This is a genomic window from Pseudomonas putida (genome assembly GCF_026625125.1).
GTDB lineage: Bacteria > Pseudomonadota > Gammaproteobacteria > Pseudomonadales > Pseudomonadaceae > Aquipseudomonas > Aquipseudomonas putida_X.
In genome coordinates, this window is the sequence record NZ_CP113097.1 from 3648669 (window position 1) to 3825000 (window position 176332).

Annotated in this window: 178 protein-coding genes, 4 tRNA genes, 2 rRNA genes and 5 pseudogenes (2 of these 189 only partly in view); 104 read left to right on the plus strand and 85 right to left on the minus strand. The window is 58.1% G+C overall.

All coding sequences use genetic code 11. From position 1 onward, the window contains the following. From OSW16_RS16735 to OSW16_RS16745, 3 genes are all read right to left on the minus strand, one after another. Positions 1-150, minus strand: the start of a protein-coding gene (locus tag OSW16_RS16735; protein ID WP_267816957.1) for a MarR family winged helix-turn-helix transcriptional regulator. Its footprint begins 303 nt before the window's first position; 150 of the gene's 453 nt are visible here — the first part of the coding sequence; it begins with the start codon at positions 148-150; its stop codon lies beyond the left edge, outside the window. A gap of 104 nt (positions 151-254) precedes the next feature. Further along, the gene (locus tag OSW16_RS16740) at positions 255-1241 is read right to left on the minus strand and encodes an aldo/keto reductase (protein ID WP_267824010.1); all 987 of its coding nucleotides are present in this window, start codon (positions 1239-1241) and stop codon (positions 255-257) included. Between the two features lie 168 nt (positions 1242-1409). Further along, positions 1410-1940, minus strand: a complete 531-nt coding sequence (locus tag OSW16_RS16745; RefSeq protein WP_267816959.1) for a PaaI family thioesterase — start codon at positions 1938-1940, stop codon at positions 1410-1412. A gap of 209 nt (positions 1941-2149) precedes the next feature. On the opposite strand from OSW16_RS16745, the gene OSW16_RS16750 reads away from it, so the two are divergent. Beyond that, on the plus strand, positions 2150-2536 hold the full coding sequence (locus OSW16_RS16750; RefSeq protein ID WP_267816961.1) for a hypothetical protein: 387 nt from the start codon (positions 2150-2152) through the stop codon (positions 2534-2536). After that, positions 2440-2865 carry an MFS transporter gene (locus OSW16_RS16755; RefSeq protein WP_267824012.1) on the plus strand — a complete coding sequence of 142 codons (426 nt, stop codon included), beginning with the start codon at positions 2440-2442 and terminating at the stop codon, positions 2863-2865. The genes OSW16_RS16750 and OSW16_RS16755 overlap by 97 nt, the downstream gene beginning before the upstream one ends. Before the next feature lie 241 nt (positions 2866-3106). On the opposite strand, the gene OSW16_RS16760 is transcribed toward OSW16_RS16755, so the two are convergent. From OSW16_RS16760 to OSW16_RS16770, 3 genes are all read right to left on the minus strand, one after another. Beyond that, positions 3107-3856 (minus strand): YkgJ family cysteine cluster protein, encoded by a 750-nt coding sequence (locus OSW16_RS16760; RefSeq protein WP_267816963.1) that lies wholly within the window; start codon positions 3854-3856, stop codon positions 3107-3109. A 77-nt stretch (positions 3857-3933) separates the two neighbouring features. Continuing rightward, complete coding sequence (locus tag OSW16_RS16765) at positions 3934-4617, minus strand: glutathione S-transferase family protein (RefSeq protein ID WP_267816964.1); 684 nt, start codon at positions 4615-4617, stop codon at positions 3934-3936. 101 nt (positions 4618-4718) lie between these two features. Further along, positions 4719-5465: an SDR family oxidoreductase gene (locus OSW16_RS16770; protein WP_267816966.1), complete on the minus strand. Its 747-nt coding sequence runs from the start codon at positions 5463-5465 to the stop codon at positions 4719-4721. 130 nt (positions 5466-5595) lie between these two features. On the opposite strand from OSW16_RS16770, the gene OSW16_RS16775 reads away from it, so the two are divergent. The 4 genes from OSW16_RS16775 (at position 5596) to OSW16_RS16790 (ending at position 8014) form a co-directional block, all read left to right on the plus strand. Continuing rightward, a complete protein-coding gene (locus tag OSW16_RS16775) occupies positions 5596-6498 on the plus strand; it encodes a LysR family transcriptional regulator (RefSeq protein WP_267816968.1) in 903 nt (300 codons plus the stop codon). Between the two features lie 361 nt (positions 6499-6859). Further along, on the plus strand, positions 6860-7141 hold the full coding sequence (locus OSW16_RS16780) for a hypothetical protein (RefSeq protein WP_418942015.1): 282 nt from the start codon (positions 6860-6862) through the stop codon (positions 7139-7141). Then, entirely contained in the window at positions 7138-7524 is a 387-nt protein-coding gene (locus OSW16_RS16785; protein ID WP_267816973.1) for a PaaI family thioesterase, read from the plus strand. Before OSW16_RS16780 ends, OSW16_RS16785 begins: the two co-directional genes overlap by 4 nt. An 85-nt stretch (positions 7525-7609) precedes the next feature. Beyond that, the gene (locus OSW16_RS16790) at positions 7610-8014 is read left to right on the plus strand and encodes a tautomerase family protein (protein ID WP_267816975.1); all 405 of its coding nucleotides are present in this window, start codon (positions 7610-7612) and stop codon (positions 8012-8014) included. Positions 8015-8082: 68 nt separating this feature from the next. Here the strand turns inward: OSW16_RS16790 and gpmI are convergent, their stop codons facing one another. The 7 genes from gpmI to OSW16_RS16825 all read right to left on the minus strand — a co-directional run bounded on the left by gpmI (position 8083) and on the right by OSW16_RS16825 (position 16970). Continuing rightward, positions 8083-9612: a 2,3-bisphosphoglycerate-independent phosphoglycerate mutase gene (gene gpmI, locus OSW16_RS16795; RefSeq protein WP_267816977.1), complete on the minus strand. Its 1530-nt coding sequence runs from the start codon at positions 9610-9612 to the stop codon at positions 8083-8085. A gap of 108 nt (positions 9613-9720) precedes the next feature. Beyond that, on the minus strand, positions 9721-10989 hold the full coding sequence (gene eno, locus OSW16_RS16800; protein ID WP_267816979.1) for a phosphopyruvate hydratase: 1269 nt from the start codon (positions 10987-10989) through the stop codon (positions 9721-9723). Next, the gene (locus OSW16_RS16805) at positions 10982-11155 is read right to left on the minus strand and encodes a hypothetical protein (protein ID WP_267816981.1); all 174 of its coding nucleotides are present in this window, start codon (positions 11153-11155) and stop codon (positions 10982-10984) included. The genes eno and OSW16_RS16805 overlap by 8 nt, the downstream gene beginning before the upstream one ends. 161 nt (positions 11156-11316) lie before the next feature. Next, the gene (gene pyk, locus OSW16_RS16810) at positions 11317-12753 is read right to left on the minus strand and encodes a pyruvate kinase (RefSeq protein ID WP_267816983.1); all 1437 of its coding nucleotides are present in this window, start codon (positions 12751-12753) and stop codon (positions 11317-11319) included. A gap of 140 nt (positions 12754-12893) precedes the next feature. Then, positions 12894-14237 (minus strand): MFS transporter, encoded by a 1344-nt coding sequence (locus tag OSW16_RS16815; protein ID WP_064328530.1) that lies wholly within the window; start codon positions 14235-14237, stop codon positions 12894-12896. Between the two features lie 60 nt (positions 14238-14297). Next, positions 14298-15689 carry a four-carbon acid sugar kinase family protein gene (locus OSW16_RS16820; RefSeq protein ID WP_267816987.1) on the minus strand — a complete coding sequence of 464 codons (1392 nt, stop codon included), beginning with the start codon at positions 15687-15689 and terminating at the stop codon, positions 14298-14300. Between the two features lie 3 nt (positions 15690-15692). Continuing rightward, positions 15693-16970, minus strand: coding sequence for a ribulose-bisphosphate carboxylase large subunit family protein (locus OSW16_RS16825; RefSeq protein ID WP_267816989.1), 1278 nt, complete (start codon positions 16968-16970; stop codon positions 15693-15695). 226 nt (positions 16971-17196) lie between these two features. Between OSW16_RS16825 and OSW16_RS16830 the strand changes: the two genes are divergently transcribed. Then, the gene (locus OSW16_RS16830) at positions 17197-18027 is read left to right on the plus strand and encodes a LysR substrate-binding domain-containing protein (protein ID WP_418942016.1); all 831 of its coding nucleotides are present in this window, start codon (positions 17197-17199) and stop codon (positions 18025-18027) included. A 35-nt stretch (positions 18028-18062) separates the two neighbouring features. On the opposite strand, the gene OSW16_RS16835 is transcribed toward OSW16_RS16830, so the two are convergent. After that, entirely contained in the window at positions 18063-18830 is a 768-nt protein-coding gene (locus OSW16_RS16835) for an SDR family NAD(P)-dependent oxidoreductase (RefSeq protein ID WP_012051834.1), read from the minus strand. A gap of 565 nt (positions 18831-19395) precedes the next feature. Here OSW16_RS16835 and OSW16_RS16840 point away from each other — a divergent pair. The 7 genes from OSW16_RS16840 to OSW16_RS16865 all read left to right on the plus strand — a co-directional run bounded on the left by OSW16_RS16840 (position 19396) and on the right by OSW16_RS16865 (position 25983). Next, complete coding sequence (locus OSW16_RS16840) at positions 19396-20403, plus strand: LacI family DNA-binding transcriptional regulator (RefSeq protein WP_267816993.1); 1008 nt, start codon at positions 19396-19398, stop codon at positions 20401-20403. A 277-nt stretch (positions 20404-20680) separates the two neighbouring features. Continuing rightward, positions 20681-21406 (plus strand): gluconate 2-dehydrogenase subunit 3 family protein, encoded by a 726-nt coding sequence (locus OSW16_RS16845; protein ID WP_267816995.1) that lies wholly within the window; start codon positions 20681-20683, stop codon positions 21404-21406. A 58-nt stretch (positions 21407-21464) separates the two neighbouring features. Continuing rightward, positions 21465-23237, plus strand: coding sequence for a GMC family oxidoreductase (locus tag OSW16_RS16850; protein WP_267816997.1), 1773 nt, complete (start codon positions 21465-21467; stop codon positions 23235-23237). A 10-nt stretch (positions 23238-23247) separates the two neighbouring features. Continuing rightward, positions 23248-24537, plus strand: a complete 1290-nt coding sequence (locus OSW16_RS16855) for a c-type cytochrome (protein WP_267816999.1) — start codon at positions 23248-23250, stop codon at positions 24535-24537. A gap of 275 nt (positions 24538-24812) precedes the next feature. Then, positions 24813-25031 carry a carbohydrate porin gene (locus OSW16_RS26935; protein WP_324288851.1) on the plus strand — a complete coding sequence of 73 codons (219 nt, stop codon included), beginning with the start codon at positions 24813-24815 and terminating at the stop codon, positions 25029-25031. A gap of 312 nt (positions 25032-25343) precedes the next feature. Beyond that, positions 25344-25429, plus strand: a tRNA-Leu gene (locus OSW16_RS16860). 140 nt (positions 25430-25569) lie between these two features. Further along, on the plus strand, positions 25570-25983 hold the full coding sequence (locus OSW16_RS16865; RefSeq protein WP_241805345.1) for a DoxX family protein: 414 nt from the start codon (positions 25570-25572) through the stop codon (positions 25981-25983). A 1-nt stretch (position 25984) separates the two neighbouring features. Here the strand turns inward: OSW16_RS16865 and OSW16_RS16870 are convergent, their stop codons facing one another. Beyond that, positions 25985-26197: a hypothetical protein gene (locus OSW16_RS16870; protein ID WP_267817002.1), complete on the minus strand. Its 213-nt coding sequence runs from the start codon at positions 26195-26197 to the stop codon at positions 25985-25987. A gap of 251 nt (positions 26198-26448) precedes the next feature. On the opposite strand from OSW16_RS16870, the gene OSW16_RS16875 reads away from it, so the two are divergent. Further along, positions 26449-27123 (plus strand): polysaccharide lyase family 7 protein, encoded by a 675-nt coding sequence (locus OSW16_RS16875; RefSeq protein WP_267817004.1) that lies wholly within the window; start codon positions 26449-26451, stop codon positions 27121-27123. Positions 27124-27400: 277 nt separating this feature from the next. Further along, positions 27401-27805 (plus strand): hypothetical protein, encoded by a 405-nt coding sequence (locus OSW16_RS16880; RefSeq protein WP_267817006.1) that lies wholly within the window; start codon positions 27401-27403, stop codon positions 27803-27805. A 48-nt stretch (positions 27806-27853) separates the two neighbouring features. Here OSW16_RS16880 and OSW16_RS16885 read toward each other — a convergent pair whose 3' ends face one another. From OSW16_RS16885 to OSW16_RS16905, 5 genes are all read right to left on the minus strand, one after another. Then, positions 27854-28111 (minus strand): hypothetical protein, encoded by a 258-nt coding sequence (locus OSW16_RS16885; RefSeq protein WP_267817008.1) that lies wholly within the window; start codon positions 28109-28111, stop codon positions 27854-27856. A gap of 163 nt (positions 28112-28274) precedes the next feature. Then, positions 28275-28571, minus strand: a complete 297-nt coding sequence (locus OSW16_RS16890; RefSeq protein ID WP_267817010.1) for a hypothetical protein — start codon at positions 28569-28571, stop codon at positions 28275-28277. 336 nt (positions 28572-28907) lie between these two features. Beyond that, complete coding sequence (locus tag OSW16_RS16895) at positions 28908-29117, minus strand: hypothetical protein (RefSeq protein WP_267817012.1); 210 nt, start codon at positions 29115-29117, stop codon at positions 28908-28910. Next, positions 29111-30385: a translesion error-prone DNA polymerase V subunit UmuC gene (gene umuC / locus OSW16_RS16900; protein ID WP_267817014.1), complete on the minus strand. Its 1275-nt coding sequence runs from the start codon at positions 30383-30385 to the stop codon at positions 29111-29113. The genes OSW16_RS16895 and umuC overlap by 7 nt, the downstream gene beginning before the upstream one ends. Further along, entirely contained in the window at positions 30375-30803 is a 429-nt protein-coding gene (locus OSW16_RS16905; RefSeq protein ID WP_241805353.1) for a LexA family protein, read from the minus strand. Before OSW16_RS16905 ends, umuC begins: the two co-directional genes overlap by 11 nt. A 102-nt stretch (positions 30804-30905) precedes the next feature. Between OSW16_RS16905 and OSW16_RS16910 the strand changes: the two genes are divergently transcribed. Both OSW16_RS16910 and OSW16_RS16915 read left to right on the plus strand, forming a co-directional pair. After that, positions 30906-31595 carry an SOS response-associated peptidase family protein gene (locus OSW16_RS16910; RefSeq protein WP_267824015.1) on the plus strand — a complete coding sequence of 230 codons (690 nt, stop codon included), beginning with the start codon at positions 30906-30908 and terminating at the stop codon, positions 31593-31595. Between the two features lie 261 nt (positions 31596-31856). After that, positions 31857-32093: a hypothetical protein gene (locus OSW16_RS16915; protein ID WP_267817017.1), complete on the plus strand. Its 237-nt coding sequence runs from the start codon at positions 31857-31859 to the stop codon at positions 32091-32093. 758 nt (positions 32094-32851) lie between these two features. On the opposite strand, the gene OSW16_RS16920 is transcribed toward OSW16_RS16915, so the two are convergent. Next, positions 32852-33382 (minus strand): DUF2514 family protein, encoded by a 531-nt coding sequence (locus tag OSW16_RS16920; protein WP_267817019.1) that lies wholly within the window; start codon positions 33380-33382, stop codon positions 32852-32854. Beyond that, positions 33379-33822 (minus strand): annotated as a pseudogene (locus tag OSW16_RS16925) (structural protein P5). Before OSW16_RS16925 ends, OSW16_RS16920 begins: the two are co-directional and overlap by 4 nt. An 88-nt stretch (positions 33823-33910) precedes the next feature. Between OSW16_RS16925 and OSW16_RS16930 the strand changes: the two are divergent. Further along, the gene (locus OSW16_RS16930) at positions 33911-34273 is read left to right on the plus strand and encodes a YceK/YidQ family lipoprotein (protein ID WP_267817021.1); all 363 of its coding nucleotides are present in this window, start codon (positions 33911-33913) and stop codon (positions 34271-34273) included. Positions 34274-34772: 499 nt separating this feature from the next. Continuing rightward, complete coding sequence (locus OSW16_RS16935; RefSeq protein WP_324288852.1) at positions 34773-35060, plus strand: YceK/YidQ family lipoprotein; 288 nt, start codon at positions 34773-34775, stop codon at positions 35058-35060. Positions 35061-35069: 9 nt separating this feature from the next. Here the strand turns inward: OSW16_RS16935 and OSW16_RS16940 are convergent. From OSW16_RS16940 to OSW16_RS16960, 5 genes and pseudogenes are all read right to left on the minus strand, one after another. Beyond that, positions 35070-35278 (minus strand): annotated as a pseudogene (locus tag OSW16_RS16940) (hypothetical protein). A 484-nt stretch (positions 35279-35762) separates the two neighbouring features. Further along, positions 35763-36152, minus strand: coding sequence for a hypothetical protein (locus OSW16_RS16945; protein WP_267817025.1), 390 nt, complete (start codon positions 36150-36152; stop codon positions 35763-35765). Between the two features lie 142 nt (positions 36153-36294). Next, entirely contained in the window at positions 36295-36549 is a 255-nt protein-coding gene (locus tag OSW16_RS16950; RefSeq protein WP_267817027.1) for a hypothetical protein, read from the minus strand. 354 nt (positions 36550-36903) lie between these two features. After that, on the minus strand, positions 36904-37086 hold the full coding sequence (locus tag OSW16_RS16955) for a hypothetical protein (RefSeq protein WP_267817029.1): 183 nt from the start codon (positions 37084-37086) through the stop codon (positions 36904-36906). Further along, positions 37076-37456: a hypothetical protein gene (locus OSW16_RS16960; RefSeq protein ID WP_267817031.1), complete on the minus strand. Its 381-nt coding sequence runs from the start codon at positions 37454-37456 to the stop codon at positions 37076-37078. Before OSW16_RS16960 ends, OSW16_RS16955 begins: the two co-directional genes overlap by 11 nt. A gap of 284 nt (positions 37457-37740) precedes the next feature. Between OSW16_RS16960 and OSW16_RS16965 the strand changes: the two genes are divergently transcribed. Next, entirely contained in the window at positions 37741-37926 is a 186-nt protein-coding gene (locus tag OSW16_RS16965) for a hypothetical protein (RefSeq protein WP_267817033.1), read from the plus strand. Next, positions 37923-38108: a hypothetical protein gene (locus OSW16_RS16970; RefSeq protein ID WP_267817035.1), complete on the plus strand. Its 186-nt coding sequence runs from the start codon at positions 37923-37925 to the stop codon at positions 38106-38108. Before OSW16_RS16965 ends, OSW16_RS16970 begins: the two co-directional genes overlap by 4 nt. A 99-nt stretch (positions 38109-38207) precedes the next feature. Here OSW16_RS16970 and OSW16_RS16975 read toward each other — a convergent pair whose 3' ends face one another. Then, entirely contained in the window at positions 38208-38564 is a 357-nt protein-coding gene (locus tag OSW16_RS16975; protein ID WP_155773851.1) for a hypothetical protein, read from the minus strand. 509 nt (positions 38565-39073) lie between these two features. Here OSW16_RS16975 and OSW16_RS16980 point away from each other — a divergent pair. From OSW16_RS16980 to OSW16_RS16990, 3 genes and pseudogenes are all read left to right on the plus strand, one after another. After that, positions 39074-39325 (plus strand): hypothetical protein, encoded by a 252-nt coding sequence (locus tag OSW16_RS16980; RefSeq protein WP_267817039.1) that lies wholly within the window; start codon positions 39074-39076, stop codon positions 39323-39325. Continuing rightward, positions 39322-39507, plus strand: coding sequence for a DUF551 domain-containing protein (locus tag OSW16_RS16985; protein WP_267817041.1), 186 nt, complete (start codon positions 39322-39324; stop codon positions 39505-39507). Before OSW16_RS16980 ends, OSW16_RS16985 begins: the two co-directional genes overlap by 4 nt. A gap of 113 nt (positions 39508-39620) precedes the next feature. Then, positions 39621-39962, plus strand: a pseudogene (locus tag OSW16_RS16990) (integrase); the annotation flags it as partial. A 101-nt stretch (positions 39963-40063) separates the two neighbouring features. On the opposite strand, the gene OSW16_RS16995 reads toward OSW16_RS16990, so the two are convergent. Together OSW16_RS16995 and sohB are read right to left on the minus strand one after the other, a co-directional pair. Beyond that, positions 40064-40137: transfer RNA gene (locus OSW16_RS16995), tRNA-Cys, on the minus strand. Between the two features lie 152 nt (positions 40138-40289). After that, a complete protein-coding gene (sohB, locus tag OSW16_RS17000; RefSeq protein ID WP_267817043.1) occupies positions 40290-41309 on the minus strand; it encodes a protease SohB in 1020 nt (339 codons plus the stop codon). Positions 41310-41506: 197 nt separating this feature from the next. Between sohB and OSW16_RS17005 the strand changes: the two genes are divergently transcribed. From OSW16_RS17005 to OSW16_RS17020, 4 genes are all read left to right on the plus strand, one after another. Then, positions 41507-42217, plus strand: coding sequence for a histidine phosphatase family protein (locus tag OSW16_RS17005; RefSeq protein ID WP_267817045.1), 711 nt, complete (start codon positions 41507-41509; stop codon positions 42215-42217). 55 nt (positions 42218-42272) lie between these two features. Then, positions 42273-42590: an SCP2 sterol-binding domain-containing protein gene (locus tag OSW16_RS17010; RefSeq protein ID WP_241805356.1), complete on the plus strand. Its 318-nt coding sequence runs from the start codon at positions 42273-42275 to the stop codon at positions 42588-42590. Between the two features lie 192 nt (positions 42591-42782). Beyond that, on the plus strand, positions 42783-43850 hold the full coding sequence (locus tag OSW16_RS17015; RefSeq protein ID WP_267817047.1) for a phosphotransferase family protein: 1068 nt from the start codon (positions 42783-42785) through the stop codon (positions 43848-43850). 23 nt (positions 43851-43873) lie between these two features. Next, positions 43874-44641 carry an SDR family oxidoreductase gene (locus tag OSW16_RS17020; protein ID WP_267817049.1) on the plus strand — a complete coding sequence of 256 codons (768 nt, stop codon included), beginning with the start codon at positions 43874-43876 and terminating at the stop codon, positions 44639-44641. On the opposite strand, the gene OSW16_RS17025 is transcribed toward OSW16_RS17020, so the two are convergent. Then, positions 44642-45463 (minus strand): class I SAM-dependent methyltransferase, encoded by an 822-nt coding sequence (locus OSW16_RS17025; protein WP_267817051.1) that lies wholly within the window; start codon positions 45461-45463, stop codon positions 44642-44644. It abuts the gene before it with no gap. Between the two features lie 91 nt (positions 45464-45554). Then, entirely contained in the window at positions 45555-45905 is a 351-nt protein-coding gene (locus OSW16_RS17030; RefSeq protein ID WP_267817053.1) for a hypothetical protein, read from the minus strand. A 112-nt stretch (positions 45906-46017) separates the two neighbouring features. Between OSW16_RS17030 and OSW16_RS17035 the strand changes: the two genes are divergently transcribed. Beyond that, the gene (locus OSW16_RS17035) at positions 46018-46320 is read left to right on the plus strand and encodes an RcnB family protein (RefSeq protein WP_267817055.1); all 303 of its coding nucleotides are present in this window, start codon (positions 46018-46020) and stop codon (positions 46318-46320) included. 1 nt (position 46321) lies between these two features. Here the strand turns inward: OSW16_RS17035 and OSW16_RS17040 are convergent, their stop codons facing one another. After that, positions 46322-47482, minus strand: a complete 1161-nt coding sequence (locus tag OSW16_RS17040) for a GGDEF domain-containing protein (RefSeq protein ID WP_267824017.1) — start codon at positions 47480-47482, stop codon at positions 46322-46324. 224 nt (positions 47483-47706) lie between these two features. On the opposite strand from OSW16_RS17040, the gene OSW16_RS17045 reads away from it, so the two are divergent. From OSW16_RS17045 to OSW16_RS17060, 4 genes are all read left to right on the plus strand, one after another. Beyond that, positions 47707-47886, plus strand: a complete 180-nt coding sequence (locus OSW16_RS17045) for a hypothetical protein (protein ID WP_267824019.1) — start codon at positions 47707-47709, stop codon at positions 47884-47886. A 51-nt stretch (positions 47887-47937) separates the two neighbouring features. Next, entirely contained in the window at positions 47938-48324 is a 387-nt protein-coding gene (locus OSW16_RS17050; protein WP_267817057.1) for a glycine zipper domain-containing protein, read from the plus strand. A gap of 191 nt (positions 48325-48515) precedes the next feature. Continuing rightward, a complete protein-coding gene (locus OSW16_RS17055; RefSeq protein WP_267817059.1) occupies positions 48516-50345 on the plus strand; it encodes an SLC13 family permease in 1830 nt (609 codons plus the stop codon). A gap of 125 nt (positions 50346-50470) precedes the next feature. Further along, positions 50471-51895 carry a sensor domain-containing diguanylate cyclase gene (locus OSW16_RS17060; RefSeq protein ID WP_267817061.1) on the plus strand — a complete coding sequence of 475 codons (1425 nt, stop codon included), beginning with the start codon at positions 50471-50473 and terminating at the stop codon, positions 51893-51895. A 1-nt stretch (position 51896) separates the two neighbouring features. Here the strand turns inward: OSW16_RS17060 and OSW16_RS17065 are convergent, their stop codons facing one another. Beyond that, positions 51897-52658 carry a sulfite exporter TauE/SafE family protein gene (locus tag OSW16_RS17065; protein ID WP_241805454.1) on the minus strand — a complete coding sequence of 254 codons (762 nt, stop codon included), beginning with the start codon at positions 52656-52658 and terminating at the stop codon, positions 51897-51899. A 100-nt stretch (positions 52659-52758) separates the two neighbouring features. Between OSW16_RS17065 and OSW16_RS17070 the strand changes: the two genes are divergently transcribed. Then, positions 52759-53679, plus strand: a complete 921-nt coding sequence (locus tag OSW16_RS17070) for a LysR family transcriptional regulator (RefSeq protein ID WP_267817063.1) — start codon at positions 52759-52761, stop codon at positions 53677-53679. A gap of 116 nt (positions 53680-53795) precedes the next feature. On the opposite strand, the gene OSW16_RS17075 is transcribed toward OSW16_RS17070, so the two are convergent. Further along, the gene (locus OSW16_RS17075; RefSeq protein WP_196996614.1) at positions 53796-53990 is read right to left on the minus strand and encodes a hypothetical protein; all 195 of its coding nucleotides are present in this window, start codon (positions 53988-53990) and stop codon (positions 53796-53798) included. Between the two features lie 194 nt (positions 53991-54184). After that, positions 54185-54445: a hypothetical protein gene (locus tag OSW16_RS17080; protein ID WP_267817067.1), complete on the minus strand. Its 261-nt coding sequence runs from the start codon at positions 54443-54445 to the stop codon at positions 54185-54187. Positions 54446-54764: 319 nt separating this feature from the next. Here OSW16_RS17080 and OSW16_RS17085 point away from each other — a divergent pair, with 319 nt between their 5' ends. After that, positions 54765-54950, plus strand: a complete 186-nt coding sequence (locus OSW16_RS17085) for a hypothetical protein (RefSeq protein ID WP_241805367.1) — start codon at positions 54765-54767, stop codon at positions 54948-54950. Between the two features lie 158 nt (positions 54951-55108). Here the strand turns inward: OSW16_RS17085 and arfB are convergent, their stop codons facing one another. The 10 genes from arfB to OSW16_RS17135 form a co-directional block, all read right to left on the minus strand. Further along, positions 55109-55522 (minus strand): alternative ribosome rescue aminoacyl-tRNA hydrolase ArfB, encoded by a 414-nt coding sequence (gene arfB / locus OSW16_RS17090; RefSeq protein WP_267817069.1) that lies wholly within the window; start codon positions 55520-55522, stop codon positions 55109-55111. Between the two features lie 157 nt (positions 55523-55679). Next, a complete protein-coding gene (locus OSW16_RS17095; protein ID WP_267824021.1) occupies positions 55680-56954 on the minus strand; it encodes an OprD family porin in 1275 nt (424 codons plus the stop codon). Between the two features lie 159 nt (positions 56955-57113). Continuing rightward, the gene (locus tag OSW16_RS17100; protein ID WP_267817071.1) at positions 57114-58331 is read right to left on the minus strand and encodes a fumarylacetoacetate hydrolase family protein; all 1218 of its coding nucleotides are present in this window, start codon (positions 58329-58331) and stop codon (positions 57114-57116) included. A gap of 49 nt (positions 58332-58380) precedes the next feature. Continuing rightward, entirely contained in the window at positions 58381-59961 is a 1581-nt protein-coding gene (locus OSW16_RS17105; RefSeq protein ID WP_267817073.1) for an aldehyde dehydrogenase (NADP(+)), read from the minus strand. A 34-nt stretch (positions 59962-59995) separates the two neighbouring features. After that, positions 59996-61537, minus strand: a complete 1542-nt coding sequence (locus tag OSW16_RS17110; protein ID WP_267817074.1) for a UxaA family hydrolase — start codon at positions 61535-61537, stop codon at positions 59996-59998. Between the two features lie 145 nt (positions 61538-61682). Then, a complete protein-coding gene (locus OSW16_RS17115) occupies positions 61683-62660 on the minus strand; it encodes a LysR family transcriptional regulator (RefSeq protein WP_267817076.1) in 978 nt (325 codons plus the stop codon). Between the two features lie 189 nt (positions 62661-62849). Next, positions 62850-63545, minus strand: a complete 696-nt coding sequence (locus tag OSW16_RS17120) for a hypothetical protein (protein ID WP_267817078.1) — start codon at positions 63543-63545, stop codon at positions 62850-62852. A gap of 16 nt (positions 63546-63561) precedes the next feature. After that, positions 63562-64455, minus strand: coding sequence for a fumarylacetoacetate hydrolase family protein (locus tag OSW16_RS17125; RefSeq protein ID WP_267817080.1), 894 nt, complete (start codon positions 64453-64455; stop codon positions 63562-63564). A gap of 3 nt (positions 64456-64458) precedes the next feature. Continuing rightward, positions 64459-65259 (minus strand): 2-keto-4-pentenoate hydratase, encoded by an 801-nt coding sequence (locus OSW16_RS17130; protein WP_267817082.1) that lies wholly within the window; start codon positions 65257-65259, stop codon positions 64459-64461. 5 nt (positions 65260-65264) lie between these two features. Beyond that, entirely contained in the window at positions 65265-65981 is a 717-nt protein-coding gene (locus tag OSW16_RS17135) for an IclR family transcriptional regulator (RefSeq protein WP_418942017.1), read from the minus strand. Between the two features lie 430 nt (positions 65982-66411). Between OSW16_RS17135 and OSW16_RS17140 the strand changes: the two genes are divergently transcribed. From OSW16_RS17140 to OSW16_RS17155, 4 genes are all read left to right on the plus strand, one after another. Further along, on the plus strand, positions 66412-67842 hold the full coding sequence (locus OSW16_RS17140) for an MFS transporter (protein ID WP_267817085.1): 1431 nt from the start codon (positions 66412-66414) through the stop codon (positions 67840-67842). Positions 67843-68001: 159 nt separating this feature from the next. Next, entirely contained in the window at positions 68002-68826 is an 825-nt protein-coding gene (locus tag OSW16_RS17145; RefSeq protein WP_267817087.1) for a shikimate dehydrogenase family protein, read from the plus strand. Positions 68827-69111: 285 nt separating this feature from the next. Then, the gene (locus OSW16_RS17150; protein WP_267817089.1) at positions 69112-70110 is read left to right on the plus strand and encodes a Gfo/Idh/MocA family oxidoreductase; all 999 of its coding nucleotides are present in this window, start codon (positions 69112-69114) and stop codon (positions 70108-70110) included. A gap of 30 nt (positions 70111-70140) precedes the next feature. Further along, positions 70141-70947, plus strand: coding sequence for an IclR family transcriptional regulator (locus tag OSW16_RS17155; protein ID WP_267817091.1), 807 nt, complete (start codon positions 70141-70143; stop codon positions 70945-70947). Between the two features lie 69 nt (positions 70948-71016). Here OSW16_RS17155 and OSW16_RS17160 read toward each other — a convergent pair whose 3' ends face one another. Then, positions 71017-71826, minus strand: coding sequence for a sugar phosphate isomerase/epimerase family protein (locus tag OSW16_RS17160; RefSeq protein ID WP_267817093.1), 810 nt, complete (start codon positions 71824-71826; stop codon positions 71017-71019). Positions 71827-72091: 265 nt separating this feature from the next. On the opposite strand from OSW16_RS17160, the gene OSW16_RS17165 reads away from it, so the two are divergent. Then, positions 72092-72880 carry an SDR family NAD(P)-dependent oxidoreductase gene (locus OSW16_RS17165; protein WP_267817095.1) on the plus strand — a complete coding sequence of 263 codons (789 nt, stop codon included), beginning with the start codon at positions 72092-72094 and terminating at the stop codon, positions 72878-72880. A 413-nt stretch (positions 72881-73293) separates the two neighbouring features. Here OSW16_RS17165 and OSW16_RS17170 read toward each other — a convergent pair whose 3' ends face one another. From OSW16_RS17170 to vasI, 5 genes and pseudogenes are all read right to left on the minus strand, one after another. Further along, positions 73294-73512, minus strand: coding sequence for a hypothetical protein (locus OSW16_RS17170; protein ID WP_267817097.1), 219 nt, complete (start codon positions 73510-73512; stop codon positions 73294-73296). Between the two features lie 362 nt (positions 73513-73874). Continuing rightward, positions 73875-74924 carry a hypothetical protein gene (locus OSW16_RS17175; RefSeq protein ID WP_267817099.1) on the minus strand — a complete coding sequence of 350 codons (1050 nt, stop codon included), beginning with the start codon at positions 74922-74924 and terminating at the stop codon, positions 73875-73877. Between the two features lie 36 nt (positions 74925-74960). Further along, on the minus strand, positions 74961-78566 hold the full coding sequence (tssM, locus tag OSW16_RS17180) for a type VI secretion system membrane subunit TssM (protein ID WP_267817101.1): 3606 nt from the start codon (positions 78564-78566) through the stop codon (positions 74961-74963). Beyond that, a pseudogene (gene tssA / locus OSW16_RS17185) lies at positions 78563-80031 on the minus strand (type VI secretion system protein TssA). The gene tssM and the pseudogene tssA overlap by 4 nt, the downstream one beginning before the upstream one ends. Further along, complete coding sequence (vasI, locus tag OSW16_RS17190) at positions 80019-80651, minus strand: type VI secretion system-associated protein VasI (protein ID WP_372490327.1); 633 nt, start codon at positions 80649-80651, stop codon at positions 80019-80021. Before vasI ends, tssA begins: the two are co-directional and overlap by 13 nt. Before the next feature lie 336 nt (positions 80652-80987). On the opposite strand from vasI, the gene tssB reads away from it, so the two are divergent. The 28 genes from tssB (at position 80988) to OSW16_RS17335 (ending at position 108950) form a co-directional block, all read left to right on the plus strand. Continuing rightward, on the plus strand, positions 80988-81491 hold the full coding sequence (tssB, locus tag OSW16_RS17195; protein WP_241805372.1) for a type VI secretion system contractile sheath small subunit: 504 nt from the start codon (positions 80988-80990) through the stop codon (positions 81489-81491). A 17-nt stretch (positions 81492-81508) separates the two neighbouring features. Next, positions 81509-82999 carry a type VI secretion system contractile sheath large subunit gene (tssC, locus tag OSW16_RS17200; RefSeq protein ID WP_267817106.1) on the plus strand — a complete coding sequence of 497 codons (1491 nt, stop codon included), beginning with the start codon at positions 81509-81511 and terminating at the stop codon, positions 82997-82999. Then, positions 82996-83406: a type VI secretion system baseplate subunit TssE gene (tssE, locus tag OSW16_RS17205; protein WP_241805374.1), complete on the plus strand. Its 411-nt coding sequence runs from the start codon at positions 82996-82998 to the stop codon at positions 83404-83406. Before tssC ends, tssE begins: the two co-directional genes overlap by 4 nt. 3 nt (positions 83407-83409) lie before the next feature. Beyond that, positions 83410-85176, plus strand: coding sequence for a type VI secretion system baseplate subunit TssF (gene tssF, locus OSW16_RS17210; protein ID WP_267817109.1), 1767 nt, complete (start codon positions 83410-83412; stop codon positions 85174-85176). Further along, on the plus strand, positions 85140-86156 hold the full coding sequence (gene tssG, locus OSW16_RS17215) for a type VI secretion system baseplate subunit TssG (RefSeq protein ID WP_267817111.1): 1017 nt from the start codon (positions 85140-85142) through the stop codon (positions 86154-86156). The genes tssF and tssG overlap by 37 nt, the downstream gene beginning before the upstream one ends. After that, positions 86153-86710, plus strand: coding sequence for an FHA domain-containing protein (locus OSW16_RS17220; RefSeq protein WP_267817112.1), 558 nt, complete (start codon positions 86153-86155; stop codon positions 86708-86710). The genes tssG and OSW16_RS17220 overlap by 4 nt, the downstream gene beginning before the upstream one ends. Further along, on the plus strand, positions 86707-87501 hold the full coding sequence (tssJ, locus tag OSW16_RS17225; protein ID WP_267817114.1) for a type VI secretion system lipoprotein TssJ: 795 nt from the start codon (positions 86707-86709) through the stop codon (positions 87499-87501). Before OSW16_RS17220 ends, tssJ begins: the two co-directional genes overlap by 4 nt. Before the next feature lie 52 nt (positions 87502-87553). Further along, a complete protein-coding gene (gene tssK, locus OSW16_RS17230; protein ID WP_267817116.1) occupies positions 87554-88891 on the plus strand; it encodes a type VI secretion system baseplate subunit TssK in 1338 nt (445 codons plus the stop codon). A gap of 1 nt (position 88892) precedes the next feature. After that, positions 88893-89741 carry a type IVB secretion system protein IcmH/DotU gene (gene icmH / locus OSW16_RS17235; protein ID WP_349974932.1) on the plus strand — a complete coding sequence of 283 codons (849 nt, stop codon included), beginning with the start codon at positions 88893-88895 and terminating at the stop codon, positions 89739-89741. Positions 89742-89876: 135 nt separating this feature from the next. Beyond that, positions 89877-90401, plus strand: a complete 525-nt coding sequence (locus tag OSW16_RS17240; RefSeq protein WP_267817120.1) for an Hcp family type VI secretion system effector — start codon at positions 89877-89879, stop codon at positions 90399-90401. A gap of 72 nt (positions 90402-90473) precedes the next feature. Then, a complete protein-coding gene (locus tag OSW16_RS17245) occupies positions 90474-92873 on the plus strand; it encodes a type VI secretion system Vgr family protein (RefSeq protein ID WP_267817122.1) in 2400 nt (799 codons plus the stop codon). 3 nt (positions 92874-92876) lie between these two features. Beyond that, the gene (locus OSW16_RS17250; RefSeq protein ID WP_267817124.1) at positions 92877-93746 is read left to right on the plus strand and encodes a VRR-NUC domain-containing protein; all 870 of its coding nucleotides are present in this window, start codon (positions 92877-92879) and stop codon (positions 93744-93746) included. Further along, on the plus strand, positions 93743-95008 hold the full coding sequence (locus tag OSW16_RS17255; RefSeq protein WP_267817126.1) for a type VI immunity family protein: 1266 nt from the start codon (positions 93743-93745) through the stop codon (positions 95006-95008). The genes OSW16_RS17250 and OSW16_RS17255 overlap by 4 nt, the downstream gene beginning before the upstream one ends. Then, positions 95001-97067 (plus strand): type VI secretion system Vgr family protein, encoded by a 2067-nt coding sequence (locus OSW16_RS17260; RefSeq protein WP_267817128.1) that lies wholly within the window; start codon positions 95001-95003, stop codon positions 97065-97067. Before OSW16_RS17255 ends, OSW16_RS17260 begins: the two co-directional genes overlap by 8 nt. 14 nt (positions 97068-97081) lie before the next feature. Beyond that, a complete protein-coding gene (locus tag OSW16_RS17265) occupies positions 97082-98437 on the plus strand; it encodes a DUF2169 family type VI secretion system accessory protein (protein ID WP_267817130.1) in 1356 nt (451 codons plus the stop codon). A 1-nt stretch (position 98438) separates the two neighbouring features. Further along, the gene (locus tag OSW16_RS17270) at positions 98439-98795 is read left to right on the plus strand and encodes a DUF4150 domain-containing protein (RefSeq protein WP_241805384.1); all 357 of its coding nucleotides are present in this window, start codon (positions 98439-98441) and stop codon (positions 98793-98795) included. A gap of 4 nt (positions 98796-98799) precedes the next feature. Continuing rightward, the gene (locus OSW16_RS17275) at positions 98800-99891 is read left to right on the plus strand and encodes a GH-E family nuclease (RefSeq protein ID WP_267817132.1); all 1092 of its coding nucleotides are present in this window, start codon (positions 98800-98802) and stop codon (positions 99889-99891) included. A gap of 21 nt (positions 99892-99912) precedes the next feature. Next, positions 99913-100344 carry a hypothetical protein gene (locus tag OSW16_RS17280; protein ID WP_267817135.1) on the plus strand — a complete coding sequence of 144 codons (432 nt, stop codon included), beginning with the start codon at positions 99913-99915 and terminating at the stop codon, positions 100342-100344. A 13-nt stretch (positions 100345-100357) separates the two neighbouring features. Then, a complete protein-coding gene (locus tag OSW16_RS17285; protein ID WP_267817137.1) occupies positions 100358-100777 on the plus strand; it encodes a tetratricopeptide repeat protein in 420 nt (139 codons plus the stop codon). A gap of 1155 nt (positions 100778-101932) precedes the next feature. After that, entirely contained in the window at positions 101933-102448 is a 516-nt protein-coding gene (locus tag OSW16_RS17290; RefSeq protein ID WP_267817139.1) for a hypothetical protein, read from the plus strand. Positions 102449-102496: 48 nt separating this feature from the next. Beyond that, the gene (locus OSW16_RS17295) at positions 102497-102868 is read left to right on the plus strand and encodes a hypothetical protein (protein WP_267817141.1); all 372 of its coding nucleotides are present in this window, start codon (positions 102497-102499) and stop codon (positions 102866-102868) included. A gap of 126 nt (positions 102869-102994) precedes the next feature. After that, entirely contained in the window at positions 102995-103495 is a 501-nt protein-coding gene (locus tag OSW16_RS17300; protein ID WP_267817143.1) for a hypothetical protein, read from the plus strand. 383 nt (positions 103496-103878) lie between these two features. Beyond that, positions 103879-104541 carry a GAD-like domain-containing protein gene (locus OSW16_RS17305; RefSeq protein WP_267817144.1) on the plus strand — a complete coding sequence of 221 codons (663 nt, stop codon included), beginning with the start codon at positions 103879-103881 and terminating at the stop codon, positions 104539-104541. A gap of 280 nt (positions 104542-104821) precedes the next feature. Next, positions 104822-105364, plus strand: coding sequence for a hypothetical protein (locus OSW16_RS17310; RefSeq protein ID WP_267817146.1), 543 nt, complete (start codon positions 104822-104824; stop codon positions 105362-105364). A 312-nt stretch (positions 105365-105676) separates the two neighbouring features. Then, positions 105677-106042: an RHS repeat domain-containing protein gene (locus OSW16_RS27150; protein WP_418942018.1), complete on the plus strand. Its 366-nt coding sequence runs from the start codon at positions 105677-105679 to the stop codon at positions 106040-106042. Between the two features lie 555 nt (positions 106043-106597). Then, complete coding sequence (locus tag OSW16_RS17325; RefSeq protein ID WP_267817150.1) at positions 106598-107038, plus strand: hypothetical protein; 441 nt, start codon at positions 106598-106600, stop codon at positions 107036-107038. Between the two features lie 720 nt (positions 107039-107758). Next, positions 107759-108226, plus strand: a complete 468-nt coding sequence (locus OSW16_RS17330; RefSeq protein ID WP_267817152.1) for a hypothetical protein — start codon at positions 107759-107761, stop codon at positions 108224-108226. 550 nt (positions 108227-108776) lie between these two features. After that, positions 108777-108950 (plus strand): LysR family transcriptional regulator, encoded by a 174-nt coding sequence (locus OSW16_RS17335; RefSeq protein WP_267817154.1) that lies wholly within the window; start codon positions 108777-108779, stop codon positions 108948-108950. A 186-nt stretch (positions 108951-109136) separates the two neighbouring features. On the opposite strand, the gene OSW16_RS27155 is transcribed toward OSW16_RS17335, so the two are convergent. The 10 genes from OSW16_RS27155 to OSW16_RS17380 form a co-directional block, all read right to left on the minus strand. Next, complete coding sequence (locus OSW16_RS27155; protein WP_418942019.1) at positions 109137-109256, minus strand: hypothetical protein; 120 nt, start codon at positions 109254-109256, stop codon at positions 109137-109139. A 356-nt stretch (positions 109257-109612) separates the two neighbouring features. Continuing rightward, positions 109613-109688, minus strand: a tRNA-Gly gene (locus tag OSW16_RS17340). A 63-nt stretch (positions 109689-109751) separates the two neighbouring features. After that, positions 109752-110312, minus strand: a complete 561-nt coding sequence (pgsA, locus tag OSW16_RS17345; RefSeq protein WP_174142233.1) for a CDP-diacylglycerol--glycerol-3-phosphate 3-phosphatidyltransferase — start codon at positions 110310-110312, stop codon at positions 109752-109754. A 33-nt stretch (positions 110313-110345) separates the two neighbouring features. Further along, positions 110346-112169, minus strand: a complete 1824-nt coding sequence (uvrC, locus tag OSW16_RS17350; RefSeq protein WP_241805391.1) for an excinuclease ABC subunit UvrC — start codon at positions 112167-112169, stop codon at positions 110346-110348. A gap of 5 nt (positions 112170-112174) precedes the next feature. Continuing rightward, positions 112175-112813 carry a UvrY/SirA/GacA family response regulator transcription factor gene (gene uvrY, locus OSW16_RS17355; protein WP_012315215.1) on the minus strand — a complete coding sequence of 213 codons (639 nt, stop codon included), beginning with the start codon at positions 112811-112813 and terminating at the stop codon, positions 112175-112177. A gap of 63 nt (positions 112814-112876) precedes the next feature. After that, positions 112877-113266 carry a helix-turn-helix domain-containing protein gene (locus OSW16_RS17360; protein ID WP_267817159.1) on the minus strand — a complete coding sequence of 130 codons (390 nt, stop codon included), beginning with the start codon at positions 113264-113266 and terminating at the stop codon, positions 112877-112879. Between the two features lie 179 nt (positions 113267-113445). After that, positions 113446-113877 carry a GNAT family N-acetyltransferase gene (locus OSW16_RS17365; RefSeq protein ID WP_267817161.1) on the minus strand — a complete coding sequence of 144 codons (432 nt, stop codon included), beginning with the start codon at positions 113875-113877 and terminating at the stop codon, positions 113446-113448. 127 nt (positions 113878-114004) lie between these two features. Then, a complete protein-coding gene (locus OSW16_RS17370; RefSeq protein WP_267817163.1) occupies positions 114005-114700 on the minus strand; it encodes a glutathione S-transferase N-terminal domain-containing protein in 696 nt (231 codons plus the stop codon). Between the two features lie 73 nt (positions 114701-114773). Continuing rightward, positions 114774-115274 carry a PaaI family thioesterase gene (locus OSW16_RS17375; protein ID WP_241805395.1) on the minus strand — a complete coding sequence of 167 codons (501 nt, stop codon included), beginning with the start codon at positions 115272-115274 and terminating at the stop codon, positions 114774-114776. Between the two features lie 99 nt (positions 115275-115373). Continuing rightward, positions 115374-116756, minus strand: a complete 1383-nt coding sequence (locus OSW16_RS17380) for an amino acid permease (protein WP_267817165.1) — start codon at positions 116754-116756, stop codon at positions 115374-115376. Positions 116757-117010: 254 nt separating this feature from the next. On the opposite strand from OSW16_RS17380, the gene OSW16_RS17385 reads away from it, so the two are divergent. Both OSW16_RS17385 and OSW16_RS17390 read left to right on the plus strand, forming a co-directional pair. After that, positions 117011-117907: a LysR substrate-binding domain-containing protein gene (locus OSW16_RS17385; RefSeq protein ID WP_267817167.1), complete on the plus strand. Its 897-nt coding sequence runs from the start codon at positions 117011-117013 to the stop codon at positions 117905-117907. Between the two features lie 105 nt (positions 117908-118012). After that, positions 118013-119257, plus strand: a complete 1245-nt coding sequence (locus OSW16_RS17390; RefSeq protein WP_241805398.1) for an aspartate aminotransferase family protein — start codon at positions 118013-118015, stop codon at positions 119255-119257. A gap of 3 nt (positions 119258-119260) precedes the next feature. Here the strand turns inward: OSW16_RS17390 and OSW16_RS17395 are convergent, their stop codons facing one another. Continuing rightward, positions 119261-119563 carry a hypothetical protein gene (locus OSW16_RS17395; RefSeq protein ID WP_241805399.1) on the minus strand — a complete coding sequence of 101 codons (303 nt, stop codon included), beginning with the start codon at positions 119561-119563 and terminating at the stop codon, positions 119261-119263. Between the two features lie 139 nt (positions 119564-119702). Here OSW16_RS17395 and OSW16_RS17400 point away from each other — a divergent pair, with 139 nt between their 5' ends. Both OSW16_RS17400 and fusA read left to right on the plus strand, forming a co-directional pair. Beyond that, positions 119703-120128 carry a hypothetical protein gene (locus OSW16_RS17400; protein ID WP_267817170.1) on the plus strand — a complete coding sequence of 142 codons (426 nt, stop codon included), beginning with the start codon at positions 119703-119705 and terminating at the stop codon, positions 120126-120128. 73 nt (positions 120129-120201) lie between these two features. Next, entirely contained in the window at positions 120202-122313 is a 2112-nt protein-coding gene (gene fusA, locus OSW16_RS17405) for an elongation factor G (RefSeq protein ID WP_241805401.1), read from the plus strand. 222 nt (positions 122314-122535) lie between these two features. Here fusA and OSW16_RS17410 read toward each other — a convergent pair whose 3' ends face one another. Both OSW16_RS17410 and OSW16_RS17415 read right to left on the minus strand, forming a co-directional pair. Further along, complete coding sequence (locus OSW16_RS17410; protein WP_267817173.1) at positions 122536-123978, minus strand: SulP family inorganic anion transporter; 1443 nt, start codon at positions 123976-123978, stop codon at positions 122536-122538. Positions 123979-124081: 103 nt separating this feature from the next. Then, positions 124082-125236, minus strand: coding sequence for a hypothetical protein (locus OSW16_RS17415; RefSeq protein WP_267817175.1), 1155 nt, complete (start codon positions 125234-125236; stop codon positions 124082-124084). A gap of 141 nt (positions 125237-125377) precedes the next feature. On the opposite strand from OSW16_RS17415, the gene OSW16_RS17420 reads away from it, so the two are divergent. The 5 genes from OSW16_RS17420 to OSW16_RS17440 all read left to right on the plus strand — a co-directional run bounded on the left by OSW16_RS17420 (position 125378) and on the right by OSW16_RS17440 (position 131139). Then, positions 125378-126112: a secretin N-terminal domain-containing protein gene (locus OSW16_RS17420; RefSeq protein ID WP_418942198.1), complete on the plus strand. Its 735-nt coding sequence runs from the start codon at positions 125378-125380 to the stop codon at positions 126110-126112. Positions 126113-126604: 492 nt separating this feature from the next. Then, a complete protein-coding gene (gene aceA, locus OSW16_RS17425) occupies positions 126605-127930 on the plus strand; it encodes an isocitrate lyase (protein ID WP_012315229.1) in 1326 nt (441 codons plus the stop codon). Positions 127931-128323: 393 nt separating this feature from the next. Next, the gene (locus OSW16_RS17430) at positions 128324-130081 is read left to right on the plus strand and encodes an OPT family oligopeptide transporter (RefSeq protein ID WP_267817177.1); all 1758 of its coding nucleotides are present in this window, start codon (positions 128324-128326) and stop codon (positions 130079-130081) included. Positions 130082-130475: 394 nt separating this feature from the next. After that, positions 130476-130718, plus strand: a complete 243-nt coding sequence (locus OSW16_RS17435) for a hypothetical protein (protein ID WP_267817179.1) — start codon at positions 130476-130478, stop codon at positions 130716-130718. A 151-nt stretch (positions 130719-130869) separates the two neighbouring features. After that, positions 130870-131139, plus strand: coding sequence for a DUF3077 domain-containing protein (locus OSW16_RS17440; RefSeq protein ID WP_267817181.1), 270 nt, complete (start codon positions 130870-130872; stop codon positions 131137-131139). A 371-nt stretch (positions 131140-131510) separates the two neighbouring features. Here the strand turns inward: OSW16_RS17440 and OSW16_RS17445 are convergent, their stop codons facing one another. Next, positions 131511-133055 carry an IclR family transcriptional regulator domain-containing protein gene (locus tag OSW16_RS17445; RefSeq protein WP_267817183.1) on the minus strand — a complete coding sequence of 515 codons (1545 nt, stop codon included), beginning with the start codon at positions 133053-133055 and terminating at the stop codon, positions 131511-131513. Positions 133056-133192: 137 nt separating this feature from the next. On the opposite strand from OSW16_RS17445, the gene OSW16_RS17450 reads away from it, so the two are divergent. From OSW16_RS17450 to OSW16_RS17460, 3 genes are read left to right on the plus strand one after another with little or no spacing between them, the layout of a single operon-like run. After that, the gene (locus tag OSW16_RS17450) at positions 133193-134533 is read left to right on the plus strand and encodes an MFS transporter (RefSeq protein ID WP_267817185.1); all 1341 of its coding nucleotides are present in this window, start codon (positions 133193-133195) and stop codon (positions 134531-134533) included. A 10-nt stretch (positions 134534-134543) separates the two neighbouring features. Next, positions 134544-135518, plus strand: a complete 975-nt coding sequence (locus OSW16_RS17455) for a hydroxyacid dehydrogenase (RefSeq protein ID WP_267817187.1) — start codon at positions 134544-134546, stop codon at positions 135516-135518. A 25-nt stretch (positions 135519-135543) separates the two neighbouring features. After that, on the plus strand, positions 135544-136182 hold the full coding sequence (locus OSW16_RS17460) for an RraA family protein (protein WP_267817189.1): 639 nt from the start codon (positions 135544-135546) through the stop codon (positions 136180-136182). Positions 136183-136358: 176 nt separating this feature from the next. On the opposite strand, the gene ltrA is transcribed toward OSW16_RS17460, so the two are convergent. Further along, the gene (gene ltrA / locus OSW16_RS17465; protein ID WP_241807218.1) at positions 136359-137780 is read right to left on the minus strand and encodes a group II intron reverse transcriptase/maturase; all 1422 of its coding nucleotides are present in this window, start codon (positions 137778-137780) and stop codon (positions 136359-136361) included. Between the two features lie 468 nt (positions 137781-138248). Then, positions 138249-138336: transfer RNA gene (locus OSW16_RS17470), tRNA-Ser, on the minus strand. A 133-nt stretch (positions 138337-138469) separates the two neighbouring features. Between OSW16_RS17470 and OSW16_RS17475 the strand changes: the two genes are divergently transcribed. The 8 genes from OSW16_RS17475 to OSW16_RS17510 all read left to right on the plus strand — a co-directional run bounded on the left by OSW16_RS17475 (position 138470) and on the right by OSW16_RS17510 (position 144260). Next, positions 138470-139141 carry a Bax inhibitor-1/YccA family protein gene (locus OSW16_RS17475; protein WP_241805411.1) on the plus strand — a complete coding sequence of 224 codons (672 nt, stop codon included), beginning with the start codon at positions 138470-138472 and terminating at the stop codon, positions 139139-139141. Positions 139142-139363: 222 nt separating this feature from the next. Then, on the plus strand, positions 139364-140743 hold the full coding sequence (locus OSW16_RS17480) for a nucleobase:cation symporter-2 family protein (RefSeq protein ID WP_267817193.1): 1380 nt from the start codon (positions 139364-139366) through the stop codon (positions 140741-140743). Between the two features lie 85 nt (positions 140744-140828). Further along, positions 140829-141221: a sulfurtransferase complex subunit TusD gene (gene tusD / locus OSW16_RS17485; protein WP_267817195.1), complete on the plus strand. Its 393-nt coding sequence runs from the start codon at positions 140829-140831 to the stop codon at positions 141219-141221. A 1-nt stretch (position 141222) separates the two neighbouring features. Then, entirely contained in the window at positions 141223-141582 is a 360-nt protein-coding gene (gene tusC, locus OSW16_RS17490; protein WP_241805414.1) for a sulfurtransferase complex subunit TusC, read from the plus strand. Then, complete coding sequence (tusB, locus tag OSW16_RS17495) at positions 141582-141878, plus strand: sulfurtransferase complex subunit TusB (RefSeq protein ID WP_267817198.1); 297 nt, start codon at positions 141582-141584, stop codon at positions 141876-141878. The genes tusC and tusB overlap by 1 nt, the downstream gene beginning before the upstream one ends. After that, positions 141875-142210, plus strand: a complete 336-nt coding sequence (locus OSW16_RS17500; protein ID WP_241805416.1) for a TusE/DsrC/DsvC family sulfur relay protein — start codon at positions 141875-141877, stop codon at positions 142208-142210. The genes tusB and OSW16_RS17500 overlap by 4 nt, the downstream gene beginning before the upstream one ends. Then, positions 142207-143211 carry a glycosyl transferase family protein gene (locus OSW16_RS17505; protein ID WP_267817200.1) on the plus strand — a complete coding sequence of 335 codons (1005 nt, stop codon included), beginning with the start codon at positions 142207-142209 and terminating at the stop codon, positions 143209-143211. Before OSW16_RS17500 ends, OSW16_RS17505 begins: the two co-directional genes overlap by 4 nt. 92 nt (positions 143212-143303) lie before the next feature. Beyond that, positions 143304-144260: a glutathione S-transferase family protein gene (locus OSW16_RS17510; RefSeq protein WP_267817202.1), complete on the plus strand. Its 957-nt coding sequence runs from the start codon at positions 143304-143306 to the stop codon at positions 144258-144260. 232 nt (positions 144261-144492) lie between these two features. Here OSW16_RS17510 and cysG read toward each other — a convergent pair whose 3' ends face one another. The 6 genes and pseudogenes from cysG to OSW16_RS17540 form a co-directional block, all read right to left on the minus strand. Further along, complete coding sequence (gene cysG, locus OSW16_RS17515) at positions 144493-145887, minus strand: siroheme synthase CysG (RefSeq protein WP_241805419.1); 1395 nt, start codon at positions 145885-145887, stop codon at positions 144493-144495. Further along, positions 145888-147168: a serine--tRNA ligase gene (serS, locus tag OSW16_RS17520; RefSeq protein WP_267817204.1), complete on the minus strand. Its 1281-nt coding sequence runs from the start codon at positions 147166-147168 to the stop codon at positions 145888-145890. It lies immediately after the preceding gene. 41 nt (positions 147169-147209) lie between these two features. Beyond that, positions 147210-147383, minus strand: a pseudogene (locus OSW16_RS17525) (fluoride efflux transporter CrcB); the annotation flags it as partial. Between the two features lie 23 nt (positions 147384-147406). Further along, positions 147407-148732: a replication-associated recombination protein A gene (locus tag OSW16_RS17530; protein WP_241805421.1), complete on the minus strand. Its 1326-nt coding sequence runs from the start codon at positions 148730-148732 to the stop codon at positions 147407-147409. 12 nt (positions 148733-148744) lie between these two features. Beyond that, a complete protein-coding gene (gene lolA, locus OSW16_RS17535) occupies positions 148745-149380 on the minus strand; it encodes an outer membrane lipoprotein chaperone LolA (protein WP_241805422.1) in 636 nt (211 codons plus the stop codon). A 62-nt stretch (positions 149381-149442) separates the two neighbouring features. Next, positions 149443-151956, minus strand: coding sequence for a DNA translocase FtsK (locus OSW16_RS17540; protein WP_418942199.1), 2514 nt, complete (start codon positions 151954-151956; stop codon positions 149443-149445). A gap of 328 nt (positions 151957-152284) precedes the next feature. Here OSW16_RS17540 and aat point away from each other — a divergent pair, with 328 nt between their 5' ends. The 3 genes from aat (at position 152285) to infA (ending at position 154050) form a co-directional block, all read left to right on the plus strand. Further along, positions 152285-152965, plus strand: a complete 681-nt coding sequence (gene aat, locus OSW16_RS17545) for a leucyl/phenylalanyl-tRNA--protein transferase (RefSeq protein WP_267817209.1) — start codon at positions 152285-152287, stop codon at positions 152963-152965. Between the two features lie 56 nt (positions 152966-153021). After that, entirely contained in the window at positions 153022-153729 is a 708-nt protein-coding gene (locus tag OSW16_RS17550) for an arginyltransferase (protein ID WP_046788264.1), read from the plus strand. Positions 153730-153831: 102 nt separating this feature from the next. Next, the gene (gene infA / locus OSW16_RS17555; protein WP_002553999.1) at positions 153832-154050 is read left to right on the plus strand and encodes a translation initiation factor IF-1; all 219 of its coding nucleotides are present in this window, start codon (positions 153832-153834) and stop codon (positions 154048-154050) included. 85 nt (positions 154051-154135) lie between these two features. On the opposite strand, the gene clpA is transcribed toward infA, so the two are convergent. Together clpA and clpS are read right to left on the minus strand one after the other, a co-directional pair. Beyond that, positions 154136-156406 (minus strand): ATP-dependent Clp protease ATP-binding subunit ClpA, encoded by a 2271-nt coding sequence (clpA, locus tag OSW16_RS17560; protein ID WP_039601928.1) that lies wholly within the window; start codon positions 156404-156406, stop codon positions 154136-154138. 30 nt (positions 156407-156436) lie between these two features. Next, on the minus strand, positions 156437-156799 hold the full coding sequence (gene clpS, locus OSW16_RS17565; protein WP_241805425.1) for an ATP-dependent Clp protease adapter ClpS: 363 nt from the start codon (positions 156797-156799) through the stop codon (positions 156437-156439). A gap of 230 nt (positions 156800-157029) precedes the next feature. Here clpS and cspD point away from each other — a divergent pair, with 230 nt between their 5' ends. Then, positions 157030-157281, plus strand: coding sequence for a cold shock domain-containing protein CspD (cspD, locus tag OSW16_RS17570; protein ID WP_241805426.1), 252 nt, complete (start codon positions 157030-157032; stop codon positions 157279-157281). Positions 157282-157350: 69 nt separating this feature from the next. On the opposite strand, the gene icd is transcribed toward cspD, so the two are convergent. Further along, positions 157351-158607, minus strand: coding sequence for an NADP-dependent isocitrate dehydrogenase (gene icd / locus OSW16_RS17575; RefSeq protein ID WP_241805427.1), 1257 nt, complete (start codon positions 158605-158607; stop codon positions 157351-157353). Positions 158608-159023: 416 nt separating this feature from the next. Here icd and OSW16_RS17580 point away from each other — a divergent pair, with 416 nt between their 5' ends. The 8 genes from OSW16_RS17580 to OSW16_RS17615 all read left to right on the plus strand — a co-directional run bounded on the left by OSW16_RS17580 (position 159024) and on the right by OSW16_RS17615 (position 169081). Then, positions 159024-161249, plus strand: coding sequence for an NADP-dependent isocitrate dehydrogenase (locus OSW16_RS17580; protein ID WP_241805428.1), 2226 nt, complete (start codon positions 159024-159026; stop codon positions 161247-161249). A gap of 206 nt (positions 161250-161455) precedes the next feature. Further along, entirely contained in the window at positions 161456-161896 is a 441-nt protein-coding gene (locus tag OSW16_RS17585; RefSeq protein ID WP_267817217.1) for an NUDIX hydrolase, read from the plus strand. A 59-nt stretch (positions 161897-161955) separates the two neighbouring features. Next, entirely contained in the window at positions 161956-163080 is a 1125-nt protein-coding gene (gene mnmA / locus OSW16_RS17590; protein WP_267817219.1) for a tRNA 2-thiouridine(34) synthase MnmA, read from the plus strand. Then, positions 163077-163703 (plus strand): high frequency lysogenization protein HflD, encoded by a 627-nt coding sequence (gene hflD / locus OSW16_RS17595; protein WP_241805431.1) that lies wholly within the window; start codon positions 163077-163079, stop codon positions 163701-163703. The genes mnmA and hflD overlap by 4 nt, the downstream gene beginning before the upstream one ends. Positions 163704-163838: 135 nt before the next feature. Further along, positions 163839-165209 carry an adenylosuccinate lyase gene (purB, locus tag OSW16_RS17600; RefSeq protein WP_267817222.1) on the plus strand — a complete coding sequence of 457 codons (1371 nt, stop codon included), beginning with the start codon at positions 163839-163841 and terminating at the stop codon, positions 165207-165209. An 81-nt stretch (positions 165210-165290) separates the two neighbouring features. Further along, positions 165291-166457, plus strand: a complete 1167-nt coding sequence (locus tag OSW16_RS17605; protein WP_039604938.1) for a cupin domain-containing protein — start codon at positions 165291-165293, stop codon at positions 166455-166457. Further along, positions 166450-166884 (plus strand): GNAT family N-acetyltransferase, encoded by a 435-nt coding sequence (locus tag OSW16_RS17610; RefSeq protein ID WP_267817226.1) that lies wholly within the window; start codon positions 166450-166452, stop codon positions 166882-166884. The genes OSW16_RS17605 and OSW16_RS17610 overlap by 8 nt, the downstream gene beginning before the upstream one ends. Before the next feature lie 232 nt (positions 166885-167116). Further along, on the plus strand, positions 167117-169081 hold the full coding sequence (locus OSW16_RS17615) for a DNA topoisomerase III (protein ID WP_267817228.1): 1965 nt from the start codon (positions 167117-167119) through the stop codon (positions 169079-169081). A 24-nt stretch (positions 169082-169105) separates the two neighbouring features. Here OSW16_RS17615 and OSW16_RS17620 read toward each other — a convergent pair whose 3' ends face one another. The 4 genes from OSW16_RS17620 to OSW16_RS17635 form a co-directional block, all read right to left on the minus strand. Beyond that, a complete protein-coding gene (locus tag OSW16_RS17620) occupies positions 169106-169684 on the minus strand; it encodes a DinB family protein (protein ID WP_241805435.1) in 579 nt (192 codons plus the stop codon). 12 nt (positions 169685-169696) lie between these two features. Next, the gene (gene zapE / locus OSW16_RS17625) at positions 169697-170803 is read right to left on the minus strand and encodes a cell division protein ZapE (protein WP_267817231.1); all 1107 of its coding nucleotides are present in this window, start codon (positions 170801-170803) and stop codon (positions 169697-169699) included. A 104-nt stretch (positions 170804-170907) separates the two neighbouring features. Further along, entirely contained in the window at positions 170908-172056 is a 1149-nt protein-coding gene (locus tag OSW16_RS17630; protein ID WP_267817233.1) for a PQQ-dependent sugar dehydrogenase, read from the minus strand. Positions 172057-172079: 23 nt separating this feature from the next. Continuing rightward, the gene (locus tag OSW16_RS17635; RefSeq protein ID WP_267817235.1) at positions 172080-172397 is read right to left on the minus strand and encodes a hypothetical protein; all 318 of its coding nucleotides are present in this window, start codon (positions 172395-172397) and stop codon (positions 172080-172082) included. Between the two features lie 262 nt (positions 172398-172659). On the opposite strand from OSW16_RS17635, the gene OSW16_RS17640 reads away from it, so the two are divergent. Next, the gene (locus OSW16_RS17640; RefSeq protein ID WP_241805439.1) at positions 172660-173148 is read left to right on the plus strand and encodes an LEA type 2 family protein; all 489 of its coding nucleotides are present in this window, start codon (positions 172660-172662) and stop codon (positions 173146-173148) included. A 14-nt stretch (positions 173149-173162) separates the two neighbouring features. Here OSW16_RS17640 and OSW16_RS17645 read toward each other — a convergent pair whose 3' ends face one another. Next, positions 173163-173426 carry a hypothetical protein gene (locus tag OSW16_RS17645; protein WP_241805440.1) on the minus strand — a complete coding sequence of 88 codons (264 nt, stop codon included), beginning with the start codon at positions 173424-173426 and terminating at the stop codon, positions 173163-173165. Between the two features lie 125 nt (positions 173427-173551). Here OSW16_RS17645 and OSW16_RS17650 point away from each other — a divergent pair, with 125 nt between their 5' ends. Next, positions 173552-173872, plus strand: coding sequence for a DUF883 family protein (locus OSW16_RS17650; RefSeq protein ID WP_418942201.1), 321 nt, complete (start codon positions 173552-173554; stop codon positions 173870-173872). Between the two features lie 32 nt (positions 173873-173904). On the opposite strand, the gene OSW16_RS17655 is transcribed toward OSW16_RS17650, so the two are convergent. Then, on the minus strand, positions 173905-174522 hold the full coding sequence (locus OSW16_RS17655) for a tRNA-(ms[2]io[6]A)-hydroxylase (protein WP_241805442.1): 618 nt from the start codon (positions 174520-174522) through the stop codon (positions 173905-173907). Positions 174523-174676: 154 nt separating this feature from the next. Between OSW16_RS17655 and OSW16_RS17660 the strand changes: the two genes are divergently transcribed. Further along, the gene (locus OSW16_RS17660; protein WP_267817239.1) at positions 174677-175540 is read left to right on the plus strand and encodes a universal stress protein; all 864 of its coding nucleotides are present in this window, start codon (positions 174677-174679) and stop codon (positions 175538-175540) included. Positions 175541-175606: 66 nt separating this feature from the next. Here OSW16_RS17660 and rrf read toward each other — a convergent pair. Next, a 5S ribosomal RNA gene (gene rrf, locus OSW16_RS17665) occupies positions 175607-175722 on the minus strand. 134 nt (positions 175723-175856) lie between these two features. Next, a 23S ribosomal RNA gene (locus OSW16_RS17670) occupies positions 175857-176332 on the minus strand; it runs 2416 nt beyond the window's last position.

The following is a 176332-nucleotide window of genomic DNA, read 5'->3' on the forward strand; positions in this document are numbered from 1 at the left end:
GCCAAGCCTTACGACATAGGACAGCAATGCGTACTGAGTATTTTTCAAACCGGTCGCAGCGACGTAGCCATCGTAATGCCGAGTCACCATTCGCGTCAGTTGCCTGAGCTTCAGGTTGGTACAGCCTTGAGGCTTCCGGATGTTTTCCATGAGACAGACTTGCACCTACAACAGTTGTATATGCAACCATATCCCAAAGCGCCTTAGCCAACAAGCAACATCTGGCTGACAAACACCTTGGGACACCTGAAAGCTTACTTTCCACCCCACACAACCGGCGTTCTTGCTGGAGCGGCTGGATTCAAACTGCTCACGACATCCAAGCGATCAATCTGCTCCGGAGTCATGTGCAAGTTCAGGGCGGCAAGGTTATCGACAAGGTGAGACAGCGACCGTGGCCCGATGATTGGTACTGAGCCGTGAGTACCTGCCCAGGCGAGTGCAACTTGGCCTGGAGTGGTGCCCAGCTCCTCGGCGATCTTGATCACGGTGTCCAGCACCTCAGTTCTCTGAGTCGAGTTTTCAGGCTGGAACGCTTTCCCGCCAAGCGCTTCCGCACGCCCCGCTTCGCCTTTTCGGTATTTCCCGGTCAGCAACCCTCCGCCCAGAGGCGACCACGTCACCATGCCCAAGTTGAAGGCTTGGGAAGCAGGGAAAATATCGGCCTCGGGCTCGCGGCGTACCAGGCTGTGCTCGAACTGAACCGCAGCTATCGGCAGGGAGCGGGTCAGCTCAGCAATCGTCACAGCCCTCGAGAGCTGCCATGCAGAGAAATTCGACAACCCGGCGTACAGAATCTTGCCGGCCCGGGCGAGATCATCGAGGCCACGCAGGATTTCATCCAGAGACGTCACACCGTCCGGATGATGCACCCAATACATGTCGATTCGATCCGTCCCCAGGCGCTTGAGGCTTGCTTCGACCGACGCAACCATGGCCTTACGGCTATTGCCCGTCACCAGGCGGTTAGCATTGGGGTTAGCACCGTTTGTGTACTTTGTGGCCAACACAAAATCTTCGCGGCGACCTTTCAGCAGCTCGCCTACAAGCTCTTCTGATTGGCCAAACTGGTAGATGTCAGCAGTATCAATGAAATTGCCACCCGCCTCTGCATAAGCGTTAAAGAGGCCCTTGCTGGCTTCTGGATCAGCCCCATGCCCCCAGCCCGTGCCGAAATTACCAGTTCCCAGGGATACCTGGGATACCCGCAACCCAGTATTTCCAAATGCAACGTACTTCATATTCAAACTCCGATTCCAGAACTGACTATATCCAATGCCCCAGAGCAGTTAACTTTGAGGCAGTCAAAAAGGTGCAGAAAAACGCTCCGCTCAAAGCTAAGCTCCAAGCTGTTGAGGTTCTTCCTTTAACTACACACGTAAAAGCGGGTGAACTCAGCCCGCCGAAAATCAGGCGCGATAATCGAATATCAAACACGTGGTAGTAGCATGCGCATAAAGCTTGCCGTCTGGGCCAATAATTCGGCCCTCCGCTATCGCGACCTGTCGCCCCACCTGGATGACCTTCCCTTCTGCACGCACCACCGCGACATCAGCAGTCAGGGCCCGCACCATGTTCACCTTGAGCTCCAGGGTCGTATAAGCCTTCCCTGCAGGTAGCGTGGTGTGGATCGCACACCCAACCGCTGAATCGAGAATCGTTGCGTACCAGCCTCCATGAACCGTTCCCATGGGGTTGTAGTGCCGCACCTGCGGGCGGCCCTGAAAAACAGCCTCACCTGGGCTCATCTGTATCGGTATGAAGCTGAGGGTGTCTCCCATCGGTGGCTGTGGGAGCTCACCATCGAAAATCGCGTTGAACATCTCCATACCGGAACGACTAGCGACCTCTTCGGCGGATGCCACGCCAGGAGATCTGAGGCGAACTCGGACCCTCTCCTCCTCAGCAAGCCAGCGAACACTCTCGTCGAATCCTCCCATCACACCCCCTTAGCAAACAGTTGCATATGCAAACGTTGTAGATACAATAATCTAGTATGATCGCCTCAGCAAACCCCTGCTTGGTCCGAGCCGCGAGAAATCGCGGCATTCGTAACTGCACGAACACCGCGCTCATGGACAGCCCTGAAGCTTTTCAAGGCCGCCTTCAAGACGAGGTACAGAATTCATTTGCTAGAAATGAACAGCACATGAGCGACGACCAAATGTCGCAGGTAGCTGCTATTCGAACCGATAGCTCGAACCCTGCTTCGAACATCACGACGTTGCACACAGGCGCTGTGCTGCTCCTACCAGCGCTGGCAGCTATGGGGGCACTGGCAACGAACTTCATCCTGCCCGTATTCCCTTCAATGGCCCGGGACCTGGGAGCCTCAATCAGCCAGCTGAGTGGAACACTGAGTAGCTTCTTCCTGGTGTTCGGATTGGGACAGTTGGTAGTGGTCCGTTATCGGATCGCTTTGGCCGGCAACGTCTGGCGCTGTCCGGCTTGGCTATTTTCATGCTCGGAAGTGTCGTGCGCGCATTGGCAGATTCTCTACCCGCACTCATTGCAGGGCGGAGCATTCAGGCGTTAGGCGTGTGCGGTACGGCAGTTTTATCACGTGCCATTGCTCGTGACTTGTATGACGGTGAGGGGCTGGCACGAGCCTTATCCCTAACCATGGTCGCTATGGCAGCTGCTCCAGGGTTTTCCCCATTGATCGGCGGCATTTTGAGTGACGCTCTAGGGTGGAGGGCTTTGTTCATCATCATCGCGATGGCGGCGGTGATACTCGCACTGATTTACAGCATACGCCTGGGTGAGACACATTCACCGGACAGGCGCTCGCCGCTGTCGGTGCTTGGGGTCGTGCTCGTGGGCGCGATGGCTACTGCTTTATTGTGCTTCTTGACTGCCGAGTAACGACCAAGGCGGAACGCCCGAACAAACCGCAACTGGACTAAACTGCAGCCATAAAAAAAGGGGAGCTTTCGCTCCCCCCTATATCTGGACAACAACCTTGCCTTTCGCTCAAAGTGAAAAAGCCGTCAATATGAGCTGTTCACATGGAACTGTTCGGGGTTCGAAGAAGCTGATTCGATTGCCTCAGATGGCCAACTCAAGGCACGCTCAGAACGCATAGGCATTGATACTTTTCAAAGCGCTAAAGTGGATGGAAGATATAGTCAGCTGTCTCTTGGTCATCCAATGCCACACCAAACTGTTTAAGTTTCTGCCGCAGAACTGGAGTGTCGACTCGGACTTTCCAATCCGTTCGAATATGGATGGCTCTCATGAGTGTGTCGTAGAAAGCATAGGCTTCGAGTAGCTGTTCTCGATCAAGCAGGTATACACTCAATGCGTTACCTTTCCACGCAGCAACATTGAGTCCCAAGATTTCGCATAGAGCGATTTTAGCGCGAGCATCCTCCCTATCTGCCTTTCGAGAGCGCTCAATCTTATTCTGCAGAATGGGGTCAATGATACGGTCAGTAAATAACACTTCACCACCCTCCCATACCTCAGGCGGACAAATTTTGCTCGCAGGATCCAGAGTGATGAATGGGTTTATTTCCGCAGGATAGATTCGACACACCAATGGGCGTTCATCATAGATACTGCAAAGGTTGTTTTCGCCCAGATTCTGACAGCTATTTAGGGCATTGCCCGCGAATACTGCAATGACATGGATAGAGGCGTCACCACAGATGACCTCCACGGCTCTGCCTTTAGCATGAGCTAACTCCTGCTGGTTTGAACTCCAATGAAGCTCATCAAATGCCTCAAGTAGAATTGCTACCTCATGCCCTCTCTTTAGCCACTGCCTCGTTTCATACAGCGTGAGTGGAATCAGCCGACCTTTGCAGCAAACCCCACACCCGTTGCAGGCAAACCGGATAGCTGTGTTTTCCATAGAAGAACTCGAAAGCGCTCTCGGCGCACCACTTGCAAAATTGACCTAGCAAGGCAGCACCTTTCAAGCAAAATTAACTAAGCGGGACAATCACTGACCACGAACGCACTTTTACCAATCAGAAATTTTCTTAAATTTTCAGAATAGTCCGCAGATACAGCCTGACGTACGCTTGGGCGAGTCATTAGCGATTGTCTCCAAGCTTCAACTCGAGGGAGCCCCTCCAGCACAATATTCTGGGCTGAAGAGTTAAGCACTTCAAAAAACCTGAAAATTGGTGCCATTACAACATCGACCATACTGAATTCAGCCCCTTCAAAGTACGGCCCGGCGACCAAGGCAGAATCAAGTTTAATTAGTTTCCCACGAAGCTCGGAGGCCTTATGAGCGAAACCCTCTTTATCGGGAGAATTAATCATTCCCCAAACGTCCCCCATCGCCGCTGTGGCGAACTCCATCCATGCTCGATGTTTAGCTCGTTTCAAAGGATCACTCGGGTGCAATGGCACCTGGCGATACTCGTCTTCAATAAATTCACATATCGGAAAACTTTCAAATAAAATAGTTTGACTCCCCTCCTCTTCACCTAGGATCAACAGCGGTACCTTGCCGGACGGAGAGATTGCGAGGAACCATTCTGGCTTATTAGCCAAATCGATGGTTTCACGCTCGAAGGCAATATTTTTCTCGAGCAAGGCAATTGCGACACGCTGGACAAACGGACACAAACCATGGCTCACGAGCTTGAGGTTACTGGGCATTTCAGAGGCCTATATTGAAAGGAGGCGGGACAGCGAATACATCTAGGCCTACTAGGCCGCACACTGTCTCGCCCAAACGCTGAAGTAATAGGTTAGGACTTTTACAGTCGGCGTCCGCCGTCTACGATGATTTCAGACCCAATCGTCCATTTGGACTCATCAGATGCTAGGTACACTACCGCTTTGGCGATCTCTTCTGGCGTGCCGAAACGACCTGCGGGAATGGAAGAAACGATTTCAGCGTTTACCTGCTCCCTGTACTCAACTGGAATACCGAGCTTGTCATAAAGTGGTGTATCCACAGGACCAGGACTCACAGCATTCAGACGAACACCGCGATCAAGCAGCTCTGTTGAAAGTGTTTTCGACATATTCAGCAGCGCTGCTTTGGTCGCCGCGTAAACCGAAGAGTTGGCATCACCCACATGAACACTCACAGAAGTATTCAATACTACGGAAGCCGGATTTGCGAACACCGGCAGGAGTGCCTGGATCAGGAAGTAAGGCCCTTTGACATTGACGTCAAAAGACCGATCAAACATCTCTTCACTCCACGCTTCCATAGGCATCCATACAGAAACACCAGCATTGAGGAAAGCGATATCAAGCTGTCCAAAATGATCACGGATGTCGAGAGCGAGTTTTTTCTGGGCTTCCACGTCAGCGGATTCCGCCTGGAGCACAAGTACCTCGCTCCCTAGCTGATTCTTAGCTTTAGCGATTGAATCTGGGTTCACGCCTGTAACGACAACTCTGGCCCCCTCATTCAGAAAATGTTTAGCGGCTTCGAGACCAATTCCGCTGGTGCCACCGGTGATCAGTGCGCGTTTGCCTTGCAATCTTGCCATTGGAAATTCTCCTGGTGTGCGGGGCCTTCATGCCCCGGTTAGGTGTACTATGTACCCATGCCGGAAAATTGATAAGATGGCAAAATTGAATAGCATTCATGCCCTCAAAGCATAAATCGGAGAATGGAACGTGGATCGTCTGCTACTGATGACATGCTTTGTACGCACTGTGGAAACGGGTAGCTTCTCGTCGGCAGGTCGAGATTTAGGCCTTGGCCAACCGAACGTAAGCCGCTACGTAGCCGCCTTGGAAGATCATCTGAAGACCCGGTTACTTCACAGATCCACCAGGAAACTGTCCCTTACGCCGGAAGGAGAGCGGTACTATGCGGATGCACGTCGAATCCTCGATGCTGTTGCTGAATCGGAATCGGCACTGAAGAACGACATTACGCCTTCTGGCTTGCTGAGGGTGGCCTGCCCTACTGCTCTGGCACATACCTTTATCGTTCCTGAAATACCCAGATTTCTAAGCCTTTATCCGGAAATGACCCTAGATCTGCAGATTAATGATCGCTTCGTAAACCTTGTAGATGAGGGTGCTGACCTAGCACTGCGGATCGGTCACTTCGATGACAAGACACTTAGAACTAAACAATTAGGTTCATTCAAGCGTGTATGCGTCGCTAGCTCAGATTATTTGGCCAAGCGTGGCACCCCTTCGACGCCGCAAGACCTCGAAAATCATGACTGTATAATTTATACATTATTAAATACCGGGGCCACATGGCGTTTTCGCAATGTGGACATAGCTGTCACCGGAAAGCTCAGAGTAAACTCTCCAGAAGCTACCCGAGAGTTGGTCAATACGGGTGTGGGGATAGCACAAGGGCCCCAATGGCTATACGAGGCGGGGTTGAGCAATGGAAATCTTAAACTGATACTTCAGGAGTTTTATCCGCCTCCCGTACCTATCCAGTTTGTTTACATTGCGGATCGGCTAATGCCTAAAAGAGCGCTGGTATTCATGGAATTCATAGCGGAAGCATTCGCCAACAGTCCCGTGATTGACGAATGTCATGCCTCACCCTAGCTAATGTGTTTACGAGCCTGCTGCCTCCCGCCGATCTCGTTACTGGCTGCAGGCTATTATTTGACGCCCTGGATCATGATTCCTCATCTACGCCCCCATCGGCGAAGCGATTAGCCTACAGCAGCAGGCCTTGGCAGCACGTCGTGGTGCTGGAGATGAGTGAAGCCTACCAAAGACCAAAAATCCGTTGACCATTACGTGCATATGCACGTACCTTGGAAAAATGAATCTCGATTGCACATGCTTCCGCGTCAGGCGGCTTTCTAGACATATTTCGCAGCTCTACGATGACGCCTTGCGTCCCGTAGGCCTGCGAGTCACGCAGTTCAGTCTGCTCTCAGCGCTTAAGAAAAATGGAACCATGACGGTGACGAGCCTGGCTGATTACCTGGGCTCAGACCACACCTCCATTTCTCGGGCACTGGCAACCCTGAAGAGTCACCATTGGGTCATGTTGACCCAGGGCGGCGACAAGCGCTCAACCTTGGTAGAAATCTCCAATCTGGGTCTTGAGATAGTCCGCGAGGCAACTCCCTATTGGAGTAATGCACAGCAGCGGATTTCCGATTTACTAGGAAGTGGAACCAAGCTTGAGTTAGATAAAGGCTTGGATGAACTTTTCAGGAGGCTATCTGAATTATGAATGACTTCAACAAGCACTATAAAGGTACTTTAGAGTTTGATGTCTCGCTCGTATCGGAAAGCGAAGCCCAAGGTCAAGCTCTAATCACTGATGGCATTCGCAACCCATTTGGTACTGTACACGCTGGGGCGATGATTTGGTTCGCTGATGTCGTAGCGACCACCCTTGCACTGCAGGGCGCTTCGCCTGAAAAAGGCATGGCAGGATTCCCTCTAGCCATCAACCTTTCAGCAAATATGCTGAGCAACTCGAGCGAAGGCAGATTAATTGCTACAGCCCGCTTCGTTAAGAGAGGCCGCAAGGTTTCGACCATACGTACAACTGTAGAGAGTGATCAAGGTCGGCTCCTCTTAGACATGACGACCACACATATACCCTCCTAAACTGCCACATTAGAGCCCAAGGAATATCTCAAAATCAAGAGATAGAGTGAACATCAACCCCTAAGCCACGTTAGAGGAACTTAAAATGCCAGTCTTCACCGCATACCTACCAAAAGATCGTTTCTCCTCAGAAGAGAAACGCTCAATCGCGAATGCATTTAACCAAACTCTTGTACAGGGCCTGGGCATACCTCAAGGGGATCACTTTGTTGTGCTGAGCGAGCACGGGAATGATGAACTCTTCATACATCCCACATTCATGGACATGAATCGTGACCCTAAAAATGCAATGATCGTAACCGTGCTATTGGGCGCTCACAGGCCGCTCGAAGACAAGAGAGCTCTGGTTAGCACCTTGAATAGATTGGTTTGCGAGGCAGTAGATATATCCCCTGACGACATTTTTGTAGCACTGATTCCAGCACCAAACGAGAACTTTTCGTTTGGCAGAGGCGAATTACAGCTAGCGGAAGGTAGTCCCAAGTGGTGATTTGAGCTCTAAGGCTTGGGAGTCTTATACCCCAAGCCTTAATAAGTCGAACACAGAAAACCTAGATACTACTGATGCCTTGACTTCAACAACGAAACACCGGTCATCTCTTTGGGCTGCGGAAGATCGAGGACATCTAGAATGGTTGGAGCAATATCACACAGCCGTCCATTACTTAGATCGAATTTACTCCCACCGGAAATGTAGATGAGCGGAACAGCATTAAGAGTATGGGCAGTGTGAACTTGTCCGGCCTCAGGATCCCACATCTGCTCGACGTTGCCGTGGTCTGCAGTTATCAGGCAATTGCCACCCGACACAAGCACTGCGTCTACAACACGCCGCAGACATTGATCGACGGCCTCCACAGCTTTTACAGCAGCTTCAAAAACACCACTATGTCCAACCATGTCCCCATTTGCATAATTACATACAATCAAGTCATGATTGGCACTTAAAATTTCTGCGACTAAATTATCCGTCAACTCAAAGGCACTCATCTTGGGCTGAAGATCGTAGGACTCCACCAGCGGAGATTTAACAAGAATCCTTTTTTCCAATGAGAATGGCTCTTCCTGCCCCCCATTAAAGAAAAACGTAACGTGGGCATACTTTTCTGTTTCGGCAATTCTAAGTTGAGACCTTCCCAGCCGGGCCATGTACTCACCCAGACTGTTCCTAATAGGTTCTGGCGGAAAAGCACACAATACATCCAACTCTTCTGCGTAGCGCGTCATAGTGAGCATCTGCTCTTTGCTTATGACAAAAGGTCTCTTGAATTCAGAAAAATTAGAATCAGTGAGCGCTTTGCAAATTTGACGAGATCGGTCAGGTCTGAAGTTCAACAGTATGACTGCATCGTTTTCACTGATGACAACAGGGCTGCCAACCGATGTTGCCTGGACAAACTCATCGCTTTCGTCACGTGCATAGGCTTCTTGAAGAGCCTCCTGCGCAGTTTCATAGTGAAACTTGCTTTGCCCTTGAACAATTAACCTGTAGGCCGCCTCTACCCGACTCCAGCGGTTATCGCGATCCATCGCATAGTAACGCCCTACTAACGACGCAATTCTACCTCCGCCATTGTTGGCCAATTCAAGCTCAAGGGCAGAAATAGATTCCGAAGCGCTTTTAGGTGGGGTATCTCGCCCATCAAGGAACGCATGAACATAGTATTGTTCGATACCATTCGCCGCAACCAAACTGGCTGCTGCAACAAAATGATCCAAGTGACTATGAACACCGCCAGATGACAATAAGCCAAGCAGATGAACTGAACCACCTCGTTGCCTTGTACGTTTCACAACCTCCAGAAAAGCATCGTTCTCATAGAACGAGCCATCTTCGATACTTTTGTTGATCCGCGAGAAATTTTGATAAACGATCCGACCCGCTCCGAGGTTCATATGACCGACCTCGGAATTTCCCATTTGACCTTCAGGAAGCCCTACAGCCATACCGGACGTCGCAATCTCACTGTGGGGGTAATTTTCGAAAAGGTAGTCCAGGGTCGGAGTGTTGGCAGCAGCTACTGCATTGGCGTCCTGCTGAGACCTCAGTCCAATTCCATCCAAAATAATTAGAGTGCAGGTTGTCATATGAGAACCTCTAAATAATATTCCTGGCGCACACGGCTCATACTTCTACTTAGAGGTAAACCGTGCGCGCAATGGTCAGTCGGCATCTACGAGGATTGTCCCAGCGCCTTAGGACGCCTGGCCTTCAAGAGCCTCCTCAATACGAAGCAAACGGTTGTACTTTCCAACACGATCTGAACGACACAGCGAGCCGGTTTTGATCTGCCCGGCGTTAGTCGCTACGGCCAGATCGGCAATCGTTGTATCCTCCGTTTCCCCGGATCGATGAGAAATCACCGCAGCATAACCAGCCTCTTGCGCCATACGTATGGCATCAAACGTCTCACTTAAAGTTCCGATCTGATTAAGTTTAATCAAAATCGAATTAGCAACTCCTTGTTCAATACCCTTGCGCAGAATTGCTGGATTAGTGACGAAAAGATCATCCCCCACCAGTTGAACTTTCTGACCCAATTGAGCGGTTAAGTATGCCCACCCACCCCAATCACTCTCATCCAGACCATCTTCGATAGAAGCAATCGGATATTTGCTACAGAGATCAGCCAGATAGTCAACAAACTGCTCGGAAGTCAGAGACCTCCCCTCACCTGCCAACTTGTATTTACCGTCCTTGTAAAACTCGGAGGCCGCGCAATCTAATGCTAACGTTACGTCTCGCCCTAACTCGTAGCCGGCGCGACTAACAGCTTCGGCAATAACAACGAGCGCTTCTTCATTCGAGGCCAAGGAGGGTGCGAAGCCTCCCTCATCACCAACAGAGGTACTTAGACCACGCTCTGAAAGCACGGCCTTCAAGGTATGAAATATTTCAGCACCAATTCGCAAACCCTCCCTAAAATTCGGAGCTGAAATTGGCTGAATCATGAACTCTTGGATGTCGATATTATTATCCGCATGCTCACCACCGTTGAGGATATTCATCATCGGCACAGGCATAGAGTAAGTGGGGTTCGCACTGAATAGTTTCGCAAGGTGTTCGTACAATGGAATACCCTGGGATGCTGCGGCAGCTTTAGCCGTGGCCAAAGAAACAGCGAGAATAGCGTTAGCACCAAGAATAGACTTCGAATCCGTACCATCAAGTGAGATCATTGCTTGATCAATTACTCGCTGATCCAGTGCATCCAGGCCTAGAATGCGCTCGTGGATCGCGACATTCACGTTTTCGACGGCACGCATTACGCCTTTTCCCTTGTAACGCCATGAGCCATCACGCAGTTCAAGGGCTTCTCGGGAGCCGGTGGAAGCGCCTGACGGTACGCTTGCCTCACCTGTTACTCCACAACCTAACGTAACCACAGCTTCTACGGTAGGGTTACCTCGAGAGTCCAAGATCTCGCGAGCGAAGACTTTCTTAATGCGAGTGAACTCACTCATCACTACTTTCCTCCAATTGCGATGCACATCCAGCATATTGATAATTAGCGTCCAGCAACTCTTGTTGTTCGGCAAACTCAGCTCGAATATCAAAATCGCGCGGCCAGTCATCAGGCTTAAAATTCTGATCCAAGCCAGACTCAAAAGTTTTCTGTTGAACAACCATTTGGAAACTCCCTGACAATAGCGACCATACCCCGGAGCTACACCTAGGTGAGTACCGATTGCGTGGCGCCACCGTATATATCCGACAAGGATTAGAGGCAGATCCTTATAAGCATCAAAGCTGATGCATCCGCCTCTAGAATTATTTCAATTAACTGAGAGTTAGACTTGGAGGATTTTCATGCCGTTCGTACCACCCACCACATTGTAACTGTCACCCTTAGTGAGAATGATCCAGTCTCCGGGCTGTACCAAATCACGCTTCAGCAATTCGCCGATGGCGGCTTCGCTTACTGTCTCAGAGGGCAATGCGGCAGGATCAAACGCTATGGGATAAACACCACGGAACAGCGAGGAGCGAGCCTGGGTAGCGCGATGAGGCGAAAGCGCATAGATCGGCACATGAGAACGAAGCCGAGACATAATCAAGGGCGTGAAGCCACTCTCGGTGAGCGAGATGATTGCCTTGACACCAGGAAAGTGGTTCGCGGTGTAGAGCGCGGCCAGCGCAATGCTTTCGTCACAACGCCCAAAGGTCGTATGCAATCGATGACTAGACTTTACATTGGTTGGATGCTTTTCAGCCCCGCTGCAAATACGAGCCATGGCACGTACTGCCTCGACAGGGTATGCCCCAGCAGCGCTTTCAGCGGACAGCATTACGGCGTCAGTATTGTCGAGTACCGCATTGGCCACGTCTGACACTTCAGCGCGGGTAGGCATCGGACTGGAGATCATCGACTCCATCATCTGGGTCGCAACGATCACCGCTTTGTTGTTGCGCCGGGCATGCAGAATAATCTTCTTTTGGATAGCGATTAGCTCCGCATCTCCAATCTCCACACCAAGATCTCCCCGAGCGACCATGACCGCATCGCTAGCGGCGATCAGCTCATCGAGCGTCTGATCATCGGCAACAGCCTCGGCTCGTTCGATCTTCGACACCAGCCAGGCTGTCCCTCCTGACTCATCACGCAGCTTGCGGGCGTACTCCATGTCCTTGGCATCCCGAGGGAATGAAACGGCCAAGTAGTCGAGATCCATTTCCGCAGCGAGTTTGATATCAGCTTTGTCTTTTTCGGTAAGGGCAGGAGCAGTGAGCCCGCCCCCCTTGCGGTTGATCCCCTTGTGATCTGACAGAGGCCCGCCCACAGTGACGATGCAATGTAAGGCTTCGGGCGTAGTCGATTCAACACGCATAACCACTCGCCCATCATCAAGCAGGAGCTCGTCGCCGACACCACAATCCTTGACCAGGTCGGGGTAATCAATTCCCACAACCTGCTCATTGCCTGATGTGAGAGGATGACTCGTGGAGAAGGAGAAGGTATCGCCAACCTTCAACTCGATCCGTTTGTTAGTGAATTTCGCAATACGAATTTTAGGGCCCTGCAAATCGCCCAACAAAGCCACATGCCTACGGTGTTTGGCAGCGATCTCACGAATCAAGCGAGCGCGAGCAATGTGCTCACTTGGAGTGCCATGAGAAAAATTCAAACGCGCCACATCTAGCCCGGCCAAGATCAGTTCTTCAATGACTTGCGGTGAATTACTAGCAGGGCCTAGAGTTGCAACAATTTTTGTTCTACGGATAGTCATACCGATACCTTCCAGGGACGAGGATTCCCTCATCTCACTGAGTAAGTTCGAAAAGTTATTGCTGGCTGAGCACTCAGCAATACAAGGTGGGATTTGCAGCCGAGACTGCGTGCCCCCGGGGAGGCACGCAAATGCCAGGGTCACTCGTCGACGATGTCCACGTCTTTTGTCTCAGCAGACAGGTATACACAGAGTCCAGAGAACGCCGCGAGAGCTATCGTGAGCATCGAGATCGCGTAAGGCGTACCGTAATGGCTGAGGAGGAATGCCCCTACAATTGGAGCAGTACCACCGCCTACGATTCCACCAACGTTAGTAGACATCGCGAAACCTGTGAAGCGAGCGCTAGGCCCGAAAGCTTCGCCAGTGAACGATGGCACTGCACCGTATACCAAGCCATATCCAGTCATGAACATGCAGGATCCAGCGACCATCGGCCAGAACTCACCGGTTGAAAAAAGGTGCCAGAAAGGAAAGGCTGCAAGTGCAGTCACGACAAAACCAATTAGCATCATGGTACGGCGGCCAATGCGATCTGCCAGCGCGCCTGCAAAGGGTACGACTACCAGGTGAGTACAGATTGCAACCATTGCGACTGACAACACGAAGGCATTGGACAGGCCTAGCTCTCGCTGGCCATAGCTCAGGGCAAATACAGTGAAGAGGTAGAAGGTCGAGAAGTGGCAGATGTTAGCGCCTGCAACCAACATCAGTTGCTTAGGATAGCGAGTGAACAAGCGGAGGGCTGGAGATTGCGAATCGCCTGGGGTTGCAGCCCTCTTCTCAGCAGTTTTTTCAAACACTGGAGACTCAGGGACTTTGGAGCGGACAAACACCCCTACTATCAGCAGCGCAAGGCTGGCGATGAAAGGAATTCGCCATCCCCAAGCAGTGAAATCCTCTTTAGAAAGCAAGGCACTCACGATCAAGAGCATGCCAGCGGATGCGATGAAACCAAAGACTGGGCCAATGTTATTGATCGCCGCATAGAAACCCCTCCTTCTTCTTGGGGCATGCTCTAAGAGCATCAGCACAGCGCCACTGTACTCACCCGCAAAAGCGAAGCCCTGGATGAAGCGGAGCACGCAGAGCATGATAGGTGCCCAAATGCCAATGCTGGCATAGGTAGGCAAAAGACCAATACCTACAGTGCTCAAGCCCATAATGATGAGAGTGAGATACAGCAGCTTTTTACGGCCAATCCTGTCCCCGAAATGACCAAGTACAAGCGACCCTAGTGGACGCGCCACGAAAGAAATTGCGAATGACGCAAGAGAGGCCAGCCGGGAAACAGTCTCATCAGTCCCTGGGAAAAACAGAGGCCCAAAAATAAGGGCAGCAGCAGTGCCATAGAGGTAAAGATCGTAGGTTTCTAATGCTGTTCCGAACAGGCTTCCGGCCACAACATTTTTCATGGATTTTTTCTCGTCATGATCCATGTGATCGAGGTCACTTTCGACAGGGCTCGATATAGAGGTATGCATGGTTTCACCTTTTGTTATTGTAGATATGCAAGTATTTTCTTGCTGAAAAACCCTCAGAGATTATTCAAGGCCTCTGAGTGCTTTGACGAAATAATCACGATCTCCCATCTGCCCACCTTTGAGAGCAATCTCCACATCCTTCAGGTACGGCTCGCGAGAGTGCATTTGGCACAGAGGAGCGCCAGGAGAAATATCAGACTTGATAACCAGAGCGTCGGGAGCAAGCACTTTGGTCACTTGGCTCGATGTGTCGCCACCGGACACCACTAATCGTTTCAACGGGAATGCCTTGAGAATTTCAAGTGCAACCTGGCCTACCTCCATCGCTAGCTGCTTCCCTCCCTGAACCCTCGCCTCATCCCTAGGCAAGCCTTTTTGCAGCATTGCCTCGATCATCTGCTCGATCCGAGAGTCACCAGGGCCTTTGGCAGTGTGAATCAGCACCGACCGCCCCTCTTCGAGGTGGGATACAGCGGCCATTACCACATCTCGTATTGCGGCGCTTTTTCGGGACTCAGTAATCAAAGCGGCAGCATCGACTTCAAGCTCCACAAACCCGTAATCGATTGCCGTTTCAATCTGGGCCTGACTCAACGGCGAAGCACTGCCTGAGATAACCAGTACCTGGTCTGCAGGTTTCAGAGGTACGGCCAGCGACGCCTGTGGCGGAAACACCCCAGCGGTACGCCAATATTGTGTGAGGCCGTACTCCACGCCGGAAGAACCGACGACGAAGACTGGAGCTGCGCCTGATGAAAGCTCGGTCAATACTTGGCCAGCGGTGGTCATATGAGAGTCGTCGGTACCATCAAACAGCACTGCATCGTGCTGCTGTGACATCTCGTCGACTAATCGGCTGAGCTCTGCACTGCTTTCGAGCTGGCGAATATCAACTTTGCCAATCGACAAGTTCTTTTGCTTGCCGATATGGATACTCAAGTCCGCTTCATGCATCGGGGTGATCGGGTGGGCACTCATGATAGGGTGCCGGTCAATCCTGTGAACCTTGTGATCTGTCTTGGACAAGGCATAGAGGTTGCCGAAAACGCAGTAGCGGCCCAATGCGGGATTGCCTGCAATGATCGGGATCCCTTTGACATCATAGATGCGAGATGCCAGCTCAATGACGTGCCCAATGCTGCCCACGGAGTCGGCACTGTCAAAAGTCGAGCAAACCTTGTAGTGAATCAACGCTGGCGATAGACGTTTGATGCCCTCAAAAATCCCAGGCAACACCGCATCCATCTCGCCATTGGACAAAGCACGGCTATCACCAGCGATGCCGATGGCGTCAAATTCGCCGAGTTCCGCCAGGCGCTCTGGAGTCGGAGGAGCGAGGAACAGGGCACACTTAAGTCCAGCAGCCGTCAGAACCTCTAGAGCATCAGTCGAGCCAGTGAAGTCATCACCATAAAAGACCAACGGGAGCTTGGTAACGTGATGGGAGCTCATGACTTAATTGCCTCCAAACTTCTGGAGGGCAGCTGACAGCGCTGGCCTACCCTCTGCGTAACGCTCAAGAGGCACATGCTGTACAGCAGCTTCCCAACCTTCACGCATGCTTTGAACGCCTGCTTCGATACCCATCGGATGACCGATGATGCCGCCGCCAGCGAGGTGCATCAGGTCAACAGATTGAAGCCTGTTGAAAAGCTCAGGTGCCTGGCCCGCCCATTGACCGGAGGAGAAGACAGGCATCAAGGGGCGCATGCCGGCAAATGGAGCAAGGCAGCTCTTGGCAGAGGAGATTACGGAGTCGTCCGCCTCGTAAAACTTGCCCTGAATACCATTAACATGCAGATGGTCGATCCCGGCCAGCCGCCAGATCTTCTGATACACCTCGAATGAGAAACCTAACTGGGGATAACGAGTCAGAGCTCCCCAGCCATTACGATGACCATGAATAGGCAACTGGGCATGCTTTCGAATGTGCTCTACCGCCGAATGCCCAACCCAATTCAGGCAAAGCATCACGCAGGTACCACCCGCCTCAAGCACTGCATCTTGGCGGCGCATCATCTCGTCGATGCTGCCCGAGATGTTGATAGCGTACATAGGCATGCGTCCGAGGCGATCTGCATGCTTGTGAAGCACAGGCATCACAGCACCGAGACGGGCATCGAACGAAGCGTAGGTAGGATCGATAAGCAACTCATCATCCTTGATGAAATCGATACCTCCGGCGCAGAGCTCATCGACCACAGAAGCTGTCTGCTCTGGAGTAAGGCCGATACTCGGTTTGACGATGGTTCCAATGATCGGTCGGTCATGAACACCGGCTAGCGCCCTGGTGCCTTCAATTCCGAATTGAGGGCCAATGAATCCCGATGCGAACCGCTCGGGAAGCTCCAGATCTAGCACCCTCAGCCCGCTCACCTCGCCAATCTCAAAGAGATTGCCAGCAATGGTGGTGAGCAACGCAGGGATATTAGTTCCGATATTGGCTGTAGGGAACGCGATAGTGACCTCACCACGATGGTAGGTCTCAGTGGGATTGTGGCGAGCCAGGTAGTCGCTGTGCAGAGAAGGGCTGGAAACGGATGGCAGCGGCTCGATAGCTACGACACGAGCACGAGAGCGTTCTTTAAGCTCCGCCGATTCGCCAGGAAGTGAGAGGAAGGTACCGCTGGATTGCTCCCCTGCGATTACCTCGCTAACCCGTTCAATCGGGTAGCTGCTCTCTACAAAAAATCGGGCAGTAAACTCCTCTCGCCCGGCCTTGTGATCGACCATGATGGGTGCCTCAAATCTATTTGTTATTGTGAATCTGCCCGAAATGCCCAAGGCAGTTTCAAATCAATATACATTGACCCTGTATCAATCCAACCGATATGATTTCCTTCGATCGTGAGAAAAACTCACACTAGAATCCTAGCTATGGCCGAGGCTTCGGTCTTACGGAGGTGCGTATATGACGTCGCCAGTCAGGCCTTCGCTCAATGCCCTACGAGCGTTTGAAATGATCGCGCGCAAAGGATCGTTCAGCGATGCAGCGGATGCTCTGTGCGTGACTCACGGAGCTATCAGCCGTCATGTCCGAAGCCTGGAAGACTCCCTAGGTGTAATTTTGCTGACCCGAAATGCACATGGCACCAAACTCACCCCAGAGGGAGCAAGCCTCGCCTCAGGCTTGGCCAGGGCTTTTGCCTTGATACAAGAAAGCATTGATGAGGTTCGCCCTCGCCCGCTTGAGCTCTCCTGCTCGGCGTCGATCATGATGCATTGGCTGCTACCTCGACTCGCCAAGCTCCACAGCAGCTTCCCTACCATGGAATTAGGCTTGAAAACGGGTCACGGCCCCATTGATTTCGCCCACGAAGGCGTCAGCGTAGCGATACGCCTAGACAGCATCGAACCACCTCCCGGGATCGAGCCGATACCCCTAACCAGCGAATGGGTAGGTGCAATTTGTTCGCCTGCTTATCTGGCTACGTCCGGCGTCACAGAGGTGAGCGACTTAACCAAGGAGCGCTTGCTGACCACAAAAACCCGTCCCCACGCTTGGAAGGACTGGTATGCATCTATTGAGCAAGAATCTGGTGAGCTGCTTGAGATGGAGTATTTCGAGCACTTCTACTTACTCATTCAGGCAGCCAAGCTTGGCTTGGGGTTCGCCTGTGTTCCACGCATGCTGGTGGAGGCAGAGCTTGAGAGTGGCGCCTTGGTGGCCCCGTTTGGCTTTGCACAAGGGGCAGCAAAGTTGGTTCTGTGGGTTTCACCCAATGCAAGGCTACGCCCCGATACAACAGATTTGGAAAAGTGGATAAAAAAAGAGATGGCGCAAAGCTAGACAAGCGCCCGCTTGGGCGCTTGCAATAGTGCCGATTACAGGTCGCCTGCGCCCCAGGCCAGGAACCCGCCATCCACAGGCAGAACAACACCATTCACGTAAGCGGCTACGTCAGATGCCAGATAGCTAACTGCGCCGGCAATTTCTTGAGTCGTTCCGTAGCGCTTAGCCGGAATAGCATTGCTATAAGCCTGGCGGAAGGTGTCGCTGTGCAACTCCTTGGTCATCGGGGTATCGACCGGGCCCGGCGCAATAGCGTTAGCAGTGATCCCGTATTCGCTGAGTTCCACAGCCATCTGCCGGGTCAACGCAATGACTGCACCTTTAGAGGTACCGTAAGCGGTTCGCCCCTTGCCCACGGCACGCATACCAGCGACCGACGCAATGTTGATGATTCTACCGAACCCATTTTTCCGCATGATTTGAGCGGCGAGCTGGCAGCACATGAACGTGCCAGTGACGTTGATGTGCATGGTCTTGTTGAAAACGTCTAGGTCAAACTCTAGGAACGGCATGGTCTTGGCGATGCCTGCGGAATTCACCAGTACATCGCATCTCCCGAACTCGCTATCGATCCAAGAAAATGCATCCCTTACAGACTCCACCGAGGCTACATCTACCTGGCACGCGTCAGCTGTGAAGCCCTCCGCACGGAGCTGTCGCGAAAATTGCTCAGCCGCGTCGACGTTGATGTCACAAATGACGACATGATGCCCGTCCTTTGCCAGTGAAACGGCAGCTTCAGCACCGATACCCATCGCACCGCCTGTAACCACGGCGATTTTCTTGTCTGCGTACTTCATCGAAACCCTCTCTTGTTATGATCGCCAAAGGCTTATTGGATCGCTGAAGGCTAGAGCTGCTGGCCCGAGTGTGCAATAGATAAAAAATCGCGCAAGTGACAGGAAACCTCACACTAGCCACTGAACCCCCATTACCCCCCCCAATTTAATTGGTCAAGGCTATTGAGCGAGCTCTCTCAGACCATATCCTACCCAGCGAGGCATAAGTCAGACCTGTTTCTTATTAAGCGCACTTGGTCGCCAACCCACTCTGAAAGTAACTTTCATAACAAGGTGCCACCTTGAACAACCAAGACGAAAAATTATTTCACCAAATAATTCAGAGCCCCAAGCTTCATATCATCAGCCAACACCCAAGAGAAGCATAGCAACTAAAAACCCGATACTGCGCACCATGAAAACTTTAAACAGAGGATAAATTTAATTCAGCGACTGAGCGGCAGAACTACATCTACCAGAAGGCTATTCCATCTGATCGTCTTCATGGCAGACTTGTTTTTGTGTTAGTGTACGAATCCCTTCTACGATGTGCTTTCTTCAACGTTACGCTCTAAAGGCTCGATTAATGGTCAAGCGGTTCTGTACCCTCAGCGATGTAGCCCAAGCTGCAGGCATGTCTCGTGCCCAAGTATCCCGGGCATTGAGGGGTGACCCAGGAGTCCGGCCTGAGACTCGCGACCGCATCGACAAAATCGCAGCAGCGCTCAACTACCGACCCAATCTTGCGGCACGTAGCCTGGTATCAGCCCACTCGTCGATTGTGGGATTGATCATTGGCGATCCAAACAACCCATTTCACATCCAACTGGCGCAGGCGGTAGATCGTCAGCTGATCAAAAGCGGCTTCGATCCAGTCACCTCGCTTCGCTCCATTGAGGACGGCACTGCTGTTGAGGAGGCAGAACGCCTGCTTCGCCTCCGGGCAGCTGGCGTGATCATGCTAGCGACACCCCATACCGCAAAAGTGATCGGAGAAATTGCCGAGCAGCTTCCCTGTGTTTACATCGGGAGCAAGCGGATCGCACATCCTCGGGTAACTGAGATAGCGATCGACGATGAAACAGGTGTGCGCCAAGCAATGGAGCATCTCCTGGCTCTGGGGCATAAGCGTATTGCTCACCTTGGCGGTGGAAGCGAACCATCGGCCAGGCAACGAACCAAGACCTACTCCAAGGTGATGGAAGAAAATGGTCTGGAGCCAATGATGCTGAAGGGGACTCACGAAGCCGAGTCAGGCCGACGTGGTGTAGACATGCTTTTCGCGCTCGAGAAGCCTCCAACAGCTATTTTTGCTTCCAACGACTACATCGCTCTGGGAGTTCTTGATCGCCTAAAAGGTATGGGTCTATCAGTACCTGGTGATGTATCAGTAGTAGGGTTTGACGACATCCCTGCGGCCTCTAGCGAAATGTTTTCGCTCACCTCCATCCGGCAGGATTGCGATGCTCAGGCACTTGTCGCCGTGCGTTCCCTGCAGGAGCTGATCAACCAAACGGGCCGAGCCACGCAGCGCAAGTCCATGCCTGTCGAGCTCATCATTAGACGCTCGACCGGGGCCCCTCGCCCATCCTGATAAGGCGAAATGCGCGTCCGCTCATCGTTGACGCGCCAAAATGCCGCACTTAAGATTCGCAGCTCCAGCGACGACCGCCCCTCGCTTCACATCGAGACCAATCCCGCTGGATATTTTTTGCAGAAAAATGAGAGCGCTCTCTTTCTGTGCCACGGCATGCTCTGGTCGCTTAGTCATTCGATTCCGATGGATCGAAGATAGACCACAGAAAATGTTGACCCCATAGCTCTGGCCTCATGCAAAAGCTGACGAGGTCATGATTGATACAGGAGTCGTGATGGATCGTCGTAGCGTACTGAAAGCTGGGCTGGTGTTGATCGCCACCTCAGCAGCAGCTGCGGTATACCGACCTGCAGGTGCCGCTTTGCGCATCTTGTCGGGCGGTACCAAGTGGCTGGCCAAAGAAACACTTCCGCCCTCCCCCATAGATCCCACCAAACGCATGTTCCTCACTGACAAGGAAATGGCTCAAATCACTGCGATCTTTGACCGTCTCATTCCAGCAGACGAGTTGAGCGTCAGTGCATCGCAGGCGGGTTGTGTGACGTTTATCGATCACCAACTCGGGAGCCCTTATGGGGAAGGTACGTGGCGGTACATGGAAGGGCCAGAGCAAAAGGGCACTCCCTCCCAGGGGGATCAGTCACTTCGCAGCCCGGCACAGCTCTACAGAGAAGGCTTGATCCGTTTGGAGGAGCATTGCCAGAAACAGTTCAGCACCTCTTTTGAAGCATTGACCCCTGAACAGCAGGATGCCCTGCTCGAGCAAATGGAAGCAGGCAAAGTAGACCTGACATCCGTGCCATCGGATGTGTTCTTCAGACAGCTTCTCACCAATGTCCAAGAAGGGTTCTTCGCTGACCCTGTCTACGGCGGAAACAAGGACATGGCCGGTTGGAAAATGATCGGCTTCCCTGGCGCTCGTTACGACTACCGCGACTTCGTGACCCAAAAAAATCAGAAGCTGGAAATCATCCCCGTGAGCATCCTTGGTCGCATCTGACCAGGCCTTTAGTACCGCAACGCCGTATTGGCGATAGCCTGATTTTGGAACCGCAATCATGACCTATTCTCGTCCCAAAGCTGACGTCGTTATCGTCGGACTTGGCTGGGCCGGCTCTTTGATGGCCGAAGAACTCACTCGCGCAGGCCTCGATGTCGTCGCCATTGAACGCGGCGCCTGGGAACAAACACATCGCAATTTTCCACCTAGCATTGCTGCAGACGAGCTTCGCTACGGCTCCCGCCGTGAAGCCCTAAAGCCACCGAGCATCGAGACACTGACTTTCCGTAACTCCCCTAACCAAACCGCGCTGCCGGGTCGAGACTTCAACATTTGGCAGATGGGCAACAGCGTTGGTGGTGCCGGCAAACATTGGGCCGCTAACGCATGGCGCTTCACCCCTTCTGACTTCGTCATGGCGTCGAGGGTGAAAGAGCGCTATCCCAAAATGAAGCTCGCTGACGGATTGATCCTCCAGGACTGGGGCGTTACCTATGACGATCTCGAGCCCCACTATGACCGATGGGAAAAAATCTCAGGCGTTTCCGGCAAAGCAGGTGTCATCAATGGCCAGGTGCAACCTGGGGGCAACCCATTTGAAGGCTCTCGCAAAAGTGAATTCCCAACCCCCCCGCTGGTTCGCTCCCACTGGAACGATGTCTTCCATCAGACGACCGAAAAGATGGGTATGCACCCCTTTCCAATTCCAGCGGGCACGATTGGCGCTCCATTCACCAATCCGTTGGGTATCAACCTTGCCCCATGCACCTACTGCGGCTTCTGTGCCTTCTACGGCTGTGGCAACTGGTCAAAGTCTTCGCCAAACGCCTGCGTTATTCCGGCGCTGATGGATCGAAAAAACTTCACTCTCTTAACCGAATGCAACGTGCTTAGGGCGGATAAAGCAGCTGACGGGAAGACTCTCAAAGGTGTCACGTTCCAGGACTCTGACGGAAACATCGGCTTCCAGCCGGCTGACATCGTGGTGATCTCTGCCTACCAGCTCGACAACGTGCGGCTTCTGTTGCTGTCGCAAATCGGCACACCATATGATCCGACGACCCGCAAAGGCACGATAGGCCGAGCCTACAACTATCAAACGATGTCCTACGGCTTCATGTACTTCGAAGATAAGCACATGAACCCGTTCATCTCGACAGGTGCCCTGTCGACCCAGATCGACGACTTCAATGGCGATAACTTCGACCATACCGACCTAGGCTTCATCGGCGGTGCCGGCATCCAAGCGCTCTCTGACCAAGCGACTCCAATTGGGATGGCCGACCGCGTGCCACCAGGAACCAAGATGTGGGGCTCCGAGTGGAAGCGTGCGTTCAAACACAGTTACCAGAACTACGCCAAGATCCAGGGCCAGGGCACCTCTTACTCCCACGTCGACTCCTATCTCTCTCTTGATCCGACGTACAAGGACAAGAACGGTCAGCCACTCATGCGCATGACGTTCGACTACAACGAAAACGATCGACGCATGGCCCGTTTCATTCGTGATCGGATCGACGAAATCTGCCGCGCCACCGGCGCAAAAAGCTGGGAGGCCGTGGCATTCCCCGACCAGCACAACTCGCCGCTTCGCGGCTACGACAGTGGTCATACCATCGGTGGCGCCGTCATTGGCCTGAATCCGGAAACCTCAGCGCTCAACCCGTTTCAGCAGAGCTGGGATGCACACAACTTGTTCGTGCTCGGCGCTTCTTCCTTCCCAAACAACGCAGGCTACAACCCAACCGGCACACTGAGCGCTCTCGCCCTCTGGACTGCAAAAGCCATCATCAACGATTACATCCGCCAGCCTGGCTTGATGACCCGCTAAGGAGAGCACCGTGAGCAAGATCAAAACCATAGCCGCAGCCATCCTCGGCTGCGGCATGCTGGGCGGCTTGGGGTTTCTAGGATTTGCGGCTTGGGGCGAGCATCGCACTTACCCTCCATTGCAAGCCAGTCAGAAAGGGCCAATTGAAGAACAGGTAAAACGCGGTAAGTACGTTGCAGCAATGGGGGATTGTGCGGCTTGCCATACTGCCCATGGGAAACCAGAGTATGCCGGCGGATACGCCTTGCAGACTCCGTTCGGCGTTATCAAGGCTTCCAACATCACCCAAGACCAGGAAACCGGTATCGGCGGGTGGACGATTGAGCAATTCGATAACGCCGTGCGCCACGGGGTAGGTTCTCACGGATACCTCTATCCTGCGATGCCCTATACCGCCTACGCAAAAATGACCGACCAAGATGTCTCAGACCTTTGGGCGTACATGAAGACTATCGCTCCGGTAAGGCAAAAGGTCGTGGAGAATGAGCTTCCATTCCCTTACAACCAGAGATTCCTACTTGCTGGGTGGAATCTCCTGTTCTTCAAGGACGACCAGTTCCAGCCAACAGTAGGCATGACAGCGGAGGTCAATCGTGGTGACTACCTGGTTAACGGCCCCGGCCACTGCGCCTCTTGCCACACCGCTAAAAACCTTCTGGGTGGCGATGTCCCTGCAACGCTTCAGGGTGGAACCCTACAAGGCTGGCACGCACCGGATTTGACGCCAAATCCACATACTGGCTTGGGCAAATGGACGACTCAGGACATCGTCACGTATCTCAAAACAGGTACAAGTCGCCAGACTGTTGCGTCGGGCCCAATGCAGGAAGCGGTGGAGAACTCTACTCAGCATTTGACTGATAGCGATCTCACTGCGATAGCAACCTACCTGCAGCAGTTGCCTGAGAGTGACCACCGCAAGCCCGAGACAATTGCTGCAACCGACCCTCAAATGATCACTGGCAAGGTGGTAATGGAAAGTCAGTGCAATGCCTGCCACGGCTCTGACGGCACCGGTGTGCGCAATATGATCCCATCACTGAAAGACAATCCACAGGTCAATGCTGCAGACGTCTCCAGCTTGATGCACACCGTCTTGATGGGCGTGGAAGGGCCAGTCACTTCAGGTAACCCTACCGGGGCAGGCATGCCGCGATTTGACTGGAAGATGCCTGACGACGATGTCGCCGCGGTGTTGACGTATATCCGAAACAGCTGGGGTAACAGCGGTTCCAGGGTGACCGCAAACGACGTGAAGGAATCTCGACTCCAACTCGGCGCCGAGCATTGGATTCAGTGACAGCAGTACGCCGGGAGGCATCTCCCGGCTTTCTTCTAAAGGGCCAGCCCTTTTATTCTTCCGGGAAAACAATAAATAAAACAGTTCCTCTCGGTTCAGGCACCAGCCTGTTCACGCTCCTATTCTGCTTCAGCTTTGTCGCCGCCCTACCCTCCCAATCATCCGCTGCCGACGCATTCGCTACTGACTCACCGTGGATGACGGGAGATTGGGGCGCAATGCGCAGTGAGCTCCTGCAGCTAGGCATCTCCATGAACATGGGATACGTAGGCGAAATGGCAACAAGCGTTTACGGTGGCTACCGGAGGAACGAGCACGCTACCCGCTACGCCGATCAATTCACCCTTGGAACTGACATCGACCTCCAGAAACTTGCCGGGTGGGACGCAACTCAATTCAGCTTCGCTCTCGCCAACCGCAATAGTGGGACAGAGATGCTTTCTCTCAAACTCATTTTGCGCTCTGGAACAAGGATCACATCAAGAACCGCATAAGTCCTTTCTGTAGCCTCCCTGACCACGGACAACCTCGTGCTCTTATCATCAAACACCTCAATCTTTCTACGCGGGTCTTTACCATCAACTTTTTAATTGCATAAAAAATCTTCCCACCGGCCTTCGTTACTCGAACAGCAATGCCTGAGTGTGACTATCTTAAACATACATCTCAGACTCCCGGTCAGAACATACAAGATCACGAATAAAGTCTTCAGTGAAATTGATCCGCAAAGCCACATCCACACTCCTACTCAGCAACTAAACCGTTGATTTTCTCGAGTTTTTAGTGTCTAATCGCCTGCCTCACCTGCCCTGGTGGTGAAATTGGTAGACACATCGCACTTAAAATGCGCCGCCTTCTGGGCGTGCCGGTTCGAGTCCGGCCCGGGGCACCATCCTTGAAGCACAGGCTAGCTCGGCCTGGCACCTAAATTTGTTTCTCGTGGCTAGCCATACGGCGCCTTTTTGCTGCCCGGCGGAAATTCGCCTTGCAGCTGCTAGAGTGGAGTTTGTCTGCATCCACTGGAAGGCTGCCATGCGCTACTCCCTGCTTGCTGGTCAACGCGACGTGATCATCCTGGTCGCCCGTGTGCTGTTGATGATCCTCTTCGTCATTTCCGGCTGGGCGAAGCTGACCGGCTTCGAGGGCACGGTCGGCTACATGACGTCGCTGGGAGCTCCCGCGCCCATGGTCGCCGCAGCGGTCGCCGTGATCATGGAATTCTTCGTCGCGATCATCCTGATCCTAGGCTTCTACACCCGTCCGCTAGCCTTGCTGTTCGCCCTGTTCGTACTGGGCACCGCGCTGTTGGGGCACCCGTTCTGGAATATGGTCGACCCTGAACGTGCCGCCAACATGACCCAGTTCCTGAAGAACCTCAGCATCGTTGGCGGTTTGCTGTTGCTGGCGGTGAGCGGCCCCGGGCGATTCTCGCTGGACGGGCGCTGAGTCAGTCGTCCAGGTCATCGTGCCAGGCTGGATGGTCGCGCTCGTCATCATCGAGGTCATCGAGGTCATCGAGGTCATCCAGCAGCGCATCATCCTCTTCGACCTCATCCTCGGCACCCTGCGCATCCGCCTCAGGTTCAAAGCTGTCGTAGAGAAATTCGTGGTCGAGCAGGTGATCGTGTTCAGGCTCGTGCAGGTCGTCTTCGTCGCGCATGGTCGCTCCCGGAAAAATGGCACGCCTGTATAGGCGCATCTGCAGCCATGGTCAATGGTGGGTGGGTTAATACTGACTTAACCAGTAGCCCTCATCCTACAGGCTCCCCCTTCAAACGTGACTTGCCCGCCAGCATGGCGGGCTTTTTTCTCCCTGCGCCTCATCAGTGAAACACGTCTTCGATGGAACTTCCCCCCTGCCTGCCAGGCTCGCAAACCTTGCAGGACTCGGAATTTTCAAGGAGAAACTTCATGGCCGTAGACATCGACAATCTGATCATCACCACCCCGGTGCCGAAATCGCCCTCCAACCCGGTTGCCCTGGAGGTCACTGGCGCACAGGCCTTGGCTACCCTGACCAGCGTTGTTGCCCGTCAGAGTGACGGCTCGATACGCATGACCGCCCCGACCAAGGGCGCGGCCAGCAAGAGTACTCACCGCACACGCTGCGAATGGAAAGAAGCCGTGTACTGGCCACTGGGCAGTGCCGCGCGCCACCGCAATCACCAGACCATGACCCTGGAGAAGGTCAATCTGGCGCAAAAGGTGGTCATTGCCCAATTGCATGTGAAAGATAACAACAGCCCGCCAATCAAGGTGTTCTGGAACAAAGGCAAAATCACTGTAGGCTTTCGCTCAGATTTGACTCAGGCAACGCCTCTCAACAGCACCGTGCTGGCCGATGTGCCGCTGGGCGTGCGCTTCGATGTGAGTATCGAGGTTAGCGAAGACGGCGCTTGCAAGGTCAGCGCGAACTGCAATGGCCGCAGTGGCACCACGGTCGGGCTGCAACTGGGGCCATCGTGGGCAACGCAGACGCTGAATTTCCACGGCGGGGTCTACAATCAAGTGGACTTCAGCGATGACACGCCGGCAGAGGATGCTTCGGTGTGTGTGATCAGCGCACTTGAGTTGAGCCATGAGTGAGCCAGGCATTACCGATTACCTACATGTTCTTCACGAATTCATGACACACGCCTTGGCACACTGACACTGCTTCTCACGTTCTTTGGGCCCGCCACTTGTTGGCGGGTTTTCTTTTTCTGGAGGGCCTAATACCGCCGGACGCTGAATGCCAACCGTCACGCATGCTCACCGTTACCCTCGTAGCTGCTCGGCTTCGGAAATCTTTGCCCCCACAACGAAACAAACGACTCCCAGGCCATCGTGCGCAACAGCGGGGGGATCAGCTAAGGTACGACCCTTGGTCATCTTTTTGTACTACTCAGTACATTTCACGGGTAAAATCCGCTCCCGCCCGGGAATTGCCCTACAAACCTACGATCTGGTTATGGAGTGTATTGAGACGATGCAAACGGATTCAAATCGCCTGATGACCGCTCTGGAGCGCAAAATGCTGCTTGAAAGTTTCAGCATCAGCGCTACCCAGATTGAGGAGCAGTTGAAGTACATCGTTTGCGGGCACTCCACATCAGCCGAGCTAGAGCGACTGCTTGGCCCGTATGAGGACTGCGAAAGCCGGGGTGACCTGCGATTGCTTCGGTGGGCGTTTGTCTACACAGAAGAGGGCCTGGGCCTGAGCGACCCTCAAGTGCTCACGGTGGCCATCGACGCAAAGGGCTGCGTCACTGATTTTGCCCTCGTGTAGCGCAAGGCCTGAGGGAAATCATTCACGAACGCCCTGACGCTCTAAATGCTATCGACTTCTTAAACGCTGGCTAGCGTTATTGCTCGCGCCTCTCAACTGGGGCGCCTCCAGAACCCTGCGATTCTGGGCATCGGCGAACTCCATCCAGTGATCGAACGCCTCACGGTGGCTGCGGCAGGTATCGTACCAATCGATGCTATCGATTTGCCCATAGGCGATCTTGGTCATCGTATCAGCCGTCAACTCGCTGAGCCTTTTGAGCGCTTGGTACGCATGATACTGGCGCTCTTGATTATCAGTGTCCATGAGAATTCACCCGCAAGTCCATGTTTCTTATCAGTACTACTTACACCGACTAGCACACCTGCCTGGTGTTTCTTACTGCTGGTGAAAACCCGACGAACGTATCACTTCTCCCCTCGCTCGAACTGACTCTTAGCTGCCAACGTAAGCACCGCAGCGGGAGGCCTTACCCGGTCTTTGAGCGCTCCGACTGACTAATCTCTCCGGCCGCGATCCGACGGGCGCGCCCCACACCCCAGGCCAGCGCTCTGGTCATGGATTCACCGGGACGTGAATCGAATGCCTCCTCATGAAGGGCCATGCCGCCTGAGGCATACACCCCGATGAACATCTGCGTGTTACCTGTGCGCGACAGTCGCACCTGCACATCTATGAATGTTCCGTCATCGAGTCTTTCGTCATGAGTCCTACTGTGAAGCGTCGGGTCAGCCCAAGCCCAGAAAACTTCACCGCGTATCCTCATGGCGCTCTCCTAATACTTTGGTCTTATTCGGATGGTGTATTGCCACCATAGCCAAAGCCCGGCGCTAAGCAACCGAGTACCACCGGTTTGTGATTTGAATCGGACAATCGGTTGTGATCGTCTCCCCGCCATTCACTACCGTGATATGGCGGGCACGGAGCATCAGGCATAGACCGTGCGATCGACCTGGGCATGGAGGCGCTCAAGCCTTGGCGCGGCGTCACCTGCCACCTGCTCAAAGGGGGTCGGCATCAACTGCATCACCATCGAACGGGCGAAGACGGTTTGCAAACCGATACAAGAACGGCCTATAGCCCCCCAGTCGCTTCGAGCGCCTCACGCTACCTCTTCACGCTCAAACAGTGCCCATAGCCGAGCAGACTCGGCGAACTCCAGCATCTCGACGAGTTGGTCTGCATCAACGTCGCTGCGTCGGTGCGCGGCAATCGCGAGTTCAGCAAGCACAGCTGCTCGACCATCGGGATCGGCCACCAGAGCCGATTGGTCATTGAGTTCGGCCAACCAGGCCGTTGGCAGCCTCAACATTTGACCGTCCACAACTGGTCGATCCGCGTCGTATAGGATTGGCTCATCATCTCCCTCCTCATTGCCCAGTCCGGTGTCGCCGGCACACTGGCGGCTCGCATCGTCCCCCTCCCCCAGCGCTCGTTGATGCCATCCATCACCTGCATCAGCCGGTCACATGCCACCGATTGCTTCAGCGCAAACAAGTCCCCTGAAAACTCACCTGATTGCCGCAGGTCCATCAGCAGCACCTCTGCCTTGCTGTAGCGAAAACCGGGCCTGAAGATGCGGCCAACCGCTTCTGTGGCTAATCGGGTCATCAACAGCGTGTCGCAGGTAGGGTATGGAAGTTCAACCAAAGCCCCCTGTGCGTGGTGCGCCTCATCCGGGTTGAACATGCCGGTGCGGATGCTGACGCGCATGCGCTTGCACACCGAACCCTGGGCCCGAAGCTTTTCTGCGGCCCGACCGACATAGGTGGCCACCGCCTGCTTGATGGGCGCCAGCTCAGTCAGCCGCTTGCCGAACATCCGACTGCAGCAGATTTCCTGCTTCGGCGGCTCAGCCTCGTCCAATTCCAGGCAAGGCGTGCCGGCCAGCTCGCGGGCAGTTTTCTCGACCACCACACTGAATTTCTGTCGCAGCGTCCAGGCGTCAGCCTTGGCCAGATCCATCGCCGTGTGAATGCCCATCGCTTCAAGGTGGGCAGTCATACGGCGACCCACTCCCCATACCTCTTTCACCTTGGTATTGCGTAGCACCCAATCGCGCTTGAACGGCTCGGTAATATCGACCACCCCGCCAGTCTGGGCTTGCAAGCGCTTGGCCATGTGATTGGCGAGCTTGGCCAAGGTCTTTGTGCCGGCGATCCCAACCCCCACAGGTATGCCGGTGCACTGGAAGATCCTGGACCGGAGCTTTCGCCCGAACTGGCTCAGGTTTTCCTGAATACCGGACAGATCAGCGAAGCACTCGTCGATGCTGTAGATCTCGGCGGCAGGCACCATCGACTCGATCAGGGACATGACGCGCTCGCTCATGTCGCCGTAAAGCGCGTAATTACTGCTAAAGGCCATGATGCCGTGCCGACGCAGCTTGTCCTTGGCCTGAAAGTACGGTTCGCCCATCTTCACGAATGGCTTGGCGTCGTATGACCTGGCGATCACGCACCCATCATTGTTGCTCAACACAACGATCGGGGTCTTGGCCAGGTCGGGCCGGAATACCCGCTCGCAGCTCGCGTAAAACGAGTTGCAATCGATGAGTGCGAAAACTTGGTCACTGCGCATGGTCGCGAACGCTGTAACGCACAACGCCCCATATGACCAGATCATCGCCCTCCATGATGTACCGCGGCGGATACGCCGGGTTTTCCGACTTGAGGATCACCACGCCGTCGCGACGATGCAGGCGCTTGCAGACCGGCTCGCTGTTTACCGCGGCAATGACCACGTCGCCGTGCTCGGCCTCCCGGCCGCGATCTACGATGACAATGTCGCCGGAGTAAATCCCCGCCCCTTGCATGCTGTCGCCCTCCACTTTCACCAGATACACATGGGGTGCGCGGAGGTCGAACAGCTCATCAAGGGAGATATGGCCTTCCAGATGATCCGCTGCCGGGGATGGAAATCCGGCCGGCACATGAAATGAATAGAGCGGTAGCGGCTCGGTAGTGCCAGATGGCGTACCCAAAATTGTGATGGTCATAATGGTGAGCCTGATGAATACTGTATGTGTATACAGTAAATCCGGCATCGGCCGCTCGGTCAATCCTGGGCGATGAAAATTCTGACGGGCGAGAGGTGGGCAATGTGCGGACGGTACTCGATCTACGAATCGATGGATCATTACCTGCGCCAGCTATCGCTGGACCTGGTCGTGATAAATGGTTATGACCACGAGCCAATAAGCCGTTACAACGTGGCGCCCTCCACCCGCGTCGAGGTCATACGCCAGGTAGACGGGGGGCTGAGCGTGGATCGGGTGAAGTGGGGGTGGTCGCCATTTTGGGCGAAGGGGAAGCGCCCCGACCCGATCAATGCTCGTGCTGAGACGGTCGTGACGGGGAAGTTCTTCAGAGACCTGTGGCCAGCCGGTAGAGCCCTGGCGCCAGCGAACGGGTGGTTCGAGTGGATACCCGACCCAGCAGAGCCAAAGCGAAAACAACCGATGTACATCACGAGCGCGGATGGCGCCCCGCTTTACTTCGCTGCGCTCGCTGAAGTGCACCAGGGCACTGAGCCGGACGAGCGCGACGGGTTCGTGATCGTCACGGCCGCGGCAGACCAGGGGCTGATCGACATCCATGACAGAAAGCCCTTGGTGCTGACGCCAGAGACCGCTCTAGAATGGCTGGCCCCTACCACGTCGCCTGAGCGCGCTGCAGCGATCGTGGAGACAGGATGCCGCCCGGCTGAGGATTTCAGGTGGTACCCGGTGGGCAAGGCCGTGGGGAATGTACGTAATCAGGGCGCTGAGTTGATAAGGCCGATTCAGTGAAGAGGCGGCACATCCTTGTACCGGAATTGGCGCTTTCACTCGCTCAACATGAGGTATGATGCCGGCCCCGTCGCGCTCAATCAGACGTGGCGGTTCGCTGCGCCATGCAGTCGCTGTAGATTCGCCCGGCCACCGGATCAGCATGGCGCTGCCTGGTTGGGGTGGAGCTTGATATGAGAGGTACCTCAGGCGGAGGTGTTGACTGTCGAGTGCACAACAGATGCTCTGCAGCCAAAGTTCAACTCTTCAAGGATAGGTTTCATGTTCAAACAACTGATCTGTGCCACTGCTATCGCAGCTGCGATGAGCTCCATTTCCGCGTGTGCCGAAGATGTCAAAGAGCCTAAGTGCTCCGACTTAAAGCGCAATGATCAGGAGATGCTGAAGAAGCAGGAAGCTAAGTACCCAGAGCTGATGCGCAAGCTGCGAGAAAAATGCCCCAACCAAGGTACCGGAGGCTTTGTGCCCAGCACTGCTACGAAAGGCCTCATCAGGTAACTATTAGCTCTCGCTGCGATTACGGCAACACCCAGTTAGGGCATGGTGAGCCTTAGCAATTGCCTGGGTGGCGGCGGTCGCAGCCTTCGACGCCTTTGTCGCGGCACTCTCGGCCTTCCGGGTCAGCTCAGCCAAGCGTTTGTCACGCTCGGCCAGGGCAGCATCGTAGGCTAGCCGGATCTTGGCCATCAGGCTGGACCGGGTCGTGGCCATGGACCAGAACGCCGATATCTCGCCTCGACTAACCCTGGCCTTCAATCGGAAGAGCATGCTGATGCGCTGGCGTCACTTAGAGGCGCTGATGTTCAACGCCGCAACAAATCTGGACTTCAAGCGTGCTGAGACGTTAAGAACGTACTGTTTCCGCCACAGGAATCCATCCACATGGTTTGAACAGGCCGGCACAGGGGTACCTGCTTCGGCCGAGCTCCAGCGACTACACCAACCAAAGGAACCAAGCTGGCAAGCATACCGGCGCTGGGCTCAAGCCCTATCTCGGCGATGCCGACGATAAATACCACCACCGCGCCGCTCCTGTCCGAAGCCGCCTGACCATCCGGCGCTGCCCGTCAGTTCCTCAACGCTTTCTGATCGGCTTGGAGATAATCACCGAAGCCAAAAAGCACGCTCCGAGAACAGCCAGCCAGACAAAGTGCTGGCCAGGATACATCGACGATAGGGCTCCCCATATGCCAAACAGCGCAAAGCCGACACGGCGTAAACGCCTTGGTGTGGGCCACTCCTGCATCCGGCTTGCTTTAACGTGATGACTGTCCACTGCTATTCCTCTCCTGTATCGAGAGGCCATTATAGATCGACTCGCACGCCAGCCCATCTACTCGACTTCGCTCAAGCGCTGCTGCGCAGCTGCCCGCCATTCGGTCAGACACTTCAAGCAATTCCCCGAGCACCACGACGACAGAGGTTCCTGCCTGGCGCTGCTGGGTAGTGATGGTATCGCAGGTTGCTGCTCGGCCGGCGCGCAGTCGGGCGATTTTACTGCGCAGCCCACCAGCAGCAGCGGCGCGGTCTTTGGCCAGTTCAAGTTGTTGTCGTGCACTCTCGCCCTTCTTGTCCGCCACGGCTTGGCGGCGCTGTTCTTCGGTTCTGGCTTGGGCGGCAGCGCGGCGGTCGCGCTCGGAAACCTCGAGCCGGTCGTCGGCCAGATCGCGGCGTGCCGTCTCAATATCGCCCTTCGCCACCGCCCCTCGATACTGCTGGCCACCCGCGACCAGCACTAGGGCGATCAGCCACCAGCACCAGGCCGGTACCGCGGCCAGCCAGCTCATGCCAGCGCCCTCCGCGCACCTTCGTCAATGATTGCCGGCGGGTATGAGTTGCCGCCGTTCTCGTGGATGATGATGCTGACAACCATCCCGCGCAGCGTGGCCGGATCCTTGATGTTGATCGGGTCGGTGGCACCCACGCTCAGGCGCTTGGCCACGGCCGAGGCATAGGCCTGGGTGTCGTTCTCATTGCTCGGCGCCCAGCGGTTGATGGTTTCGAGCACGATGTCGATGCCTTAGCCGCCAACGCCTGGCATGCCGTTCTTGCCCCGGTAGTTGATCAGCAGCTTGCCCAAGGCTCGGATGCCGGTCTCGGGTGTGTCGAAGATGGCAAAGCGCCCACTAGGTTCCCTGCCGATCTGGCCTTGCCAGTTGTTGCGTGGGTCGAAGTCAATGTTGCCGGGGTTCCGATTACGAACGCCCCGGGGCTGCGGCTGAGTCATGGGTTTTCTCCACGCAAAAAGAAGCCCGCACGAGGCGGGCTGAGTGATGAATGCGCTATTATCAGGCCACTACGAAGGGGGGGGCCAAATGAAACAACTATGGATTGGAGTGGCGCTCGCTATTGGGCTAAGCGGCTGCGGGACCGTGCGAACGGTATCGGACGAGTCGAAAGCCATGGGCGATCTAGCCGAATGGAACACGTACTGCCCGGCCATCCCTCGGATGTACAGCGGCGTTGCGTACCAGTTTTGCAACCTAACTGGACCGGAAAGACCAGGAACACATTCAGACCCCTATCAAATCCTGATCGACATGGCCGCATCTGGTATTGCTGATACCGTTGTGCTGCCGTATACCAGCTATCAGCAATACAAATACGGCAATATGGTGATACCAAGCTTTAGCCCGCAGCTAATTCAAGAGCAGCCTGAGTCGGGGCCTTCATTGTGACAGTAGCCTCGCGGCTGCAATCCTTCTGAACCTTAGCTACGACGCAGACTTCGAGAACTCCCTCGCCCAGTAGCTGGCGTGGCTTTGCTGCCTGCGAAAAAACCGCTGACAGGCTGGCTATGTGTCCTCAGTGGTTCTGATGCGTAATACATGGACTGAACCAGAAGGAATTGAGTCATGCGAATCAAAATGGCGGTGTTGTTAGTCCTGTGCGCACTGGGTGGCGGGTGCGGGAGCTTTTCTCAGGGGAATAGCCGTGACACCCAAGCACAAGGCATACCCTGTGATGGTGATCCACCAAACCAGCCTGAGTGCTCGTCCCGACAACCGCGCGATGGCTGGTGGAACGATCGCAGATACTGAAAATTTTAAGAACGCGCCGCCGCGGCCAGAGCCAACAAAGCGCATTCGCTGATCTGGCTCTGAGCCCGCCGTCATAGCCACTACTGATGGAATTACTTCGATGAGCAAACTATGGATTGGAATGGCTCTTACTATTATGTTGAGCGGGTGTGGGACCGTACGAACGGTGTCGAACGAATCGAAAGCCGTGGATGATCTCGCTAGATGGCAGACTACTTGCCATACAATTCCTCGCGCGTACAGCGGAGTCGCTTATCAGTTTTGCAATTTGAATGGGCCACAACGTAGCGGGCCTCATTGGGCGCCCTTCTCTATCCTGGTCGATATGGCGGTGTCGGGCATTGCCGATACAGTGATCCTTCCGTACACCGGATATCAACAATACAAGCGCGGCAATGTGCCCATTCGTAGAATGGAATATTGATGCCCCTTATCAGGCCGCAGGAGCTTCAGGCTCTGGCACTGGATCAACCGGGTCCGTCTCGGCGCTGTAGTCTTTCAGCACTTGGGGCGGTGAAGACTTGAGCAGTCGGGAACTGACTCAGGATCTCCCGCGCCCGGGCATCAGCTTCTTCCTGGGTGGCGTATCGTGTGTTGTTGCACGTCATAGGCGTTGCTCATATTTACGGCTACAAATGGTATAGCGGTGCCCTCCTGGAGCTGATTAGAAACCTGTGACATCGATTACAAGTGGACTGCCACTGGAGTAGAAACATTGCTCGCAGCCGGCGGACTGGGGTCAAACGACGGCGAGGTATGGTCGGTTATCAGCGCCCCGCCCGTCGACTGAATACCATCACTCTGGCAGATGCCGTAGAGCATGTAGTGCGATCTAACCAAATCCCAGGATGCTTCGTTGGGAAATCTCTCTTGGATGTTTCTGCCGTAGAATGATGGAAAGCAAATAGCATACTTACGGCCTGCAGGCAGAGCTTATTTGATATTGAAAACAAGTGAAAGCAAACTGACACCAAGCGCTTCAATCCGTGGGAAACTGGGCGCTGGCCGCCAAACATGAAGGCAGCCAAGGCTAGCTACAAAGAGGCCCTACGACTGCGCCCGATTCAGCACCGCGCCGAGAAGAAGCGCCTCGCGGCCTGACCTTCCAGCGCTGCCCGCCCGCGCATCAGTGCGCGGTTGGCATGGTTCCGAATGAGGTCTGCCTGACTAAAGCGACATCAACGTGATAGTTGGAAAAGTCACTTGCAGGAGCGTCGGTGCGCAAAGTGGCACTCAGCGCGACATCCTGAACTTTTTTCAGCTCATGAAGAATGCTTGAGAACTGGTGCTCATGGACAAGTATCAGCAGGACGCAGTTCACGTCTCCCTGGAATGCCCTCTGCAGGTCGTTTAGGTCAAAAGCCAGCCCGACTCCACGCTTGTAAGCATCCACGAGATCTCTAGTTGATGCGACATCCAGCTTTGGTGCCGCGGTGGACCCGGGGCGCTGTTTTACCCTGGTCTGGGTAATCACATGGCCACACATCTGTAAAAACAACGACTCGTACCACTCCACAGCGCTCTCCTCTAAAAAAGCGCGTCATCTTTACCTTAGTTCCAGCAATTGCGCCACCTCGATGCTGCAAGGCTGGCCCCTACTGAACTACGGCGCTTTTTCCCAGAGCACGTAGCATTGAGCTGCCCAGCACGCCCCAGTCTCACCAATTGAGATGTTGTCCCAGGAGCTCGAGCGCGACATCCCGAGCCTGCACGCTCACCTCAGCATTCCAACCTTTGGTCGCGTTCCAGTAATTGCATGATCCCGCAGTGGAGCAATCACGCCAGCACATGACATCGCCCTGCTCGATCTGGGCAGTCGACTGCAACTCAATGACGGTGTACGCGCTCTGCGCCTCCACCCAAATCGCGATCCGATCCTGGTTGATCCTCTCAACCACCCCAATCGTCAGCACTCCGCGTCTCTCCATAGAAGTCATGTGCAGCGTCAAATGAAACGACCTCACAATGCCGCTACCTGGAAGAACCGCCTAATCGTGGATCACTCTAAACGCTTAAACGCCTCGGTCCCAATGGTATGCGATAGCCAGCGCGGTGAATGCCAATACCGATTCGGCAACCAGGAATACGCCGTAGAAATTTTCTGAAAACATGACTGAATCTCTAAGATGCCACATAGCCCTGTGCTCTGCGGGAATGGCTCAGAGCCATCAGATTTTGCAAAAGTTCAGAGATTACGCGGCGCTGCCGGCCAGCTCATAAAAGAAAACGCCGCCCAGAAAAAGGCGGCGTTAGCAGGTGCGGGCGCTCTAGGGCTTAAAGCCCTTGTCCTTACTACGATCGGGAGGGGTGATATCCCATAATTTGTCGCTCGCCTCTTGCTGCGTCTTGGCTTTCTTGTCCGCCCCGGATTCCCAGCATCCGCTGAGGGAAATTGCAGCAATGGCAACGATGGCTGCCTGGTTGATCGGGGTGACTTTTTCAGAGCGCATAGCTGCCGTCCTCCCGCTGTTTCAGGCCTTGGGTGTAATCGCGGTCAGCGAAGCCGTGGTGGCGACTGGTCGGCAGGTGGTGCACGTTGTCAGCAGGAAGCTCGACCTCATCCTCCCAGCGCTTCCCGTTGAGCCAGGTCGAGGCATGCGGGATGAACTGGCCGTTGTCCTTGGTCCACCCAGGAAGCTGCCGGTGCTTAGCCAGGGCGGCGACGATCTTGTCGAACAAGGCCTGGCTCACCTTGAGCTTCGCCCAGGCCTTCTCGGCTTTGTCCTTCCCGACCTTGCGTGGGTACAGCTTCCAGAACCGCGAAAACAGCTCGACCGAATCCACCGGCGCTGGCGTCGGGTTTAGGGAATCAGGAATCAAGAGAGAGGGAATCAGCAGGGAAAGAACTGTGCGAGTCTGGTGCTTGCACGGTGCTTTCCTCATGCTTTCCCTGGCATGCCTCTACGACAGGCATTTCAGGGATGGTGCTCTTGGCTTCCTTGACGTGTGGGTTCTGGTGCTTCGACCAGTTGATGAAACGCCTAAACCGAGAGAACGACCCGGGCATGCAATGCGCCCCGCCACCCCGGCGGTAATGGGACAGAACGATTCACTGAAGCACCTGGGCGACCGGGTGCTTTGGGAATCCACTGGAGGAACACAGGATGAACAAAGTCCTTCGCATCACCCTCGCCGGCGAGCGCGAGGTATTCGCCGACGCCGACTTAACGGACTGCATTCGCGAGGCGAACCGGATCAACTCGGAGCGCGGCTACACGAGCGGCGTGTGCGTTGTAGAGCTGGAAGACGGCCAGCGGATGACAGCCGCTGACTGCAAGGAGGCCGCATGATCCTGCGCGACCAGGGCTTCAAGTTCTGCATCAGCCCGGACAAGAAGCAGGGCCAGTGGCTGCACCCAACGGTGTTCAAGGTAATGCATCCCGACTGGACGGACGTCACGGAATGGCCGACCGATCAGCTGGCTGCCTACCTGATGCCGGAGCCCCAGCAGCAAGAACTGTTTGCAGCATGAAGATTTCACTGGCTGGCCTTGGCGACCGGGCCGGACGGGAAATCAACGTGTGACGTAACGAATTGGCCCAGCAATCAGACGCTGGGCCAAAAGGGTGAGTTAAAGCAATGCAGTGGACAGCATACCCAAGGCCCCTAGGACGAAGCCAATGAGCGCTCCCCGCCCTGGTGTCTCATGGAACAGAGACCACACAACTACGGGCTCGAGAAGCAACAAGGAGGTGACTGATACCACGGTGACGATCCAGATATCACCGACTGCAACGTATCCAAGCCAGTATGCCGCCAGTAGACAAATCCCCGCAAAACACATCAATGCCAAGGGGAAACTGATAGCTCCCCATGAAGCACTTCCTGTCTGAGCAAGTTTAGCGACTACCACCTCACTGTAGATTGCACAGAACTCACCAACCACCATTAATCCTAGAGCAGAAACTCCGAGTAGTTCTTTGGACATATCAAAAACTCCTTCGTATTCAGGGCAATATTTTTCCGCTCCCAGCTGGCAATGCCGCTCACCAGGATCTCGTTGCGTGAATACGAAGCAGCCTCGAATAGACCTGAATTACCGAAATACTGTCCCATGCGTATGTCCTTCAATGGAGGTGAGTCCCAGCATCAAACCAAGACACCGCTCAGATAATACGGCCCCTGAGCCATTCTGAACACAGCGATGCGTCAGTCTGACGTTAACTGCCCGATGCCCTGCTCCCCATCGCAGGGTTCATCGGAGATCGCTCGGCTGACAGCCCCGAGATAGCAGGGTGGCCACCTTTACCCGAGCCAGAGCGACGAACAACGCGGCGAAGACGGTTTACTCGCCAGCCAGATTCGAGCGATCTCCGATGCATCCCGCATCCCCTTCCCTTCACTTCGACCGCATTAGGCAGGCGCCAGGCCACCTTTCACGGTGGGTTTGGTCACCCGCGCCTGGCTCCTGGCCAATGCGGTCCTGAGGATCACCCAATGAGCGGAATGAGCGTTTCCGGCCAGATCATGATTCAAGAACCTGAAGCCGGCGGATTCTCGGCGCATGTCTACCCAACGCGCCTTGATGCCGCCATTCAGTTGCTGCGCGTGATGATTCGCCGCGCCGCTGACGCGGAGCAGGCCATGGCCCAAATCGAGAATGCCGTAGCTGAGCTAATCAGCGAGGAGCGACATGATTTGGATATGGAAATGGCAACCGAGCGCCGGCGCCGTGGAGATGAGCCATGAGCGGCTGGATCAAGTGCAGCGACAGACTGCCGGAGGAGATCAAGGCGGACTATCTGATCGTCTGCGAGTCCGGCGAAGTCGCGCTTTCCGAATACGTCTACGACGACACCGAAGGTTGGGGTTTCTGGTACGACCCGTACGCGACTCATTGGATGCCCCTGCCTACCCCACCCACCGAGTAACCCACCACCTGGAGGCGATCATACCCACCCAGCACGACCTCTATGCCGACAGCGCCCAGGCCCGGGCCTTGGATCGTCGTCTCTCTGGTGAGCAGGAAGTTCACTGGGCGGAAGGCGTTGGCCTATTCATCGAGGCGTTACTTGAGCGGCGCAAGCTGCAGGGCGTGCGCAACTCGCGGCTCATCACCAACGACTCTGGTCTGCGCATGAGCTGGGAAATGCTTAGGAACCGCTTCAGCGAAGCGCGAGACAGGGCCGCTCGGGAGCTGAGCGCCGATGGCAACACTGACCTGGCGACTAAGGTTCGGCAGTTCCAGTTTCGCGATATCCGACCGAAGGCTGCTTCCGAAATCGAGGACATCAGCCACGCGAGCAGGCTGCTTGGCCACTCGAAGGAGGAGATCACGAAGCGGGTGTATCGCCGAGTCGGCGAGGTGGTCAGCCCGACCAAGTAAAGGCCCGATGCGGAAACGATACCCAATAATGCGGAAACGATAGGGTTTTCTATCGCCCAAAGAAAAACCCCGCAGACGTTAATCTGCGGGGCTTTCGAATGTGGAGGCCGAGGTCGGAATCGAACCGGCGTAGACGGATTTGCAATCCGGAGCATAACCACTTTGCTACTCGGCCTCAAAGTTCGGATCTAGTTGCTTACGCTTCTATCTCCTTGAAACGTAGAACCTTTTTCAAAGTTTGCTGCGTTTCGATGGGCGCCATTATGTCTGCATTCATTCAACCTTGCAACCCCCTGAACAGAAAAAATATTCAAGAGGTTCAAGGTGTTAGCGCAAGCGGCCAAGTTTGCTCCACAACCCTACCACGGCGTTCTCCACCGCACCGCTCGCCGCCATGCCGATTCGCTCCTGAAGGCTTTTGCGTTCGGCATAGTGCACATGGAACAGGTTGGCGTTGCGAGCGCGCTCGCTGAGGTACTCGTCGCTGGTCTGCAACTGGTCCACCAGCTTGCGATTCAGCGCGGCGACACCCAGCCAGACTTCGCCGGTGGCCACTTCGTCGATGTGCAACTGCGGGCGGTAGCGGGCGACGAAATCCTTGAAGAGCTGGTGGGTAATGTCCAGGTCTTCCTGGAACTTCTCGCGCCCCTTATCGGTGTTCTCGCCGAACACGGTCAGGGTGCGCTTGTACTCACCGGCAGTCAGCACTTCGAAATCGATATTGTGCTTCTTCAGCAGGCGGTTGACGTTGGGCAACTGCGCCACCACGCCGATTGAACCGAGCACGGCAAACGGCGCGCTGACGATTTTCTCGCCGATACAGGCCATCATGTAACCACCGCTGGCGGCCACCTTGTCGATGCACACGGTCAGCGGAATGCCGGCCTGGCGGATGCGCGCCAGCTGCGAGGCCGCAAGGCCGTAGCTGTGCACCAGGCCACCACCGCTTTCCAGGCGCAGTACCACCTCGTCACGCGGCGTGGCGAGGGTCAGCAGTGCCGTGATTTCGTTGCGCAGGCTTTCGGTGGCGGACGCCTTGATGTCGCCATCGAAGTCGAGCACGAACACCCGGCCTTTCTCTTCGACCTTGACTTTCTTCTGCTGTTTTTCCGCTTTGGCCTGCTGCTTGCGCAGGGCCTTGAGCTGGGCCTTGTCGAGCAGGCCGGATTCCAGACGCTCGCGCAACTCTTTGTAGAACTCGTTTAGGCGGGTAACCTGCAACTGCCCGCCAGCCTTGCGCCGCCCCTTGCCGCGCAAGCCGGCGATGGCAGACAGCACCACCAGGATGGCAATCACCAGGGTGGCGGTTTTAGCGAGAAAGCTTGCGTATTCGGCAAGAAACTCCACGTTGACTCCTTATGAACCTGCGCCTGTACGGCGCGAAACTTTAGCAAGCATACCGGTGCGCCCGTGGCGCTGCCAGCTGCGGTAAACGCTGGCAACACAGTTCAAACGACCTTTTCAAACGCTTGTATGTTTTTTCGTTGACAGCCTGTGTGGCGCATCCTAACCTCGCAGCAACCTTCAAGCGGCCGGATACCTTCGTGGGCAACCTCTACCTCATCCGACATGGCCAAGCCTCATTCGGCGCAGACGACTATGACGTGCTGTCGCCGGTGGGCATGCGGCAAAGCCAGGCACTGGGTGAGCACCTTGCCCGGCTGGACCTGCGCCTGGACCGATGCGTGGCGGGTGACCTGCGCCGCCAGCAAGACACTGCGCGGCTGGCGCTGGAGGCGTTGCACGCCAATGGCTGCGCAGTGCCCGCCATTGAGACCGACCCTGCGTTCAATGAGTTCGATGCCGACGGTGTTATCCGTGCCCTGCTGCCCGGCTTGCTGGCCGAAGAGCCACAGGCCCTGCACATCCTGCGCAATGGCGCGCAGAACCGCAGCGAATTCCAGCGCCTGTTCGCCGTGATGGTGCAGCGCTGGCACGACGGCGAACATGCCGACGACGGCCTGGAAACCTGGCAAGCGTTCACCGCGCGAGTCCAGGTTGGTTTGCAACGTGTGCTGGACAGCGCCGGCAGTGGCGACAACATCGCGGTGTTCACCTCAGGAGGCACCATTGCCGCCCTGCTTCACCTGACTACTGGAATTACCCCCAGCCAGGCCTTCTCGCTGAACTGGCAGATCATCAACACGTCGCTCAGCCAGCTGAAGTTCCGCGGCCGCGACGTGGCACTGGCTTCCTTCAACAACCAGGCCCACGTGCAGTTGTTGAAGGTGCCGGAGCTCATTACCTACAGATGAGCCCGGCCTGTTGTGTCCCGATCAGGGACGTAAATCACTCAATAAGGAATACGCCATGACCTCCGTAGCTGATGCCGTGAAAAAGATGCAAGAGAAGTTCAATCCGTCTGCAGCCGAAGGCCTGGACCTGGTGTTCGGCTTCGACATCACCGACGAAGACAAGAAATACGCCCTGATCGTCAAGGACGGTACCTGCGACCTGCAGGAAGGCGAGAACCCTAACGCCAACTGCACCCTGGTGATGGACAGCGACACCCTCAAGGGCATCGTCAGCGGCGAGACCGACGGCATGCAGGCGTTCATGAGCGGCAAGCTTCGCGTTGAAGGCGACATGATGCTGTCGATGAAACTCAGCGAGCTGTTCCCTTCCTGAGTGATGGGCGCACCGCGCGAGACGAAAACCGAAGCCAGACCGGCTTCGGTTTTTTTTTGCCCGCCGTGGCGTATTCGGTGCAGTGATCGGCCGGCAACACGCAAACCTATAGGGCACCTGGCACGCTTGTTCCAATGCCTCGAGGCCATTAGATTAGCCAATAATCCTTGCGATAGATAATAAGGTAAACGCATGACGCTCACCGATCAGTCCACTCAGGTACGCCCCGGCGAAGAACTCGACGCGGCCGTCATCGATCCTTACCTGAAGGCCAATATCGCCGGCCTTGAGGGCACACCACGCATCAGCCAGTTCCCCGGGGGAGCCTCCAACCTGACCTATCTGGTGGCTTACCCAGGCCGTGAGTTCGTGCTGCGGCGCCCGCCTTTCGGCCAGAAAGCCAAGTCGGCCCACGACATGGGCCGTGAGTTCCGCATCCTCAACCAGCTCAACAGCGGCTTTCCTTATTGCCCCAAGGCCTACGCCCACTGCACCGATGAAACGGTGATCGGCGCCGAGTTCTATGTGATGGAGCGGGTGAACGGCATCATCCTGCGTTCGGACATTCCCGCCGAACTGAACCTGGATGCCAGCCGTACCGAGGCCCTCTGCAAAAGCTTCATCGACCGCCTGGTAGAGCTGCATCAAGTCGACTACCAGGCCTGCGGCCTCGCCGACCTGGGCAAGCCTGAGGGCTACGTGCAGCGCCAGATCGAAGGCTGGACCAGCCGCTACGAAAAAGCCCTGACACCCGATGCGCCGCGTTGGGAGCAGGTCATTGCCTGGCTGCGCGAAAAGATGCCGGCCGACCACCCTCGCCCAGGCATCGTGCACAACGACTACCGCTTCGACAACGTGATCCTCGATGCCGATAACCCCATGCGCATCATTGGCGTACTGGACTGGGAGATGGCCACCATCGGCGACCCACTGATGGACTTGGGCAACAGCCTGGCCTACTGGATCGAGGCGAGCGACCCGGCGCCGGTGCAACTGATGCGGCGCCAGCCGAGCAATGCCCAGGGCATGCTGACCCGCCGCCAGTTCGTCGATTACTACGCCGAGCGTGCGGGCATCCGCCTGGACAACTTCGATTACTACTATTGCTATGGCCTGTTCCGCCTGGCGGGCATCGTGCAGCAGATCTACTACCGCTTCTACCACGGCCAGACCCAGGACAAGCGCTTCGCCCAGTTCATTCACATGAACCGGCTGCTGGAGCAGATGAGCCTGCAGGTAATAGCCAAGTCCACGCTCTGACGACAGACAACAAGGAAAACAGCATGTCCAAGACCCACCTGTTCGACCTCGATGGCAAGATCGCTTTCGTCTCCGGCGCCAGCCGCGGCATTGGCGAGGCCATCGCGCACCTGCTGGCCCAGCAAGGTGCTCATGTGATCGTTTCCAGCCGCAAGCTCGAGGGCTGCCAGCAGGTGGCCGATGCGATCATCGCCGCAGGCGGCAAGGCCACCGCAGTGGCCTGCCACATCGGCGAACTGGAACAGATCCAGCAGGTTTTCGCCGGTATCCGCGAACAGTTCGGCCGCCTGGACGTGCTGGTCAACAACGCCGCCACCAACCCGCAGTTCTGCAACGTGCTGGACACCGACGCGGGCGCCTTTCAGAAGACCGTCGACGTCAATATCCGTGGCTATTTCTTCATGTCTGTCGAAGCCGGCAAGCTGATGCGGGAAAACGGCGGCGGCAGCATCATCAACGTGGCGTCGATCAATGGGGTTTCGCCAGGGCATTTCCAGGGGATCTACTCGGTGACCAAGGCTGCGGTGATCAACATGACCAAGGTCTTCGCCAAGGAGTGCGCGCAGTTCGGCATCCGCTGCAATGCCTTGCTGCCTGGCCTGACCGACACAAAGTTCGCCTCGGCGCTGGTGAAAAACGACGCCATCCTCAACGCCGCACTGCAGCAGATTCCGCTCAAACGCGTGGCCGACCCCAAGGAAATGGCCGGCGCCGTGCTGTACCTGGCCAGCGATGCCTCCAGTTACACCACCGGTACAGCGCTTAATGTCGACGGAGGCTACCTGTCCTGATCAGGCCTTGATCGCCTGCAGGGTGTAACTCAGCGGCAAGCGCTCAGGCCCCAGACGCAGGCGCCATTCGCCGTCGGCGCTTTTGTCCATCTGGCCGGGTAATGCCTCCCAGGGGATGCTCTGGTGCTCGACCAGTGCCGTCAGTTGCAGCCCTTGCGCCAGCAGGGCACTGACGACTTCGCCCAGACCATGGTTCCACTCATGGGTTTCGGTCTGGGTGAGGCGTTGATCGCTGTCGACGTAAGTCTGGTCGCTGTGCCAAACCGTCGGCGCTTCGTGCTCGAAGTAGGAATATTCCAATTGCAGCCGGTCCTGATGGTCTTCATTGACGGCCATCAGCATCGGGTGGCCATCGCGCAGAAACAGCCGACCGCCAGGCTTGAGCAAGGCCGCCACTGCCCGGGCCCAAGGCTCGATGCGCGGTAGCCAGCACAATGCACCGATTCCGGTGTAGACCAGGTCGAAGGTGCCTGCCTGCAGTACCTGATCGGCCTCATAGACATCGGCTTCTACGTAGTCGATGGCTATGTTGCAACGCCCGGCAAGGCGCCGCGCCTGCATCAGCGAAGCTGCCGAATAATCCAGCCCGCACACCAGCGCGCCCAAGCGCGCCAGCGACAAGGTGTCGGTGCCGATATGGCATTGCAGGTGAGCGGTGCGCAGGCCCTGAATATCGCCAAGGCGTGGCAGGTCGAAGCGTACGGTCTGGGAAAGGTGCGCCGGCTGCTGGACCAGCTGCTCGACCTCGTAGTCCTTCGAGGCAGCATGCAGCGGCGCGCGCTCATCCCAGCTGGCGCGGTTGAGTTGATGCGATCGGTCCATGCTGTACGTCCTTGTCGTTTGAGTTGCGGCCATCGGGACCTTGCCAAGCGTGCCCACGCCGGCGCCGGCAAAGCCCCTAATCCGGCAAGCGTTACAGGCAGGTAGCCGCCGCCGCCCGCCGCTGCAGGGCCACGCCGTCATTCTTCTGCGCGTAGTAATCCACCCGCGTGCCGCCCGCTTGAGGATAGACATCCACGAACGACTCCGCTTCGCGGGTATACACCGTCAGCCCACCTTGCTTGCGCGGCTGCAGATAGCCGCTGGCGTCGTCCCCGAACACATCCTCTTTCTGCCAACTGAACTGGATGCACTGGGCCACCAACTCCGGCGCCTTTTGCGAATCGAGCTGGGCAGTCGGCTTGCCACCACGGGCCGTATCCATGGTCGCTGAAGCACAACCGACCAATACCAGCGCCGCAGCCATCGGCAGAATTGCTCGCATGTTCCATCCTCGGGACAAAAAGAAGGCGACTCTAGCACTGCGCAGCATCGCGAGTGAATTGTCGGATGGGGGCTGTTGTCGCAGATAAGGCATGCCATCTCAGGAGATTGAAATGAAAGTCCCTCGCCTTTTGCCTTCGCTGCTACTCGCCACCCTGCCCTGCCTGCCAATGATGGCGTCAGCCGCACCCTCGGCTCAAGAGAGCGTCACCGCACCAGAAACCCATAACCGCGAACTCAAAGTGGGCGACAAGGCCCCCGACCAGTACAAGCGCGAAGAAGCAGCCGTGGCCGACTGGAAAGCCAAGGGCCTGCCAGCACCGGAGAAAGAAAGCCACTGGGTACGCATGGGCGACCACTATGTGCTGGTGCAGATCACCAATGGCGTGGTGCTGGCCATCCACCCGGCGTCCTGACTCAACTGGCAGCGGTCAACGCCGCCATGTACACCGTGTTGCGCCCGGCTGCCTTGGCCTGATACAGCGCCGCGTCAGCCTGGGCAAGCAGGCTCGCGGTGGTGTCGTGCGGGCCAGGCACGCCGCACCACAGCCCCACACTGAAGCGCAGCGTGATCTGGTCCCCGGCGAAGTGCGCCGGGCTGAGGGCAATGGCCTCCCTCAGGCCCTGCAGAGCAGCCATCGCGCCATTACGATCGGCTTGCGGCAACAGCAGCAGGAACTCCTCCCCCCCATAGCGGCCCAGACTGTCGCGGTGACGCAGGCGCTGCTCCAACTGCCGAACGCAATGGCATAACACCTCGTCCCCGGCCAGGTGCCCGTACAGGTCATTGATTCGCTTGAAATGGTCGAGGTCGATCATCGCCACGGCCAAGCTGCTGCGCTCGCCACGAGCGCGGTCCAACTCGACGGCAAAGCGCTCGAGAATCGCCCGACGGTTATAGGTGCCCGTCAGCACATCGCGCAAGGCCAGTTGCTTCAACCGCGATTCGCTGCGTTCCTTGGCCATCAGCACCAGGCCAATGGAGTACATCATCACCGTTACCGTACCGATAGCGACGGAAATGCTCTGCTTGAGGTTACTGCTGTCGTAGCGCATTTCCACGGCAGTGCCATTGATCACTGCCAACGCCCGCATGCCCAGCCCCACCAGGCTGACAAGGGCGCCAATCTGAAGCAACAGGTGCGCCCTGCCCGGCCGCTCCACGTGGCGCCGCACCCAGTACAGGATCAGCGTGCACTGCAGCATCAGCACCAGCGTCGCCAGCAGCATGCGCGGCTCCACGGTGTCGAGCAGCAGCATCAGGCCCACCAACATGCAGACGGGAATGATGAAGACCTGCCGCCAGGGCACAGCCTGCTCGCGCACGCGAAACAGGCTGGCCGAATAGAAAGCCAGGGCCAATGAAAGCAGGCTGTTACCCACCCCATAGCTGAGCCACAGCGGGGCGTGACCATAGACGGTGTAGCAAACGTAGGCCAATGCATGGGCGAGCAAGCCGCAAGCGGTGAGCCAGAGGTTGTCGTGGCGATTGGACCGGCCGACCAGCAACAGGCAGAACGCCAGGATGGTCGCGACCAGTGCAACGGCGGCGAACAGCGTGGGTGTATGGGCGATCATCATGATTCACCGTGTGGCAGATGGCCGTCTTCTTTGCGGCCTGTGCGCAAGTCTAAGCGCCCAGCCACACCCGAGCCATGACCGAGCGGGACAGAACAGCTGCCGGCAAGCACGCCATTGATCGTCACCGCAGCAAAAAATTGTCCGCTCAGGAAACCAAACGGATCGATCACAGTCTCAGCATGTGCCCCGTAAACCTAAGCGGATCAAGGACCTATATCGTGATGACCCGCCTTGCAAGTTTTTCTCTGATCGCCACTTTTCTATTGGTTGCCGGCTGCCACCATCATCACTACCACGATGACGAGGGTGGATGGCGCGACGGCGACCGTGATCACCGTCACCATCAGCGGCATGACCGAGACGATGATGATCGCCGCTACCGTGACCCCAACTACCGTTGACACCACTTTGCACCCCATTCTTAACCTGATGAATTTCCGAGGCTCCCTATCATGCGTCTGACTTTGCCTTCCCTTGCCCTTGGCCTGATGCTGTGCCAAGGCGCTTTCGCCGGTGACGGTACTGCCGCCATTGGCGGTGGCCTGGGTGGCGTCCTGGGTAATGTCGTCGGCCAACAGCTCGGTGGCAGCACGGGTGCAGCAGTCGGCGCAGGCCTTGGCGGCGCCGCGGGCAGCGCGGTGGCGGCGCGCAAAGGCAATCGCACCGAAGCCGCCATCGGCGGCGGCCTGGGCTCGGCGGGCGGCTCGCTGTTGGGCGGCAAGGTCGGCGGCTCGGCCGGCTCGACCATCGGCGCCGGCCTGGGCGGCGCGGCAGGTGGCGCCATTGGCAACCACCTGGGTGACAACAACGGCAAGAAGCATCGCCGGCACCGTCACTGATTCAGCACAGCCTTTGCGGGGCCGGCTTGCCGGCTCCTGCTTTCCGGGCCTCATCGCTCCCGCAAGCTCCAGCGCCTGAACAAGGCAGCCCCCTCCACGCTGACCCTCATCAACACCCTCTTCACCACAAGCTGCCACACTGAATGCTACTGTCTTTCGTGCCCCCTTGAGTGAAGGAACACCCCCGCCCCATGAACCAGGAACTGCTCTGGGTCCTCGGCCTGTTGGCTGTCGTCATCGTGCTCTTCGTCATCAACCGACCACGCATGGACGTCGTCGCGCTGATGGTGATTCTCGCCCTGCCCCTGTCGGGCATCCTCACCGTGCAGCAGGCCTTGGCCGGCTTCAGCGACCCCAACGTGGTATTGATCGCAGCCTTGTTCGTGATCGGCGAAGGGCTGGTGCGGACCGGCATCGCTTACCGCATCGGCGAATGGATGAGCGACCGGGCCGGCAATAGCGAGGCACGCCTGCTGGTGTTGCTGATGGTATCGGTGGCCGGGCTGGGCTCGGTGATGAGTTCGACTGGCGTGGTCGCGATCTTTATCCCGGTGGTGTTGAGCATCGCCGCACGTCTGCAGATTTCGCCCAGCCGCCTGATGATGCCGCTGAGCTTTGCAGGCCTGATCAGCGGCATGCTCAGCCTGGTGGCCACACCGCCCAACGTGGTGGTGCACAGCGAGCTGGTGCGCCACGGCGAGCAAGGTTTCAGCTTCTTCAGCTTCACGCCCTTCGGCCTGGTGGTGCTGGTGCTGGGGATCGGCTACATGCTGCTGACACGCCACTGGCTCAATGGCGAAATACGCAAGGACGGCCGAGTGGAAAGCCGCCGCACCCTGCTCGACCTGGTACTGGACTACAAGCTCAACGGCCGGGAGCGGCGCCTGCGTATTCGCCCGCGCTCCCCGCTGATCGGCCATACCCTCGGGGAGTTGGAGCTGCGCACCCGGCATGGCGCCAACGTGATCGGCATCGAACGCCAGCACAAATTCACCACCAGGGTGATCGCAGCCGATTCGAGCACCGTCCTGCAGCAGGGTGATGTGCTGCTGCTCGACCTGTTCGCCAATCGCGACGACCTGCGCAACCTGTGCCATACCATGCAGCTGGAACCGTTGCACTTCAAGGCCGCGTATTTCATCGACCAGTCCCAGGAGCTGGGCATGGCCGAAGTGTCCCTGCCGCCCGGCTCGCAACTGGTCGGTAAAAGTATCCTGAGCCTCGCCTTTCGTACCCGCTACGGCCTTAACGTGGTGGGCTTGCGCCGTGAGCAGAAAGCGATCGACGAGCGCCTGGTAGAAGAGCCCCTGCGCCTGGGCGACACGCTGCTGGTTGTCGGCCCGTGGAAGGCGGTGCGCCAGTTGCAAAGCCAGCCAAAGGACTTCCTGGTACTGAGCTTGCCTGCCGAAATCGACCAAGTGGCACCGGCCCGTACCCGCGCACCCTATGCCCTGATCAGCCTGGCGGTGATGGTCGGGCTGATGGTCAGCGGCGTGGTACCCAATGTGATCGCCGCGTTGATCGGCTGCCTATTGATGGGGGCCGGGCGTTGCATCGATATGAACAGCGCCTACCGCGCCGTTCACTGGCCAAGCCTGATATTGATCGTCGGCATGCTGCCCTTCGCCCAGGCGCTGCAGCAAACTGGGGGCATCGACCTGGCAGTGGGCGGGCTGGTCAGCCTGTTGGGCGACGCCGGGCCGATCGCCATGCTCGTCTGCCTGTTCATGGTCACAGCGGTGATCGGCCTGTTCATCTCCAATACGGCGACCGCAGTACTGATGGCACCCGTGGCGATCAGCACCGCGGCCCAGCTCGGCCTGTCGCCGTATCCGTTCGCCATGATCGTGGCCCTGGCCGCATCGGCGGCGTTCATGACCCCGGTTTCCTCGCCGGTGAATACCCTGGTGCTCGGCCCGGGCCAGTACCGCTTCGCCGACTTCGTCAAGGTTGGTGTGCCCTTCACTGTGCTGGTGATGCTGGTAGCGGTGGTAATGGTGCCGTGGTTCTACGGTCTATGAAGCGAGAGGTTATTGGCCGTTATCCTGCGCGATCGCGGCAGATTGACATGAAGCGGCCGCTGGAAACACACTGACACGTTATCGCTCCAGGTGCCCTAGGCCGTTGCCCTGGATTTCGTCTCCGCTTGTCGGTCGAGCCTATGGTTTATTCAGCCAAATCGCGCGTGTTGCCCTATGTGGCTCTGTTCGGCCTGACCTTCGCCCTGGCCCTGGGCGGTATCCTGGCGCGGCCGATCGAGTCCTTGTCGTTGTTCTGGCCCGTCAATGCGGTACTGACCGGCGTGCTCTTGCGCTACCCGCGCCAGGCCACCCTGCTGGGGTTCACGTTGGTCTGGCTGGGCATGGTCACCGCCGACCTGGCCTGCGGCAGCGGCTGGCCGCCAGCGCTGTGGCTCAACCTGTGCAACCTGAGCGTCATAGTGACCGTGTGGCTACTGCTGTCACGCTTGCCGCGCCTGCACCGGCGCATGCGCAGCCCGCGTGGGGTGCTCAGTGTATTCGGCGCCTGCGCGGCCGGTGCCACAGTGGCGGCGAGCCTGGCCTGTGCCATGGCTACACCCTGGTTCGAGCAATCGGTGCGCGCCACCTGGCTGGCCTGGTTCAGCGAACAATTCTCGACGGCGGTGCTGCTCCTGCCGGTACTACTGACGGCACCCTCCACACGGGCACTGGTGCGCAGCAGCGCCCAGGCGGTAGCCATGGCGCCTCTATTGGTGCTGCTGGCCTCGCTGGCCTTCAGCATCGCCTTCGGCGGGCCAGGCGCGATTGCCTTCCCGATCGCGGCACTGCTGTGGTGTGCATGGACCTACTCACCGTTTCTGGTTTCGCTGCTGACCCTGATTGCCGGGAGCACGCTGATCGTCGCGGTGGCGCAGAACCTGATGCACTTCAGCGTGCCGCAAAGCGAGCTTGGGGTCACCACACTGATGTCGGCTCGCCTGGGCATCGCCATGCTGATACTTGGGCCACTGGTGGTCGCCTGTGTCAGCCAGACCAATCGCAGCCTGCTCGCGCGCCTGGCGCATCAGGCCACCATCGATCACCTGACCGGCGCGCTGACCCGCAGCGCCTTCAGCCGCCGCGCCAACGCCCTGCTCGACAGCCGGCAAAAACATGCACAGGCGCTACCGCTGACCTTGATGATGCTCGATATCGACCACTTCAAGTCGATCAACGACCGCCACGGCCACGGCGTGGGCGATCAAGTGCTTCGCCTGTTCGCCCGGACCCTGCAAGACCAGTTGCACGGTGGCGAGCTGCTGGCGCGCATGGGCGGTGAGGAGTTTGTGGTACTGCTGCCAGGCCTGGCACCGGAGCGCGCCAGCTTCACCGCCGAACGCCTGCGCAGAGCAGTCCAGGACCTGCACCTGGCACAGGGCGACGGGCGCCTGCAGATCACCGTCAGTATCGGCCTGGACGGTTGCGCCGGGCACGAGCCGGCGCCGAACCTGGACGACCTGCTGGCCCGTGCGGACCAGGCGCTGTACCGCGCCAAGGCCTACGGCCGCAATCGTGTCGAAGTGGCGAAGGCGCAGCGCCAGGTGATTTGACTTAGCCTATCAGCAAGTCCCAGGACAGCTTGGCGATCAGCACGCACAGCAAGACCAGGAACAGCCCGCGCACAAAGCCTGCGCCCTTGCGCACGGCCAGCCAGGTCCCGGTCAGCGCTCCAAGCACGTTGCATGCGGCCATGGGCAAAGCAATGGCATACAGCACATTGCCCGAGGGCACGAAGAACACCAGCGCCGCGAGGTTGGTGGCGATGTTGACCACCTTGGCCGATGCCGAAGCGTGCAGGAAGTCCAACGCGAAAAAGCGAATGAACAGGAAGATCAGGAAGCTGCCGGTACCCGGCCCGAACAGGCCGTCGTAGAAACCGATGGCGCCGCCGATCAGTACCGCCAGGCATTGCTCCTTGCGGCCGATCTTTGCCGGTGCGTGCAAGGTGCCGAAATCTTTCTTGCAAAAGGTGTAGATCGCCATCAGCACGATCAGCACCAGCACGGCTGGTCGCATCACGCTGGGCGGCACCAGCGACACCGTGGCGGCCCCTGCAAACGACATGATGAACGCACTGAGCGCCGCCGGCACGATCAACCCCCAGTCCAGGGTGACCTTGCGAATGAACGAGCGCGCCGCGAACGCCGTGCCGCATACCGATGCCAGTTTGTTGCTGCCCAGCAAGGCCGCAGGTTGCGCCGTGGGCAGTACATTGAACAGTGCCGGAATCTGAATGAGCCCACCACCTCCGACCGCAGCATCGATGAGGCCGGCGGCAAAAGCGAACAGGGAGAGTACGGCGATATCCATGATGGCGCGGGTTCCAGGCAGTGAAAGCAGACTGCAAGGCTAATCAAAACGGCGCGCCTGTGTTGAAATGCCATATTGCGAAAACTGCAACCAGGAGACACCCATGGCATTGGACATGCTGCGCGAAATCCAGGCGTTCGTCAGCGTCGCGCATAAACGCAGCTTCGTCGCCGCTGCACGCGCCCTGGGCCGCTCGCCCAGCGCCGTTACACGGGCGGTGCAGGCCCTGGAAGACAACACCGGGTGCAAGTTGCTCAACCGCAACGCCAACGCGGTGACCCTGACCGATGCCGGCGAGCGACTACTCCCCCATGCCGAGCGCTTGCTTGATGTGCAACGTGATGCCGCGGATGAATTGGCCGCACTCAGTGGCAGCGCCCAAGGCTGGATCCGCTTCGGCGTGCCGCAACTGCTTGGCGAACACGTGCTGCCGGCTGTGCTGGCGGCGTTTTCCCAGCGCCACCCACAGGTAACGCTGGACGTGCACTACCGTGACGAGGCGCTCGACCCATTGCTGGGCAAGCTTGATTTCGTGGTGCGCGGCGCGTTTCCACAATCAAGCGAGCTGATCGGTTATCCACTGTGGCGCTACCAGCGCCATCTGTATGCCAGCCCGGACTATCTGGCGCGCCATGGCATGCCCAAGCGGCCAGAGGATCTGGCTGACCATTCCCTGATCCTGCATACCGCCCCGCGCATTCTCAAGGCCTGGCACTTTTACCGCGACGGCCGAATTACCAGCCTGCGCCCCCATCCAAGGCTGCGACTGAGCTCAGGCGATGCGGTCTATCACAGTACGCTGGCCGGTGCCGGCATTGCCCGCTTGGCCGACTGGGTGGGCGAAGCACAAGTCAGCGCCGGCCGTTTGGTACGTGTTTGCGCTGATTACCGGCTGACATCCAGTAACGGCCAAGACCCGCAAATGCACGCCGTGTATCCTGCCGGCGGGTTGCCAGCGCGGGTCCGTGAGCTGCTGCTGGCACTGCGCGAGGCAGGCAATGGGGGCAGCCGGCAGGCACGCTGACATCTGTTCAAAATCTGCTCAATTCAACAGAAGCCGCAAACGGCTTGGCTTACAGCATTTTATCCACAGACCTACCCACGTTTTTTGTGGACAGATTTCCCCGCGTAAAGAAGGACTTATCGCACGCGCAGCAGTGCTGCATTCGCCGCCTTGACCAGTTCGATCCACTCAACAGCACTGATCACGCCAGATTGTTCCAGCGCATCGGCACTGCGCAACGCCTGGTCGTATTCGTTTTCTTCGAGAATACCTGCGGCCAGGAAACGGCTACGCCACTCCAGCAGCGCTGAAGGGTCCTTCTTGCATTCCATCTATCTATCGACTCCCAGGTAAAAGGCCGGCCCACTGCCGCGACTCATTATGACGCGAGCGGGAGAGTACACGAGGCCTTATCACTTGAGAATGACTTGCAGCTACCGCCAGTCTAACGGTATACCAAGGACCACTGCCGTGGCGGCACGACGCGGGCCCGCACGAGAAAATAGCCGGGCCGCAGGGAACGGTGTCAGCCGGGGGGGATGGTGCCCAGCAGGCCTACCAAAAGGGTCAGCAGCAGAAAACCACCCAGAAACAGCGCGAGCTTGCCCATCAGAACCTCTTCAACGTGATAGCGGGAATGAAGGCATTGTCGGCGCAGAGCTGATATGGATACAGAGTCAGGTCGGATGAAAAAAAGCGTATCAGATGCGCTCGCGGTCACCGCGACGCAGATACGCGCCCGGTCGACCGTGATCGCCAAGGTGGCAGTGGGTTCGTAGGCGTTCACAAGAGCGAGTTCGACCTGCCCGCCCCCGCACAATTGCAACTTTAAGTTTCAGCGCAGACTGGCCAGCCTGCCAACACCATCGTGCCTACTTGAACGGCTTGGTCATCGCCGGCTCAGCAATTACGGGCATCCGCCGCACGTCTGATCTACACGAATAGAAACAGCCCCTCGTTAATTTGTAGGAAGTTTTCCCCTCGGCTGTAGGCCGCATCTTGCTGCTGAGTATGTGCTGTATGAAACCTCAGTTTCCGCTGCGATATCGAACTGCTAGGGTCCATTTTTCCTACAACGGCACGGAAGCCTTCAGCATGAGGGAAACATGGACCAGTTCAATACTTCTGGCCTGGGTCTGCAAAAATGCCTGCTCGCATTACGCAAAGAGCGGGATCTTCTGAAAGCACAGGGCAAAGATGAGGAGGCGCAACGGCTTACGCGTAAAATCGCGGGGATGGAGGCGACGCTGGCAGGGATGCCCCTGGAGATGAGGCCGGTGACACTGCAGTAGCGTACTGTCCGTGTGCCAATGCTCGCTCGTCACCAGTGCGGGCTGGATATCGAGCGCCGCCCGCGCGGCGCTCGATACTTGAGTGGGTGGCGGACAGCTTTGGCCGCGTGGCCATCGACCCCTAGTTTTTGGCGCAGCGGGTGCTGGAGACCCCAGCACTAGAAATCCACTTTGCCCCGCCCCGCCTTGACATTGCTCCGCCTGGCTTTGCCTTCCAGGCGACGGGTCTTCGAACCAAGGGTCGGCTTGGTGGGACGGCGTTTCTTCTCGGTCTTGCCGGCATTGATGATCAACTCGGCAAGGCGCGCCAGTGCGTCAGCACGGTTCTGCTCCTGCGTGCGGTACTGCTGCCCTTTGATGATCAACACCCCCTCGCCGGTGATGCGGCTGTCACGCAGCGCCAGCAACCGTTCTTTGTAGAAGTCGGGTAACGAAGAGGCCGGGATGTCAAAGCGCAGGTGCACGGCGCTGGATACCTTGTTGACATTCTGCCCACCCGCGCCCTGCGCACGGATGTAGGTCAGTTCGATTTCGGCATCCGGTATCTGTACGTTGTTGGAGATGGTCAGCATGATCAGGCCCTTGCAAGTGCCCCCGATTATCGCAGGGTTCGCCGCTGCCCCATAGAAGACCTTGGATACAGGATAGGTGCCGGTCGGTACAGTCAGCCCGTTTATGCAGCCCTGTAGCTGATCACCGCCGGCACATGCCGCCGCCAATCCCTATGGATCAAAACAGCGAAAGCGGGTAGTTGAAGATCAAACGATTTTCATTGAAGCTTGTGTTGGTGCCCCAACCCCGACGCAACGTCGAGTTACGCCATTTGATATTCAAATCCTTGAGCGCGCCAGCCTGGAACACATAAGCCAGCTCGGTCTCCCGGCCCCACTCCTTGACGCCCGACTCCCCGCCCACACGAATACCGCTACCTTTGATATAGCGGTTCATAAGCACCAGGCCCGGAATACCCACAGCCACGAAATTGTAATCGTGGCGCACCTGCCAGGAGCGCTCGTTGGCATTTTCGTAGCTGGAGCTGAAGCTGTCGTTGGCCAATGAGCCACCCGACGTACCGTTGACTTTCATCCAGCCATCTGCACCGGAAACCTTCTGCAAGCCGATGTAGAAGGTATTCGCGCCGTACGTCGCTGAGAACAACCCGGACCAAGTCCGATTGTCGAGATTCCCCGCCAGCGCCTGCCCGTCTTCCTTGCCCGTGTACCATTGAAGGTTGGCACCCAGCGTCCATTTACCAATGGGCTGGCTGTGTGTGACCTGTATCATCTGCTGGCGGTAGATATCCTTCAGCTCGGCCCCCCACCCGCCGAGCATCGTCCGTTTATCATTGAACGTATACTCGCCGCCGACAAAGTTGAAGCGATCGGAAGTGACACCTGGCTTCTGCGCAAGGAACATATCCTCCATGCTCGCATCATTTCGTGGGCTGTTGGCACGGAACTGGCCGCCATACAGGGTAAGGTTCTCGATTTCTCGAGAAGTGACTTGCGCACCTTTGAACGTCTGCGGTAATGATCGTCCGTCATCTGAACGCAAGATAGGCAGTGTCGGCATCCATTCGCCAACCTTCAACTCTGTAGCCGAGATTCGCGCTTTTCCAGCAATCGCCAGGCGCCCATAATCATCGGCCGCGCGACCATCGTCATGAATGGGAAGCAACTGTGTGCCAGGCGTGCCACGGCCACCGTCAAGTTTCACAGCGTAGAGCCCCATGGCGTCCACACCAAAACCTACCAGGCCTTGGGTGAAGCCGGATTTATAGTTCAATATGAACGCTTGGCTCCACGCCTCTGCCTTGCTTTGGCCAGCCGAGTCACTGACATAATTACGATTGATATAATAATTACGCAGGCTCAACCCAGCAGACGAATCTTCTATAAATCCGGACTCAGCCGCTGCCTGCGCGCTGATGGCAGCACTCAGCAGCGGCACGACGAAAAACACGTTTGCATGGTTGAATTGTTGTACGGATGCGCGGATTTTCACTTTTATTATTTCCATCACAGACATTTGATATGAACGCAACCCTTCACGCTGAATACGCATTCAACGAGTTTTCATAAGCGCCTCTTCTTTATTCTTTGAATAATGCAAGCCTGCATGGCTGCAGGCTTCGTGCTGCGCCCTCCCTGCGCAGCACGTGGATCACAGCTGCCGCGCGGTGGTTGCGACTTCCAGCAGTCCACGACGGCCGAGGCTGTCAATCAATGAGCGCAGGCCGAACTCCCACTGCGGTGCCAGATCGCTGGTGGTCACCCGATTGGACAGGGAACCCAGTTGCGCGCTGCTGATGGTCACCACATCGCCCCGCTTGTGGGTGAAACCGCTGCCGGGCTGATCACGGTCCTGCTTGGGGGCAAACAGCGTACCGAGGAACAGCACCAGGCCGTCGGGATACTGGTGGTTTTCGTTCAGGGTCTGCTTTACCAAATCCTCCGGGTCGCGGCTGATCTGGCGCATGGAACTGCGCCCAGAGAGAATGAAACCGTCCTCCCCTTCTACCTTCAGGTCGACTTCAGCGTTGCGTACATCGTCCAGGCTGAAGGTTTCGTCGAACAAGCGCAGCAGAGGCCCCAGCGCGGTGGAAGCATTGTTGTCTTTGGCCTTCGACAGGAGCAACGCGCTACGGCCTTCGAAGTCTCGCAGATTGACGTCGTTGCCGAGCATGGCGCCTTTGATGCTGCCCTCACTCGACACCGCCAACACCACTTCGGGTTCTGGGTTGTTCCAGCTCGAGCCGGGGTGGATGCCGATCTCAGCGCCGTGACCGACCGCCGACAGCGGCTGGGCCTTGGTGAACACTTCAGCATCTGGGCCAATCCCCACTTCAAGGTACTGTGACCACAGGCCCTGCTCCGTCAAGACCTTGCGCAGCGCCTCGGCCTGGGCAGAACCTGGTACGACCTGCGACAGATCAGCGCCGATGCGGCTGACCAGGTTGGCCCGCACCGCATCAGCCTTGGCCGGGTCGCCTTTGGCTTGTTCTTCCACAACACGCTCCAGCAGGCTGGTCGCGAATGTCACGCCTGCAGCCTTGACCGCTTGCAGGTCTATGGGGGCCAGCAGCCACGGCTGGCGGGGGTCACGGCGAACCGAATCACTGTTGGCCAGCAACGGCTCCAGTTCGGCCAATGGTTCAGCCAGCGGTATACCCCGTAGGTAGGCCACCGGGTCGGCCTCCTCCAACAGGGCTGAGACGGTCGCTACATAGCGGCTGATGTCGTATACGGCGCCGGCCTTGACCAGCACCACCGCAGGCCCCTGCTCCGGTAGCCAGACACGCCCCACCCAGCTGCCAGTTTCAAATACGCTGGCGCTGTGGCGCAATGGTCGTGGCGCGCCGTCATTCAATCGTTCGGTCATCTGTTTACCCTTACTGTATCCGTCGAAAAGAGGCGTAGGCTTGCGTCCGTCAACTCAAGGCTGCGGTGCTGGGCTTACCGTCGACCAAGCGCTCGATACCCAGTGGGTTGGCGTTCTGCAGAGCAGCCGGCAGCAAAGCATCCGGCAGGTTCTGGTAGCACACCGGGCGCAGGAATCGGTCAATGGCCAAGCTGCCGACGGAGGTGCCACGGCTATCGGAGGTTGCCGGGTAAGGACCTCCATGGACCATGGCATCGCAAACCTCTACGCCGGTGGGGTAGCCGTTGAGCAGGACGCGACCCGCTTTGACCTCAAGCTTGGCAAGGAGGTGGCCGTAGGTGACCAGGTCTTCACTGTCTGCCTGCAACGTGGCCGTCAACTGGCCCTGCAGCGCTTCGATCGCTCGCACTAGCTCCTGCTCGTCAGCGGCTTGGACAACCACGGTGCAAGGGCCGAATACCTCTTCCTGCAGCAGTTCGTCATGCTCCAACAGCAGGCTGACATCCGCCTCGAAGAGGTGTGGTTGCGCCTGATTACCGTGTTGCGCTGAGCCGCTGAGCCGGCTGATCCGCGGATGAGCCAGCAATGCCTGGATGCCCTTGCCATAGCTGTTCAACGTGCCTGGATTAAGCATCGTTTGCGCAACCTGTTCAGCCATGAGCCCGGCCAAGTCGTTGATGAACGCGCTGAACGCCGGCGAGCGGATACCCAGAACCAGGCCCGGGTTGGTGCAAAACTGCCCACAACCCTGCACAACGGACGCAGTCAACTCCTTGGCAATGGATGAGCCGCGATTGGCCAGTGCCTGAGGCAGCACCAGCACAGGGTTGATGCTCGACATTTCTGCGAACACCGGGATCGGCTGCGGCCGTGCGGCAGCCATGTCACACAGCGCGCGCCCCCCCCTGAGTGAACCGGTAAAGCCCACCGCCTGGATGCCCGGATGCTTGACCAGCGCCTCTCCGACGCCACTGCCGAAAATCATGCTGAACACACCTGCTGGCATGCCCGTGCGTTCGGCTGCCCGGACCAGCGCTTGCGCGACCCGTTCAGCAGTGCCCATATGGCCGCTGTGCGCTTTGAACACCACTGGGCAGCCCGCAGCCAAAGCGGCGGCGGTGTCCCCGCCGGCGGTGGAGAAGGCCAAGGGGAAATTGCTGGCGCCGAACACCGCCACCGGCCCCACGCCAATGCGGTATTGACGCAGATCCGGCCGCGGTAGCGGGGTACGTCCTGGCAACGCCTGGTCGATGCGAGCACCGTAGAAATCGCCACGACGCAACACCTGGGCAAACAGGCGCATCTGGCCACTGGTGCGACCGCGCTCCCCCTGAATCCGGGCGGCGGGCAATGCGGTTTCCTGGGAAACCAGCGTAATGAAGTCCTCACCCAGCGCGTCGAGCTCATCGGCAATGGCGTCGAGGAACTCGGCACGGCGGCTTGCCGCCAGGTTTCGGTACGTTGCAAAAGCGGACACAGCACCCGCTACCGCGGCGTTTACTTCATCCACAGTGGCTTGGCGAAACCCGCCGGGTAAGCGCTCGCCGGTCCCCGCGTCAATGCTGAACAACAGGCTGTCACCCTGGCCACTGCGCTGGCCTGCAATAAAATTGTATCCACTGACATTCATAGGTTTATGGCCTCAAAATTGGTATGCAGGGCGATCAGGTCACGGCTCCGATCTGCCAGGGCACGAACTCGTTTTGCCCATAGCCGTGCTGTTCGCTTTTGCTGCGCTCGCCTGATGCGATGCGCAACATGTGGTCGAAGATGTAGGCGCCGCGTTCTTCGATGGTGGTGGAACCATCGGCAATGCCGCCGCAATTGACGTCCATGTCTTCTTCCTGATGCTCGAAGACACGATTGTTGGTCGCCAGCTTGATCGAGGGCGCCGGCGCGCAGCCGTACGCCGAGCCCCGGCCGGTGGTAAAGGCAATCAAGTTCGCCCCCCCTGCCACCTGGCCGGTGGCGGAAACCGGGTCATAGCCTGGTGTATCCATGAAAACCAGCCCGTGCGCCTGCACTGCTTGTGCGTATTCGTAGACGTCGACCAGGTTGGTGGAGCCGGCTTTAGCGACTGCGCCCAAAGACTTTTCCAGGATGGTGGTCAAGCCACCGGCTTTGTTACCGGCCGAGGGGTTATTGTTCAGCTCGGCGTTCATCCGCTGGCAGTACGCCTCCCACCAATGGATACGCGCGACCAGCTTCTCGCCGACCTCGCGGCTGACTGCGCGCCGTGTCAGCAGATGCTCTGCCCCGTATATTTCGGGGGTTTCGGAAAGAATTGCGGTACCACCTGCGACCACCAGACGGTCGACCGCATTACCCAGCGCGGGGTTGGCAGTAATGCCTGAATAACCATCGGAACCACCACACTGCAGGCCAACCACCAAGTGGCGGACGCTGACCGGCTCACGCTGAACCTGGTTCGCTTTGTTCAATAATGATTTGACCTGCTCGATACCGGCAGCAATGGTCTTCGAAGTCCCCCCTATCCCCTGGATGGTGAAGGTACGCAACTGCGCACTGGCCTCAAGGCCATGGGTTTCGAGCAGTGTTTCGATCTGATTGGTTTCACAGCCCAGGCCGATAATCAGCACGGCGGCAAAATTAGGATGTATGGCATAACCGGCCAAGGTGCGGCGCAGCAGCCCCAGTGACTCGCCGCCAGGGTCGACCGCACAGCCGGAACCATGTGTCAGGGCCACTACACCGTCAATGTTTGGATGATCGGCCAAAGCCTCGGGGTGGATATCGCGCCGGAAATAGTCGGCCACTGCACGCGCGACAGTTGCAGAGCAGTTCACCGAGGTCAGAATACCGATGTAGTTACGCGTAGCGACCCGGCCATCCTCTCGCACAATGCCTTGAAACGTCGCCTCAGTGGCTGGCTGGCTGCGCAGATCGACACCAAAGGCATAGTCGCGGTCAAACTCGCCCATCTGCACGTTGTGCACATGCACATGATCACCCGCGTTGATAGCCTGCGAGGCAAAACCGATAATTTGCCCATAACGGCGCAGCGGCTGGCCATGCTCTACCCGCTCGGTGGCAACCTTGTGGCCTGACGGAATTGGCTGCCCTACGGTGATGCCTTCGGCTTCCAGATACTGGCCCTGCGCAAGCGGCTGCCGAGCGATAAGAACATTGTCCAGTGGGTTCAAGCGAATGACCGCAAGATCACCCGTTTTAGCGATGAGTTGCATAAAACCTCTCAGTGCGTCACGGCGAGCTTCTTGTTATGGCGTGGTCCGGATAACCGGACTTTATTCGTACACCTTAAGAACTTTTGCTGAACATTCCCAATGAGATGATTTGATCATTTGATAACGGAGCGTTATCGCATCTGTCTTATGCACAGGAAAATCGATCACCCCACTTAACATGTTCGCCCCGTCGCCGGGCCCCTTCTATAAGGATGTCGACGAACAGGCGAGCAGAAGCGCTCAGCGTTTCATCCTTACGCGTCACTACGCCATACTCAAGTGGCGACAGTGTTAGCGAACAGGGCAACTCTTTAAGAAGCCCACTTGTAAGTTGAGCGGCAATCATTGAGCGCGGCAGCATGGCAATCATCGGCGCAGACTGCAGCAATTGCAGAAACACTGACATCGAGACAGTTTCGACACTGTCCGGGGGTGTAGGGATGCCGACGACTTTGAAAGCTTGCTCCAAGCGGTCGCGGATCGGCGTGCCAACGGGGTACAGCACCCACGGCCAATCACCCAAGGCCGCAGGGTCAATACTCACCTGCGTATTGAGCGGGTGTGAATGGTTGACCACAAGGCTGAAGGGTTCGGGCTCTAAAGGCTGGAAATCGAATAACGCGTGGAAGCGCTCATCAGTGAAGCGGCCAATCATGATGTCGAGTTTTTTTTGCTCCAGCAGGGCCAGCAGGTGATCGCTTGATTGCTCGATGACCTCAATCGACAGCAACGGGTAGCGAGCCTTGATAGCAGCGATTGCTTGCGGCAACACCTGCGCAGTTGACGCGAAGATTCCACCCACACGCAAACAGCCATGACCGCCATTGCGCAGGCGGTTGACCTGATCGACAAACTGTTGCGATTCAGCCAAAGCATTTTGAGCGAACCGAATAACATGATCGCCGAGTTCGGTTGGGGACATGCTCCGCGGCAGCCGCTCGAACAGTGCAAAGCCGAACTGCTGCTCCACGTCGCGCAGCATCTTGCTCAAGGCAGGCTGCGTGAGGCTCATACGTGTTGCCGCAGCATGCATATTGCGCGTGCGTGCAAGCGTGTCGATCAGCATTAAATGCTTATATCGAATACCGTTGCAAAAACTGGAATGGGTCATATCCGGTGGCATCAACAACTACTCCCAATTCGGTAACGTGTATAAATGCCACCTGCAAGTCGTACACCGAGCTCGACCCGACGGTTTCCCACGTCATTCCGAAAAAAGAGAGGGCGCCCTAAGCAATACCTATTGCGCTGGCAGGCGCGCCCCGGTGAGGAAAACGCGAAACACAGTCTGATTATTGCAAGTCAGCCATTATCATCCCGCGCTCGAAGGTGTTTTGCAGCGCGTATATTCCAGTTGATAAAGTGTCGTGGCGAGTTGCGTTTCAGGCACGTCCAGCAAATTGCCAACGGCAGCGACCAATTGTTCTCTGGCATGGCCTACATAATCGGCGGCACAGCCTTCGATGATGATGATCCAGGATGGGATTTCAGTACCCTCCGACCGGGCCTTTTTCTCTGCGGTCTCAACCTTGCTCACGGCTTCATCGGCGGTGCACAGATGAACCCCCGTGATCCCTTGAGCATCCGTCAGCGGAGGCAACAGCCGATCACGCAACGCTTGCAGGACGTCTTCGTGGCGTTCGGCGCTTACATTGAAGCGGAGGGTAACCAGGTAAGCGCCATTTCCCACCCCGGCGGTGTAGTGCACGTCACAGATCGATCGTGCGACATTGCGGTAAGACTGCACGACTTTCTGCGTCCAGGGTGTCGGCGCATTCAGGCGCGCCAGATAATCTGCCCCCCCTAACACGTCAACGGTATCGGCCTCGTACAGGTTGAAATAGACAGGCCCAGCATCGAGTGCGATGTATCGCCGCCCGCGCTGAAAGCCGGGGATCGCCGCGCGCTCTGGCATGTGCTCCCGGTTATGCCACTCGTAGAACTCATCGCGCGCCTCGGGCAAAAGATCATGCCAAATTGCAACTACACCTGTTCCTGCAAAGCTCATATCGTTGTCTCCGGGATCAATCAACGTTAGGGTAGCGACCGTCAACCCAGGCTGCGCCCATCTCCGAAACATAGGGAACGACTGTCTGGGACTGCTCACCCAGGCCCGTTCCACCGACGCGCATGACATCCCCGGCCTTGAGAAACACGTGGGGTTTCTGGCCCAGACCTACGCCGGGCGGCGTGCCGGTGATGATCACGTCACCCGGCAGCAGTGGCATGAAACGGCTGAGGTAGGACACGATGTGAGCCACGCTGAAAATCATCGTCCGCGTGTTACCGTTCTGATAACGCTTGCCGTTCACTTCCAACCAGAGGTCGAGGTTCTGCGGGTCGGCGATTTCATCGCGAGTCACCAGCCAGGGGCCAAGCGGCGCAAAGGAAAAGCTGCTCTTACCCTTGGTCCATTGCCCTTCGTACTCCAGCTGATAGGCGCGTTCAGAGACATCGTTCGCCAGGCAGTAACCGGCGATATGATCCAGCGCTTTGCTTTCTTCAACGTGCCAGGCGGGTGAACCGATGACGATCGCCAGTTCGACTTCCCAGTCGAGCTTCTTCGCATCACCAGGCAGGATCACAGGGTCGTTTGCCCCGCTGATCGACCCCGTGTGCTTGTTGAACACAACGGGCTGGCTCGGAATCGGCGTGTTGGTTTCGGCTGCATGGTCTGAGTAATTGAGGCCGATACAGATCAGGTTCGGCACGCTACCCACGCACGGGCCCAGACGTGTACCGGCCGGTACCAGTGGCAGGCGCTCCGTGTCGATGCCACGTAGTTTTTCGAGACTGGAAGGCGACAGCGCGGCGGCGTCGATATCATCCACGATGCCAGAAAGATCCCTGACCTGTCCTTGAGCATCCAAAATCCCAGGCAGTTCTTGTCCTGGCAAACCGAAACGAACCAAGCGCATACGTTACTCCTCAAGCGTTGAAAAAAAGACAGACAGGGATCCTGCCTCGCCGAACTGGATGTCCAGCGGCTGGTGGGTGGGAACTTCGAGTAGCCCTGCATAGGACCCGGTGATCACGACCTGACCCGCTTGCAGGTCGATGCCATGTGCAGAGAGAAAATTTGCTAACCAGACGATCGGCGAGACAGGGTCTTGATCCGGGTGGGTGCCGGCAATGCTCACAGGCTCTACCCCCGGATGGCTCAGCGTCACATCAAGGTGAGTGGGCAAATTGTTCGAGCTCAGCGACATTGCGCGTGGCCCCAGCACTAGCCCATGGTTGAACAACCCGTCAGCCAGCAACTGCTCGAACGGAACCTTCTGCGGATCGGTGTACCGCGAGTCGATGACTTCGAGTGCAAGGTGTATCTGACTGATCGAGCGCGTGATGTCGTCGGCCGTGTAGGGAGCCGCGCGGGCAGGAAGACCGGCACCCAGCACGCAAGCGAGCTCGGGTTCGATTCGCACCTTGGAAGCTGCGAAGCCCAGAGGGTACTGGTCGCAACTCACGATGCTATCGGTATAGATGGGCGCGACTATCCACTTGCCAGGTTTGGGCAGTGCGCATTTCCAGCCACCCACTTTTTTCCCGGCCAACACACCCACATGCTGTTGTATCTCAAAGCCTTGCTCCAGGCTCAACGACGCCTCATGAAAGGGCAATGCATCCAAGCGATCACCGGTTTGGCGAGCGTTCGCCAGGGATGCGGCGGCTTGCAGCAGGATTGACTCAGGCACATCAGCTGATTGGCTGCTCAGTTCCATGAGATTCACCCGTGCACACTGGGTTGCCGAGGCCAAACCGTACCTAGCTTGTTCGCAGCATCCTCGAGCAAGGCATGCAATTCGTCGTAGCGGTCTGGATGCATGCGCAATACCGGGCCGGCGATGCTCATGGTCCCGACTACAAGGCCAGAAGGAATCATCTTTACCGGAACCGCGATCGCCCACACGCCGGCCTCGGCCTCTTCTACAACAAGCCCATAACCCCGTGATCGTGTCGCCGCCAAGTCGGCAAGCAAACGTTCGACGGTATTGATGGCCTTGGGGCCCTTCCCTACACCCTGGTCTTTACCCAGACCGTCGCGGATAGCAATTTCGACCGCTTGCTCGTCTGGCATCGATGCAAGCCAGGCTTTGCCGTTTGCAGTGGTGTACAGATTGATTGGCTGATCCATGGCTGGCGAGTACATCAAACCAGGTGCAGCGCCTTGGGCGGAGGCCAGCCAGGACAAACCGCCTTCGCAGACGACAGTCAGGCGTACCAGCTCATGCGATAACGACGCTACATGTTCAATTATCGGCTGAACAAGCTCCGGCAACCCGATGCCGTTCAGGTAACGCTGCCCCAACAGTGCCAACTTGAGTGTCAGGCGGTATTGGGAGGTCGCCTCGTCCTGCTCGGCCCATCCTTGTTCCACCAACTGCGCAAGCACACGGTGTGCCGGCCCCTTTTCCATCCCCAGTTCACCTGCGATATCTGACATTCGCATCCAGCGGGCCTCACGAGCCAGCAGCTCGATAGCCTCAAGGCAGCGATCAACTGCACCTTTAACGACTCTCATGGAATTCTTCTCAGCTGGTTATGAGCAGCGCCAACAAAATTGTCACGCTGTTCTATTTGGAACACGGTTACAATAGTAAGCATCGTGTGATCGTCAAGTCAACGCATCACGGTTAACCGGTGGCAACCCCGTCGCGACTTCCCCCCTGCCCGGCGTACTGAAAGTGCGGGGGGGCTCACCCGGCCATTGCGCCTGGCCGTGCACAGCGAATCGGCCCCGAGTACCCAAATCGGCGCGGATCGATGCCAAGCACGCAGGTGCCACCAGCACCCTTGACAAAGGCAAATTCCGGGAACAACATTACAAATGGAACGGAGTTACAATAACAAAATCACGGTACCGGAGACACTTCATGAGCCATGGCATCCCGAGCGATCCACACTCCAAGCGTCAGTCAAAGAAGGCCGCTGCTAGCGGCTGGATCGGCTCGGCGTTGGAGTACTACGACTTTTTCATCTATGCCACTGCCGCAGCCTTGCTGTTCCCGCAGCTGTTTTTTCCAACGGACAATCCCACCGTCGGAATCATCGTTTCACTGGCCAGCTTCGGTGTTGGCTACATCGCCCGGCCTGTAGGCGCAGTGGTGCTGGGGCACCTGGGTGACCGCCATGGCCGCAAAACCGTACTGGTCTACTGCATGTTCCTGATGGGCTTCTCGACCATGTGCATCGGCTTGCTCCCGACCTACGACCAGATCGGCGTGTGGGCGCCGGCAATACTGATTACCTTGCGTCTGATCCAAGGGTTCGCAGTGGCCGGCGAGGTGTCCTGCGCAAGCTCCATGACCATGGAGCATGCACCTGACGGGCGCCGTGGTTACTTCGCCAGTTTTACGCTGCAAGGCGTGCAAGCCGGGCAACTGCTGGCGGCGGCGGTGTTCTTGCCGCTGGCCCAATTCATGCCTGCGGATGACTTTGCGTCATGGGGCTGGCGAATTCCCTTCTTGCTGAGCGCTGTGGTGCTTGTCGTCGGATGGATCATCCGCCGTGAAGTACATGAGGCCCCGGTCTTCGCTGAGGCGCGAGCACAGGACAAGCCCACTAAGTTGCCAGTAATCGAAGTGCTCACCGAGAGCTGGAAGGATGTGTTGCGCGTCATCTGCATGGCACTCTCTGCAGTACTTGCAATCCTTGCCTCCGTTTTCGGCGCCACCTATGCAGTTCAGCCGGCTTACGGTATTGGCTTCCCTTCCGGCCTGTTCATGTGGATTCCTGTGCTGGGCAATTTGTGCGCCGTAATCCTTATCCCCTTCGTCGGCAAACTCTCTGACAGAATTGGCCGTCGCCCCCCTGTGATCGTGGGCGTGCTCTGCGGCGGTCTATTGTCGTTCGGTTACCTCTATGCGATCAGTATTCACAATCTCTGGCTGTCTCTGATTCTCTCCCTTCTCATGTGGGGCGTGGCGTACCAAGGCTTCAATGGTGTTTTCCCTAGCATGTTCCCAGAGTTGTTCCGCACCCGCGTGCGCGTCACCGGTATGGCCATCGGGCAAAACATCGGCGTGGCATGCACTGCGTTTCTACCCGCCCTGTTCGTATCGGTTGCCCCGCCTGGCACCGAAAACATTCCTCTGAAAATTGGGGGTCTGACTTTTGGTATCTGTGCAATTTGCGCAATTGCAGCATTCTATACACGCGAAACCTTCCGTATTCGTCTGAGCGAACTTGGCGACCCCAACGCTGTGCCGATGTCCAAGCAGGAGTACGAACTGCTTCAGGAAAAATCCAATCCCAAAGCGAGCAGTAACGCCTCCAATCCGGCGCTTAACAATCAACTGCAGTGATGCACGCCTGATAGCCAGGCCCATCATGCTCGACGTGCTGCGCAGTTGCTCTGCGCAGTACGTTGAGTTCCACGGCGACGAACGTGTGCGCCGCCAGCACGGCATCACCTGGCCGCGAGCTGGCAATTGGCGCGCACTCGCCAACCACAGTAGGTTCACATGCATCCACTCATCACCGGCAATACACGCGTCTATGGATTGATTGGCGACCCGCTCAAGAGCGCCAAATCCCCGATGCTGCTGAACAGGCTATTCGCCGAAGCACAGACTGATGCCGTCTGCATTCCATTGGAGGTCGGTACGCAGGGCCTCGCCGAGTTCGTCAAAGGCGCGCGCGCTGTACGCAACCTCGCGGGGCTACTGGTCACCATGCCGCACAAGCAAGCCATGCTTGAGGTGGTGGACAGCCTTCACCCTACCGCGCGCCAGGTAGGCGCAATCAATGTGGTTCGCTGCGACCGGGACGGTCGCTGGGAGGGCGCTGTATTCGACGGGCTCGGCTGCGTACTGGGCATGCAGCGTCAAGGGGTTTCTCTGCTTGGGAAATCTGTGCTGCTGGTCGGAGCAGGTGGCTCGGGACGGGCCATCGCTTTTGCCGTGGCCGCTGCAGGCGCCCGCTCACTGGTTATTTCAGATCTGGACCCGCATCGCGCCGCTGCCCTGGCGCAAAAAGCTGGCAACCAGGGTTCGTGCAAGGTCCAAGCAGGTCCAGCTGACCCAGCAGGTCATGACATCGTTATCAATGCGACCCCGCTCGGCATGAACCACGATGATCCGATGCCAATAGACGCAGCGCGGTTGACCCCCGCCACGGTATTGGTCGACATCATCACTCGGGCCGAGCCAACCGCGCTGTTACTGGCGGCACAGGCACGCGGATGCAAAACCCTCGATGGCCAACCCATGCATTTGGGTCAGGCCTTGCTGGCACTTGGGTTCCTCGGTTTCAAAGACATCGAGCGTCGTTACTCGACGGGGCTTTAGGCCCCTCCTCCCTCCCCTGGCAGCCAGCCCGAGCGTTCTTCATCACGCCAACCTGAACCCTCCACGATGCGCATGCTTTGGGCATGCTCACATGGATGGTGCTGGCCGCCATGCTTTCCGCACACTGGCCGCTCAGCAAAACGTAACTCGCTTCCGTTCGTAATTGTGTCGTGCTAGTCTGCTGAAAACCCCAGCAGTGTCGCTTGCGTGCTGTTCGTATGTGATCCGCAACCTCGGTAGCGTCGACAAGTTTGTCAAACTCACTTAGTAATAAAGGGTGGATATTTGAAAGTCGTTCTCCTGGAAGTCAGTCATTGGCACACCCCACTCTATCTCGATGCACTGGAACGCTTGCCTGATGTAACGGTAACAGCGGTGTCCGATGCAACGGGGTCGCGGGGGCCTGCTCTCGCCCAACGTTTCGGGGCACAACTTTACGATCACTGGGAAACCCTGCTGGAACATGAGGAAGCTGATTTCGCGTTCGCCTTCGGCCCACACGATGAGCTTTATGCCATGGGTGAGGCACTGATCGAACGAAAAGTCCCCTTCGCGATGGAAAAGCCCTGCGGACTAACCCCGCACGAAGTGCTGGACCTTCACAAACGCACCGATGCCAATAACCTGTTCGTCGCGGTGCCGTTGATATGGAGGCACAGCGAGTTACTCAACCGCCTGCAGCACGAAGCCAGGCAGCGTGAAGCCAAGTGGAGAACGCTGGCGTTTCGATTCAACGCTGGGCCGCCTGGGCGCTACCTGACCAACAGTTGCTCCTGGATGCTCGAGCCGAAACGCTCGGGTGGCGGATGCACGATCAATCTCGCCCCTCATTTCGTCGATCTAGTTCAGGAAATTACCGGCGAGGCGATTCGAAGCGTATCGGCAGTGATGTACCGCGACCCGCTGCTGACCGCCGTAGAGATCGGCTCGTTGATGACACTGGTGACCGAGAGTGGCTGCATCTGCACTATCGAAACGGGGTACAATTATCCCGCCAATACGCCCGAACAAAGGGAGTATTCATTTTCAATGTCAACGGATCAGTTCTACGCGCGCTCAAGCGCAGAAGGCATGCGCCTGGTCGATGCCAGCGGGCAGGCAAGTGACCTGCACATGAGCTTGAACTCTGACGTGTATTACGACAACTTCGTAACCGACATCCTGGCGCCTGATCGTGATGTCGCTTATGCAGGCGCCGGGCTAGCAAACATGCACAGCGTCATGCGTATCATCGAGGCGGCCTATGAGTCAGATCGCCTGGGTGGGGTCCCCATCAAGGTCTAACACCCTGACGCGAAACAAAGGATTAGAAAATTGTCACACATAGGCCGCTACTTCAATACGTTGGAACTGCTCCTCTCCCATCCAGGCGGCCTCGCCCTGTCTGACATCAGTGAACAGACTCAAGTGGCCATGGCCACGGCTCACCGTATATTGAGCGCACTGCGGGAAAGAGGCTACGTTTACCAGGACGAGCAGGACCACTACTGCCTGACGCTGAAAATTCCCAGCATGGGCGTGAACTACATCACTGAAACCGGCTTTGCCAGAATAATGCAACCGTTGCTCGACGAACTCGCCAGCGAAACTGGCGAGCATGTTCGCTTGGCGGAAGTTGCGGAGGACCATCTGACCTGGGTACTGCAGGCCACGAAAAATACGAGGGGTCTTCAATATCGCCGCGCCCTGGACGAAAAAATCATCCCCCACACCACGGCCGCAGGCAAAGCATGGCTCTCCACCATGCGCGATGAGCGCGCCATGCGTATTCTCGCGACTTGGGATATCGAGAACAGCCGAGAGTACGCTGGGCCCAATGCTCGGGTTTCGATACGGGACATTTTCGATGACATCGCCCTGATCCGCAAAGAGGGGCACGCGGTAGTCAGAGAAGAAGGAGAAGTGGGTGTATGCGTTGTGGCAGTACCCGTATTTGATCCAGCGCGCTCAAGCAACTCAGCGCCGGTGGCAACCCTCAGCATCGCCGGCCCTATCGCCCGCATGCGAGAAGAAACCCTGAATGCTCATATCCAACATTTGAAACGGTCGGCCATCAAGGTTGGCGAGTGCTGGTCGCTGTGGACTTCAGTCAGCAGTGAATGCTCGCCACCTGCGCGCTAACGCTCCAACCTGCACCTGGGCCCATTGCGGGCCTCAGGGCTACCGTGATGACGAGCGATCGAAACGCAATTACGGGATATTCCACCCCTTCTCTCGCAAATCCTGCACACCTTTGTTCAGTTCGTACAGCGCGTTTTCTTCGCGGATGATTTCGAGCACGCAGTTTTCAATTCCGCAGGTCGCCTTAACAGCTTCACCCAGTCCGACGAAGTCGACGACCCCGGTGCCAACTGGATCATGGCCCCAAACATCCGTGCCGGTGTCGGACACATGCACAAAGTCGATCGCGCTGTGATAGGCCAGCAGACTGGCAACCGGATCTTCACCTATATAAGCAGCGTTGGCGATGTCATAAACGACCCTGACGACATCATCATTGATAGTCCCAACAACCTCTGCCAGCTCCCGCATCGTAGGCGTGAAGCAATACGGGGTGTTTTCCAGCAGCAGGCGAACACCCGCCTGTTTTGCAAGGGGTGTCAAAACCGCCAGGCTCTCGTACATCCAGTCATAGGTTTTCTCAAGCGGTGGAGAGATCATCGGGCGCCGGGTGCCTGGCGATATCACCACTTCTTGAGTATCCCAAGCGACAGCCAAGTCAATCACCGCCTTGATGTGTTCGATGCTCTTCTGACGCATATTGGCAGCGGGACTGGCCAAGTTCAGGTCATAGCCGCCGGCATTGAGCGACCTGATCTTCGCGTCGTACTGGCGCAGGCGCACGCTTGCAGCAGAGCGCTCTGCGTTCGACATTTCCACCGGCCAGCAATGTGGTGAGCTTACGGGCACTTCGAACACACGGTGCCCATGTTCGGACAACTGCGCAATTGCATCGATTGCCGTGGATGACCACAGATAAGAAAACGTGCTGATGATCATATCGAAACATCCTTTCAGTTGAGGATTCACCGAAGTGAAACGGGCCATTCATATTGTGAATTTTGTAGGTTGACCACTATAGCCGCACGAATCCGCGGGCTTGGATGTACTGGATGGCGGCAGCCACTGCGCTGCTGAGGGCACCTGGATGATGAAAAAACGATAATGGAATCGAGTTACGTTGTCAATTTGATTGCAAAGCCGCACCCAGTTTTGTAGGTTAGGGCTTCCACCTACAATAAAATCTGTGTGCGAGGGCTGTTAAATGAGAGCTTTGGTCAGTGGCGGTAGTAGCGGCATCGGTGCTTCTACGTGTGTGAGAATCGCGGAGGCTTCGCTTGCCCGGGGCTCGCAGCCGAAAATTGCCGTGTGCGGGCATACCCCAAACGCAACCCAGGATGAGGTCGTTCGAAAGATAGAGTCGATGGGGGGCATCGCGATCTCGCTGTGTGGTGACCTTGGCGATCCTGCAGTACCTGACCAACTCGTAGCAGCTGCAATCGCGGAGTTCGGTGGGCTTGATACGCTTGTGGCGAATGCCGGCGTCGCCAGCCCCGGCGCGATCTGTGATTTGTCCCTCAAGGATTGGGACGACATGTTCGCCGTCAACCTTCGCGGTGCCTGGTTGCTTGCCAAAGCCAGCTACCCCTATTTGCGCGAGAGTCGTGGCTCGGCGTGCTTCACCTCGTCGATGTCTGGCCAGCTTCCGCATGCCGGTTCGGGCGCTTACAGCCCCACCAAGGCAGCCTTGACAATGCTCGCCCAAACCCTCGCGCTGGAGTGGGCGCCTGACGGAATCCGAGTCAATGTCGTGTCCCCAGGCATGACGCATACACCGATGTCTGAAAAAATGTACGCCGACCCGCAGATTAAAAAAGCACGTGAAGTGATCATTCCACTGGCGAGAATCGGTGAGCCAATGGATATCGCAAATGTGATCGAGTTTCTGGTAAGCCCTCTTGCCGGATATGTTACCGGACAGGATATTTGTGTGGACGGCGGCTTCTCCAAATCAATCCTCAGTCACATTCCGGGCCGACCAAGCTCCAAATGATTGGGAGTACGCGTTCCTGCGGAGCTCGAAGCTACCTCTGACACCAGGGTAGCTTCTCGACTGAGCGTAACGGGGCCCATGTCCACTCGCTCAGCGCAGTTGGGCAGGATGAACTTCACACTTTCACGCAAAAGCCTCACGACGGCGTAATGGGCGTGCAGGATACCGGGCATATCCTTACGCACGGTATGAATGCCAGACTCCAGTTGTTCGATGGCGCGGGCACAATAATTCAGCGCCTTTACTCGCTCTTCCGTTTGCATGATCTTCCCCTTTATAAACCTGCCTGCGTGCTAGGCCCCAGCTTGGGCGACTGTTGCAATAGCCCTCGTGGCAACTGGAAACCTTTATGAGGTGAAATACCTCGGCCAAGCTTATCGAATAAAAGTAATATCGCTCCGGCTTGAGACTGATTAACCAGCCTCGCCGCTAAGCACGGTGATAGCGCAAAGCAACTGATCGGCAATTTCAAGCATAATAAATAAGACCTGAAATTTTTGCTCAGCGATAATCACAGTACAAAAGCTGCAACCGTTTTCAACAGAACCATGGTGCGCCACAATACTTATTGCCCATCGACCGCGCCTACCTGCAAATTGAATGGTCCCAACCCTTATAATCATCATAGTCAATCACGACAACTTCTTTTTCAGGCTTCAGACAAAAGCGCCTGGAAAAACCAGAAACCGAGCTGTATGGATCTGAATAGCGAGCATTTATAAATACTTCGTAGACGGTCCCAGCGCTTAGCGCTTCTGCATCTTTTTCGCTGATCGCATCATTAGGGAGAACCCCATAACTCAGGCACTCCGAACTAAGCGCCGGCCTCCCCAGAGTCGGCGGAAAATAGAATGACCAAACGAGCACAGAGGGAGACTCGGAAATATCATAAACCTCTACTGCATGTAGAATTGGGGCCTCGCCGCCCCGCTCGCTTGGAGCGAAACATACTCCTCCAGCGCTACCCCATACAGAAGCGTTATTAACACGCACGTCACCTAGACATGACATCAAAAAAATGGACGAACAAATAACCGAACCACGGCAAATGAATCGCCAATCGCGGATCATTAATAAATTCACCAAGAACATCCTCGTACAACCATAGCGAGTCGGAATAATTACCCATATTGATTGAACCTGGAGCCTTCAAAAACTTCAGCACAAAATAGTCCGCCAGCACATCCCCTTGCGCCTCCATATTATAGTCGCTTAGCCTCCGCCCCTCAGCCAACTCATACCTATAAGGCAGGCCAAAGCGGATTAACCCTCGCCATAGTACTGGATACCCAAGTTGATGCTGCCATACATGTGTCATTTCGTGGATAAACCACCGCTTAAGCCTAGTCCTTTCGACCGAAAAGTCTTCTTTGAAGTCCGCAGGATGAAAATATATATGACCATTAGGCGCGATGGCCATTTGCTTGGGATGAAATGCAAAATATTTTTTATTATAGACCCTTACAGACCCATAATTTATTGAGTCCTTGAATAGAAGTCTGGCGAGACCAACTTCACCTTCGGTCAATGGTCTATAGCCTTTCTCGACAGTGACATGCTTCTCAGATTGCCCAAATCCTTCTTTAGATGTATGGACACCGTTCAAATCCACCGAAAGCAAAACCTCTCCTGTATGTCCATCGCCGCAACATGGACTTAGATCGTCTACGAATATCTCAATTTTTTCAAAACCGATAGGTTCTGAGCTCTTAATTCTCTCCGTGCATCCTGCCTCATCGGTACAGCCGGAAACGATACGCCCATCCGCCAGTGTAATTATGTATTTACTACCGGCAGGCAGCATTTCACCCTCAGAGGTCAGCCTGATTTTTTCATCAAACAGCCTACACTGACACATCCAGCCCAAACCTTGCCGATCAAGTATCTCGCACCCGCTAATAGCTCCATTAAAATCTGCACCTACAATAGATTGGCCACTACTGGTTTGGAAGGGCAGCTTGTCAAACTCAGTTCCAAACGACTGCTTAAATTTATTAATCACATCGAAATATGTAGCGCAGTGACTACCACGTTGTTCACTCATCTAGTATCCCCTCTGATCAACGAGAGCCTTTGGTTCTCACATGGAAACGTCATGCGCCTGTGCCATCTTCGGTATCTGCTGCAACAACCCACGAGGTAACCGAAAACCTTTGAACGGTTCCTGAGTAATGGGGTTGAATGCTTTTTCAGCGTTGAGCCTGTAGCGCATCACGCCATCGCCGGCCCTGAAGCTCAGGTCCACGCTGGCCGCCGTGCGTCCATTGAGCGAGCCACGGCTGAGCAAGCGGAACATCGACCAGGGGCCACGGTATTCAAGGCTGCTGCTGTTGCCGTTCTGCCTCAGCAAGGTCAGGTTGCTGCGCACCTGCTGCCCCAGGGTGTTAGGCCAGACGATACCGGTGATTTGGCTCGGGCCATGGGTGTAGGCAATCAGTTGGCCGTCGAGGTCCAGCAAACTTGTACGCTGATTAGCACTCAGGCCCAACGGCTCGATGCTGAACTGCACGCTCAGGTTGCCGCGCTGATCGAAGAAGGTCTCACGGATACGGTCTGCCCGTTCCAGCTGTTCGATCACATCGCTACGGATCAGTGATTGCCCCTGATGGCCGGCTTGCAGGCTTTCGAGGTTTTCCTGCAGGAAGACCTTCAGGTATTGATCATGGAATTGCTGAAGCCGCCCCTTCGGGCCAAAGAACGCCTCGAAGTCGTCCAAGGAGGCATCGGGCGCCCGCACCACGAAGGGGTAGCGCCCGGCCAGGCGCTGCTGGAAGAAGCTATAGACCTCAGCGTCCCAGCGCCGCTCCAACTCAAGCAGGGCTTCGACATTCAGCACTTGCGCCGTTTGATCGGCGACCTTCCGGACCTGATGGTTGATGGGTTCCGGCAAGCCAGTAGCCACCCGCTGCAGGGTGCCTATCGGGTCCTGCCCCTTCATCGAGAATCGCTGATGCACGGCCTGCAGCGCGGCCTTGCCTCTGTCAGGGCTATCCTGCACCGACTTGGCATAGTCGTGCACGGCCGTGATCGCACCGAGGGTCTCATCGTAATAGCTGGGTTTCTCACCGGCTGCTTGCAGCATGGCACCCAGCCCAGCAAAGGCCCGTTGAATAGCCAATGCCTGTTGCTGCTCGGGTTTGCTACTTGCGGGCCGCAACGCCCCGGCTTGCGCAAGAGACTCTGCGCCCACGGCCGATGAAAGCGACGTATTGTCCTTCACAGCATCCAATAGCCGATGCAGGGGCGCCGCAGGCCCGGTCAATTGCTGCAGGATCGCGACCCCATGATCCAGATCACGGAAGTCAGCCACCGCGAAGGCATTCAAGGCGCGCCGCCAGCTGTCAATGAAATCGGCGCTGTACAAGTTACGCAGCCGTTCGCCTAGCGCCTCCCGGTCGGCATCCGAGTAATCAAGCTGACCGCGCTCACCCAGCGCCCACTGGTCGATCATCGCCATTTCCGCAAACCGCTGACTACGGGGTTCGAAGTACTCTTTGAAGCCTTTGGCGGTGAGCATGGGTGCTATCAGTACCCCCTCACCCTGCCCGGCGCGAGACGACAGCTGATACACCACATCGAACGCTGGCCCCACCTGATGACGCAGATCCAAGCCAACATGCAGCTGTTCCCCAGCCTGCTGTTTCAGGCCCGCATAGACTCGCTCTGGCAGGGGAATCTGGCGCAGCGTCTGCTGCACCTCGGCAATGCGCTGGCTGTACTGCGGCAGATCGGTATCGGCATAGGCCAAGGCATAGTTGAGGTGCCGCATCAGGTCGCGTTGCAGTTGCCCCTGGCCGGGATACTTCTGTTGCCACTGATGGGCGAACCAGTCCTCGACCCATTCGGGCCGGCGATTCTGGCGGTCCTCCAGCATTCGATAAACACGAAGAGCAGCCATTTGCTGTTCACTGCCAGGTGGTGCAGCGTCCATTGCATCGATCACGCCACTTGCCAGGGCGGGCAAGAAACGCTTGGAAAGCAAAGCCAGGTAGGCCTCATCGACGCGGGGGCCGATGGCGCGCCCCTGGTACAAACCAAGGTCGGAAATACCCGGCCATGCATCACGGTAGTTGCCAAACACCGACACGGCATCGCGAATCTGGTCCAGGGGCTCCAACAGGTTGCGCCCGGAGGGGTCCAGACGCTGGTCCACTTGGTGATGGCTGTACTCACTGCTCTTGGCAAGCACGTTGGCGGCCTTGGCGCCATTGATGTCAAAGTAGCGCTGCCAACTGGCGATGGCGACGCAGAAGGCAAGCCCGCCTACTGCAGAACCCACCCACAGCAACCGCCGTTTGCTGCGTGCCACTTTGATGTTGTCTCCGGCAAGCCCGGCTTCCTGGTAGATGACACGCCGGAAGGCATGCTGAATGAAATAGACCAGCGCCGGCCCCTGCGACTTGCCCTCACGCAGCGGAAACTCGGTTTTGTAGGGCTGCGCCGCCTCACGCACGAACGCGTTGAGCATGTCGCCCTGCTGCACGACCGAGGACCAGTAAACACCGCGCACCAGAGCCGGGGTGGTGAAGCGGTCACTCGCGAGGGCTTCTTTCAAGAAGCCAAGCAGTATCGGACGCAACCCGATCAGCTGCCCATGCAGTGTGAACAGACGCGAGCGCTGTGCTGCACCGTTCAGGACGTCCAGCCGTTCGACCACCTGTTCGAACAGATCGTTGATCAACCGACGGTAGTGTTCACCATATTCCTCCAGCCAATCGTCGAACGTGCCGGCAGCCTCCAACTTGAAGGTGAAGCCCAGCATTTTTTCCCGTGTGGCGGCAGGCAGCGCGGCGTATAGCTGGTCAAAACCGTCCAGCAGGTCGAATTTGGTCAGCACCACATACACTGGCAGGCGCGATCCCAACTGATTGCTTACCTCATACAACCGCGCGCGCAAGACATGCGCCAGCGCAACACGGTGCTCAGGTGCCCCCTGCAGCAAAGCAGGCAGGTCGACAACCAGCAAGAGGCCGTTGAGGGCTCTTTGGCTTCGGTTACGCACCAGCCAGCCCAACAGGTGTTCCCACAACCTGGCCGAGGTTGCAGGGGGTGGGTTCGATGTTTTCGATGCTTCGGACAAGCCCGCCAACGCCCCCTGACGAATGAAGGCGCCCGGAGGGTCGATGATCACGGCGTCGTCACTGACCCACCAGCCTATCGGGTGTGCCAATGCTTGCGCCTGTCGGCCCCGAGCTTGTGCTTTGTCGATACGGGTCAGGGAAAAGCTTTGTTCAGTACGGTCGATAAAACTGGTCTTGCCGGCCTGTTCGTCACCCACCACCAGATACCAGGGCAGCCGATACAACGCACGTCGGCCACCGGCGTTGTCCAGATAACGCGCCAGCCCTTGGTCTAATGCCTTTTCTTGTGCCTGAACGAAGGGCAATACATCATCCAGCTCAGCGGCCACCGCCTGCTGCCGCTGCGCCTGCAGGCGGCGCGAACGCCCGTGCAAGACCACCAGCCAGCAGAGCAGCGGCACCAACACAAGTGTCAGGCTAGCCAGCGCGCGATGCGCCACGCTCGCCAGCGGCTGCTGCTCGCGCCATGTCCATTGCGGGCCGAGCCACCAGATCGCAGCCAGTAGCAAGACGGCGCCCAGCCCAAGCAGCAGCGGCATGGCCAGGCCGACACCCGTCAGCAGGGGCAGGCCCCAACGTTTAAGATGCTTCCACACTCGACTCATCGTGACTCCCGTTTCTTGTTGCAATCAGCCCGCGAGGGATGGTGGATGCATACTGCTGAAGGCGTTGAAACACCTCAGGTTCCCAGGCGCTGGCGGAGGTTTCCTGCATCGTTCGAGCAACGCCTGCGCACAAATCCTGGGCCAGCCAGGACACACCCCGGGCAGACAACAGATCAGCCGCGATCACGGTGGTATGGCAGCGCTCACGCAAACTACGGAAGTCCGCCTGCATGCCCTGCAGCCTGAGCAATACCGCTTCAACGCCGCTGGTTTCCAGCTGGCAGGCCAGTTCCTCTCGAAGCGTTGCGAATTCCTGCGAAACTGCGCCCGAATCGGACTGCCCTTGTGCCCCCCGGAGCCACGCCAGACATTGGTCGTCGACAAATACCCTGCCGTCGCTGAAGCACAGCTGCTGCAGCGCAGGTATGCGCTGTACGAACCGCGCGCTCGCTGCGCGGATAGCCTCAGCCACCTCGCCCATCGCCAGGCGCGTGGCAGCGCTCGCTGCGAGAAAACTGCCACGTATCCAGTAGGGACTGGCCGTCACGCTCTTTTCGATCCGCTGGAGGATGGCCACGTCAACTGCAGTGCCGGCGATGGCATCTTCATAGTCCCCGGCGATCTCCTGCGGCACCGCCATCAGCTCAGTGCGATGGCCGTGCCTGGTTTCAGGCGCCGTCTGGATGTGGGCCCACAAGCCGAAACGACGCAACTGGTAGCCAGCAGGATCGTAGGGGTCCTGCTGGTTGATCAGCTCAGCCATGGTGAGCATGGCTCTTCGTGATTCACGCTCGTTGGCGAACGACACACGGGGCATTGGCGTGGCGATGACCTCGACCAACGACGCAGACTTGCTGCCTTTTGCAGGGGGCTTTTCCGTGGGGGGCTCAGTGAGCCCGTTAGCAAGCTCCATGTGCTTGCGTAGTAACCGATCCAGCTCGCTCAGGGCCGCTTCTTCGAGCTGCGCTGCATCGCGCTGCTGTTGCAGCCTTTGCAGTGCGCCCTGAGCCGCCGCCGCGTGCGCGGGGCTGAAGGTGAAGCGATCCAGGCGCGGTAATGCCTCGGCCAAGCGGATCAGTGTCAGGGCAACCAGCTTACGCTTACCGAGAAACCCTTTAGGGCCCGGTTTAGGATGTGCACTTTCCCAATAGGCTTCGACCATGCCGGCCAACAAGGCCAGGGTAAAACCCCAGCGTTCCCAGCATCGGCTACGTAGCCAAGCGACACTCAGGTGCGCGACGATGCGATAGTGCTTGCACGCTTGGCCCAAGTACTGGCGGGACGCTTCTTCGATGAATGCCCAATCGATGGAGGGCTCCTGCAGCCCACCCAGCTTGACCATCTCCTGGTCAATGGCCTGGTAGGTTTCGTCCTCCACGTCGAACAGGCCGGCAGGGTTCTGTGCGTCGATGGGGGCAAGCAGCCGGGCAATGTCCTGTGCGGTGACCTCTGCTACCAGCGACATGCGTTGCGCGCCTCATCGATGAGTGGGTCCAGCCCATGGGCATCGAAAAGCAGCCCGTCAACGGCTGGGTTATCGCTCTGGACCTGAATGCGATGGGCCTTTATCAGCTTTTTGATCTGCTCGATGCCCGGCAAGCCTCTGCCAGCGTCAAGCACCTGGCCGTTTTCCGTCACTTGCCAGAGGGTAGGGACAGTTGAACCCCGCTCACCCTGCAACTGCACGTTCACCCGGCTGGCCTCGATGGGTTGTGCGGTAACCAGTTGCAACCTGGAAATATTTTGCACGCAGCTGATGACCAGGTAGGTATGCGGAGCGACCGAAGCAATTGCCGGCGCCGAGATCATCAGCCCATCATCTTCAGCCTTGAGGCGAAACGTCAGGTCCTCTGGGGGCCGTCCCACCTCATTGGTCAACACACGACGCAACGTGGGCGAGTCTTGCTCCGGCGCGGACCATTGCACAGGCACAAGATGAGCAGGCGTTCCGGCCGATCTATCGAAACAGGCCAAGCGCTCCAAATTGGAAACGATGCGCCGACAATCCTGATCGGAATACACGGACATCGATAGAAAGCTGAGCACCAGTGCAAGACTTACTATGTAAGAATTTTTACCAGCCATCGCAAGTAACTCCCTTTCAACAGCACACACTCCTTGATCACCAACGAATCCAAATAACCATCAGGCACTTCTGAATCCGGAAATCGACAACAGCCTAGCTGATAAAATTCCTGTGCGACAAACAAATATTTTTTAACACTTTTGCACTCGACCAAACATGCAAACCGAGCGCATGTTTTTTTTGGGCGCCCCATACAGCCCGCCAGCTTGTTTAAAACACCGTTGTTTTTTTGTTTATACCGCAGACCAACATCAGGGAAATTTCCTACAAAACATACTGACGCACACCACATAACTTTTACGCACGCCCACAATTAACAAGGGAGATATTCGGCGATGGCAAAAGCCACAGGGTCAGTTGCACCTAAAGAACGCATCAACATCAAATATGTACCCGCCACTGGCGATGAACAGGCCGAAGTAGAGCTGCCGCATAAGATGCTGGTGCTTGGTGATTTCGGGTTGAAAGATGCCCGCGCCTTGGAGGACCGCTCGGTCATGCGCATCGATAAACACTCCTTCAACAATGTGTTGAACGATGCCGATGTCAACCTGGTGATGTCCGTGCCCTCCGTGCTCAGCACGGCCCCCGACGCAGAGCTCGCGGTCAGCCTGCGGTTCAAGTCCATCAACGATTTCGGGCCCGACAGCATCGCGCGACAGGTACCGGAGCTGAACAAGCTGCTGGAGCTTCGCGAAGCGTTGGTCGCCCTGAAAGGCCCCCTGGGCAACGTGCCCACGTTCCGCAAGCAACTGCAGCACCTGCTGAATGACGAGCAAGCGCGCAAACAGCTGGCCCAGGAACTGGACTTGGTGCTTGAAGCGCCGAAAGAAGACTGAGACAACGGAGCGTCCCTATGCCAAAGCAAAACAACACGACTGTCGCGGTTGAAACAACGACCGAAACGCTGAGCAACGCTACCCTGCTCGACCAGATCATGGCGGAAACCAAATTGGTTCCCAGCCAAGAGGGTTATCAAGTCGCTCGCCAAGGCGTGTCTGCCTTTATTACCGAAATCCTTAAAAGTCATGACCCAGATCAACTCATCAACAAACACCGGGTCGATCAGATGATTGCGGAGCTGGATCGAGTACTCAGCAAGCAGATGGATGCCATCCTGCATGAACCCGAGTTCCAGCAACTTGAATCCGCCTGGCGAAGCCTCAAGCTTTTAGTCGACCGAACAGACTTTCGCGAGAACATCAAGCTTGAAGTTTTGCACGTCAGCAAAGGTGATCTGCTCGACGACTTCGAGAACTCAGCCGACATCACCTGCAGTGGCATCTACAAACATGTCTACACCGCAGGTTATGGCCAGTTTGGCGGTGAACCGATTGCCGCGATGGTCGGCAACTACAACTTCGGCCCCTCCTCTCCAGATATCAAACTGCTGAGTTACATGGCCTCGGTGGGCGCCATGGCACACGCCCCTTTTCTCGCAGCGCCGTCTCCTGAGTTCTTCAATCTCAGCAGCTTCGAAGAGCTGCCAAACCTCAAGGAGGTCAAGGACATTTTCGCCGGCCCACGGCATGCCAAGTGGCGTGCCTTCCGTGAAAGCGAGGATGCCCGGCATGTTGGGCTGACCGGCCCACGCTTCATGCTCCGCTCGGCCTACCATCCGCAGGAAAATCCGGTCCAGAGCTATCACTACCGCGAGGACATCGACGGACAGCACGACAATTACCTGTGGGGCAACTCCGCCTTTCTGCTGGCCAGTTGCATCAACGACAGCTTCGCCCGCTACCGCTGGTGCCCGAACATCATCGGCCCACAATCGGGTGGCGCAGTCGAGGACCTGCCGGTGCACCTGTATGAGGCCTTAGGCCAGCTTCAGGCCAAGATCCCTACCGAAGTGTTGATTTCCGACCGCAAGGAATTCGAGCTGGCCGAAGAAGGCTTCATCGCCCTGACCATGCGCAAGAACAGCGACAACGCCGCGTTCTTCTCAGCCAACTCGGTACAAAAACCAAAGAACTTCCCCAAGACCCCGGAAGGCCTGCAAGCGCAGACCAACTACAAGCTCGGCACCCAGCTGCCCTACCTGTTCATCGTCAACCGGCTGGCTCACTACATCAAGGTGCTGCAACGCGAACAGATCGGCAGCTGGAAAGAGCGCAAGGACCTTGAGTCCGAGCTGAACAAATGGATCAAGCAATACGTCGCCGACCAGGAAAACCCGTCTGCCGATGTGCGCAGCCGTCGCCCGTTGCGCGCTGCAAAGGTCGAAGTTTCGGACGTTGCCGGTGAACCGGGTTGGTACCAGGTTTCTCTCGCCGTACGACCGCACTTCAAGTACATGGGAGCGAACTTCGAAATCTCCCTGGTTGGCCGGCTTGATACCCAATGAGTGGATTTTTCGATGACTTGGTGACGAACCCGTTCGCAGGCCGGGCGCTGTCCAGGCAAGAAAACGCTACCCAGAAGTTCGCCGCCATCAAGCGCCACCTCGAAACGTTGCTCAACGCTCGCCAGGGTTGCTCACAAAGCAGCCCTGAGCTGGGCCTGCATGACTTCAACCGGCACGACGCAAGCAGCGGCGACCTCCTGAAGCAAGTGAGCGCAGACATCCGCCGCACCATTGAGCGCTTCGAGCCGCGCGTGCACGTGCGAACGCTCAAGGCAGTACCCGATTGTCATGCCCCCTTGGAACTGCATTTCCGGCTGGACTGCCACGTGCAGGTCAACAACCACACCGAGCAGCTGCAACTGGAGCTGCTGGTCAACGGCCATAACCGCCACACCCGCGTGAGGTGACCCATGTCACTCAAGGATCGATTCAGCGAAGAGTTGCGTTATCTCCATGAACTGGGGAAAGATTTCGCTCAGGACAACCCACAACTTGCCCGGCTGCTCGGCAAGGGTGGTAGCGACCCGGATGTCGAACGCCTGATGGAAGCCTTTGCCTTCCTGACCGCCAAGCTCCGGTTGAAGCTGGAGGACGAGCTGCCGGAGCTGACGCACCCGATGCTGCAGTTGCTTTGGCCCAACTACCTGCGGCCTCTGCCGAGCGCCACGATCATCCAGTTCACCCCACGCAAGCAAGCGCTCAGCCAGTCGCAGCGTATTCCCAAGGGCTCGCGGTTGTTCTCCAAACCCGTGGATGGCGTGCACTGCGAGTTTCGGACCTGTACGGCGGTGGACATCCATCCGTTCGAGATCGACGCGGTCAGTGCTACGCAGACACTTGACAGTTCGGTGCTTCGGCTCGACCTGCGAACCTTGGTCGATCGGCCGTTGAACACCTTGGGCTGCGCCAGTCTCGATTTTCATTTGAGCGGTGATACGCAAACAGCCCGCACCCTCTATCTGTGGATTGCTCACTACCTCAAACATGTCGCGGTGACAGTCGACGGCGAGGTCCGCCGGCTGCCGGCCAGCAGCATCGTCCTACCAGGGTTCAGCCCGGATGAAGCCTTGCTGCCCTACCCACCGAACGTGTTCGACGGCTACCGGATTTTGCAGGAGTACTTCATCTTTCCCGAGCGTTTCCACTTTTTCAGCGTTGCCGGCCTGGAGAAGGTCTGGCCAGAGCAGGCGACTCAGGAGGTCTGCCTTGAATTTCACTTCACCCGGCAGTTGCCTGATTCGCTACGGGTCGGCAGGGCAGACTTCAGCCTGTTCTGCACCCCCGCGGTAAACCTGTTCAGCCACAGCGCCGAGCCCATCGACCTGTCCCAACGGTTCGCCCAGGCTGAGCTTACGCCCCGAGGTGAGGAGCGCCACGCGTATGAAATATTCAGCGTCGATCGGGTCATCAGCACCCGCACGACAACAGACGGCAGCGCCGGCGAACACCTGCGAACCTTCCGAACCTTCGAGTCGTTCGCCCATGAAATCGAGCACGTGCAGGGGCGCACAGCGCTGTATTACCGCTACATCATGGAACCGTCCCTGCGGGACGATAGCGTCACCCACCGTATCGCATTCGTACGCGCAGACGCCAACGCCTACATCGGCGAGCTGGAAACAGCCTCCATCGACCTGACCTGCACCAACCGAGATCTGCCGCGGACGTTGGCGGTCGACGACATCAATGTGATTTCCGAGATCACGCCTCCCCTGGCCACCTACACCAACCTCTGTGCTCCAAGCCGCCCCTGTCGGCCGGTGCTGGACGGCCAGTTGCAATGGGCCCTGATCTCCAACATGTCGCTGAACTACCTGTCGCTGCTCTCGGCCGAGCCGTTGAAAGCGGTCATCAATGCCTACGACTTCGCCGCCCTGCATGACATCCAGCAAACCCGTACCACCCGCAAACGCCTGGACGGCATCCACGATGTGCACACAGCCCCCCTGGACTGGCTGATCAAGGGCCAGCCCATTCGCGGCCTGCGTACACGGCTGAAACTGGACCAAAGCGCATTCCTCTGCGAAGGCGACCTGTATCTGTTCGGTTGCGTGCTCGCGCACTTCTTCGCCCTGTACGCCAGCATCAATTCCTTCCACCAACTGGAAGTGATCAACACCACCAACAACGAGCACTACACATGGCCAATCCAGACCGGCAAGCAACCGCTGATCTAGCCGACAAACTGCTCGCCGAGGCGCACCAGTACAACTTCTTCCAGTTGCTGGAGCGCCTGCACGGTTTGCACGGGGACAACCTGGAACCACGCTGGCCCGACCCGGCCACGCGGCGGCGCGTGCGGCTTGCGAGCGACCCGCGGCTGACCTTTCCGGTGGCCGACGTGTACAAGGCCGAACGCATGCCAGACGCAGGAGACCGCTATCGCGTGTGCACCACCTTCATGGGATTGCACGGCACTGACTCGCCCTTGCCAACCTATTACTTGGAAGAAGTGTCGTACGAGCATGCCCACGGCATCGGTGTGCGGCCGGCCTTCTTCGACTTTTTCAATCACTACCTGCTGAGCCTGTTGCACCGCATCTGGCGCAAGTACCGCTATTACATCCGCTTCCAGCCGGGTGCTACCGATGGCTTCTCGCAGTACATCTTTGCCCTGCTCGGGTTGAACGACAAACAGCTGCGCGGCCACACCGCCCTGCCCTGGAGCCGGCTGCTCAGCTTCGCTGGGGTCATTGCCAGCCGCAGCCGTGCACCGGGTACCGTTGCCGGCATCATTGCCCACTGTTTCGACTTGCAGCAGGTGCAGATCCGCGAATTCGAAACGCGCTCGGTCCTCACTGAGGCCAAGCAGCTGGTACGCCTTGGCCGCAGCAACGGCGAGCTTGGCAACTCCTTCATGGTCGGCAGCCGCACGCGAACCCGCAGCAGCAAGTTCACCATCGTGATCAGCGAGCTGGACCAGGAACAGTTGCGTGACTTTTTGCCCAGCGGCCTCAATTTCAATCGCTTGCGTGCACTGATCGATTTCCTGTTGCGCGACGGGCTGGCCTATGACTTGGAGCTGCGGATAAAGCGCAACGCGCTGTCATCCTTCTGCCTGCACCGTAGCCAAGGCGCCTACCTGGGCTGGACCAGCTTTGTCGATGACCGCCACGGCCAGATCAGCCCTGTGGTGCGGTTCCGGGGGCGCTCATGAGCACATTGACCTTGAGCATCACCAACCTTGATCAGCTGCACCACAACGTCACCGCCCGCCATCAGTTCGACTGCGCGGGCGGCACCATCGGCAGCGCCGGCTGCACCTGGTTTATCAATGATCGTGAGCAGACCGTTGCACCGGTCCACTGCGAGATTCGCTGGATCGAGGGCAGCTTCTGCGTCATCGACCGCTGTCAGCGTACCTACCTGAATGACAGCCGCGAGAACTTGGGGCCACTCGCCCCCAGGCGTCTGGTTGAGGGTGACCAACTGGGGGTTGGTGCCTATCGCCTGCACGTTCAGTTTTCACAGGCCGATTCACATTCCCTGGAGGAGTTGTTCAGTTCTAAACAGAACCTCCTTGACCGCTGGTTGCTAGAGGCCCCAGGCACCGCCTGGCAAACCGATTCAGGCGCCGCGCAGGTTGCCGCCGATATCTGCTCGGCCTTCGCGCCAGGTATCGGCAACGATCCCTTGACGGCGCTGGATACAGCGACCAGCTCAGCCAACGAGCCCCCGCTGGACCATTTCATTGCAGGAGATCGCCCATGATGCGTCATTCACTCGTGGCCGGCCTGCTGGTTGCGCTGCTCGGATTTTCGGGGTGCACCTCCCTGAGCAAAATCGGCCAAGTGGTGATGGACCCCTCGGTACCCGTCGGCCCACCCAATGAACACCCCACTCAAGTCGCGTTCAGCATCAATGCCAGCCCAACACTCAATGGCAATCCGCACAGCCTTGAAGTGGTATCCGAGTTGGAGCCTTTGATCGAGCCCAGCCCGTATGCCGTTAGCCTGAGCGCCGGTGACCCTTACGTGCTGACCGAAAAAGTCGGGGCCTTGCATGAGTACCTGCAGGAACACTTCCCCGCCCTGTCGCCCGTCGACATGCCACTGGACGATGGCGACGATCCAGCGCGCTCCCCCCTGGAAGAAAGTACCCCCGGCAGCTACGAGGATCCGACCGTAGCCCTGACCTTGCCTCGCACCACCACCGTGGCTGCCGAGCCCATCGCTACGCCCATGGCCATCAAAATCCTGCAACTTCGCGACGACTCGCTCATCCGCAACAGCGTGTACGAACTGCTGGACAAGGACCCTGCCAAGGCGCTGCGAAGCACCTACATACGCGATGACGATTATTTGCTGCGCCCTGGCCAGTTCAAGTTCATCCCCTTTACGCCCATCGAGCCGGAGACACGCTTCGTTGCGGTGATCGCCGACTACCGGAACCAGGAAAACGCCACCTGGAGCCAGGTACTGCGCATTGCGCCCCGTGGCCACCAGATCATCTTGTCGGTATTGCTCAACGACACGCAGGTCCTGCTCAAGGAGGAGGACTGATGGTACCTGCAGCCCTGCATTTCTCGCTTACTCACGCTGACATGGAGCGCTCATGAGTTCACGTAACCCCGTCCTGTGGCCTGAGGGCCTGTTCGTCAAACCGCAGCATTTCCAACAGGCTTGCCGTGCCGCCGAAGCGGCGTTGCATCAACGTCTTGGTAGCCTGAACGCCGCCTTCTACGGCTTCAGCGAGCTGCAGTTGAACGATGAATACCTGAGCCTGGGCAAGGTCGCCATCACCCGTGCACGAGGCATCATGCCGGACGGCACAGTGTTCGATATCCCCGCAGACCTGCCACCACCCCCACCGCTGGAAATCGAGGACGACGGCGCCAACGACAGCGAGATCTACCTGTGCCTGCCGCTGCGTACCGAAGGTGGCCGGGAGGTGAGCTGGCCCGACAATGCCGCCAACTTCCGTTACCGTGCCCACGCAGAGGAAATCAAGGACACCCACAGCGCCGACGGAGACTTGGTGCAAGTCGACCTGGCGGTGCCGAATCTACAGCTCAAACGCAAGGCTGAAGACAGCAGCGCTTATACACGGTTGGCTTTGGCCCGCATTCTGGAACGCCGCCCCGATGGCAGCCTGCAGCTGGATGAGGGGTTCTACCCCACCAGCGTTTCGGTGCGTGCGGTGCCAGCGCTGCAGCGTTTCCTTGAAGAAATCACCAACTCCCTTCGCGAACGTGCGCGCAGCCTGGCCGCCCGCATTGGCGCCTCAGGGCAGTCCGGTATCGCCGATATTCGCGACTTCAACCTGCTGCAGGCCATGAACCGCTGGTGGCCGTGCTTCCAGCATCTGGCTCGGCAAGGGCAGACCCACCCCGAGCAGCTCTACCTGTGCATGAGCCAGGCCTGCGGTGAGTTCGTGACCTTTACCGACGAGAGCCGGCTGCCGCAGGAATATCCCGCCTATCACCATACCGCGCTACGCACCTCCTTCAAGCCGCTGGAAGAGACGCTACGCCGGGCACTGAGCACAGTCTTGCAACCACGCGCCGTTTCGCTGCCATTGGAGACGCTGGAGTACGGCGTTTTGACAGCCGCGCTGGAGGACCGCCGACTGATCGATGGGGCCACGTTCATCCTTGCAGTGCGCGCCGATCTGCCACCCCAGGCGTTGCGCCAGATGTTCATCCAGAAAGCCAAGATCACTTCACTCGAAGCACTGGAGGAGTTGGTGCAGTTGCAACTGCCCGGCATTCCCTTGAACACCTTGCCGGTGGCGCCTCGCGACCTGCCCTTCCATGCAGGCTTCAGCTACTTCGAACTGGATCGACGTGCCCCTGCGTGGACGTGCATGAAAACAGCCAATGGCTTCGGGATTCATATTGCAGGGGACTTCCCTGGGCTAGAGCTGCAGTTCTGGGCGATTAGGAGTGAATGAAATGAAAAATGACACTCACAACAGTCAGGATCACGATAAAAAGTTCTTCGGGGCGATAGAGAATGCTGATAGCGGGGTGAATACATCGCCTGCCGATGCCAAATCAGAAGCACAGGCCCAGCCTGCTTCTGAAGGCTACCCCGCCGACCCGGAATTTCAACTGCGCGGTGGTTACGTAAACCTGATGCTGGACGCCGCCGCCCCCTTGTTTGGCCTGGTGATACGCCTGCGCACCTTGGATGCGTTGCCCAACATCCAGGAGGTGCACCAGCAGGTAAGCAACACGATCGTCAATATTCGCGAGGAGCTACGCCAGCACGGCTACGAGCCCGCTCAGTTGCTGGCGTACTCCTACGGCCTTTGCCTGTTCATCGATGAAGCGGTCATGGAAAGGCCCTGGGGTAAAAACAGTTGCTGGAGCCAGAAACCGCTGCTGAGCATCTTCCATGACGAAACCTGGGGTGGGGAGAAATTCTTCACCGTGCTGTCGCGCTTGATGCAGGAACCCAAGCGCTACCAGGACGTGTTGGAGTTCATGTACTTCGTGCTGTGCCTTGGCCTGAAGGGCAAATACGCCATCGCGCCGAAAGGCGAAGAGTCACTGAACGGGCTTATTCACCAGCTCCACGGGATCATCCGGGAACTGCGCGGCCCCGTGCCGGAATCGGTCTGCGACCCCTACACCAACGTGGCCCCGCGCAACTTCCGCATGAACCGGCAATGGCCGTGGTGGAGCCCGTTAGTGATTTCCGCGATCGCCATGGCGGTGGCCTACGGCATCTACAGCTACCGGCTGCACTTGATAACCACCGAAGTGCTGGAGTCGCTCAACAGCATTTTGCAGCAGTAAACAGCCGACAACCGACGCAACTGAATTCAACGGATTGACGAGGCGATTTGCTTCGTTGACAAGCCCATCACTCTCGATGGCCACGCCGCCTTTGGCACGCGTGTTTTTATCCACATAGATGCAGGAGTCATTGTTATGCCAACACCCGCTTACATTTCTATCGAAGGTATAAGCCAAGGAAACATCACTAAGGATGCCTTTACTGCCGACTCGGTGGGCAACGTTTATGTTGAAGGTCACGAGAATCAAATTCTGGTACAGGAAGTCAGTCACCGCATCACCGTGCCCACCGACCCTCAAAGCGGTCAACCGGCAGGACAGCGTGTTCATGGTCCACTGGTGTTTACATGCGCTCTCAACAAAGCCGTACCGCTACTTTACAGCGCTCTGTCCACTGGTGAGATGCTGCCAAATGTCGAGCTCAGCTGGTATCGCACTTCTATAGAGGGCAAGCAAGAACGCTTCTTCACGACCAAGTTGACCGATGCCGTAATCACCGATATCGACTTGACGATGCCGCACATTCAAAACCAGCAGAACAAAGACTTCACACAGTTCTTCAAAGTTTCAATGTCTTATCGCGGTATTGAATGGGAACACATTACAGCCAGCACTGCGGGTTCGGACGACTGGCGTAAACCAATAGAAACAGAAGTTTAATTTAACACTGCAGCAACCGGGCAGGCTTACTGCCCGGACTGTGACGTGTAGGCCAGCGAAATAGGATTTCAAATGCCTCGCCAATCTGACTTGCGTTACAGCTTCCAGCCTCTAATTGGCAAAGCTGAATTCGAAGTGGTGTCATTCGAGCTTCGAGAAGGGATCAGCATACCCTTCGAGTTGGACCTGAAATTGGTCAGTTTTGAAAACGATATCGACTTCGGCCACCTGCTCGACCAACCCGTGCTCTTCACCCTCTGGGAAGGCGAACGCCCAGTGCGCTACGTGCACGGCCTGGTCAGCCGTTTCAGCCAGGCGGAAAGTGGCTTCTATCGCACCTACTATGACGCACTGATCGAGCCCCAGCTGGCCCGTGCCAACCTGCGTTCGAACTGGCGCATCTTCCAGCAGAAGACCGTGCCGCAGATTCTTGAATTGATGCTCCAGCGCCAGGGCATCAACCAATACCAACTGCGCGCCAGCATGGACCATCAGGTCCGCGAATTCTGCGTCCAGGCCGGTGAGACGGACTTGGCATTCATCGCCCGCCTGGCGGCCGAAGAGGGCTTCGTCTACCGCTTCGCGCACAGTGAAAAGCTGCACAAACTGATCATCACCGATCGGCTGCAGTCCCTGGGCCAGATCAGCCATGGCGCCATCAAAACCGACGATGAAGATGAAGGGTTCTACGATGACGACGAGCCTATAGACCCTAACCGCGTGCTGTACCACACCAACAGCGGTGGTGACCAAACCAAACCCTGCCTGCGCCGCTTGCGCTACAGCGAGCAGGTGCGTACTGCTCGCCAAGTGCAGCGCGACTACACCTTTACCAACCCGGCCTACCGCCAGGAGCACAGAGCCGCCGGGCCCTTCCTGGAGCATCAGTCCAGAGAGTACGAATACTTCGATTACCCAGGCCGCTATAAACGCGATGCCGTGGGCAAACCTTTCACTGAAAACCGCATCACTGCGCTGCGCCATGATGTCCGTATTGCCGAGGTCCAGGGCGATGACGTGCGCCTGCAACCGGGCCTGAGTTTCACCCTCACCGGTCACCCACGTGACGATCTCAATACGCATTGGCGGGTGAACACCGTTATCCATAGAGGCCACCAGTTCACCAGCCTGCAGGAAGAAGCCGCCGGCGCCGATGCAAGCACGCGCTACGAGCAGACCGCAGTGCTGGTCCCCGGCAGAACCGAGTGGCGCCCTGCCCCATTGGCAAAACCGCGAATCGACGGACCGCACATGGCCACCGTCGTCGGCCCACCGGGCGAAGAAATCTACTGCGATGAATGGGGCCGGGTAAAAGTCAGTTTCCCCTGGGACCGCGAAAGCCAGAACAACGAGTTCAGTTCGTGCTGGCTGCGAGTATCTCAAGGCTGGGCGGGTGGCAGTTGGGGCTCGATGGCCATCCCTCGGATCGGCCAGGACGTGATCGTGCAGTACGTCAACGGAGACCCCGACCAGCCGATGATAACCGGGCGCACCTACTGCGGTGATCAGCTGCCGCCTTATGACCTGCCCGATCACAAGACGCAGATGACCATCAAGAGCCAGACACATAAGGGCGATGGTTTCAATGAGCTGCGTTTCGAGGATGAACTGGGCCGGCAGGAGGTATTCATCCATGCCGAAAAGGACCAGAACAACGTCGTCAAAAACAACGAGACCACTTTCGTTGGCAATGACCGCAGCGAACGCGTGGATCACAACGAAACCATCTCCATTGGTGACCACCGCACTGAAGACGTTGGCAAGAACGAAACAATCAGCATCGGCGCCAACCGCAGCGTGACCATCGGCGCCAACAAGACTGAAACCATCAGTCTCGCCAAGGCGGAAACCATCGGTTTGGCCAAGGCCCTGACCATCGGGGCGGGCTACCAAGTGAGTGTCGGTGCGGGCATGAACACGACAGTTGGGCTCAGTCAGAGCGAACAGGTGGGGATACATAAGAAAGAAACTATAGGGAAGCGCTACAGCATCAGCGCTGAGAATGAATTTAGCATTGAGGTCGGAAAATCCATACTTTTGATGAAAAGCGATGGATCAGTGCTTATCAACGGACACAGCTTCACGTTTGAAGCGACAGGCCCTGCAAAGATCAGCGGACGGATAGTCGACCTAAATATAAAAGAGCCAGCTGAACACCAATCAATCTCTGCGCCATACATCGCAAGATTCACCTTAATCAAAAGCGACGACCAAAAATATGAAGGCTATAAGTACTCGTTATCAGACGACAAAAGAACCTTTCAGACAGGTATAACTAAACAAGACGGAAATACCGAGTGGATACAAACGGAAGCAGCAACACCAATCTATTTGAAAAAGGCAAAAATGCGTGAAGACCAGAAAATAAGTGATCATTGGCGGCCTCGCCTGATGACCATCTCGAACGTACCCAAAACGAAACTTCCCGAACTAAACGTTGACTATTTGGACATTTTTGGCGAGGAGGACTGACCTATGCCTGGCCCAGCTCTCCCATGGTTGATCAGGGGCGGACACACTGCTTGGAAAGCTTATACCGCATACGAATCAGCTCAAACCGCAGCTGACGCTGCAAAACTAGCGGCAGAAATTAGCGCCAGAAGAAAGGAATTCACTAAGTTATTCGAAACAACCATACAACAACTAAAAAAAGAAATAACCACAAACACTCAAACCATGGAACTTATAGGAACATCCGGCAAAAGCACCGTGCACCGAAGAGGCACTGAAGGATCAACATTCAGAGAATTCATCGAGCGCAAAATTCCTTTCCGCCCAGCGATTAGCCTGATCTGTAATGCGGCGCTGACCAGCCCTATCAGAGTCCCAAGAAGGCTTAAGAAAAAAATTCCGGGCGAAGTGATAGAAACGACAATCGAAGTTACCCTCAAACAAACCACCGCATCTTTGGTCGTCGAGGTAATTGATGAAGTACTAGAATGGCAAAGCCCGCTAAAAGCGGAACCCAACTATGACAAAGTAACTAAGGCGCCCTATCTTGGCACTCCCGTAACACGGCCACAGAGGCTCAGCGAAACTTTTCCATTTTGGCCGCGCCCTAGAAACAGCTTAGCTCCCGACCTGGTAATAGTGGAATATCGACAAAAACCATTCGAGTCAAACAATGTATTTGCCGCTGTAGAAATAAAATTCCCTAGAGACTGGGTAAAGGTGAGGCAACTAGAGGAATACGCTCACTTAATGACACCAAAATCTGGCCCGAACCCACGCAAAGCCGGAAAGGAAAAGGTGGCGTTATTGAGAGTACCTGAGGACTGCACATCATCTACGGATGAGGACACCACAAAAAAAGCGTCAACACAAAACAGAGGGAGGAAAAGATGAGTACCACGCGCCCATTGTTTACTGCAGCCGAGCTTGACGAATTCTCCGAGTTGCTTAAGGAGTGGCCGAACAGCGCATTTGGGAACGAAGCATGCGAAATTGGCGTAAGCCCGTTCTTGAGTTTTTACTTTCCCTACTCACCGGAAAAACATCAAGAAACAATGAAATCCATGATTTCCATCCACAAAGCGTTTGAGGCACTGCTTGATTTCCCTTATGTAATTGCCACGCACCCTGTATCCGAAAAACCTTATCCCTATAGCTCGACTCGCATACCTGACATAACAAAGCTGGCCGAAAAATGGAAGATAAACGAGAGCTTTACCTTTAATTTTACAGACGAACCAAATCATGGTTATTCACCGTCCACTGCCGGATATTTTTGGCGAAGCGCCACCTGGGACGGGGTGAGCAATAATGCATATTCCTCCATACTTTTATACTACCGCTGGAGTTGGTGGTTAGAAAATCGCGAACAATGGAGAAACTTGACACTCAAGACGATCGATCTGTTGGAACCCCACCAGGCTTACTGTGGCCTCGCGGTCGCCAACCCATTGGAGTTCGGCGCCCGTTCAGAAGCAGCAACATGGGAGCGATCGTTAGCCGCTCGCTTCTACGGCCTTGATATCGAATTCCCATTTGGGATGCGAGACGAATTAATGGATGGAATAAGGCCACCCACATGGGGTTTTTTCCTATCCGATTATTGGCGAGAAAAGCTAGCGCTGGATCGTGAGGCCGTGCAAAAAGCCTTGAATCATCCAAATATATCGATAAAAGAATTAAGAACAGGCCAGTGGATAGAACTAGGAGAGCGCCCAAGTCTTTATCCGGTGGAGAATGGCCTTCCCGAACTGCCTATCATAATCAACAAGGTAATTAAGCCAATACGTCATAAAAACCTAGGGCTAATTGGTTTCGGACAATGGTCGGGCGACCCTAACGAACGCTTCTCCGACATTGATGCCGAGCGCTGGCTTGGTCGGTTCGATGAAGAGAGTGACTGGCCCTTGCGTAGCGCGCGCTTTAACAGCCCTCGCAATCCACAATACACGCCGCCTCTTACAGCCATGCCCGCCGGTAGCCAATGTCCCGTAGACGGCTGGTGGACTACACCTGCGAAATTAAAATCAAGAAAGTTCTTCGCGAAAGGAGAGATATTCCCAGATGTGAGGACTGAATCAGCAAAGGGGCATATCGTTTGGCTGTGGGACAACAATCAGGGAATAGAACAACCGGGCGGGAGCAGCGATGCTTAGACAATCCGACGTCCGTTATAGCTTCCAAACGCTGGCTGGCAAAGCTGAATTCGAAGTGGTGTCATTCGAGCTTCGAGAAGGGATCAGCATACCCTTCGAGTTGGACCTGAAATTGGTCAGTTTTGAAAACGATATCGACTTCGGCCACCTGCTCGACCAACCCGTGCTCTTCACCACCTGGGAAGGCGAACGCCCGGTGCGCTACGTGCACGGCCTGGTCAGCCGTTTCAGCCAGGCGGAAAGTGGCTTCTATCGCACCTACTATGACGCACTGATCGAGCCCCAGCTGGCCCGTGCCAACCTGCGTTCGAACTGGCGCATCTTCCAGCAGAAGACCGTGCCGCAGATTCTTGAATTGATGCTCCAGCGCCAGGGCATCAACCAATACCAACTGCGCGCCAGCATGGACCATCAGGTCCGCGAATTCTGCGTCCAGGCCGGTGAGACGGACTTGGCGTTCATCGCCCGCCTGGCGGCCGAAGAGGGCTTCGTCTACCGCTTCGCGCACAGTGAAAAGCTGCACAAACTGATCATCACCGATCGGCTGCAGTCCCTGGGCCAGATCAGCCATGGCGCCATCAAAACCGACGATGAAGATGAAGGGTTCTACGATGACGACGAGCCTATAGACCCTAACCGCGTGCTGTACCACACCAACAGCGGTGGTGACCAAACCAAACCCTGCCTGCGCCGCTTGCGCTACAGCGAGCAGGTGCGTACTGCCCGCCAAGTGCAGCGCGACTACACCTTTACCAACCCGGCCTACCGCCAGGAGCACAGAGCCGCCGGGCCCTTCCTGGAGCATCAGTCCAGAGAGTACGAATACTTCGATTACCCAGGCCGCTATAAACGCGATGCCGTGGGCAAACCGTTCACTGAAAACCGCATCACTGCGCTGCGCCATGATGTCCGTATTGCCGAGGTCCAGGGCGATGACGTGCGCCTGCAACCGGGCCTCAGTTTCACCCTGACCGGTCACCCACGTGACGATCTCAATACGCATTGGCGGGTGAACACCGTTATCCATAGAGGCCACCAGTTCACCAGCCTGCAGGAAGAAGCCGCCGGCGCCGATGCAAGCACGCGCTACGAGCAGACCGCAGTGCTGGTCCCCGGCAGAACCGAGTGGCGCCCTGCCCCATTGGCAAAACCGCGAATCGACGGACCGCACATGGCCACCGTCGTCGGCCCACCGGGCGAAGAAATCTACTGCGATGAATGGGGCCGGGTAAAAGTCAGTTTCCCCTGGGACCGCGAAAGCCAGAACAACGAGTTCAGTTCGTGCTGGCTGCGAGTATCTCAAGGCTGGGCGGGTGGCAGTTGGGGCTCGATGGCCATCCCTCGGATCGGCCAGGACGTGATCGTGCAGTACGTCAACGGTGACCCCGACCAGCCGATGATAACCGGGCGCACCTACTGCGGTGATCAGCTGCCGCCTTATGACCTGCCCGATCACAAGACGCGGATGACCATCAAGAGCCAGACACATAAGGGCGATGGTTTCAATGAGCTGCGTTTCGAGGATGAACTGGGCCGGCAGGAGGTATTCATCCATGCCGAAAAGGACCAGAACAACGTCGTCAAAAACAACGAGACCACTTTCGTTGGCAATGACCGCAGCGAACGCGTGGATCACAACGAAACCCTCTCCATTGGTGACCACCGCACTGAAGACGTTGGCAAGAACGAAACAATCAGCATCGGCGCCAACCGCAGCGTGACCATCGGCGCCAACAAGACTGAAACCATCAGTCTCGCCAAGGCGGAAACCATCGGTTTGGCCAAGGCCCTGACCGTCGGGGCGGGCTACCAAGTGAGTGTCGGTGCGGGCATGAACACGACAGTTGGGCTCAGTCAGAGCGAACAGGTGGGGATACATAAGTCGGTGATAGTCGGCAACACGTTCAACATCACCGCCGGTGACGAACTGAGCATCACCGTGGGTAAGTCCACGCTAGTGATGAAGTCCGACGGCACCGTGCTGATCAACGGCAGCAACTTTGACTTCAGTGCCACAGGGCCTGTGCAAATCAACGGCAAGGATGTCGATATCAACTGAAGGGGTAACCCAAGATGAAGTTTCGCAACCTGACGCCCTTTGACGTCATGTGCTTCAGTGCGCTCGCGCCTGACGGCCAGGAACATCCGGTCATCGCAATGAAGGTTGGCTATCGCCTTGAACCGGTTGAAGATCAGGCAGGCCGGTATCGCGCTATCGTCATCGATAAAGACCCGCTACCGCTATGTAAAGCCGACACCTACTACGGCGAACCCGGTATCGGCTCTGTGCTCGAGGAAAGCGACCTAGCGCCCTTCAAACCCCGCTGCGATGTCATCGTAGTCGGCCACTCACATGCGCCTGCAGGTCGTCCGGCACACACTTGGGAGGCTGGGATACGCGTCACATCCACCCGCCCCAACATCGAGCTCTCTGATCCAGCGCCGCCAAAGCGTGCACCGGGTGTTCGCCTCACCGCCGCCGAATTGCAAGAGCATCAGGCCAACATCTTGGACGTGCGGCGACGTAGTAGAGAACAGCGCACGCCGCAGCTGTTATTGGACAAAACACTTCGCTTCACCGGCCCGCGTGAGTTTCGCCATGGGCTACTGGGATGGCATTTGTCAGAACCAGAACTCGCCACCCGCGTTCCACTGCGCTGGGAATGGGCTTTTGGGGGGGCGAGCCAAATCGCCAACCCACAATTTGGGCGCGCACCCGATGCTCCCGAATTTCTCCTCAACGAAGTCTGCTTTAGCAACCCATTAGGCCGGGGATGGCTAGAGCACCACCATGGAAAGCTGCATTACGAGCTGACGGGCGACTTCCTTGAGCGCTTGCCGGCCGCCCAAATAGAACATCTGGACGATCCCATTGAACGCCTCGTTCGCACACGGCACCCGGCGGGCCCGCTGGATGCATCAGCTATGGCCGATGTGGCAAATGGGTATGGCTACACGCCCGCAGGCTTTGGCGTCGTCGGCCGCGCCTGGTCACCACGTCTGGCTCTCGCCGGCACCTATGATCAAACCTGGCAAGACAACCACTGGCCAGGTCTGCCGCAAGACTTCGACTTCGCTTACTGGAACGGTGCCCCCTCCGATCAACAGATCCCTCACCCAGCGCCCAACGCGCGCATCACGCTGTTCAATCTGATCGATCCATCATTGAGCGCTGATGGACGCTGTGACATCCAGTTACCTGGGCACAGACCTTTCGTACTCATGCGTATGACCAACGGTGTGATGCTCCCGCTGCCCATGCTCACCGACACGCTACGCATCGATACCGATGCCATGACGCTGTCAATGACCCACCGCATCAGCCTGCCCGGATCGCTCGATATACGTGTGCTCGAAGCACGGTTTGAGAGCAACCCTGACGCTCCGATCATCCGGCGGGCAAAACGCGGCAATAGGGAGCAGGTGTGACATGGCCGACAACGTAATGGCCCGCCAACAAGGCAAATGGACAGTCGTCAGCATCGCGCCCGATGTTTGCAAAACGCCCATGGGCAGCAGCATTCCACCCGTGCCCTACCCCGTTACCGCAGAGCTCGATACCAGCACCGGGGTTGCCCAGAGCGTACGCGCCAATGGCCATCCGGTTGTGATCTACAAACGTAGCTTTACACCCAATACCATCGGCGACGCAGCCGGCAAGGCGAAAGGTATAAAGAGCGGGACTGTAGAGGGCAAGTGTCACCCATTGGAGCACAGCAGTTCCGTGCGTGCCGAGGGGCGTCATCTGGTTCGTCATGGCGACTTGTTCTGGATGAATGGGAGCTGATGCCATGACGGATCAGCCCGTGCAACTGGACACGCTTCATGTCCAGGTCCAGGAGGTAGCACTACGCAAGCTGCCAGGCGGCCCAGACAGGATGTTCATACAGACTGACGGCACCGGTAAGGTGTTGGTCGACTTTGCAGATGGGGTCAGCGAATGGGGCGAGGCCCTTCAGCTTGACGAAGAACGATATGAAGCACTGCGCAAGGAGGCATTTCAGAGAGAACTTGCTGACCTGCAGGACATACCCACCTACACTGAACTCTACCCTCCCGCAGGCCGCGGTGGCGCTATCACCTCGCCCAATGGCAACACGCTGGGGCGCGTGAACGGTGAAACGCCTGCAATGGGTAAGGCTGCGAACGACGCCAATGCTGAGGTGGACAGCGAGACGCCCGCGGAAGGGGTAACGGGCGAACAGGCGCTGGACGGTATTCAGTTAGGGCTGGATATTGTTGGCTTGATTCCGGTGGTGGGCGAGATCGCCGATGTCGCTAACGCCGGCATCAGCCTATCGCGCGGGGACTATGCGGGTGCCGCATTGTCGCTGCTTTCGGCTATTCCGTTCGTAGGTTACTTGGGTACAGCGGGAAAGGTCGGACGTCACAGCGCGAAGCCAATTCAGGAGGCGTCGACTGAAGTTGCAAAGAAAACCTATGAACGATCGGTTAAAGAAACCACTGAGAGTCAGGCAAAAAACACGGTTGCTGGAATAGATGGTTCTGGAGCTAAAGTACTAGAGAAGGCAAAATCACTCAGGGAGAGGTATCTAGGACGCACGCCAGGAAAGAAATCCAAGACGGGCCGGGAGGTCCAAGAGCGTATGCGCCATGAAGGAAAGCTACAAGATAACCCATATACAGGCAAACCCGAGTTTATGGCATCAGATGGAAAATGGTATGACCTGAGCAAAGCGGATATGGCTCACAAAGAAGATGCTGTCGTATGGTGGAACCGCGTAGGGCGCAAACACGGAGCCAAAAGCCCAAAAGTGAGAGAGTGGATGCTAAAATCTGACAACTACTATCTTGAACACAGATCCATAAATAGAAGTCGAGGCGCAATCACAGGACAGAAACACCAATACGACACCCCCTGAAATACCGGAGTGGATTTTCATATGAAGGTTAACAAAGACCACCTAGATCGCATTAAAGAGCTGGCAACATCGGGAAGAAAAGCATGGCTCGCTGGCAATCTCGAACTCGCAGAGCATGATTTTCTTGCCTCATGGGACGCAATACCAGAACCGAAACTAGAATACGACTTCTCTCAAACAGCCTCATACGGGATCACCATTTTCTACAGATCAACCGGGCAGATTGAAAAAGCTAAATTATGGCTTAATATTGCGCGCAGTTCTTACGGTGCCGGCGAAGCCTCTGAGGAATACATAAGCTTCCTAGAAGGAACAATACTATTTGAAAACAACGAACTGGAGCGCGCATACGAGCTGTTTTATCCACAATACAAAAAATATGGAAAAAGAGCTTTTGAAGGCGAAGATAAAAGATACTTGCATTTTGTAACAGAACGAACAAAGGAGTCTTAAAGTGGAGCTTCCAATGAAGACCTATAACGCCATAAACTCTCTTTCGCAAGAAGGCAATACACTCATGGATGCGGATGAGTTTGACCTCGCAGTTGAGAAGTGGCAAAAAGCAATTGATCTCATTCCAGAACCTAAAACAGACTGGGAAGCCTACATGTGGCTATCCGCCTCTATAGGGGATGCTTTATACCAAAAAAAACTCTATGAGATCGCAAGCGCAAACTTTATCAACGCTCTGAATGCACCTGGAGGGATCGAAAACCCATTCGTACATTTTCGATTGGGGCAGTGCCAAACCAAGCTTGGTAATGAACGACTAGGATTGGATCACTTACTAAAGGCCTACATGCTTGATGGCGAAGATATATTTCTTATGGAAGCCGATGGAATATTTTCACTGGAACTACTGAAAAATCGAGGACTCGTCAATTAAATTTACCACCAAACAAACATCAATCAATTCGACCACCAAGACGTAGCACCAACATAGAGTCCTGACCTTAGGACTTATGCCATAGCCACAAGTAGTGACAAGGCGACGACACGAAAAAACGGGACGATTGTAGCTTGATTGCCAGCGCGGCAGACCGCAGCTTTCGTCGTTTAAGCTATGAAATCGAGAGAGGGAGGCGCACTTTTCAACACGTGTGTTGCCACCGCTCCAAGCACGGCAGAGGGTACTGACCTGGTCGTACGCCAATATTTCAGCGGGCGTAGGACGATTGTAGGTAGGGCGATTTTAGCTTTGAAGCAAAGAATATTTTCTGACATTCAACAGCCCCTGAGTACGCAACCAGCAAGATTTGGTGTTTCATGACCTCCTATCTACCAGCAACTTCAAATGATTGCTTCCAACTCCAATACTGACGCGGACAGCAAGCCCCCGCAGAAGGGGTAAAGGGCGAACAGGCGCTCGACAGTATTCAGTTATGGCTGGATATTTTTGGCTTGACTCCAATGGCCGAGATCGCCGATTTCGCTAACGCCGGCATCAGCCTACCTCTGGGGCTATGCGGGTGCCGCATTGTCACTGATTTCGGCTATTCCTATTGTGGGATATGCACGCACAGCAGCCAAGGTTGGACGATATGGCACCAAAACGGCAAGCGATTCATCAACCATAGTACCAAGACGAGCCAGTGAACATGAGGCGAAACTAACAAACGATAGATCACCAACAAAATAGGTGAAAATCTTTCCGGCAAACCTGCCAATGAAGTGAGTAAGCACCGTAAAAAGCGAGCAGGCAAAGGCGGAAAGGAAATATGGTGATCTGAAGAGGAAAAGTGGTAAGTGCAAATACACTCGCGACCATATTCCCTCTAAAGCAGCTTTGAAAGCACGCGCAGAAACTTGGAGAATGGATCAGTAGACACCGATTGAGGATGCAAAAAGCTGACGGCCGACTTCCATTAATTAAGGCCTCTGTGGCCAATCGGAATGGCTACTCGCCCGCAACTTTAGCGTGGTCGGCGAAACTTAGTCACCACGCCTGGCAATCGCCGGCAACTATGATCAGGCCTGGCAAGACAATTTTTTAGGAGGCTGATCGAAGACCCTTTGCACAAAAAATTATGGAGCTTTAGGAATGAATACTCTAGACCACGACAGCAAATATCCAACACCTGAAAATTTCTTACATGCAATACATAAAGACTCAAACTCACCAGAGCTCAATTTTATTTTTTCCGAACTCAAAATCTCCAGGCAAGACCTAGATCACTATCAACTAGATGTCAACGGTCAGCGAATTTGGTCAAATGACATATTGGGCCTTCAGTTGGAATTCAAAGATATTGGACTACTAGAGAAAGTTCCATATCACGACATTGATGAGGGACCATGGGTGCTCACGGATGTTATTTTCTGGGGATGGCAGCGAGAAACTAATACTTTTTATATGGGTCCACTTCCATACGGATTGGACTTCAGCATGGACCGCGGCCAGGTAAGAATTAAGCTCTCCACAGATCTTGGAGAGCCTGAGATATTCGGATTTTCCAATAATATCGATGCTTGGAGGTTAGGAGAGGTCGAAATCACAGTCGACTATGACGGAGCCAGGGGTATTCGCTGCATCAGTCTTGGGCTTCCAGTTGAATAACAAATGTCATTGCGGGTATTTCCAAATTTTTTGAGGAATGGCGATGACATGAAACTTCATGAAATAATAGCATTCTTCGGAAAGAGCACTTCTGACCCAGAAGTTGATTGTATGCTGCACTCTCTGGGCATAACACGCAGACCCCAACTGCACCGCCCCGCTTACCCTCCTTATGAGGTGATCCTGCGTGCGAGTTTTTTGGGCATGCTATTTTCGTTTAGCGAGCGAAACTACTGGGAAGGCTTGCCGATAACTTCACACGGCAGAAGCAACACGCTGATATTCACAAATATCGCCATCACGTCAGGCAAACCTCACATCATGCGCCCGTATACCGGCAATGATTTACCTTTTGACTTACATTGGAGCGATGATCGAACCAGAGCCCGCGAAAAGCTAGCAAAAACTGGTTGGAGTTAACAACTACGCGCCTACAAACGAGACGCCTGGTGGCTGCCTAACTATCACATTCGTCTGACTTATCAGCCCGGAGATATAATCAGCCCAGAACTACCGGGAATTTTTGATATCAGTTTAGGAATTACAATGCCTCCGTCGACTGAACCCTATCCGCCCTACGAATACCCTTCAGTTGACCAAATTTATGAGCTCTTCGGACAATCTCCCGCCACCTCAGACTTCCAGTATATTTTCCGCGACTTCGATCCTGCCACATTAATGAATGAGTCAGAATTAGAGATCGTTGAAAGAAAAAATCACTATGGGTTTTCGCTGTATTTCGACAAGTCAAAACGTGCTTCGGACGGGCGACCCACATTCGCCGGAATCAATATGTGCCGTGACCGTCTAGGGACATCGACGGCTTGGAGGGGTCCATTGCCTTTCGGTCTAAACTTCGATGACAACCCTTGCATTTTAGAAGAACGACTTGGTCAAAAAGCCGATCACTGGAGTGATAACATAGTCTTCGGAGATGCCCGTTGGTTCTTTCGAAATTTTTTGATATGGATAAATTTTGACAACATGGATAACTGCATTGAATCAATTCGGATATTGCGCGCGGGCTATAGGGATGATTTACTTTAATAAAATCACATCGCAGCGCGCTCAAGCAATTATATCATTTTACTGCGAGTGCCAATATGGCTTCACGCTTGAGCCATTTTTATGAAAACCCGGCGCGAAAATTATTGGCGCCTCGCCAGATTTACCTAAACCCAAACTCCCGAGGCGGCAAGATAGCCGTTATGGCTTACTGTTTCTCACAAATTTTTGGCAAAAGTATAAAGCACTTTCACTTAATTACTTGCCACAGAAATCGTGATCAAGAGCCTGCAAGCGGGGGGGGGGGGCATGCAGCACTATTGGTGAAAGCTGGGGGCATAAGGCGGGAATGGAGAAAATCGAACGTGCGGCCAAAAGGGTGTCAATCTAATCATTAGTCCAACAGATAAAAAAGGAAATAATTTATGCGAGATTTAGATTTTGCTGAGTTCATCGAGTGCTTTGGAGAAGCCATTCAACAAACCCACGTTCCAGAAGCAAGCATTGCGAAATGGAAGGATACACTCCCTCCTGTATTAATCCAATACTGGCAAGATGAGGGGTGGGCAGGATATGGAAACGGAATTTTTTGGACTGTTAACCCTGACGATTACGAACATCTTAAAGACACCTGGCTGAAAGATACACCGATAGAATTTCTTGATAGATTCCACGTCATAGCCAGAAGCGCTTTCGGAAACCTATACTTATGCGGCGAAAAAACCGGGCATAGTGCATCAGTTATCTGTAACAACAATGAGATACTTGCATTAAAAAGCCGCCTAAAACCTAAAGAGCTGGCAAATCAAAACATGACAATACAATCACTATTTGGAACCAGCGAACCCGACGACTATGATAACACCGACTCAAACGGCAAACCTTTATTTGAGCGCGCACTTAAGAAATACGGCCCACTTGCCGTCGACGAAATGTACGGCTTCGAACACGCCCTTGTGGCAGGAGGGAAGCCCAGCTTGGAAAATCTTCGTAAAGTAAAGCTCGATCCTCACTTTCTAATTCTACGTGATCTCGACACTCCGAAACTACCCCTCTCCAATACAGACCTAGAAAAACTGATGAAATAATCCAACTTTATTCGATAGGAATATCCCTATGAAACGACCATTAGACGAGATAAGGATTCAGACAGCATAGACATCGCATCAACACAGGAAGTACAACCTGAACCAAAACTAAACTACACACAATTATCATTACAGCCTTGTTTTACCATTGAGACCACGGGCAATCTAACTACATTTAATGTAAGCGGCCGGGAAAAAACCTACCGACCCCTTGTATTCCAGGCATACAGCATTCAAACAATGCTTAGCCTTTAAGCATCTTAGGAAGTCAGGATTAAGAATGTTACTCACCATGGAACAAATTGAGTCTGAACTCAGAACGAAGTTTGAGCCTTTCGGCAGCGACATGAATGACCTTATCCTTAAACGCCGCACATCGCCCCGCAAAAATATAAACATACTGGAAAATTCGATCAGCGCAAAGATCCCAAGCGATTTTTTGATGTTCATCCAACAGTACGACATGAAGAATTTTACGCTTGGGCCGATATCATTCGGAACACACAAAGATTACATTGAGCAACTCATAGAGATCAATGCAGACAATGAATTTAGTCGCTGGTGGACAGGAAAGCTAAGACCAAGCAACACTATTGCCATTGCAACCTCCGATCCTTATACAATATTGCTAAATACGGAAAATGGGAAAATTTTTGCTATCACTAGCGAATCAAAAATGTCTGACTGGAAAACAATCGCCTTTAATTTTGAAGCATTTGCAAGAGGAGTCGGAACTATTTTCCTAAAACAAGGAAACGCTTCAGAAATAATACCTGCGGTACACGCAGAGAACGGTGAGTTCTGGGAAGAGCTTTTATCATGAAGAGGTGCCGTCCGCAGTAATACCTGAACATCTGCGACGAACCTATCTTGCAATCCGCTGTATACGCGTCTCGTCGCTTGGGCGACGGTAGCCATAACACCGTCATCGGGCGGCACTTATTGCACCAGCTCGACCAGAAGCGTGGGCATCCTCTGCCGCCCCCAACAACGGCCAAAGCCCAGCCAGGAATTAGGAGTCATGAGCCACTGGGGCAGCGATTGAGACGAGTACCGGTTCGAGTACAACCTAGAAGCCGGTGAAACCCTCGTCACGAACAATCTCGGCCGCCGTGATCACTACTATAGGGGCCCATTGTACGAGGTCTACAAACACATCGACCCACTCGGCAATTGCTGGCAAGAAGAGACTGTCGCCGGCCAACTGCTGAAAAGCATCGACCCTCAAGGAGGCGAATGGCGCTACAGCTACGACGATATCGGTCGCTTGATTGAAACCCGCGATCCCCTCGGCCGCAGCGAGCACATCAAATACTTGCGACCCTGGGCATTGCCGGTCCAGGTTACCGATACAGCCGGGCGAACTCAGCAATACGGCTACGACAAACACGGCAATCTGCTTTGGCAGCAGACCCGCTGGGCCGCAAAACACAGTATCAGCGCAACCCAGAAGGCCGCGTTACCCAGATCACTGATGCCCTCGAAAAGAACAAGTACCTGACTTGGAACACTTGCGGTCAGTAGCTCAGCTACCGCGACTGTAGCAATGCCCAGACGCCGTATCACTACGACGTCCATTGCAGCTTGCATGACAGCATCAATGCCTGGTCGGACGCCATGGCTACAGCGTAACTTTCCGTTACGACACCGATGCTTGACTACTGGAACTCACAAACGAGAATGAAGAATCATACCACCTCGGCTGGGCTGAATTGGATCACTTGGCTGGACAAAAAGACCTGAATAGCAGTGGTCACCTCTATGTCTACATCGTGTTGAATGAGGTACCACGCATTACCCATGTTAACAATTTAAAAGAATAGAATTTCAGTGTAATACCACGATACAAAATGGCAGAAATTTTACATACAGCAACCAGCATACTAACAAACCAAGAGGTGGGCATTATGACAGCGGGGTTAGTTACCTCAACCAGCCAGACAGGGTGAGGGCCTTTTATTCAATTCATCTTCTTGAACCATGATCAGACTTGAGGTGCTTACGGAATCAGCGCCGAAATTTGAGGTTTCAAACCATGCCCCATAAGCAAAAAATCATGACCGACATTACAAATGGATACCGGAGACCTCATGATATTGAAATACTCGCCAGCGAAATTTACACATGGCTTTGCAGCGACAAACTAGCAGACAGGGGAATCATAACGGATTTTGTTTCAAGCGTTAATAACTCAAAATTCCCTAACGTCATTACACTAACCTTCGAATACCTACAGCGCCTATCCACGCATAAAGGAGAACTATTATACGAGGAGAGCGAGAAAATAGGTCATTTATTTGAATCCATAAACATCATGACGATACTAGGCCTCCACCATGAGGACGACATAATCACGGAGTCTGACGACCTAATAATTAAGGCCTTGAAAAGCAAACGAATTACCAACCTACCCGACCAAATAAACACCGACAAACCATGGTGGAGTAGAGTATCAGCCAAGCATCTCAAAGCTGACATTCCCAGCAAAAAACCTTGACCAACCTTATTATATCCCGGCCCTGCATTGGGATACTTAACCCATCAGGGTCTACCGATACCTGCGACTTAATAGATGAATGCATACACAGGCATATGATGCGCTTGTACCCATCCAACTTGATGCGATCCATGCAACAAGTGCATCAGCCAAGATCAAAAAGTTTTAAATCACGTGTATTAGCATTCTTGGCGAAAAGCTGAGATCCGGAAAAATCAAGCTAAACTCTGCATGTTAGGCAGGAAAATCCTGTGAGTCAAATGATAATTTCAAAAACGAATTCATACAATTTCCTACAATACAAGGACACTGCTTCAGAGGCCCCATCAATATTCAATGAGAGAGTGAGTCTAGCCGTGTTCAAGCCTACACTCAACTACAAAGTCAAAAACAGAGCAACATCCAGAGAAAAGCGACTCCCACACAAATCGAAATTCTCCAGAAAAACTAGACGACGATCACGCAGGGCATCATATACATGATAGATTTGAAAGCTCGCCCAAGCTTGATAACATCGTCAGCCAATCAAGACTGCAAACATAAGCACTTATAAAAGCCTCGAAAATCAATGGGCAGAAGCCCTCAAAGAGGGTAAATGCGCATCTATAAAATCAGGCCAATCTATTCCGGATCATCCGCCAGGCCCAGCAGCTTCAGAGTCGACCATGTGATCGACGGTCTAAAAAAGTAGAACGAATTAAAAATTAGGAAATCTTAAATATGAACAAATCTTTTGAAGATTATCTTTCTGAACACCAGGCAGACATGATGAGAATAGCACTTGAATACGTAGACGGTAGAGCTGACGAAGTTTTCGTTCACGCTGCGTCAGAAGAAGGAATATCGTCTTTCGATGTATTCTATAAAATCAATGGCCAAATAGTGAGAAAAGAGGAGATTAATTCTAACATCAAACCCAGCGAAACCAAATATGACGACTCAGAAGATCGACAAGACGCCATGCTGGATATTGGACTAGATAATATCGACGCCATTGAGGAAAAATGTCTAGAATTTGGAGTTAAAGCCCCTACAGAAATGCGACTACATTATGAAGTAAGAAGTGGAAAATTTCGCGCACAATTACGATACGATAACGTTTTCACCAACACTCCGGATCTGCTACCAGGAAACCTATTCGATGCGTGGTTTTCAAGCGAGCTGACAGGAGGGTCAAGCCTAGAATGAAACCTCACCTAAAGTGCATCAGCTTCATCAATAAATTACTGCGCCCCCTGCATTTCATGTACCCAACAATACCAAAAGGGCGGACTAAAAATCGCAAAAGCATGACCTTCGAGAATATTTCCGCCCCGCGCCATACAGCAGAACTGATGTAATCGCACTACTATACTGGCGTCTCGGTATGAGCTTTCTCAGCGGATGAGTTTTTACTTCCGATCGAAAGGAAAACCCCTACAGGAATTGGGGGCGTAACCACGTGTACACGACAAAATTGAGTAGCACCCAACATTCTACCTGCCGGCACCCTCTCAAGTCGGGCCGCAGCTGATCTTTGCCAAGGAAAACCGACCTCAGTATGTAAGCAACGGTTTGGATGCTGAGGGTTTTCAACCCACGATGTCATGTTCTGCACTGCAAGCAGCGGTCTGCCTGCATTGATCAAAGTTGAAGCATCATGTTCGCAGTCAGTATCCCTTTCCAGCGCTTGTGCCTGACTTGCAACGTTGCGGCGAGAGTTGTTCTCATCAATGGCAATGCATCCCAGAGGCGCACGATGAACTTGCCGCAGTTGCAATTTTTCCTCGCTGCGACCGAAGATCGCCACTTCATCCGTGCGGCCGATCGCCTGCACATCGAACAATCACCGCTCTTCAGAACGATTCGTGACCTGGGACATGATTTGGGAGTGACTCTGTTTGAGCGCGTGCTGGCATTGGGGCGTATCTGACTCTGGCAGGCCAAGCACTGGCAGAATCCGCCCCACGGATTTTCAGTCTGGTTGATCCAGGCACGCATGCAACTTTGGCTGCCGCTGCCGACTCACTCGTGACACTGCGCGTTGCCCTCTCCGACGGCATCCTGCCCAAACGCCTCGCGGCGCTGCTGGCCTGCAGCCGCGAGGAAGAACACGACATCAACCTGCAACTGTTCGAGACGCCACTGGCCGAGCAGCCAAAGGCCGGTCGCGGTGGGGATTGGTGCCCTCGGCGATTAACCACAGCAGCTCATCGCGCAGCGAGTGCGCCGGGCGCATCCCTACCTCGGGATAGCTGCCGAACGACAAGCGCTTTTGTTTGCTGGCCCATGAGGTATCGCTATCGCCAAGGGTGTTGTCCTTGACGTGGCCTTGCCCTGGCGAACCGTTGCATCTGAGAGTGCCATGTACGAGCTCCTGAACATGAAATCAGGGCTAGATGCTCGTAACACTCAACGCTCCTCTCCAGCAACAAACCGCCACTGTGGACGTCCGGATTTCGTGGACTAATTTCGGGACTAAAAAAGTCCGGATCACCAGGCACCAGAGTGGCTTTGACTGAAACGAAAAAAAGACGCCGAAGCGTCTTTTTTCGATGACTTACAGACTTCGATCGAACTCTGTAGATCTATAACTGGAGCGGGAAACGAGACTCGAACTCGCGACCCCGACCTTGGCAAGGTCGTGCTCTACCAACTGAGCTATTCCCGCGTCGTGATGGGTGCCATTCTAGCGATATCTAAAACGGCGTCAACCCCTTGATTCAAAAAAGTTTTATTTTTGTTCCGAACCTTCACGCAGGTGCGGCCAGGCGGCCAGCAGGTAGTGGGCCATCGACCACAGCGTCAGCGCCGCAGCAACCAACAGCAACCCGTAGCCCAGAATCACCCAGAAGGTCACCAGCGGCGGATTGCCCAGCAGGATGATCAGCGCCAGCATTTGCGCTGCGGTTTTCCACTTGCCGAGGTTTGACACCGCCACATGCGCCCGCGCCCCGAGCTCAGCCATCCACTCACGCAGGGCCGACACCACGATCTCGCGGCCGATGATCACGGCGGCCGGCAGGGTCAGCCAGAAGTTGGCGTGCACTTGCACCAGCAGCACCAGGGCTACGGCGACCATCAGCTTGTCGGCCACAGGGTCGAGGAACGCGCCGAACGGCGTGCTCTGCTGCAGGCGACGCGCCAGGTAGCCGTCCAGCCAGTCGGTGGCGGCGGCGATGGCGAACACCGTGCTGGCGGCCATATAGCTCCAGTGATAGGGCATATAGAACAGCAAGATGAAGATCGGAATGAGCAGGACGCGTAGAACGGTGAGCAGGTTTGGAATATTCATCGGTACGACTGGCTGCGGGTTGAGCCCGGCATTCTACTCGCTATGCAGGCTGGCATAAATCGACTCGGCAAGCTTTTTACTGATGCCGGGCGCTTTGGCGATTTCATCGATACTGGCGCGGTTGAGCTCTTGCAGGCCGCCGAAATGTTTCAGCAGGTCGCGGCGGCGCTTGGGCCCTACCCCGGCAACGTCTTCCAGGCTGGACACTCGGCGGGCCTTGCCACGGCGAGCGCGGTGGCCGGTGATGGCAAAACGGTGCGCTTCGTCGCGGATCTGCTGGATCAGGTGCAGCGCCGGGTTGTCACCCTTGAGGGTGAACTCGTGGGCCACGTCATTGAGGTAAAGGGTCTCGAAACCGGCCTTGCGGGTCACGCCCTTCGCCACACCGAGCAGGGTCAGGTCGGTGAAGGCCAGCTCCTGCATCACTTCGCGGGCCATGTTCAGCTGGCCCTTGCCGCCGTCCACCAGCAGCACGTCGGGCAACTTGCCCTCGCCGTCCTTGATGCGCCCATAGCGGCGCGTCAGGGCCTGGTGCATAGCGGCGTAGTCATCACCGGCGGTCACGCCTTCGATGTTGAACCGACGGTAATCAGACTTGAGCGGGCCTTCAGGCCCGAATACCACGCAACTGGCGACCGTTGCCTCGCCGCTGGAGTGGCTGATGTCGTAGCACTCCAGGCGCTGCGGCACTTCGTCCAGGCCCAGCACCTCGGCCAGGGCCTCGAACCGTGCTGCCATGTGTTGGCGGTTGGCCAGGCGGGCGTTGAGCGCCTGTTCGGCGTTGGTCACCGCCAGTTGCTGCCAACGCGCGCGGGTGCCGCGCACGCGGTGGCTGATGGTCAGCTCACGGCCGCGCAGGGTTTGCAATGCCTCGCTGATTGCAGCGAAGTCCTCGTGCACCACGTTGACGATCAATTCGCCCGGCAATTCGCGCTCGGCATTGCCCACATAGAACTGGGACAGGAAGGCGGCCATCACTTCGGACACCTCTTCCTCGATGCCTACCTGCGGGAAGAAATTCTTGCTGCCCAGCACCCGGCCACCGCGCACGCTGATCAGGTGCACGCAGGCCCCACCGGGGTTGATGAATGCGGCGACTACGTCGACATCGCCGGAGCCGCCTTCCATGTATTGCTGGTCCTGAACCCGGCGCAGCAAGGCGATCTGGTCGCGCAGTTCGGCGGCCTTCTCGAAGTTCAGGGCCATCGCGGCCTTTTCCATCTCGGCATTGAGCTCATTGCCCAACTGCTGGCTGCGGCCCTCGAGGAACATCACCGAATGGCGCACGTCCTCGGCATATTCCTCTGCATCGACCAGCCCCACACAAGGCCCCTTGCAGCGCTTGATCTGGTATTGCAGACAAGGGCGGGTGCGGTTGGCGTAATAGCTGTCCTCGCATTGGCGTACCGAGAAGGCTTTTTGCAGCAGGCCGAGGCTTTCGCGAATGGCCCCGGCGCTGGGGTATGGCCCGAAGTAGCGCCCCTTGGCTTTTTTCGCGCCGCGGTGAATGCCCAGCCGTGGGAATTGGCCGTCGGACAAAAACACGTACGGGTAGGATTTATCGTCGCGCAGCAGGATGTTGTAAGGCGGCCGCCACTGCTTGATCAGGTTCTGCTCTAACAGCAGCGCCTCGGTCTCATTGGCGGTGATGGTGGTCTCGACCTGGGCGATGCGCCCCACCAGCGCGGCCGTTTTAGGCGCCAGGCCAGTCTTGCGGAAATAGCTGGCCAAACGCTTCTTGAGGTTCTTGGCCTTGCCCACATAGAGCAGCCGAGCCTCGCTGTCGAACATCCGGTAGACGCCCGGGCGAGCGCTGCAGGTTGCCAGGAACGCGCTGGCATCAAAAGCTTGGGACATGAGGTTCAGAGGCTTGCGTCGACCATACCGTGGCGAACGGCCAGCAACGTCAGTTCGACGTCGCTGGTGACCGAGAGTTTTTCAAAGATCCGATACCGGTAAGTATTGACGGTCTTGGGCGACAGGCACAACTTGTCGGAGATGAGCTGAACCTTCTGGCACCCAACGATCATCAGGGCAATCTGGATTTCCCGCTCCGACAGCGCATCGAACGGCGAACCTTGCGGCTGGAACGACTTGAGTGCCAGTTGCTGAGCAATCTGCGGGCTGATGTAACGCTGCCCGGCAAACGCCAGGCGGATGGCCTGGACCATCTCGTCCAGCCCCGCGCCCTTGGTCAGGTAGCCGGCCGCGCCGGCTTGCATCAGGCGGGTGGGGAACGGGTCTTCCTCGCACACGGTCACGGCCACCACCTTGGTATCAGGGTGGCTGCGCAACAGTTTACGGGTAGCCTCAAGGCCACCAATGCCAGGCATCTTGACGTCCATCAGCACGACATCCGGCTTGAGCTCCCGGACCAGCTTGAGCGCCGACTCGCCCGAATCCGCCTCCCCCACTACCTGCAAGCCGTCGATGTCGGCCAGCATGCGTGTAATACCGGTTCGCACCAGATCGTGGTCGTCGACCACTAGGACCCTAATCAAGCAGACACCTCGTCAACAGGGCGATTGGATCCCGCCACCTTAACAAAATTTTTCAAGGCGGGCCTAGCGTAAAACTTCCTTAGAGAATGCCCTACGCTCACGCCACTGCGGCCGCATCGCATCACTGCGCCCTCCATCGCCCAACAGGCGCTCCAGCAAATGCCCGAACGCGGCTTTGTCGTCAGCAGCCAGGCGCCTGAACGCAGCCACTAAACCGGTTTCATCCGCCGTCAGACTGTCCAGTTGCGCGGGGGTGCGAACACCGCTGAGCACATAGAGCGCGTCCACGCCTCTGGCCGCCAGCGCAGCTAGGTAATCGAGCCTTGGCGTGCGCTCGCCACTTTCATATTTGCCCTGGGCATTGGGTTCGACGCCGCCGATATCACCAAACACCCGCTGGGTCATCCCCAGCCGTTCACGCTCTTCCTTAAGACGCGGACCGAGCCCATTCATACTGATGTTTCTCCTGCTTCCCTAGCCATCATCAAAAACTGCTCACAACCCTGTGGGCCTTTGCAGACTACTCGGTCACTATGCCCATCGCACGCCGGAGTCGCAAGCCAGTATCATGCCTCCACCAAGCGCCGTAAGTCTTGATCTGCATGGCTTTTACAACACACATATGACGCGGATCAGCCAATCACCTTCTGCATACGCACAAAACACTCATCCTCGCCCATTTCGACAAACCCTTGGCGCTGGTACAGCCGCCGCGCCGGGTTGCTCTTGAACACCATCAAGCGCAGCAATGGCAGCCTCTGCTGCGCCGCCTTATCGGCCAGCGCTTGCAGTACCCAACTGCCAACCCCCCGCCCGCGATGCTCAGGCAACAGGTGCAGTTCGCGAATGAACAATGCCTGGCGGTCCTTGCTGAGGCTGCAGAAGCCCAGCACGGATCCCCCTTCCACGATCAGCCACTGCTCCCGCCAATCCCAGGCCTGATCGAACGCCTCTTCGATCCACAACAGATCGAATTCTCGATAGTAGGCCAGCATGGCCCGGCGCGTGAGGTCACGGGCGAAGGTGCGGTGGGCATCGGTCGCAGGTATCAGCTCAATGGGCATCACACACCGCCTTGCTCAACCAACCGTGGCCGTGGCACCTCGCGCTTGCAGCGGATCATCGACGCCTCCTGCATTGGCACGCAGCCTTTCGACAGGCTTGGAAATTCACTGACCGGGTCACAGCGCATCAACCTGGGATTTTCAGGCCCCGCTGAACGGCTGGGCGCTCGAGAAAACCGCTCAGCACGCGCTGCACGTTCTTGAACTGATCGAAGCCGACCAGCTCACTGGCGTTATAGCGTTGCACCAGGTTACGCACCCAAGGGAAGATGGCGATATCGGCGATGCTGTACTCATCGACCATCCACTGCCGCCCTTGCAGGTGCCGGTCCAGCACGCCTAGCAGGCGCTTGGATTCGTTGACGTAGCGGTCCCGTGGGCGCTTGTCTTCATACTCCTTGCCAGCGAAGAAGTGAAAGAAGCCGACCTGGCCGAACATCGGGCCGATGCCGCCCATCTGGAACATCAGCCACTGCAGCGTCTGGTAGCGGGTCGCCGGATCATGGCTGAGCAATTGCCCGCTCTTTTCTGCCAGGTACTGCAGGATCGCGCCTGACTCGAACAACGGCAAAGGCTGGCCGCCAGGGCCATCGGGGTCGAGGATCGCCGGGATCTTGTTGTTGGCGCTGAGGGAGATGAACTCAGGGCTGAGCTGGTCGTCGGTTTCGAAGCTCACCTTGTGCGGCTCGTAAGCCAGGCCGATCTCCTCCAGCATGATCGACACCTTGACGCCGTTGGGCGTAGGCAGCGAGTACAGTTGCAGGCGCTCGGGGTGTTGCGCGGGCCATTTGCGTGTGACGGGAAATGCGCTGAGATCGGTCATGGTCAACCTGTGCCAAGGGAATGGACCTGTCACTTTAGTAACATCACGGGCGGCTGACCATCACCTGCCGTTGTCAGCTCACTTGGCCATGGGCCTTGAGCTTGAGCTTTTCGGTATCCACACGGACGAACACCGAATCGGCGCTGACTGTCAGCACATCCCCCGCCCAGACCTCGCAGATGACCCGCGTCTTGCGCCCGACTTCGCCTTCCACACGCGCCTTCAGCAGCAGCTCGACACCCAGGGGTGTGGGTTTGAGGTAGTTCAGGCCCAGGCTGCCGGTGACACAATCGATACGTGGCAGGCTGCCCGGCGTACGCCCTTCGGCCCGGTAGTGGTAGGCCATGGCAGTCCAGTTGGAATGGCAATCGACCAGCATCGCCAGCAGGCCGCCGTAGACCAGCCCCGGCCAGCCGGTGAACGTGCCGTCGGGCGTGTGGCGGCACACCAGGTGGATACCGTCGGCGTCCCAATGGCTTTGCACATGCAGGCCGCTGGGGTGGGCAACGCCGCAGCCGTAGCAAATACCGTCGGGTGCGGCCAATGCCTGCAGGCAGAGCGCTTGTTCGTTCATACGCGTCCTTTACGTGTGGCAATGGGTAGGGATGCAAGCTGCATGGTAGCGCCGCGCCTGGCATGCGCCAATGCAAAGGGGCGCAAAGCGCCCCAATGTTCAGGCAGGCTGCGCCACCGCCCTGGCACCGCGCTGAGTCAGCGAAACCAGCAAGATGAACAAGGTCACCCCGGCCGTCATCAGCGTCTCGTAACGGTACGCATCACTGAACAGCATATAGCCCAGCACCATTACGATAGTGCCGATCACCAGCCAGGTCAGCCAGGGGAACAGCCACATCTTCAGCTCCAGCGCACGCCCCTCTCGATCGGCACGGGCCCGCATGCGCAATTGCGATACGGCAATCACCAGGTACACCAGCAAGGCAATCGCACCGGTGGTCGACAGCAGGAAGCCGAACACCTTGCCGGGGAACACGTAGTTGACGAAGCAGCCGGCAAAGCCTGCCAGGGTCGAGAGGACCACCGCCACGGTCGGCACGCCGGCACCGGAAATACGTTTGGTCATGCTCAGCGCCTGGCCACGGGCACCCAGGGAATACAGCATGCGCGAAGCGGTATACAGGCCGGAGTTCATGCAACTGGTGACCGCCACCAGCACCACCAGGTCGACCAGCAATTTCGCACCGGGCACATTCAGCACCTCAAGCACCCGCTGGAACGAACCCACCGCCTTGAGTTGCGGATCGTTCCAGGCCACCAGCGACACCACCAGGAAGATCGAGGCCAGGTAGAAGATGGCGATGCGGTACACCACCAGGTTGGTGGCGCGGCGGATCTTGTCTTTCGGGTTGGCGGTCTCGTCAGCGGCTATGGTGACGATCTCGGCGCCGAAGAACGAGAAGATGGTGATCAACACGCCACCGAGCACGGTACCGAAGCCATTAGGCATGAACCCACCGCTGTCCCAGAGCCGGCTCACCCCTGAGACCTCGGCCAGTGGCCAGAAGCCGAACACGGCCAGGCTGCAGACCACGATGAAGGCAATGATCGCGATCACCTTGACCAAGGCAAACCAGTACTCGAACGCCCCGAAGCTCTTCACGCTGACCAGGTTGGTGCCCGACAGCACGAACATGATCAGGAAGGCGAATAACCACGACGGTACCGCCGGGAAGTAGGCATGCAGGATGTCAGCGCCGGCGATGGCTTCGACCGGGATGATCAGCACCCAAAACCACCAGTAGAGCCAGCCGATGGTGAACCCTGCCCAGGGGCCGATGGCCTCGGAGGCGTAAGTCGAGAAGGAACCGCTATTGGGGTTGGCAATGGCCATTTCGCCGAGCATGCGCATCACCAGCAACACCAACAGGCCCGTCATGGCGTAGGAGATGAGAATGGCCGGGCCAGCGGTGGCAATGGCATTTGAGGAACCGATGAACAAGCCGGCGCCAATGATGCCGGCGATGGAAATCATCGACACCTGACGGGAGGTCAGGCCGTGCTGCAGGGAACGCTGTTTCTTATTTTCTAGCGAAGCCATGGAGAACCCTCGAATGGGTCGGCCGTCCCAGGGACGGCTGAAAAAGTTGGAGCAGAATTCATCTAAGTCGTGATGCTGTTTTTCTTGTTTTGCAGTTGCCGGCGGTGCACTTTCCTCCTCTTCGCAGTACCGGTTGTCATCGTTGATCCAGGTCAGTATTAATCTATAGGGCGAGGTCAACAAACGACCTTTTCGAAGCACATGATTCCAGTATGGAATGAACTCCTTCCTTTTTTGCTCGGTACGCGCCTGCCATGTCCAAACGCCTGATGCCCTCGACTACCGCCCTGCAGTGTTTCGAAGCGGCCGCCCGCCACCTGAGCTTCACCCGGGCGGCGCAAGAGCTGCACCTGACCCAGAGCGCCGTCAGCAAGCAGGTCGCGCAGCTTGAAGAACTGCTTGCACACTCGCTGTTCCAGCGCGTTCGTCGGCGCCTGCACCTGACCCCGGCCGGCGCCCTGTACCTGACCGAAGTGAACAAGATCCTCAACCAGATCGACATTTCCAGCCGCTACATCCTCAGCTATGGCGACGAAACCGAAGTGCTGCGCATCGCCACCCAGCCCACCTTCGGTGCTCGCTGGCTGGTGCCCAGGCTCAGGGGCTTCGGTGACCGCTACCCGCGCATCCACCTGGACATCCGCAACGAGCTGGAGCCCTTCGACCTGGTGCAGGCCAAGGCGGACATCGCCTTCTTTTTCGGCCAGGGCACCTGGCCGGGGGCGACCTGCATCGAACTGTTCAGCGAAGAAGTGGTGCCGGTGTGCGCACCGCAGCTACAGGCCAGGCACCGCTTCGACAGTGCCCAGGCCCTCACCGAGCACCGCTTGCTGCAATGCGCATCTCGCCCGGAAGCCTGGCACGAATGGTTTCTGGGGCTGGGCCTGCACAGCCAGAACAGCTACCACGGGCCACGGTTCGACACGTTCTACCTGTGCATCCGTGCGGCCATCGCAGGTTGCGGCATCGCCCTGATCCCGCGCTACCTGGTGGCCGAGGAGTTGAGCGAAGGCAAGCTGGTAGTGGCCTGGGACCACCCGGTGGCGAGCAATGGGCGGCACTTCATCGCCCATGCCGAGCACGCGGCAGAGGTACCGAAGATCAGGGCCTTCGTGCAGTGGATTGGTGAACGCGTGGCAGAGGGAGACTGACCAAGTTCGCGAATCCATGGAATGATCGCAATCGAATAATTCGTTTGTGGAATAGCACTTCGACGCGCTTCGATAGTAAGAAACTCGAACAAGGTCTGCGTGCCCATGAATCTGGAAAGTATCAGCCAATCCATTGCCATCGTTCATCCGATTACACTTTCCCATGGCCGTAATGCCGAAGTCTGGGATACCGACGGCAAACGTTACATCGACTTCGTCGGCGGCATTGGCGTGCTCAACCTGGGCCACTGCAACCCGGCCGTGGTCGCGGCCATCCAGGCCCAGGCCACGCGCCTGACCCACTCTGCCTTCAACGCGGCGCCTCACGGCCCTTACCTGGAGCTCATGGAGCGCCTGCGCGCGTTCGTGCCGGTCAGTTACCCGCTGGCCGGCATGTTGACCAACAGCGGCGCCGAAGCAGCAGAAAACGCCCTCAAGGTCGCCCGCGGTGCCACCGGCAAGCGCGCCATCATCGCCTTCGATGGCGGCTTTCATGGCCGCACCCTGGCTACCCTGAACCTCAACGGCAAGGTCGCGCCCTACAAACAAAGGGTCGGTGAACTGCCGGGGCCGGTCTACCACCTGCCCTACCCCAGCGCCGACACCGGTGTCACCTGCGAGCAGGCGCTCCAGGCCATGGACCGCCTGTTCAGCGTCGAGCTTGCGGTCGAGGACGTGGCGGCGTTCATCCTGGAGCCGGTGCAAGGCGAAGGCGGCTTCCTCGCCCTGGACCCGGCCTTTGCCCAGGCGCTGCGCCGGTTCTGCGACGAGCGCGGGATCCTGATCATCATCGACGAGATCCAGTCGGGTTTCGGCCGCACCGGGCAGCGCTTCGCCTTCCCGCGGCTGGGCATCGAGCCGGATTTGCTGCTGCTCGCCAAGAGTATTGCCGGTGGCCTGCCGCTGGGGGCGGTGGTCGGGCGCCAGGCGTTGATGGCGGCGCTGCCCAAGGGCGGCCTCGGCGGGACCTATTCGGGCAATCCGATTGCCTGTGCGGCGGCGCTGGCAAGCCTGGCGCAGATGACGGATGAGAACATTGCCACATGGGGCGAGCGCCAGGAGCAGGCCATCGTCAGCCACGTAGAACGCTGGCAGCAACGCTTTCCGTTCATCGGGCGCCTGACAGGCGTCGGTGCGATGCGCGGGATCGAGTTCGTCAATGCCGACGGCAGCCCTGCCCCCGCTCAGCTGGCCAAGGTCATGGACGCGGCGAGGGCCAAAGGCCTGTTGCTGATGCCCAGCGGCAAGGCGCGCCACATCATTCGCCTGCTGGCCCCACTGACCATCGAAGCCGAGGTGCTCGAAGAAGGGTTGAACATCTTCGAGCAGTGCCTGGCGGAGTTGAACTGAGGCTTACAGGCCCAGCTCCTGCGGGGTCAGCATGTCGGACTCGAAAGCGATCCAGCCGCCTTCGAGTTCGGCGTGGCCGTTGACGATCGGACCGTAGTAGGTCAGGCCGTTCTCAAGCGTCACGCAGATATGCGTGGCCGGTTTTTCCGGGGCCGCGAGCGTGCCGACGAAATGCACCTTCTTCAGGGTTTCGGTCACGGCTTCCAGGCCAACACGCATGCTGGGGTTTTCCGAGGCCTCGACATCGCCCCCACGGTCTTCGGCGCTGATGGTGACGGTGGCGGTGTACGGGAACTGGGTGCTCAAGCGGGGTTACCTCGGTATTGGATGCAGGCTTGCGGGCGCGTAGATTACGGCAGCTGTACGCTGTTGTCTCTAATGGCCTCCCCCGGCTTGATCTGTTAGGGTGCGCGCCGATGCACGCCACACCACACGAGGACACCGAGTGAGCGCCGAAGAACCCCTGATCGCCGACCTGTTCGAGGTCGACAAACGCCTGACCCTCAAGCCCGTCGTGGACTTCAACAGCTACCTGCGCAACGCGTTTGGCGAAGGCCTGTGCCGCTGCCACCGCTGCAGCGAAGGTGGCGACGAAAGCACCTATACCCACGCCCACAGTTTCATGTTCGAGGGCGGCCAGTGGCACCGACGTTTCGCCAGCACCGCCGGCAGCGACGTCGCGCAGGTACTGAAAAAAGCCTGGCTGTCGTACACCAAGGCTGACCTGCCCTTGGTCGGGGCCCTGGACCTTGCCACTCTCAAGACTTTTACCGAGGCGGCGTTGCATGAGCGCCTGCTGGCCCTGCTGCCCGCCAGCGGCCTTGCCCGCGAAGTGGACGGCCAGTGGCTGCTGCAAGCCCAGGCCGACTGACGGCCCGGCGGTAAAGCAGGATTCTCCCGCTCTGCTACCTTGGGAGAATCCGCTCATCCGCAGGTAGTGTGTCATGGCCCGTACAACGCCCATCGAGCTGTACCGCAACATTGGTATCGTCGCCCACGTGGATGCCGGCAAGACCACGACCACCGAGCGCATCCTGTTCTACACCGGGGTCAACCACAAGATGGGCGAGGTGCATGATGGTGCCGCGACCATGGACTGGATGGCCCAGGAGCAGGAGCGCGGCATCACCATCACTTCGGCGGCGACCACGGCCTTCTGGCAGGGCTCGACCAAGCAGTTCGCCGACAAGTACCGTTTCAACATCATCGACACCCCCGGCCACGTCGACTTCACCATCGAGGTGGAACGTTCGCTGCGCGTGCTCGATGGCGCCGTGGTGGTGTTCAGCGGTGCCGACGGGGTGGAGCCACAGTCCGAGACCGTGTGGCGCCAGGCCAACAAGTATCACGTCCCGCGCCTGGCCTATATCAACAAGATGGACCGCCAGGGCGCGGACTTCCTGCGCGTGGTCAAACAGATCGACAAGCGCCTGGGGCACCACCCGGTACCGATCCAGCTGGCCATCGGCAGCGAAGAGAACTTCATCGGCCAGATCGACCTGGTGAAGATGAAGGCGATCTACTGGAACGACGCCGACCATGGCACCACCTACCGCGAAGAAGAAATCCCGGACGAACTCAAAGCACTGGCTGACGAATGGCGCGCGCACATGGTCGAGGCGGCGGCCGAGGCCAATGACGAGTTGACCACGAAGTTTCTCGATGGCGAGGAACTGAGCATCGAGGAGATCAAGGCCGCCCTGCGCCAGCGCACCATTGCCAACGAAATCGTGCCGACCATCCTTGGCTCTTCGTTCAAGAACAAAGGCGTGCCGCTGATGCTCGATGCGGTGATCGACTACCTGCCAGCGCCCTCCGAGATCCCGGCAATCAAGGGCACCGACCCGGACGACGAAGATAAGCACCTGGAACGCCACGCCGACGACAAAGAACCGTTCTCGGCCCTGGCGTTCAAGATCGCCACCGACCCTTTCGTCGGTACGCTCACGTTCGCCCGGGTGTACTCCGGCGTGCTCAGCTCCGGCAATGCAGTGCTCAATTCGGTCAAAGGCAAGAAAGAACGCATTGGCCGGATGGTGCAGATGCATGCCAACCAACGTGCTGAAATCAAGGACGTATGCGCCGGTGACATCGCGGCCTTGATCGGCATGAAGGACGTGACCACAGGCGACACACTGTGCGACATGGACAAACCTATCATCCTCGAGCGCATGGACTTCCCGGACCCGGTGATCTCCGTGGCCGTAGAACCCAAAACCAAAGCCGACCAGGAAAAAATGGGTATCGCCCTGGGCAAGCTGGCCCAGGAAGACCCCTCGTTCCGCGTGCGCACCGATGAGGAGACTGGCCAGACCATCATCTCCGGCATGGGCGAACTGCACCTGGATATCATCGTCGACCGCATGCGGCGTGAGTTCAACGTCGAGGCCAATATCGGCAAGCCCCAGGTGGCCTACCGCGAGAAGATCCGCAACACCTGCGAGATCGAGGGCCGCTTCGTTCGCCAGTCCGGCGGGCGCGGGCAGTATGGGCACTGCTGGATCCGCTTTGCGCCAGGTGATGAAGGCAAGGAAGGCCTGGAGTTCATCAACGAAATCGTGGGCGGCGTGATACCGCGCGAGTACATCCCGGCGATTCAGAAAGGCATCGAGGAGCAGATGAAGAACGGCGTGCTTGCCGGCTACCCACTGATCAACCTCAAGGCTGCGGTATACGACGGCTCATATCACGACGTCGATTCCAACGAGATGGCCTACAAGATCGCCGCCTCCATGGCCACCAAGCAACTGTCGCAAAAAGGTGGGGCGGTGTTGCTGGAGCCGGTGATGAAGGTCGAGGTGGTCACGCCCGAAGAATACCAGGGCGATATCATGGGCGACCTTAGCCGGCGCCGGGGCATGATCCAGGATGGCGACGAGACGCCCGCCGGCAAGGTGATCCGTGCCGAGGTGCCACTGGGAGAAATGTTCGGCTACGCCACCTCGATGCGCTCGATGACTCAGGGGCGGGCCAGCTACACGATGGAGTTCACCCGTTATGCCGAGGCGCCGGCGAGCATTGCAGACGGGATTGTGAAGAAGAATCGCGGGGAGTGAACCGCGCGAGGGCTGCGCCCTCGATCGCCGGCAAGCCGGCTCCCACCCCGACCGCGCAGCGCTTCAGGGCTGCGCTTTACCTGTGGAAGCAACCTTCTTGCCCGATTTCTGAAAGCCAGCGCAATCCGTGGAGCAACTGTCTTGCCCAACTTCTAAAAGTTGCCGCAATCCAGGTGGGAGCCGGCTTGCCGGCGATAGGGCCGGCACTGCCCCATCAAGAACTCAGTGGTGTTCGCCAGCCCGCTTCAACAGCTTCTTGCAACGCTCGGACAGGTGCACCACCCGCAGCTGCTTGCCCGCCTTGGCATAGCGCTCGCGCAAGGTCTTCAATGCGGCAATTGCCGAGTAATCGACAAAGCTCACATGCTGGCAATCCAGGGTAACCTTGGCCGGGTCACCCGCCGGGTCGAACTGGTTGAGAAACGGCGTGACCGAGGCGAAGAACAGCGTGCCATGCACTTGGTAATGCTTGATCCCCTCGGCATCTTCATGGCTGTCGGCATACAGCTCCCGAGCATGCTGCCAGGCAAAATTCACCGCTGCGATGACGATACCGAACAATACGGCCGTGGCCAGGTCGGTAAACACCGTGACCACCGTCACGGCAATGATCGCCAGCACATCGCTGACCGGCACTTTGTGAAGCACGCGCAAGGACGCCCATGCGAAGGTCTGCTGGGCGACCACGAACATCACCCCGACCAGCGCCGCCAACGGAATACGCTCGATCAGCGGCGACAGGAACAGCACGAACAACAAGATCATCACCCCCGCCACCACGCCGGACAGCCGGCCGCGGCCATTGGAGCTCAGGTTGATCACCGTCTGGCCGATCATCGCGCAGCCGCCCAGGCCACCGCACAAGCCTGAAACCATGTTGGCCGCCCCCAAGGCCACGCACTCGCGGTCCGGGTAGCCGCGGCTTTCGGTAATCTCGTCGGTGAGGTTCAGGGTCAGCAGGGTCTCCAGCAGGCCGACCATGGCCATCAGCACCGCGTATGGGGCAATGATCTTCAGCGTCTCCAGGTTCCAGGGCACGTCCGGCAGGGCCAGCGCCGGCAGCCCACCCGCGATGTGCGCCATGTCCCCGAGGGTGCGGGTCGGCAGGTCAAGCAGGTACACCAACACGCCAACGCCGAGGATCGCCACCAGCGCTGGTGGCACGGCGCGGGTCAGCTTGGGCAGCACGTACACCACCAGCATGGTCAGCGCCACCAGGCCGATCATCAGCCACAGCGGCGTGCCGCTGAGCCACTGCTCACCCGCCTTGAAGTGCTCCAGCTGGGCCAGGGCGATGACGATCGCCAGGCCGTTGACGAAGCCAAGCATCACCGGATACGGCACCAGGCGCACCAACTTGCCCAGGCGCAGCAGGCCGAACAGGACCATCACCACTCCGCCCAACAGCACGGTGGCCAGCAGATACTGCGCACCGTGCTGCACCACCAGGGCGACGATGACCACCGCCATCGAGCCGGCAGCACCGGAGATCATGCCCGGGCGGCCACCGAACAGCGCAGTCAGGGTGCAGATGATGAAGGCGCCGTACAGGCCCATCAGCGGGTTGAGGTGCGCCACCAGGGCGAAGGCGATGCACTCGGGCACCAGGGCGAATGAAGTGGTCAGGCCGGCGAGCAGGTCGGCGCGAAGTCGGGCGGGTTTCATGAGTATCCTGTGATGCAGGGCCAGGCGGCCGATACTGAAAAACAAACGAAGGGCGGGATGTTACGGAATTTGTCTGGCTGAGACCACCGCGAGCAGGCCAGCCCTAGCCGCGCGCCAGCCATTCGGCCATTGCCACATCTTCCAGCGCGTACTCGCCACGATTGGCCTTCCACACCAGCTCCTTTTCCCGCAAGGCATCCAGGGCCTTCTGCACATTGGGTGTGGTGGCATTGGCTTGAGCAGCGGCCTGTTCCAGCTTGCGGTTGACGTCGATGAAGGTCTGTTCGGTGAAAGGCGAGAACGGCTGCCGGGCCAGCGTGCGCTCGGCCATCACCGCCAGCACCGCCTGTTGCAAGGCAGACAGCTCGTTCCAGGCACTTTCGTAGTCGCTCCACACCCCGGCCTGATGGTTCAGTGCGCCGGTGCGCAGCAGTTCGCCAAGGTTGCCCGCCTCGCCCAGCCCGATACTTACCTCGGTCAGCAACTTACCGAGCATCTCCGGGCGCCGGCCCACACGTTCGAAGGCATACTCCAGGTCCTCGGCCTTGAACTGGTTGCTGGCCGCCAGACGGCCATTCCAGACAGCGGTCACGAAGTCGACGAAGTCCCGCCCCAACAGCGGAAACGCTGTGATGCTGGCACCATAGAATGGCTGCTTGCTCTTGAGCACCAGGTTGGCCAGCTTGTCCCGGCTGGAGCCGGTAAACACCAGGCGCAGCCCATCCGGGCCGTCACCCCGGTTGAGGTGGTCGCGCGCCGCCTTGAGGGCGAACATGGCGTTCAGCCCACCCTCGCTGTTGAGGGCATGCTGCGCCTCGTCCACTACCAGCACCACCATTTGCCCACACACCTGATGCAAGACCGCAAGCGCCTGGGCCAGTGTGGTACCGGCGGGCAGCTGCGGCCGGGTGAAATCCCAGCTGAGCGTGCGCAGCAGGTTGATCTTGTCGATACCCGCCTTCTTCGCGGTTTTGGCCAGGGTGCTTTCAAAACGCGCCAGAGCGCTGCCGATGGCACCACTGATCAACTCGGCAGGGTCGGCATCACGGTCAGACCACAGGTCGACATACACCGGCAGCCAGCCACGTTCCAGGCAGGCTGGAATGAAGTCGTTGTTCAGGAATGTACTCTTGCCCGTGCGCCGTGGCGCTGCGAGGAACATCCCCGAGCTGTAGTCGACGAACGACTCGCCAGCCAGGTCCCTTACCAGGGCTTTAGCCAGCTGTTCGCGGCGGAAGATCGGGCGGGCAAGGCTCATGGCACTATCCTGAATTATCCAGACGACTATAATTTATGTTTTATAGAATAAATTCAGGATAAAAGACAGCGTGTGATGCACGACAGGCACGAGTCGCGCAATTTTGCCATCATGTTGATTCCACCTGCGGAGATCATGGACATGGCGCTACGCCCCCTTTTAACTTCCCTGCTGCTGGCCGCCAGCCTGGCCGCCCACGCCGCCACCGAAGTGCTGCCGCTACAACACCGCAGCAGCGCCGAGCTGCTGCCCGCCGCCCAGTCGTTCATCGGCAAGGACGGTAGCGTCAGCGCCTTCGAGAACAAGTTGATCGTCAATGCCAGCCCCGAACGCATCGACGACCTGCGCACCCTGCTGCAACAGCTGGACACCGCGCCCAAGCGCCTGATGATCAGCGTCGACAACAACGACAGCAACTACCAGGACAACCGTGGCAATGCGCGCATCATCCATTACGGCACCAGCAACCGGGATGGTGGCCTGCAGCAGGTCCAAGCCAGCGAAGGCCAACCCGCGCTGATCCAGGTCGGCCAGAGCATCCCGGTCACCAGCACCAGCACCGACGGCTACGGGCGCATCCAGAGCTCTACCGAATACCGCAATGTCACCCAGGGTTTCTACGTGACCCCAAGCCTGACCGGGGAAACGGTTCGTCTACAAATAAGCACCAATAATGACCGCATCAGCCATGAACGTGCTGATGTAGTGAAAGTGCAAAGTACCGACACGACGGTGACCGGCAAGCTCGGCGAGTGGATTACCCTGGCAGGGTTCAACCAGCAGAGCCAGGCCGAGCTCAATGCGTCAAGCCGCACATACAGCACCCAACGGGGTGAAAACATGACTTTACGTGTCAAAGTCGACCTTCTCGACTGATCCCAGGCGAATCAAGGCCTCGACCAAAGGCCTTGAAACTGACCGACAAGTCGCACTAGACCAAAGATGTAGTAAGCACAGAAAAGCACTACAAAACATTTGACAGGTTCTTTTTCCCAAGGGCATGATGGCCTCGCTCCCGCTAATCAGGGGCCCTGGCAAGGGCCTTCGAGGCGCCTCCTCCCACCCTTGGAGGCACTCGTGTCTATACGGCCCACAAGGCGGTTCGACGGGATTGCGACTGCAACGAAGAAGTTGTCCCGCGGGACGGAAGCGCATCACCGCAGTTCTGGCAATCGCGTAGCACCGCAGCAAGGCATCCACGAGCCGACCTGCCGGCGCATGCCCTCGCCCGGCCTGCAACCCCTTCCCCCCTCCGAACCTTCCCGTTCGCCGCCGCACTCCCCCGGACAGGACAGCCGCCACGCCCCTGATTCGCTTCGTGAGCATCAGCACAATTACCCCAAGATCGATGCGACGAGGTTTATTTCCATGGCACTGACACGCGAACAGCAAATTGCAGCCCTCGAGAAAGACTGGGCCGAAAACCCGCGCTGGAAAGGCGTGACCCGTACCTACACCGCCGCCGATGTCGTTCGCCTGCGTGGCTCCCTGCAGCCGGAGCACACCCTGGCCCGCCTGGGTGCAGAAAAACTGTGGAAGCTGGTCACCGAAGGTGCCCACCCGTCCTTCCGCCCTGAAAAAGATTTCGTCAACTGCATGGGCGCCCTGACCGGCGGCCAGGCAGTGCAGCAGGTCAAGGCCGGCATCCAGGCCATCTACCTGTCTGGCTGGCAGGTGGCCGCCGACAACAACTCGGCCGAGTCCATGTACCCTGACCAGTCGCTGTACCCGGTCGACTCCGTACCGACCGTGGTCAAGCGCATCAACAACTCGTTCCGCCGCGCCGACCAGATCCAGTGGAAAGCCGGCAAGAACCCCGGCGACGAAGGTTACATCGACTACTTCGCACCAATAGTGGCCGACGCTGAGGCCGGTTTCGGCGGCGTGTTGAACGCCTACGAGCTGATGAAGAACATGATCGAAGCGGGCGCTGCCGGTGTGCACTTCGAAGACCAGCTGGCCTCGGTGAAAAAGTGTGGCCACATGGGCGGCAAAGTGCTGGTACCTACCCAGGAAGCCGTGCAAAAGCTGGTGGCAGCTCGCCTGGCCGCTGACGTATCGGGCGTACCGACCATCATCCTGGCCCGTACCGACGCCAACGCCGCCGACCTGCTGACCAGCGACTGCGACCCCTACGACCAGCCGTTCGTGATCGGTGAGCGTACCCGTGAAGGCTTCTACAAGGTACGCGCCGGCCTCGACCAGGCCATCGCCCGCGGCCTTGCCTACGCGCCGTATGCCGACCTGATCTGGTGCGAAACCGCCAAGCCGGACCTGGACGAAGCCCGCCGCTTCGCCGAAGCGATCAAGAAGGAATACCCGGACCAGCTGCTGTCGTACAACTGCTCGCCTTCCTTCAACTGGAAGAAGAACCTGGACGACGCCACCATCGCCAAATTCCAGCGCGAGCTGTCGGCCATGGGCTACAAGCACCAGTTCATCACCCTGGCCGGCATCCACAACATGTGGCACGGCATGTTCAACCTGGCGCACGACTACGCCCGCAACGACATGACCGCTTACGTGAAGCTGCAGGAGCAGGAGTTCGCCGACGCCAGCAAAGGCTACACCTTCGTGGCGCACCAGCAGGAAGTGGGCACCGGCTACTTCGACGACATGACCACCGTGATTCAGGGTGGCGCATCGTCGGTGACGGCACTGACCGGTTCGACCGAAGAAGAGCAGTTCCACTGATAGTGGCTTGCTGTTGAACAAAAGCCCGGGGCTTGTGAAAGCTCCGGGCTTTTTTTCATGCAAGCTTCTGGTTGTTTTCAGAGAAAGAGCGCACGCAGGCCTGAGTTGTTCATGCCGGAGAAAATTCGGCTGCCATGCTGGCCCCGTCACGTCGCACTGACTTTTCTTTCACTCAATTTTCACCGCAACGCGCGGATACTGCAGCCATCCCTACGTGATAGACGCTCCTTTGCCCGCCCCTCCCGGCGGGCTTTCTTTTGCTCGCGATTTGCCATGGCCTGCCTCGTCCATGGCACGATCCAGTCCACAACGCTGCCCATCGGCGTGAACCTTCAGGGCTCTGCGGGCTCAGTTGTGCAGACAGCGCTTGCACCATCGAGAAAGGGATTTGTAATGGGATATGCTCCACCCGCCGCTCTGCCAAAGGTTCGCATCGAACGTGAACTGAGCCCGCGGGCCGTGCTCACCGGCGCGCTGCTGGGCATCTTGCTCACGCCATCGAATGTGTATGCGGGCCTCAAGATCGGCTGGTCATTCAACATGTCGATCATCGCGTTGCTGGTCGGCTTCGCCCTCTGGCAGGGCATGGCGGGCCGCACAAAGGGCCGGCCCGCGTGGACACTGCACGAAAGCAATATCAACCAGACCGTGGCGTCGGCGGCTGCCTCCATCATTTCCGGCGGGCTGGTGGCACCGATCCCTGCCTATACGCTGCTCACCGGCAACCAACTGGACCCAGTGCCGATGATGGCCTGGGTGTTTTCCGTAAGCTTCCTGGGCATCTGGATCGCCTGGTATCTACGCCCCGCCTTGCTCAACGACCGTGACCTGAAGTTCCCCGAAGGCATGGCGACCCTGGAAACGCTGCAGCAGATCTACAATCATGGGCGCGAGGCCATGGCTCGCATCAAAGTGCTATGCAGTGCAGCGCTGCTGTCAGGGCTGGTGAAGTGGATGGATGGCTTCGTCTGGGCCATACCGCGCTGGGCCCCCACACCTGCGCTCGAACGCCTGACCTTCACCGTCGACCCTTCGCTATTGCTTATCGGCTTTGGCGGCATCATCGGCATTCGCGTGGGCCTGACGTTGCTGTTCGGCGCCGCGCTGGCCTGGGGTGGGCTAGCGCCGTGGCTGATCGACCACGCATTGGTAGTGATTGCCCCGAACGCCAGCGGCCCCCAGTTCGCCGCGCTGGTGGAGTGGCTGTTGTGGCCGGGCGTAAGCCTGATGGTCTGTGCGACCCTGACGTCATTGGCAGTTCGTCTGTTGCAAGTGCCACGACGGTTGCCTGCGAATGAGCCAGAACGTCGGGCGCCGCGTGTCAGGGCACGGTTTTCGCCAGGGCCTGCATCGGGTCTGCTGCTGTCCATCGCTCTGGTCGTCGCCCTGCAGGCGCTGCTGTTCGGGATCGATTGGTGGATGGCGTTGTTGAGCATTCCTTTGGCGATTTGCCTTGCTGTCGTCGCCGCACGCGTCGTCGGTGCCACCGGCATTGCACCGATTGGCGCGATTGGCAAGCTGTCGCAACTCAGCTTCGGCCTGATCGCCCCGGGCCAGGTGGCCATCAACCTGATGAGCGCCAACACGGCAGGTGGCGCGGCCGGACAGTCCACTGACCTGATGAACGACTTCAAGGTTGGCCTGGCGATCGGCGCCACCCCGCACAAGCAGCTGGTTGCCCAATGCATCGGTATTTTCATCGGCAGCGTGGTCGGCGTGCTGGTTTACCTGATGCTGATCCCGGACCCGCAAACCATGCTGCTTACCGAGCAGTGGCCTGCGCCGGCTGTCGCGACCTGGAAAGCAGTGGCCCAGACGCTGACACATGGCTTGGGCGCGCTGTCGCCGGAAATCCGCTGGGCGATTTTGGGCGGCAGCGCCGTTGGCGTACTGCTGGGCATGCTGGACAGCCTGCTACCGCAACGGGCGGCACGCTGGCTGCCGAGCACCGCCGCACTGGGGTTGGCGTTCATACTGCCGGCGTCGATCGCAATGATGATGGGCTTTGGCGCAGTGCTTACCTGGCTGGTCAACTGCCGATGGCCGAAAGTCACAGAGCGCTTCGCGATCACAGCGGCCGCAGGGTTGATTGCCGGTGAAAGCATCACGGGCGTTGGGGCATCGTTCTGGGAGATGCTTAGGGCGTTGTAGCTGCAGGAAACAGCATTTCACACACGGCAGCGCCAGTGCTTTTGCCTGCCGTGAGTGAATGTCAGCTCTGGGTCTAGGTGGTTACTGGTTGTGGTCGGAAAATCAGACTTTTTCCCTTTCATGTAGTCCATTTCCCAAACATACTGCAGCCGCCTGATTTCCGTTGCGGTCGCCCTGCTCGCGCTCTAGTCTCGGCCTGTTGCTGCACAACAGCGACACGGCTTTGACAGGCCGTAACGGTATGTAGGTCGGCAGCGTCTTCAATGGCGGCTGTGTGTGGGGCACGCTCGCGTGCGCCGGAACTTCCTATGTCCGCCGGTCTGTCAACCTGCACACAGCTGCCACCCAACCTGTTTGACAGCGGGATAGGTGTGCTCCCCTTGGAGATATAGGAATGTTGAAGATAGTCCCCGATCCACCCCACGCCCTCCACAACCTCGAAGACACTCTCATCCAGGCCGCAGACTTCGCTAACTGCGCGCTAGCCGTTGCGCATCAGGCGATGCTTGTTCAGCCTCGGTCGCCTGCGTCGGCCCTGATGATGGCGTCGACACATGAACTCGAGTCGCTGCGTGTTCTGCTTGAGGCGGCATTGATTCAGGTCCAGATGCCAGCCGAGCCGCGAACCCTGCACTGAGTCGACAACACTGTGTTGTCTGGGCGGGCCCTGGCGCCGGCAAGCCGGCTACCGAGGCATGCGCGGCATTGCGTGAGGCTGGTGTCGCGACTACGGGCGCAGCTTACCCGCTAAAGGGCCCGCTCAGACCCTGGATGCTTCGGAGAGATCAATGCCAAGCGATGAGCCGGACGTAAAAACCACCGTGGGCAAGACCACGTTCTTTCAAGGTGAACACCAGACACATCCCCTGTTTCGCGTCGAGGCCGGCATCCCCTGCCAGTCTGCCCGGGAGCAGGCTTCGGAACTGATGGGTTATGTGCGGGAATTGACGATCATCGGCGTGATGGATGAGAAACCGATGATGGTCTGGGCAGCGCACTACTTGAGTGCCTTGGCCAAGGCGCTGATGGATGATGCTGAGTTAGGGATGATGCACTGATTTCCTGACATGCCAGCCGGTACAACAGAGGCGCCAGCCTTTGCATTGAAGTGACGGTATTGCCCCCCCAGCCTTTGTAAACTCAGCAGCGAGAAAAATTGAATTAGCTGTTTTCCAACTCGGTCAAGAATTATGAACGCAGTAATCTGACGAGGTAACAGCGATGACTATCGAAGCAGAGACACTCGTACAACTGGCCGAAGCGCTTCAAGAGCGCGGCATGACTTTCGTGTCAGACGTTGCATTCATCCGTGCGCCCTATAGGCACAACCACCGCTGGGTCTGCACCGTAGAGTGATATCCCACTTCGCCCGCGGCGCCGAGTCAAACTCCGCCGCTGGCCCCTACCCTGTTCCTGAGACCAATGAGCGTTACTGTGAAGTGCCGATGGAGAGCAGACGGCCGATATGCCCAGCTGCCAGTTTCATGTTCTCGACCAATGCGGGAACATCACAGTCTTGCTTACGGTACTGGGGAATGGTCGCCGAAATGGATCCAGCCACTTGGCCATCAACGAAGAACGGCACACCAATACCAAATGCACCCAATACACGCTCCCCATCACCAACCGACCAACCACGCTCTCGGATTGCAGCAAGATCAGCCCCAAGTTCTTCATGGCACACGATCGTGGCACTTGTAAGTTTCTGTAGCGTCAACCCACCTGCAAATTCAGGATCTAAGTAGGCCAACACCGCCTTACCGGCGCCCCCTGCATAAAGCGGTACGTCAACACCGGTTTCGAGCGTGTACTGGATCGGCCTCCATCCCTGCACAACTTCAATGAAATGCGCTTTTTTAGTGGCTGGGTCGTAGCTCAGGAACGCGATGGTTTCGCCGGTTTCCTTGACCAGGGCTTCGATGACAGCCCTGCACAATTTAGCGACCGTGCATACGCTGTTGTTTAGCAGCGCCACCCATTGATATAAACGCGCCCCCGGGAACAGCTCTTTGCCATCTGCGCACACTAGTTTTGCCTGAGAGGCCGATTCGACGATCTTTCGGGCAGTCGCAATGTTGCACTGTAGCTGCGATGCAAGCCCCGAACTGCATACATAACCATTCGGTATAGCGCAAAGAATCTGCAACAATCCCTCTAATCGAGAAATAGTAGAACTGTCATCGCTACAGATGATGCTTTGCTTATCCTCCCTGTGTTGTGCAAGGAAACGCTCAAGCTCAGTTGCCACACCCTCAACCATTGCGAGTGACGTCTGCGCGCCTTGCCCACCGTCGCCACCGAGATTGTGTAGCGACACCGTGATGATCAACCCTTGTGTTAATCGCTTGGTCACTATCGCAACTGCAGCAGGGAACTCGTACTCCGCAATAGGCGGAACCGAACCCCCAAAGCTCCCATGCAGCATCAATGAGTCTTCGTCCGGAGAGCGCTGTAAAAAATCATTGAAACCGCGGCCGATGTCGCCAAAACCCAACGGGTAGACCGAGCCGATCTTTGGTCTGAATGCAAGGGTCGCCTGGGCCTCACCGCAGTAGAGCACATAGTAGCCATTCACGTGCGGGGCATAAACCGACAGCAAGGCTGCCTGTTTGGCAACCCCTGCCAGCCCGTCCAGAAGACGCCTGGCGGCGCTCAACAACGCACTGCGGTTACTCAGGGCGGCCATGAGCACTCGCAAACGCGGCCCGACCCGATACTTTCCTACCCCGTCTTCTACTGCGAAATCACGATCGACCAAGGCCGTCAGGATTCGGTTGACCGTGCTTCGGCTCTCGCTCAGCTCACCGGCCAACTCCCTCACGCCCCAAGGTTCTCCCTCCACTCGTCTGGCCAAGGCGTCCATCACCTCGATCAATCGACCGTGGCTGGAGGTAGCAGCGGGTGCCTTTGGAATAGCTGTTTCGAGGGGCGCATTGGGCATTTCAGGTGACTTGAAAGCATCTGGGGGCTCCATTTTGGGCCTGTTTCCTAGCCCGTGGCAATCAGCAGCCTGTTGACAAGCAAGTACGGCACGAGGATCCTACAAAAACAACAAAACAGGACGCCGTCCCATTTTTTAACATGGACGTATCCGATAAGCTGGAGTGACCTATGAATAAGAACAATACGCTGACGGAGTCTGTCGCCATGCTTGAGCCTGTAGCCGAGCGCAAGACGAAGGCGAAGAAAGCCACCGCTGCCGCCGTATTCGGCACCTTCGTTGAGTACTATGACTTCAGTATCTACGGGTATCTCGCCGCAACCTTGGCGCTGGTGTTCTTTCCCTCCGACGACCCCACGACCGGCCTGCTCAACACGTTTCTCGTGTTCGGCTCGGCCTTTCTCGTACGCCCCCTGGGGGCAGTCGCCTTCGGCTGGCTCGGCGACAAGGTCGGGCGCCGCGCGAGCCTGATCGCCAGTATCACGCTGATGGGCATCGCAGCCACGCTCATTGGCTTACTGCCTGGGTATGCACAGATTGGCGTTTGGGCACCCATCCTCCTGGTCGCGCTGCGTATGCTTCAAGGTTTTTCAGCAGGCGGCGAGATCGGCGGTGCGGCAAGCTACATTCGCGAATGGGCGCCAGCCAACCGTCGCCCGCTCTACATTTCCTTCCTGCCGTCGATTGCACAGTTCGGCAAAGGCCTGGCAGCTGCGATCGCGGGCTTGGCAGCAGCATCGTTGACCGACCCCGAGATGGCAGAATGGGGCTGGCGTGTACCGTTCCTGCTGGCCTTGCCACTGGGCATCATCGGCCTGTGGATGCGCCTGGGCATTGAGGACAGCCCGGAATTCGAGTCCAGGAAAACCGCAGAGACGGAGCCAAAAGGCGCGCCGTTCGCCGAACTCATTCGTGAGTACATGCGCCCGCTGACCAAGGTAATGATGATCTCGATGGTGCAGAACATCGGCACCTATATCGGCACCGTCTTTATTGCCGCGTACTTCAGCTCCATCCTCGGCTACTCCAAAGGTCAAGCGTCGACGATCGTTCTGGTTGCCGTCAGCTTCGCGGCCCTGATGATCCCACTGGCAGGTCAACTAGGTTCGATCATTGGCAGCAAGGCACTTCTGCGCCTGGCATACCTTGGCTACGCGGTCCTGTCCATCCCGTCCTTTATCCTGATGCAGCAAGGACAAGTCAGCCTGGCCATGGCTGGCCTGGCCTTGGGCATGGTGCCCTACGCCCTCTGCCTGGCAGGTACCTATTCGGTCATGCCGGAGTTCTTCCCTACCCATGTTCGGCATACCGGTGTCGCTTTCGGCCACAGCGTAGGTGCCGTGATCGGCGGTGGCATCGGCCCGTTCATGGCGACCTGGTTGATCGGCGCCACCGGCAATCAAAGCGCGCCTGCCTTCATTCTCTGCGGCGCTGGCGTTCTCGGCCTGATCGTGTTGTGGACCGTCCGCAACCAAGCTGCCGCCGACGACAACAAACATCAATTTGCCTGAGAACAACAAAATGTCGCTTATCTACGTTACGAGCCCGATTCACGAAACGGTGCTTGCTCGTCTTTCCGATCTGGGGGAAGTCCGTCTTGGCTATGGCGTCAACGCTGTGAGTTATGACGAAATCCGTAATGAGGTAGATGCCGTATTTCTACGCGGCGGCCATATCAATGCTGAAATGATTGCCGCCTCCCCGAAGCTACGCATCATTGCGCGACACGGCGCGGGCTATGACAACGTTGATTACAAGGCCGCTCAAACCCACGGCGTCTGGGTAACCAACACGCCTGGTGCCAACCGGCGCAGCGTGATCGAACATGTATTCGCCCTGTTGCTGTCGCTGTGCCGCAAGCTGCCGTTGGCGACCGACCAGACCCGTAACCGCAACTGGGCACAAGACCGTCTTGCGCTGACCGGCATCGAGCTCGAAGGCCGCACCGTGGGCCTGGTGGGCTTCGGTAACATTGGCTCAAGCGTTGCGCCTGTTGCTGAAGCCCTCGGCATGAAGGTGATCTTCACCGACCCTGCCATCGAGCCGGCTTCAGACAGCCGTTGGACGGATTTTGACACGCTGCTATCCACCGCAGATGTCGTGAGCCTGCATGTGCCGCTGCTTGCGACCACCCGCAACCTCATCGGCGCAGCAGAGTTCGCCCGGATGAAAGAAGGCGCGGTGTTGATCAACACCAGCCGTGGTGGCGTGGTTGACGAGGTGGCGATGGTCAACGCGCTGAAGAGCGGAAAGCTGGCAGGCGCAGGCGTGGATGTGCTCAACGCTGAGAACATCGACATGATCAGACCATTCGAACATAGCACCCCCGACATCGCCAATACGCCCAACCTGATCGTGACCGCCCATGTTGCCGGACAGACAGACGAATCGCTGATGCGCGTTGGCATGAGTGCCCTGGAGGCCATCGCAGCGGTGCTCAACGATGAGGTGCCTGCGCACCCCGTCAATAAGCCTGTGCCCAAGTCATTCAGCTAAGCCTTTTCGTATAGGGAGATATTCAATGTTCATCAATGTGTCCGACGAGGCAATCAGCGTCAACGCCGACTGGGAGCGAACTGACCTGTCATTGATCGAAGCAGTTTCGCACTACCCGGTAGCGCTCATCGGTGACGTACTCCAGCGCATGGGCATGATGGCTTCGGCCATCCGCCACACCGCTGGCAAACCGGCATTCTTCGGCAACATTTTGCCGCTCAACACCCGCGAAGGTGACAACCTAGCCATTCACCGAGCACTGGATGAAGCTCAGGCTGGTGATGTGCTGGTGATCAATGGCAACAGCGAAGTGAACCGATCGGTCTTCGGTGACCTGCTCGGCGAAATCTGCCTTGCCAAGCAAGTTGCAGCGGTGGTCATTGATGGTGCCGTGCGTGACATTGAAGAATTGAACAGCATGGGGCTGCCCGTCTACGCCCGAGCGGTGAACCCAGCCGGCCCATCGAAGTGGGGCCCAGGCCAGGTTGGCATCCCGGTGGCTTGCGGCAACGTCGTCTGTTACCCAGGCGACGCGATTATCGGTGATCGTGACGGCATCATCGTCGTCGCTCGCAGCCTGATCCCGACCTTGGCCGAGAAAGTGAAGCTTCAGGACGGCTATGAAAACAATTTCCGCGAAAAAGTGCGGGCAAGCGTGCGCTGAAGGCTAGTACGTTAGCGCCATGGGGTGGCGATAACAGCGATCACATATTTGGGTCGCTAACGGGCCAAAGATTCGAGCATCGACACAGTTTACCCAGACACCAGAATCGAGTAGGAGGCGGGTTCACACCCGCCGTCCTCTCACACCACCGTGCGTACGGTTCCGTACACGGCGGTTCAGGCTATGCGGCTAAGCCGATTGATCGTATCCAGTATCGAGACCAGTCCGAGTCGATCCCATAGTTTCTTCGGCAGCGCCTGATTCATATGTGGCGCCCCCGAGTTCCACCACGGGCCTCGGCCGTTATAGGCCGATTTACAGGCACGCTCTTCGCTTAAGCCCAGACGCATCAGGTTGCGCGCCCTCGTAGAGGGCTGCTTCCATTGGCGCCAGATGGCACAGCGGAGTTTGTGCCTGACCCAGCCATCCAGTTCCTCAAGTGGCCGTTTGCTCTGGCTGAGCTTGAAGTAACCCGCCCAGCCTCGTAATACAGGGTTTATCCGCTCGATGGTATTTGCCATCTTGCGACCCCGTGCACCGCGTAGCAACTCTGCGAGCCGGTCGCGCAGGCGACCCAGGCTCATCGTTGCCACCCGCAGCCTTGGCTGCTGATGCCAGCTCATCCCATAGCCCAAGTAGTCACACTTCCAGGCTCTCGCGACTCGACTCTTCTTCTGATTCACCGTCAGTTTCAAACGTTGGTTCAGGAAGCGCTCGACACTGACCAGTACTCGCTCGCCAGCCCGAGGACTGCGCACATAAATGTTCGCGTCATCGGCATAGCGCACGAAGCGATGGCCCCGCCGCTCCAGTTCGCGGTCAAATTCATCGAGCAGGATATTCGACAGCAGCGGCGAGAGCGGGCCGCCTTGCGGCGTCCCTTCCTGCCGTGGGCTAACGACACCGCCTGACATGACTCCCGCTTCAAGGTAGCGACGGATAAGCCTAAGTACGCACTTATCTTTGACCCGGCACTCGATACAGGCCATGAGGATGTCGTGGTTGACTCGATCGAAGAACTTTTCCAGATCGATTTCCACGCACCACCGATGCCCCGATGCCACATGGGCACGGGCCATCTCGACAGCTTGATGTGTGCTTCTGCCCGGACGGAAGCCATAACTGTAGTCCGAGAACAGTGGGTCGAAGATGAGCGTGAGCTGTTGCTGCAAGGCTTGCTGGATCAAGCGGTCCACGACGCTGGGGATTCCCAGTTGCCGTGTGCCGCCCTGCGGCTTGGGAATTTCAACCGCTCGCACTGCTTGTGGATGGTATTCACCGGCCAGTAGCCTGGCCTTGAGGGTTGGCCAATACTGTTTCATGTAGCCCGCCAAGTCAGCGACCGTCATGCCATCGGCACCCGGCGCTCCCTTGTTGCTGACCACGCGTTGATACGCACGTCTGAGGTTGGCCGGTGCAAGCACCCGCTCCATCAGCGTGTCCGGCTCCGCGTTCGTCCACGTTACTGACGCCGTCGATACCTTTGCACTGTCATGCATCATCCTCAGCTTCTGGCCGGGACTCGGGATGACAGTTTCCGCTGTGGGAAATTTCTGCATTACGGCTACCAACGAGACAGTGACGCCTACTGGCGGCATAACCTGTTCGGCCCTTGGTGGCGCGGTTAACCGCCACTTACTACGGCTTCGGCTGACTTCTGCATGCTCATCCCGTCGCCTTACGACGCTCGGTAGCACAAAGGCAAGCGTGCAGATCTCCCAGGGTAATTCGCGCGACCTTCCTGCTTATGCCTGTCGGATTTACGTCACAGCGTTCCGTGCAAGTATTGGGCTTTGAAGATTGTTGCCTTCTTACCCCGCTGCGCCGCCTAATCCGCTTCCTGTTCGTCAGGCCAGCATTTTGCCTCGGGCTTCCTTCAGATTCGCAGTCGCCTGCGACACCCTTGCCTCTGGCTAACACTTCCCCTTGCCGGGTGTGTAGAGGACTTTCACCTCCAAGTCACCCACTCGGCCACCACAGCCAAGCGGGTTGCGCTGACGCGCAACGCGCCATGCCTGGCGCACAACGCAAAAGCCCCGAATAATCGGGGCTTTTGTTGAAGAAAGTGGCGGAAGCGTAGAGATTCGAACTCTAGGATAGTTGCCCATCGACGGTTTTCAAGACCGTTGCCTTAAACCACTCGGCCACGCTTCCAGCTCGTTTGCGGCCGCCATAATACCGTAATGAAACACGCTGTCAAACTCTCTATGTCGCCGGTTGCAGGAGCTCTGATAGACTCCTAGCATCTGAACGTTCCAAAACCACAGGTTTACCAAGGAGTGTCGCCATGCGCGAACAGGATTATGCCGTACACAGCGGCCAACAGGTTGAGCAGCGCGAGGTCAGCAAGGTCCTGCGCAACACCTACAGCCTGCTGGCACTCACCCTCGCCTTCAGCGGTGTCATGGCCTTCGTCGCCCAGCAAATGCGTGTGGGCTACCCGAACATCTTCGTTGTGCTGATCGGCTTCTACGGCCTGTTCTTCCTTACCAACAAACTGCGTGATTCGGCGTGGGGCCTGGTGTCCACCTTCGCCCTCACCGGCTTCATGGGCTTCATCCTCGGCCCAATCCTCAACCGTTACCTGGGTATGGCCGGTGGCGCTGAGGTGGTCAGCTCGGCGTTCGCCATGACGGCCCTGGTGTTCGGTGGCCTGTCGGCCTATGTGCTGATCTCGCGCAAGGACATGAGCTTCCTCAGCGGTTTCATCACCGCCGGCTTCTTCGTCCTGCTGGGTGCCGTAGTGGCTAGCTTCTTCTTCCAGATCAGCGGCCTGCAACTGGCGATCAGCGCTGGCTTCGTGCTGTTCTCGTCGGTCTGCATCCTGTTCCAGACCAGCGCGATCATCCATGGCGGTGAGCGTAACTACATTATGGCGACCATCAGCCTGTATGTATCGATCTACAACCTGTTTGTCAGCCTGCTGCAACTGTTCGGCATCATGGGCCGCGACGACTGATAGCGGTTGCTAGAGCCCGTTCAAAAAGCCCGCCTCGGCGGGCTTTTTTGTGTGTTCGTGCAGGCCTCTATCTTCAAGCCAGCTCTCGGCGCGCCAACTGACCCAAAAGTCAGGTTATTAGCGGCATACTCGCCGATCTTGCCGCCATCGTGCATGCCACTACCGCAATCCCCCTTCACCCCGTAGAATGCGCTCCTTTTTTCTTCCGGGGCAGCTTCACCGATGAGCTCACACGAACACAGCCCGGGCGCGGATGCGCCTGCCAATGAATTGGTGCTTGGCCTCGAGGACAAGCCACGGCTGCTGATCGGCCTGCTGGCGGCACTGCAGCACCTGCTGGCGATTATCGTGCCGATCGTGACCCCAGGCCTGCTTATCTGCCAGGCGCTAGGTGTTTCGGCGCGTGATACCAACCTGATCGTGTCGATGTCGCTGGTGATCTCGGGTATCGCCACCTTCGTGCAGTGCAAGCGGTTTGGGCCGTTCGGCGCGGGGTTGCTGATCGTACAGGGCACCAGCTTCAACTTCGTCGGCCCACTGATTGCAGGTGGGGCGCTGATGGTCAAGCAGGGCACCCCTGTCGAAAGCGTGATGGCAGCGATCTTCGGCGTGGTGATCGCCGGCTCGTTCGTCGAAATGGGCGTGTCGCGCATCCTGCCCTTCGTCAAACGCCTGATCACGCCGCTGGTGACGGGCATCGTGGTGTTGATGATCGGCCTGACCCTCATAAAGGTAGGCTTGATAAGCATGGGCGGCGGCTTTGGCGCCATGGCCAATGGCACCTTCGCCAATGGTGAAAACCTGCTGCTGTCGGGCGTGGTGCTGGCAATCATCGTCATCCTCAACCGCCTCCCGGTGGTGTGGATGCGCAGCTGCGCGATCGTCATCGCCCTGGCGGTGGGTTACGCCCTGGCGGGTTACCTCGGCCGGCTGGACTTCACCGGCATGCATGAAGCTGCACTGTTCCAGGTGCCGACGCCGCTGCACTTCGGCCTCGGTTTCTCGTGGGCGCTGTTCATCCCGATGCTGGTGATCTACCTGGTGACCTCACTGGAAGCCATCGGCGACGTTACGGCAACCAGCAAGGTCTCACGCCAACCGGTCGAAGGCGCGGTGTGGATGCAGCGCATCAAGGGCGGCGTGCTGGTCAACGGCGCCAACTCGCTGCTGGCGGGCCTGTTCAATACCTTCCCCAGCTCGATCTTCGCGCAGAACAACGGCGTGATTCAGCTGACCGGCATCGCCAGCCGCCACATTGGTATCTGGATTGCCGTGATGCTGGTGGTATTGGGCCTTTTCCCGAGTGTTGCCGGTGTTATTCAGGCTGTACCTGAGCCTGTGCTGGGCGGCGCGGCCATGGTCATGTTCGGTGCCGTGGCCGCTTCGGGCATCAATATTCTGGCTAGCACGCGCCTGGACCGCCGTGCACTGCTGATCATCGCCGTGTCGTTGGCGTTGGGCCTGGGCGTGGCCCAGGTGCCGGAGTTCCTGGCGCACATGCCGGCGGCTATTCGCAATGTACTTGAGTCAGGCGTTGCCACCGGTGGTATCTGCGCCCTGGTGCTGAACTGGTTCCTGCCAGAGCGCAACGAACACGCCTGACAGCCCTGCCCCGGCCAGCCAGCCCGCGCCTACTCGCGCGGGCTTTTTGCTTTAGAATGGCCGCATTCCTTTGCACGAGTTGCCCATGAAATTCGCTATCGCGGTTTTTTCCCCGGCCCACGCACCCTCCTCGCGGCGCGCTTTACGCTACGCCGAGGCGGTGCTGGCCGGCGGGCATGAGATTGCCCGGTTGTTCTTCTATCAGGACGGTGTTCACAGCGCCTCGGCCAACGTGGTCGCGCCCCAGGACGAACAGGACATCGCCGGCCAGTGGCGCGCCTTTATCGAGCAGCACCAGCTGGACGCCGTGGTGTGCATCGCCGCTGCCTTGCGCCGCGGCGTGCTCGATGAGGCCGAAGCCAGCCGCTACCAGCGCCAAGCGGTGAACCTGCCCAAGCCGTGGGAGCTCTCCGGCCTGGGTCAACTGCATGAAGCGGCACAGCTCGCCGACCGCCTTGTCTGCTTTGGAGGCGATTGAAATGGCCAAATCCCTGTTGATCATCAGCCGCCAGGCGCCCTGGAGCGGCCCGTCTGCCCGCGAAGCGCTGGACATCGCACTGGCCGGCGGCGCTTTCGATCTGCCACTGGGCATGCTGTTCCTCGATGACGGCGTGTTCCAGCTCGCCCCAGCCCAGCAACCAGCGGCCGTGCAACAAAAGAACCTCGCCGCCAACCTGCAGGCACTGCCGATGTTTGGTGTAGAGGAGCTGTTCGCCTGCCAGCACAGCCTGGCCCTGCGCGGGCTTGCTGCCGACAGCCTGGCCCTGCCCGTTGAGGTGCTGGACGACGCGGCCCTGAAGGCCCTGATTGCCCGTTTCGACCAAGTGGTGACGCTCTGATGCCGACTTTGCATGTGATATCCCACTCGCCTTTTGGCGACGATCGTTTGAGCAGTTGCCTGCGCCTGCTTGCTGACGAAGATGCCCTGCTGCTGTGCGGCGACGCGGTGTATGCCCTGCGTGACGGCAGCGAACCACAGCGTCTGCTTCAGGCGGCAGCGTTGGAGCAGCGCCTTTTTGCACTCGACGAGGACCTGCAAGCGCGCGGTATCCGCAGCGAGTTGGCCAACACCGTGGACTATCAGGGGTTCGTCGCGCTGTCACTGCACTATGACAAGGTCAACAGCTGGCTATGAACACCCTGACCGTAGACGACCAGGCAATCGCCCTGGACAAGGACGGCTTTCTGGTCGACCTGCAAGACTGGTCCCACGCCGTCGCCGAAGCGCTGGCCGCGCGCGAAAGCATTGCCCTGACCAACGACCACTGGGAAGTCCTCGAACTGCTGCGCCAGTTCTATGAGGAGTTCCAGCTGTCTCCGGCAACGCGCCCACTGATCAAGTACACCGCGTTGAAGCTGGGCCCTGAAAAGGGCAACAGCCCGCACCTCAACCGCCTGTTCAACGGCACCCCCGCCAAACTTGCCGCCAAGCTGGCGGGCCTGCCCAAGCCGACCAATTGCATATGACAGACGCTCGCCCGCTCACCCTACAAACCCCGGCCGAACACCCGTTCGCCGAATTCGTACGCATCCTTGGCAAAGGCAAACGCGGTGCTCGCAGCCTCACCCGCGAGGAAGCCCGAGCCGCCATGGCCCTGCTGCTTGAAGGCAAGGTTGAAGACACCCAGCTCGGCGCCTTCCTCATGCTGCTGCGGCACAAGGAAGAAAGCGCGGAGGAGCTGGCGGGCTTCACCGAGGCCCTGCGCGCGCAACTGAATGCACCTCGCATCGCTGTCGATCTGGACTGGCCCAGCTATGCCGGCAAGAAGCGCCACCTACCTTGGTTCCTGCTGGCCGCCAAATGCCTGGCCGCCAACGGCGTGCGCATCCTGATGCATGGTGGTGGCGCCCACACCGCAGGGCGCATGTACACCGAGCAGCTGTTGGCCCTGCTGGAAATTCCGCTTTGTCGCCATTGGTCCGCCGTGGAGCAGGCGCTGGACCAGCAAAGGCTGGCGTTTTTCCCGCTGTACGATTGGGCCCCGCAACTGCAGCGCATGATCGACCTGCGCAACATACTTGGCCTGCGCTCCCCCATCCATTCGCTGGCCCGCGTGCTCAACCCGCTGAGCGCCCGCTGTGGCCTGCAGAGCATCTTCCACCCCGGCTACCAGGCCGTACACCGTGAGGCCAGCCGGCTGCTGGGTGACCACGCAGTAGTGATCAAGGGCGATGGCGGCGAAATTGAAGTTAACCCGGATGTCATCAGCCACCTGTACGGCACTAGCGCAGGTGAAAACTGGGACGAAGAGTGGCCAGCGCTGAGTGAGCGGCGCCATGTAAAACCTGCAAGCCTGCAGCCCGAACAACTGCTGGCGGTTTGGCGCGGGGAGGCTCAGGACAGCTATGGGGAAATGGCCGTGGTGGCGACCATGGCCTTGGCGTTGCGCGGCTTGGGGCAGGACCGCGAGCAGGCCTTTGCGACCGCACGCAGCTATTGGAGCGCCCGGAACCAATCGAATAAGTAGATCATTTCTTCGCAGTCTTTGCGCTATTTATTCGAACGCCTTGCCCTAGACTGGGCTCCAACGACAAACAACTTTGTTCCGAGGAGCTCATCATGGGCCTATTGATCGACGGCCGCTGGCACGACCAGTGGTACGAAAACGGCAAGGATGGCACTTTCAAGCGCGAGAACGCCCAACGCCGCAATCCGCTGCCCGCCCCTGAAGGCGGTCGCTACCACCTCTATGTGTCGCTGGCCTGTCCATGGGCTCACCGCACCCTGATCGTTCGGGCGCTCAAAGGCTTGGAGCCGTTGATCGATGTGTCGGTGGTCAGTTGGCTGATGCAGGAAAACGGCTGGACTTTCGACCAGCAACAGGGCTCCACCGGCGATCACCTTGACGCCCTCGAATTCATGCACCAGCGCTATACCCAGGACGACCCGCACTACACAGGCCGCGTGACCGTGCCCGTGCTGTGGGATAAAAAGGAAAAGCGCATCGTCAACAACGAGTCGGCGGAGATCATCCGTATCTTCAACAGTGCGTTCAATGAGCTGACAGGCAACACCCTCGACCTGTATCCGCAGCCATTGCGCCCGACCATCGAGGCGCTCAACGCACGTATCTACCCAGCCGTGAACAATGGTGTTTACCGTGCCGGCTTCGCCACCACGCAAGAAGCCTACGAGGCTGCGTTCGACGAAGTGTTCAACGAGTTGGACTACCTGGAAGCACTGCTGGATCGCCAACGTTACCTGGCAGGCGAGTATCTGACTGAGGCCGATGTGCGCCTGTTTACCACGCTGGTGCGCTTCGATGCGGTGTATCACGGCCACTTCAAGTGCAACCTGCGCCGGTTGAGCGATTACCCGAACCTGTCGAACTGGCTGCGTGAGCTGTACCAGTGGCCGGGTGTGGCGCCGACGGTGAACATGGAGCACATCCAGAAGCACTATTACATGAGCCACAAAACCATCAATCCGAACGGGATCGTGCCCAAAGGCCCGCTGCAGGATTTCAACTTGCCGCATGATCGGGAACGGTTGCCTGGCAAAGGGATTTGGAGCTGAGGGAGTTAGGGCTGCTTTGCAGCCCATCGCCGGCAAGCCGGCTCCCACAGGGATCGCGCCAGCTTTAGAAGTTGAGCAGGACAGTTGCTACCACAAGGTATGGCGCCGGCCTTCAAAAAGTTGACCAACCCTGACTGCCCAGGTCACTGGATTGCAGCCCACTTCTTCGGTGAAAACCACCATCTTGTGGGAGCCGGCTTGCCGGCGATGGGCCGCAAAGCGGCCCCCGCTTTTACTGGTCCTGCTGTGCACCTTCGAACCAGGCCAGCTTGTCACGCAACTGGACCACTTCCCCGACAATCACCAGGGTCGGCGCATGCACTTCATGCTTGGCCACCAATGCTGGCAGGTCAGCCAACGTACCAGTGAACACCCGCTGATTGCGGGTAGTCCCCTGCTGCACCAACGCCGCCGGCGTGCTCGACGCACGGCCATGGCGAATCAGCTCAGCGCAAATGGTCGGCAACCCTACCAGGCCCATGTAGAACACCAAGGTCTGGTTCGGCGCCACCAGGTCATTCCAAGGCAGGTTGCTGGTACCGTCCTTGAGGTGGCCGGTGACGAAGCGCACTGACTGAGCATGGTCACGGTGGGTCAACGGAATGCCGCCGTAGGCAGAGCAACCACTGGCTGCGGTAATACCGGGCACCACCTGGAACGGGATGCCATGCTCGGCAAGCTCTTCGATCTCTTCGCCCCCACGGCCGAAAATGAACGGGTCACCGCCCTTCAGGCGCAACACACGCTTACCCTCGCGGGCCAGGTCGACCAGCAGACGGTTGATCTGATCCTGCGGCACGGCATGCTCGGCACGACGCTTACCGACGTAGATACGCTCGGCGTCGCGGCGGCACATCTCAATGATCGCCGGTGCCACCAGGCGGTCATACAGCACCACATCGGCCTGCTGCATCAGGCGCAAGGCGCGGAAGGTGAGCAAGTCCGGATCACCCGGCCCCGCCCCTACCAGATACACCTCCCCCCCCTGCTGCACCGGGGCACCATCGACCATCGCCTGCAACAGCCGCTCGGCCTCGGCACCCTGCCCGGCCAACTGACGCTCGGCGATCGGGCCCTGGAACACGGTTTCCCAGAAGCCGCGACGCTGGTTGACATCCGGGTAAAGCGACTTGACCTTGTGCCGGAAGCGCGCTGCCAAGGCGGCCAGCTCGCCATAAGTGGACGGGATCCAGGTTTCCAGCTTGGCGCGAATCAGGCGCGCCAGCACAGGGGCGTCACCGCCGCTGGATACCGCAACCACCAGCGGCGAACGGTCGACAATGGCCGGGAAGATCACCGTGCACAGCGCCGGCGCATCCACCACATTGACCGGCACGCAAAGCGCCTGCGCCTGCGCCGACACCTGAGCATTGAGCTCAGGGTCGTCGGTGGCCGCAATCACCAGGCGACAGCCGACCAGGTCAGCCCCCTGATAGCCACGCACCAGGACCTCACCGCCACCTTCACGGGCCAGCGCAGCCAGTTGGCCGTCGACCTCAGGCGCCACCACCCGCAGCGCGGCGCCGGCATCGGCCAGCAGGCGCGCCTTGCGCAAGGCGATCTCGCCGCCACCGACGACCAGCACACGGCCGCCCTGCAGCTTGTGGAACAGCGGCAGGTAATCCATTTAGCGGATGACCTCGACACCGCCCATGTAGGGCTTGAGCACTTCCGGCACGCGGATGGAGCCATCGGCCTGCTGGTAGTTTTCCAGCACAGCGACCAGGGTACGGCCTACGGCCAGGCCCGAACCGTTGAGGGTGTGCACCAGCTCTGGCTTGCCGGTTTCCGGGTTGCGCCAGCGGGCCTGCATGCGGCGCGCCTGGAAGTCACCGCAGTTGGAGCAGGAGCTGATCTCGCGGTACTTGTCCTGGCTCGGCACCCATACTTCGAGGTCGTAGGTTTTCACCGCGCCGAAGCCCATGTCGCCGGTGCACAGGGCCAGTACGCGGTAGGGCAGTTCCAGCAGCTGCAGTACGCGCTCGGCGTTGGCAGTGAGGCCTTCCAGCGCCTCCATGGACTTGGACGGCTCGACCACCTGGACCATCTCGACCTTGTCGAACTGGTGCTGGCGGATCATGCCACGGGTATCACGGCCCGAAGCGCCGGCTTCACTGCGGAAGCACGGGGTATGGGCGACCAGCTTGAGCGGCAGCAGCTTGGCATCGATGATCTCGCCGGCTACCAGGTTGGTCAGCGACACTTCAGCGGTCGGGATCAGGTAGAAGTCGGCTTCGCCTTCACGGGTGATCTTGAACAGGTCTTCCTCGAACTTCGGCAGCTGGCCGGTGCCCTGCAACGCTGGCGCCTGCACCAGGTACGGGGTGTAGTGTTCTTCGTAGCCGTGTTCAGCGGTGTGCAGGTTGATCATGAACTGCGCCAGGGCGCGGTGCAGGCGGGCAACCGGGCCGCGCAGCACGGCAAAACGGGCGCCCGACAGCTTGGCAGCAGCCTCGAAGTCCAGGCCACCGCTGATTTCACCTAGGGCGACGTGGTCTTTGATTGGAAAATCGAACGCCCTCGGCGTGCCCCAACGGCGCACTTCGACGTTGTCGTCTTCGCTGGCACCGACCGGCACACTGGCGTCCGGCAGGTTGGGGATGGTCAGGACAATGCCATCCAGTTCGGCCTGGATGCCATCGAGCTCGACCTTGCCTGCGGCCAGTTCATTGGCCATGCGCTCGACGTCAGCCATCAGCGGTGCGATGTCCTCGCCCTTGGCCTTGGCCTGACCGATGGATTTGGAGCGGGCGTTACGCTCGGCCTGCAGCTGCTCGGTGCGGGTCTGCACCGCCTTGCGGCGCTCTTCCAGCGATTCGATGCGCGCGACATCCAGGCTGAAGCCACGGGAGGCGAGGCGGTCCGCCACTTCCTGAAGTTGGCCGCGTAACAGTTTGGAATCGAGCATATCGTTCTCTCGTTATGTGTGTAGGTTGGTTCAGAGTCGGGTCAGGGGCAGGCCAGTAGCCCGCCCATCACGCTAATACCGGTATAGCCCACGGCCAGGGGCACTTGCCCACTTTCCACCGGGCGCACGGTATGGAGCGAAAAAGAGGAAAACGTCGCCGTGACGCCGACGATAAGGCCAGCGCGCTGTCCGACAGGCGCCAGCGGCTTGTGCAGGACTGGGTCATGGCACAGAGCGCTCACGGCTTTCTCCGTTGACGCGGGCTGCTGCGATCGAGGTCGGCCAAGTGGCGCAGTTTCTCGCCGATCTTCAGCTCAAGCCCCCGGGGCACGGGCTGATAATACTGACGTGGCTCGAGCTGGTCCGGGAAGTAATCTTCACCTGCGGCATAGGCATCGGGCTCGTCGTGGGCGTAGCGGTACTCCTCGCCGTAGCCGAGCTGCTTCATCAGCTTGGTCGGGGCGTTGCGCAGGTGCAGTGGCACCTCCAGCGAGCCATGCTCGGCGGCTTCGCGCAGGGCAGTCTTGAAGCCCATGTACACGGCGTTGCTCTTCGGCGCACAGGCAATGTAGGTAATGGCCTGAGCCACCGCCAGCTCGCCCTCGGGGCTGCCCAGGCGCTCCTGCACGTCCCAGGCCGCCAGGCACAGGCTCAGGGCCCGTGGGTCGGCGTTGCCGATGTCCTCGCTGGCCATGCGCACCACGCGGCGGGCGATGTACAGCGGGTCGCAGCCGCCATCGAGCATGCGCGCGAACCAGTAAAGCGCGGCGTCCGGGTTGGAGCCGCGCACCGATTTGTGCAGGGCGGAAATCTGGTCATAGAAGGCCTCGCCGCCTTTGTCGAAGCGCCGGCGGCTGTCACCGAGCAGGCTCTGCAGCAGGTCTACGCCAATCTCGCTGCCATCTTCGGCCAGGTCCGAGGCGTTTTCGAGGAAGTTGAGCATGCGCCGGCCATCGCCATCGGCGGCGGCCATCAGCATCTTGAAAGCGTCGTCGCCCACGCTCAGGTTGCGCTTGCCCAAACCGCGCTCTTCGTTGAGTGCGCGGTCGACCAGCTTGCGCAAGGCGGGCTCGTCCAGGCTCTTGAGCACGTAGACCCGCGCACGCGAGAGCAAAGCGTTGTTCAGTTCGAAGGAAGGGTTCTCGGTGGTGGCGCCGATGAAGATCAGCGTGCCATCTTCGACGAAAGGCAGGAACGCATCCTGCTGGGACTTGTTGAAGCGGTGCACCTCGTCCACGAACAGGATGGTCCGGCGGCCATACTGGCCGGCCTGCTGCTTGGCCACCTCGACGGCCTGGCGGATTTCCTTGACCCCTGCCAGTACCGCCGAAACCGTCTCGAAGTGCGCATCGCAAAACTGTGCCAGCAGCCGGGCGAGCGTGGTCTTGCCCACGCCCGGCGGCCCCCAGAAAATCATCGAGTGCAGCGCACCCTGCTCCAGCGCCTCACGCAGCGGTTTGCCGCGCGCCAGCAGGTGCTCCTGGCCGACATACTCGTCCAGGTTGGACGGGCGTAGCCGGGCAGCCAGGGGCTGGGCAACAGGTTCGCTTCGAAACAGGTCCATGGTGCGCTCTGCTTACTCCTTGATGACGTCCGCGCCTTTCGGGATGTCGAACTTGAACCTGCTGTCCGGCACCGGCTGGTTGGCTTTGACGCCATTGAACAGGATGTTGGTGCGCTGGCCGACGCTGTCGATCAGCTGCATGTCGTTGATCAGGCCACGGCGGAACGATACGCGCAGCGAATCGAACAGGGTGTCCTTGGTGGTTGGCTTGAGGGTGAAGTCCATCACTTCGCCCTGCTCCTTGGAGGTGATGTCGAAGCTCTGGCTGATCTTCGACACGTCACCGGACAGCAGCAGCGCCGGGGTCTGGTTCAGGCGCACATCGAGCTTCTTGATGGTGGCCTGCTCCAGGTCAGGGTCCCACAGGGTGACGTTCTTGCCGTCGGACACCACCACCTGCTCCTGGGGTGCATCGGTGTGCCAGTAGAACAGGCCCGGGCGCTTGACCGTCATCTTGCCGGTTGTCTCCTGCAGGCTGGTGCCACCGGCGTCCAGGGTCAGCTGGGAGAAATTGGCCTCGATGGTCTGCGACTTTTCCAGCAACTGGGTCAGGCGCTGTACGTCCTGCTCACCAGCGTGAGCCGACAGTGTGGCCGTTACCGAACCCAGGGTCAGGGCAGAAACCAACAGCATGCGAATCGCGCGCATGTTAATCCTCATTGAGCATTTATGAAGCCGGGCGCCACCGTCGGCGCCTGGCAAGGTGTTCATCAGTCGCGCGGGCCGCCCGGGGCAATCACTTCCCGCGAACCGTTGCTGTTCATGGGGGTGACCACACCGGCCATCTCCATCGCCTCGATCATGCGGGCGGCGCGGTTGTAGCCGATCTTCAGCTTGCGCTGCACGGCCGAAATCGACGCCCGGCGGCTTTCGAGAACGAACTGCACCGCCTCATCATACAGGGCGTCACTTTCCGAATCCTCGTCGCCGCCACCGCCACCGCCGCCTTCGAAGCCGCTGCCGGCCTCCTCGACGCCGTTGAGGATGTCGTCGTTGTAGTCCGGAGCACCACGCAGCTTCCATGCTTCCACCACGCGGTGCACTTCATCGTCGGAGACGAATGCGCCATGTACCCGGATCGGCAGGCTGGTACCTGGCGGCATGTAGAGCATGTCACCGTGGCCCAGCAGTTGCTCGGCGCCACCTTGGTCGATGATGGTGCGCGAGTCGATCTTGCTCGACACCTGGAACGCCATGCGGGTCGGGATGTTGGCCTTGATCAGGCCGGTGATCACGTCCACCGATGGGCGCTGGGTGGCGAGGATCAGGTGAATACCGGCTGCCCGAGCCTTCTGGGCGATACGGGCGATCAGCTCTTCGACCTTCTTGCCAACGATCATCATCATGTCGGCGAATTCGTCGACCACCACCACGATGGTCGGCAGGGTCTTGAGGGCCGGTGGCTCGTCTTCCATGCTCTCGCGACGGTACAGCGGATCATGGATGACCTCGCCGGCCTCCTGGGCATCCTTGATCTTGCGGTTGAAACCGGCCAGGTTACGCACGCCCATGGCCGCCATGAGCTTGTAGCGCCGCTCCATCTCGGCCACGCTCCAGCGCAGCGCGTTGGCGGCGTCCTTCATGTCGGTGACCACCGGGCACAGCAAGTGCGGGATGCCTTCGTAAATCGACAGCTCGAGCATCTTCGGGTCGATCATGATCAGGCGCGCGTCTTCAGGGCCGGACTTGAACAGGATCGACAGGATCATCGCGTTCACACCCACCGACTTACCGGAACCGGTGGTACCGGCTACCAGCAGGTGTGGCATCTTGGCCAGGTCGGTGATCACCGGCTTGCCGCCGATATCGTGGCCCAGGGCCAGGGTGACGGGCGACTTCTGCTCGTCGTACTGCGGTGTCGACAGCACCTCGGAGAAGCGCACCATCTGCCGGTTTTCGTTGGGGATCTCGATACCCACGGTGGTCTTGCCGGGGATGACCTCGACCACCCGCACACTGGTCACGGCCAGCGACCGCGCAAGGTCCTTGGCCAGGTTGGCGATGCGGCTGACCTTGACCCCGGCCGCGGGCTGGATTTCGTAGCGGGTAATGACCGGGCCCGGGTGAATGGAGTCCACCGAGACTTCGACGCCGAATTCCTTGAGTTTGATTTCCAGCAACTGACCGACGCCGGCCAGGGATTCTGGCGAGTACTCGATCTTCTTCTGCTCGGCTGGGTCGAGGATGGAGATGGACGGCAAAGTGCCTTCCACGGCGCTGTCGACGAACAATGGCGCCTGCTTTTCCTTCATCACCCGCTTGCTCGGCTCCACTGCCTTGGCCGGCGCGGCAGGCGGCATGATCACAGGGGCAATCGAAGGCTCACGGGGGACCACAGGCTCGCGTGGCACAACCGGTTCGCGCTGGGCGACGACAGGGCGCGCTGGGGGCTCATCGCGCTCACCGATACGCTCGCGCAGCTGCGCCTTGGCCGGTTCGCGCTTCTCGGCAGCCGCTGGCGGCGCATCGAACCTCGGCTCGTCCACCTCACGCAGTTGCGCTTCCAGGCGTTTGCGCTCGTTGCGCGCCTCCCACCAGCGGTTGGCCGCGCCTTGCACGAGCTCGAACAGGTCCAGGGTGATCTTGCCGGTCATGTCCATCACCTTGAACCACGAGAGGTCGGTGAACACGGTCAGGCCGAACAGGAACAGGGCGATGAACATCAGCGTGCTGCCCTGCACGTTGAGCAGGTTGCGCGCCAGATCGCCGAGGCTTTCGCCCAAGGCACCACCGGCGGAGAACGGCAGGCTCGCCGGGGGATGGAAATGGATATGCGCCAGTGCAGCACCCGACAGCACCAGGAACACCAGGCCGATCAGGCGCCAGGAGAACAGCCAGCCGCTCCATTGCCAGGGTTGATGGCGCTCGCGGAAGATCTGCCAAGTTTTGATCGCCAGCAGCAAAGGGAAGATGTAGGCGAAATAGCCGAGCACCATGAACATGATATCGGCGAAATACGCACCGGCACGCCCGGCAGCGTTCTGCACCTGGTCGACGTTGCTGGTGTGGCTGAAGCCTGGGTCGGAGGTATCGTAGGTCAGCAGCGCCATCCACAGGTACAGGCACAGGGCGCCGACAGCGATCAACGCACCTTCCTTGAGGCGGTAATGCAGCTGCTGGCGCCACAGGGGCACAGGCAATGGAGCTGGAGTTGCGGTGGATTTCTTCAAAACGCGTCTATTCCTGCGCGTGCTGCGCGTCCAGTAGTGATTGGCCGATGACAGGCCAATGAACCCCTACTTTTAACATTACTGCCCGCCGGCCGCCATGGCGGCACGCCCTATGGCGTTTGGGTGGGGGCGACTTTCGTATAGCTGCAATTTGAGCATGCATTTTCTTTTGTGACAAAGGCTTATGCTGTGTTTTTGCACAGGTGTGACAGCAAATGTGCCAGATGGTGCCTGTAGCCTCACGAATGTGTAGGAAATTGCCGACCCTATCGCCCGATTGGACGCTCCTGCGGGCAGGACTTGCCCCGCGCGGGCCAAGCATTGACCGCAGGCGCCCTCCTTGCCATGCTGCCTGCTCCCCTCCCCCACCGCACGATAGACCATGCTCACCTGGCTGACTCGCGACTCGCTGACCTTCCCACCCCTGGAAAAAGCCCTGCAGGACCCTAACGGCCTGCTCGCCGCTGGTGGCGATCTGAGCCCCGAGCGCCTGGTGCAGGCCTATCGCCATGGCTGCTTCCCGTGGTACCAGGACGGCCAACCCATCCTCTGGTGGTCGCCCGACCCACGCACCGTTCTGTTCCCGGACGAGCTGCATGTCTCGCGCTCGCTGGCCAAGCTGTTGCGCCAGGCGCGTTATCAGGTCAGCTTCGACACCGACTTCCCCGCCGTGATCGACGCCTGCGCCGCGCCGCGCGACTACGCGGACGGCACCTGGATCACCGACACCATGCGCAACGCCTACTGCGAGCTGCACCGGCGCGGTATCGCCCATTCGGTGGAGGTACGCCAAAACGGCGAACTGGTGGGCGGCCTGTACGGCCTGGCCATGGGGCGGTTGTTTTTCGGCGAGTCGATGTTCAGCCGCGCCGACAATGCGTCCAAGGTCGGCTTCGTGACCCTGGTCAACCACCTGCGCGATGCAGGCTTCGTGCTGATCGACTGCCAGATGCCGACCGATCACCTGCACAGCCTGGGCGCCCGCGCGATCAGCCGCGCGAGCTTCGCCGATTACCTGGCCCTTCACCTCGACCAGCCCAACAGTGCCAGCTGGCGCACCTAGGCGAGTTCCGAGAGCTGGCTTACACTTAAAGCAAAGTCTCACCGAAGGGGTCGATCATGACAGAGTTGGCGCGGTTGAAGTTCTATGCCACTCAGCCCCACTCCTGCAGCTATCTGCCGAACGAGCAGGCGACCACCCTGTTCCTCGACCCCAGCCAGCCGATGGATGTGCATGTGTATGCCGACCTCTCGGAGATGGGCTTTCGCCGCAGTGGCGACCACCTGTACCGCCCCCATTGCCAGAACTGCAATGCCTGCGTGCCGGCGCGCATCCCGGCCGCGCGCTTCATTCCCAACCGCCAGCAGCGGCGCATCCTCAAGCGCAATGCAGACCTCACCGTGACGGCTGCACGGCCGGCGTTCAAAGAAGAATATTTCGACCTGTACCGTCGCTACATCGAAACCCGTCATGCCGATGGCGACATGTACCCGCCAAGCCGCGATCAGTTTTCCACCTTTCTGGTGCGCGACTTGCCGTTCTGCTGGTTCTACGAATTCCGCCTGGCCGGTCGCCTGCTGGCAGTTGCCGTCTGCGACCTGCTACCCAACGGGCTGTCTGCGGTGTACACGTTCTATGAGCCCGACGAAGAACGGCGCAGCCTGGGGCGTTTTGCCATCCTCTGGCAAATCACCGAAGCCCTGCGCCAGGACCTCGAAGCGGTTTATCTTGGCTACTGGATCAAGAACTGCAAGAAGATGAACTACAAGACCCAGTATCGCCCCATCGAGCTGCTGATCAACCAGCGTTGGGTCACTCTCAACTGAAAGCATTGGCTTGACACACTATTTTCCGGCATAATCCACGCCACTTTTTTGCCCGGTGCGGTTATGCGTCGGGCCAACACTGGACACCGAGGGCTCAACTGCATGTCGAAAGAAGACAGCTTCGAAATGGAAGGTACTGTCGTCGACACCCTGCCCAACACCATGTTCCGCGTGGAGTTGGAAAACGGGCACGTCGTAACCGCGCACATCTCCGGAAAGATGCGCAAGAACTACATCCGTATTCTCACTGGCGACAAGGTCCGCGTCGAGCTGACGCCTTATGACCTGAGCAAGGGCCGCATCACCTACCGTGCGCGCTAAGCTCCAGCCATGAAAAAGCCCGGCCATGTGCCGGGCTTTTTTGTGCTCGCAAAAATGGCTTGGGGCCGCGAAGCAGCCCCTTGCATCACGCGACTTCTGCCGTGGTTTCGAAGTCGAACACCAACTCCCCATCGCGCAGGTCGATGTGCACCACACCGCCGTGCTCGGCCAGCTCGCCAAACAGAATCTCCTCGGCCAACGGCCGCTTGATCTTGTCCTGGATAAGCCGCGCCATCGGCCGCGCACCCATCTGCACATCGTAGCCAGAGGCCGCCAGCCAGCCGCGGGCGGCATCGCTGACTTCAAGCAAGACGCGCTTGTCTTCCAGCTGCGCCTGAAGTTCGATGAGGAACTTGTCGACGATGCTTTTGATGGTCTCGTGACTCAGGCGGCCAAACTGGATGATGGTGTCCAGACGGTTGCGGAACTCCGGTGTGAAGCTCTTGCGAATGACTTCCATCGCATCGGACGCATGGTCCTGATGGGTGAAACCAATGGAAGCGCGTGCCGCAGTTTCAGCGCCGGCATTGGTGGTCATGATCAGAATCACATTGCGGAAGTCCGCTTTGCGCCCGTTGTTGTCGGTCAGGGTACCGTGGTCCATCACCTGCAGCAGCAGGTTGAAGACTTCCGGGTGCGCCTTCTCGATCTCATCGAGCAGTAACACGCAATGCGGCTGCTTGGTGATCGCCTCGGTCAGCAGGCCACCCTGGTCGAACCCGACATACCCAGGAGGCGCACCGATCAAGCGCGACACAGTATGCCGTTCCATGTACTCGGACATGTCGAAGCGCACCAGCTCGACACCCAGCGCCTTGGCCAGCTGCCGCGCCGCTTCGGTCTTGCCCACACCGGTAGGGCCGGCGAACAGGAACGAACCGACCGGCTTGTCCGGTGCCTTGAGGCCTGCACGGGACAGCTTGATTGCCGTGGCCAGCGAATCGATCGCCTGGTCCTGGCCGAACACGGTCAGTTTCAGGTCACGCTCCAGGTTACGCAGCAGCTCCTTGTCGGAGCTGGTGACGTGCTTCGGCGGAATCCGCGCGATCTTGGCCACGATGTCCTCGACTTGAGGTACATCGATACGCTTGACCCGATTCGCCTCAGGCTGCAGGCGCTGATAGGCCCCAGCTTCGTCGATCACGTCGATGGCCTTGTCCGGCATGTGGCGGTCATTGATGTAGCGTGATGCCAGCTCGGCGGCGGCGCGCAAGGCTTCGTCGCTGTACTCGATATTGTGATGGCTTTCAAAGCGCCCTTTGAGGCCGCGCAGAATGCCCACGGTGTCCTCGACAGACGGCTCGCTGACATCCACCTTCTGGAAGCGCCGTGCCAGGGCACGATCCTTCTCGAAGATGCCACGAAACTCTTGGAACGTCGTCGAACCGATGCAGCGAATCTCGCCGGAAGACAGCAGCGGCTTGAGCAGGTTGGAGGCGTCCATCACGCCGCCCGAGGCAGCACCGGCACCAATGATGGTGTGGATTTCGTCAATGAACAGGATGGCCTGGGGGCGTTTGCGCAGCTCACCAAGCAACGCCTTGAAGCGTTTCTCGAAGTCGCCACGGTACTTGGTCCCTGCCAGCAGTGCGCCAAGGTCGAGCGAATACACCACGCTCTGCGACAGCAGGTCGGGCACCTGACCATCGACGATGCGCTTGGCCAGGCCTTCGGCAATCGCGGTCTTGCCCACACCAGCCTCACCGACCAGCAGCGGGTTGTTCTTGCGCCGGCGGGCAAGGATCTGCGCCACACGCTCGACTTCCTGCTCGCGCCCGACCAGCGGGTCGATTCGCCCAGCACGGGCCAATTCGTTCAGGTTGCTGGCATACGCATCCAGGGGGTTGCTCGAGGACGACGTCTCGCCGCCCTCCTCATCCTGCATTTCCTGGTCGCTGTCACTGTGCGAGCCGTGGCCCGGCACTTTGGAAATGCCGTGGGCAATGTAGTTGACCACGTCGATACGGGCCACGCTCTGCTGCTTGAGCAGGAACACGGCCTGGCTTTCCTGTTCGCTGAAGATCGCCACCAGCACATTGGCACCGGTCACCTCGCGCTTGCCAGAGCTTTGCACGTGGAACACGGCACGCTGCAGCACACGCTGGAAGCCTAGGGTCGGCTGGGTTTCGCGATCCTCGTCGTTGACGGGAATCAGGGGAGTGGTGGAATCGATGAACTCTTGCAGGTCGTGCTTGAGTTTGTCGAGATTGGCGCCACAGGCGCGCAGAACGGTCGCAGCAGCCTCATTGTCAAGGAGTGCCAGCAGCAGATGCTCGACGGTCATGAATTCATGACGCTTCGAACGGGCCTCCTTGAAGGCAAGATTGAGGGTGACTTCGAGCTCGCGGTTTAACATAGCTTCACCTCATACCCAAGTGGTCGGCGATTAACCGTCCTTCTCGATTTCACAGAGTAGCGGATGCTGGCTTTCCCTGGCGTATTGGTTGACCTGCATGGCCTTCGTTTCGGCGATGTCCCGGGTAAACAATCCGCACACTGCCCGCCCTTCGGTATGGACGGTCAGCATGATCTTGGTCGCCAGCTCGCGGTTCAGATTGAAGAACGTTTCGAGCACTTCGACGACGAAATCCATCGGCGTGTAGTCATCGTTGAACAAAACCACCTTGTACATCGGTGGCGCCTGCAGGATCGGCTTGGCTTCCTGTACCGCAAGCCCTGAGCCGTCGTCCTCATTCGATTGCGGGCGATCCTGATTGAATGTTAGTCGAATCTCGCTACGTGCATGCATGGAAAGAATTTCATCATGATCGACAGGTTAAGGTTGTGAGTTGACCGCACAAGCCGCAGCCCGCGTGTAGACGGGGCGACCTTGACTATCGGCAAAACGGTGTTACAACCAATAAGAACCCACCGTGGTCGATAAAGATCCGCGCAGTCAACCAGATTTTTCGCAAGGTTCGTATGCGGATGAAGTGGATGATACTCCAGTGATGGAGTCCTTTGCAGAGGGACATAGGGATGGCAAGCGGTAAAGTCAAGTGGTTCAACAATGCCAAGGGCTACGGATTCATCAATGAAGACGGCAAAACCGACGATCTGTTCGCCCACTATTCGGCGATCAAGATGGACGGTTACAAAACCCTCAAGGCCGGACAAGCCGTGACTTTCGAGATCGTGCAGGGCCCCAAGGGCCTGCATGCGACCGAGATCGCCAACGCTATCACCAGCACCTCGACGGGAGCCTCGCAATCATCGACCGCAGAAGCCTGACCCCTGCTTTGCGCCGGCACACGAAAAACCGGCCGCCCCGTCATAAGGGGCGGCCGGTTTTCAATTGTTTCACATATGCTTGATCATTTCGTCCCCGAAGCCTGAGCTGCCCACCAGCTTCGCGCCCTCCATCAGCCGCTCGAAGTCGTAGGTGACCGTCTTGGCCGCTATCGCGCCGTTGGTGCCCTTGATGATCAGGTCGGCTGCCTCGGTCCAGCCCATGTGGCGCAGCATCATCTCTGCCGAGAGGATCACCGAGCCCGGGTTGACCTTGTCCTGGCCGGCATACTTGGGTGCCGTGCCGTGGGTGGCCTCGAACATGGCCACGGTGTCGGACAGGTTGGCACCTGGCGCGATACCGATACCCCCCACTTCCGCCGCCAATGCATCGGACAGGTAGTCGCCGTTGAGATTGAGCGTGGCGATCACGTCATACTCGGCCGGGCGCAGCAGTATCTGCTGGAGCATGGCGTCGGCGATGGCGTCCTTGACGATGACCTCGCGGCCGGTCTTGGGGTTCTTGAACTTCATCCACGGGCCACCATCGAGCAACTCGGCGCCAAACTCATCCTTGGCCACCTCGTAACCCCAGTCCTTGAAGGCACCTTCGGTGAACTTCATGATGTTGCCCTTGTGCACCAGGGTCAGCGACTCTCGGTCGTTGTCCACCACGTACTGTAGGGCCTTGCGCACCAGGCGCTTGGTGCCCTCGCGGGAAACCGGCTTGACCCCGATGCCGCAGTCCTGGTCGAAACGGATCTTGGTGACGCCCATTTCCTCCTTGAGAAACTTGATCACCTTGTCCGCCTCGGGCGAGCCGGCTTTCCATTCGATACCGGCGTAGATGTCCTCGGAGTTCTCACGGAAGATCACCATGTCGACATCGCCTGGCTTCTTGACCGGGCTGGGCACGCCCTCGAACCACAGCACCGGGCGCAGGCACACATAAAGATCGAGCTGCTGGCGCAGGGCCACGTTCAGCGAACGGATGCCCCCTCCGACCGGGGTGGTCAGCGGCCCTTTGATCGATACGACATAGTCGCGCACCGCATCCAGGGTCTCCTGGGGCAGCCATGTATCCTGGTCATAGACCTGGGTGGCCTTCTCCCCGGCGTACACCTCCATCCAGGCGATCTTGCGCTTGCCGCCGTAGGCCTTGTTCACAGCAGCGTCAACCACCTTGATCATCACCGGTGAGACGTCGATGCCAATGCCGTCGCCTTCGATATAGGGAATGATGGGGTTGTCGGGCACATTGAGCGAATGGTCTGCATTGACGGTGATCTTGGCGCCGTCGGTCGGAACCTTGATTTTCTGGTATCCCATGCTTGCACTACTCCGCTTTCGGGTGTGATTGGACATCATGCGATCCCACTGAGCCTAAACCACATCTGCCGACCTGCAAGCGCTGCGACATCACGCCACATTGCCGCTACGTCTTTGGTCTTATAAATGGCGCCGATGTCACTTCGCCTTGCTGAATAGCCCGATTGGTTTGATATACTGCGCCGCGACCGAAGGGTCATCGGGGCGAATCCCAGGAAAATGCGGCTCGCCCTCGGCCAGTAACTGGCCACAAAGCCTGGGCTGTTACCGCAGTTCAGCACTTGACGCTCGACTGATGCATCCACCATCACCGCTCGCAGCCTCTCGACTTTCCGCTCATGGCGTCGCCAGGGCGAAGCGCCTACCCTGCGCACCTCGAGACTCGAGTACGCTCAGCACATAGAGAGTTAACCCGCATGCCCACCCGTTCCAAGATCATCTATACCTTCACCGACGAAGCCCCCGCCCTCGCCACCTACTCGCTGCTGCCGATCGTCGAAGCGTTCACCGCTTCGGCTGACATCGCCGTCGAAACTCGCGACATTTCCCTGGCTGGCCGCATCCTCGCGGCATTCCCGGAGCAACTGGGCACCGAGAAGCAGGTAGGCGATCACCTGGCGGAACTGGGCCAACTGGCTACCACACCTGAAGCCAACATCATCAAGCTGCCGAACATCAGCGCCTCGGTGCCGCAGCTCAAGGCCGCCATCAAGGAACTGCAAGGCAAGGGCTTCAATATCCCGGACTACGCCGACGAACCGGCCACCGCGGAAGAAAAAGAATCCCGCGCGCGCTACGACCGCATCAAGGGCAGCGCCGTGAACCCGGTACTGCGCGAAGGCAACTCCGACCGCCGCGCACCGCTGTCGGTCAAGAACTACGCGCGCAAGCACCCGCACAAGATGGGTGCCTGGGCCGCCGACTCCAAGTCGCACGTTGCCCACATGACCCAGGGCGACTTCTACGGCAGCGAAAAGGCCGCACTGATCGAGGCTGACGACAGCCTGCGCATCGAGCTGGTTGCCAAAGACGGCAGCATCACCGTGCTGAAAGAAAAGACCGCCGTCAAAGCCGCCGAAGTCATCGACTGCGCGACCATGAGCCGCAAGGCCCTGAAAGCCTTCATCGCCGAGCAGATCGCCGATGCCAAGGCCTCTGGCGTGCTGCTGTCGGTGCACCTGAAAGCCACCATGATGAAGGTTTCCGACCCGATCATGTTCGGCGTCATCGTCGAAGCCTTCTACGGCGAAGTGCTGGCCAAGCACGCTGCCGCGCTGACCGAAGTGGGCTTCAATGCCAACAACGGCATCGGCGACCTGTATGCCCGCATCAAGGACCTGCCAGCCGACAAGCAGGCCGAGATCGAAGCCGACATCCAGGCCCTGTACGCCGACCGCCCGGCCCTGGCCATGGTCAACTCCGATAAAGGCATCACCAACCTGCACGTGCCGAGCGACGTCATCGTCGACGCATCGATGCCGGCCATGATCCGTGACTCGGGCAAGATGTGGAACACCGCCGGTGAGCTGCAGGACGCCAAGGCGATCATCCCGGACCGCTGCTACGCCGGCATCTACCAGGCCACCATCGAAGACTGCAAGGCCAACGGCGCGTTCGACCCAACCACCATGGGCAGCGTACCGAACGTCGGCCTGATGGCACAGAAAGCCGAAGAATACGGCTCCCACGACAAGACGTTCCAGGTCAAGGCCGACGGTGTCGTGCGCGTGGTCGATGGCAAGGGCAAGGTCGTTCTGGAGCAGAACGTCGAAGCCGGTGACATCTTCCGCATGTGCCAGACCAAAGACGCGCCGATCCAGGACTGGGTCAAGCTGGCCGTCAACCGCGCCCGCCTGAGCAACACCCCGGCCGTATTCTGGCTGGACCCGGCCCGCGCCCACGACGGTGTGATGATCGAGAAGGTGCAGAAGTACCTGAAGGATCACGACACCGCTGGCCTGGACATCCGTGTCCTGGCGCCGGTCGACGCCATCAAGTTCTCGCTTGCCCGCATTCGTGAAGGCAAGGACACCATCTCGGTGACCGGCAACGTGCTGCGCGACTACCTGACCGACCTGTTCCCGATCATGGAGCTGGGCACCAGCGCCAAGATGCTGTCGATCGTGCCGCTGATGAACGGCGGTGGCCTGTTCGAAACCGGCGCTGGCGGTTCGGCACCCAAGCACGTGCAACAGTTGGTGGAAGAAAACTTCCTGCGCTGGGACTCGCTGGGTGAATTCCTGGCCCTGGCCGCGTCCCTGGAGCACCTGGGCAACACGTACGACAATCCGCGCGCCAAGGTCCTTGCCAACACCCTGGACCAGGCCACCGGCAAGTTCCTCGACACCAACAAGTCGCCTTCGCGTAAAGTCGGTGGTATCGACAACCGCGGCAGCCACTTCTACCTGACCCTGTACTGGGCAGAAGCCCTGGCCGCCCAGACTGACGACGCCGCGCTGCAGGCGCGCTTCGCGCCGCTGGCGAAAACCCTGGCCGAGAACGAAGCGACCATCGTCGCCGAGCTCAACGCCGTTCAGGGCAAGCCGGCCGACATCGGTGGCTACTACGCTCCGGACGCAGAGCTGACCGCCAAGGTGATGCGCCCAAGCCAGACCCTGAACAGCGCGATCGCCGCCCTGTAAGGCTCGCTTGACGTAACAGCACAAACCCCGGCCACGCACCGGGGTTTGTGCTTTTTGAGCCGCAAGCTTCAAGCTGCAAGCTGCAAGACAAAGCGATGCGCGCACTGCTCTTGCTCTTGCTCTTGCTCTTGCTTGTGGCTTGTGGCTTGTGGCTTGTGGCTTGCAGCTTGCAGCTTGCAGCTTCTAACCATCGGAGAACATCGACCGTGTCCTGGCAACCGCACATCACCGTCGCCACCGTCGTCGAGCACGCAGGCAAATTCCTCTTCGTCGAGGAGTTCAAGGCCGGCCAGCACGTGTTCAACCAGCCCGCCGGCCACCTGGAGCCTGACGAAACCCTGCCCCAGGCCGCACTGCGCGAAACGCTGGAAGAAACCGCGTGGGAAGTCGAGCTCACCGGCGTGGTCGGCATCTATCTGTACACCGCACCCAGCAACGGCGTGACCTACCAGCGCATCTGCTTCGCCGCACGCCCCGTACGCCACCACGCCGACCGCGCCCTGGACAGCGACATCGTCCGTGCCGTCTGGCTCACCCGCGAGGAGCTGTTGGCCGCCCCCGACCGCTGGCGCAGCGAACTGGTGCCACGCTGCCTGGATGACTACCTCGCAGGCCCGCTGCACAGCCTCGACTTGCTGCGCGACTGACGCGCAGCCTCGGGTTTGATAGAATCGGCGCTTTTCCCCCTTGATACACATCGGTAGCCATGACCAGCCCAGCACTCAAAGACCCCGCCAAGACCCGCGTCATCGTCGGCATGTCCGGCGGCGTGGACTCTTCCGTCTCCGCCCTTCTGCTCATGGAGCAGGGCTACCAGGTGGAAGGTCTGTTCATGAAGAACTGGGAAGAGGACGACGGCACCGAATACTGCACCGCCCGGGAAGATCTGGCCGACGCCCAGGCCGTGTGCGACCGCATCGGCATCAAGCTGCATACCGCCAACTTCGCTGCTGAATACTGGGACAATGTTTTCGAGCATTTCCTCGAAGAATACAAAGCCGGCCGTACACCCAACCCGGACATCCTCTGCAACCGCGAAATCAAGTTCAAGGCGTTTCTCGACTACGCGCTTTCGCTGGGGGCAGACCTGATCGCCACCGGTCATTACGTGCGCCGCCGCGACACTGGCGCGATCACCGAACTGCTCAAGGGCCTGGACCCGAACAAGGACCAGAGCTATTTCCTGCATGCCGTGGGTGGCAAGGAAATCGCTCGCACCCTGTTCCCGGTCGGCGAACTGGAAAAGCCCGAGGTCCGCGCCATCGCCGAAAAACACGGCCTGGCCACCGCCAAGAAGAAGGATTCCACCGGTATCTGCTTCATCGGTGAACGCCGTTTCAGTGACTTCCTCAAGCAGTACCTGCCGGCCCAGCCAGGTGAGATCCAGACCACCGAAGGCGAAGTCATCGGCCGCCACCACGGCCTGATGTACCACACCATTGGCCAGCGCCAGGGCTTGGGGATTGGCGGCCTCAAAGACGCAGGCGACGAGCCGTGGTACGTGCTGCACAAAGACCTGGCCCGCAATGTACTGGTGGTCGGCCAGGGCAATGAACACCCTTGGTTGTTCTCCCGTGCGCTGCTCGCTTCGGAAATCTTCTGGGTCAACCCGATCGACCTCAGCAGCCCGCGCACGCTCACTGCCAAGGTGCGCTACCGCCAGAGCGACCAGCGCTGCACCCTGGAACTGACCGAAAGCGGCTACCGCGCCGTGTTCGACGAGCCGCAGCGCGCCGTTACCCCTGGCCAGTCGGTAGTGTTCTACGACGGTGAGGTGTGCCTGGGCGGCGGCGTTATCGAGACGGCCGAGCCGTGGAGCCCGCGCGCATGAGCAAACTGCAGGAGCAATTGATTGCCCTGGGCGGGGTGTTTCAGGCCGCCGTGCTGGTCGACCGCATCGCCCGCACCGGCCAGGCCAGCGAGGCCGATATCGGCTGCATGCTGGGCAGCCTGCTGGTGCGCGACCCCAAGGACACCCTGGAGGTGTTCGGTGGCGACGACCTCAACCTGCGTGACGGTTATCGCGCCCTGGTCGGCGCCCTGGAGCGCGACCCCAGCAGCCTGCAGCGCGAACCACTGCGTTATGCGCTGTCGATGCTCGGCCTGGAACGCCAGCTGAACAAGCGTGGCGACCTGCTCGACACCATTGGCAACCGCCTGCCGCAGATCCAGTCACAGGCCGACCATTTCGGCCTGGTTCACGAAAACGTCATCGCTTCCAGCGGCGCGTTGTATCAGGACACCCTGAGCACCCTGCGCCAGCGCATTCAGGTGCATGGCGACATGCGCTTCCTGCAGCAGGCCAGCAACGCTTCGAAAATTCGCGCCCTGCTGCTGGCCGGTATCCGCGCCGCACGCCTTTGGCGCCAGCTGGGCGGGCACCGCTGGCAGCTGGTGTTCAGCCGGCGCAAGTTGCTCAACGAGCTGTACGATATGATGCGCAGCCCCAGTTGAGGGCTGAGCTGCCTGTTTGCACAGCGACTGCCACCCGATTCAGATTGGGCTGACCTTTGGTCAGCCACCCGACCTCGGCGCATTTTTCATGTATGATATGCGCCCTCCAAAAGCCTGACTGTCCGAGAACACCCCATGCAGCTCTCTTCGCTCACTGCGGTTTCCCCTGTAGACGGCCGTTATGCCGGCAAAACCCAGGCCTTGCGCCCCATTTTCAGCGAATTCGGCCTGATCCGTTTCCGCGCCCTGGTCGAAGTGCGCTGGCTGCAGCGCCTGGCCGCCCACCCGCAGATCGGCGAAGTGCCGGCGTTCTCCGCCGAAGCCAACGCCCTGCTGGACAGCCTGGCCACCGACTTCAAGCTCGAGCACGCTGAACGCGTCAAGGAAATCGAGCGCACCACCAACCATGACGTCAAGGCGATCGAGTACCTCCTCAAGGAGCAGGCTGCGCAACTGCCTGAGTTGGCCAAAGTCAGCGAATTCATCCACTTCGCCTGCACCAGTGAGGACATCAACAACCTGTCCCACGCCCTGATGCTGCGTGCTGGCCGCGATGACGTGCTGCTGCCACTGATGCGCCAGATCGCTGATGCCATTCGCGCCCTGGCCCATGCGCACGCCGACGTGCCGATGCTGTCGCGCACCCACGGCCAGCCGGCTTCGCCGACCACGCTGGGTAAAGAGCTGGCCAACGTCGTCTACCGCCTGGAGCGCCAGATCGCTCAAGTGGCCGCCGTGCCGCTGCTGGGCAAGATCAACGGTGCTGTGGGCAACTACAACGCCCACATGTCGGCCTACTCGCAGATCGACTGGGAAGAAAACGCCCGCGCCTTCATCGAAGACGAACTGGGCCTGGTGTTCAACCCGTACACCACCCAGATCGAGCCGCACGACTACATCGCCGAGCTGTTCGACGCCATCGCCCGCTTCAACACCATCCTCATCGACTTCGACCGCGACGTGTGGGGCTACATCTCGCTGGGCTACTTCAAGCAGAAGACCGTCGCTGGCGAAATCGGCTCGTCGACCATGCCGCACAAGGTCAACCCGATCGACTTCGAAAACTCCGAAGGCAACCTGGGTATCGCCAACGCACTGTTCCAGCACTTGGCCAGCAAACTGCCGATCTCGCGCTGGCAGCGTGACCTGACCGACTCCACCGTGCTGCGCAACCTGGGTGTGGGCTTCGCTCACAGCGTCATCGCCTATGAAGCCAGCCTCAAAGGCATCGGCAAGCTGGAAGTCAACGCCGCACGTATCGCCGCCGACCTGGACGCCTGCTGGGAAGTCCTCGCCGAGCCGATCCAGACCGTGATGCGCCGCTTCAACATCGAGAACCCCTACGAGAAGCTCAAGGAGCTGACCCGTGGCAAGGGCATCACCCCAGAAGCACTGCTGACCTTCATCGACGGCCTGGACATGCCAGCCGAAGCCAAGGCCGAGCTCAAGCAGTTGACCCCTGCCAGCTACATCGGTAACGCCGTAGCGCAGGCCAAACGCATCTAAGCTAAGCGTCGAGTTCAACGCCCGGCCTGGCCGGGCGTTTTTATTCCCGGACGAAAATTACGTTTTTTCAATAGGTTGAACATGAATCCTGATACTCCACTGCAGCTGCTCGGCGGCATCTCGGCCCGTGAATTCATGCGCGACTACTGGCAGAAGAAGCCGCTGCTGGTGCGCCAGGCATTCCCGGACTTCGAAAGCCCGATCGACCCCGACGAGCTGGCCGGCCTGGCCCTGGAAGAGGAAGTCGAGTCGCGCATCGTGCTCGAGCACGGCGCCCACCCGTGGGAGCTGCGCCGCGGCCCGTTCAACGAAGACACCTTCGCCGACCTGCCTGAGAAAGACTGGACCCTGCTGGTTCAGGCCGTCGACCAGTTCGTACCTGAAGTGGCCGAACTACTGGAGCACTTCCGCTTCCTGCCAAGCTGGCGCATCGACGATGTGATGATCAGCTTCGCCACTCCCGGTGGCAGCGTAGGCCCGCACTTCGACAACTACGACGTGTTCCTGCTGCAAGGCCACGGCCAGCGCAACTGGAAGATCGGCCAGATGTGCAACAGCGACAGCCCGCTGCTGGACCATGCCGACCTGCGCATCCTCGCCGAATTCGAACAGAGCGGCGAATGGACCCTGGAGCCTGGCGACATGCTCTACCTGCCACCGCGCCTGGCTCACTACGGCGTAGCCGTGGACGACTGCCTGACCTACTCGGTCGGTTTCCGCGCGCCAAGCGCCGCCGAAGTGCTGACCCACTTCACCGACTTCCTCGGCCAGTTCCTGCCGGACGAGGAACGCTACAGCGACGCCGACGCCGAGCCTGCCAGCGACCCGCACCAGATCCAGCACGACGCCCTCGACCGTCTCAAGGGCCTGCTCGACAAGCACATGAACGACAAGGACCTGCTGCTGACCTGGTTCGGCCAGTTCATGACCGAGCCGCGCTACCCCGAACAGGTCGTCGGTGAAGAGCTGGACGAGCAGGAGCTGATCGAAGCACTCGAAGACGGTGCCATCCTGATTCGCAACCCAAGTGCGCGCATGGCCTGGTCGGAGCTTGGCGATGACCTGATGCTGTTCGCCAGCGGCCGCAGCTGCCCGCTGCCCGCCAAACTGCGCGAGCTGCTGAAGCTGGTGTGTGCCGCCGACGCGTTACACATCGACAACCTTGCACAGTGGCTGGAGGATGAAGACGGCCTTATGCTGGTACAGCAGTTGATCAAACAAGGAAGCCTGGGATTCGCCAATGAATAAGATTCGCGTGCGCCTCGCCGATTGGCAGAAAGACAATGCCGATATCCGGCGTATCCGTGAAGCGGTGTTCGTCGCCGAACAGCACATTCCGCCTGAGCTGGAGTTCGACTCGGAAGACCAGGACGCGCTGCATTTTCTGGCGCTGGAAGGCGATTACCCGATTGGCACTGCCCGCCTGCTGGCTGACGGTACGATCGGGCGCATCTCGGTGCTAAAGGACTGGCGCGGGCTGAAGGTTGGCGATGCACTGGTCAATACGGTCATCCTCGAGGCGCAGAACCGTGACCTCAAGCAACAGATGCTCAGCGCGCAAGTGCATGCCACGCCATTCTACGAGCGGCTCGGCTTTCGCGTGGTCAGCGAGGAATTCCTTGAAGCCGGCATCCCGCATGTTGACATGGTGCGCGACTCCCGCGAGATCGCCTGATGCCTAGCGGCTGACCTCACCGGCCCTCTCGCCGGCATGCCGGCTCCCCCACATACCTCATAGCTTTCAGGAGCGGTGATACACCTGTGGGGGCCGGCTTGCCGGCGCGAGGACGGTGGTCGCAGCAACATCCTCACTGATAAAAACCTGTACATCCATCCAGATAAAACTTGCCTCCGCGCCCGCGCTTGCGCATCCTAGTGCCTATCACTCTCGATAAAGCGTCCCGGCCATGCGCCTGTTCCTCTGCGAAAAACCCTCCCAGGCAAAAGACATCGCCAAGATCCTAGGTGCCAACCGCAAGGGCGACGGCTGCTGGCAAGGCACAGACGTCTGCGTCACCTGGTGCATCGGCCACCTGTTGGAAACCGCGCCGCCCGACAGCTACGACGAACGCTACAAGCGCTGGAACCTCGCCGACCTGCCAATCATTCCAGACAAATGGAAGATGCTGGTCAAGCCCAAGACCGCCAGCCAGTTCAAGGCCGTCAAGCGCTTGCTCGGCGAGGCACGCGAACTGGTAATCGCGACCGATGCCGACCGCGAAGGCGAAATGATCGCCCGCGAACTGGTCGAGCATTGTCGCTACCGTGGGCCCATACAGCGCCTGTGGCTGTCCGCCCTGGACGATGCCTCGATTCGCAAGGCCTTGGCGCGCCTGCTGCCGGGGCAGGATACCTTCAACCTCTATCACTCGGCGCTGGGCCGCTCACGCGCCGACTGGCTCATCGGCATGAACATGAGCCGACTGTTCACCCTACTGGGCCGCCAGTCGGGCTACCAGGGTGTGCTACCGGTGGGCCGGGTACAAACACCTACCCTGCGCCTGGTGGTGGACCGCGACCGCAGCATCGCCGATTTCGTACCGTTACCGTTCTGGGCCATCGACGTGCAACTCGAGCATGCCGGCATGGGCTTCAACGCCCAGTGGCGAGCGCCACAACAGATCTGCGACGACCAGGGCCGCTGCCTTGACCAGGCGCTGGCCCAACAGGCCGCCACAGACATCGGCAACGCCCGTACTGCACGGGTGATCAAGGTGGCCACAGAACGTGTACGCGAGGCAGCCCCCCTGCCCTTCGACCTCGGCAACCTGCAGGAACTGTGCTCCAAGAAATTCGGCCTTGGTGCGCAGGAAACCCTCGACATTGCCCAGGCCCTGTACGAAACCCACAAGCTGATCACCTACCCACGCAGCGATTGCGGTTACCTGCCCCTCAGCCAGCACAGCGAAGCGCCGGCAATCCTTGCTGCATTGCAGCGAGCCGATAGCAGCCTGGCGCCGCTGCAAGCGCACCTTGCGCCGCACCGCCGCTCGCGGGCCTGGAACGATGCCAAAGTCACCGCGCACCACGGCATCATCCCTACTGCGGCCGCCAGCGACCCGTCACGCTTGCCAGCCAAGCACAAGGCGGTCTACACCCTGATCCGCGCCCGCTACCTGGCCCAGTTCCTGCCTAACCACGAGTATGATCGCACCCAGGCCGAGTTCGACTGTGCAGGCCATGCCCTGCGTGCAGTCGGCAAGCAGATCGTGGAGCCGGGCTGGCGTCGCGCATTACCCGAGGCGCTGGCTCCAGCCAAAGGTCGCGAAGCGCCGCCGGCGCAAGTGCTGCCCACATTGTGCGAGGGCCAGGACTGCGCCGTACAGGGCCTGCAGTTGAAGGACTTGTGGACCCAACCGCCCAAACCCTTCACCGAAGGCGACCTGATCAAGGCCATGAAGAATGTCGCCAAGCTGGTGGACGACCCGCGGCTGAAACAGAAGCTCAAGGAAACCACCGGCATCGGCACCGAGGCGACCCGTGCCAGCATCATCCAGGGCCTGCTCGACCGCGGCTATCTGGTCAAGAACGGCAAGGCACTGGCCGCCACCCCAGCCGCCTTCAGCCTGATCGACGCCGTGCCACGCGCCATCGCCGACCCAGGTACCACGGCAATCTGGGAACAGGCGCTGGACATGGTGCAAAATGGTGAAATGAGCCTGGAGGACTTCGTTGCTCGGCAGTCGGCATGGATGGGCAAACTGGTGGAGCGCTGCAGCGGCATGCGCATGACCATCAACGGGCCAGCGGTGGGCAAGGCGGCGCCGTGGAAGAAAAAGCGCCGCAGCGGTGGCAAAGGCAAACCTGCAGCTAACGGTGCCAAGGCCACAGGCAGCAAGCCGCGACAACCCCGGCGCAAAGCCGCCAACTGAATAGTCAGCCAGTGCAGCACGGCCTCACTTCCAGACGCGATCCTCGCTCCAGCCAAGCTCGGCAAAATCATGCACTCGCAAACCGGCCTCTTCCTCACAGAAGAACTCATCGAGCTGGGGCGGGCGCACTGCTGTATCGCTGAGCATGGCATGGACCTGGCCACGGTGATGGATCTGGTGCTCGAAAAGGTGTGCAAGCAAGCGCAGGCGCTGTTCACGCTGCACACGGTCGGGCCTCACGATGCTCACGTAGCGCGATAACTGGTCGTCGCTCAGCACACTGCAGTAAGCGATCAGCCGGTGGTCAGCCTGCGCCTGTTCGGCGTGCAGGTCGGTGCACGTGGCAAAAGGCTGCTCCGCCTCGAAGAAGCGTTCACCGTCGGCCGCAGGCGCCTCACCACGCTGCTCGCACTCGAGCATGTGCAGATAGAACCAGTCCACCGTCAGCACATGGTTGAGAGTGGCCTTGATCGACGGAAAGAAGCTGCACCGGGGCGCGACGAACTCGTCCTGGGTCAGTTGCAGACAGGCCTTGTACAGGCGGTGGTTGGCCCAGCCATTGTTATAGGCCTGGGTCAGCAGATGATGCGACAGCGGCTCCATGGTTCGGCTCCTTCAGGCGAAGCGTTGCAGTTGCATCTCCCGTAGCCGGCTTAGGGTCCTTTGGTACGGGAAGGCCAGATACCCTTGAGTGTAGAGCGCTTCAAGCGGAACCTGCGCCTCAAGGTACAGCGCCACCCTGCGGTCGTAGCATTCGTCGACCAGCGCAACGAAGCGGCGCACGGCGTCATCCTTGGCCGCCAGCGCCGGCAGTTGCCGATTACCGGCCTCCACCCGTGCGGCACCGTCCTCGGTACCACGGGCGATACGCCCGGCCTGCTGCTCACCGCTCAGGGCTGGAATGCCTTCGACCAGGATCGCCGGAAACTGATCGCACAGCGCCATGAATTCCATTGCTGCCATTGGCTGCTCGCAGAGGTCGGCAAAGCGACACCAGATCGCTTGTGAGCTACGCCGGATCACCCGGATCTGCCGTGCGCCCACTGCGAACGGCAGCGCAGTGCCCGGATCGTCGGGGCTGAGCTGCTTGAACACCGCCTCAAGCGCCTTTGCCTTGCCAGCTTCAGCCACCCAGTAGCGCTGGTGTGCGGCCCCAGGGTGAAGACGATGGTCCAGTTCGCCTGCCACCGCCAGCACTTGCATGTGCCGCTCTATGGCGGTGATAGCCGGCAGAAAACGATCGCGATTGAAACCGTCTTGGTACAGCAACTGCGGCGGTTGATTGGAGGTGGCAACCACTACCACACCATGATCGAACAACACCTGGAACAGGCGACCGAGAATGATTGCATCTGCGATGTCGCTGACAAAAAGCTCATCGAAGCACAGCACGCGGATCTCCCCCGCCAGCGCTCGGGCAAGCGCCTGCAGCGGATCAGCGGTGCCTTTGAGTTGAAACAGCCGCTGGTGGACCCACGCCATGAAATGGTGGAAGTGCTGCCGCCGGGCGCCAGTACTCAGGCAGCGGTGGAACAAGTCCATGAGCCATGTTTTGCCGCGGCCGACCGGCCCCCACAGGTAAAGGCCCCGAGCGGGGCGACCGCCCTCCAGGGCTTCGAAACAGGCTTGCAAGGCATAGACGGCCTGAGCCTGCTCCGGGTCGGGGACATAGCCTTGCTCGGCAAGGGCCTGCTGATAGAGCGTTTTGGGGTCTAAGGCCATGCCGCATTATGTTGATGGTGCCGATCATCGGCAAGCCAGCGCCCGCTACTGTACTTCAGCTCAGCTGTTCGCCTGCGATAGGCCAGTACATCCCGGAAGCGCTTTCAGCCCCGGCTCAAGCCAACTTTCAGCAGCATCCCGTCCTTGTCATCGGTGAGCACGTACAGGTAACCATCCGGCCCAACCCGCACATCACGGATTCGCGTTTTCAAATCCCCTAACAGGCGCTCCTCATGCACGATCTTGTCGCCATCGAGCTGCAGGCGAATCAGCTCTTGAGTGGCCAGCGCGCCGATGAACAGATTGTGGTCCCAAGCCTTGAACGTGGGGCTGTCGTAAAAAGCCATGCCGCTGATACCTGGCGACTTTTCCCAAACATGATGCGGATCGACCATACCGTCCACATGTTCGCCCTTGGCCTCAGGGATTGGCAGCAGTGAGTAGTTGATGCCATGAGTAGCGATTGGCCAACCATAATTCTTCCCAGCCTGCGGGATGTTTATCTCATCACCGCCGCGGGGGCCATGCTCGTGCGTCCACAGCTTGCCGGTCCAGGGGTTGAGCGCTGCACCTTGCTGGTTCCGATGGCCAAACGACCATATTTCAGGGCGCACGCCGTCTTTACCGACGAAGGGATTGTCTTTGGGCACTTCACCATCGGGCAGGATGCGCACAACCTTGCCCTGCAGCTTGTCCAGGTCCTGGGAGGTGGCGCGCTGGTTGTTCTCGCCCAGCGCGACGAACAGGTAGCCATTCCGATCGAAGACCAGGCGCGAGCCAAAGTGATTGCCCACCGAAAGCTTGGGTTGCTGGCGGAAGATCACCTCGAAATTTTCCAAACGTGCGCGATCTTCGGACAGTTGGCCACGGCCAACCGCAGTGCCGGCCTTGCCATCACTGCCCTCTTCGGCATACGACAAGTAAACGGTACGATCTTGGGCGAACTCAGATGATAACACCACGTCGAGCAGGCCGCCCTGGCCCTCGGCCCAGACGTTGGGCACTCCGCTTATGGGAGGGCCGACCTTGCCTTCGGCATTGACCACACGCAGATTACCGGAGCGTTCAGTCACCAGCATATCCTTACCGCCGGGCAGGAACGCCAATGCCCAAGGGTTGCGCAAGCCGTCCGCTACGGTACTGACGGTCACCTGCCCCTCCTCGCTGGGAAAGCGCTTCTCGGCGGCGGCATGCACGAGCAGCGGCAGCAATGCAGCAGCGGTAAACGTGGTCAGCCAGGTAGCTTTGATCATGCAGAATTCCTTTGAGTGGCGGCTCAGGGCGCGCGCTGGGTGTCACGCGGTGGGCGGGTGGGTTCCAGGTTCGGCGTCTGCTGCTGGCGGCGCAAATTGTCACCATTACCGATGCCGCGGTTGTCCAGACTAGGTGTGCGCTGGATCGGCTGGGTCGAAGGGCCGCGCACCGGTGGCGTGACAGGCAGGCTGCCTTGGCGGCTGTTGGGGTTGGCTCGCTGGATCGGGCTGTTGTAGGGGTTGTTACTACTGGCAGCAAGCAGTAAAGGCTGTAGCGGCGCCGCCTGTACAGGCAGGCCCAGCAACAGGCCGACGGCCAGGGCCGGCAATGTAAGATTCATACTCCACCTCGTGTACGAAAAGGTGCGCCTCGTGCGTTTGATAGCCTAAGGCGTCATGCGTTCGCAGAAAAAGGGTGAATGCGATTCGCGATGTTTCAGTATGACCCTCAGGCAGCCCTGAGCACCTACAGAATATGCCAGGCGTAGGCTTCGGATGCTCGAAGGTAGCGATTGCGGCATCCCAGCAGCAGAACCGCTGCTTTCAACACTGGCTGACATTTGCCACACTCAAGGCCGGTTTCCATTGGCAAGGTCCATTTTCATGACTGCCGTTTTGCAACGCTACGCCCGATTGCTGCTGGTCTTGTTGCTGGCTGGTGTGCTGAACGCCTGCGCTTTGCTCCAGGCACGCGACCCGCTGAACATCAGCGTGATCGGCATCGAACCCTTGCCGGGTCAAGAACTGGAAATGCGCATGGCGGTAAAGATGCGCGTGCAAAATCCCAACGAGGCAGCCGTCGACTACAACGGCATCGCGCTGAACCTGGAGGTCAACGGCCAGGCACTTGCCTCTGGGGTCAGCGACCAGCGGGGGCATATCGGCCGTTACAGTGAAGCGGTGGTGGTGGTACCGGTGAGCATCACGGCGTTTGCATTCCTGCGCCAGGCCTATGGCCTGAGCAAGCTCGACTCGCTACAAGGGATGCCTTATGTGCTGCGCGGTAAACTGGCTGGCGGCCCACTGGGCACCGTGCGCTTTACCGATGAGGGCAAGCTGGACCTGCCCAAGGGGGGCAACGTGTACTGGTGACAGGCCGCGGATCATCAGCGGTTGGTGCTGGCAGCAGCCATCATCTTGTTTACCTCGCTGCGTACCATGCTGGCGTATTCAGGCGGCGACATGCCGTCCAGCTCGGCACGTACCCATTCAGCCCATTTGCCCTTGCGACGCGGCTTTTCCGAAATCAGCCGGGCTGCGTCAGCCTTCGCCTTGCCCAGGTTGTTCTGCCACAGTTCGAACAGCCGCGCCTTTTCTGCCTCGATCTGTGCCCGTTCCTCGAAGCTCCTGTTGGCCAGATTGAAACTCATGAATGCACCTGCCAGTTGAAATGGCCGCTATCTTACACCGTAGTGGTGCTTCATCGCTAAGCTGGCGCAACTTTCCCGGCGCACCGGCATCCATTGCTTACCCCCCTATCGACGAGGACATGTTCATGGCCCGAAAATCAGCCTTTGCAGCTAACAGCGAGCAGATCAAGGATCAGGTGTTCAGTGAGCTGCAGGCATTGATAGAAGAATCCGAGAGGCTGCTCAACGACAGCGCCTCCCTGGTAGGTGAAGAAGCCGACACGCTGCGCGCGCAGGTCAGCCTGAAACTTCGCCAGGCTCGAGAGGCAGCCGCACAGGTGCGCGCCAAAGCCCAACCGGTAGTAGACGCTACAAACGAATATATCGGCGGCCACCCATGGCAAACCGTTGCGGTCTCTGCCGGGTTTGGCCTGGTAATTGGCTTGCTACTGGGCCGCCGTCACTAACCGTTACCAGGCGCAGTGCCGGCTGTTGCACATCAGGCGGCCTGCGCCATCGGAATACCACTGTGGAAACGCAGTTCCTGATCCGCAGACAGGATCAGATCTGCTTCCGCCTCACGCACCCGCTGAACCCGCTGGGCGATATCCGCTTCATCGCCATACTGATGGGCGAGTTTCAGGTAGCCTTGGTAGTGGCGCGCTTCACTTTTAAGCAAGCCGTGATAAAAAGTGCCGAGCTCATCATCCAGGTGCGGGACCAATGCTGCAAAGCGCTCGCAACTGCGTGCTTCGATAAAGGCACCGACCACCAGGGTATCCACCAGCTTGACTGGCTCATGGGCGCGCACCAGGCGGCGCAAGCCAGAGGCATAGCGCCCCGCCGACACTGGGCGCAAAGGCACACCACGGCGCTTCATCAAACGCAACACTTGCTCATGATGTACCAGTTCCTCACGGGCCAAGCGTGACATCATGTTGATCAGGTCCAGATGGGTGTTGTACTTGGCGATCAGGCTCAACGCCGTGCTGGCAGCTTTGAACTCGCAGTTCTTGTGGTCGATCAGCAAGGTTTCCTGGTCAGCAATGGCCGCCTCGATCCAGGCGTCTGGCGTCTTGCAACCAAGGAAGGCATCTATTTCGGGGATCAGGGACATAACGTACAACCACACACAGCAGGCAGGACGGGCGATTATACCGGCGCCGATCATGAGCGCCAGTGGCTATGCTTGATGTACATCAAACGGCGACGCAAGGCCGGCCTACTATAGTCAGGCATAGGTCACCACCTTTTGAGGGGAGTTCATGCCCATGCAAGCTGTCCGTAGCATTCTAGTGGTACTCGATCCTCATCATGCCCATAGCCGTGCGTTGACCCGCGCCAAGCTGATAGCCGGCGTAACCGGCGCGCGCCTGCACTTGCTGATGTGCGACAAAAAACAGGATCACAGCGCACTGCTCAGCTTGCTTAGCAGTCAGCTACACGACGATGGCTACGCAAACGTCTCTCACGAACAGAACTGGAGGGAGAGCCTGCATGAGTCGATCATTGCCGTTCAGCAGGCTGAGGGTTGCGACCTGGTGATCAAGGAGCACCGGCCTGACAACTCCCTGCGCAAGGCATTGCTGACGCCAAGCGACTGGAAACTTCTACGCCAGTGCCCTTGCGCAGTGTTGATGGTCAAGAGCGAGCGGCCTTGGACGCAAGGCATAATTCTGGCTGCCGTGGATGTCGGCAACGATGACGAAGACCATCGGCGGCTGCATGCCAGCATCATCGAGCATGGCTATGACATCGCCAGCCTGGCCAAGGGTGAACTGCACGTGATCACTGCGCATCCCTCCCCCATGCTGGCGGCATCCGACCCGGTCTACCAGCTCAGTGAGACCATCGAAAAACGCTACCGAGAGGCGTGCAGGGCTTTCCAGGCCGAATACGATATCAGCGAGGATCGCCTGCATGTCGCAGAGGGCCCTGCGGATGTGCTGATACCGCATATTGAGCAGAAGCTCGATGCAGTGGTCACGGTCATTGGCACTGTCGCGCGCACGGGCATCTCTGGCGCCCTGATCGGCAATACCTCTGAAGTCGTGCTGGATACGCTGGTGGGCGATGTGCTGGTGCTCAAAAGCGAAGAGGCGATCGCGCACCTGGCTGAACTGGCCCGAGGCTAGAAACGTTTCCGCACACAAAGACAAAACCCCTACCTGCTCACGCAGATAGGGGTTTTGCGAAATGAATCTTGACGATGACCTACTCTCACATGGGGAAACCCCACACTACCATCGGCGATGCATCGTTTCACTACTGAGTTCGGGATGGGATCAGGTGGTTCCAATGCTCTATGGTCGTCAAGAAATTCTGTAGCCAGAATGTCCAGATGGACAGCCCAGCGAATCCGGATATGTGATATTTGTGGTTCGTTGCGAACTTTCGGTTCGTATCATCTTCACCACCACAATCTGCAGCAGCAAATTGCTTGGGTGTTATATGGTCAAGCCTCACGGGCAATTAGTATTGGTTAGCTCAACGCCTCACAGCGCTTACACACCCAACCTATCAACGTCGTAGTCTTCGACGGCCCTTTAGGGGATTCAAGATCCCAGTGAGATCTCATCTTGAGGCAAGTTTCCCGCTTAGATGCTTTCAGCGGTTATCTCTTCCGAACATAGCTACCCGGCAATGCCACTGGCGTGACAACCGGAACACCAGAGGTTCGTCCACTCCGGTCCTCTCGTACTAGGAGCAGCCCCTCTCAAATCTCAAACGTCCACGGCAGATAGGGACCGAACTGTCTCACGACGTTCTAAACCCAGCTCGCGTACCACTTTAAATGGCGAACAGCCATACCCTTGGGACCGGCTTCAGCCCCAGGATGTGATGAGCCGACATCGAGGTGCCAAACACCGCCGTCGATATGAACTCTTGGGCGGTATCAGCCTGTTATCCCCGGAGTACCTTTTATC

Excerpts from the sequence above, each read along its gene's own strand:
- OSW16_RS17270 (WP_241805384.1), top strand. The coding sequence starts at position 98,439 with ATGGCCGACAACGTAATGGCCCGCCAACAAGGCAAATGGACAGTCGTC.
- OSW16_RS17075 (WP_196996614.1), bottom strand. The coding sequence starts at position 53,990 with ATGGAATGCAAGAAGGACCCTTCAGCGCTGCTGGAGTGGCGTAGCCGT.
- tusD (WP_267817195.1), top strand. The coding sequence starts at position 140,829 with ATGAAATTCGCTATCGCGGTTTTTTCCCCGGCCCACGCACCCTCCTCG.
- OSW16_RS17120 (WP_267817078.1), bottom strand. The coding sequence starts at position 63,545 with ATGAGCTTTGCAGGAACAGGTGTAGTTGCAATTTGGCATGATCTTTTG.
- OSW16_RS16750 (WP_267816961.1), top strand. The coding sequence starts at position 2,150 with ATGAGCGACGACCAAATGTCGCAGGTAGCTGCTATTCGAACCGATAGC.
- OSW16_RS17500 (WP_241805416.1), top strand. The coding sequence starts at position 141,875 with ATGAACACCCTGACCGTAGACGACCAGGCAATCGCCCTGGACAAGGAC.
- OSW16_RS17610 (WP_267817226.1), top strand. The coding sequence starts at position 166,450 with ATGAATAAGATTCGCGTGCGCCTCGCCGATTGGCAGAAAGACAATGCC.
- OSW16_RS16895 (WP_267817012.1), bottom strand. The coding sequence starts at position 29,117 with ATGTTGAGGCTGCCAACGGCCTGGTTGGCCGAACTCAATGACCAATCG.
- OSW16_RS17285 (WP_267817137.1), top strand. The coding sequence starts at position 100,358 with ATGAAGACCTATAACGCCATAAACTCTCTTTCGCAAGAAGGCAATACA.
- OSW16_RS17420 (WP_418942198.1), top strand. The coding sequence starts at position 125,378 with ATGGCGCTACGCCCCCTTTTAACTTCCCTGCTGCTGGCCGCCAGCCTG.
- ltrA (WP_241807218.1), bottom strand. The coding sequence starts at position 137,780 with ATGCCGCCAGTAGGCGTCACTGTCTCGTTGGTAGCCGTAATGCAGAAA.
- OSW16_RS17010 (WP_241805356.1), top strand. The coding sequence starts at position 42,273 with ATGACCTCCGTAGCTGATGCCGTGAAAAAGATGCAAGAGAAGTTCAAT.
- OSW16_RS16765 (WP_267816964.1), bottom strand. The coding sequence starts at position 4,617 with ATGCCCAGTAACCTCAAGCTCGTGAGCCATGGTTTGTGTCCGTTTGTC.
- OSW16_RS17140 (WP_267817085.1), top strand. The coding sequence starts at position 66,412 with ATGAGCCATGGCATCCCGAGCGATCCACACTCCAAGCGTCAGTCAAAG.
- OSW16_RS17380 (WP_267817165.1), bottom strand. The coding sequence starts at position 116,756 with ATGGCTTCGCTAGAAAATAAGAAACAGCGTTCCCTGCAGCACGGCCTG.
- OSW16_RS16930 (WP_267817021.1), top strand. The coding sequence starts at position 33,911 with ATGAAACAACTATGGATTGGAGTGGCGCTCGCTATTGGGCTAAGCGGC.
- OSW16_RS17550 (WP_046788264.1), top strand. The coding sequence starts at position 153,022 with ATGACAGAGTTGGCGCGGTTGAAGTTCTATGCCACTCAGCCCCACTCC.
- OSW16_RS16865 (WP_241805345.1), top strand. The coding sequence starts at position 25,570 with ATGCGCTACTCCCTGCTTGCTGGTCAACGCGACGTGATCATCCTGGTC.
- OSW16_RS16785 (WP_267816973.1), top strand. The coding sequence starts at position 7,138 with ATGAATGACTTCAACAAGCACTATAAAGGTACTTTAGAGTTTGATGTC.
- OSW16_RS17655 (WP_241805442.1), bottom strand. The coding sequence starts at position 174,522 with ATGTCCCTGATCCCCGAAATAGATGCCTTCCTTGGTTGCAAGACGCCA.
- OSW16_RS16805 (WP_267816981.1), bottom strand. The coding sequence starts at position 11,155 with ATGGTTGTTCAACAGAAAACTTTTGAGTCTGGCTTGGATCAGAATTTT.
- umuC (WP_267817014.1), bottom strand. The coding sequence starts at position 30,385 with ATGCGCAGTGACCAAGTTTTCGCACTCATCGATTGCAACTCGTTTTAC.
- OSW16_RS16820 (WP_267816987.1), bottom strand. The coding sequence starts at position 15,689 with ATGAGCTCCCATCACGTTACCAAGCTCCCGTTGGTCTTTTATGGTGAT.
- OSW16_RS27155 (WP_418942019.1), bottom strand. The coding sequence starts at position 109,256 with ATGCGCCCGGCGCACTCGCTGCGCGATGAGCTGCTGTGGTTAATCGCC.
- OSW16_RS16885 (WP_267817008.1), bottom strand. The coding sequence starts at position 28,111 with ATGGACACTGATAATCAAGAGCGCCAGTATCATGCGTACCAAGCGCTC.
- OSW16_RS17650 (WP_418942201.1), top strand. The coding sequence starts at position 173,552 with ATGGCCCGAAAATCAGCCTTTGCAGCTAACAGCGAGCAGATCAAGGAT.
- clpS (WP_241805425.1), bottom strand. The coding sequence starts at position 156,799 with ATGCATGCACGTAGCGAGATTCGACTAACATTCAATCAGGATCGCCCG.
- OSW16_RS16815 (WP_064328530.1), bottom strand. The coding sequence starts at position 14,237 with ATGCATACCTCTATATCGAGCCCTGTCGAAAGTGACCTCGATCACATG.
- OSW16_RS16970 (WP_267817035.1), top strand. The coding sequence starts at position 37,923 with ATGATCCTGCGCGACCAGGGCTTCAAGTTCTGCATCAGCCCGGACAAG.
- OSW16_RS16840 (WP_267816993.1), top strand. The coding sequence starts at position 19,396 with ATGGTCAAGCGGTTCTGTACCCTCAGCGATGTAGCCCAAGCTGCAGGC.
- OSW16_RS17240 (WP_267817120.1), top strand. The coding sequence starts at position 89,877 with ATGCCAACACCCGCTTACATTTCTATCGAAGGTATAAGCCAAGGAAAC.
- OSW16_RS17105 (WP_267817073.1), bottom strand. The coding sequence starts at position 59,961 with ATGAATGTCAGTGGATACAATTTTATTGCAGGCCAGCGCAGTGGCCAG.
- fusA (WP_241805401.1), top strand. The coding sequence starts at position 120,202 with ATGGCCCGTACAACGCCCATCGAGCTGTACCGCAACATTGGTATCGTC.
- OSW16_RS17110 (WP_267817074.1), bottom strand. The coding sequence starts at position 61,537 with ATGCAACTCATCGCTAAAACGGGTGATCTTGCGGTCATTCGCTTGAAC.
- OSW16_RS17480 (WP_267817193.1), top strand. The coding sequence starts at position 139,364 with ATGAGCTCACACGAACACAGCCCGGGCGCGGATGCGCCTGCCAATGAA.
- OSW16_RS17580 (WP_241805428.1), top strand. The coding sequence starts at position 159,024 with ATGCCCACCCGTTCCAAGATCATCTATACCTTCACCGACGAAGCCCCC.
- tusB (WP_267817198.1), top strand. The coding sequence starts at position 141,582 with ATGCCGACTTTGCATGTGATATCCCACTCGCCTTTTGGCGACGATCGT.
- OSW16_RS17020 (WP_267817049.1), top strand. The coding sequence starts at position 43,874 with ATGTCCAAGACCCACCTGTTCGACCTCGATGGCAAGATCGCTTTCGTC.
- icd (WP_241805427.1), bottom strand. The coding sequence starts at position 158,607 with ATGGGATACCAGAAAATCAAGGTTCCGACCGACGGCGCCAAGATCACC.
- OSW16_RS17660 (WP_267817239.1), top strand. The coding sequence starts at position 174,677 with ATGCAAGCTGTCCGTAGCATTCTAGTGGTACTCGATCCTCATCATGCC.
- tusC (WP_241805414.1), top strand. The coding sequence starts at position 141,223 with ATGGCCAAATCCCTGTTGATCATCAGCCGCCAGGCGCCCTGGAGCGGC.
- tssC (WP_267817106.1), top strand. The coding sequence starts at position 81,509 with ATGCCAAAGCAAAACAACACGACTGTCGCGGTTGAAACAACGACCGAA.
- OSW16_RS17115 (WP_267817076.1), bottom strand. The coding sequence starts at position 62,660 with ATGCCACCGGATATGACCCATTCCAGTTTTTGCAACGGTATTCGATAT.
- OSW16_RS17510 (WP_267817202.1), top strand. The coding sequence starts at position 143,304 with ATGGGCCTATTGATCGACGGCCGCTGGCACGACCAGTGGTACGAAAAC.
- OSW16_RS16780 (WP_418942015.1), top strand. The coding sequence starts at position 6,860 with ATGACGGTGACGAGCCTGGCTGATTACCTGGGCTCAGACCACACCTCC.
- OSW16_RS17280 (WP_267817135.1), top strand. The coding sequence starts at position 99,913 with ATGAAGGTTAACAAAGACCACCTAGATCGCATTAAAGAGCTGGCAACA.
- OSW16_RS17295 (WP_267817141.1), top strand. The coding sequence starts at position 102,497 with ATGAAACTTCATGAAATAATAGCATTCTTCGGAAAGAGCACTTCTGAC.
- OSW16_RS17070 (WP_267817063.1), top strand. The coding sequence starts at position 52,759 with ATGGCATTGGACATGCTGCGCGAAATCCAGGCGTTCGTCAGCGTCGCG.
- mnmA (WP_267817219.1), top strand. The coding sequence starts at position 161,956 with ATGACCAGCCCAGCACTCAAAGACCCCGCCAAGACCCGCGTCATCGTC.
- OSW16_RS17390 (WP_241805398.1), top strand. The coding sequence starts at position 118,013 with ATGAATCTGGAAAGTATCAGCCAATCCATTGCCATCGTTCATCCGATT.
- aat (WP_267817209.1), top strand. The coding sequence starts at position 152,285 with ATGCTCACCTGGCTGACTCGCGACTCGCTGACCTTCCCACCCCTGGAA.
- OSW16_RS16825 (WP_267816989.1), bottom strand. The coding sequence starts at position 16,970 with ATGGTCGATCACAAGGCCGGGCGAGAGGAGTTTACTGCCCGATTTTTT.
- infA (WP_002553999.1), top strand. The coding sequence starts at position 153,832 with ATGTCGAAAGAAGACAGCTTCGAAATGGAAGGTACTGTCGTCGACACC.
- OSW16_RS17430 (WP_267817177.1), top strand. The coding sequence starts at position 128,324 with ATGGGATATGCTCCACCCGCCGCTCTGCCAAAGGTTCGCATCGAACGT.
- OSW16_RS17085 (WP_241805367.1), top strand. The coding sequence starts at position 54,765 with ATGGACCAGTTCAATACTTCTGGCCTGGGTCTGCAAAAATGCCTGCTC.
- OSW16_RS17055 (WP_267817059.1), top strand. The coding sequence starts at position 48,516 with ATGAACCAGGAACTGCTCTGGGTCCTCGGCCTGTTGGCTGTCGTCATC.
- OSW16_RS16985 (WP_267817041.1), top strand. The coding sequence starts at position 39,322 with ATGAGCGGCTGGATCAAGTGCAGCGACAGACTGCCGGAGGAGATCAAG.
- OSW16_RS17250 (WP_267817124.1), top strand. The coding sequence starts at position 92,877 with ATGCCTGGCCCAGCTCTCCCATGGTTGATCAGGGGCGGACACACTGCT.
- OSW16_RS17130 (WP_267817082.1), bottom strand. The coding sequence starts at position 65,259 with ATGGAACTGAGCAGCCAATCAGCTGATGTGCCTGAGTCAATCCTGCTG.
- cysG (WP_241805419.1), bottom strand. The coding sequence starts at position 145,887 with ATGGATTACCTGCCGCTGTTCCACAAGCTGCAGGGCGGCCGTGTGCTG.
- OSW16_RS17310 (WP_267817146.1), top strand. The coding sequence starts at position 104,822 with ATGTTACTCACCATGGAACAAATTGAGTCTGAACTCAGAACGAAGTTT.
- OSW16_RS17620 (WP_241805435.1), bottom strand. The coding sequence starts at position 169,684 with ATGGAGCCGCTGTCGCATCATCTGCTGACCCAGGCCTATAACAATGGC.
- aceA (WP_012315229.1), top strand. The coding sequence starts at position 126,605 with ATGGCACTGACACGCGAACAGCAAATTGCAGCCCTCGAGAAAGACTGG.
- OSW16_RS16850 (WP_267816997.1), top strand. The coding sequence starts at position 21,465 with ATGACCTATTCTCGTCCCAAAGCTGACGTCGTTATCGTCGGACTTGGC.
- OSW16_RS16910 (WP_267824015.1), top strand. The coding sequence starts at position 30,906 with ATGTGCGGACGGTACTCGATCTACGAATCGATGGATCATTACCTGCGC.
- OSW16_RS26935 (WP_324288851.1), top strand. The coding sequence starts at position 24,813 with ATGGCAACAAGCGTTTACGGTGGCTACCGGAGGAACGAGCACGCTACC.
- pyk (WP_267816983.1), bottom strand. The coding sequence starts at position 12,753 with ATGACTATCCGTAGAACAAAAATTGTTGCAACTCTAGGCCCTGCTAGT.
- OSW16_RS16740 (WP_267824010.1), bottom strand. The coding sequence starts at position 1,241 with ATGAAGTACGTTGCATTTGGAAATACTGGGTTGCGGGTATCCCAGGTA.
- OSW16_RS17040 (WP_267824017.1), bottom strand. The coding sequence starts at position 47,482 with ATGATCGCCCATACACCCACGCTGTTCGCCGCCGTTGCACTGGTCGCG.
- OSW16_RS17415 (WP_267817175.1), bottom strand. The coding sequence starts at position 125,236 with ATGAGCCTTGCCCGCCCGATCTTCCGCCGCGAACAGCTGGCTAAAGCC.
- OSW16_RS17450 (WP_267817185.1), top strand. The coding sequence starts at position 133,193 with ATGAATAAGAACAATACGCTGACGGAGTCTGTCGCCATGCTTGAGCCT.
- OSW16_RS17125 (WP_267817080.1), bottom strand. The coding sequence starts at position 64,455 with ATGCGCTTGGTTCGTTTCGGTTTGCCAGGACAAGAACTGCCTGGGATT.
- OSW16_RS17145 (WP_267817087.1), top strand. The coding sequence starts at position 68,002 with ATGCATCCACTCATCACCGGCAATACACGCGTCTATGGATTGATTGGC.
- OSW16_RS17370 (WP_267817163.1), bottom strand. The coding sequence starts at position 114,700 with ATGACCGATCTCAGCGCATTTCCCGTCACACGCAAATGGCCCGCGCAA.
- OSW16_RS17360 (WP_267817159.1), bottom strand. The coding sequence starts at position 113,266 with ATGAATGGGCTCGGTCCGCGTCTTAAGGAAGAGCGTGAACGGCTGGGG.
- tssG (WP_267817111.1), top strand. The coding sequence starts at position 85,140 with ATGGCCAATCCAGACCGGCAAGCAACCGCTGATCTAGCCGACAAACTG.
- OSW16_RS16975 (WP_155773851.1), bottom strand. The coding sequence starts at position 38,564 with ATGTCCAAAGAACTACTCGGAGTTTCTGCTCTAGGATTAATGGTGGTT.
- OSW16_RS17220 (WP_267817112.1), top strand. The coding sequence starts at position 86,153 with ATGAGCACATTGACCTTGAGCATCACCAACCTTGATCAGCTGCACCAC.
- hflD (WP_241805431.1), top strand. The coding sequence starts at position 163,077 with ATGAGCAAACTGCAGGAGCAATTGATTGCCCTGGGCGGGGTGTTTCAG.
- OSW16_RS17100 (WP_267817071.1), bottom strand. The coding sequence starts at position 58,331 with ATGACCGAACGATTGAATGACGGCGCGCCACGACCATTGCGCCACAGC.
- OSW16_RS16955 (WP_267817029.1), bottom strand. The coding sequence starts at position 37,086 with ATGCGCTCTGAAAAAGTCACCCCGATCAACCAGGCAGCCATCGTTGCC.
- OSW16_RS17305 (WP_267817144.1), top strand. The coding sequence starts at position 103,879 with ATGCGAGATTTAGATTTTGCTGAGTTCATCGAGTGCTTTGGAGAAGCC.
- OSW16_RS17475 (WP_241805411.1), top strand. The coding sequence starts at position 138,470 with ATGCGCGAACAGGATTATGCCGTACACAGCGGCCAACAGGTTGAGCAG.
- tssB (WP_241805372.1), top strand. The coding sequence starts at position 80,988 with ATGGCAAAAGCCACAGGGTCAGTTGCACCTAAAGAACGCATCAACATC.
- OSW16_RS17275 (WP_267817132.1), top strand. The coding sequence starts at position 98,800 with ATGACGGATCAGCCCGTGCAACTGGACACGCTTCATGTCCAGGTCCAG.
- OSW16_RS17435 (WP_267817179.1), top strand. The coding sequence starts at position 130,476 with ATGTTGAAGATAGTCCCCGATCCACCCCACGCCCTCCACAACCTCGAA.
- OSW16_RS17445 (WP_267817183.1), bottom strand. The coding sequence starts at position 133,055 with ATGGAGCCCCCAGATGCTTTCAAGTCACCTGAAATGCCCAATGCGCCC.
- tssM (WP_267817101.1), bottom strand. The coding sequence starts at position 78,566 with ATGAGTCGAGTGTGGAAGCATCTTAAACGTTGGGGCCTGCCCCTGCTG.
- OSW16_RS17290 (WP_267817139.1), top strand. The coding sequence starts at position 101,933 with ATGAATACTCTAGACCACGACAGCAAATATCCAACACCTGAAAATTTC.
- OSW16_RS16965 (WP_267817033.1), top strand. The coding sequence starts at position 37,741 with ATGAACAAAGTCCTTCGCATCACCCTCGCCGGCGAGCGCGAGGTATTC.
- OSW16_RS17175 (WP_267817099.1), bottom strand. The coding sequence starts at position 74,924 with ATGAGTGAACAACGTGGTAGTCACTGCGCTACATATTTCGATGTGATT.
- purB (WP_267817222.1), top strand. The coding sequence starts at position 163,839 with ATGCAGCTCTCTTCGCTCACTGCGGTTTCCCCTGTAGACGGCCGTTAT.
- tssK (WP_267817116.1), top strand. The coding sequence starts at position 87,554 with ATGAGTTCACGTAACCCCGTCCTGTGGCCTGAGGGCCTGTTCGTCAAA.
- OSW16_RS17025 (WP_267817051.1), bottom strand. The coding sequence starts at position 45,463 with ATGGACCGATCGCATCAACTCAACCGCGCCAGCTGGGATGAGCGCGCG.
- vasI (WP_372490327.1), bottom strand. The coding sequence starts at position 80,651 with ATGGCTGGTAAAAATTCTTACATAGTAAGTCTTGCACTGGTGCTCAGC.
- OSW16_RS17335 (WP_267817154.1), top strand. The coding sequence starts at position 108,777 with ATGAACTTGCCGCAGTTGCAATTTTTCCTCGCTGCGACCGAAGATCGC.
- OSW16_RS17300 (WP_267817143.1), top strand. The coding sequence starts at position 102,995 with ATGCCTCCGTCGACTGAACCCTATCCGCCCTACGAATACCCTTCAGTT.
- OSW16_RS17135 (WP_418942017.1), bottom strand. The coding sequence starts at position 65,981 with ATGTCAGATATCGCAGGTGAACTGGGGATGGAAAAGGGGCCGGCACAC.
- OSW16_RS17645 (WP_241805440.1), bottom strand. The coding sequence starts at position 173,426 with ATGAGTTTCAATCTGGCCAACAGGAGCTTCGAGGAACGGGCACAGATC.
- OSW16_RS17460 (WP_267817189.1), top strand. The coding sequence starts at position 135,544 with ATGTTCATCAATGTGTCCGACGAGGCAATCAGCGTCAACGCCGACTGG.
- eno (WP_267816979.1), bottom strand. The coding sequence starts at position 10,989 with ATGAGTGAGTTCACTCGCATTAAGAAAGTCTTCGCTCGCGAGATCTTG.
- OSW16_RS16915 (WP_267817017.1), top strand. The coding sequence starts at position 31,857 with ATGTTCAAACAACTGATCTGTGCCACTGCTATCGCAGCTGCGATGAGC.
- OSW16_RS17635 (WP_267817235.1), bottom strand. The coding sequence starts at position 172,397 with ATGAATCTTACATTGCCGGCCCTGGCCGTCGGCCTGTTGCTGGGCCTG.
- OSW16_RS17255 (WP_267817126.1), top strand. The coding sequence starts at position 93,743 with ATGAGTACCACGCGCCCATTGTTTACTGCAGCCGAGCTTGACGAATTC.
- OSW16_RS16745 (WP_267816959.1), bottom strand. The coding sequence starts at position 1,940 with ATGGGAGGATTCGACGAGAGTGTTCGCTGGCTTGCTGAGGAGGAGAGG.
- gpmI (WP_267816977.1), bottom strand. The coding sequence starts at position 9,612 with ATGACAACCTGCACTCTAATTATTTTGGATGGAATTGGACTGAGGTCT.
- OSW16_RS16920 (WP_267817019.1), bottom strand. The coding sequence starts at position 33,382 with ATGAGCTGGCTGGCCGCGGTACCGGCCTGGTGCTGGTGGCTGATCGCC.
- OSW16_RS17260 (WP_267817128.1), top strand. The coding sequence starts at position 95,001 with ATGCTTAGACAATCCGACGTCCGTTATAGCTTCCAAACGCTGGCTGGC.
- OSW16_RS17410 (WP_267817173.1), bottom strand. The coding sequence starts at position 123,978 with ATGAAACCCGCCCGACTTCGCGCCGACCTGCTCGCCGGCCTGACCACT.
- OSW16_RS17160 (WP_267817093.1), bottom strand. The coding sequence starts at position 71,826 with ATGATCATCAGCACGTTTTCTTATCTGTGGTCATCCACGGCAATCGAT.
- OSW16_RS16905 (WP_241805353.1), bottom strand. The coding sequence starts at position 30,803 with ATGACCATCACAATTTTGGGTACGCCATCTGGCACTACCGAGCCGCTA.
- OSW16_RS16980 (WP_267817039.1), top strand. The coding sequence starts at position 39,074 with ATGAGCGGAATGAGCGTTTCCGGCCAGATCATGATTCAAGAACCTGAA.
- OSW16_RS17385 (WP_267817167.1), top strand. The coding sequence starts at position 117,011 with ATGTCCAAACGCCTGATGCCCTCGACTACCGCCCTGCAGTGTTTCGAA.
- tssJ (WP_267817114.1), top strand. The coding sequence starts at position 86,707 with ATGATGCGTCATTCACTCGTGGCCGGCCTGCTGGTTGCGCTGCTCGGA.
- OSW16_RS17505 (WP_267817200.1), top strand. The coding sequence starts at position 142,207 with ATGACAGACGCTCGCCCGCTCACCCTACAAACCCCGGCCGAACACCCG.
- OSW16_RS17035 (WP_267817055.1), top strand. The coding sequence starts at position 46,018 with ATGAAAGTCCCTCGCCTTTTGCCTTCGCTGCTACTCGCCACCCTGCCC.
- OSW16_RS17045 (WP_267824019.1), top strand. The coding sequence starts at position 47,707 with ATGACCCGCCTTGCAAGTTTTTCTCTGATCGCCACTTTTCTATTGGTT.
- OSW16_RS16875 (WP_267817004.1), top strand. The coding sequence starts at position 26,449 with ATGGCCGTAGACATCGACAATCTGATCATCACCACCCCGGTGCCGAAA.
- lolA (WP_241805422.1), bottom strand. The coding sequence starts at position 149,380 with ATGCGCGCGATTCGCATGCTGTTGGTTTCTGCCCTGACCCTGGGTTCG.
- OSW16_RS17050 (WP_267817057.1), top strand. The coding sequence starts at position 47,938 with ATGCGTCTGACTTTGCCTTCCCTTGCCCTTGGCCTGATGCTGTGCCAA.
- OSW16_RS16830 (WP_418942016.1), top strand. The coding sequence starts at position 17,197 with ATGATCGCGCGCAAAGGATCGTTCAGCGATGCAGCGGATGCTCTGTGC.
- OSW16_RS17640 (WP_241805439.1), top strand. The coding sequence starts at position 172,660 with ATGACTGCCGTTTTGCAACGCTACGCCCGATTGCTGCTGGTCTTGTTG.
- OSW16_RS17455 (WP_267817187.1), top strand. The coding sequence starts at position 134,544 with ATGTCGCTTATCTACGTTACGAGCCCGATTCACGAAACGGTGCTTGCT.
- tssF (WP_267817109.1), top strand. The coding sequence starts at position 83,410 with ATGTCACTCAAGGATCGATTCAGCGAAGAGTTGCGTTATCTCCATGAA.
- OSW16_RS17530 (WP_241805421.1), bottom strand. The coding sequence starts at position 148,732 with ATGGACCTGTTTCGAAGCGAACCTGTTGCCCAGCCCCTGGCTGCCCGG.
- OSW16_RS17605 (WP_039604938.1), top strand. The coding sequence starts at position 165,291 with ATGAATCCTGATACTCCACTGCAGCTGCTCGGCGGCATCTCGGCCCGT.
- OSW16_RS17375 (WP_241805395.1), bottom strand. The coding sequence starts at position 115,274 with ATGAACGAACAAGCGCTCTGCCTGCAGGCATTGGCCGCACCCGACGGT.
- OSW16_RS16845 (WP_267816995.1), top strand. The coding sequence starts at position 20,681 with ATGGATCGTCGTAGCGTACTGAAAGCTGGGCTGGTGTTGATCGCCACC.
- OSW16_RS16935 (WP_324288852.1), top strand. The coding sequence starts at position 34,773 with ATGTTGAGCGGGTGTGGGACCGTACGAACGGTGTCGAACGAATCGAAA.
- OSW16_RS16835 (WP_012051834.1), bottom strand. The coding sequence starts at position 18,830 with ATGAAGTACGCAGACAAGAAAATCGCCGTGGTTACAGGCGGTGCGATG.
- OSW16_RS17245 (WP_267817122.1), top strand. The coding sequence starts at position 90,474 with ATGCCTCGCCAATCTGACTTGCGTTACAGCTTCCAGCCTCTAATTGGC.
- cspD (WP_241805426.1), top strand. The coding sequence starts at position 157,030 with ATGGCAAGCGGTAAAGTCAAGTGGTTCAACAATGCCAAGGGCTACGGA.
- arfB (WP_267817069.1), bottom strand. The coding sequence starts at position 55,522 with ATGCTGACCATCTCCAACAACGTACAGATACCGGATGCCGAAATCGAA.
- zapE (WP_267817231.1), bottom strand. The coding sequence starts at position 170,803 with ATGGCCTTAGACCCCAAAACGCTCTATCAGCAGGCCCTTGCCGAGCAA.
- clpA (WP_039601928.1), bottom strand. The coding sequence starts at position 156,406 with ATGTTAAACCGCGAGCTCGAAGTCACCCTCAATCTTGCCTTCAAGGAG.
- OSW16_RS17630 (WP_267817233.1), bottom strand. The coding sequence starts at position 172,056 with ATGATCAAAGCTACCTGGCTGACCACGTTTACCGCTGCTGCATTGCTG.
- OSW16_RS17265 (WP_267817130.1), top strand. The coding sequence starts at position 97,082 with ATGAAGTTTCGCAACCTGACGCCCTTTGACGTCATGTGCTTCAGTGCG.
- OSW16_RS16890 (WP_267817010.1), bottom strand. The coding sequence starts at position 28,571 with ATGAGGATACGCGGTGAAGTTTTCTGGGCTTGGGCTGACCCGACGCTT.
- serS (WP_267817204.1), bottom strand. The coding sequence starts at position 147,168 with ATGCTCGATTCCAAACTGTTACGCGGCCAACTTCAGGAAGTGGCGGAC.
- OSW16_RS17030 (WP_267817053.1), bottom strand. The coding sequence starts at position 45,905 with ATGCGAGCAATTCTGCCGATGGCTGCGGCGCTGGTATTGGTCGGTTGT.
- pgsA (WP_174142233.1), bottom strand. The coding sequence starts at position 110,312 with ATGAATATTCCAAACCTGCTCACCGTTCTACGCGTCCTGCTCATTCCG.
- OSW16_RS16870 (WP_267817002.1), bottom strand. The coding sequence starts at position 26,197 with ATGCGCGACGAAGACGACCTGCACGAGCCTGAACACGATCACCTGCTC.
- OSW16_RS17330 (WP_267817152.1), top strand. The coding sequence starts at position 107,759 with ATGAACAAATCTTTTGAAGATTATCTTTCTGAACACCAGGCAGACATG.
- OSW16_RS16760 (WP_267816963.1), bottom strand. The coding sequence starts at position 3,856 with ATGGAAAACACAGCTATCCGGTTTGCCTGCAACGGGTGTGGGGTTTGC.
- OSW16_RS17365 (WP_267817161.1), bottom strand. The coding sequence starts at position 113,877 with ATGCCCATTGAGCTGATACCTGCGACCGATGCCCACCGCACCTTCGCC.
- OSW16_RS16770 (WP_267816966.1), bottom strand. The coding sequence starts at position 5,465 with ATGGCAAGATTGCAAGGCAAACGCGCACTGATCACCGGTGGCACCAGC.
- OSW16_RS16790 (WP_267816975.1), top strand. The coding sequence starts at position 7,610 with ATGCCAGTCTTCACCGCATACCTACCAAAAGATCGTTTCTCCTCAGAA.
- OSW16_RS17325 (WP_267817150.1), top strand. The coding sequence starts at position 106,598 with ATGACCGACATTACAAATGGATACCGGAGACCTCATGATATTGAAATA.
- OSW16_RS17615 (WP_267817228.1), top strand. The coding sequence starts at position 167,117 with ATGCGCCTGTTCCTCTGCGAAAAACCCTCCCAGGCAAAAGACATCGCC.
- OSW16_RS17015 (WP_267817047.1), top strand. The coding sequence starts at position 42,783 with ATGACGCTCACCGATCAGTCCACTCAGGTACGCCCCGGCGAAGAACTC.
- icmH (WP_349974932.1), top strand. The coding sequence starts at position 88,893 with ATGAAAAATGACACTCACAACAGTCAGGATCACGATAAAAAGTTCTTC.
- OSW16_RS17165 (WP_267817095.1), top strand. The coding sequence starts at position 72,092 with ATGAGAGCTTTGGTCAGTGGCGGTAGTAGCGGCATCGGTGCTTCTACG.
- tssE (WP_241805374.1), top strand. The coding sequence starts at position 82,996 with ATGAGTGGATTTTTCGATGACTTGGTGACGAACCCGTTCGCAGGCCGG.
- OSW16_RS17440 (WP_267817181.1), top strand. The coding sequence starts at position 130,870 with ATGCCAAGCGATGAGCCGGACGTAAAAACCACCGTGGGCAAGACCACG.
- uvrC (WP_241805391.1), bottom strand. The coding sequence starts at position 112,169 with ATGTCCCAAGCTTTTGATGCCAGCGCGTTCCTGGCAACCTGCAGCGCT.